Origin of the sequence: Streptomyces diastatochromogenes (genome assembly GCF_002242805.1) — a bacterium.
Lineage (GTDB): Bacteria > Actinomycetota > Actinomycetes > Streptomycetales > Streptomycetaceae > Streptomyces > Streptomyces diastatochromogenes.
In genome coordinates this window covers 1-229,283 of the sequence record NZ_MCGQ01000052.1, presented here as the reverse complement: position 1 = coordinate 229,283, position 229,283 = coordinate 1, and the positions used below count along the sequence as shown (strand labels likewise).

Here is a 229,283-nt window from a genome sequence, read left to right as displayed (position 1 = left end):
AGGGACGTGCCGCCGCCCGCGACCCGCTCCAGCGCGTCGAGGAACTCGTCGACCCGGCCCACACGGTCCTTGAGCAGATAACCCACCCCGCGAGCGCCACCGCTCAGCAACTCGGCCGCGTACGACTCCTCGACGTACTGCGACAGCACCAGCACCGGCAGCCCGGGCAGATGCCGCCGCGCGTCGAGCGCCGCACGCAGCCCCTCGTCCCGGAAGAGCGGCGGCATCCGTACATCCAGTACGGCGATGTCCGGGCGGTGGGCCAGCAGCGCCGGAACAATCTCCGGACCACTCCCGGCGACCGCGACCACCTCGTGCCCGACCGAGCCGAGCAGCAGCACCAGCCCCTCACGCAACAACGCGTTGTCCTCGGCGATCACCACACGCACGGCAACTCCACGTTGGTCGTTCCTTCGACGGGATTCTCTGGTCAGGGTGGTCGTACGGACCGGGCGGGGCCCGGTGACGGACACCGGCTCCGGCAGAGCGGCGCTCCGCGACAGCGGCCGGACGGACGGTCGCTGCAGCTGAGGTCGCCGCTCCACGGGAAGCCCGCTCGCGCTTCCTAGCCCACCGTCTCGGCCGCGGGCTCCGCGGTCGTAGGCGCCTCGGGCGCGCCCGCGGGGCGGTGGCGGGGGAGGAAGGAGGCGAGGACGAAGGCCAGGACGGCGGCGCCCGCGCCGATCGCCATGACGGCCTTGAAGCCGTTCTCGGACGGCAGGGCGTGGCCGCCCAGGCTGATCGTCATCTGCGCGAGGATCACACCCGCGACCGCGCTGGCCACCGAGGTGCCGATGGAGCGCATGAGCGTGTTGAGGCTGTTGGCGGCGGCCGTCTCCGACGCCGGCACGGCACCCATGATCAGGGCCGGCATGGCGCCGTAGGCGAAGCCCACGCCCGCGCCGATGACGCAGGACACCAGGACCAGGTGCCAGACCTCGCTCATCAGCACGATGTTGAGACCGTATCCGGCCGCCACGATGACCGCGCCGATCATCAGCGTGATCTTCGGGCCCCGCGCCTTGGTGATCAGGGCGGAGACCGGAGCCATCGCCATCATCACCAGGCCCTGCGGAGCCATCACCAGACCCACGGTCATCATGGACTTGCCCAGGCCGTAGCCGGTCTGCGTGGGGAGCTGGAGCAGCTGCGGCAGGACCAGGGACATCGCGAACATCGAGAAGCCGAACGCGATGGAGGCCAGGTTGGTGAACAGGACCTGGCGGCGGACGGTGGTGCGCAGGTCCACCAGCGGCTGTGCCGTACGCAGTTCGAAGAAGCCCCAGGCCAGCAGGACCACGACCGCCAGGGTGAACAGACCCAGCGTGGTGCCGCTGCCCCAGCCCCAGTCGGCGCCCTTGGAGATCGCGAGCAGCAGCGAGACCAGCCCGACCGCCATGCCGAGCGATCCGACGAGGTCGAACCGCCCGCCGGTGCGCACACGGGACTCCGGCACCAGGGTCAGCACCAGCGCGAAGGCGACGACGCCCAGCGTGGCCGAGGTCCAGAACAGCACGTGCCAGTCGAAGTGGTCCGCGATGAAGGCCGCGGCGGGCAGACCGAGCGCGCCGCCGACGCCGAGCGAGGCGCTCATCAGCGCGGTCGAGCCGGCCAGCCGCTCCGGCGGCAGCTCGTCGCGCATGATGCTGATGCCCAGCGGTACCACGGCGGCCGCGAGACCCTGCAGGCTACGGCCGACGATCATGGGCACCAGCGAGTCGCTGAGCGCGCAGACCACCGAGCCGGCCACCAGCAGCACCAGGCTCACCAGCAGCAGACGCCGCTTGCCGAACATGTCGCCGAGCCGGCCGGCCACCGGAGTGGCGACGGCGGCGGCGAGCAGCGTCGCCGTGACCGCCCAGGCCGCGTTGGACGCCGAGGCGTGCAGATAGACGGGCAGCTCCGGGACGATCGGAATCACCAGGGTCTGCATCAGCGACACGGTGATACCGGCCAGAGCGAGCACCGCGACCACGGCGTTCGAGCGCGACGGGGCGGATCTGCCGGCCTCGGCGGGCCGGACGGGGGCGTCGGACATGAGAGACGGGACCTTTCGTAGGACAGGTGAACGGACGGCTGTTTAAGTCAAGTGCTTGACTTACATTAGCGACGTGAAAGAGCGACGTGACAAGGCGGCCCACGCGGGACCTGTCCGTCAAGGCCGCGGCGCGCCCCGTAGGCTTCCCTGGCTGTACCTCGCCGCCCCGGTCGAGGACCTGAGGCGGTGCGCGGGACTGGCTGCCCCAGGGCGGTGCGCAGTCCCGGAGCGGTGGTGAGCATGGCGGGCAGGACGGCGCGGGCGGAGCAGGTCAGCGCGACGCGGGAGGCGATCCTGACCGCGGCGGAGCGGCTGTTCGCCGAGCACGGCGTGTACGCCGTGTCCAACCGCCAGGTCAGCGAGGCCGCAGGCCAGGGCAACAACGCGGCGGTCGGCTACCACTTCGGCACCAAGGCCGACCTGGTCCGCGCGGTGGCACGCCGGCACTCCGCACCCATCGAGGCGCTGCGGGAACGGGCCCTGACCACCGCCGAGGGCTCCGCCGACGTACGCGACTGGATCGACTGCCTGGTGCGCCCGGTGACCGAGCACCTGGCCGGCCTCGGCAGCCCCACCTGGTACGCCAGGTTCTGCGCCCAGGTGATGACCGACCCGGCGCTGCACGAGATCGTGGTCGAGGAGTCCCTGACCTCGCCGGCGCTGCGGGAGGCGATCGACAACCTGAACCGCACCCTGCCCGAGCTGCCCGCCGAGGTCCGTGCCGAACGCGGCCAGATGGTCCGGGCGCTGATCCTGCACACCTGTGCCGAGCGGGAGCGCGCCCTCGCCGAGGGCACCCCGACCCCGCGTGCCACCTGGAGCGAGGCCGCCACGGGGCTCGCCGACGCGATCGTGGGGCTGTGGCTGGCGCCGGTCACCCGCGCCCGCTGACCGCTCACGCATCGAAGGTCACCACGACCTTCTCTGCGGCTCCCGGGGTGAGCGCCAGCTCGAAGGCCCGGTCGGCCGCGGAGAACGGGACCCGGTCGCTGATGAGCTGCGCGAAGCGCTCGTGGTGCTCGATCAGCTGGGGCGTGACCTCGAAGATCTCGGTCGGATAGCCCTGGGAGGCGATGAGCGTCAGTTCGCTGCGCAGCATGCCCCCGAGGTCGATCTCGGACCCCTTCTTCTGTACGGCCACCATGACCAGCCTGGCGCCCCACTTGGCGGAGGCCACGACGGTGTTGAAGACGGCGGCGGCACCGGCGGCGTCGATGTAGAGGTCGGTGCCCGGCCGGGGCTGGCCGAGCGCGTTGGCGCCCGGTCCGTGCAGCTCGGTCAGCCGGGCGGCGACATCCTCCTCGGCGGAGTTGATCACGGCGTCCGCGCCGACGGCGAGGGCCTTCTCCAGGCGTCCGGGCAGGACGTCGACCACCACCACGTGCTCGACCCCGCGCAGCTTCAGCCAGATGGTGGCCCCGAGCCCGATCGGCCCGGCGCCGAACACCACCACCTTCTCCTGCGGCCGGGCCCCGGACCGGTTGACGCAGTGCAGGGCGACCGCCATCGGCTCGTTGAGGGAGGCGACGTCGAAGGGGACGGTGTCGGGGAACACCGCGACGCTCCGGCCGACCGTGGCGTTCTCCACGAGCAGGTACTCGCTCATGCCGCCGTACCGGCCGCCGCAGCCGATGATGCCGGTGGGCGCGTCCTGCGGATTGACGACCACACGGTCGCCGACCTTCAGCTCCGTGACCTCGGCGCCGACCTCGACGATCTCGCCGGCCGGCTCATGGCCCAGGGCGACCGGCACCAGCTCGCCGCCCAGGTGTGCCCGGGCCGGCATGCCGCCCATGTGCAGGAACGTGACGTCGGTGCCACAGATGCCGCACGCACGGATCTTCACGAGTACGTCCTTCGGACCGGGCACGGGACGCTCGACGTCCACCACCTCGACCTTGCCGACGGCTCCGGTCTGTACGGACTTCATGGTGGCCATGGGGCGACTCGCTTTCCGGAGGTCAAGGGGCAAGGGGCAAGGGGTGAGCGGGGAAGGGGGAGGAGGACGTCCCCGGGCCGGGCGCCGGCCCCGGGGGAAGGGTCCGACGGTCCGGCCCGGGGACTGCGCCGTGTTTCCGTCCCCACGGGTACGGCGCGCTGGGGCCCGTCTCCGCTCAGAACGGGCCCGGCCCGGATGGGCTTGCTTGAGTTAGGCAAGCACATGTGAGTTACTTGAGTCAAGCAAGCTCATTGGTATTGCTTGAGTCAGGCAAGCATGGGAGTAGGGTCATGATCATGCCCGCAGACCTCCGGACATCCGCCCGTGGCGGTGGAACGTCTGCCCGCGGTAGCGGAACAGCTGCCGGTGGCGGCGGACCGCACCTCCTGATCGCCGCCGGTGAACCGGACACCGCAGAACTGCTCGCCATCACGCTGGAGCTGGCGGGCTACCGGATCGGCGCGGCGGACACCGGGCCCGGCATCGCCCGGAGGCTCAGCGAGCGGCCGTACCAACTGGTGGTGGTCGACGCGGAGTTGCCGGGCCTGGCGGATCTGGCGCACACGGGGGCGGTCGCCTACCGCCCCCCGGTGCTCCTGCTCGCCGGCTGCGACGTGCTGCCCCGGCTCGTCCCCGCACTCGGCGCGGGTGAGCGGGACTGCGTCACCAAGCCGGTCCGGATCGCCGAAGTCCTGGCCAGGATCAAGGTGTTACTGCGCGCCGACGTGTCCGGTGACGAAGGGCGCCGAGGTGGTGCGCTGCACTATGCCGACCTGGTCCTGGACGACATGACCTGTCAGGCGCGCCGGGGGAGTCGCGCGCTCGATCTCAGCCCCGCCGAGTACCGGTTGCTGCGCCATCTCCTCGTCAACGCCCGCAAGGTGCTCTCCAAGGAGCAGATCAGCCGGTGTGTGTGGGGTGAGTTCCGGGGTGAGAACGCCATCGAGCAACTTGTCTCCCGGGTCAGACGCAAAGTGGACCGGGATGAGCCCTCGCTGATCCATACGCGCCGGGGCTTCGGCTACTGGCTCGGCAGTGCGACGTGAACTCCCCTGTTTCTGAATGCAATTGAGGCCTCCCCCGCTCTGTGATCCGCGTCACGTCAGGTTCCCGTCAGGAAACGAACCGGAAGCGGTCAGCCAGCTCTGTTTGCATGTGCTCATCCCGGAGTCCCCCACCACCGAGGAGACGTCATGGCCGACACCCTCGTCCCCGATTTCCCGATGCCGAGGGCGGCCCGCTGCCCCTTCGACCCGCCGCCCGCCCTGAAGGAGCTGCAGCAGCAGGCTCCCCTGGTCAAGGTGCGGCAGTGGGACGGCAGCGAGTCCTGGCTCGTCACCCGCTACGCCGACCAGCGCGCGCTCCTGGGCGACCCCAGGGTCAGCGCGGACCCCGACCGCCCCGGCTACCCGACCAAGGCGAGCCCGGCCGCCGGTGAGGGCAAGCTCAGCTTCATCATGATGGACGACCCCGAACACGCCCGGCTGCGCCGGATGGTGACGGCCCCCTTCGCCGTCAAACGCGTGGAGGCGCTGCGGCCCGCGGTCCAGCGCATCGTGGACGGCCTGATCGACGACCTGCTGGCCGGCCCCAACCCCGCCGATCTCGTCGAGACGTTCGCTCTGCCGATCCCCTCCCTGGTCATCTGCGAACTGCTCGGTGTGCCCTACGCCGACCATGCCTTCTTCCAGGACCACACCAAGACCATGGTCCACCGGGACGCCACCCCCGAGCAGCGCGGACAGGCGAGCCGTGAGGTGGCCGCCTACCTGGCCGGACTCATCGGCGAACGCGTCACCCGGCCCCAGGAGGATCTGCTCTCCGGCATCGCCGGGCGGGTCATCGCCGGGGAGCTGACCCACCAGCAGGCGACGGAGATGGCACTCCTGCTGCTCATCGCGGGTCACGAGACCACCGCCAACATGATCGCCCTCGGCACGCTCGCCCTGCTCCAGCACCCCGACCAGCTCGCCCTCCTGCGCGAGAGCGACGACCCCCGCTTCATCGCCGGAGCCGTCGAGGAACTGCTGCGGTACCTGCACATCACCCATCTCGGCCGGCGTCGCGCCGTCACCGAGGACATCGAGATCGGCGGCCAGGTCGTCAAGGCCGGCGAGGGCCTGATCATGGTGAACGAGATCGGCAACCGGGACCCCGAGGTCTTCGCCGATCCCGACCGCCTCGACCTCACCCGCGACGCCCGCCGGCACGTCGCCTTCGGCTTCGGCGTCCATCAGTGCCTCGGCCAGCCGCTGGCCCGCATGGAGCTGCAGGTCGTCTACGGCACCCTCTACCGCCGCATCCCCACCCTGCGGCCGGCCTGCGCCCTGGAGGACGTCCCGTTCAAGCACGACGCGTTCATCTACGGCGTCCACGAGCTGCCGGTCGCCTGGTGACGGGACCCCACGGGAAGACGGAGGAGAAGACCATGCGTGTGGAACTGGACGAGCCCAAGTGTGTCGCGTCGGGGCAGTGCGTGCTGGCCGCCCCCGAGGTGTTCGACCAGCGGGACGAGGACGGCATCGCCTTCCTGCTGGACGAGACGCCCGGCGCGGACTCCCTCGACGGGGTCCGCGAGGCCGTCGCGGTCTGCCCGGCCGCAGCGATCCGCCTGGCGGAAAGGTGAAGCGGATCGTCGTCGTCGGCGCCTCGGCCGCCGGGCTCGCCGCGGCCGAGACGCTGCGCCGCGAGGGCTACGACGGCACGCTCACCCTCGTCGGCGACGAGCCGCATCCGCCGTACGACCGGCCCCCGCTGTCCAAGCAGGTCCTGGCCGCCGAGTGGCCGCCGGAGCGGGTGCGGCTGCGCCCGCCCGCCGACCTGGCGGCACTCGGCCTCGACCAGCGGCTGGGAGTGGCCGCGACCGGCATGGACGTTGCCGACCAGGCGCTGCGGCTGGCCGACGGCTCGGTGCTGCCGTACGACGGACTCGTCATCGCCACGGGTGTGCGTCCGCGCCGGCTGCCCGGTGAGGGCGCCCACGTCCTGCGCACGCTCTCCGACGCCCTCACCCTCCGGGACCGGCTCCGGCCGGGGCTGCGGCTGGTGGTGGTCGGGGCCGGGTTCCTCGGTGCGGAGGCCGCCGCCGTGGCCTGGAAGCTGGGCGCGCGGGTGACGCTCCTGGAACCGGCACCGGTGCCGCTCGCGCACGCGGTCGGCGAGGAGGTGGGCCGGGTGCTGTCCCGGGCGCACCTGGAGCGGGGCGTCGACCTGCGCACCGGCGTCACCGTCACCGAGGTGACCGAGGAGGGGGTGCGGCTCGGCGACGGCCGGGAAGTCGAGGCCGACGAGGTGCTGGTCGCAGTCGGCTCGCTGCCCAACACCGAGTGGCTGGCGGGCAGCGGACTCACCGTCGCCGACGGGGTGGTGTGCGACCAGTACTGCGCGGCCGCGCCGGGCGTGTACGCGGCCGGGGACGTGGCCCGCTGGCACCACCCGCACTTCGGGGTGCGGATGCGGATCGAGCACCGTACCAACGCGGCGGAGCAGGGCATGGCCGCGGCCCGGAACCTGCTCAACCCCGAGGCGGCCAAGCCGTTCGCGCCGGTGCCGTACTTCTGGTCGGACCAGTACGACCTGAAGATCCAGGCATACGGCTATCTGCGCGGACACGACGAACTGGCCTTCGTCGACGGCGACTTGGCCGAGGGCCACTTCGTGGCCGCGTACCGCACCGGCGACCGCCTCGCCGGAGCCCTCGCCGTCGGCATGCCACCCAAGACGATCCGACGCTGGCGCCAGGCCGTGGCGGCGGGGGCGAGCTGGAAGGAGGTTGTGGGCTGACGGGGACTTGGTGCGAGGCGGTGGGCTGGGCCCGCGGCCGGCGTGTGTTCGCGGGGTGGGTGGGTTGACCCTGCGATCGGCGCAAGCCGGCTGGCGGCGGTGGGCTGAGCGTGCACCTTGGGCGAGTTGGCGCGAGGTGTTGGGCTGGGCCCGTGCCTTCGGTGAGTCGGCCGGTGGTGGTGAGCTGAGCTCTCGCCTGGCGCGAGCCGACCGGTGGCGGTGGGGCGAGTCTGCGCCTTGGGTGGGTTGGCCGAGGCGGTGAGTCGAGTTCTGCGCTGGCACAAGCTGGCCGGTGGCGGTGGGGCGAGTCTGCGCCTTGGGCGAGTTGGCGGGTAGCGGTGAGCTGAGCTCTCGGCCTGGCGTGAGCTGGCTGGTGGCGGTGGGGCGAGTCTGCGCCTGGGGTGGGTTGGCGGGTAGCGGTGAGCTGAGCTCTCGGCCTGGCGTGAGCTGACCGGTGGCGGTGGGGCGAGCCCGCGCTTTGAGTGAGCCGGCCGGAGGCGGTGGTTTGGCTCCGTGCGGGTCGTGAGCCGACCGGATCTGCTGGGCTGAGGCCGTTCGCGGCGTGAGCCCGGCTGGAGGCGGTGGGCCGAGTCCGCGCCCGCGCCGGCCGGGCGGGGAGCCCAGCCCGTACCGGGACGGTAGTTCAGCTGCGTGTCGTCAGCATGCTGGTCGCGTTCGCGGCGACGACCGCGCCGATGGCCGCCCACTCCGGTGCGCCGAGGGTCTGGCCGAGGACGATCCAGCCGACCACGGCCGCGAGGACCGGATTGACGCTCATGAACAGGCCGAAGGTCTGGGCGGGCACGGTTCGCAGGGTGAGCAGGTCGGCGAGGTAGGGCAGGGCCGAGGAGAGCACCCCGGCGGCGACGGCGCACAGCAGGGCCCCGGCCGTGGGCGGGTGGCGTACGACGACGGCGATCCCGGCCGGGAGGAAGGCCAGCGCCGACACCGTCGCGGCGGCGGCCGCGCCCTGGGCCCCGGGGATGCGACGGCCGACGATCCGGTTGAGCAGGATGTACGAGGCCCAGCAGCAGGCGGCCACCAGGCCGAGGCCCATCCCCACGTAGTCGGTCGAGGGCTGCGGGCGCATCAGGACCACGACCCCGGCCCCCGCCAGCACCGCGCACCCCGCGTCCAGCCGGCGCCGGGACGCGGCCAGCGCGATGGTGAGCGGGCCGAGGAACTCCAGGGTCACCGCGAGGCCCAGGCCGATCCGGTCGACCGCGGTGTACAGGGTGAGGTTCATCGTGCCGAAGACCGCCGCGAGCAGCAGCACCGGCCACCACTGGTGCCAGGTGAAGGAGCGAAGGCGTGGCCGGCCTACGGCCAGCAGGACCAGCGCGGCGACGTACTGACGCATCGCCACCACGCCGAGGGGCCCGAGCACGGGAAAGGCCAGCGCCCCGATGGCCGCGCCGGTCTGGTTGGACAGGCCGCTGCCGAACATGGTGGCGACCCCGGCCAGGCGCCGGGCCTGCGGCGCGGAGCCGGACGGGGTGGTGGTCGCGGTCCCGGTGGCAGGGCGTTCGAGAGCTTGAGGCATGTCCGGATGGTCCGCCACCAGGCTGCTTGCACAAAATGCATGCACGGGCCGATCTATACGCTGAGCGTATGCACGACGCCGACACCATCGACCTGCGCCAGCTCCGCTGCCTCGTGGCCATCGTCGACGAGGGCACCTTCACCGACGCGGCCATCGCCCTCGGCGTCTCCCAGGCCGCCGTGTCCCGCACCCTCGCCTCCCTCGAACGGGCCCTGGGCGTACGGCTGCTCAGGCGCACCTCGCGCGCGGTGACCCCGACCGCGACCGGGCTGCGCGTGGTGGCGCAGGCCCGGCGGGTGCTCGCGGACGTGACCGAGCTGGTCCGGGAGGCCACCTCGGGGCACGAGCGGGTGCGGATCGGTTACGCCTGGTCGGCGCTCGGCCGCCACACCGTGGCCTTTCAGCGGCGCTGGACCGCCGCGCACCCCGGCACCGATCTGCTCCTGGTGCGCGTCAACTCCCCGTCCGCGGGGCTGGCCGAGGGCGCCTGCGATCTCGCGGTGATTCGCAGGCCGCTGGACGACCGGCGCTTCGACACCGCCATCGTCGGCCTGGAGCGGCGCCTGTGCGCGCTCGCCGCCGACGATCCGCTGGCCAGGCGCCGGTCGGTCCGGCTCGCCGACCTCACCGCCCGCACCCTCCTCATCGACCGCCGCACCGGCACGGCCACCCCCGAGCTGTGGCCGCCCGGCGCCCGGCCGGCCGTCGAGGAGACGCACGACGTGGACGACTGGCTCACCGCCATCGCCGCCGGACGCTTCATCGGCGTGACCGCCGAGTCCACCGCGAACCAGTACCCGAGACCCGGCATCGTCTACCGGCCGGTGCGCGACGCCGAACCCGTCGCCGTGCGCCTCGCCTGGTGGCGGGACGACCCGCACCCCGCCCACCAGGCCGTGCGCGAACTGCTCACCGAGCTGTACCGGGCGGGTTGACGCGGGCCCCAGCGGCAGCAGAAAGCGCGAACAAAATTGTTGACAATCTTGTTTGGCTAGATTTACGTTCGACAGGCACTCACTCAGGGAGGGCACACATGCCGAAGGAAGCCCGTCCGACCACCGGAGAGCAGGCCAAACAGCATGCGCTCGCGCAGCTGCGGCAGGCGATCCTGCACGGCGAGATGGCACCGGCCCAGCGGCTGGTGGAGAACGAACTCGCCGAGCAGTTCGGTGTGACGCGGGCCAGCATCCGGGCGGCACTGATCGATCTGGAGGCCCAGGGACTGGTCGAACGGATCCGCAACCGCGGCTCGCGGGTGCGGGTGGTGACCGTGGAGGAAGCGGTCGCGATCACGGAGTGCCGCATGGTCCTGGAAGGACTGTGCGCGGCGAAGGCGGCCGTCGCGGCGAGCGACGAGCAGCTGGCCGGGCTGGCCGACCTCGGCGCGGCGATGCAGAAGGCCGTCGCCGACGGCGAGCCGGTGACGTACTCCGAACTCAACCACCGACTCCACGACCGGATCCGGGAGATCTCCGGACAGCAGACCGCCGTCGAGCTGCTGGAGCGGCTGAACGCCCAACTGGTCCGCCACCGCTTCCAGTTGGCGCTCAGGCCCGGGCGTCCCCAGCAATCCCTGAACGAGCACCTGGCGATGATCGAAGCGATCAGTGCCAGGGACCCGCAGGCGGCCGAAGCGGCCGTCCGCGCCCACCTCGCCAGCGTGATCGAGGCGCTCAGCGACTGACGCGCCGCGCGCGGGACGCGGGGCGGGCGCGCACCTGTCCATCGAGGCAAGGGCACCGCAGGGGCACACCCCTGCGGTGAACCGAGCCTGAAAAGGGAGATTTCCGCAATGACGCACGCCCACGCGCCCGTGCCCCCCACCCCACCACGTTCGAACCTGGTCGTCACCGCGCACGCCGGGGACTTCGTGTGGCGCGCCGGCGGAGCCATCGCCCTGGCCGCCGCCCGCGGGGAGAAGGTCACCATCGCGTGCCTCACCTTCGGCGAGCGAGGCGAGTCCGCCAAGGCGTGGCGCGAGGGGAAGAGCCTGGAGGAGATCAAGGCGATACGCCGAGCGGAGGCCGAGCAGGCCGCCGCCACCCTCGGCGCCGAGGTCCGCTTCTTCGACGCCGGCGACTACCCGCTCGTGGCCGGCGCCGAGCTGACCGACCAACTCGTCGCCGTCTTCCGCGAGACCCAGCCCGACGTCGTGCTCACCCACCCGGTCGAGGACCCCTACAACGGCGACCACCCGGCCGCCAACCGCATGGCTCTGGAGGCCCGTGTCCTCGCCCAGGCCATCGGGTACCCCGGACCCGGCGAGATCATCGGCGCCCCGCCCGTCTTCTACTTCGAGCCCCACCAGCCCGAGATGAGCGGCTTCCGGCCCGAAGTCCTGCTCGACATCACCGAGGTGTGGGAGACCAAGCGCAAGGCGATGGAGTGCCTCGGCGCCCAGCAGCACCTGTGGGACTACTACACCGACCTCGCCGTCCGCCGCGGCGTCCAGCTCAAGCGCAACGCGGGCCCCAACCTCGGCCTGCCGCACAAGACCATGGCCGAGGCCTACATGCGCCCCTACCCGCAGGTCACCAAGGAGCTGGTATGAGCGGCGTGATCGTCACCGACCCGCCCAAGGCCGACGCCGAGGACGTCGAGGCCCTCGCCGGGTACGGCGTGGCCACCGTGCACGAGGCCATGGGCCGCACCGGACTGCTCCCGGCGCGGCTGCGCCCGATCCAGCAGGGCACCCGGGTCGCGGGCACCGCGGTCACCGTGCTGTCCTGGCCCGGCGACAACCTCATGATCCACGCGGCCGTCGAGCAGTGCGGCGCGGGCGACCTGCTGGTCGTCACCACCACCTCGCCCTCCACCGACGGCATGTTCGGCGAGCTGTTCGCCACCGCGCTGAAGCGGCGCGGTGTGCGCGGCCTGGTCATCGACGCCGGCATCCGTGACACCCAGGAGCTGCGCGAACTCGGCTTCCCCGCCTGGTCGGCGGCCGTCTCGGCGCAGGGCACCGTGAAGGCGACCGGCGGCTCGGTCAACGTACCCGTGGCCGTCGGCGGTCAGCTGATCAGGCCCGGTGACGTGATCCTCGCCGACGACGACGGAGTCGTGGTCGTGCCGCGCGAGAAGGCCCGCGAGGCCGCCGCGGCGTCCGAGGCCCGCGAGGCCAAGGAGGCCGCCTCCCGCGCCGCCTTCGTCGAGGGTCAACTCGGCCTGGACCGCTACGGGCTGCGAGAGAAGCTCGCCCGACTGGGCGTCACGTACACCCCGTACGAGGACCATGTCCGGGACGGAGCCGGGGCGTGAGCGGGCCCACGGAGGTGCGCTGCATGCTGATGCGCGGCGGCACCTCCAAGGGCGCCTACCTCCTGGCCGAGGACCTGCCCGCCGACCCGGCCGCCCGCGACGACCTGCTGCTGCGGATCATGGGCAGCCCCGACCCGCGCCAGATCGACGGGCTCGGCGGCGCCCACCCGCTCACCAGCAAGGTGGCTGTCGTCTCCGCGTCCGACGCCCCCGACGCCGACGTGGACTACCTCTTCCTCCAAGTGGCCGTGGACCGAGCTGAGGTGAGTGACCGTCAGAACTGCGGGAACATCCTCGCCGGTGTCGGCCCGTTCGCGGTCGAGCGGGGGCTCGTGGCCCCCGGCGACGGCGAGACCTCCGTACGCATCCGCATGCTCAACACGGGGGAGCGGGCGATCGCCACCTTCCCCACCCCGGGCGGGCGCGTGGACTACACCGGGGACGCCGAGATCTCGGGCGTGCCCGGCACCGCGGCCCCCGTGGTGATCGAGTTCCCGCCCTCGGGCACTCCGCTGCTGCCCACGGGCCGCGTCCGCGACACCGTCGCCGGTACCGAAGTGACCTGCGTGGACAACGGGATGCCGACCGTGCTCATCCCGGCGACCGCGCTGAAGGTCACCGGATACGAGGAACCCAAGGACCTGGAGGAGGACCTGGCGCTCGCCGACCGTCTCCATGAGATCCGGCTGGCGGCGGGTCGGCTGATGGGGCTCGGTGACGTCGAGACCGCCACCGTCCCCAAGCTCACGCTGCTGGCCCCGCCCCGGACCGGCGGCGCGGTCACCACCCGCACCTTCATCCCCGTGCGCTGCCACACCTCCATCGGCGTGCTCGGCGCCGCGAGTGTGGCGGCCGGGCTCAGGCTGCCCGGCGGGGTGGGGGAGGGGATCGCCCGGCCGCCCGAGCGTGGCGACCGTGTCCGCATCGAGCACCCCACCGGCTTCCTGGACATCGAGACGGCCGTCGATACGGCCGCTTCCCCGCCCACGGCGCGTCGTACCGCCGTCGTCCGCACGGCCCGAAAGATCATCGACGGCATCGTCTTTCCACGTGCCGCCACCGCCGCACCCGTACACCCCCTTGGAGGCAACGATGGCTCCGCCGCTCGGTGACATCGCCCATATCGGCCACGTCGAGCTGTTCACCCCGGACCTGGACGCCAGTGTCGCCTTCGTCACCGACTACCTGGGGCTCACGGTCAACGGGGAGGACGGCGACACCGTCTATCTGCGCACCTTCGACGACTACGAGCACCACAGCCTCGTCCTCACCGCCCGGGACCGGCCCGGCCTCGGCCGGCTCGCCCTGCGCACCTCCGGCGAGGAGGCCCTCCACCGCCGTATCAGGGCGATCGAGGCGGCGGGCGGCAAGGGACGGTGGGCCGAGGACGAACCCGGCCTCGGCGCGCTGTACGTCACGACCGACCCGGACGGACACGAACACGCCCTGTACTGGGAGAGCGAGCACTACCAGGCCCCCGACGAGCTGAAACCGGCGCTGAAGAACCAGCCGCAGGCCAAGCCCAACCGGGGCGTGGGCGTACGGCGGCTCGACCACGTCAACTTCCTCGCCGCCGACGTGCTCGCCAGCGCCGAGTTCCAGGAACACGTGCTCGGCGCCCGGCCCACCGAGCAGATCAGGCTCGACACCGGGCGGATCGCGGCCCGCTGGCTGACCTTCACGAACAAGTCGTACGACGTCGTGTACACGGAGGACTGGACGGGCTCGACCGGCCGGCTGCACCACATCGCCTTCGCGACGGACACCCGTGAGGACATCCTGCGCGCCGCCGACCTCGCGATCGACACCGGCGTCTTCATCGAGACCGGCCCGCACAAGCACGCCATCCAGCAGACGTTCTTCCTCTACGTCTACGAGCCCGGCGGCAACCGCATCGAGCTGTGCAACCCGCTCACCCGGCTCGTGCTGGCCCCGGACTGGCCGCTCGTCACCTGGACCGAGGCCGAGCGGGCCAAGGGGCAGGCCTGGGGGCTGCAGACCATCGCGTCCTTCCACACCCACGGCACACCGCCGGTGGGCTGACCGCCGACGCCCGCGTCCCCACGTCGACGGCTCATTGTCGATGAGATTGTTGACAAAAATGTTGACGTTGACGTGGTGGGTCCTTAGCGTCTGCCCCACTCACTGATCCCCTCCAGGGAACGCCTCCTGGACGAGAGGAAAACAAAGATGTCCTCCTCCCTCGCCCCCTCCGCTCGCGGCAGCAGACTCGCGCTGCTGGTCGTCGGTCTGTGCTGGCTCGCCGTCCTCTTCGACGGCCTCGACATGTTCATCTACGGCTCGGTGCTGCCCCACCTGCTGGCGACCAAGACCTTCGGCCTCACCCCCGACCGGGCCGGCGACCTCGGCAGCTACGCCACCTTCGGCATGCTGGTGGGCGCCCTGACGGCGGGCACGGTCGCCGACCGGATCGGCCGCAAGAAGCTGATGGTCGCCTGCGTCACGCTGTTCTCGCTGGCCTCCGGCGTGTGCGCGATAGCCGACAGCGTCACGGTCTTCGGCCTCGGCCGGACCCTGGCCGGTGTCGGCCTCGGCGGTCTGCTGCCCACCGCGATCAGCATGGTCTCCGACTACGCCAGAGGTGGCCGCGGCGCCCTGACCATCGGCGCGCTGATGACCGCCCACCACGCCGGCGGCATCCTCTCCGCCTACGTGGCCAAGTGGCTCGTGGAGCCCGTCGGCTGGCGCTCCGCGTTCTGGGTCTGCGTGCTCCCGCTGCTCTTCGTCCCGGTGCTCGCCAAGGTGATGCCCGAGTCGCTGAGCTTCCTGGTCGCCAAGGGCCGCACCGAGGAGGCCCGCGCGCTGGCCGACCGCTACGAGGTCGAGCTGCCCGCCGCGGCCGGCAAGAAGACCTCCGCCGACCGCTGGGACGCCCTGATCGACCTGTTCCGCGGCGGCGAGTGGCTGCAGACCCTGCTCTACTGGCTGGCCTCCTTCGGCGGACTCCTCCTCGTCTACGGCGTCGCCACCTGGCTGCCCACCCTGATGCGCGGTGAGGGCTACAACCTCGGCTCCGCGCTGACCTTCGTGGTCCTCTTCAACCTCGGTGGCATCGTCGGCATGCTGGTCGCGGGCCGCGCCGCCGACCGCTTCGGCGCCCCGCGCATCTCCGCTCTCTGGTTCGCGCTCACCGCCGCCGGGGTCTTCCTGCTCAGCGTCCGCATGCCGCTGGGCGTGACCTTCCTGGTCGTCTTCCTCACCGGCGTGTTCCTCAACAGCGCCCAGACGATGATCTACGCGACCGTCTCCATCCGCTCCACCCCGGCCGGCCGCGCCACCGCCGTCGGCTGGACCTCCGGCATGGGCCGCTTCGGCGCCGTCTTCGGCCCCTGGCTCGGGGGTCAGCTGCTCGCCGCCGGCAACGGCGACTGGGGCTTCACCGCCTTCGCCCTGGCCGGTGTGTCGTCGATGGTCTTCATCGGCCTCGCGGCCCTGCGCTCGGCCCGGCGCCCGGAGCGCAGCGGTGCAGAACAGCAGCTCATCGCCGCCCAGTGACCGGCACGGTGCCGCGCCCGGATCCCGGGTGCGGCACCGCCGTCCCCTCACTCGCCGGGCGGCTCCACGTCCAGACCCGTGCACGCCAGCTTCCCGCCCACCTCGGCACACGCCTCCACGCCCTTGGGTGAGCGGACGGCGAGCATCGGGCTGGTGTCCGCGGCGGACTCGTTCGCGGGATAGCTCGCCGACAGCACGTCCTGCCCGGCCCGCACCGACACCTCCCGCGCCATCGGGGTGCGCACCCGTACCTCCGACCACGCGGTGCCGCAGCCGGGGGAGTAGCGCAGCCGGACGTCGTAGTCGGTGTCGGTGACCGTGCTCTTGGTCTGCGCGTCCCGGGCGCACACCGACGCGTCGGGCAACTGGCCCTGGCAGGAGCGCGCGTGGCAGCGCGGCACGGTCAGGAGGGTCTGCGCGGTGGGAGCGGGGGAGCCCTGCCGGCTGGACACGGTGACCGTGGCGGCCAGCGCGGCGGCCGTGCCGAGCAGCGCGAGCGCCGAGAGCGGGAGCCATCGCGAGCGGGACCGGCCCGCCTGCTCCGGCGGACTCGGCGCGGGCGGCTCCTCGGCCGCCTCCCACAGGGCCTTCACGGCTGCGGGATCGGCGCCGGCCAGTCGGCTGAGCGCCTCCACCGCGGCCCACGGGGGCCGTTTGGTGCCGGTCAGATAGCGGTGCCAGGCCGACTTGCTGTACGGGGTGCGGGCGGCCAGTGCCGCCAGGCTCAGTCCCGTACCGTCCTTCAGTTCGCGCAGTCTCACCACCAGTGGCTCGTCCGGCGTGGTCGGTTCTTGGGGATGCCGCATCGTGCGTCCCTCGACTCCCATTCCGCTATGGGCGCTTTCGCCCCTGTTGTCGGAATGGCTTCCCAGGAGATCGGGGTCCGCAACACCTGATGAGGTATGAGGAGGGTGAGGCGTGTGCACGCCGAAGGCCTGTTCGGGAGAAGGGGGTTCCCGAGCAGGCCTTCGACGGTCAGGAGGTGCGGGTGTGCGTGGTCGTCAGCACCACGGGACGGCGGTGCGTCCGGTGCGGACGTAGCGGGCGGAGACGTAGCCCCGGTGGTGCGGGAGCCGGTACCAGACGTGGTTGCCGTACACCCCGGAGCCGTACGTCTTGCAGCGGAGCGTCAGCAGCCGGTGCGTGTGCCGGTGCCCGATCACCCGGTAGTTGGTGCCCGGGCCGGAGCGGACGTTCAGCCGGAGGCGGTGCGTGGAGACGCGGCCGAGGACGGGCAGGGTGCGGCGGTACGACATGCCCTGTGCGACCGCCCGTGCCACTCCCGGAGCGACGAGGTGGTGGATGTGACGCGTGCGGTACCGACGGTGGTGGACGCGGTGGATGCTGCGCTTGGCGTGGTGGCGGTGGTGCTTGGTGTGGTGCGTGGAGTGCTGGGCCGTGGCGCTGGGGGCCGGGCGTGGAGTGGTGGTCGCGCTCGCCGAGGCGGCCCCGGCCGCCGTGGGCAGGAACGCGAGCACCGCGACGATGGCCAGCACCCCGCTCTTGAGAGTCCGTCGGATCATGGAAACCTCCGGCTGTCGTTCGTGACCACGAACCGTGATCACAACAGCCAGCGTTGCCGTGACGGACCGTCACGATGCCGTTCCCACGTCCCGTGGGACGCCGGGGACGTTCCCGGGGACGGGCGCCGCCTCGCGGCTCAGCCCATCTGGTCCTGAGCCGACAGGTGTTCCACCGTCCTGCCCGTCTCCGTGAACGTCCGGGTGACGTGCCCCGAGGAGTACACCCACAGGATCCGCAGCGGGGTGTCACCCACATTGCGGAACAGATGGGGGAGGGGTGACGGGATGTAGGTGGTGTCGAACCGGTCCAGCCTCGTCACCTCGCCGTCCACCCACACCTCGGCCTCACCCTCCAGGACGGTCACGTGCTCGTCGCAGTTGTGCGAGTGAAGGGGCGCACCGGAGCCCACCGGATACACGCTCATCCCGCTGGTGATCCGGTTCTCCCCGCCGGCCGACGGCGTGGTGATCAACGGGGTCGTCACGACGGCCCCGCCGCGGTCGAGCAGGGGCACGGACGCGGCCTTGATGATGGTGGTCATGCCGGACGACGTTAGGTCGCCGTCCGGTGAACGGGAGGCCTCCGGCGTGCAGTTTTACCTTGCATTCCGAGACGGGTGAGCTTTTCGGACGCGGCTGTACCTTCACCTGGCACCGCACGGCTGACGACCCGTGCCCGTAACGCGCCGGAAAGAAAAGGCAGGTACCGGGAAGATGAGGCTCCCCGTTCTCAGCGAAGAGAAAATGACTGCGCGCCAGCAGGAGCTGGCCGCCCGGATCGCCGGCCGCCGGGGTGCCGTCCGCGGTCCCTTCCGGGTCTGGCTGCACAGCCCCGAGATGTGCGAGCGGGCCGAGTCCCTCGGCGCCTTCGCCCGCTTCGACTGCAGCCTCCCCGGGCACCTGCGCGAGCTGACCCTGCTGATGGCCGCCCGCAACTGGGACGCCCAGTACTCCTGGAACGCCCATGTGCACCAGGCGATCGAGGCCGGAATTCCCGAGGCCGCCGTGCAGGCCATCGCCGAGAAGCGGGAGGCTGTCTTCGACAATGAGCGGGACCAGGCCTTCTACCGGTTCTGCCGGGAGGTGTTGGAGGAACACTTCGTCAGCGACGAGACCTTCGCCGCCGCACTCGCGCACTTCGGCGCCAAGGGCCTGGTGGACACCATCGGCGCGCTCGGCAACTTCACGATGCTCGGCATGTGCCTGAACACCTTCCAGGTGGACCTGCAGGCCGACAAGGAGCCCCCCTTCCCGGACATCCGCGGCTACGGACGCGTGGCCCCCGACGGCGACCGGCCGTGACTCCGGTCGTGCGCGTCCGCGCCGTCACCAAGAGCTTCGGCGGGGCCGCCGCCCTCAAAGGAGTCGACCTCGACCTGTACCCGGGCGAGATCCACGCACTGATGGGCATGAACGGCGCCGGCAAGTCGACGCTCGTCCAGATCCTGTCCGGGGTGCACCAGGCCGACGGCGGCACCATCGAGGTCGACGGGCAGGCCCAGCACGGACTGACCGTGCGCCGGGCCCGCCGCCTCGGCATCGCCTCGGTGCCCCAGCGCCGCGAACTGGCCATGGGCCTGACCGTCGCCGAGAACGTCCTGCTCGGCGACCTGCCCACCCGCGGCCGTACCGTGCACTGGAAGACGGTGCGGGAGGAGGCGCGACGGGCGCTGTCCTCGCTCGGCATCGACATCGACGTCGAGCGCACCGCAGGCTCGCTCACCGTCGCCGAGCAGACCATCGTCGAGGTGGCCCGCGAGGTCCGCCGCGGCGGCCGGATCCTGATCCTGGACGAGCCGACCGCCTGCCTGAGCGCCCGGGACGCGAACCGCGTCCGAGCCCTGGTGCGCACCCTGCGCGACGAGGGCGTCGCCGTCGTCTACATCTCGCACTACATAGACGAGGTCATGGCCGTCGCCGACCGGCTCACCGTCCTGCGCGACGGAACGGTCGTACGCACCGCCCCGGCCGCCGACCTCGACCCGGCCGCGCTGGTCCGCGCCATGACCGGCCGGGACGTGGTGTCCCGGCGGGCCGAACGCCCCACCCCCAAGGACGAGATCGGCCTGTCCGTGCGCGGCCTGTGCGACGGCCGGGCCGTCCGCGACTTCTCCGTCGAGGTCCGCAAGGGCGAGATCGTCGCCGTACTGGGGCCGGCCGGGGACGCCCAGTCCCGCCTGTTCGACCTGCTCTCCGGCCGCCGCCGGCCCGAATCCGGCGAACTCCGCGTCGACGGAACCCCCGTGCCCTTCGGCCGGATCCCCGCCTCGCTCGCCGGCGGACTGCGCTGCGTCACCGGCGACCGCAGAACCCTCGGCCTGATCCCCGGCCTGTCCGTGGACGAGAACCTGATGCTGGCCGGCGACCGCTTCACCCGTCGCCGCCTCCACCGCGCCCGCGACCTCGCCCGCCGCGCCGCCCCGCTGCGCCACACCTACGGGGTGGTCTCCCTCGCCGGAAACCCGCCGGTCGGCGCCCTGTCCGGCGGCAACCAGCAGAAGGTGCTGCTCGCCAAGTGGCTGCAGACCGAGCCGGTCGCCTGCTTCCTGGAGGACCCCACCAACGGCGTCGACATCGCCGCCATGGCCGACATCCACGCCCTCGTCGACGACCTCGCCGCGCGCGGTACGGCCGTCCTGCTCGCCTCCTCCTCCGCCGAGGAGGTCGTACGGCTGGCCGACCGGGTCCTCGTGGTCAGCGCCGGCCGGACGGTCGCCGAGCACGCCGTCACCGACATCACCCGCGACGAGCTGGTCGCCACCGCCCTCGGAGGACAACCCCAGTGAGCGTCAAGACACTTCCCGAAGCACCCGCGGTGACCGACCCGCCCAGGCGCCGGTTCACCCCGCGGGGCGTACCGCACGCCGGTCTCATCGCCGTCCTGGCCGTCGTCGTGGTCTTCACCGCCGTGCGGAGCGACACCTTCGCCACCGACCGGAACATCCTCAACATCCTCGGCCAGATCAGCGTCAACGCCGTACTCGCCGCAGGCCTCACCCTGCTGATGACCGCCGGTGGCATGGACTTCTCCATGGGCAGCAACGTCGCGGTCACCGCAGCCGTCGCCGCCCGGCTGATCGCCCACGGGCACGCCACGCCGTACGCGGTCGTCGTCGCGCTGCTGCTGGGCACGGCCATCGGGCTGGTCAACGGGCTGGTCGTGACCTTCACCAACGTGGCGCCGTTCGTCGTCACCCTGGCCTCGGCGACCCTGCTCGACGGCGTGGCGCTACTGGTGCACGACGGCAACACCCTCTCCGTCGGACAGCACCTGTTCACCTTCGGCAACGACAAGGTGCTCGGCGTGCCCTACCTGCTCGTGGTCGCCGTCCTCGTCCTCCTGGCGACGGGTCTGGCCATGCGGTTCACGGTGTTCGGCCGCGACGCCTTCGCGATCGGCGGCAACGAGCACGTCGCCCGGCTCAGCGGAATCGACGTCACCGCCCGCAAACTGACGCTGTACGGCCTCACCGGCCTGCTCTCCGGACTCGCCGGCGTGATGCTGCTGGCCCGGCTCGGCTCCAGCAGCCCCGGCAGCACCGCCGGGCTCTCCCTCCAGCTGGCTGTGGTCGCCGCGGTCGTCATCGGCGGCACCTCGCTGGCCGGCGGGCACGGCACCGTCATCGGCACCGCCCTCGGCCTGGTGCTCCTCGGCGTGGTGGCCAACGCCCTCAACCTCCTGGACTTCTCCAGCAATTACCAGCCGGTCTCGGTCGGGGCGGTGCTGCTCGTCGCGGCTGTCGCGAACGAGATGCACAAGGCCCGCTCGGCCCGTCGCTGAACTTCTCCGTCCACAAACCGACTGGTCCACAAGCCGACTGGTCCACAAACCCACTTGTTCACAACCCGCACCGAAAGGCCGTCCGCCATGAGAGTTTCCGCCCGCTCCCGCAGCACGCTGTTCGCCGGTCTCGCCACCACTGCCCTCGTGCTGAGCGGCTGCGACAGCAACGGCTCCGGTTCCGGCGATGTCACCCTCGGATTCGTCAACGGCGGTGACACCAGCTTCCACACCTGTCTCCAGAAGGCCGTCGAGCAGACCGCGAAGGCCGAGAACGCGAAGGTCTACACCGCCAACTCCCACCAGAACGCGGGGACCGAGACGTCCAACATCGAGGACATGATCTCCCGCGATGTGAGCGCGCTGATCGTCCAGACGGTCAACGTCGACTCGCTCAAGGGCGACATAGCCAAGGCCAAGGCGGCCAAGGTCCCGATCTACCTCACCTCCGTGTCCACCAGCGACGTGAACGACATCCTCGGCGCCGCCGTCGTGGACCTCGGCAAGGTCGGCAGTCTGGACGCCGGCTGGATCGCCGAGGACGCCGGATCCGGGAAGGTCGAGGTCGGCATCGTCGCCGGTGCCCCGGGCGCCGCCTCCGACCTGCTCGTGAACGGCTTCAAGGGCGCCCTTCCCACGAGCGCGAAGGTGGTTGCCGACCAGCCTGGCATGTTCAACCCCGCCAAGGCCCAGGACGTCGCCCAGAACATGATCGAGGCGCATCCCGGCCTGGACTACGCCTTCGTCGCCAACGAGGAGATGGCCTTCGCCGTCCGCAAGGCCTTCGACGCCGCAGGCCACAGGAACGTCAAGATCGTCACGGTGAACGGCACCGACGAGGGCGTGGCCGCGGTCAAGAGCGGCGCGTTCTCCGCCACGGTCGCCAACTCGGCCAAGACCATCGGCGACACCGCGGTGAAGAACGCGATCGCGCTCCTCGATGCGAAACAAGGTGTTGACAAGATTGCCAACATTCCTCTTGTGTTGGTCACCAAGGACAACCTGAGCGCGGCACCGCAGTACTGCCCCAAGTAGGAGCAGCTTTTCGGAGGAACCATGGATCGCTTGCTCCTCATGCACAGCTTCGTCACCGTCGCCCAGGTGGGCAGCTTCAGCGGAGCCGCCAAGAAGCTGGGCTCGTCCGGCTCGCTGGTGTCACGACACGTGGCCGAACTGGAACGGCAGATCGGCGTCCGCCTGGTCAACCGCACCGCACGCTCGGTGAGCCTCACCGAACCGGGCCGGCGCTATGCCGCCTTCGCCGCCCGCATCCTGGACGAGATCGACGCCGAGGACGCCGGCATCGCCCAGCTCCACGACCGCGCCGAGGGCACCCTCAGCGTCATCTGCCCCAAATGGATAGGCAGCCTCGACCTCGGGGACGCCATAGCCGCCTTTTCCGCCGCCCACCCGAAAATCCAGGTCCGCTTCGAACTCGGCGGAATGTCGGACCGTACCTACGATTTCCTGGACAGCGGATTCGACGTGGCGTTCCACACCCGTGACCTACGGGATTCCAGCGTCCGGCTGAAGAAGATCGCCTCGCTGCCGTTCGTGCTGTGCGCGTCCGCGGACTACATCGAGCGCCACGGCGCGCTCGCCCACCCCAACGACATCGCCGCCCATGACTGCCTGGTGCACGTGAACGACCCGGTGTGGCGGATCGGGCACGGCCACGCCAGCACCCTGCACAAGATCCGGAACATCGCCTTCTCGTCCAACTCCTACCTCGCCCTGCAGAAGGCGGCCGTGCACGGGCGCGGCATCGCCCTGCTGCCGCAGCGCCCGGCCTACGACGACCTCGTCTCGGGTGCGCTGCAGGTCCTGCTGCCCGAACTCGCGGTGCCCGACCGGCCCCTGTACGCGATCTACGGCCCCGGGCAGGACACCCCGCGCAAGATCAGTGTGTTCCTGGACTTCCTCGCCGAATGGTTCGCGCAGAATCCCATTCCCGCGATCCGGCCGTAACCGCAAGAAACGATTGCACAGTTCGCAAGGCTCGAATCATTGAGACAGCCGTGCCCGGAAACCTACGCTCACGAAGCGACCCGGAAGCGAGGAATCCATGGGAATCCAGAGAATCGAATCGGTCACCTACAGCATCGACGATCTCGACGAATGCGTGCGTTTCTTCGACGACTTCGGACTGTTCCTCCTGGAACGGACCGACGAGCACGCCGTCTTCGAGACACTGACCGGGCAGACCCTTCACCTGGACACCCTTCCCGGACCGCTGCTGCCGCCCCCGGTGGAGTCCGGGCCCACCCTGCGCGAGGTGGTGTGGGGTGTCGACACCCCACAGGAGCTGGAGCGGCTGGTGGCCGCGGTTGCCGACCGCGAGACCCGCGAGAGCGCCGACGGCGTCCACCACACCGTGGACGAGACCGGCTTCGGTGTCGGCCTGGCCCTCGCCCGTCCCCGGCCCGCGCCCGTCACACCGCGGCCCGCCAACGCGCTGGGCAGCGTGCGCCGGTGGAACACCCCGCTGGAGGCGATCACCCGGGTACGCCCCCTGCGCATGTGCCACGTCGCCCTGAACATCCCCAAACAGGGGCGCGAGGAAGCGGTCGCCTTCTACACCGACCGGCTCGGCTTCCGCCCGACCGACGTGGTCGAGCCCATGGGCGTCTTCCTGCAGGCACCCGGCGACGACGACCAGCACACCATGCTGCTCTGCCACCGCCCCGACCAGGCCGGCGTCAACCACATCGCCTACGAGGTCCCCGGCTTCGACGACGTGGTGGAGGGCGGCAACCACATGATCGACCGCGGCTGGCGGGAGGCCCGCAGGCTCGGCCGCCACACCATCGGCTCCAACGTCTTCCGCTTCCTGCACGCCCCGTGCGGCGGCCGCGTCGAGTACGCCGCCGACATGGACCGGGTCGACGACACCTACGAGACCCGGGTCCATGAGACGACCCCGCCGCACCACATCTGGGCCCTGCGCACCCACCGCGACCGGGAAGTCCCGACCTCGTCCCGACCCTGAGAGGGCACCCACCCACATGACCACCGACCACGGCTACCCCGCCGTCCGCATGTACATCGCGGGCGAGTGGTGCCAGGGCGGCACCGGACAGACCGCCCCCATCGTGAACCCGGCCACCGAAGAGGTGATCGGCGCCGTACCCCTGGCCACCGCGGACGACCTCGACCGCGCCCTGGAAGCCGCCGCCGAGGGGTTCGAGGTGTGGCGCGCGACCTCGATCGCCAAGCGCACCGCGATGCTGCACGCAGCCGCCGACCTGATCTCCGCACGCGCCGCCGAGATCGGCCGCGTCATGACCCTGGAGCAGGGCAAGCCCCTCGCGGAATCGACCGGCGAGGCCCGCCGCACCGCCGACACCCTGCGCTGGCACGCCGACGACGCCCGCCGCGCGTACGGCCGCATCATCCCCTCGGCGCCGGGCACCGTACTCACCGTCCGGCGTGAGCCCATCGGTCCCGTCGCCGCCTTCGTCCCGTGGAACTTCCCGGTGGGCGGACCCAACCGGAAGATCTCCGCAGCCCTTTCGGCCGGCTGCTCCCTCGTCATCAAGGCGTCCGAGGAGACCCCGGCCACCGCCGCCGCCCTGGTGCGGTGCTACGCGGACGCGGGTCTGCCGGCCGGGGTACTCAACCTCGTCTTCGGCGAGCCTGCCGACGTCTCCGCCCACCTCATCGCCTCGCCGGTCACCCGGCTGGTCGCCTTCACCGGCTCCGTTCCCGTGGGCAAGCTCCTGGCGGCCGAGGCCGGCCGGGTCATGAAGCCGTCCCTGATGGAACTGGGCGGCCACGCCCCGGTCCTGGTGTGCGCCGACGCCGACCCGGGCCAGGCCGCCCGCCGGGCCGCCCGGGCCAAGTTCTTCAACGCGGGCCAGGTGTGCACCTCGCCCAGCCGCTTCCTCGTCCACGAGAGTCTGATCGAGGACTTCACCGCCGAGTTCGTGAAGGCCGCCGAGGCGGTCGTGGTCGGCGACGGCCTGGAACCGGGGACCACCATGGGCCCGCTCGCCAACGAGCGCCGGCTGCGCGCGGTCGAGCGGCTGACCTCCGACGCGGTGAGCCGCGGAGCCACCGTGCGCACCGGCGGCCGACGCCTGGACCGCCCCGGCCACTTCTTCGCGCCGACCGTCCTCACCGACGTACCGGCCGACGCGGAGCTGATGACCGAGGAACCGTTCGGGCCGCTCGCGCCGATCGTGCCCTTCACCGACCTCGACGAGGCCCTGGCCACCGCCAACGCTCTGCCCTACGGGCTGGCCGCCTACGGCTTCACCCGGTCGGCCGCCACCGCCGAGAAGCTCTCCGACGGCCTGGAGGCCGGCATCCTCTCCCTCAACCACTGCGGCGGCTCCGTCCACGAGGCACCCTCCGGCGGCGTCAAGGACAGCGGCTACGGCCGCGAGGGCGGACCCGAGGCCCTCGACGCCTACCTGGTCACCAAGCGCGTCTCCCACCTGCTGACGCCATGAGATACGCGCGCATCTCCGTCGGCGGCCGTGCGGTCTGGGGCCGGGTGGGGGAGCGGGACGTCGAGCTGCTGTCCGGCTCACCCCTGCACGGCGAACCCGACGTCATCGGCATGCTCCCGGTCGCCGGGGCCGTCTGGCTGCCGCCCGTCGTACCGCCCGTGTTCTACGCCGTCGGCATGAACTACCCGCGCCACATCGCGCACGCCGGTGCCGCCACGCCGGACCGTCCCGAGGTCGGCTACCGCGCCAACAACGCGCTCACCGGCCACCGTTCGCCGATCGTCAGACCGGCAGAGGTGGTCGGACGGTTCGAGGCCGAACCCGAACTCGTCGCCGTGATCGGCCGCACGACCCGCCACGCGTCGTACGAGGAGGCCCGGAGGTCCGTGTTCGGCTGGACCATCGGCAACGACGTCAGCGCCCGCACCTGGCAGCACCAGGACCGCACGTTCTGGCGCAGCAAGAACAGCGACACGTTCAAGCCCATGGGCCCCTGGATCGAGACCGACGTCGAGGCGCTGGCCCAGACGACGACGCTGCGCGTGAACGGCGAGATCCGTGCCTCGTTCCCGACCGGCGACATGGTCTTCGACCCCTTCGACCACATCGTCGCGGTCACCCGGCACAGCACCCTGCACCCCGGCGACGTGCTGTGGATGGGCGCCGAGTCCACCTGCCAGATCGAGCCCGGCGACACCGTGGACGTCGAGATCAGCGGCATCGGCGTGCTGTCCAACCCCGTACACCTCGAAGGGAACCCATCATGAGCGCGGAACCCCGCTACATCCACCACGTCAACTTCCCCACCACCGACCCCGACCGGACCGCCGCCTGGTACGCCGAGGTCTTCGGGATGAAGCGGATCACCCCGAAGTCCAACACCCGTGTGGTGCTGATGACCCGAGGCAATTTCGACCTGCACTTCACCCCGGTGGAGGAGATGGAGCGCATGGCGCCCTACCACTTCGCCGTGGAGGTCGACGACTGGGACGACTTCCTCGCCCACCTCAAGAAGCTGGGCATCCGGCACACCCGGCCCATCGAACGCCCCGAGAACCAGTCGAAGTTCTGCTACATCCACGACCCCGACCACACCATGATCGAGCTGGTCTTCCACGGTCGCCGCCCCAACTGAGCGCTCACCCACGGGAGTTCACCCAATGCCCATTGCCGACTCCGACGGCACCTCCATCTACTACGAGCGCCACGGCAGCGGACCGGCCATCCTGTTCGTGCACGGCAGCGGCGGACACCACGCCGCCTGGTGGCAGCAAGTGGCCGCACTGCGCGAGGAGTTCACGGTGGTCACCGTGGACCTGCGCGGCTTCGGCAGGTCCGACTCGTCGATGGACGAGTTCGACGGCCAGGACTTCCCCGGTGACGTCGTCGCCGTCCTCGACCAGGAGGACATCACCGACGTGATGCTGGTCGGCCAGTCCATCGGCTCCGTCGCCGCGCTCCGCGCCGGCCTGCTGCGCCCCGAGCGCGTCTCCTCCGTGGTCCTCGGCCACTCCCTGGGCGGCATCAGCCACCCCGAGCTGAGGGAACTGGCCGCCGCCGACCGCGCCGAGGCCGTCAAGCTGCCCGTGATCGACCGGCTGCTCACCAAGCCGTTCCAGCGCGAGCGCGCCGATCTCACCTTCCTGTTCCAGCAGATGGGCACCTTCAACGCCGCCAGGATGCAGGACCTGCGCAACCTCGACACCAACGGGCCGTCCCTGGCGGAGATCCAGGCCTCCGGCGTCAAGGTCGCTTTCCTCGCGGGCGAGAAGGACGCCGTCCTCAGCGTCAAGACCGTCACCCGCGCCCACGAACTGCTCCCCGGCTCCCACCTGGAGATCGTCCCGGGCGCCCCGCACTCCATGTACTGGGAGACGCCGGGGCCGTACAACGCGGCGATCGCCCACCTGCGCCGCACCCTCACCGCACCGAAGGACGCCGTATGACCATCCTGAACCTGGCCGCGGCCGAGGAGATCATCGAGGCCGCCCACCAGCGCGCCCAGCTGATCGGGAAGGCGGTGAGCATCGCGGTGGTGGACGCCGGCGGCTTCCCGATCGCCATCCGCCGCGCCGACGGAGCCCGCCCGCTCACCCCGGACATCGCCCGCGCCAAGGCGTACACCGCGGCGATCATGCAGCGCCCCGGGAAGATGCTGAAGAAGTGGCAGGAGAGCCAGCCGGTGTTCTTCGCCCAGCTCTCCCAACTGCCCGGTGCCGCACTGCCGATCATGGCCACCGAGGGCAGCGTCACCATCAAGAAGGACGGCGAGATCCTCGGCGGGCTCGGCATCGCCGGCGGCACCGCCGACGAGGACCAGCAGATCGCCGAGGACGTGCTCCAATCGCTCGGCTACGAACTGGAGTTCGCGGCCTGGGGCGTCACGGGCAGGCCCGCCGGAAAGGACGCGTGACCCATGGCCGACACGTTCAACTACCGCATCGACCACCACGGCAGCCTGGTCCGGCCCGCAGGCCTGTCGACCGGCGATCCGGAGTCCGTGGACACGGCGGTCCGGGAGGCGGTGGGCTACCAGCGCAAGCTGCGCTCCACCGTCGTCACCGACGGCGACTTCCCGCGCGAGGACTTCCGCAGCGCCGTCCTCGACGGTGTCTCCGGTTTCCGCCGCACGGAGGAGACCGACGCCGACGGCCTGGTGCGCTGGGTCGCCGAGTCGCTCCCCAAGGCCAACGGGCCGCTGCTCGCCGACCGGGCCGAGCGGCTCACCGAACTCACGGTGATCGCGCCGAAGGCCTCGCTGCCCTCGCCCGCCTACCTGGCCGCCACCACCTTCGCGCCCGGCCTGGGTGTCGCCTCGGCCCGTGAACTCGGCGAAGCCCTCGCCGAGATCATCCACGCGGAGATCGAGCTGCTGATCTCCAGAGGCGTGCGCCTCATCCAGCTCAACAACCCGCTGCTGCTCGACCAGTTGGCCACCGACACGGGCGCACTGTCCTTCGCGGACACCCTCGCGGTCGACGCCCTGGCGGTACGGCTGGACGAGCGCCCGGACGGGGTGCGCATCGGGGTCGCGCCGGGCTGGGCGGCCCCGGCCTCGGTGGACCGGGCGCGGGCCGAGCGGCTGTACGACGCGATCCCGGCCGACCGCTGGGTGCTCCCGTACGACCAGGGGACCGCCGCCGAGCTGGAGCTGCTGAGGGCGCTGCCCGAGGACCGGGACGTGTGCCTCGGGGTCGTGGACGCGACCGTGCCCGAACTGGAGGACATCGACGCGGTGTTGGCGCGCGTCGACACGGCCGCCGAGTACAAGGACATCGAGGACATGGCCGTGTCCCCGTCCCGGGGCTTCGCCGACGTGGCCGCCCGGCCGTCGCTGGGCGCCGAGGACCAGCGGCGCAAGCTGGTCCTGGTCGAGACGGTCGCCCGCTACTGCTGGGGCAACGAGTTCTGAGCCGGGTCAGAGCACTTCGGCGAAGGTGACGGACCGCTCGGTGAGCAGCGGGAACACCGTTTCCACGATCAGTTCGGCGAAGTGCTCCGTCGCCTTGTGCGCCTCGAAGCCGGCACGGTCCGCGTACTGCTCGTACAGCACGAACGACCCCGGCCGGTCGACCTCCGCATGGACCTCGTAGGCGAGGTTCGCGGGCTCGGCCGGGGTCAGTGCGCGCATCTTCAGCAGCGCCTCCCGCACCGTGTCCGCGTCGGCGGTGGCGCAGTGGTAGTGAGCGACGACCGTGAAGGCCATGTCATCCCTCCGGATCTCATATCTGTCGTGGGCCCGCCGATTCCAGCACGAATCCGCTGACGAGCGGCGCGCGCGACGCGAAACCAATGTCTGCCGACGAGAGAAGTGATCTCCATGCGTACCCTCGAAACCCTCTCCGGCGGCGAGTGGGTGGCCGGCACGACCGGAGAGTGGATCGACGTCCTCGATCCCTCCGACGTCCGCGCCCCTGTCGCCCGTGTCCCGGCGCTCACGCCCAAGGACGTCACCCGCGCCTACGACCATGCCGAGCGCGGCTTCGCCGTCTGGAAGCGCACCAGCCCCTTCGAACGGGCCCGCGTCCTCACCGAAGCCGCCCGGCTGATCCGCGCCCGGGCCGGGGAGATCGCCGCCGACATCACCGCCGAGAACGGCAAGACCCTGACCGAGGCCCGCGGCGAGACCCTGAAGGCGGCCGACTTCCTTGACTACTACGCGGGCCTGGCCCGCCAGGGCTACGGCACGCTGCTGCACGACGCCCGCCCCCACACCCGTACCCACACCCAGCGCGAGCCCATCGGCGTGATCCTGGTGATCAGCCCCTGGAACGACCCGTTGATCACCCCGGCCCGCAAGCTCACCCCGCTGCTCGCCACCGGCAACGCCGCCGTCTTCAAGCCGGCCACCGAAACCCCGCTCGCCGGGCTGCACTTCGCCCGCGCCCTGCACGAGGCGGGTCTGCCGGCCAGTGTCCTGAACGTCGTCACCGGCCGCACCGCCGAGATCGAGGAGGCGCTGCTCGACGACCCGCGGATCGCGGGCATCACCTTCACCGGCTCCAACGCCGTCGGCAACCGCATCCGCCGCCGCCTCGCCGACCGCAACGTCCGCTTCCAGGGCGAACTCGGCGGAAAGAACGCCTCCGTCGTGCTGCGCGACGCCGACCTGGCGTTCGCCGCGAGGACCGTCGCGGCCGCCTCCTTCGGCCAGGCAGGGCAGCGCTGCACCGCCACCAGCCGGGTGATCGTCGAGCAGCCGGTGTACGACGAGTTCGTCGGGCTGCTCGTCGCCGAGGTCGGGGCGCTGAAGATCGGCCCGGGCCGCGACCCGGCCACCACGCTGTGCCCGGTGTCCAGCCGCAAACAGCGCGACAGCGTCCTCGCCGACCTGGTCCGGGCGGTCGAGCAGGGCGCCACGGTCCTCACCGGCGGCGGCGCCGACACCGAGGGGGAGCGGGTCCACGGCTGCTACGTACGGCCCACCGTCCTCGCCGGCATCACACCCGAGATGGCGATCTGGCGCGAGGAGGTCTTCGGGCCGGTCCTCGCCCTGCGGGCCGTCGCCGGCTTCGACGCGGCCGTCGAGGCGGTCAACGACTCCGGCTTCGGGCTCGCCGCCGCCGTCTTCACCCGCGACCTGGGGAACGCGTACCGCTTCGCCGACGAGGCCGAGTGCGGGCAGGTGGCGGTCAACTCCACGACCACCGGCTGGGACGTCCATCTGCCCTTCGGCGGGTTCCGCGACTCCGGTACGGCCTACAAGGAGCAGGGCGACGAGGTGCTGCGCTTCTCCACCCGCGTGAAGACGGTGGCCATCGACTTCGGCACTCCGGAGCGGACCCGTGGCTGACGAGACCATCGGCATCGTCGGCGCCGGCATCGTGGGCCTGGCCACGGCCCGCGAGATCGCGCTGCGCCGGCCCGGCACCCGGGTCGTGGTGTTCGAGAAGGAGCGGGAGGTCTCGCTGCACCAGACCGGCCACAACTCGGGCGTCGTGCACGCCGGGATCTACTACAGACCCGGCAGCCTCAAGGCCGACCTGTGCGTGCGCGGGGTCGCCCTGCTGCGCGAGTACTGCCAGGACCGGCGGCTGCCGTACGAGGAGATCGGCAAGCTGGTGGTGGCCGTCCGGGAGGACGAGCTGGGGCGCATGGCCGACCTCTACGAGCGGGCCGGGAACAACCACGTGCCCGACCTGCGGAAGATCTCCAAGGAGGAGATCAAAGAGCTGGAACCGCACGCCGGCGGCATCGCGGCCCTGCACTCCCCGCGCACCGCGATCACCGACTACCCGGCGATCGCCAGGGAGTTCGCGCAGGACGTGACCGACTCCGGCGGCGAGGTACGGCTGGGCTTTCCGGTCACCTCGATCACCGGTGTACCGGGCGGCATCGAGGTGGCCTCGGGACAGGACCGGGTCCGTGTGGACCGGCTCGTGCTCTGCGCCGGCCTGCAGTCCGACTCGGTCGCCCAACTCGCCCAGGACAAGCAGGAACCCCGCATCATCCCGTTCCGCGGCGAGTACATGCTGCTCAGGCCGGACCGGACGCATCTGGTCCGCGGGCTGATCTACCCGGTGCCGGACCCGCGGTACCCCTTCCTCGGCGTGCACTTCACGCCCCGCGTCGACGGCTCCGTGGAGGTCGGGCCCAACGCGGTCCTGGCCCTGGCCAGGGAGGGCTACCGACGGAGCCGGATCTCGCCCCGGGACCTGCTCGGACTCGCCGCCTACCCCGGCTCCTGGAAGATGGCCGCCCAGCACTGGCGGACCGGTATCAGGGAGTACCGCGGCTCCCTGTCCGCGACGGCCTTCATGAAGGACGCCAAGCACTACGTCCCCGGCGTCGGCGCCAAGGACGTGGTGCGCGGCGGAGCCGGCGTACGCGCCCAGGCGCTGGACCGCGACGGCACGCTCGTGGACGACTTCCGCATCCACCGGGTCGGCCGCATCACGGCGGTCCGCAACGCCCCCTCGCCGGCCGCCACGGCCTCCATGGCGATCGCCGAGCACATCACCGCCGCCGTCTTCGGCGACGCCTGAACTGGGCGGATCCGCGCAACTACAGCTTGCGCTCCCAGGGCTTAGCAAGCCCTCGCCGTCCGCCTAGCGTTCCCTCCGCACCACCCCAAGACCCCCTCCGAAAGGCAGAGTTCGAGCCATGTTCGTCGTCGACACGCAGATCCACATCTGGAAGGAAGAGACCCCGGACCGCCCCTGGGTGCCCGGCGCCCGTGAGCGGATCCGCCTCAACGGCCACCGCGAGGACCCCTTCTCGTACGAGGAGGCCCTGGAGCTGATGGACGAGGCGGGCGTGAACCGGGCGCTGATCCTTCCGCCGTCCTGGGAGGGCGACCGCATCGACTACGCCCTGGAGGCCTGCGAGGCGCACCCCGACCGCTTCGGCATCATGGCCCGCATCCCGCAGAACAAGCCCGAAGAGGGCAGGGCCATGCTCACGGACTTCGCCCAGAACCCGCATGTGAAGGGCACCCGGCTCACCTTCCACCGGCCGCAGGACCGCAACTGGATGATCGACGGCACCAACGACTGGTACTGGCCTCTCGCCGAGGAACTGGGCATCCCGACCATGGTCCACGCCCCGATCTGGAAGCGCGAGCTGGGCGAGATCGCCGCCAGGCACCCCGAGCTGAAGATCATCATCGACCACATGGGCATCATGGCCCGCTGCGTGGACGACGCGATCGGCTACTGGGTCCAGGAGACCGCCGACCTGCACGTCCACCCGAACATCTACGTCAAGGTGTCGGCGCTCCCGGGCTACTCCACCCAGCCCTTCCCGAACGACAACATCCAGAAGTACGTGCGCGAGATGGTCGACCGGATGGGCCCGCAGCGCTGCTTCTACGGCACCGACATCACCCGCCTGCTCGGCCACGGCATCACCTACACCGACACCATCGAGCAGTTCACCAAGCACTGGGACTTCACCCCCGAAGAGCTCGAATGGATCATGGGCCGCGGTATCTCCGAGGTCCTGAACTGGCCGGTCGAGGGCTGACATGACCCACACCGAGCATCTGCACGGCGGTGACGCCGTCGTCTCCGCCTTCACCGCCGCCGGCGCCGACCACATCTTCTGCTCCTCGGGGTCCGAATGGGCCCCGGTGTGGGAGTCCCTGGCCCGGCACCATCGCGACGGACTGCCCTGTCCCGGGTACCTCGACCTGACCCACGAGACGGTCGCCGTGGGCATGGCCACCGGCTACGGGCTCATCACCCGCCGCCCGCAGGGCGTGCTCCTGCACGCGGCCCCCGGTCTGCTGCAGGGCTCGATGGCCGTGCACGGCGCCCTCCTCGCGGGCGTTCCGATGGTGGTCGCCTCCTCGGAGTCGACCACGTACGGCGACGGCCCCGGCCAGGACCCGGGCGGCCAGTGGTACCGCAACCTGTCCATCGTCGGCGGCCCCCACCAGGTCGCCCAGCCGTTCACCAAGTGGTCCAACGAGGCGGCGGGCATCCACACCCTGCCCACGATGATCACCCGGGCGGCGGAGCTGGCCCGGCGGGCCCCGGCGGGACCGGCCTACCTCAACATCCCGCTGGAAGTCCTCCTGGAGGAGTGGGACGGCCGCGAGGCCAAGCCGATCGCGGCGCCCGGCTCCACGCACAGCTCACCCGAAGAGGCCGACGCCGCCGCGCAGTTGATCCGCGAGGCCCGGAACCCGGTGATCGTCACCGAGACGGCCGGCCGGGAGGCGGGCGGCTTCGAGGCCCTGGTCGCCTTCGCCGAGGCCTGGCAGATCCCGGTGGTCGAGCCCGACTCGGCGGTGTGCGGCAACTTCCCGCGCACCCACCCGCTGCACGCGGGCAGCGACATCGGCCCGTGGATGGACGAGGCCGACCTGATCCTCCTGGTGAACTGCCGCGCCCCCTTCTACCCGCCCTCGCGCCGCCCCTCCGAGGCGAAGATCGTGGTGATCGATGAGGTGCCGCAACGCCCGCATGTGGTCTACCAAGTGCTGTTCGCCGACCGGTACTTGGAGGGCGACGTCGCCAACACCCTGCGTCAGCTGACCAAGCGGGCCGAGGACCTGGACGCGGCGGTGCTGACGGCTCGCCGGTCGGCCCAGGAACAGCGGCACGCCGAGGAACAGGCGGCCGTCGCCGCCGCCGAGGCCGGGGCAGAGGGCGCCGAGGGCATCGACCCGGTGCTGGTCGCCGCGACCCTGCGCAGGCTGCTCGACGGCAGGGACGGCATCGTCGTCGACGAGACGATCACCCACAGCCGGGTGGTGAGGCGCCATCTGCGGACCGACGTGTCCGACGCCTACTTCTACGTCCAGGGCGGCCTCGGCCAGGGCATCGCGGTCGCGCTCGGCGTCAAACTGGCCGCACGGGAGCGGCCGGTGGTGCTGACGATCGGCGACGGCGCGTTCGCGTACAACCCGGTGATCCCGTCGTACGACGCCTCCAAGGCGTACCAACTCCCGCTGCTGATCGTGGTGTTCAACAACCGGGTCTACAAGTCCATGAACCTCAACCACCGCAGGTTCTATCCCGACGGGGCGGCCGCCGAGACGGGGGAGTGGCTCGGCACCGACCTGCACCGGCTTCCCCGACTGGCTTCCTTCGCCGAGCCGTTCGGCATGCACACCGAGACGGTCGACACCACGGAAGCGCTGGCACCCGCGCTGGAGCGTGCCCTGAAGGCCGTGGCCGAGGGCACCACCGCCGTCGTCGACGTCCTCGTCACTCGTTGATCCAGGAGGCACCCGCCACCATGTCCACCCCACCATCGAAGGTCCTGGTCCCCGCCGACGACCTGCGCGCCTTCGCAGCGGCCCTCCTGGAGAAGGGCGGCCTGAGCGCCGAGCACGCCCGTACCACCGCCGACGTCCTCGTCTGGGCCGCGCGGCGCGGCGTCGACTCGCACGGCACCGCACGTGTCCCCGCCTACCTGGACCTGCTCGCCAAGGGCGTGGCCAACGTCGATCCGCGGATCACCGTGGAGTCGACCACCCCGGCCGCCGCCGTCCTCGATGCCGACCGCGCCCCAGGCCCGGTGGCCCTCGCCGCCGCCGCGGACGAGGCCGTACGGCGGGCCCGGGAGACCGGCATCGCCTCCGTCGGCGTACGGCGCACCGTGCACACCGGCGCCATCGGCTACTACGTCTCGAAGATCGCCGAACAGGGCCTGGTCGGTATCGGCTTCGTCGCCGGCATGCCCAACATGGGCTACACCGGGGTCAAGGGCGCCGCCGTCGCCACCAGCCCGCTCGCCATCGCCGTACCGGCCCGTGAGTACGCCCCGCTGCTGCTCGACATGGCCACCGCCACCATCGCCCTCGGCAAGATCCGCCAGGCGAGGGCGAACGGCACCCCGCTGCCCGAGGGTGCCGCGGCGACGCGGGACGGCACCCCGACCACCGACCCGGAGCAGGCGGCCATGCCGCTGCCGCTGGGCGGCGCCAAGGGATCCGGTATGTCCCTCGCCTTCGAGCTGCTCACCAGCGTGCTCGTCGGCGCCCCGATCTTCTCCGCCTTCCATTCGGACGACCCGCAGGGCCGCGAGCACCGTCAGAACGCCCTGCTGATCGCCCTCGCCCCGGCGGCCTTCGGTGACCCGGACGTCTTCGTCGCGGCCGTGGACGACACCCTGGCCACCCTCAAGGCCCTGCCGCTCGCCGAGGGTGCGGACGGGGTGTTCTACCCCGGTGAACGCAGCGCGTCGGTGGCCGAGGCGCGGGGTGCGAAGGGCGTGCCGGTGGCGCCGAAGGTGTGGCGGGAACTGACCGAGCACGCCGAGCGGTTGGGGGTCACACCGCCGTCCCTGTGACCTGCGCCGCCCCGGGATGGCCGGCCGTTGGGAGGGGGGAGCGGCCGGCTCCGGCCACCCCGGTAACTTACTTAAGTTACGCAACCATATGGTAAACTCGTGGGTATGTCCACGGAACCGCTGCCCGACGTCCCGCCCGCCTCTCCCGAGGTCATCGAGATCGAGCGCGCCCTGACGCGCATCACCTACCTCGCCACCCGCGCCCGCCAGCACGAGCGGCTGATGGCGCTGGCCGATGTGCCGCTGGACCGGGCCGCGGTGGCGCTGCTGCGGCAGATCGCCGACTCCGAGCCGCTCAGGCCGGGGGAGCTGGCGCAGCGGCTGGGCGTGGAGGCCTCCCATGTGACACGGACCGTGCAGCAGCTGCAGCGGTCGGGGTACGTCACCCGGGTCCCCGACCCCGACGACCGCAGGGCCCAGCGGATCCAGCTCACCGACGCCGGCCGCGAGGCCTTCGCGCGGATCCGGGAGGCCGGGGCCCGCGGGATGCAGCTGGCCCTCGCCGACTGGCAGCCCGAGGAGCTGCGGCAGCTGGCCGCGCTCTTCCACCGTATGGTCGACGACTTCCTCGCCTACGCGGTCGAAGACGAGTCCGGCCAGGAGGCCGACGCCCCGGTGGCGACGGCATGACGGCAGCGGGGCGGCCGTTCCTCCCGAAGCGGCGGTCCCGGTGTCTACCGTCAAGTAATATCCGGCGGCAGGACACCAGAGGAGGAACCGTGCCCCGGTCCGAACGCTCACCCCTGCTGCTGGCCGGCCTGCTGGCCGCGGCCGGGGTCGCCCACTTCGCCGCCCCGCGGCAGTTCGACGCCACGATTCCGAAGGCGCTCCCGGGCTCGCCCCGGGCATGGACCTACGGCAGCGGGGTCGTGGAACTGGCGCTGGCGGCCGGAGTGGCCTCGCCCCGGACGCGCGCTGTGGCCGCGAAGGCGGCCGCCGCCTTCTTCGTCGGGGTGTTCCCCGCCAACGTGAAGATGGCCGTCGACTGGCGGCACCGGCCCGCGCCGCAGCGGAACGCGGCCCTGGCCCGGCTGCCCCTTCAGGTGCCGCTCGTGCTGTGGGCCCGTGGAGTCGCGAAGAACGGAGAGGGACGGTCGTGAGCGAACGTATCGAGGTCGCGGACAAGGTCGAGGACTTCGCCCTGCCGGACGAGACCGGCACCACCCGCAAGCTCACCGAGCTGCTGGCCGAGGGCCCGGTGGTGCTCTTCTTCTATCCCGCCGCCCTGACGCCCGGCTGCACCGCCGAGGCCTGCCACTTCCGCGACCTCGCCGCGGAATTCGCCGCCGTCGGCGCCCACCCGGTCGGCATCAGTGGCGACAGCGTCGAACGGCAGCAGGAGTTCGCCGGCAAGCACACCCTCGGCATGCCGCTGCTCTCCGACGCCGACGGAGCGATTCGCGAGCGGTTCGGGGTCAAGCGGGGCTTCACGCTCGCGCCCACCAAGCGGGTCACCTACGTCATCGCCGAGGACCGTACGGTTCTGGAGGTCGTCCGCAGCGAGCTGCGGATGAACACCCACGCCGACCGGGCCCTGTCCGCACTCCGCGCCCACCGGGGCTGAAGCGGGCCGCTGTCGCGCTTGATGCCCCGGAACAATCGCATCATCCTTGGGCATATGGAGCGTGTCGCGGCTGCGGCGATCATCGATGCCCAGGGCAGGGTGGCAGGGTGGAGCGAAGGCGCACGGCTGCTCACCGGTCGCACGGCGCGGGAGGTCGTCGGCCGGCCGGCGACCGACCTGCTCGCCGAGGACGTACCCGCCGACACGCTCGCCGCGCAGGCCGGGACCCTCGTCCTTCGGCACCGCGACGGACGCCGGGTCGAGCTGGCCCTGACCGCCTGCCCGGTCCTCGGCCCGGACGGCGCGCCGACCGGATACGTGGTCACCGCCGACCCGCTCGTCCCGGCCGCTGCCGAGCTGGCGGCCCAGGCCTTCCAGCTGGCCTCCATGTCGATGTCGGTCTTCGACCTCCAGCAGCGCTATCTGCGCGTCAACGACGCCGCCTGCCATGTGATGGGCGTACCCGAGGAGACACTGGTCGGCCGGTTCTACCCGGAGACCGTGGAGGACGCCGAGCACAGCCGGGGGTTTCTGCGGCATCTGCGCCAGGTCGCCGAGACCGGCCGGCCGCTGCGCTACGAGAGCTTCACCAGCGCCCCCGCCCTCAACCGGGAACACGCCTGGAGCATCGAGATGTGGCCGCTGCGCGACGCCTCCGGCGAGCCGACCGCGGTCGCCCTGGCGGCCTTCGACAGCAGCGAGCAGTACTGGGCCCGTCGCCGGCTCGCCCTGCTGAACGAGGCGGCCACCGGCATCGGCACCACCCTCGACGTGGTGCGCACCGCCGAGGAACTGGTCGAACTCCTGGTCCCGCAGTACGCCGACTTCGCCAGCGTGGACCTGCTCGACTGGGTCCTCGGGGCGGACGAGCCGCCGATGATCCCGGACGGCCGGGTCCAGCTGCGCCGCGTCGCCCACGGCTCGACCCGTGCGGGCAACCCCGGTGCGGCCCTGAAGCTGGGCGAGACGCACGTCTACGAGCCGTCCTCACCGCCGGCCCGGGCCCTGTGCGAGGGCCGGGCGGTGCTCGCCCACGCCGGTGAGCCGGCCTTCGTCCAGTGGGTCGCCGAGCGCAACGAGCGCTCACCCGAGGGCCGCCCCTACCGGCAGGGCATCCACTCCATGATCGCGGTGCCGCTCCGCGCCCGCGGTACCTCCCTGGGCGTCGCGGTGTTCGTCCGCATGGCCCACCCGGACGACTACGGCCCCGACGACGCCGTCTTCGCCGAGGAACTCGGCAGCCGCGCCGCCGTCTGCGTCGACAACGCCCGCCGCTTCGCCCGCGAACGCAGCACCGCCCACGCCCTCCAGCACAGCCTGCTGCCCCGGGGACTGCCCGGACAGGCCGCGGTCGACGTCGCCCACCGCTATCTGCCGTGCGGGTCGCTGGCCGGCATCGGCGGCGACTGGTTCGACGTGATCCCGCTCTCCGGCAGCCGGGTCGGGCTGGTCGTCGGCGACGTGGTCGGCCACGGCATCCAGTCCTCGGCCACCATGGGCCGGCTGCGCACGGCCGTCCGCACCCTCGCCGACGTCGACCTGCCCCCGGACGAACTCCTCACCCACCTCGACGACCTGGTCTCCCACCTGGCCTCCGACGACAGTGGCGAGGAGGTCGCCGAACTCGGCGCCACCTGCCTGTACGCCGTCTACGACCCCGTCTCCCGCCGGCTCTGCATGGCGGCCGCCGGCCACCCGGCCCCCGTCGTCGTCCTGCCCGGCGACACTCCCGGCTTCGTCGCCATGACCGCCGGACCGCCCCTCGGGGTCGGCGGGCTGCCCTTCGAGGCGACGGAACTCGAACTGCCCGAGGGCTCGGTCGTCGCCCTCTACACCGACGGACTGATCGAGGACCGCGACCGGGACGTCGACCGCGCCACCGAGGAACTGCGCCGCGCCCTCGGCGCACCCGCCGACTCCCTGGAGGCACTCAGCGACAACGTCCTCAAGGCCGTCATGCCCGAACAGCCCACCGACGACGTCGCCCTCCTCATGGTCCGCACCCGCGCCCTCGGCACCGACCGCGTGGCCACCTGGGACGTACCGCCCGACCCGGCCCAAGTGGCCCACTTCCGGCAGGCGGCCACCGAGCGACTGGCCGCCTGGGGACTGAACGAGGCCTCCTTCGTCACCGAACTCGTGGTCAGTGAACTCGTCACCAACGCCATCCGCTACGGCGAACCGCCCATCAAGCTGCGCCTGATCCGCGACCGCGCGCTCATCTGCGAGGTCTCCGACGGCAGTTCCACCTCACCGCACCTGCGCCGGGCGCACGCCTACGACGAGGGCGGCCGCGGACTGCTGCTGGTCGCCCAGCTCACCCAGCGCTGGGGCAGCCGGCAGACGGGCAGCGGCAAGACGATCTGGGCGGAACAGCCGCTGCCCGGCACCTGATCAATGGAACGGGCAGCCCGGGTTCGGGGCGTCCTCCGAGAACGGGGAGCCGTGCGGCAGCACATAGAGCACATCCAGGACGAGCGGGGTGTCGCCCAGGTTGCGGCCGAGGTGGACGTTGTCCGGGCCGGGCGGCTCCTGGATCGTCGAGCCCTTCCGGTACACGCCGTCCGAGGTGCAGGTGGAGTCGAAGTGGCTGAGGGTGCCCTGCTTCACGAAGCCGTACAGCGGACCGTCGTGGTAGTGCCATCCGGTGCTCTGGCCGGGCGGGATCGTGATCTCCCGCAGGGTGTAGTCGGTGCCGCCGACGGTGGTCTGGGCGAGGATCCGGGCCGTGACCCCGGGCCCCGGCGGGGTCGCCCCGGCGGTGCCGCCGGTCAGCGCGGTGGCGGCGGTCAGCACGCCGGTGACGGCCAGGCGGAGTGCGGTGCGCATGCGGGAGCCTCCTTGGACGCGAGGGGTACCGACGTGAACATAGGCCCACAGAGGGTGCGTTGGGGGCGGAATCCGGTAATCCGGTTTTCCGAAAACAGCCCCTCTCCGCGATTCGGAGATAACGAATCGGTAAACCCCTGCCCTGTGTGTCCGCTAAGGTTCACCACGGAAACGCCGTCCGTTGCCTCGCCTTCCGTCGTGCGCGCTCCTGACCTGACCAGTTCAGCGTCACCTGCGCCCCGGAACACCCGACGGCGCGGGTGTCGCTCCGTCTCCTGTGAAAGCGGGAACAGAGCTTGAGCAACCTCCCTCGTCCCGAAGACGTGAGCTCACTCGTCGTCGCGGAACGAACCCAAGTGGCCGACGACGTCGTGGCACTGACGCTCCGTCACCCCGAGAACCGGCCGCTGCCCGAGTGGCGGCCGGGCGCCCACATCGATCTGCTGCTCGACGACGACCTCGTCCGCACCTACTCCCTGTGCGGGGACCCCGCCGACCGTGCCTCGTGGCGCATCGGTGTCCTGCGGACCGTGGACAGCCGCGGCGGCTCCGCCCTCGTCCACGACAAACTGCACGTCGACACACGCGTGCGGGTGCGGGGACCCCGCAACACCTTCGCCCTCCGACCCGCCCGGCGCTACCTCTTCGTCGCCGGTGGCATCGGCATCACGCCGATCCTGCCGATGGTCGCCGCGGCAGCGGCCGCCGGCGCGGACTGGCGGCTGCTGTACGGCGGGCGGTCCCACTCCTCGATGGCCTTCCTCGACGAACTCGCGCCGTACGGCGACCCGGTGGCGGTGCGCCCGCAGGACCGCCACGGCCTGCTGGACCTCGACGGCTTCCTCGGCGAGCCCGACGACCGCACCCTGGTCTACTGCTGCGGCCCCGAACCGCTCCTGGCCGCGGTGGAGCGGCGGTGCCGGGTCTGGCCCGCCGGGACGCTTCAGGTCGAGCGGTTCCGGGTGCAGGAGCAGCAGGCGCCGGCCGGGGACCATCCCTTCGAGGTGGTCTGCTCGCAGTCCGGTGTCACCGTTCAAGTGGCCCCGGGAGACAGCGTGTTGCAGGCCGTCCGGGCGGCCGGGGTCTCCGCCCTGTCGTCGTGCGCCGAGGGAATCTGCGGCACCTGCGAGACCGAGGTGCTGGAGGGGGTGCCCGATCACCGCGACTCCGTGCTCGGCGAGGAGGAGCGGGCGTCGGGCGAGACGATGATGATCTGCGTCTCCCGCGCCCGCACTCCCCGACTCGTCCTCGATCTGTGACCCGCCCCATCGGAAGTCCAAGCGCTGGAGGTAAACGATGCCCCTTCCCGAAGAGGTAGTGGATCTCAGCCCGTCGAGCAGCAGACTGGGCGGCTCCCGGCAGCTCACCGGGCATCTCGCCCGCCCCGCCGGTGACGGCCCCTGGCCCGGTGTCGTGGTCGTCCACGAGGCCCTCGGCGTGGACGAGGTGATGCTCCGTCAGACCCGGCGGCTGGCCGACGCGGGCTATCTGGCGCTCATGCCGGACCTGTTCACCCAGGGCGGCGCGCGCCGCTGCCTGGTGGCCACCATGCGAGCCGCACTCTCGGGCGAGGGACGCGCCTACCAGGACATCGAGGCGGCCCGCGACCACCTCGCCGGACACCCCGACTGCACCGGAGCCGTGGGCATCATCGGCTTCTGCATGGGCGGCTCGTTCGCCCTGATGACCGCAGGCCGCGGCCGGTTCGACGCGGCCGCCGCCAACTACGGCCTGCTGCCCAAGGACCTGAACGCCGTCCTGGCCGACGCCTGCCCCGTCGTGGGGAGTTACGGCGGCCGCGACCGCATGCTCAAGGGGGCCGCCGCCCGGCTGGAGACGGCCCTGGACCGGCTCGGCGTCGTCCACGACGTCAAGGAGTACCCGGACGCAGGCCACTCCTTCCTCAACGACGCCGAAGTCGGCCCCAGGCTCCTGCGCCCGCTCCTGCGGGTCACCGGCATGGGACCGCACCCCGCATCCGCCGCCGACGCGTGGCAGCGCATCGAGACCTTCTTCGACACCCATCTCACCACCAGGAACACGGAGTCATGAGCACCGCAGAGACCGAGCAGACCACCGCGACGCCCACCGCCGAGCAGGGCTGGTACGTCGACGACCGCTGCCTGAACTGCAACATCGCCCGCCAGTACGCCCCCGGCATGATCACCTACGCCAACGGCGGCGAGTACGGCGGCATCTCCCAGGTCGTACGCCAGCCGGAGACCGAGGAGGAGGTGCGGCTGATGTACCGGGCCGCGCACGCCTGCCCCACCCGGTCCGTCCACCCGCCCGCCGACCAGTGGGCCGACGACTCGGACCCCTACCCGCTGCCCCTCGACGAGGACGGCATCGTCCTGCTCTGCGGCCACGCCTCCCCGCAGACCTACGGCGCCACCTCCTACCTCCTGCGCCGCCCCGACGGCACCGCGATGATGATCGACACCCCGCGCTGGCGGCCCGCGCTCGCCCGCCGCTACGAGCAGAAGGTCGGCAAGATCACCGACGTACTGCTCACGCACCTCGACCACGTGGCGCACGGCCGCAAGTACGCCGACGCGTTCGGCGCCCGCCTGTGGATCCACGAGGGCGACCTGCACTCCCGGCCCGACGCGGACCACGTCATCCGCGGCCAGGACCCGGTGGAGATCGGCCCCGGCGTGATCGCGTACCCCTTCCCCGGCCACACCAAGGGCAGCACCCTGTTCGTCGCCGACGACACGTTCTGCTTCACCGGCGACGCGATCTTCTGGTCGCGCTCCCTGCAGGCCCTGGACGTCGTCGACAGCGTCGTCTACGACTCGATCAGGACACTGGCGGCGTCCGTGCGACGCGGTGCGCGGGAGCTGACCTTCGAGTGGGTGCTGCCCGGACACGGCAGCTTCCACCGCCTGCCCGCCGAGGAGATGCGGCAGCGGATGCGGGCCCTCGGCGAGCGCGCCGCCACCTACCCCGAGCAGGAGGTCGACTACGGCAAGGTCCGCTACTGACCGCCGTACCCGCCGACTGACCATCCCCACCCACTCCACAGGCCCGGGGCGAGCCCCAGCCCCGGGCCTGTGGCCTGCCCGCGAACGGAACCATGACCGACACCCTCCCCGCGCCGGCCCGGACGCCCGCCGACCCCCGGACGGCGCTCGCCGCCCTCTCCCTCGGCCTGTTCATGATCGTGGTGGACGTGTCCATCGTGGCCGTGGCGGTCCCGGCCATGGTCCGCGGCCTGGACGCCGGCCTCACCTCGGTGGTCTGGGTGACCAGCGCCTACCTGCTCGCGTACGCCGTGCCGATGCTGTTCACCAGCCGGCTCGGCGACCGCCACGGCCCCAGAAGGGTGTTCCTCGCCGGGCTGGTCGTCTTCACCGGCGCCTCGCTGGGCTCGGCGCTGTCGGGCGACATCGGGACGCTGATCGCAGCCCGCGCCGTGCAGGGCTTCGGCGCGGCCCTGCTGACCCCGCAGACCCTGAGCCTGATCACCCACCTGTACCCCGGTGGCGAACGCGGCAGGGCGATGGGCGTCCTCGGCGGGGTGTCGGGCCTGGCGACCGTCACGGGCCCGCTGCTGGGCGGCGTCCTGGTCGACGGCCTCGGCTGGCAGGGCATCTTCTACGTCAACGTCCTCGTCGGCGCCGCCACCCTGGCCCTGAGCCTGCGCGTGATACCCGATGTGCGCCCGGATCCTACGCACCGCTTCGACATCCCCGGCATCCTGCTGTCCGGCACCGGACTCTTCCTGATCGTCTTCGGCATCCAGAACGGCCGCACGCACGACTGGGGTCGCCTGATCGGCCCGGTCACCGTGTTCCAGACCATCGCCGCCGGACTGCTCCTCCTGGCCGTCTTCGTCGTCTCGCAGGGCAGGGCCCGTGCCGAGCCCCTGGTGCCACTGGACCTCTTCAAGGACCGCGGCTTCCGCTCCGGCACCCTCGTCACGGCGGTCCTCGGCTTCGCCATGACCGGCATGTTCCTGCCGCTCGTCGTCCACCTGCAGTCCGCACTCGGCCTGACACCCACTCAGGCGGGCCTGCTGACCGCGCCCATGGCGCTCGTCCCGGCCGTCATGGCACCCTTCACCGGCCGCCTGTCGGACCGGGTGAGCGCCAAGTACCTGCTGATCGCCGGCCTGTCGGGGATGGCCTCGGGGCTCGTCCTCGTGGCACTGCGGACGGGCCCCGGGACACCGCCCTGGCAGCTGCTGCCCGGGCTGCTGCTGACCGGACTCGGGATGGGCCTCGTCCTCGTCCCCGTGAACAACGTGGCGATGCGGACCGTCCGTGCCGAACTGCGCGGCGCCGCCTCCGGTGTCTTCTTCACCGGGCGCCAACTGGGCTCGGTGCTCGGCAGCGCGGCCGTCGGCGTCCTGCTCCAGGCCCGCATCGCCGCGCGCGTGGCCGACGCGGCGAACACCGCGGCCCAGCGCCTGCCCGCCCGCTACCGAGCCGACTTCGCCACGAGCCTGCGCGGCACGGCGGAGACGAGCCAGGCGGGCGGCGGGCGCATCCGGCTGCCCGACAGCCTGCCGGCCCGCCTGCTGCCCCAGGCACAGGACCTCGCCGCGCGGGCCGTGCAGGCCGGCCTCGCCCGTGCCGCGGCGGACACCCTGGTGCTGGTCATCGCGGTGCTGCTCCTCGGCGTACCGGCGACTGTCGGGGTGCCGGTGCCGGGGAGGAGACCCGTCCTGGTCGACCCCGACACCGCGTGACGCGCACCGGCGTGCGCGGTCACTCCTGGCCGTCGTCGGCGGCGACCTGGGCCAGGGTGCGTCCCGTGCGCACCGAGCGGGCCCGGCGGGGATCCGGGGTGCCGTGCGCCCCGGCACGGGCGGGGCCCTTGCGGACCAGGAGCCAGGCGTCCTCCTCGCCCTGGCCGGTGCGGAAGCGGGTGAGGGCGTACTCGCCGTGCAGCTTGGCCCCGTGCAGCCGGAAGGTGGCGTGTCCGTCCTCCAGCGACTCGGCGAAGTCCACCGGACGGCCCCGGCGGTCGTGGCTGAGCGGCTCGTACCTCCCGTGGTCCCAGATGATGACGGTGCCCCCGCCGTACTCGCCCTTCGGGATCACACCCTCGAAGTCCTCGTACTCCAGCGGATGGTCCTCGGTGGGCACGGCCGGCCGCTTGTCCCCGGGATCCGTGGAGGGGCCCTTGGGGACGGACCAGGACTTCAGGACGTCGTCCACCTGGAGCCGGAAGTCGAAGTGCATCCGGCGCGCGTCGTGGATCTGCACCACGAACCTGGGTTCCCCGCCCCCGGACGCCGCCGCCTTCCCCGACGGCTCGCGGGTCCGCTCGAAGTCGCGCTTGCCGCGGTAGGTCCGCAGCCGGTCCTCCGTCGCCATGAGCGGCTCCTTCCGTGCCTCCGCCTGTCGGCTCCGGGTACCCCGTCACGGGTGCTCAGCTCGCCATGGCGTCCAGCTCGGCGGCCGCGTCCTCGGGGAGGACCAGCGAGGCCGCGGCGATGTTCTCGCGCAGGTGCTCCGGGGACGAGGTGCCGGGGATGAGCGCGATGTTCGGCGAGCGGCGCAGCAGCCAGGCCAGGGCGACCTGCTGCGGCGCGGCGCCCAGCCCCGCGGCCACCTTCGACAGCGTCTCGGACTGCAACGGCGTGAACCCGCCCAGCGGGAAGTACGGCACGAAGGCGATGTTCCGCGCCGCCGTCAGCTCGATCAGCCGGTCGTCCTGCCGGTTGGCCAGGTTGTACAGGTTCTGCACCGTGACCACGGGCGCGATCGTCTGCGCCTCCTCCAGCTGCGCGACGGACGCGGCGCTGAGCCCCAGGTGCCGGATCAGACCCCGCTGCCGCAGCTCCGCCAGGGCACCGAACTGCTCGGCGAGCGAGTCCTCGTTCGGGGTGTCCATGTCGCCGAGCCGCAGATTGACCACGTCCAGCGTCTCCACCCCCAGGTGCCGCAGGTTGTCGTGCACCTGCGCCTTCAGATCCTCCGGGTGCCGGGACACGGCCCAGCTGCCGTCGGCTCCACGCCGCGCACCGACCTTGGTCACGATGTGCAGCTCGTCCGGGTAGGGACGCAGGGCCTCCCTGATGATCTCGTTGACGACCACGGGACCGTAGAAGTCGGCGGTGTCGATGTGGGTGATGCCCGCCTCGACCGCCGCACGGAGCACCGCCACGGCCCGCGCCCGGTCCTTCGGCGGGCCGAACACATGCGGACCGGCCAGCTGCATGGCGCCGTAGCCCATGCGGGTCAGGGTCAGGCCGTCGGCCGGGGTGAGGGTGCCACCGAGCTGTGCAGTCATGTCGTACCTCTCGTGCTGTGCGAGGGCCACCGGTACGTCCGGTGCCCTGTCTCCACCGTGCGCCGAACATCCCCCGCGCGGCAGTGCCCCCACGTTCCTGGGAGTGAAAGGGACAGCCACCGTCACCGGTACGGCCGTACGGTGGTGTCATGGACGGTACGAACGCGCTCGGCGAGTTCCTGCGCGCCCGCCGGGCGCAGGTACGGCCCGAGGACGTGGGGCTGCCCGGCTCGGGCCTGCGCCGGGTGCCGGGGCTGCGCCGCGAGGAGGTCGCGATGCTCTCCGGCATCAGCTCCGACTACTACCTGCGCCTGGAGCAAGGCCGCGACCGCAACCCGTCCGCGCAGGTCCTGGAAGCCATCGCCCGGGTACTGCGGCTGGACGCCGACGCCACCTCCTACCTCCTCGGCCTGCCCCAGGACCGGCCCGCGTCCCGTTCCCGGGCGGCGCGGCGCCAGGAGCGGGTGCCGTCCAGCCTCCTGCAGCTCATCGACGGCTGGCCGCGCAACCCCGCCTACATCCAGAACCGGTACACCGACTGCCTCGCCGCCAACGCCCTCGCCACGGCCCTCACCCCGAACTACACACCGGGCGTCAACCTGCTGCGGGCGGTCTTCCTCGACCCGGCCGAACGAGCCCTGCGCCGGGACTGGGAGGACCTGACCGAGGAGGGCGTGGCCACCCTGCGCACCCACGCCGGGCCCGACACGGACGACCCCCGGCTGCGCGACCTGGTCGGCGACCTGTCCCTGCGCAGCGAACGCTTCCGCACGCTCTGGGCCCGGCACGACGTACGGCCCCGGCGCGGCCGCGTCAGTCACCTGAGCCACCCGCAGGTCGGCGACCTGGAACTGCACTCGGACAAACTCTCCGTGGACGGCACCGACGGACTCACCCTGGTCGTCTTCCACGCCGAGCCCGGCAGCCGCAGCGCCGAACTCCTCGACATCCTCGGCAGCCTCACCGCACCCCCGCGCGGCATCGCACAGGAGCATGTCGAGGAGCAGTAGCTCACCGGTCGCTTCCCGCCTCCGCCGCGACCGGGGGCCGCAGGCCGGGAGCCCTGGAGTAGAAGGCCGTGACCAAGGCCGACAGACCCGCGACGCACAGCAGGGCGGGGCCGGGACCCAGGCGCAGGAGCAGGGCTCCGGCGACCGCGCCGACGAAGACACCGCACAGGGTGGCAAGACGGCGCACCCGTGGCAGCACAGGGCCGCGCGGAGCGGCCGAGCGCCATGACAGAGCGTCCATGAGCGCCTTGACCAGGGTGATCTGCAGCACGGTCGTCGGCATGTCCGGGATGCCCGCCTGGAGCATCACCCGGTTGCGCCACCCCATGGCGGCCGCGAGCAGGACGACGACGAGGGCCATGACATGCTCGGGTGGCGTCTGCCGCCCGCTCGTGCCGACCGCGACCAGTCCGGCGGCCAGGAGCGTCGCCGTCTCGACGGCGAGGGCCCGAGCGAACCAGCGTCGTCCTCGACGGCGCAGTCGTACGACCAAGGTGTGGGCGGCGGAGACCCCCACCACGAACGCGGCCAGGGCCTCGGCGGGCCGCGCGACCGGCGTTCCCGCGTTCGCCACCCCGAACCCGAGGAGCAGGACGTTGCCGGTGGCCAGCGCCGCGAACGCGTGCCCCAGGCCGAGAAAGGTGACCGCGTCGACGGCGGCGGCCGTCACGGTCAACGCGAACAGCACGACGACGATCCGGACCTCGATGCGCGGCTGGTCACCCGGCACAGCACCCGGCGCCCGCGCGCCGGTCACCGGTCGCCCGCGCTCTGGCGGTCCTTGGCCGGGGGCACCGTTCGCATGGCCGCTCCTCTCGACTCCGCGCGGTCCATCCTCCGGTGGCCCGCCGAGGTCCGCATCCGCAGGTGAGCCGACCGGCCTCGCCCCTAGGCCGTGTCGTTCGGACGGCGGCACGGATAGGGTGAGCAGTGATCAACCGGACGGGTGGGGATGAGGACAGCGGACGGCATGGGCGGCGGCACGGACAGGAACACCGGGGGCGGCGGACGACCCACGTCACGGGATGTCGCCCGGCTCGCCGGCGTGTCGCACACCGCCGTCTCCTTCGTGTTCAACGGCCGCGCCGAGGGCAACCTCTCGCCCGCCACCCAGGAACGCATCCGGCAGGCCGCCGCCCAGCTCGGCTACCGGCCCGACCCCGTCGCCCGCGGCCTGCGCCGCCGCCGAACGGCCGTGATCGGACTGGTCACCGACGAGATCGCCTCGTCCCCCTTCGCCGGCCGGCTGCTGCGCGGCGCCATGGAGACCGCCTGGGACAGCGACCACCTCGTGCTCACCATCGACTCCGGCGGCGACCCCGCCAAGGAGGACGCCGCGGTCGCCGAACTCCTCGACCGGCGCGTCGACGGCATCATCTACGCCGCGATGTCCCTGCGCCGGGTCCGCGTCCCCGAAGGACTCCACCGCACCCACTCCGTGCTGGCCAACTGCCTTCCGGAGGACGACTCACTGCCGTCCGTCGTCCCCGCCGAGCGGGCCGGCGGCCGTACCGCGGCCCGGCTGCTGCTGGAGGCGGGCCACCAGCGGATCGCGCTGGTCGGCGGGCAGGACGACATCGCCTCGGTCGAGCGGCTGCGCGGCTTCCGCGACGCCCTGCGCGCCGAGGGCATCACCGTGCCCAAGGAGTGGGTCGTCCGCACCGGCGGCGAGATCACCAGCGGCTACGAGGGCGCCACCCGGCTGCTGGAGGGCACCGAACCGCACCGCCGGCCGACCGGGATCTTCTGCTACAACGACCGGGTCGCGGCGGGCGTCCTGCACGCCGCGACCCGGCTCGGCATCGCCGTACCCGGCGATCTCTCGGTGGTCGGCTACGACGACCAGGAGCACATGGCCGCCTACCTCACCCCCGCGCTCACCACGGTCGCACTGCCGCACCGGGAGATGGGCGAGACGGCGGCCCGGCTGATGCTGGACGCCATCGACACCGGCCGCACCCCGCCCGCCACCGTCCGGCGCCTCGCCTGCCCGGTGGTCAGCCGCGCCTCGGTGGGACCTGCTCCCACGCGCTGACCTCGGCATTCCCCTCGACCAGCAGATCGGCGACGTCCTCCGGGCCGCGGTACACCCGCTCGGTCACCGTCGCCCGGTCCTCGACGAACAGTTCGAGGAGCGAACCGTCCACGAGTACACGGACCGCGAGGCGCGCGCCGGGCGGGACGTCCACTGCGATCGGGGCGGAGCCCTCGGCGCCCTCCCGGGGCCAGCCACTCCGGTCCAGGACGACTATGCCCGCCTCCGGATCCAGCAGGATCGTGAGCGCACGGTCCGCCGCCCGCAGCAGCGTGACGGTCGTGCGGTCGTGGGCGGTCACCGTCAGGTCGTACGACACCGGAAGCGGCGCCCGGCCCGGCCCGCTCGCGAACGGCCGCTTGGCGCGCAGGAGTTCCAGCTCCGGGGCCGGGGTGACGCGCAGCGATCCGTCCGGGTGGACGTCGACCATTCTGGGCGCGGTGAGCACACCGGCCCACCCCGCCTCCCGCACGGCCGAGTCGTCCCGTGCCTCCCACGACCATCCCCACATCAGGGCGCGACCGGGCTCCTGGAGGACCGCGGGGGCGTAGAAGTCCCGGCCGTGGTCGAGCCTGCCGCCGGTGCGCGCCGCGAGCCGCAACCCGCCATCCTCCGAGGTCTCCAGACGTCCCGTCAGATACCCGGTGCCGCAGGGCTTCCCGTCCCACAGGGACACCACCAGGACGTGCTCGCCGCCTTGTGTCTCGTACAGCTGCGGGCACTCCCAGCCGACCGCCTTGTCGCCGAACGCGGCGGCGGCCACGGGGTCATCGCCGTCCAGCAGCACTCCGGCGAAGCGCCACTCGGTCAGCTCGTCGCAGTCGTAGAGCAGGACGGACGGGGTGCCGTCGGCGTGTCCCGCGCCGACGAGGGCCCAGCGCCGGCCGGCGTGCCGGAAGACGAAGGGGTCGCGGAACATCACCACGTCGTGTCCGGCGGGCGGTCCCGCCACCACGGGGGTCGGCAGCGGCCGCCACCGCAGGAGCCGGTCGTCGTGCGGGTCCGCCGCCCGGGCCAGGCAGATCGTGCCGAGACCGGTGTGGGTGTGGTCCACGCCGGTGTAGACGGCGGTGGGGGTGCCCGCGTCGTCGACCACGCACCCCGACCAGCAGCCGGCCTCGTCCGGGCCGCCGGGTGTCGGGGTGAGGGCGATGGGGTGGTGCTCCCAGTGGACCAGGTCGGCGCTGGAGACATGGCCCCAGTGGACGTTCGCGTGGACCGGTGCTGCCGGGTTGTGCTGGTAGAAGAGATGGTGCCGGCCGCGCCAACGGAAGGGGCCGTTGGGGTCGTTGATCCAGTTGGCGGGCGGGCGGACCCGGAAGCGTGGGGCGTGCGGGTCCGGGGCGGGAGCGGCGAGGCTCAACGGTTGACTCCTGCGGAGGTGATGCCCTCGCGAAGAGGGCGCTGGCCGACGAGGAACACGCCGACGGCGGGGAGCATCGAGAGGACGACACCGGCGAGGACCACCGAGATGGAGCCGGTGCCGAGGTTGCCCTGGAGGGAGACCAGACCCAGCGGCAACGTGTAGTTCTGGCCGGAGGTCTCCAGGATCAGCGGGCGGAAGAACTCGTTCCAGTGGTAGTTGAAGGCCAGGACGCCGACGATCGCCAGGCCCGGAGTGGCAAGCGGGGCGTACACCGACCGGAAGATCCGCCAGGGCCCGGCGCCGTCCAGCATCGCCGCCTCGCCGAGGTCCTTCGGCATGCCCAGGAAGTACTGGCGCATCAGGAAGGTGCCGAACGCGGTCGGGAACGCCGGAATGATCAGACCCAGCAGCGTGTCGGTCAGACTCATCGACTTGAGCACCAGGAACACCGGGACGATCGTGACCTGCAGGGGGACCATCATGGTCGCCAGGACCAGACCGAACAGCGGCCGCTTGAAACGGAAGTCGAGCCGGGCGAACGCGTAACCCGCAAGACCCGCGGTGACCATCTGACCGACCGCGATCAAAGCGGTCACCAGGGTCGAGTTGAGCGCGAGCAGCCAGACGTCGATCTGGTCGAACACCCCGTGATAGGCGGCGGTGCTCGGATGGGTCGGGACGATCTGCGGCGGCAGGTTGAACGAGTCCGCCGGAGTGCGCAGCGAGGTCGAGACGGTCCAGATGACCGGGCCGAGGGTCAGCAGCGCGCACACGGTCAGTCCGGCGATCCGCGCCCACGGCCCGAGCGAGTACCGGGCACGGCTGAGGGACAGGGTTGCTTGGCTCAAGGGACTCACCCGGCTCACTGGTAGTGGACGAAACGCCGGCTGAGCCGGAACTGGACGGCGGTCACCGCCATGATCAGCACGAACAGCAGCACGCCCACCGCGGACGCCTCGCCGAAGCGCAGCTGCTCGAAGGCCTTCTCGTAGATGACCATCACCACGGTGCGGGTGGAGTCGCCGGGACCGCCGTCGGTCAGCACGTACGGCTGCTCGAAGACCTGGAGCGCGTTGATGATGCCGACCACCGAGGCCACCAGCAGCGTCGGCGAGAGCAGCGGCAGCGTGATGGACAGGTGTTTGCGCAGACCGGTCGCGCCGTCGAGGGCGGCGGCCTCGTGGATCTCCTTCGGAATGTTGTTCAGCCCGCCCACGAACAACAGGAACGAGAAACCGAACTGCTGCCACACGTACACGATGATCACCGTCGCCATCGCGCCGTGCTCGGACGTCAGCCATGGCACGGGAGCGATCCCGAACAACCCGATCAGCCAATTGATCACGCCGAAGTCCTGGTTGAACAGGTACTTCATCACGACCGATATGGAGGCGGCCGACAGCACCAGCGGGAAGAAGAACGCCGAACGGAACACCGAGCGCAGCCAGATCGGCATCCGCCCGTTCAGAGTGAGCGCGAGCACCAGAGCGATCAGAAGCTGCGCGGCGACCGCGAAGACCATGAAGACGAGCGTGTTGCGGAAGGAGACCAACACGGTCGAATCGGTGAACACCTCACGGTAGTTGGCCGTTCCGGCGAAACCGGGGGAGTCGATCACGTTCCAGTGGAAGAGGCTCAGCACGACCGAGCCGATGATCGGTACGACCGTGAAGACCACGATGCCGACCACCGTCGGCGCCAGGAACAGCGCGGCGAGCAGCCGCGTCCCCCGCTCCCGCGCCGAGGGCCGGGCCGCCGTCGCGGGCGGGGTCACGGCCCGTGGCCGTACGGTGGGAATCTGGGTGTTCGTCATACGTCACGCTCCATGGCCTTCTCCAGATCGCCCTGCATCCGGCGCAGCGCGGGCCCGACCGAGCGCGGGCTCGCCAGGGCCGTCCCGGTGTGCTTGAGCAGCACCTGTGTGACCTCGGCGACCTGTGGCGGGGCCGGTATGGGCCCGGTGTCGGGGAACTTGTCGACGGTGTCGTAGAAGACCCGCCAGTGCGCCGGGCCGGTCTCCCGGTAGCGGGCGTCGGTCAGCATCGAACGGCGCGCCGGGGTCGTCTGGTTCGTCGTGAACAGCCGCGTCAGGGTGTCCCGGCGGGCGGAGTACTTGATGAACTCCCAGGCCGCGTCCTGCTTCTTCGAGGTGCGCAGCAGCGCGTAGCCCGCCGCGCCGAACTGGTGGCGCTGGGTGCGCCAGCGGGGGAAGTACTGCACGTCGAAGCCGTCGTCCCGCATGCCCGCGAGGTGCAGACCGCCGGCCCAGAAGCCGCCGGCGGGCGTGACCCCGACCCGGCCGGTGGAGAACACCCCGATCAGGTTCTGGCCGTTGCCGCCCTCGGGGCGGGTGCACAGGTCCTCCTGGATCAGCTGGGCCAGGTAGTCGTACGCCTCCGTCACCCGGTCGGCGGTGGCCTGCGGGGTCGTCCAGCGGAAACCGCCCCCGCGCCCCTGCCGTTGCGCCGCCGGATAGAAGGAGTCCCACAGCCAGCTGCCGCCGGGCGCCTTGGACTCGGCCAGCAGGTTGGTGCCGTTGGCGAACAGCCAGGGCACCACGCCGCCCCACAGCCGGTTGGTCCAGAAGTAGGGCGTGAAGTGGGAGTCGCTGGCCTTCTTCATCCGGCGCAGCAGGTCGGTGAAGTCGTCGCGGGTCCAGTCGTCCGCCGGGAAGTCGGCGCCCGCCCGCTTCAGCACCTGCGTGTTGAGGTACATGTCGGCCGCGTTGAACTCGATCGGCAGCTGGTACAGGCTGCCCTCGTACATCATCGACTCGACCAGCGAGGGGTGGACATCGGCGAAGTACTCCCTCAGCTCCGCCGCGTCCCGTTTCACCCAGCGGTCCAGCGGGACACCGAGGCGCCGGGCGAACAACTGCACGCCCTCGGTGGCCACATAGACCAGGTCGGGCGCGGTGCCCGCCGCGATCTGGGTGAGGATCTTCGCGAAGAAGTCCGACCAGTCGACGGCCTGGACCGCGTTGACCCGGACCTTGATGTCGGGGTGCAGCTTCTGGAAGCCCTCGACGAGGGCGCGGACCCCGTCCGGGGAGAACGCGGAACCCAGGGTGGCGACGACGAGGGAGCCGTCGTCACGGCCCGGGATGTCGGCCCCGGTGAGCCGGTCCCAGCTCGCGGCGGTACCGGCCAGCGCGGCGGCCCCCGCGCCGTAGGCCCCGTACCGCAGCATCGTGCGGCGGGAGAGGTGCGAGTCGGTCATCCATGTGCCTAACTCGTGTTAGTAAAGGTTTGATGCCCCAGATGATGAGAAGCCGGTTACGTCCCTGTCAAGGCGCGGGAACGCTTGACCTTTAACGAGTTAGGTCTACAGTCCTGGTCTCATGATTCGTCACGAGAGGGGCAATGCGTGATGCGTGGTCTGACCAGAAGAGCCCTGTTCGCCGGATCCGCCGCCGGAGCCGGCGCTGCGCTGCTGCCCACGGGCCCCGCCCAGGCGAAACCGAACTCCAAACCGGTCCGCACCTGCGTCAGTTACCGCGCCGGCTACCACTTCACGGTCCCCGACCAGTGGAAGAACGACCCACAGCGCCCGGTCTGGATCGACGGCGAGTACCACTACTACTACCTCTACAACGCCGACTACCTCGCGGGCGGCGAGGTGGGCACCGCCTGGCGCCTGGCCACCAGCACCGACCTGGTCTCCTTCACCGACCGGGGCGTCGCCGTGCCGAAGGACACCACGGTCAACGGCGATGTGTGGTCGGGCTCGGCCGTGGTCGACAGCGGCGACACGGCGGGCTTCGGCGCGGGTGCGGTGGTCGCCGTCGTCACGATGTCACCCGGCGGCGGCACCGACCACCAGGCCCAGTTCCTGTACTACTCGACCGACGGCGGCCGCACCTTCACGAACCACGGCACCGATCCCGTGCTGCCGAGTCCGGGCACGGGTGCCGACTTCCGCGACCCCAAGGTCATCCGGGACGAGGACCGCGACCGCTGGGTGATGGCCCTGGCCGAGCACAACAAGATCGGCTTCTATCACTCGGCGGACCTCAAGTCCTGGACGTACACGGGCGGTTTCGCCAAGGACGGCATCGGCGTCCTTGAATGCCCCGACCTCTTCCGGATCACCGCCGACGACGGCACCGGCAAGTGGGTGCTGGGCGTGAGCGCGGACGGCACCGGCTCCGGGCAGCCCAACACGTACGCGTACTGGACCGGTTCCTTCGACGGCGGCGCGTTCACGGCCGACGCGGCCGATCCGCAGTGGCTCGACCACGGCTGGGACTGGTACGGGGCGGTCACCTTCGAGAAACGGGACACGGCGGGATCGGTGGACCCCACCGCGCGCTACGCCCTCGGCTGGCTCAACGACTGGGCCTACGCCCACACCACCCCCACCATCGACGCCGACGGTTTCAACGGCACCGACTCCGTCGTCCGCGAGATCACCCTCAAGAAGTCCGCCTCCGGCGGCTACTACCTCGCCTCCCGGCCGGTTACCGCCCTCGACTCGTACGTCTCCCGCACGGTGCACCTCGGCGACCTCACCGTCGACGGCACCCGCCTCCTCGACTACACCGGTATCTCCTACGAGCTGACCACGGAGATCTCCTGGTCCCAACTCACCGGCGCGGGGATTCAGTTGCGCCGCTCCCCGGACGGCGGACGGCACATCGACGCCGGGGTCTGGGGCGACTACGCCTTCCTCAACCGGCGCGGCACCGTCAACCCCGACACCAGCGGCAACCGGCAGGAGAGCCGCAGCCCCTTCGACCCGAACGCCGGCCGGGTCAAGCTGCGCATCCTCGTGGACCGCACCTCTGTCGAGATGTTCGTGGACGACGGCCGGTACGTGCACTCCAGCGAGGTGTTCCCGTACCTGGTGGACGATCGGCTGGCGCTGTTCTCGGCCGGCGGTACGGCTGTCTTCCGGAACACGGTCATCCGGGAGTTCACCGTGTGAGGGCCGGGATGTCACGATCTGCGGGGAACCGGTACCGACGAACATCGGAGCGCGCATGACGACGCACAGGGCCACTGCGGAGCAGACCGAGCGGGTCGACGGCGTGGAGGTGAAGCCGGTCGCCGGGTACATCGGAGCCGAGATCACCGGCGTCGATCTCGCCGGGCGGCTGGACGACGCCGTGGTGGCCCTGATCCGGCAGGCCGTGCTGCGCTGGAAGGTGGTGTTCTTCCGCGGTCAGGAGCTGGACCACGCCGCGCACATCGCCTTCGCCCGCCGCTTCGGCGAGCCGGTCGTGCTGCCGCGCCGCGGTCCGCACTCCCCGCCGGACTTCCCCGCGATCGAGACGACCGCCGACCGGCTGGAACTGGCCGGAGGGTACGGCATGGAGCGCGACGAGTGGCTGCACCGGCGTCGGCACACCCTGCTGCGCGGCTGGCACTGCGACCACGGAGCCCGGGTCGACCCGCCGGCCGCGACCGTCCTGCGCGCCGAGACCGTTCCGCCCTACGGCGGAGACACCACCTGGGCCAATCTGGCCGCCGCCTACGCCGGGCTGTCGGCGCCGGTCCGCGCCTTCGTGGACGGGCTGCGCGCCGAGCACCGGCTCGGCGTGGGCTACCAGCCCCGGCCAGGCGACGACCCGTACGTCCGCCACCTCCTGGACCACCAGGTCGTCTCCGAGCACCCCCTGGTGCGGGTGCACCCGGAGACGGGGGAACGGGTGCTGTTCGTCAACGGCTACTACCTGGAGGAGATCGTCGGCCTCTCACGTCCGGAGAGCACGGCGATCCTGGAGATGCTCGTGGAACAGGCGGTCCGCCCCGAGTACACGGTCCGCTTCCGCTGGGAGCCGGGCAGCGTGGCCTTCTGGGACAACCGTGCCACCATCCACCTGGCCCCGAGCGACCACGCCCACGTCGGCTCGTCCCGGATCATGCACCGGGTGATGCTCGCCGGTGACGTACCGGTGGGCGTGGACGGCAAGCCGTCCGAGCCGGTCACCGGTACGGAGCCGGGCCGCTGGTGAGTCGGCCTCAGCCCGCAGCGTGCCACCCCAGGGCCGGCCCCAGCTTTGTCGCCAGGTCGGTCAGGATCTGCACGTAGTCCTCGTGTCCGAAGGTGAACGGCAGCGCGAACGCCACCTCGTCGATCTCGCGGAACGCGGCGTGCGCGTGCAGCCGCTCGGCGAGTTCGTCCGAGGTGCCGACCAGGTCCGGGGCGAAGAGCAGCCGCGCCGGGCCCTGCGGGGAGACCGTCCGGGGGAGGCGCTTGGCCGCGTACTCCTCGTACTTGGCCCGCTGCTCGGGGCTCGCGGAGTCGGTGGGGATCACCACCAGGCCCTGGGAGACGCGGGCCGCCTCCCCGTCGGGGTGCTGGGCGCGGAAGGCGCGGATGTGGGACAGCTGGATCTCGGCGAAGTCCAGCGGCCCGTCCGGATCCTCGGCCTTGACGACGCTGCTGGTCAGGAAGTTCATGCCGTGTTCGCCCGCCCAGCGTGCCGAGCCGAGGCTGCCGCCGCCGTACCAGAGGCGGCGGCCGAGCCCGGGGGAGTGCGGCTGGACGACATCGGAGAACACTTCGAAGCCCTCCGCCCCGCTGAAGTCGGTGGCCGGCTTGCCGCGCACGAAGTCCAGCAGTCGGCGCACCCGCTCGTAGCTGAAGTCTTCCGCGTCGGCGGTGTCCGGATACAGGGCCTCCTTGACCTGCTCGAAGTGCATCGGCGGGCCCACGCTGACGCCCGGGTTCAGCCGGCCGCCGGACAGGATGTCCACGGTCGCCAGGTCCTCGGCGAGGCGCAGCGGGTTCTCCCAGCCCAGCGGGATCACCGCGGTGCCCAGCTCGATGCGCCGGGTGCGCTGCGAGGCCGCCGCCAGCACCGCGACCGGGGACGAGATGCCGTACTGGAGGTGCCGGTGGCGGACCCAGGCGCTGTCGAAGCCCAGCCGCTCGCCCAGCTCGATGATCTCCAGCGTGGACTCGTGGCCCAGGCCCGGGTCGGCAGCGTCGAACAGCCCGATGGTGAGGAAGCCCAGCTTGCGCAGCGGGCGGGGGGTGGACGGCACGGGCTCCTCCATCGGTCGTACGTCGGTTCTGCCCCGATTCTGGCAGGCCAGTGTGACAACCGTGTGATCACTTCAGCGGGATGGTGACCTCGTCCTCGACCGGCGGATCGAGTTCCTGGGCGAGGTTGCCGGTCGCCGCGAAGCAGCGCAGCCGTACCGCCTCCGGGGTGACGTCCAGACGCAGGAAGCACTTGAAGAACGGCGGGCTGTAGGTGTCGGAGGCGGGCGAGAACAGCTGGGTGTAGATCTTGCGCACGGGCAGCCGGAACCGGGAGGCGCGGTCGGGGCGGCCACCGGTGCCCAGCAGGCTCGCGACCAGGCGGGTGCGCCGGGTGACCCGGGTGTCCGGGCTGGGCGCCCGGCCCGGCTCGATGCCGAGCCGTTCGGCGACGACGGCCGTCGCCTCGGACTCGGTGAGGGTGAAGAAGCGGCGCAGGCGCAGGCGGCGGCCGTACAGGCGGCTGTAGAAGGCCAGCGAGTCGCCGCGCAGCGGATAGCAGCGGAAGTCCCGCTCGGTGACGCCCGCGACCGAAACCCGCGGGATGGTGTGGGTGGCGTGCATGAACGCGCCGCCGCCACCCGCGACCACGTACTGGACGGTCCGGCCGTCCACGTCGACCGGGTAGCGCTGGTAGTTGTGGATGTCGCCGCCGATGGCGGCCACGTAGTGGTGCGCCGGGTCGCGGACGATGTCGTCGACCGTGCCGCCGCCCTCGATGGCACAGGGGTGGTGCTCGCCGTCCACGTACAGCGGCGAGCCGGTGATCAGAATCTTCGGCTTCGGCCCGCGGGAGACCTCCCGCAGCCAGGCGCCCTGTTCGGCGTCGATCGTGCCCAGCAGCCCGGTGTCGATGCCGACGATCCGCACCGGACCGGCATCGATCGCCCAGTACGGCCCCGGCTGTACGGCCTGTTGTCCCGGAGCCGACCGCAACTTCCGTGCGTCGGCGAGGTGTTGCCCGTCCGCCGGGTGTGCCCGGTGCCAGAGCAGGGCACGCCACCAGGCCCGGCCGAGCGGGCGGGGCGCGGGCTCGGTGGCGGGCGGCGGGGCATCGGCGCAGAAGACGCGCATGAACGCGCCGAGGTCCTCGTACCAGTCGTGGTTGCCCGGGATCGCGTAGACGGGCGCCGGGTAGGCCTGGTACGGCCGGAAGAACTTGACGCCGTAGTCGTCCGCGCTGCCGACGGGATAGATGACATCGCTCGCGATCACCGCGAACTCCGTGCCCTGACTCATCTTCAGAAAGCCCGGCACGACGGCGTACTGGGAGTCGTCGCCCTCGCCGGTGTCGCCGAAGACCATGAAGGAGAACCGGTCCGGCACCTCCTGCCGGACCACCTTGTCGGCGGGTGCTCCCGCCTCGGCCTGCCGGGCCACCAGGCGGCTGCGGGTACGGCCCGTCGGGTCGCCGAACCAGGACGCCAGCACTCCGTTGCGGGCGGCCAGCAGGGTCTTCGGATTCAGCCACGACAGCTTCTCGACATGGTCGGGCATGAGCTGCTGGTAGGTGCCGCGTTCGGACGGGCCCCAGCCGGCGCCCTGTGCGGTATCGCGTGAGGAGTCAGACACGCGGTGCACGGTAACAACGATCCGATCACGGCGCGCAGGTGGGGCCTGGCACGATGCGTCCCGGACCCGCACCGACCGAGAGGCCCGCGTAACCGGCGAGAACACCCGCGCCCCCGACTTCCTCGACCTCGTGCCCGACCTCGAAAGCGGCCCGGAGCGGCTGCTGTTGGGCATCCGCCGCTTCGACGAGCCGTTCCTGCTCACCGTCTCCCTCTCCCAGGGCCTCGGCTCCAGCGAGCTGCAGCTGGCGACTCGCCGACACCCTCAGGCCGGTGGAGGCCCGGGAACAGCAGGTCATGGCAGCCGAGTTGATCGACGCCTACCTGGCCGACCCGCGTACGGTACGGCTCGACCCGCTGCCCCGGGTTCCGCCCGGCGCGCCGAACTGAGGGTGGACCCGATCAGTCCACGGTCAGCGAGAACGGTCCGGCCAGCACCGAGTAGCCGTCATTGGCGAGGTAGTACACGTCGTACTTGCCCGCGCCGCTCAGCTTGCCGGTGGAGAAGGTGGCCGCGCCGCTGGCGTTGGGCGTGTAGGCCCAGGTCAGTGCGGACTTCTGGCCCGGGGTGACCCCGGCCGGGTAGATGCCGATCCAGTTCTTCGCGCTGACCTGCGCGGCGGACGGGACCGCGTACCGGAACGTGACGTTGCCGCCGTTCGCGACCGCGTTCAGGTCGCCGGTGAGCGTCGGTGCCGTCGCCGTGGACGGTGCGAAGGCGGCGTTCAGCGGCGTCGCGTAGGTGTCGTTGGCCGTCAGGCCGGGCAGGCCGAGGGCCGCCTCGATCGTGCGGGCGATGCCGTAGTGGTCGTAGTGGACCGGGCTGTTGGTCCCGGCCGGAACGGTGCCCTGGGAGCCGACGACCGTGGTCACGATGTGGTTGTACGCCTCGCTGTTGCTCTCGTCCCAGGTCAGGACGAGCAGCGAGCGCTGCTGGGTCCAGGCGGGAGAGGACAGCACCGGGGCGAGGGTCTGCTTCAGCCAGCCGTCCTGCGTCTTGAGGCTGGTGGCGTTGCCGTTGCCGGAGGCCTCGCCGTCGTAGTAGTCGTCGGCGGCGATCCAGGAGAAGTTCGGCGTGGTCGCGGCCGACTGCAGGTCGGTGGTCAGCTGCGAGGTGTCGAACAGGTGGGCGGCGCAGCGCGACGCGTTGCCGCTGATGTCGGTGTAGTTGATGAACGGGGCGTCATCGGGCTCGTAGTAACTGTCGTTGTTGTTCTTGGTGTTGCAGGGCGTGCCCATGCCCTGTTCGTAGGCCTTCCAGCTCTTCCCGGCGTCCTCCAGGGTGTCGCCCAGGTTGCGCTGCGGGGAGTTGATGTTGGGCCAGTACGTGGCGCCCTTGGCGTAGGTGTCGCCGCCGGCGACGGCGAGGTAGTTCTCGTCGCTCGGGTGGTAGACGCCGTGGAAGTCGGTCAGCGTCGCGCCCTGGGCCATCAGGCTGTGCATGTAGGGCGTGTCGGCCGGGTCGTTCATGACCGCGGAGTAGTCGGTGTTCTCCATCATGACCATGAACACGTGGTCGTAGCCGGGCACCTGCGACGCGGGCGGGGCGAGCGGGGCCGGCGCGGTGACCGGGGTGTTCAGGGTGAGGGAGAGGTTGTCGAGGTAGCCGGTCTCGTGCGACGTCGACAGGAACTGCACCTCGACCTGGATCGACCGGGTCCCCGCGGGCACCGTGCCGGTGGCGCTGCGGGACAGGAACTTGGTGGCCAGGCCCCGGTCGGACGCCGAGACCGTCGGCAGCTTGGCCGTCGCGCCGAGCGGGTGGCCGCTCGCGTCGTGGAAGTGCAGGCCTACCGCGACATAACCGCCGTAGGTCGTCCAGCCGCCGAGCCAGCCGGAGAGGTTGTAGCTCACGCCGCCGCCGTCGACGGCCGAGGCCGCCGAGGAGACGTCCACGGTCTGTGACATCGAGCCGTCACCGAAGTTGCCGGGCCCGAAGAAGGCCTTGCCGGGGGCCTTGCCGTCGCCGGGCAGCCCGAAGGACCCGGCGGTGTGGCACATGACGTCCGGGCCGCCGGCCTCGGTGGTCCAGCCCGGCACCGTGGTGGCCGCGGCCCAGTCGTCGGTGCAGTAGCCGCCGGCCTCCGCATCGCCGTTGACGATCAGATTGCCGCTGCTCCCGGCCGCGTGGGCCGGGGGAGTACAGACGATCAGTGCGCCGAGGAGGGCCAGCAGCCCGCCGAGGGATCTCCAGCGCATTCGCATGCGTGTACCTCGTCCCGTTCAAGAGGGTGTCGTGAGGGTGTGGGCCGTACGGCCCGGCTGTGCACGATGAACGGGACATGGGTATCGGTCCACGCTGTCGAACGGAAGAACCGATGCCAAACTTGACCAGACAAGTTGGCATGGTGCCGGTCAGGCGGCGCCCTGCTCCGCGGCCTCGCCGGGCGCCGCCAGCCAGGGCATTCGATGGACGAGGACGTCGCGCATCCTCGTGAGCGCCGCGATCCTCTCCTCCAGCTCGGCCACCCGGCGTGCGCCCACGTCATAGTTGTCGGCGCACGCCGGGGAGTAGGTGAAGACCTCCGGCAGATCGGTGTCGAGGTACCGCACGAACGACTTCACGTCCTCGACGGTGAACCCGGAGGCCAGCAGGTCGCGGACGTTGTGGACCCGGGTCTCCGCGACCGGGCCGTAGACGCGGTAACCGGCCGACGTCCGGGCGGACTCCAGCAGGCCCTGCTCCTCGTAGTAGCGCAGGGCGCGGGTCGTCGTGCCCGTCCGTGCCGCCAGCTCGCCGATCAGCATCCGTCTCCCCCTTTGAACTCCCGCTCAGGCTACCGGCGTTCGCCCAGCCGCATCGGTGAGGCGGACCACGGTCTTCCCGGTGTACCGGCCGCCGACCAGGTCCAGGAGCGCCTGCGGCGCAGCGGCCAGCCCTTCGACCACCGTCTCGTCGTAGACGATGGATCCCTCGCGCAGCCAGCCGCGGAACTGCTCACCGAACTCCGCGGCCCGGTCCAGGTGGTCGAAAAGGGTGAAGCCCCGGATCGTCAGGCGCTTGGCCGCGACGCTCAGCAGGTCACCGGGCCCGTCGTCGGGACGGCCCGTGCGCTGCCGGTTGAGCGCCCCGCACACCGCGATGCGGCCGTGCTCGTTCATCACCTCGACGGCGGCCCGCAACTGCTCGCCGCCCACATTGTCGAAGTACACGTCGATGCCGTCCGGCGCCGCCGCGCGCAGCCGGTCCAGTACGGGACCGTCGTGGTAGTCGAAGGCCGCGTCGAACCCGAGCGTGCCGGTCAGGTGGGCCACCTTCTCCGGCGACCCCGCGCTGCCGATCACCCGGGCCGCGCCCTTGAGTCGCGCGATCTGCCCGGCGAGGCCCCCGGTGGCCCCGGCCGCACTGGAGACGAAGACCGTGTCCCCGGGCCGCAGTCGAGCCGCCTCCATCAACCCGACGTAGGCGACGAGCCCGAAGCCCAGGTGCATGGACGGGCTCGGGTAGGCCCTCTCGTCCACCCGGCGGAACGCCTCAGCGCCGGCCACCGCGTACTCCCGCCAGCCCAGCCGGTGCACGACCAGGTCGCCCTCGCTCAACGACGGATCCGCCGAGGCGACCACCTCGCCGACCGCGTTCCCGTACATCACCTCTCCCACCTCGTAGCCGGGTATGGGCAGTTGGGAGCCGCCCGACATCAGCAGAAGCATGCCGGGATCGAGGGACATGAACAGGTTGCGCACCAGGACCTGGCCAGGTGCGGGGTCCGGGACGGTCGTCGTGACGATCCGGAAGTGGTCGGGGGTGGGGAACCCGTCGGGCCGTGCGGCGAGTCGGACCTCCACACCGTTACGGGCGAGGCGGGAAGAGGCAGGCGGCAACGCGCTTGTGGTGAAGGACGTCATGCGGGCGACGCTAGACATTGACCCCTACGTGAAGGTCAACCCCGACCAAGAGCACTTGGGGGCCAAACCGGCGGGAGTGTCCCGGGCTGCCCCGCCCGCATAGGGAAAACCCTCGATTGCCCCCGACGTGGCTGACATGTGCGAGTCAAAGCTGAAATCCTCCCCCCGCACACGGATCCTCCAAGGTGTGTTCACGGATCACGGTCCCCGCACAGCTCAGCTCGTCCCGGGCAGCACACCCGTCTGCCCGGTCTGTCACCGGCCGCGACCCGGCGGCCGCAGCAGGAGGAGTACGAGTGAGACGTCTTCCCCACAGACGGGCCACGGTCGGAGCCGCACTGGTCTCCACCGCCGCCTTCCTCGCCGTCGGCATCCAGTCGGTCCCGGCGACCGCCAAGCCCGCAGGCCCGCACCCCAGCCCGGTTCGCACCGGAGGCCTGGAGGCCAAGCTCAGCCCCGCCCAGCACTCCGCGCTGATCAAGAGCGCCAAGGACAAGACCGCCGCCACCGCCCGCACCCTCGGGCTCGGCGCGCAGGAGAAGCTGGTCGTCAAGGACGTCGTCAAGGACAACGACGGCACGCTGCACACGCGTTACGAGCGCACCTACGCCGGCCTCCCCGTCCTGGGCGGCGACCTCGTCGTGCACACCCCGCCCGCCTCCCTGGCCGCGGGCACCGTGAGCACGACCTTCAACAACAAGCAGAAGATCAAGGTCACTTCCACCGCCGCGACCTTCACCAAGTCCGCCGCCGAGACCAAGGCCCTCAAGGCAGCGAAGGCCCTCGACGCGAAGAAGCCCACCACCGACAGCGCCCGCAAGGTGATCTGGGCCGGCCACGGCACCCCGAAGCTCGCCTGGGAGACGGTGGTCGGCGGCTTCCAGGACGACGGCACGCCCAGCCAGCTCCACGTCATCACCGACGCCACCACCGGCAAGGAGCTGTACCGCTACCAGGCGATCAGGACGGGCACCGGCAACACCCAGTACAGCGGCTCGGTCAGCCTCACCACCACGCTGTCCGGTTCGACGTACCAGCTGTACGACACCACGCGCGGCGGCCACAAGACCTACAGCCTCAACAACGGCACCTCCGGCACCGGCACCCTGATGACCGACTCCGACGACGTCTGGGGAACCGGGTCCGGCTCCAACACCCAGACCGCGGGCGCCGACGCCGCCTACGGTGCGCAGGAGACCTGGGACTTCTACAAGAACACCTTCGGTCGCAGCGGCATCAAGAACGACGGCGTCGCCGCCTACTCGCGCGTCCACTACAGCAGCGGTTACGTCAACGCCTTCTGGGACGACAGCTGCTTCTGCATGACGTACGGCGACGGTTCGGGCAACACGCATGCCCTGACCTCGTTGGACGTCGCCGGCCACGAGATGACCCACGGCGTCACCTCCAACACCGCGGGCCTCGAGTACAGCGACGAGTCCGGCGGCCTGAACGAGGCGACCTCCGACATCTTCGGCACGGGGGTGGAGTTCTACGCCAACAACAGCTCGGACGTCGGCGACTACCTCATCGGCGAGAAGATCGACATCAACGGCGACGGCTCGCCGCTGCGGTACATGGACAAGCCGAGCAAGGACGGCGGATCCGCCGACAGCTGGTACTCCGGCGTCGGCAACCTGGACGTGCACTACTCCTCGGGCCCCGCGAACCACATGTTCTACCTGCTCTCCGAGGGCAGCGGCACCAAGGTCATCAACGGCGTCACCTACAACAGCCCGACCTCCGACGGCGTCGCCGTCACCGGCATCGGCCGGGCCGCGGCCCTGCAGATCTGGTACAAGGCGCTGACGACGTACATGACGTCCAGCACCAACTACGCCGCCGCCCGCACCGCCGCCCTCAACGCGGCAGCAGCCCTCTACGGCACCAACTCCACCCAGTACGCCGGGGTGGGCAACGCCTTCGCCGGCATCAACGTCGGCAGCCACATCAACCCGCCGAGCAGCGGGGTGACGGTCACCAACCCGGGCAGCCAGACCGCCACCGTCGGCACCGCGGTCAGCCTGCAGATCCAGGCGAGCAGCACCAACAGCGGTGCCCTCACCTACAGCGCCTCCGGGCTGCCGGCCGGCCTGTCGATCAACAGCTCGACCGGCCTGATCTCCGGCACCCCCACCACCGCGGGTTCCTCCAGCACCACGGTCACGGTGACCGACTCCACCGGCGCGACGGGCACCGCGACCTTCGGCTGGACGGTCAACCCCACCGGCGGCGGCTGCTCCTCGACCCAGCTGCTGAGCAACCCGGGCTTCGAGTCGGGCAGCACCGGCTGGACGGCGACCAGCGGAGTCATCGGCACCGACAGCGGTGAGGCGGCCCACAGCGGCTCCTACAAGGCCTGGCTCGACGGCTACGGCTCCTCGCACACCGACACCCTGTCCCAGTCGGTGACGATCCCCGCGGGCTGCAAGGCGACCCTGACCTTCTACCTGCACATCGACACCGCGGAGACCACCACCAGCACCCAGTACGACAAGCTGACGGTGACCGCGGGTTCGAAGACCCTGGCCACCTACTCGAACCTCAACAAGGCATCCGGCTACAGCCAGAAGTCCTTCGACCTGTCCTCGCTGGCGGGCTCGACGGTCACGCTGAAGTTCAACGGAGTCGAGGACTCCTCGCTCCAGACCAGCTTCGTCGTGGACGACACCGCTCTGACGACCGGCTGAGTCCCCCGTCACGGTCCCGCACCCCCGAGGGTGCGGGACCGCGGCATGTCAGGAGAGCGGATCCAGCGTCAGATACGCCTGCTGCGGGCCGCCGTCGTGGACCAGCGACTCCTGGTTGCCGACGTCGTCGAAGGCGAAGGCGTACGCCTTGCCGTCGGCCATCTGCGCGTGGATCTTGCGCGCGTAGTGGTTGGTCACCGAGTCCTGGTAGAAGTTCGCCGCCGAGGTGTCCGGCTGGTTGGGGTTGACCAGCAGGGTGGAGCGGTTGAAACCGGCGCACAGCGTGCGCGAGATGGGGCCGCGCACCTGGTCGTTGGGCGCGTCCAGCAGCTTGTGACAGCCGAAGATGCTGGACGCGTCCGGCTTCTGGAAGCTCGTGACGACCGCGCCGGAGGAGTTGGTGAAGTTCATGACGTTCCCCGAGACCCGGCCGTAGTACTTGGTGTTCGGCTGGTCGGTGAACGGCGTGACCGTCAGCGTCGACGTCGCGTACTTCTGCCACACCCGGTTGACGTAGTCGTCCATCACGTTCGCCGGCAGGGCACCGGTCTCCACGCCGTACAGCGGGGACAGGGCGCGCAGCACGGTGCCGTCGGAGCGCGTCTGGATCAGGTTGGCCCAGCCGCCCGGCTGTCCGCGCAGCGCGTTGAAGAAGCCGGTCCAGCCACCGGACTTCAGGTGCCCGGTGCTGCTCACACTGCCGTCGGCCCGCTGCACGCCGACCGCGTACGGCGCCGAGAACATGTCCACCTGGGTGCTGTTGAGCCACAGCCCGGAGTCGTTCAGCGTGTACTCCGACCAGTTGAACAGGATGTTCCGGTTGGGGTCGGACGGGTTCTGCACGGCCGGCTGCACCAACCCGCCGGTGGTGAGCCGGAAGTCGAGCTTCTGGCCGTAGGAGAAGTAGATCCGGCCGGAGAACTTCGGTATCCGGATCGTCTTCGACTGTCCGGCGGCGGGCCCCGCGATCGCCGCGTCCGGCGCGGGAGTCGGCGGGTTGCCGCCCGCGGGCCAGGCGTGGAAGGTGCCGTTGGCGTCGGCCCAGCCCTGCTGCCCCGAGGACAGTTGGGTGCCGAGGTCGTAGACGTACACCGGGTCGGAGCGGCCCGAGTTGTTGGTGATCTTCAGGGGGATGGTGTCCGGCACGGCGGCGCCGGCGTGGTCCGGTGCGACCAGCGTGAGCAGGCCGCCGACCAGGGCCGCCGCGGCCGCCAGGGGCAGCGCGGGGCGCGTGATGCTGGGGGGCACTCTCCACCTCCGTGTGGGGTCGGGGTCGTACGGATATTGGTCCGTACCTGTTTGAGAGCGCTCTCAGCGTTGCGGTCGGGTGCGTGCATGTCAATGAGTTGGACGGGAAACGAGTGGGACGGGATCCGGGGGCGCCCGTCGCATGGCGGGCGCCCTCCGGCCCTCAGAAGGCGCGCTTCAGCAGATCGAGCAGGGCCGCCCAGTGCCGCTCGTCGGCCTCGCGGTCGTAGGCGGGGGTGTCGGCCTGCGTGTAGCCGTGCTGCGCCCCCGGGTAGACCTCCCAGGTGTTCCGTACGCCGGCGGCGGTGAGCGTGTCCGCCAGGAGCCGGATCTGCTCCTCGGGCATGGAAGGGTCCTGGTCGGCGTGGCCGAAGTACAGCTCCGCGGTGATGTGCTCGGCACCGCGGTGCGGGCTGTCCGGGGCGTCGGTGGCCAGCCGGCCGCCGTGGAAGCCGGCCGCCGCGGCCACCCGCTCGGGGTGGGTGGCCGCCGTGCGCAGGGCCAGGCGGGCGCCCATGCAGTAACCGGTGAGTGCGACCGGGCCGTCGGTGACCAGGGGGCTGTCGGCCAGCCAGCCCAGATAGGCGTCCGCGTCGCGCTCGGTCTGTTCGGCGGTGAGGGAGGCCATGACCGGGCCGATCCGCTCCCATATGGTCGGGTCGGCCGCGGGGTCGATGAACTCCGGGACCTCTCCGATCGGGGTGCGGCCGTGCCGGTAGAAGACGTTCGGCACCAGGACCGTGTAACCGGCGCTCGCGAGCCGGTCGGCCATCGCCCTCAGCTGCGGGCGCAGGCCGTAGGCGTCCTGGTAGAGCAGGACGCCCGGATGAGGGTTCCCGTCCGCGGGGTGGGCGAGGTAGGCGTCGGCGGTGCCGTCCTCGGTCGGGATGTCGACGGCTGTTCCCTGTACGGCGGTCATGCTGAGAAGCCTCCTGAGGAGTCAGCGGCGGGAGGCGGCTGCCCTTCCGCGCTGCGTGTACGTCTCATGCTGCCACGCAAGATCCACGCCTGCGGGGCCGGACTCCCGCCCTCACTCGAACCGAGCGGTGTCCCCGGCGCCCCGCCGCACGATCTCCGCCTCGCCGCTGGAGAAGTCCACGACCGTGGTCGGCTCGGTGCCGCAGTCCCCGGAGTCGACCACCGCGTCCACCGCGTGGTCGAGCCGGTCCTTGATCTCCCAGCCCTGGGTCATCGGCTCCTCCTCGTCGGGCAGCAGCAGCGTGCTGGACAGCAGCGGCTCGCCCAGCTCGGCCAGCAGGGCCTGGGTCACCACATGGTCGGGGATGCGCACGCCCACGGTCTTCTTCTTGGGGTGCTGCAGCATGCGCGGCACCTCGCGGGTGGCCGGCAGGATGAAGGTGTAGCTGCCGGGAGTCGACGCCTTCACGGCCCGGAACACGTCGTTGTCGACGCGGACGAACTGGCCGAGCTGCGCGAAGTCCCGGCACATCAGCGTGAAGTGGTGCCGGTCGTCCAGTTGGCGGATCGAACGGATCCGGTCGATGCCGTCCCGGCTGCCCAACTGGCAGCCGAGCGCGTAGCAGGAGTCGGTGGGGTATGCGATGAGCGCACCCGAGCGCACCGCGTCGGCGACCTGGGTGATGCTGCGCGGCTGGGGGTTCTCGGGGTGCACGTCGAAGTACTTCGCCATCCGCCGAGCTTATGCCGTCCCCGGGCGCCGCGCGCGCAGCGGCGGCGTGCCGTGCGTGAGGCCCGTGCGGTCCGGTGCCGACCTGAGCGCCGTCGTCTCTTGGGGTAACGTCCAGATTCGAAAGCCGAGGTCAAACCGACGACGAGGAGAAGGGTGACGTGGCCGGCCGAGCCGACGAGGGCCCCCACGCCCAGCCGCAGGACCCCGACACCACGTGGGCGGAGCAGCTGCTCGACCATCTGCGTCCGGCCGGCCGCGACCCGCGCCGGGTCGTCACCTGGCTCGGGCGGACCGTCGGGGCGACCGTCTGCCTCCAGGACGCCCACGGCGGCCTCCTCGCGGGTGAACGCCTGCCGCTGGACGGCAACGTGCTCGCCGACGTGGTCACGGGCCGGATCTCCGCGGCCGCCCTGGAGGACGGCGAACGCCATGTCCGCATGGTCGGGATACGCCACCCCGAACAGGGCCCGGCGGCGGGAGAGGTGCTCGCCGTGGCCCGCCCCGAACCCTTCGACCGGCGCGCCGCCGACATCGTGAACCGCACCGCGTCCGTGCTCGAACTGCTCCTGAGGGAGAGGAAGCTGACGGACGACGGGCGCCGGCTCCGCCGGGCCACGGCCGACCTGCGGCTGGCCATCCTGCAGCTGCTGATGGTGGAGGACACCGTCTCCGCCCGCCGGGTCGCGGCCGGCCTGTGGCCGGGCCTGCTCGAGCAGGACACCGCACGCGTCTACGTCGTCGAGGTCTCCCCCGCCGAGCGGGACGCACTCGCCGACGCCTGCGCGCACATCACCGACGGCCTGGCACTCGTCGTGCGCTGCCCCGCGATGGACGGGCACGTCATCGTCGTCAGCCCCCGGCCGACGGCGGGGGACCGGCTGCGCTCCCTCGTCGACGGCCGGCCGGACACCTTCCTCGGCGGCAGCCTGCGCCAGCGGCTCGCCCGGACCGCCACCGCCTACGGGCAGGCCATCAGCGCGCTCGCCGTCGCCCGCTTCCGCCCGGACCAGACGGCCGTCTACGCCGAACGCACCCACCCCGAACGGCTCATGGACCCCGTCGCCCTGCGCGCCTGGTCCGCGGGTGTGCTGCGCCCCCTCGACACACTGCCCCACCACATCCGCGCCGAACTGCTCGCCACGACCCGGCTCGGCCTGGAGTTCACCGCCGTCAACGCGGCCAAGGTGCTCGGCGTCAGCCGCAACACCGTCCGCGCCCGCATGGATCGCGTCGAGGCGCTGCTCGGCACCGACTTCTCCCGCCTCACCACCCGCGCCGCCGCCCACCTCGCGCTCAACACCGAGGCGGTGCAGGGCCCGTACGACCCCGACGGCACGGCCCCGCAGCCGGCCCCCGACGGGCTCCGTGACCTGCTCGCCTCGGCCGCGCTGCGCGCCTGGGCGCAGGACCTCCTGGGCCGCCTGGACGGTGACGGCCGCGACCTGCGCGGCACCCTGCGCGCCTGGATCGCCGCGGACTCGAACGCCGAACGCACGGCCCGGGACCTGGGCGTGCACGCCCAGACCGTACGCGACCACGTCCGGGCCGCCGAACCGGTCCTGGAACGCCAACTGCTGGCCATGGGCAGCGACCTGTACGAGGTCGTCCTCGCCCACCTGGCCACCGGCGCCCTCGCCCCACCCGCCGTCGGCGGAGCGAACCGGGGCCAACCGGACTCCCCTGTGCACAAGTGAGTCCTCGCCGGTCCGGAAGGGGCACCGGTGCGATACCCACCGCCGTGCCCCGCGCGTAGGTTCAGCAGGCGCGGGGCACGACCGGAACGGGGGACCGGTCGGAGCCCCGCACCTGTCTCAGCCGTCCAGCCGGACCGGCACCTCCTGCCAGCCGTGGGCGATGAACGACGGCACCTGCCGCAGCTCGTCGGGGCCGACGGCCAGGCGCAGCCCGGGGAAGCGGGCGAACAGCGCGGGCAGCGCCGTCAGCGCCTCCATGCGGGCCAGCGGAGCGCCGACGCAGCGGTGCACGCCGATCCCGAACGCCAGATGGTCGTCGGCGCCGCGCGCCGCGTCGAAACCGGCCGCGTCCGGCCCGTAGCGCGCCGGGTCCAGGCCGGCGGCCGCGTAGGTCGTGATGATCGCGTCCCCGGCCGGGATCGTCACGCCCCCGACCTTCAGGTCCGCTACCGCGAACCTCAGCGGCAGCGCGGCGACCGACGGGTGCACCCGCAGCGTCTCCTCGACCACCCCCTCCCAGTCGACCTCCCCGGAGCGCACCGCCGCCAGCTGCGCCGGTTGCGTCAGCAGGGCGACGACCGCGTTGCCGATGAGATTGACGGTGGTCTCGAACCCGGCGCCGACCACCAGCAGCAGCGTGTGCAGCAGTTCCTCGTCGGAGAGCCGGTCGCCGTCCTCGTCCCGGACCCGGATCAGCTCCGTGGTGAGATCGTCGCCCGGATCCTTGCGACGGTACGCGAGCAGCGCACCCAGCACCGTGCCGATCCGCTCCTGCACGGACGCCGCGTGCTCCGGGCTCGGGTCGGAGGTGTCGAAGATGTCGGCGATGAGCCGTGCCGCGTCCTCGCGCAACTCCTCGGGCGCGCCGAGCAGTTCGCAGATCAGGCGCATGGGCAGCGGATGGGCGAACCCGGTCCGCAGATCGACGGCACGGCCGTCGGCGCCCTCGGCCGCCAGCGCGTCCAGCAGTTCGGCGGTGATGCCCGCCACCCGCGGGCGCAGCGCCTCGGTGCGCCGGTGCGTGAAGCTCGGCGCCACCAGCTTGCGCAGTCTGGTGTGGTCGGGACCGTAGGTGGACAGCATGTTGACCACGCCCACCCAGGTCACGATCCAGCTCCAGGCGGGGCGCTCTGCGGTCTGCGGCCACAGCCGCCAGTGCCGGCGCGCGTCCTTGCTCACCAGAGGGTCGAGGATCAGTTCCTTGAGGACGTCGTACCCGGTGGGTGCCCAGGCGGGGATGCCGCCGGGCAGTTCCACGGGCACGACCGGGCCGAGGGCGCGCAGCCGGGCGCTCTCCGCGGCGATGTCGGTGCCGAACGGGTCGAGCGGGATGCGGTCGGTGACGGTCACGACGGCTCTCCTGGCTGGTCGGCTCTCGCGAGGCACCTCCAGTACACAGCGGCACCGGCCGACTGGCGAACAGCGCATTCTCGACCTGGCCGGAAACCGTCCCAGGTGAGAGCGCTTACCTGGCCGCGGGTTCGGCCGGCAGGTTGAAGACGTGGTCGGGGGAGACGATCTTGGTGATCGCCTCGCCGAACAGGGTGCTCGGTTCCTGGCCGTTGTGGTCGATGTCGGTGTTGAGCAGGACCACGAGGGTCGCCTGTGCCGCAGGGAGATAGACGGTCAGGGACTCGTAGCCCGGAAGCGATCCGTTGTGGCCGATCCAGCCCTGCACATTGAAGATGCCCAGCCCGTACCCGGCTCCCGGGATCGGCGTCGCCGGGGTGATGAGCCGCTGCTTCTGCGTGGCCGCGCTGATCATCCGGCTGCCGTCCGGGAATTGGCCGGTCGCCACCGTGCGCGCCCACACCCGCAGGTCCTCCTGCTTCGAGATCATCGCGCCGGCCGCCCACCCCCAGGACGGGTTCCAGCCGGCCGTGTCCGCGATCTTTCCGTCGGCCGTCTGGTTCGTGTAGCCCTGCGCGTGCGGGGAGGGGAACTCGGCGCCGGTCGGGAACAGGGTGTCCGTCATCCCGGCCGGCTCGGTGACGTGCTGACGGATGTAGTCGCCGAGGCGCTGCCCGCTCTCCTTCTCGACGACCAGGCCGAGCAGGATGAGATTGGTGTTGGAGTAGTAGAACTTCTGTCCCGGCTGGAACAGCACCGGGTGCTTGAAGGCGTAGGCGAGCAACTCCTGGGGCGTGAAGCTGCGTTGCGGATCGGACGTGAGCGCCTTGTAGAAGTCGTCGTCCTGGGAGTAGTTGAACAGCCCGCTGCGCATCCCGGCGAGCTGCCGCAGTGTGATCTCGTCCCCGTTCGGCACCCCGTCGACGTACTTGCCGATCGGATCGTCCAGGCCGACCTTGCCCTGGTCCACCAGCTGCAGCAGCGCCGTCACGGTGAAGGTCTTGGTCTCACTGCCGATCCGCATGTACAGGTCCGGTGTCATCGGCCGGCCGCTGCTCTTGTCGGCGACACCGAACGAGCTGACGTAACTGCCCTGGTGCGGCGTCCAGATGCCGACCGTCACCCCGGGCACGTGCGCCTCGGTCATCACCTTCTGCACGGCGGCGTCGAGTTGGCGGGCCACGTCCGGGGTGAGCGTGCGGACCTCCGTCCCCGAAGGGGAGGGGGTGGGCGGGTCGGCGGCGAACGCGGCGGCTACGGAGGCCGGCGCCGCCCCCGCGGGAGCGCCGCCGAGCGGCACCATCAGCGTTCCCACCACGACGGCGACCGCGGCTCCCCTGCGCAGGCGTGCGGAAGAATGCGACATGGGCTGACTCCAAGCACGTGAGAGCAGAACGTGCGGTGGGCGAGACGTCGGAGTCCTGCCTCCCCAGGATAGGAGCGCCCACTCGGCGCCGCCTGTCGGCCGGGTGCGTCTTTCGACGGCATGAGCCGCCTGCTCCGGGATGCTTGTCGGACGGGCGGAAGGCCTCGTTCGAGGGGTGTGCTCACCCGACCCGGTGAGCGGGCGGAGCGGGAGCGTGCCGGTGGAGCGGCCCGGGCGTTGCCCCGGCATGGACGTCATCGACCGCGCGGACCGGACGGACCGCAGGGATCGAAGTAGCCGCAGGGCCCCGGCGGACCGGACCCGAGAGCCGATCTACGCCCAACTCGTGGCGGAGTGGCGGGCCCAGGGACGCAGCGTCCCCGCGGAACGCGAGGTGCACTGGGTCACCCTCGCCGGGCTGGCGTTGCGCATCCGGCCCGAGCCCGAACGCTCCTGATCCGCTACGGCCCGCACAGCGGTGCGAGGACCGCCAGCGTGCCGTTGGCCTCCCGCAGCGCCCCCTCCAGCGCGCCGGGCGTGTGCAGCGCGCCGGTGCCGTCCGGCGGGACCAGCCACTCCAGGGAGCGGGCGGGCCGGTACGGCGGCGGTACGGCGACCCAGGATCCCTTGGTCGCGTACCGCAGGCCGGCGCCGACCCAGCCCCCGGACGGGTCCGGCGGCAGGAAGAACCCGACCCGCCCCGCGGCGGTGTCCACCAGGGTCGGCCCCGGCACGGGCAGCCCGGGCCGCCACAGCAGGTCCAGGGTGAGCAGCCCGAGCCGCTCGGGAACGCTCAGCATGTCCCAGAAGCGGCCCGCCTCCAGCAGCGCGATGCCCTCGCCGTGGTCCCACCGCCACTTGCACGCGCGGGGATCGGCCGCCGCCGCGGCGAGCCACTCCACGCCCCGCATCCACATCGTGTTCGTCATCCACCGCTCCGCGTGATCATGCACCCCAACCCGGCATATGCATGCTGATAGATATTTCTACGTGGCGGAAGGGGTGGCGAACCCTGGCGTTTAAGACATTGCGTTCGAACACCCGACAAGGGTCCGTCAGTTGGGGCATTGCCACCAGGGTGGCCGAGCGTCAGAGTCACGCTCGATTCGAGCGTGACGGCAATCGATTCGAGCGTCAGCTCTTGATGTCATCCTGTTTTCGCTCGTACGCTCAGACCGTTCCGTCCCCGGCATGCATCGAGGTACCCCATGGACCGCACGCGTCTGCACGCCCTCCTGGCCCGCGAGAGCGCCGAGGCCGAGCGCCGTAACCCGCGTTCCAAGGAGGCCTACGCGCAGGCCGACCACCTCTTCGGCCGGGTGCCGATGACCTGGATGAACAAGACGGCCGGCGCCTTCCCGCGCTATCTGGCCGGGGCGCGCGGCGCCCGGATCACCGACGTGGACGGGCACGAGTACATCGACTTCTGCCTCGGCGACACGGGCGCGATGGCCGGTCACTCGCCCACCGCGGTCACCGAGGCCGTCGACCGCCGGTACGCCGGTCTGGGCGGGGCCACCGCCATGCTGCCCACGGAGGACGCCGAGTGGGTCGGCGCCGAGCTGACCCGCCGCTTCGGCCTGGCCCGCTGGAGCTTCTCGCTGACCGCGACCGACGCCAACCGGTGGGCGATCCGGCTCGCCCGGGCCGTCACCGGGCGCCCGAAGATCCTGGTCAACAGCTACTGCTACCACGGCAGCGTCGACGAGTCGCTGATCGTCGTCGGCCCGGACGGCGGGGGCACCGCCCGCCCCGGAAACGTCGGAGCACCCTGTGACGTCACCCTGACCAGCAGGGTCGCCGAGTTCAACGATCTCGCCGGTCTGGAGCGCGAGCTGGCCCACGGGGACGTCGCCGCCGTCCTGATGGAGCCCGCGCTCACCAACATCGGCATCGTCCTGCCCGAGCCCGGCTACCTCGCGGGCGTCCGGGACCTGACCAGGCGGTACGGCACCCTGCTCATCAACGACGAGACCCACACCTTCTCCGCGGGCCCCGGCGGCTGCACGGCCGCCTGGGACCTCGAACCGGACCTGCTCACCATCGGCAAGGCGATCGGCGGCGGCATCCCGGCCGGCGCCTACGGCCTCTCCGCGGACCTCGCCGAGCGGCTGCTGGACCGCGCCGACCTGGACCTTGTCGACATGGGCGGCGTCGGCGGCACCCTCGCCGGCAACGCGCTGTCCATCGCCGCGACCCGGGCCACCCTGGAGCATGTGCTCACCGACGAGGCCTTCGCCCGGATGGCGAAGCTCTCCGAGCGCTTCGAGGCGGGCGTCCGGGCCGGCATCGAGGCCCACCACCTGCCCTGGTCCGTCAGCCGCCTCGGCGCCCGCACCGAGTACCGCTTCACCTCGCCGGTGCCCCGCACGGGCACCGAGTCCGCGGCGGCCGCCGACCCGGAGCTGGAGGACTTCCTCCACCTCTACCTCGCCAACCGGGGCATCCTGCTGACCCCGTTCCACAACATGGCGCTCATGTGCCCCGACACCACCGAGCAGGACGTCGACACGCACACCGAGGTCTTCGCCGCGGCCCTCGCCGAACTGGTCGGCTGAGCCGGCACGTTCACCCGGGACCGCATGAAAGGAGAGACGTGGACGAGATCGACCGGGCCATCCTGCGCGAGCTGCAGACCGACGGCCGTATCGCCTATGCCGACCTCGGCCCGAAGGTCGGGCTGTCCGCCTCGGCGGCCCGCCAGCGCCTGCAGCGCCTGCTGGACTCCAGGGCCGTTCAGGTCGTCGGCGTCACCGACCCGATGGCCATGGGCGGCCAGGCCATGGCCCTGCTCGGCATCGGCGTCGACGGCGACCCGCGCACCGTCGCCGACGCCCTCGCCGAGCGCCCCGAGGTGGTCTACTCGGTGCTCACCTCCGGCGGGTTCGACCTGTTCGCGGAGGTGGTCGCGCCGGGCCCCAAGGACCTGCTGGACTTCGTCAACGACGTGGTGCGGCCCCTCGAGGGCGTCCGCGAGATCCAGTCGTTCCCGTACTTCGGCATCCACACCCACCGGTTCCTGTGGGACGTGGGCTGACCCGTGTGTCCGTACAGGGCCTGGGTCAGGTGTCCGGCGACTCGGGGGTCAGGACCAGCAGGGTGGCGTCGTCGCGGACGTCGTAGTGCCGTAGCGCGAGGTCGGCCCACACGGCGTCGGCCAGCTCGCCGGAGCCGGTGTCCGCGAAGTCGGACAGCCGCTCGGGCAGCGGATAGAAGGAGCCGGAGGCGTTCCGGGCCTCCCAGACGCCGTCGGAGGCCAGCAGCAGGCGGTCGCCCGGCCCGAGCGGCACGGTGACCTCCTTGGGGGGATCGGCGTCGGCCAGCCCGAGGCCCAGCGGGGGAGCCGCCGTGACGGTCACCTCGTGGGACCGCCCGCCGTGCAGCAGGACCGGCGCCGGATGACCGTAGGCGACCACCCGCACCGCCCGCGCGTCGGGCGTGAACTCCAGCAGCACCGCGGTCGCGAACAGCTCTCGGTACCGCACGTCCTCCGAGTCCACCGCCAGCCTGCGGTCCATACGGGCCGCGACCGACTCCAGGTCCGGCTGGTCCAGCACCGCCTCCCGGAACGCGCCCAGCAGCGACACCACCGTCGCGACCGCCGACAGCCCGTGCCCCTGTACGTCGCCCATCACCGCCCGGACGCCGTGCGGCCCCGCCCGCACGTCGAAGAAGTCCCCGCCCACCAGCGTCCCGTCCTGGGCGGCCCGGTAGAAGCCCGTGCACCCCACCCGCCCGACGTGCTCCGGCAGCGGCGGCATCACGGCCTGCTGCACGGCCTCGCCGATCGCCCGCTCCATGACCAGTTGGGCGTCCCGGAGCCTGCGCACATGGGACAGGAACACGCTCAGCAGGGCGACGAACACGATGGTGAGCAGATCGGTGTTGCCGGGACGGTTCAGGTGCGTCGCCGGGATGTTCAGCGCCGCGACGACCAGGGCGCCCAGGACGCCGGTCGCGACCGGCCCGTACGACAGGACGGCGAGCGGTGGGATCGCGCCCAGCAGGAAGCCGAGATCGCCTGCGTGGGGGGTGATGAAAGTGGCCGCGGTGACCGTCACCAGCAGCGCCACCGGCAGCACCCGCACCCATCGCGGCGGTGGCGCGCCCCGCAGCCAGCCGCGCTCCTCCCGGTTCCGACGCGACGACGAGCCGCGCACCGATCGCACATCCCCACGCTACGCCGTCGCCGGGACGGGGGCGCACCGCCGGAGAAACGGGGGTGCGACGCGAGAAAAGCGGTCGACACCCGGCCGGCCGTCCCCCTAGCGTGTGCGGCACGCCCGAGACAGCCGGAAGGAGGCGAGCGCCATGCAGTCCACAGTCATCCAGCGCTCCCGCCTTCCCGTTCCTCGGGCGTAGCACGTCTGACCGGGAGCGCGTCCCCGCTGTACGCAGCACGCATCCCGGAGGAATCCATGACCGCCGTGGTCATCCGCACGCTCGACGAGAGCAGTGCTCACCTTTTCGACACCCTGCCCGACCCGCTGCGCCTGCGCGAGAAACACCTCCAGACCCGGTACCGCCCCGACTGGAAGCGGGTCGCCCTGCGCGACGGCCGGGTCGTGGCCCGCGCCGCCTGGTGGGCCCGGCCCGAGGACCCCGAGCCGCTCGTCATCAACTGGTTCGACGTGGCCGAGGGCGAGGAGGACGCGGGGGCCGAACTCCTGCGGACGACGCCCTGGCGCACCGAGGAACTCGAACTCGACCTGCCCGCCGGCTGGCGCGACCTCCCCGGTCTGCCCGCCGCCGTCACCACCCGCACCGCCGCCGCCCGCAAGGCCGGATACGAACCCCTGGTGGAACGCTTCCTGTACCGCTGGACCCCGGACCACGGCCTGCCCGAGCGCCCCGAGCGCCTGGTCTTCTCCGCCGAACCGGACGACACGGTCTTCTTCGACGCCCTGCGCCGGATCCACTCCGTCACCCTGGACGCCCATGCTCGCCGGGCCATCGAGCAGGGCGGAGTGGACCAGGCCGCCCAGGAGGAACTCGACATCTTCCACTGGTTCCCTTCGCCGCGCGAGTGGTGGCAGCTCGCCCGCACGCCCGGGGGCGAACCGGTCGGCATCCACATCCCGGCCCGCAACTCGAACGGGCCGTGCATCGGATTCATCGGCGTCCTGCCGGAGCACCGCGGCCACGGCTACGCCTACGACCTCCTCGCCGAGTGCACCCACTTCCTCGCCGAACACGGCGCCGAGTTCATCGCCGGCGCCACCGACCAGGGCAACTTCCCGATGGCCGCACACTTCACCAGGGCTGGCTACCCCGTCGTGCGGGAGCGCCTCAACTTCTGGGCCGAGCCCGTTGTCAGTGCCGGGTGACATGCTGAGGAAGTGATCGACAGCGGCTGAACGGGGGAGGGGCCATGGGGTTCGACGGCGAGGTGTGGCGGGTGGGCGCCGGGGAGGAGTCCGTCGGGGAGATCGTGATCGACGAGGCCGACTTCCCCTGGCTGTCGGGGAGATTCACCACCGGCCCCGGCTTCGCCGCCGTACAGGACCTCTTCGCCCGTGAGCTGGCCCTGATGGAGGAGGAGAGCTGGGACGAGTGGGAGTCCGCGTACGACGAGATACGGCGCCGTGTCTCGCTCTCCTCCCCGGACGGCCCGGTCCCCGAGTTCCTGCTGCACATCGAGGGGGACCGGGCCTGGTTCCGGTGGAGCGACGAACCGTTCGAGGACGACTGAGGACGGCTGAGGGGGATTGGAGGATCAGGCCAGGGCGGCCGGGGGCTGGTCGACCGGCTCCCCGGTCAGCCTGGCCTCCGCCGTCGCGAGGATCTCGGTGACCCGCAGGCCGAACGCGGCGTCGCAGGGATGCGGGCGGCCCGTGCGGTGGGCGGTGAGCAGCGCGTCCGCGGCGCGGGTCAGGGCGGGGACCGCGCCCTCGGAGCTTCTCGGCAGGAGCGACACGCCGGCCTCACCCCGCAGCTCGAGGTCGGCGCCGGCCGCCGCGGGCGGTGCCGTCAGGCTCAGTGTGAGCGTGCTGGACGCGCCGGTGGCATGGTCGAGGACCAGGTGCACGGTGTCGGCGGGACCGTACGCCGCCGCCAGGACCTGCCGTACGTCGCCGAGGACCGGCAGCAGCACGGACAGGGCATGCGGTCCCACGTCCCACAGCGCGCCCTTCTCCCGCCGCCACGGGGAGGCCGCGAACGGGCTGTCGCTGGTGAACACCGCCCCCAGCCACTGCGCCCGCGCCGTGAACCAGCCCGCCGCGGCGGCCTGTTCGTCGATCCAGGCCTCCGGTTCCTTCTGGAAGCGTGTGGTGAAGAACACCACCGAGGCCACCCCGGCCCGCTCCGCGGCCTCGGTCACGGCCCGCGCCTCGGTGACGCCGAGGGCCAGGGGCTTGTCCAGCAGGAGATGCCGTCCCGCCCGCGCGGCCCGTACCGCCAACTCGGCCTGCACAGACGGGGGAAGGGCCACCGCCACCGCGTCCACGTCGGCCAGGAGCGCGTCCGCGTCGTCGTACGCCGGCACGCCGTACCGCTCCGCCAGCGCGGTGGCCGCCTCCGGGCGGCGGCCCCACACCCCGGCGAAGTCCAGGCCGGTGTGCCCGGCGAGCGCGGGGGCGTAGGCCGCCTGGGCCCACGGGCCCGTTCCCAGCAGTCCGATGCGCATCTCGCGTTCCTTTCTCCGGACCGGTCGCCACGGTCTCACGAGGCCGTGTCCCGGTCGCCCTCGACGTACGGCATGGTCTGGTCCCCGTCCCCGGCCAGCCATCGCGCGATGGCCTCGGCGATCGGCTGGCCGGTGTCCATCTCGACGAAGCCGAACTGGCCCGACTGGTTGCACTCCAGGAACCACCAGATCCCGTCCGCGTCCTCCGCGAAGTCGAAGGCACCGTACGCGAGTTCGGCGTCCTTCATGTAGCGCTGGACGGCCTCGGCGACGCGCGGTGGCACCTGGGCCGGGAGCCACGGCGAGACCGACGGGGCGAACCGGACGTCGACGTCGTCGGGGTGGCCGTCCGGGTCGGCCGGCTTGCGCGCGGCCAGCAGCCGCTCGCCGACGACCGTGAGCCGGATGTCGGCCCGCTTGGGGATCCGCCGCTGCAGCAGGGTCGGACCGAAGGCGACGGCGGCGAAGTCGGCGTCCGGCGCGACCCGGCTGGTGGGCACCGCCCGCGGCGGCTCCTGCGGATGCGCGCCGGATACGGGCTTGACCACCAGATCCGGGAAGCGCTCGGCGAACTCCCGGGCCGCCTGCGGAAACGTCGTGATCAGCGTGGCCGGCACGGCGAGCCCGCTGAGCTGGGCGAGCCGCAGCTGCCAGGGCTTGTGGCGGGCCCGCCGGGCCGCGTCCGGATGGTTCATCCAGCGCGCGCCGGTACCGCGCAGCATGCCGTAGAGCGCCTGGGCGGACTCCTCCGTCAGCCAGGCGGAGGGCTGGGCGGCGCGCGTGGCCGCGTCCCCCGGCCTGCGTACCCAGATGGAGCGCAGGCCGCTCATGCTCACCAGGCGCCCGCCCACGGACAGGTGTCCGCGGGAGGCGCCCTGCACGTACTCGCCCGACAGCGCGACGCCGTTGGTGAGGTCGGCGGGATCGAGCCGGACGACGGGCACGCCGGCCTCGCCCAGCCGGAGGACCACCATGTCCGCCGTCACGTCCTCTTCACTGGTCAGGATGAGCACGGTCATCTTCCGTCGGCCCGCGTTCAGTCGTCGAAGTGCGTCTTGGAGCCGGCCGTGGAGGTCGTCGTCCCCAGTGCTCGCAAAGTCGCGTGGTCGGTGGCGGCGATCCGCCCGTCCGGGAGGACGTTCAACTGCAGTCCGGAGTCGTACGCGTACGGAGCGGTGACGTCCAACTGCACAGCGGGGCGCGCGTAGTTGAGCGTGAACGGTTGCATGGTCTCTCCCTGATTCGGCTTTCACGTCCTTATACGAATCGAACGGGTGGTTGGTTTCCTTACACTCCGTAACCGGGGTCCGGAGCGGGGCCGTTCGGGGCGTCAGGTAGGAGGACGTCGCCGCAGGCGAGGGGAGTTGCGCGCTCCGCCCGCAGGCCTGCGGTGCCCTTCATTCCGTTCGTTCCGTGAGCGCGCCGCGGGCCGCGGCGAGGGTCCGTTCGGCGTAGCCGCGGCCGAACAGCACCACGTGCACCAGCAGCGGGAAGAGCTGGTGCAGGCCGACACGGCGCCGCCAGCCGTCGGCCGGCGGCGCCGCCTCCTGGTACCCGGCCAGCACCCGGTCCAGATGCGGGCAGCCGAACAGCTGGAGCATCGCCAGGTCGGTCTCCCGGTGCCCGCCGTGCGCGGCCGGGTCGATGATCCGGACCTCCCCGTCGGCGCCCCACAGCACATTGCCGTTCCACAGGTCGCCGTGCAGCCGGGCGGGCGGCTCGGCCGGCCCGGCGAGTTCCGGGAGCCGCTCGCAGACCTGCTCGACCACGGCGGCCTCCGCGGGCCGCAGGGTGCCGGCGTCGACCGCACGGCGCAAGTACGGCAGCAGCCGGTGCTCGGCGAACCAGCCGGGCCAGTCGCCCCCGGGCGCGTTGCGCATCGGCGCGAGGCCGATGTACGCCTCTTCGGGCCCGCCCGGCGGCGGTGCGCCGAACGCCGGAGCCCCGGCGGCGTGCAGGGCCGCGAGGGCGTGGCCGAAACGCGTCGCCGCCGCGCCGTCGGGCTGCCCGGTCGGCACGCGCTCGGTGACCATCCACCGCTCGTCATGCCCGAGCACCGCCGGCACCCGGACCGCACCCGCGGCGCCGAGCCAGCGCAGCCCGGTCACCTCGGCGCGCACGGCGCCAGGGGCGTTGCCACGCTTGACCATCACCGCCGTACCGCCTTCGAGCGTCACCTCGGCGGGCGACCCGGACGGCGCCCGCGCAGCCATGACCCGGCGCCCGGTGAGGCGGGACGCCGCCTGCCCTGGATCCTCGTCTCCGTTGACCACGGCCCCAGCGTACGACCCATAAATGAGGTTCCCCTGAGGGCACTTCGACCGTTGATACGACTGTTTTCAGTCAAACCCAGGCAGTAACTACCCGTGTTGACCTTGTACGACTAGCGTGAGGGCGCCGCGTCGCCACACCAGGGGCACAGGGCCCTCGAGGGACTAGCGCGCGGCGGAGGGTTTCCCCCTTGACCACAGCATCCGTGCTGATGGCCGACGTCTTCGAAGTTCAGCCCTACACCTCCCACTGCGAAGTCATCTTCGGCGAGGGCGCACACGCCGTGATCGGTGTGTCCCCGGGCAACAGCTACTTTTCCGCCCAACGCCTGCACGACCTCGCCCGCTGGGGGCTGGACCACTTCGACAGGGTCGACTTCGTCTACACCGACCTGTACGTGGCCGAGATGTACGAGGCATCCGGCTATCCACCCGACGAGGCCCGCCGCAAGGCGGTGAAGAACCTGCGAGGCGTGCGCGCGAAGGTCCGCGACGCGGTGACGGAGGCCGACCCGGAGGGCACCCGGCTCGACTGGCACCCGATGTCGGCCTTCCGCACCAACCCCGCCTACCAGGAGATCCACCGGCAGCTGCAGCACCGGCTGCACACCGACGGCGACTTCCGGGCCGTCTGCAACGCCCTGGTGAGCCGCTTCCTGTCGGGCCGCGGCGAGGAGGCGAGCGAGCGGCAGCGCGAGGTGTGCCTGGAGTACGTGTGCGCCGAGGCCCCGCTGTTCCTCGACACCCCCGCCATCCTCAAAGTGCCCTCCTCGCTCAACTGCTACCACCAACTGCTGCCGATGGCCGAGCTGTTGTACTCCCGTGGCGCCGGACTGCGCGCCTCCCGCAACCAGGGCCACGCCATCGTGACGCCCGCCGCCCAGGAAGGAGTCGCGGCATGACCACCGCACCCGACATCCGCACCGAAGCGCCGCTGCTGGACTTCCCGTTCTCCTGGGACGGCACCCGCGTGCCCGACGAGGTCGAGGACCTGCGCGCCGCCACCCCCGTACGGCGCGTGCGGACCATCGCCGGCGACGAGGCATGGCTGGTCTCCTCCTACGACCTGTGCCAGCAGGTCCTGAAGGACGACCGCTTCTCCCTCAAGGACACCTCCGCACCCGGCGTCCCCCGCCAGTACGCGCTCACGATCCCGCCCGAGGTCGTCAACAACATGGGCAACATCACCGGGGCGGGACTGCGCCGGGCGGTGATGAAGGCGCTCAACCCCAAGGCCCCCGGCCTGCTGGACTGGCTGCGCGAGGATGCCCACCGCCTGGTGGACCTGATGGTGGCCGAAGGGCCGACGGTGGACCTGCGCGCGGCGTTCTGCGAGCCGTACTCGGCGGGCATGCACTGCCGCATCCTCGGCATCCCGCAGACCGAGGCCCCGGCCTTCCTGCGCAGCCTCGACATCGCCTTCATGAACTCGGCGTGCCCGATCACCGGCGCGAAGATCAACTGGGACCGGGACATCACCCGGATGACCGCCCTGCTCGACGACCCGGCGACCCACGGGCTGATGGGCGAACTCGCCGCCCTGCGCGACGACCCCGACTACGCCCACCTGAGCGACGAGATGCTGGCCACCGTCGGCGTCACCATGTTCGGCGCCGGCACCATCTCGACCTCGGGCTTCCTCGCCATGGCCCTGGTCTACCTGCTCACCCACCCCATAGCCCGGGACCTCCTCAGGGAGCGCCCCGACCTGATAGGCCCGGGCGTCGAGGAGCTGCTGCGGGTGAACCTCTCCATCGGCGACGCCCTGCCGCGCCTCGCCCTGGAGGACGTCCGGCTCGGCGACGTGCACATTCGCCAGGGCGAACTCGTCCTGGTCCTGGTGGAGGGCGCCAACCTCGACCCGGAGAAGTTCCCGGACCCGCACCGCTTCGACGTCCACCGCGGCAACACCGCCGACCACCTGTCCTTCGGTGGCGGGGCCCACTACTGCCCCGCCACCGCCCTCGGCCGCGCGCACGCCCGGATCGCCCTGGAGGTCCTGCTCGACCGCCTGCCGGACCTCGCGCTCGCCGTGCCGTCGAGCCAGTTGGTGTGGCGCACCGGCTTCATGAAGCGAATCCCCGAACGTCTCCCGGTGGCCTGGTAACCCACAGGCTCCCCGTACGTCCCGTACGGCGTCCCCGGTCCGGCACCCCGGACGGGGACGCCGACGTATTCCAGCGTCGCCGCGGCGTCGGTGGGACGTCGGTGTGCGTCACTGTCACTGCGCCGCGGGCGGGGGATCCCGGCGTGCGCCACGGTCACTGCGCCGTGGGTGGGGATGTCGGCGTGCGTCATCGTCACCGCGCCGTGGGTGGGGATGTCGGCGTACGTCATCGTGACTACGACGTGGGCGGGGATGCCGACGTACGCCACCGTCACCGGCTCGCGGCCGGGGATGTCGGCGTGCGTCTTCGTCACTGCGCCGCGGGCGGGGGATCCCGGCGTACGCCAGCGTCACTGCGCCGTGGGCAGGGATGTCGGCGTACGCCACGGGCACCGTGCCGTGGGCGGGGATGCCGACGAACGCCACAGTCACCGCGCCCCGGACTGGAACGCCGACTCACGCCACCGTCACCGGCCCGCGGACTCCCGTCGCGTCAGTCCCACCGGATTGCCGGGCGGCAGCAGCCCCGAGTGCTCGACGGTGCGGGCGAGCGGCTCCAGCAGCTCGGCCAGGCGTGCGCTGCGTTCCGTACCGAGCGCGGTCCATGGGCGCTCGGCCGCCTCGTCGGTCCGCATCTCGATGTGCGCGCGCCCGGCGACGCCCGCGCGGGTGAGTGATCCGTCCTCGGCGAGGAAGCCGCGCTCCCGCAGGGCGGCCTCGGCCGCCGCCCAGTCCTCCGGCTCCCATTTGCGGGTCTCCCGCAGGAACGGTCCGTCCGATTCCCCGGCGGCCGCCTTGAGCACCATGGCCTCGACCGGACCGAGCCCCAGGCCCACCAGGACGGCGACATGCCCGTCGCCCCGGTGCTCCCGCAGGGTCGTCACGGCCTGCCACAACCGCACCGCCGGCCGCTCGGGCCGCTCCAGCGCCTGGTTGGCGGCGGCCAGTACCCGTCCCGGAGTGTCCGCCGCGGCCGCCGCCTCCCACGCGAGATCGGCCGCCTCCGCCAGCTCCGCCGAGCCCACCACATCCGGCCCGAACAGCCGGGTCATGGCCGCCTCCATCGCCTCCCACCGGGCCGCAAGCACCTCCTCCGGAGCCGCGTACCCCCAGGCGTCGGGCAGCGCGCGGGCCACCCGGGAGGGGTGGAAGACATAGAAGGAGCCGGTGACCACGGACGGCGACACCGCGCCGAGCGGGGCTGCCCGCAGCGCGAAGTACCCCATCCAGAACCCACGCATCCCCAGCCGGTCCGCAGCCTGCCTCGCCTCGGGCGCGAAGTACACGAGATCGTGCACCGGCTCGTACCGCTCCCACATCCTCCGCGCGATCCCGCCCGCCACTGCTTCCTCCCACCACGTCGCCCTGCCGTACTGTCGGCACCAGCCTGCGCTATGACCGCTGTCATAACAAGCGGATTCGGCTGACCTTGCGCGGTCACCCCGGCCGGCTCAGAGGTTGATCATGTGGCCGGCGAGGCCATGGAGGGCGTCCTGTACCGCCTCGCTCAGGGTGGGATGCGCGTGGACGTTCCTGATGAGTTCGGTCACCGTGAGGTCCCATTTCTGGGCGAGGGTCAGTTCCGGGAGCAACTCGGTCACGTCCGGGCCGATCAGGTGGGCGCCGAGCAGTTCGCCGTACCGGGCATCGCTGACCAGTTTCACGAATCCGACCGTGTCGCCGAGCCCGTGCGCCTTGGCGTTGGCCGTGAAGGGGAATTTCGCCGTCCGGACGTCGAATCCCTCGGCGCGTGCCTCGGCCTCGGTCCAGCCGAAGCTGGCGATCTGGGGCTGGCAGAACGTGGCGCGAGGGATCATGCGGTAGTCCAGCTCCATCGTCTCCACGCCGGCGATGGTCTCCGCTGCGACGACACCCATCGCCTCGGCGGCGTGCGCCAGCATCAGCTTCGCCGTGACATCGCCGATGGCGTAGATGTGCGGCTGACTGGTGCGGCAGTGGCCGTCCACGTCGATGGCACCACGGTCGGTGAGCCGTACCCCCGCCGACGCCAGCCCGTAGCCGGCCGTACGCGGCTGAAAGCCCGTGGCTTGCAGGACCCTCTCGGCCTCCAGGACCTGTCGTCCGTCACCCCGCTGGACCACCACACGGACGCTGTCCGCGGTCTCTTCGATGGACTGGACGCGGGTGGAGGTCAGCACGTTGATGCCCTGCCGCTTGAACCGCTTCGTGAGCTCGGCCGACACCTCCTCGTCCTCCAGCGGCGCGATCCGGTCGAGGAATTCGACCAGCGTCACTTCGACACCGTAGGACCGCAGCAGATAGGCGAACTCGACGCCGATGGCTCCTGCGCCGGCGATGATCAGGCTCGACGGAAGGCTGTCGGAGAGGATCTGCTCCTCGAACGTCACGACGCGTTTGCCCAGTGTCGTGCCGGGCAGCAGCTTCACGGTCGCGCCGGTGGCGATGATGCAGGAACGGAAGGAGAGCGTCGCCTCGCCGTCGCGCGTGCGCACCTGCATCGTGTGCGGGTCGACGAAGCTCCCCTGGCCCTCGAACTGGGCGATCTTGTTCTTGCGCATGAGATAGCCGACACCCTTCGCGCGGCCGTCGGCGACCACCCGGCTCCGTTCGTAGGCGCTGCGGTAGTCCAGGCTCACGTCCCCGCTGATCTTCACGCCGAACTTCTCCGCGTCGTGCAGGATCAACTGCGCGACCTCGGCGTTGCGCAGCAGCGCCTTGGCCGGAATACAGCCGATGTTCAGGCAGACGCCGCCCCAGAAACGGCCCTCCACGACGGCCGTACGAAGCCCCAGTTGCGCGGAGCGGATGGCCGCCACGTATCCGCCGGGGCCGGCCCCGAGGACGACGACATCGAAGTCAGTGTCCATCTCCACCTCTCCCATGCTTCCCGCCGTCACCGCTCACGGCGCCGGTTCCAGGAGCTCCACGGGGCCGGACAACGCCGCGCGTACCTGGCGGGAGGCCTCATCGACCAGTACCTCGGTCTCGCCGCGGCTGATCGCGTCCAGAGTCTTCGCCGCCACCTCCGCGGCCGGCACCTTCGGAACGTCGAGACCCATGGTGGCCTCGGTGTCGACAGGTCCCACATGCACCCCGACGACCAGGGTCCCCTGCGGGCGCAGACCAACGCGCAAGGCGTTGGTCAGCGACCACTCGGCAGCCTTCGACGCCGCGTAACCGGGCCACCGTTCGTTCACCCGCCACGACGCCACCGACAGCATGTTCACCAGGGCTCCGCCGCCGCCCGCCGCGAGCACCGGCGCGAAGGCCCGCGAGACCGCCCAGGTCCCCAGGTAGTTCACCTCCAGCTCACGCCGCGCGCCGTCCAGAGATCCCTCCAGCAGGCTCGGGCCGACCTGGATGCCGGCGTTGTTGATCAGGATGGTCGCGTCGGACGCCGTCGCTGCCGCGGCCGCGATCTGGTCCTCGTCGGTGACATCGAGGCGCAGCGGCTCGGCCCCGGGTTCCCGGAAGTCCTCGGGGTTGCGGACCCCCGCGTACACCTTGGCCGCACCCCGGGCGAGCAGGGCCCGGGTGAAGGCCAGTCCGATGCCCTTGTTCGCACCGGTCACCACTGCGACCGATCCCTTGATCTCCATGACCGGACACCTCGATTCGTCAGTCGCCGCGCTGATCAGGCAACCGGGGGACTCAGACCACGGTTGCCCATCCGCAACGGCACCGCAAACGGCCGGCCGAGCCCGACAGAGCCGGTGGTGGGCCGATCGGGTAGAGCGGCACACCGTGCCGACCCGGAAGGGGATCTACGGCTGCTCCCGACAAGAGCGCACGCCTGCTTCACAGCCCCCTTCCCTGTCACAAGCATTGACGCGCCCCTCCCGCACCTCTACCTTCTGACCGACTTACCGAACTCTGTTCGAAATACCGGCAGTTGAAGCATCGCAGGAGACCACATGCGCGCAACCCCCCACCGCCAGGGTCTGCCCTCACGTCGGCTGTTCCTCGGCATGGCCGCGGCCGTGCCGCTGGCCGCGGCCACCGACCTGAGCCTGGGCGCCCGCCCCGCCCACGCCGCGGACTCCGCCTATGTCATGGGGTACTTCACCGAGTCCCCGAACGGCACCGGCACCGACTACGGCCTGCACCTCGCCGTCAGCACGGACGCGCTGCGCTGGATGCCGCTCAACCAGAACAACCCCGTCGTCACCCCCACCGAAGGCGCCGGCGGGCTGCGCGACCCCTTCATCCTGCGCAAGCAGAACGGCGCCTTCGTCGTCCTCGCCACCGACCTCAAGGGCACCGACTGGAGCTACGTCAGCCAGTACATCCATGTCTGGGACTCCGCCGACCTGCGCACCTTCACCAACTACCGCCGCGTCAAGCTGCACGACATGAACACCCACAGCTGGGCGCCGGAGGCCTTCTGGGACGCGGGACGCGGCCAGTACGGCATCATCTACTCCTCCGTGAACTCCAGCGGACACAACGTGATCATGGTGAACTACACCAGCGACTTCCAGACCGTCTCTGCCCCGCAGGTCTTCTTCGACCCCGGCTACGACGTCATCGACGGAGACCTGGCCGTGGGTGTGGGCGGCGTCAACTACCTCTACTTCAAGAGCAGTTCGGCACAGGCGCTGGTTGGCGCCAAGTCCACCTCGCTGGACCCCGGGAGCTTCACCGTCTTCAGCACACCGGCCGCCCACGGCGGTACCGAGGCCCCCATCCTCGTCAAGTCCCAGACCTCCGCGACCTGGTGGCTGTGGGGAGACACGTACACGCCGAACGGCGTCTTCTACGCCTGGCAGAGCACCGACCTGGCCGCGGGCACCTGGACCGCCCTCGACCAGCGCAGCTACACCCAGCCGGTCAACTCCAAGCACGGCACCATCCAGCCCCTCACCACCACCGAGTACACCAACCTCGTGGCCAAGTGGGGCGCACCCGCCTGGAACCGGATCAAGTCCTACAACCACCCCGACCGCTACATCCGCCACTCGGACTACGTGGGCCGTATCGACGCCTACCCCTTCGACCCGTACACCGACTCCCAGTGGAAACTCGTCCCCGGCCTGGCCGACAGCGCCGGCGTCTCCTTCCAGTCGGTGAACTACCCGACCCGCTACCTGCGGCACTACGCGTACCAGCTGCGCCTCGACGTGAACGACGGAACCTCCGCGTTCGCCCAGGACGCCACCTTCTACAAGACCGCGGGCCTCGCCGACGCCGGCTGGACGTCCTTCCGCTCGTACAACTACCCCACCCGTTACATCAGGCATTCGGACTACGTCCTGCGCATCGACCCGATCTCCACGGCCACGGACCAGGCGGACGCCACCTTCTTCGTGGGCTACTGACGACGGCGGGCGGCGTGCCGTCGGGTGAGGGGGACTGACCCGGACGGGGGGTGTTCCGGCGTGTCGCTGGGACAGACGGGTGGCGCGATGACACGGCTGGGCGGCCCGGATGGTGCGGGGCAACCGCCTGGCTGACGGTGGTTCATGTCGAGGCCGGGTTCATTCAGCCGATGTCGAATCCGCTGCCCGGCCACGGCGGAAGGACCCCGATATGCGTTCTGCCCGCATGCTCCTCGCCACGGCTGCCGCCACGGCCGCCTTCTCCTTCGCCACACCCGGCGCCGCGTTCGCCGCACCGGCCGGGGACGACGGCGGCCGTGACGACTCCTCGTACAGCAGGGACCACGACAGCGATTCCGGCCGTGACAGCGATTCCGGCGGTGACCACGACAAAGGCTCCGGCCGCGACCAGGACAAGGGGTCGGACAGCGACCACGACAACGACTACAGCACGGATCGTGACAAGGGCAGCAGCCACGACTCGCCGCGCGGCGGAATGCACACGGGCGGCGGTGCCCTGGCCGCGGTGCGGGGCGACGACGACTGGAGCTCGAACAGCGACGACAGCAGGTTCGACCCCGAGTCCTACAAGGACAAGGACGAGGACAGCGGAGGCAAGGGCGATAAGGAGGACAGCGGAGGCAAGGGCGATAAGGAGGACAGCGGAGGCAAGGGTGACAAGGGTGACAAGGGAGATAAGGGAGACGAGGACAGCGGGCGCGGCAAGGACGACTGGGGCGGCGGTGACGACCAGGACAAGCCGCGCGGCGGCATGCACACCGGAGGCGGCGCCCTCGCCACGCCCGGTGTCACCGCGGGCGGGCTGGCCGTGCTCGCGGTAGGCGCCACCGGCATGTACGCCCTGCGCCGCAAGAAGACCGCCGAGCCGGGGTCCTGACCGGACCACCGCATGCGCAGGGGATGCGGCCGCCGCCGGCGCACCCCGTGTCGGCGGCCCGCCTGCGAGCCCCGAGCCCTGATCCCCGTGCTGCCGTGCCCTAGTGAGGTGGTGTCCGATGGCAGCAGATCCCTCCTCCCCGCCCCCCGCCGAACCGGCGACGGACGAGCCGAGCCCAGGCTTTGGCGGGCGGCTGACCCTGTGGGGCGTGGCGATCGCCGTCCTCGCGGTCAGTCTGTTCGGCGGCCATCACGGTGCGAACAACACCCCAGACGCATCCCGTACCTCCGGCGCGACCGGCGCCGCCCAGGGTGACACCCCGCAGGCGGGCGAGTCGCTGCCCCGCTCGGTGCCGATCCGGCTCCTCATCCCGAAGATCTCCGTGGACGCCCCCTTCGCCGCGCTCTCCCTCGGCCCGTCCGGCCGGCTGGAGCCCCCGCCTGCGGCCAACACCAATCTGGTCGGCTGGTACTCCGAGGGCGCCTCGCCCGGCGAGGCGGGCACGTCGATCATCGCCGGACACGTCGACACGGTGACCTCCGCGGCCGTCTTCGCCAACCTCGACGAGCTGGAGGCCGGCGACGAGTTCTCCGTCGACCGGGCCGACGGGCGGAAGGCGAACTTCGTCGTGGACGACACGGAGACCTTCGCCAAGGACGACTTCCCGAGCAAGCGCGTGTACGCCGACACGGCGCGCCCCGAGGTCCGGCTGATCACCTGTGCGGGGGACTACGACCACTCGGTGAAGGACTACACCGACAACCTGGTGGTCTTCGCCCACCTCGTGTGACACCCCGGCGGACCGGTACGGGTCACACCGCGCGGTCCGCGAAAGGGCCGCCCGGGGCGAAGGCCAGCGCGGCGAAGCGCTCGCCGATCCGGCGGTGCGTGGCGGCGTCCGGGTGGAGGTCGTCGGGCAGCGGCAGTTCGGCGCTGTCGGCCTCCCCGTAGAGGTCACGGCCGTCGAGGTAGTAGAGGTGCGGGTCCTCGGCGGCCCGCTGCCGTGCGATCCGGGCCAGCTCGTCGCGGATGACCCCCAGGGTGAGCTTGCCGTGCGCCCGTTCCGCCGGATCGCCGGTGGCCCGGAACCGCAACCGCCCGGAGCTGAGGGCGCCGAAGTCAGGGGCGCAGGGGCCCGGCGTGTCCTCGTGGATGGGGCACAGGATCGGCGAGACCACGAGCAGTGGGGTGTCGGGCCGGCCCTCGCGGACGGTGTCGAGGAAGCCGTGGACGGCGGGGCCGAAGGCGCGCAGCCGCATCAGGTCCGTGTTGACCAGGTTGATGCCGAGCTTGACGCTGATCAGGTCGGCGGGTGTGTCGCGCAGCGTGCGCGCGGTGAACGGGTCGAGGAGGGCGCTGCCGCCCAGGCCGAGGTTGATCAGCTCCACCCCGCCGAGCGAGGCGGCGAGTGCCGGCCAGGTGGTGGTGGGGCTCGCCGCGTCGGAGCCGTGGCTGATGGAACTGCCGTGGTGCAGCCACACCCTGCGGCCCCGGTCCGGCACCGGCTCGACGGGTGCGTCGGTGCGCAGGGCGACCAGTTCGGTGGTCTCGTTGTGCGGCAGCCAGATCTCGACGTCCTTCACCGTGGCGGGCAGGCCGGTGAAGCGCACGGTGCCGACCGGGCCGGGCCGCTGCTCGGCGGTGCCGGCGGCCATGTCGATCGTCAGGGTGTTGCCGCCGGTGACGGACGCGCTGCCGGCCGGGCGTCCGTCGACGAGCAGGTCGTACACACCGTCCGGGCGTGGCGGGGCGCCCACGTAGACCCGTTTGGTCGGCAGCGTGTCGAGTTCGACGGTGCCGGCACGCGTGCGGAAGACCAGCCGTACGCCCGACGGCTGGGACTCGGCCAGGTGCAGCTGCGGGTCGGCGCACTGGGCCCGGGCCCGGGCCGGAAGCCGGTGCGGCAGCAGTCCGTGTTCGGTGCGCTCCAGGTCGAGGGCGCCGCGTACGAGGTCGGCGGTGAGGGGCGTGGTGTGCATCATGTCGGCCTGCGCTCCGAGGGGTCAGGGGGTGGGCCAGTTGCGCAGCAGGGAGTCGAGGGCGTCCAGGATCCGCGTCCAGGACTCCTGCGAGTCGGGGGCGCTGTGGCTGAATCCGCCGGCCGCCTCCAGGCTGACGTAGCCGTGGAAGACGCTGCCGAGCAGCCGCACCGCATGGGTCTGGTCGGGCTCGGCCAGGTCGTAGCCGCGCAGGATCGCCCGGGTCATCTGGGCGTGCCGGCCACCGGCGCTCGCGGCGGCGGCCTCCGGGTCGAGCCGGAAGCGGGCCGCTTCGTAGCGGCCGGGGTGTTCCCGGGCGTAGTCGCGGTAGACGTCGGCGAAGGCGCTGAGCGCGTCCTTGCCGGCCCGGCCGGCGAGCGCGTCGGCGGCGCGGTCGGCCAGCTCCTCCAGGGCGAGCAGCGCGATCCGTGTCTTCAGGTCCTGGGAGTTCTTCAGGTGCGAGTAGAGGCTCGCGACCTTGACGTCGAACCGCCGGGCCAGCGCCGACACCGTCACCTGCTCGAAGCCGACCTCGTCGGCCAGCTCCGCGCCCGCCCGGACCAGACGCTCGGTGGACAGGCCTGCACGCACCATGAGCTTCCTCCCTTCTACCGAAAGCGATTATGCTGCTTCCTAAAGGGTTTAGGCAAATGGCAATGAGCGATCAGCGACCCGTGGACTCGCGGATCACCAGGGAGAAGGTGCTGACGAACTCCTCCTGGTGCGCCGGACGTCCCTCATGACCCATCCGCGCGACCAGCAGGGCGACCGCCCGCTCGGCCATCAGGTCGTGGTCCGGATCCACCGTGGACAGCGAGGGAACGAGGAACGCGCTCTCGTCGACGTTGTCGAAGCCGATCACCTTGACCTGCCCGGGCACCCGCACCCCGGCATCGGCCAGGCCGCGCAGCGCGCCCATCGCCACGGTGTCCGTCACACAGAACACGCCGTCGAAGGCCGGCCCGTCCGCCGCCAGCGCCCGGGCCCGCCGGGCGGCGGCGTCCATGGTGAGCGAGGGCACGCTCAGCACCAGCTCCGGATCCAACGGCAGGCCCGCGGCCTCCAGCGCCTGCCGGTAGCCGGCGTGGCGCAGGCTCGACACGTCGACCTCGTCGCGCAGTTCCCCGCACAGGAGGGCGATGCGCCGGCAGCCGCGCTCGATCAGATGCCGGGTGGCGGCCGCGGCGGCCGCCACGTTGGGCATCGCGACGTGGTCCACGGGGCCGCCGAAGATCCGCTCGCCCAGGATGACCACGGGGTGGTCGACCTCGAGGGAACCGACGTCGGCGGGGCCCATGCCGACGGTGGCCAGGATGAGCCCGTCGTAGAGCCGGTTGCGGGACAGGGACAGCGCCGCCAGCTCGTTCTCCCGCCGTGCGCCGGTCTGCTCGATGCTCACCCGCAGGCCGTGCCGGTCCGCCGCTGTGATGAGGGCGGCGGCCAGCCGGCCGTAGTACGGGCGGTTCACCTCGGGGACCGCGAGACCGATGGTTCCGGTCCGGCCCTTGCGCAGATTGCGGGCGGCCACGTTGACGCGGTAGTCGAGCCGGGCCATCGCCTCCAGGACGCGTTGCCGGGTGGCGGGGCGGACGTGGGGGTGGTCGTTGATGACGTTGGAGACGGTCATCGCCGACACCCCGGCCGCCTTCGCCACGTCCTGGATCGTCGCCACGCTCACTCCCGCCCGGTGTCCTCCGCAAGACGATAGAGGGCGGCTCCGTGGGCGGGCAGGTCGGCGGTCAGGTGGCGGCCGTCGTGCGGGGTGTCGGTACGGGTCCACACCTCGCGGACGCGGTCGCCGGGGCGCGCGCCGACCGAGCCGAGCGGCACCTGGAACCGGCGGGGTCCGTCGGCCAGGGAGAACACGGCCGCGTAGCGGGTGGTCCCGTCGGTGTCGTCGGCGGTCCACAGGACGAGGTCCCCCTCGCGGAGCACCTCGCGGTTGCCGGTGCTGTGCCAGAGCACGGCCAACGCCTCGTCGTTGGTGAGCAGTTCGACGGTCTCCGGCGGGCTGGTCGGCAGGTCGCCGCCCATCATCAGCGGCGAGCGGGAGATCAGCCACAGGGTGAGCAGGCTGATCTGCTCCGGGCGGGTCAGGCGGCACAGCCGGTCCTCACCGCGCTCGGCCCGGATGCCGATCCGGCCCAGGGGCAGCATGTCGGCGTCCGCCCAGTGGCCTTCGCCCTGCCAGGGAGCCCACCGGGCCATCCGCGCGAACTGGGCCTCGACGTCCTCCCAGCGGTCCCACAGGTCGTCGCAGACCCGCCACATGGTGGCGTTCGCCCGCAGATGGTCCAGGCGGGCGAGGGAGACGTCGGTGCCGGGGGAGAGGCTCAGCTCGATCGGCCGCCCACTGCGATCGATCGCCCGGGCGTAGGCGGCGATCTCCCGCTCGTGGTACGGGAACAGCATGTCGTCGGCCTTGACGAAGTCCACGCCCCAGCGGGCGAACTGGGCGACCTGGGAGTCGTAGTACGCCTGGGCGCCCGGATGGTCGTGGTTCAGGCCGTAGTTGTCGGAGTTCCAGGGGCAGACGGAGCCGGTGTCGGCGATCTCGTCGACGGTGAAGCCGGTGCCGGCGACGGGCAGCCGGGCGGCGACGGCCCGGCGCGGGACGCCCCGCATGATGTGCAGGCCGAAGCGCAGGCCGAGATCGTGCACCCGCTGGGCGAGCGGTCCGAAACCGGCGCCGCCGGCGGCGGACGGGAACCGGTTCGGGGCCGGGAGCTGGCGGCCGTGCGCGTCGAGGACCAGCGGGGCGTCCGGGTTGTAGCCGTGGGCGCGGGCCGTCGGCTCGTACCACTGGATGTCCACCACCACGGTGTCCCAGCCGTGCGCGAGCAGGTGGTCCCGCAGGAACCCGGCGTTGGCCAGCACCTCGTCCTCGGTGACCGTGGTGCCGTAGCTGTCCCAGCTGTTCCAGCCCATCGGGGGGCGCGTGTGCCGGGCGGGGATCGGTCGGTCCATGGTCGGCTCCGCTCAGTCCGCGAGGGTCACGGGCGCCTGGACCGTGACGAACGAGTGCGGCGGGAGGGTGAGGGACAGCCCCCGATCGGTGACGGTCAGGTCATCGAAGGGGCGCGGTGTCACGGCCGTGGGCGCCTGCGGGGTGTTGTGTGCCTGCACCTTGTCGGCCGTCAGGATGCGCGCGTACGGCTCACCGATGCGGCCGCCGCGCAGGTCCAGGCTCACCTCGGCGGACTCCTCGGCGTCCAGGTTGCTCACCGAGACCAGCAGCGATCCGTCCTTGACGCTGGCGGAGGCCGACACCGTCTCCAGCTCGTCGTCCCCGACCCGGCGCCGGGCGGATTCGCTCCGCAGGTGGACCGGGAGCGAAGTGGCGTCCTGATGGCCCTTGTTCATCTCGAACACGTGGTACGTCGGGGTCAGCACCAGCGCGTCCCCGTCGGTGAGGAGCATGGCCTGCAGGACGTTGACCGTCTGGGCGATGTTGGCCATGTGCAGGCGCGCCGCGTGCCGGTGGAACACGTCGAAGTGGGTGCTCGCCACGAGCGCGTCCCGCATCGTGTTCTGCTGGAACAGGAAGCCCGGATTGGTGCCCGGCTCCACGTCCCACCAGGTGCCCCACTCGTCCAGCACGAGACCGACCGTGCGCCGGGGGTCGTAGACGTCCATGACGGTGGAGTGGCCGGTGAGGATCCGGTCCACGCGTCGCGCGGACAGCATCGTGCGGTAGTGATCCTCGGCGCCGAATTCGATGGCGCTGCCCTTCGCCTCCCAGGGGCCGGCCAGCGTGTAGTAGTGGACGGAGATGCCCTGGAAGTACGTGCGCGGGGTGGCCTCGCAGCCGAAGCAGCTGATCTGCTGCATCAGCGTCTCGGTCCACTTGTAGTCGTCGTCGGAGGCGCCCGAGGCGATGCGGTACAGCTTGTTGTCGCCGTGGTCACGGCAGTACGTGGCGTACTGGCGGGCCAGGTCGGCGGAGTACTCGGCGCGCATGTTGCCGCCGCAGCCCCAGGTCTCGTTGCCGATGCCCCAGAACCTGACCCGCCACGGCTCCTCGCGGCCGTTGGCCTTTCTGAGCCGCACCATCGGGCTGTCACCGTCGCGGGTCAGGTACTCGACCCACTCGCTCATCTCACGGACGGTGCCGCTGCCCACGTTGCCGCTGATGTACGGCTCCGCGCCCAGCAGTTCGCACAGGGCCATGAACTCGTGGGTGCCGAAGTGGTTGTTCTCCTCGACGTTGCCCCAGTGCGTGTTGACCATCCGGGGCCGCAGCTCACGCGGGCCGATGCCGTCCTGCCAGTGGTACTCGTCGGCGAAACAGCCGCCCGGCCAGCGGAGGTTGGGGATGTTCAGCGCGCGCAACGCGTCGACGACGTCGAGCCGGATACCGCCCTCGTTCGGGATCGGGGAGTCCTCACCGACCCAGAAGCCGCCGTACACACACCGCCCGAGATGCTCGGCGAAGTGGCCGTAGAGATGGCGGCTGATCGTCGGTCCCTCGATGTCCAGGTTGATGATCGCGGTGGCGGTGGGCACGGCGGTACTCCAATCCGAGATCCTTTGTATCGATAAAAAAGCTCGCATCAAGGGGCGGTCGCGTCAAGAGAGCGGGGGCCGGCGGCGAACCGGAGGCCGGCCGCGCCCCGGAGGCCGGCCGCGCCCCGGAGGACGGCAGCGACCCGGAGGTCAGCTCGCGAACACCCACTTTTTTGTGGGTACTTGGCAGCCCCGCCGCACCGGGAGAGGCTGTTCTCCGAGGTCAGGGGCTGCCGGACGGGGGAGCGGGGAGGTGCGGGTGACAGTGCGTCAGGAGGCCGGCCGGGACGCGACGAGCCGATCCAGGCGGCGGTGGCCCCAGTCGGACAGGGGGCCCAGGGCCTCGGCCAGGTCGCGGCCGAACCCGGTCAGCGAGTACACGGTCTTCGGCGGCAGCACGTCGTGCACCTCCCGGTGCACCAGCCCGTCCGACTCCATCTCGCGCAGCGCCTGAGTCAGCACCTTCTCGCTGAGCCCCGGCAGCCGGCGCCGCAGTTCGCCCGGCCGGTGCGGGCCGGACTCCAGCAGCCACAGCAGCGAGGTCTTCCACTTGCCGTCGATCACGGCGATCGCGGCGGTCACTCCGCACACGTTCGGATCCTGGGCACGGCTGCGCGTCATCTGGTCCTCTCCGGTCCTCTGCCTGGTCCGTTTTTCTGCTTGCTTTTACCTATACGGGAGTTGAGTCATGTCTATTCCATCCGGACACTCCACGGTCACCGTGCTCGGTCTCGGCCCGATGGGCCGCTCGCTGGCCGGCGCCTTCCTCGAGGCCGGACTGCGGACCACGGTCTGGAACCGCACGCCGGGCAGGGACCGCGAACTGATCGGACAGGGCGCGGCCGGCGCCGCGACCGCCGAGGAGGCCGTCGCCGCGAGCGATCTGATCGTCGTCTGCCTGGTGAACTACGACGCGGCCGACGCCGTCCTGCGCCAGGACGCGGTCACCCGGGCCCTGAAGGGCCGTACCGTCGTCAACCTCACCGCCGACACCCCGGACCGCGCCCGGGGCACGGCGGGCTGGGCGACCGCCCACGGCATCCGCTACCTGGACGGCGCGATCATGACGCCCGCACCGAGCATCGGCACGCCCGAGGCCGTGTTCCTGCACAGCGGTCCGCAGGACCTCTTCGATGAGCACCTGCCCGTGCTGGAGGCCCTGGGCGGCACGCACACCCACCTCGGTGAGGAGATCGGACGGGCGGCCACCTACGACGTCGCGCTGCTCGACATCTTCTGGACCGCGATGGCGGGCTACGCGCACGCCGTGGCGATCGCCCGGGCGGAGGGAGTCACCGCCCGGGAACTGGCACCCTTCGCCCAGGGCATCGGCGCCATCCTGCCGCCGCTCTTCGCGGAGTTCGCCGAGGACGCCGACAGCGGCAGCTACTCCGGGGCGATCAACCCCATCACCTCGGCCGTCTCGACCATGACCCACGTCGTCGCCGTCTCCGAGGCCCACGGCATCGACGCCGGCGTGATGCGCGCGGCGGAGGGCATGGCCCGCCGGGTCATCGGTCTGGGCCACGGCACGGACGGGTTCATCCGGGTCGCGGAGGTACTCGGCCGGCACTGACACCCCGGGGGTGACGGCCGGCCTACGGAACGTAACGGGCCCGGAGCCGCGACTTGTGCGCGCGCCGGTGCGATGGAACGCTTCCGTCCGCCGGTCGCGACCACGGCCGGCGGATGCCGTGAGCATGGGTTTCCCGGGAGACGGACAATGTCCGGGAGCCGGTCGTGGGACGAAACGGGGAGTGGACGGATGGAGCTGGAGCTTCGGCACCTGCGGGTGCTGTGCGCGATCGCCGACGCGGGCAGCGTGGGCCGTGCCGCAGCGCACCTCGGGTACTCGCAGCCCGCCGTGAGCACGCAGCTCAGACGCATCGAGCGCCACCTGGGCGAGCCGCTCTTCGAACGGAGCGCGAGCGGAGTGCGGCCCACCCGGTACGGCACCGAGGTGGTCGCGCAGGCCCGGGACGTGCTGGCCCGCGTCGACGCCATCGGCCACCGCCCCGCCGCCGCCCGGCCGCGCCGTACGCTGCGCGTGGCCGCGACCAACTCGCCCATGCTCTCGGGCACGGTGTCCCGCGTCCGCACCCGGCTGCCGGAGCTGTCCCTCGCCGTGACCAGCGTCTACGCCTCCTCGCGGATCGTCGAGTTGCTGGAGGAGGGCGCGGTCGACGCGGCCATCGCCGCCGACTACCCGGGCATGGAGCTGCGGCACTCGACCGCCGTGCAACACCGCGGCATCGTCACCGAGCCGACGTTCGTCGCCCTGCCCTCGCGCCACCGGCTGCGTCAGTCCGCCCAGGTGCAGCTGGCCGACCTGGCCGAGGACGACTGGTTCGTGACCCCGGACGACGGCGCCGGCTGGCCCGGCGTGTTCTACGACGCCTGCGCGGCGGCCGGGTTCACCCCGGTCGCCGTGCACGAGTTCCTCGGGGACCAGACCCAGCTGCAGAGCATGATCGCCGACGGCCTCGGGGTGTCCCTGGTGCAGCCGACGCTGCGCCCGATCCCGCACGTCACCGTCAAGCCGCTGGCCGGATCGCCGCTGTGGTGCCGTTATGTGCTGGCCTGGCGCCCCGACACGGTCACCGCCGACGTCGTGGAGACGCTCTTCCAGTCGGCCCTCGGCGCCTATCGCGATCTGGTCGCCCAGGCACCGCACTTGAGGACCTGGGCGTCGCGCACCTGGAGCATCGCCGGGGCGTAGCGGTCGCCGCCACAGCGTGCCGGGGTGTTATGGGCGCGCAGTGCCATGTGCTATGTCACACGCCATTGTTGTGCGGGTGACGCGCTGAGACAGTGCCTCACACGCCTCAACACCCCACCGAGGCGCATCCCTTCGTGGAGGAATCCCGATGCGCTATCGCTTCGCGCTGCCCAGACGCATGGCCGGTGCCGCCGCCGTCTGTGTCACCGTGGCCGGCCTGCTGTCCACCCCGGCGCTGGCAGCACCCCAGCCGCATGCCGGTACGGCCGCCCGCACACCCGGCAGACACACCCCGGTACCACCCCCCACCGGCGCGACCACCGGTGCCACCGAACGCCCCGCGGCCCAGGCGAGGCGGCTCAGCCCCGCCCAACTCCCGCCCCACGCCCCGACGTTCACCCGGAGCATGGAAACCGCCCCGCACGGGGTGGCCAAGGGGGCCTCCTGCACTCCGGCCGACTTCGGCGGCCGTACCGGAGCCGCCCTCGTCTCGTTCGTGAAGACCTCCTCCACGGACTGCGTGAACACCCTCTTCTCGGTCACCGGCAGGGACGGGCACGACATCTTCCGCCAGGCGCAGATGCTCACCGTGGCGAACGCTTTCACGCGCACGGCCGGGCAGTACCGGGGCGACAACTCCGGCAGCCTGCTGCAGCTGGTCCTCTTCCTGCGCGCCGGCTACTACGTGCAGTTCAACCACCCTGGGGACGTGGGGTCGTACACCTCGCGTCTCACCACCGCCGTCACGGGCGGCCTGGACTCCTTCTTCGCCCGCGCCCACTCCCGGGACGTGACGGCTGCGAACGGTGACGTCCTCGGCGAGACGGTCATCCTCACCGACAGCGCCGATCAGCAGGGCCGCTACCTGGACGTCTACCGGCGGCTGCTGTACGACTACGACAGCTCGTACGACGCGATCGACAGCATGATCAGGGCCGTCAACGACGTCTACACGCCCCTGTGGCGCGGCAACTGGAACCCGGCGTACGTGCAGGCGGTCGACGCCGACCCGCGCATCGTCGACACCCTGTACGACTTCGCGCTGGCCAACACCGACCAGCTCGGCACCGACCTGGCCTTCCTGGACTCCAACGCCGGGATGAACCTGGCCCGTTACGTCGAGCACCCGGAACTGCGGGAGACCGTCCGGCCATTGACCAAGGACCTGCTGGACCGGACCGGGATCACCGGACCGACGGCCGGACTCTGGGTCGCCGTGGCCACGCAGGCCAACTCCTACGACGGCGCCGACTGCGCGTACTACGACGTCTGCGACCTGCCGGCGAAGCTCACCAAGGCCGTCCTGCCGGTCACCCGGCACTGCGACGCGAACGTCAGCATCCTCGCCCAGTCCCTGACCGCCACCGACCTCGACGCCGCCTGCGCCAGCGTGCTGAACCAGAGCACCTACTTCCGTGGCCTGGTCAAGGCCGACGGAGCGATACCCGGCCAGTACGTGTCCACGATCCAGCTGGTGGTCTTCGCCAGCCGGACCGACTACCAGACCTACGCCGGCCCGATCTACGGCATCAGCACCGACAACGGCGGCATGACCCTCGACGGCGACCCGTCCGACCCGGCCAACCGCGTCACGTCGATCATGTACCAGAAGAACTACGACGACGGCTTCGTGGCCCGCATCTGGAACCTCAACCACGAGTACACGCACTTCCTCGACGCCCGCGACGACATGAAGGGCGACTTCACCCAGCAGACCTCGGTGCCGGACGTGTGGTGGATCGAGGGCCTCGCCGAGTACGTCTCCTACAGCTACCGGGGCCTCGCCGACGACCAGGCGATCCAGGAGGCCGCCAAGCACACGTACAAGCTGAGCACCCTGTTCGAGAACACCTACGCCAACAGCGACGTGACCCGCACCTACCCGTGGGGCTACCTCGCCGTGCGCTACATGTCCGAGCGGCACCCCGACGACGCCCAGCGCATGCTCGCCCGCTTCCGCGTGGGTGACTACACCGGCGGATACGCCGTCTACCACGACGGCATCGGCACCCGCTACGACGCCGACTTCGACCAGTGGCTCACGGCGTGCGCCGCGGGCGCCTGCGCCAGGCCGTCAGCGGCCTGACCGCCCGCGCCCGAGCACAGCGGCCGCCGACCGGAACCCCGGTCGGCGGCCGCACGTGTCACACGGGTCCCCGGCGTCAGACCGCCGTAGCCGGGTACGTCGGGTACTCGACGCCCGAGACGTGCTGGACGACCCGGACGACCTGGCAGGAGTAGCCGAACTCGTTGTCGTACCAGAGGTAGAGGATCGCGTTGTCGCCGTCGACCTTGGTCGCGCCGGCGTCGACGATCGAGGCGTGGCGCGAGCCGACGAAGTCCATGGAGACGGCGTCGGGGGCGGTGGTGAAGTCGATCTGGCGCTTCAGCGGCGAGTTCAGCGAGACGTCGCGGAGGTAGTCGAGGACCTCGTCGCGGGTGGTCTCACGGCCCAGGCGCAGGCTCAGGATGGCGATCGAGACGTCCGGGACGGGGACGCGGATCGAGCTGCCGGTGATCGGGGCCTTGAGGTCCGGCAGCGCCTTGGCGACGGCGGAGGCGGCACCGGTCTCGGTGATCACCATGTTGAGCGGCGCGGAACGGCCGCGGCGGTCGGCCTTGTGGTAGTTGTCCAGCAGGTTCTGGTCGTTGGTGAAGGAGTGGACGGTCTCCACGTGGCCGCGCAGCACGCCGTACTCGTCGTCCATCGCCTTCAGCGGCGGCACGATCGCGTTGGTGGTGCAGGAGGCGCAGGACAGGATCTGCTCGTCCGGCTTGATCGTGTCGTGGTTGACGCCGTGCACGATGTTCGGGACGTCGCCCTTGCCCGGGGCGGTCAGGACGACCTTGTCGATACCGGGGCGCAGGTGCTTGGAGAGGCCCTCGCGGTCGCGCCACTTGCCGGTGTTGTCGATGAGGATGGCGTCCTTGATGCCGTGCGCCGTGTAGTCGACCTCGGTGGGGTCGTTGGCGTAGATCACCTTGATCGCGTTGCCGTTGGCGACGATCGTGCTGGTCGCCTCGTCGACGGTGATGGTGCCGTTGAACTGGCCGTGGATCGAGTCGCGGCGCAGCAGCGAGGCGCGCTTGACGAGGTCCGCCTCACCGCCACCGCGGACGACGATGGCGCGCAGGCGCAGGCCGTTGCCGGAGCCGGCCTTCTCGATCAGCAGGCGGGCGACGAGGCGGCCGATGCGGCCGAAGCCGTACAGGACGACGTCGCGGCCGGCACCGCGCTCGATCTTGTTGGCACCCGTGGCGCCGGCGACGGCCTCGGCGGTGAACTCTGCCACCGACAGACCGCGGTCGTCGTTCCTGTAGGTGGCGGCGAGCATGCCGATGTCGATCTGGGACGGGCCGAGATCGAGGGTGGTGAGGGTCTGCAGGAAGGGAAGGGTCTCGGTGACCGACAGCTCCTCGCCGGCGATCTGCCGGGCGAAGCGGTGCGTCTTCAGGATGCTGACCACCGACTTGTTCACCAGGGAGCGGCTGTGCAGCAGGACCGTCACGTCCCGCTCGCGGTGCAGCTTCCCGATGATCGGGATCATCGACTCCGCGATCTCCTCGCGGTTCTTCCAGTTGGTGAACGAGTCGTCGTTGACAGTCACAGATCCATCTTTCGAGCTAGGCAGCGCTCAGATGATAACAACACCCGGTTCTGGATCTTTACGGGGGTCCTGAATCAGGGTGGAAGACCGTAAGAAAGCCGGGTCGCGGATTGCACGCCCGCAGTGACGTGACCAAGGTCGGAGAGTGAGCACGTCCTCCGTACCCCGGCCCGAGCCGGCCGCCCCGTCCCGTCCCTTCCGCCGCCCCGCGCTGCCCCTCGTCGCCCGGCACCGGATCCCCGAAGGCGCCCTGCAGGCCCTCGCACTGTTCGCGGCGGTCCGGACCGCCGGGATCCTCGTCGTGATCGTCGCCAACCACCTCACCGGACACCCGCTGGTCAGGAGCCTGGCCCACTCCTGGGACTCCCGCTGGTACCTGCACATCGCCACCCATGGCTACGGGCACCTCATCTGGATCACCCCGAGCGGCGGGGTGCAGGCCGACTGGGCGTTCTTCCCGCTCTACCCCGGGCTCATCCGGGCCCTGACCACGGTCCTCCCGCTCAGCCCCGGCCAGGCCGGGCTGCTGATCGCCTGGGCCGCCGCCGGCGCGGCCGCGTACGGCGTCTACGTCCTCGGCCACCACCTGTACGGGCGTGCCGTCGCCACCGCCCTGGTCGGACTGTGGGCCGTCCTGCCGCACTCCGTCGAGCTGACCATCGCCTACACCGAGTCCCTCTTCGCCGCGCTCGCCGTCTGGTCCCTGTACTGCGTGCTCAAGGGCCGCTGGCTGTGGGCCGGTTCGCTGGCCGCGCTGGCGGGCCTGTCCCGGCCGACCGGGTTCGCGGTGGCGGCGGCCGTCGGCCTCGCCGCCGCGCAGGAGGTGCTGCGGCAGCGCGGCCGGGTGCCCGCGACCCTGTGGGCCGGCGCCCTGCTCGCCCCGCTGGGCTGGCTCGCCTACGTCCTGTGGGTGGGGCTGCGGACCGGCGACCTGCTGGGGGGGTACTTCAAGATCCAGAGCGCCTGGGACTCGCGCTTCGACTTCGGCGCCGGTGCCGTGCGCTTCATCAGAGCGCTGCTCCTGCACGGCGGCGGCTTCGTCTACCCGGCCGCCCTGATGATCGTCGCGATCAGTGTCGTCCTCTTCGGGCTGCTCTGCCTGGACCGCGCCCCGCTCGCCCTGATCGTCTTCGCGGGCGTGCTGGTGCTGCTCGTGGTCGGCGGCTCGGGCTCGTTCTCGTCCAAGCCGCGTTTCCTGCTGCCGGTCTTCCCCCTGCTGATCCCTCCGGCGCGTGCCCTCGCCCGCACCTGGCGGGTGCGACCGGCCCAGGCCCTGTTCGTCGGTGGCGCCCTGGCCGTCGTGTCCCTGCTGTACGGCGCCTATGTGACGGTGGTGGCCCACTCCCCGCTGTGAGTCACCGGCCGATTTCCACGGGAAGAGCGCCCGCCACGGCCGAAAACGGCTGGATCAGGGGCCGGTGCGACGAAAGGATCGTGTGGACTCCTGACGAGAGAGGCGTGTCGATGAAGCTGCACACCCGTGAGTGGGGGACCGGGGACCGGGTCGCCGTCCTGGTCCACGGGATCATGTCCGACCACCGGACCTGGCGCCGGGTCGCGCCGGCCCTGGCGGACAAGGGCTACCGGGTCGTCGGCGTGGACCTGCGCGGGCACGGCGCGAGCGGCCGGGGGGAGTACGGCGCCGAGATCTGGGCCGACGACCTGGTGGAAACCCTGCCCGGGAGCCCGGAGTTGGCGATCGGCCACTCGCTCGGTGCCATGGCGCTGGCCCTCGCCGTCGAACGGCTGGCACCGGAGCGGGCCGTCTACTGCGACCCGGCCTGGGAGGTGGGGGAGAACGCCCACGCGGCCGCCTCCGCCTTCGCGTCCTTCAAGGACGCGCCCCGCGCGATGATCACGGGCTTCAACCCGCGGTGGGAAGAGGCCGACGTGGACGTCGAGTTGGCCACGCTCGCCGCCTGGGACCCCGCGACCGCGTACGCCCTCCCCGACGCCTACGCGGTCAGCCGGACCCCGGCCCGCCCGGTGGTTCCCTCACTGGTCATGCTGGCCGACTCCAGTCGTCTCGTGTCCCCCGAGGCGGCGGGGGAGCTGCGGCAGAGCGGCTTCGAGGTCCGCACCGTCCCGGGAGCCGGGCACACCCTCTACCGGGACGACTTCGAGGGGTTCATGTCGGCGCTCGACGGATGGATATGAGGTCAATGTCCTATAAAGGTAAAATCTAGGCGTTTGCCACGACGGGCCACCGCCCAGCCGGAAGTGATCGATGCCCCGCAAGCGCTCCACGGACAACGGCGACGAGCTGCTGGCCAGACTAGGTTCGCTCACCGCCCAGGCACGTGAGCGCGCGGAGCTGCAGCGCACCCAGGTCGAGCTGGCCATCGCGCTGCAGCGTGGCATGCTGCCCCGGGATCTGCCGACGGCCCCCGGCCTGCACCTGGCGGTGCGCTACACACCCGCCACCTACGGCCTCAACGTCGGCGGCGACTGGTACGACGCCTTCACCATGCCCGACGGCCGCATCGGGCTGTCCATCGGCGACGTACAGGGCCACAACATCGAGGCCGCCGCCTTCATGGGCCAGGTCCGGGCCGGGCTGCGCGCCCTCGCCTCCGTCACCAGCGAGCCCGGAGAGCTCCTCGGCCGGACCAATGAGCTGCTGCTGTCGCTGGGCAGCGAGCTGTTCGCCACCTGCACCTTCATGCGGCTCGACCCGGTCACGGGCGTGCTGGAGAGCGCGCGGGCCGGGCACATCCCCTTCGTCTGGGCCACGGCGGACGGAAAGTCCGGCGTGGTGGACGACGAGGGCGGGCCACCGCTCGGCATCGAGCCGGGCATGGAGTACCCGGTGACCCGGCACCGGCTCACCACCGGCGGGGTGTTCGTCCTGCTCACCGACGGTGTCGTGGAGGGCCCGTCGCTGAACATCGAGGAGGGACTCGACCAGGTGGTGCGGCTCGCCGGCATCGCGGCCGTCGCGGGACTGGAGGCGCACGCGCTGGCCGCAGCCGTGATCAAGGGTGCGGAGAGCGTGGGGCACGAGGACGACGCCGCCGTCCTCGTCGTGGGCCTCGACGGGCCGGGGGTGCGGCCGCCGGACCGGTGGGACGGTCAGGGGTCGGGCTTTCAGCCATAGAGCGGGACCGGAGGCCTCTCGCCTCGCCGAGCGCGGGCCATCGGTGTGAGATTGCTGCTGTGGTGGGTTTCGAGGATCTACGCCGGCCGGGCGGCTACGCCGTCCAGGTGCTGGCCGTCGCGGCCTGCTACTACGGCGCGGCGCGCCTCGGCCTGCTGCGCCGGCTCGTCGTCGAGGGCTCCGTGGTCACCCCCATCTGGCCGCCCACCGGCGTCGCCGTCGCCGCCCTGCTGATCCTCGGCCTGGGCTGCTGGCCCGGCATCACGCTGGGGGCGCTCTTCGCCATCCTGTACCTCGCGCCCCCCAGCCTCGATCTCCTCGGCTTCCTGTTCGGCAACACCGTCGCGCCCGTGTGCGCGGTGCTGCTGCTGCGCCGGGCCGGCTTCCGCACCGACGTCAGCCGGTTACGCGACGGCCTCGCCCTGGTGTTCCTCGGCGCGCTGACCGCCATGCTGATCAGCGCGACCATCGGCGTCAGCCTCCTGCTGATCACGGACAAGCTGCCCGCGCGCAGCTTCTGGGCCATCTGGCTGGCCTGGTGGGTGGGCGACGCGATGGGGGTCCTCATCGTCACCCCGTTGCTGCTGATGCTGCACAGGGCTCGCTGGCCGCCGCCCACGGCGCGCTGGAAGGAGGCCACCGCGCTGGCCGTCGTGGTCTGCGTCGTCGTACCGCTGGCCGTGTACAGCACCATCAGCGTGCTCTTCCTCGTCTATCCGGTCATCATCTGCGCCGCGCTGCGCTTCGAGCTGGTGGGCAGCATGCTCTGCGCCCTGCTCACGTCCGTGCTGGCCACCGTCGCCGCGACGGACGGCGTCGGGGCCTTCGCGGGACTCACCCCGATCGAGGTCATGGCGAAGCTCCAGGCCTTCAACGGCGCGATGGCCCTGACCGCGCTGCTGCTGTCGGCCGTCATCACCGAGCAGCGCAACACCCGCCGTTCCGTCGAGCACGCCTGCCAGGAACTGGTGGAGGTCCTGGAACACCTCACCGCGGGCGAGCCCCCGCCGCCCCGCCCACCCTCGGACGCCGACGACCGGCCGTGACCCACCGCGTGGACACCGCAGCCCGGTCCCGCGCCGATTACTCAACCTTGGTTGAACAGTCCAGACTGATAAACCTATTGTTAGTAATCGTGGACATGGACAACACGACGCTCGCCGCCGCGCTACGGCTGGCCATGGGCCGGATCGTCCGCAGGCTGCGCCAGGCGCATGCCGTGGGGGACGTGACCCTCTCGGGCGTCTCCGTGCTGTCCCGGCTGGCCACCGCCGGACCGGACTCGCCCGGCTCGCTCGCCGAGCTGGAGCGCGTCCGCCCCCAGGCGATGGCCACCACCCTCGCCGGGCTCGAACAGCGCGGACTGGTCAGCCGTACCCCCGACGCGGCCGACGGACGGCGGGCCATCGTGTCGGTCACCGACGCGGGCCGGGCCGTGCTGGAGGAGCGCCGCTCCGAGTCCGTGGGCCGGCTCGCCCACGCCCTGGACGAGTTCACCCCGCAGGAGCGCGAGGCACTGCGTGCCGCGCTGCCCCTCCTCGACCGGCTGGCGGAACGGCTGTGAGCGGGCAGGCGCCAGGCGGCGCCCCGGGCGAGTCCGCCGCGGGCCTGCGCGGCCGGCTGCTCGCCCGCTCCGCCCGCCTCCGGGACACGCCACCCGGCCCCGGCTACAAGTGGGTCGCCCTGTCCAACACCACACTCGGCGTCCTGATCGCCACGATGGACGCCTCCATCGTGATCATCTCGCTGCCGGCCATCTTCCGCGGGATCGGCCTGGACCCGCTCGCCGCGGGCAACATCGGCTATCTGCTGTGGATGATCCTCGGCTATCTGCTGGTGTCGGCCGTCCTGGTCGTCGTCCTCGGCCGGCTCGGCGACATGTTCGGCCGGGTCCGCATCTACAACCTCGGCTTCCTGGTCTTCGCCTGTGCCTCCGTCGCGCTGTCCCTCGACCCGTTCCGGGCGGGCGCGGGCGCCCTGTGGCTGATCCTGTGGCGCATCGTGCAGGCCTTCGGCGGTTCCATGCTCACCGCCAACTCGGCCGCCATCCTCACCGACGCCTTCCCGGCCCGGCAGCGCGGCACGGCCCTCGGAATCAACCAGATCACCGCGCTCGCCGGGCAGTTCCTAGGCCTGCTCGCCGGCGGTCTGCTGGCCGCGGTCGACTGGCGGGCGGTGTTCTGGGTGAGCGTCCCGGTCAGCGTGACCGGCACGATCTGGTCGTACCTCAGCCTGCGCGAGACCACGGCCGGCGCACGCGGCCGCATCGACTGGCTCGGCAACGTCACCTTCGCCACGGGCGCCGGTATCCTCCTCGCGGGCATCACCTACGGCATCCAGCCCTACGGCGGCCATCCCACCGGATGGACCAACCCCTGGGTGCTCGCGGGCCTGATCGGCGGCGTCGGCCTGCTGCTCGCGTTCTGCGTGGTCGAGACCCGGGTCGCCGAGCCCATGTTCCGGCTGTCCCTGTTCCGGGTGCGGGCCTTCGCCGCGGGCAACCTGGCCGCCCTGCTGACCGCGATCGCCCGCGGCGGCCTGCAGTTCATGCTCATCATCTGGCTGCAGGGCATCTGGCTGCCGTTGCACGGCTACGACTTCGAGGACACCCCGCTGTGGGCCGGCATCTTCATGCTGCCGCTGACCCTCGGCTTCCTGATCGCCGGCCCGATATCCGGCTACCTCTCGGACCGGTTCGGCGCCCGCCTGTTCTCCACGGCCGGCCTGATCGTGGTCGCCGGCTCCTTCCTGGGCCTGCTGGCGCTCCCCGTGAACTTCGCGTACGGCCCGTTCGCCACGCTGCTCTTCCTCAACGGCTTCGGCCAGGGCATGTTCTCCGCGCCCAACACCTCCTCCGTGATGGGCAGCGTCCCCGCCCGCCACCGGGGCGTGGCCTCCGGGATGCGCTCCACCTTCCAGAACTCGGGCACGGCCCTGTCCATCGGGATCTTCTTCTCGCTGATGGTCTCCGGACTGGCCTCCTCCCTGCCGTCGACGCTCGGCAGCGGACTCCAGGCGCACGGCGTGCCCGCCGGCACCGCCCACCAGGTGGCCTCGCTGCCCCCGGTCAGCACCCTCTTCGCGACCTTCCTGGGCAACAACCCCATCGGCCACCTGCTCGGCGCCGGTGACACCCTGGACCACCTGACGGCAGCCCAGCGCGCCACCCTGACCGGTCACACGTTCTTCCCGCAGCTGGTCTCCGGCCCCTTCCACCACGGCCTGACCATCGTCTTCGCCGTCGCCGCCGGCATGGCCCTGGTCTCGGCCCTCGCCTCCGCCCTGCGCGGCGGCCACGAGCCCGCCGGCGACGACACCCCGAAGGGCTCCTACCCGGCGTACGCCCGCAAGGGGTAGTGGTCCGAGAGGTTCGTGTACGTGTACGACGTCCCCCAGCTGGTCACCGTCCAGGGCGCCGACTGCTCCTTGACGACCTCGTTGCGCCATCCCGCCGGACGGGCGTGACCGGCGCGGGCGAGGACGTAGTCCAGGTCCTCGCGCGGATCGTTCGGGTAGCGGTCGTGGGCGATGGAGTTCTCCTGCGTGTCGAAGGAGTACGGGTGCCCGGTGCGCGCGTCGGCTCCGACGAGGCCGGCGTCGGCGAGCATCGACGCGTACTCGCCACTGCGCGAGTCGACGTTGAGGTCGCCCGCGAGCAGCACCTCCTCGTCGGCGGGGATGTTCTCGGCGTCCAGGAACGCGTCGATGGCCTTGAACTGCCGGCTGCGCATCGCCGCCGCCTCACCCGCGCCGCACCCGGGATCCGTGGACTGCGCGTGCGTGCCGACCACGTGCACCCTGGTGCCGTTCACATCGAGCACGACGTACGCGAAGCCCTTGTTGGACCACCAGTCCGCGCCGCACGCGTCCTTGTACACGTACTGCTCCTTGTGCAGGATCGGCCACTTGCTCAGCACGGTGACCCCGCCGTCCTCGGGCGTGGTGGCCGAGTACGCCCCGCCGGTCGCGTCCCAGCCGCTGCGGCTGCGGCCCACCACCGCTGTCTGGTACGGGTATTCGGCCCCCGCGGCGCTCTTCAGAGCGTCGGAGGAGGAGTTGTCGAACGCCTCCTCCAGAACGACCACGTCGTTGCCGCGGAAGAAGGGCGTCTTCGGTATCTCCGCGGCCCGGTGGTCCTGGCCCCAGTTCGGGTACAGGTTCTTGCTCATGAGGAAGACGTTGTACGTCAGGACCTTCAGCGCCGGTGCCTGCCCGGCTGCCGCCGCCGGGGTGGAACCGGCGAGGGCCGCCGCGGGCAGGGCGAGGGCGAGCACGGCCGCGCCGAGGGCACGGCGGGGTGCGAGGAGCGTCACTGGATCTCCCTGTGGATGAAGGGGGTTGAGTGGCGCCGCACATCAAATCACCTGGGATTACCCATAGGTAACACCCATGCGGGCAACAGATGGCACACAGGGGAGGAGGCCGAGAGTCCGTTTGCGAGGCGGTCGCTGCTCCGTGTCAGGGCCGCCCCACAGCGTCCTCCAGCGGTGCCGTGTCCTCGGCCGGACCGGCGGCCGGGGCCTCGTGGCGGCCTCGTCGGCCGGTGAGCCGCAGGGCGAGCGGCTCGGTGTAGCGGGCGGTCAGCGGGCCGAGGACCACCAGGATGAGGACGTACGCCGTGGCCAGCGGGCCGAGGTCGGAGTCGATGCCCGAGGTGACGGCGAGGCCGGCGATGACGATGGAGAACTCGCCGCGGGCCACCAGGGTCCCGCCGGCCCGCCACCGGCCCTTGGCGGAGATCCCCGCCCGGCGCGCCGCCCAGTAGCCCGTCGCGATCTTGGTGAGTGTGGTGACGGCGGCCAGGGCGAGCGCGGGCAGCAGCACCGGCGGAATGCTGGCCGGATCGGTGTGCAGGCCGAAGAAGACGAAGAACACCGCCGCGAACAGGTCCCGCAGGGGCGCGAGCAGGTTGTGCGCGCCCTCGGCGACCTCCCCGGACAGCGCGATGCCGACCAGGAACGCGCCCACCGCCGCCGAGACCTGCAGCTGCTGGGCGACACCGGCCACCAGCAAGGTCAGGCCCAGCACGACCAGCAGCAGCTTCTCGGGGTCGTCGCTGGAGACGAAGCGGGAGATGTGCCGGCCGTAGCGCACCGCCAGCAGCAGGACCAGGCCCGCGACACCGAGGGCGACGGCGAGCGTGACGCTGCCCGCGGCCAGCCCGGTCCCGGCGAGCAGGGCGGTGACCACCGGCAGGTAGACCGCCATCGACAGGTCCTCCAGCACGAGGATGCTGAGGATCACCGGGGTCTCCCGGTTGCCGATCCGGCCCAGGTCGCCGAGTACCTTGGCGATCACGCCGGACGAGGAGATCCAGGTGATCCCGGCGAGGACGACCGCGGCGATCGGGCCCCAGCCGAGCAGCAGGGCCATGGCGGCGCCCGGCAGGGCGTTGAGGGCGGCGTCGACGAGACCGGCCGGGTACTGCGTCCTGAGGTTCGAGACCAGGTCGCTCGCGGTGTACTCCAGGCCCAGCATGAGCAGCAGCAGGACCACGCCGATCTCGGCGCCGATCGCCACGAACTCCTCGCTGGCGCCGAGCGGCAGCAGTCCGCCCTCACCGAAGGCAAGGCCGGCCAGCAGATACAGGGGGATCGGCGAGAACCTCAGGCGCGCGGCGAGCCGGCCCAGCAGCCCGAGGCTCAGGATGATCGCGCCGAACTCGATCAGGAAGACCGCGGAGGAGTGCATTCGCCTCACTCCCGGCCGAGTATGCCGACGGCCGCGTCGACGCCCTCGCGGGTGCCGATCACGATGAGCGTGTCCCCGCCGGCCAGCCGGAAGTCGGGGCCGGGGGAGGGGATCGCCTCGGCGAGCCGCAGCACGGCCACGATCGACACGCCGGTCTCGGTGCGCATCCGGGTGTCGCCGAGCAGCCGCCCGTTCCAGTGGGACGTCGCGGAGAGCTGGACCCGTTCGGCCACCAGACCCAGTTCGGTGGTGGACAGCAGGTTCGGGCTGTGGTGCGTCGGCTTCAGCGCCTCGACCAGCGACTCCGCCTCCCCGCCGGTGAGCCGGACGGACAGCGCGCAGGCATCGGGATCGTCACCGCGGTAGGCGCTCAGCGTTCTCGAACCGTCGCGGTGGGCCACCACCGACAGGCGGCGCTGCTCCCGGGTCGTGAGGTCGTACCGGACACCGATGCCCGGCAACGGTGTCGTACTCGTGCGTGCGGCGCCCATGGCTGCCCCCCTGCCCGACTTGAAGGTTTCTTGGTGAAACCATTACCGGAAGCCTAACCTGACGGCGAACGGCCGAACGAAGGGCTCCGGTTGGGCAGGGGGGTGGCGACCGGGCGGGTTACGAGGCGGAGCGGAGGCCGCTCTCGCCGTCGCCCTGGTCGGGCTGGCAGGTGCGGCACAGTTCGTGATCCCCGTCGCGGGTGACGACGGTTCCCCAGCCGAGGCACTGCGCGCAGTCGCGAGCGAGACCCAGGTCGGGGTGGGGAGGCGGGAAGGGGCTGTGGGCTCCGTAAGCCATGCGGGAAGCGGCTCCTTGAAATCGCGGGGTCGCGGGCCGGACCACTTCCATTATGTCCTACTTTTCCCTTATGTCAGTGACAGGTGTCACTCAGTGCCAGGGTTTCGGCCCAAGGTGGTGCCTCAGCCCAGGTTCCCCAGGCGGGCGTCCCGCCACAGGTCCACACCGCCGTCGGTGGCGTACTTGTCGATCTCGGCCAGTTCCTCGGCGCTGAAGTCGAGGTTCTCCAGCGCGGTGACGTTCTGCTCCAGCTGCTCGACGCGGGAGGCGCCGATGACCAGCGAGGTGACCCGCTCGTCCCGCAGCGCCCAGGCCAGGGCCATCTGGGCCAGGGTCTGCCCGCGCCGGGCGGCGATGTCGTTCAGGGAGCGCAGCCGGTGCCGCATGTCCTCGGTCAGCCACGCCGGGTCGAACGACGTGCCGGCCGCGGCCCGCGAGCCCTCGGGCACGCCGTCGAGGTAGCGGCCGGTCAGCAGGCCCTGGGCGAGCGCCGTGAACCCGATGACGCCGAAGCCCTCCTCCTCGGCCGCGTCCAGCAGGCCGTCGGTCTCGATCCAGCGGTTGAGCATGCTGTACGACGGCTGGTGGATCAGCAGCGGGGTGCCCAGCTCATGCAGGATGGCGACCGCCTGCCGGCTGCGCTCGGCGTCGTAGGAGGAGATGCCGACGTACAGGGCCTTGCCCTGGCGGACGGCCGTGTCGAGCGCGCCCATCGTCTCCTCCAGCGGGGTGCTCGGGTCCAGCCGGTGGGAGTAGAAGATGTCCACGTAGTCCAGGCCCGTGCGGCGCAGGGACTGGTCCAGTGAGGCCAGCACGTACTTGCGGGAGCCGCCGCCCTGCCCGTAGGGGCCCGGCCACATGTCCCAGCCCGCCTTGGTGGAGACCACCAGCTCGTCCCGGTACGGCGCGAGGTCCTGCTTCAGCAGCCGGCCGAAGTTGATCTCGGCCGCGCCGTACGGCGGACCGTAGTTGTTGGCCAGGTCGTGGTGGGTGATCCCGAGGTCGAAGGCGCGCAGGGCGATCTCGCGCTGGGTCTCGAAGGGGCGGTCGTCGCCGAAGTTGTGCCAGTAGCCCAGCGACAGGAGCGGGAGGTCCAGTCCCGAACGGCCGGTGCGGCGGTAGCGCATGGTGCCGTTGTAGCGATCGGGGTCCGCGACGTGGTTCATCGGGTCGTCTCCGGATGGTGCCGTAGGGGTGCCCGTCGTGTGCGAAGGGGCTCGTCCACCCTGCGCCTTCATGATTCGTAAGTCCAACCGATGCCTCGCATGGCATTGAGCGTTCCGGTTTCTGAATCGGGCGCGGCGCGGCCGCACTGTTCGATCCTACGAACTTCTCGCGGAGCGGGTTACCGGTCGCCCCCGTGTTTGATAGGAAACTTTCCTACCAGTATCGGTACGGACCAACTCGCCACCCCCCACCCCTACTTGGAGTCCTTGTGGAGCACACAGAGCGCGACTCGGCAGTATCCGCCCGTCTCTCCCGCCGGACCGTCGTCGCCGTCCTCGGCGCCGTCGCCTCCGGCGCCCTGCTCGGCGTCGAGCGCGTCGCGGCGGCACCGGCGGCGGCGCCCGGCCTCGACGACCCGGCGAAGAAGGAGATCGCCATGCAGCTGGTCTCCAGCGCGGAGAACTCCTCGCTCGACTGGAAGGCCCAGTACAAGTACATCGAGGACATCGGCGACGGCCGCGGCTACACCGCCGGCATCATCGGCTTCTGCTCCGGCACCGGCGACATGCTCGACCTCGTCCAGCTCTACACCGACCGCAAGCCCGGCAACGTCCTGGCCAAGTACCTGCCGGCCCTGCGGCAGGTCAACGGCAGCGACTCGCACGACGGACTGGACCCCAACTACCCCAAGGACTGGCGCAAGGCCGCCCAGGACTCCGCCTTCCAGCAGGCGCAGAACGACGAACGCGACCGCGTCTACTTCAACCCCGCGGTCGCCCAGGGCAAGACGGACGGGCTGCGCGCCCTCGGCCAGTTCGCCTACTACGACGCCATCGTCATGCACGGCGACGGCGACGACCCCACCAGCTTCCGCAACATCCGCAAGCGGGCCCTGCGCAGCGCCAAGCCGCCGGCGCAGGGCGGCAGCGAGACGACGTACCTCAACGCCTTCCTCGACGCCCGGGTGTGGGCCATGAAGCAGGAGGAGGCGCACAGCGACACCAGCAGGGTCGACACCGAACAGCGGGTCTTCCTGCGCAAGGGCAACCTCGACCTGAACACCCCGCTGGACTGGAAGGTGTACGGGGACAGCTACCACATCGGCTGACGGCCCAGGAGAGACGCGGCAGGTCCGCCGGGGGCCGGGAGCGCGGCCCCCGGCGCTGTGGCCTGCCGCGCCGTGACGCGCTGGATCACGGCGATCGCCAGACGTTCACCAGGACCTCGTCGTGCCCCCGGTAGACCTCCGCCGCGGCCACGGCGGCCTGGGCGGAACGGGCCAGCGGCCACGGGGCCTTGACGGTGGGTCCGGTCACGAGCGGTTACCTGCCTGTCGGAGGCGGCACCCGACAGCGTGCCGCGGAAACGACGGTGGGAGAAGTGGATCGCGGGGCAGACGGCCCACTCCGCCCTCCGCGCCGGTGGCGCACTCGCACGCCGAGCCCCTGACGAGGAAAGATGGGCTCCAGCGATCGATCACACTGATGCGGAGGAGCGGACTCATGCCGCACGAGCGAGCCGGCCGGCCGGCCGGTCCCGAGGACCTTGTCGACGTGGCCCGGCTGGTCACGGCGTACTACGCGCTGCACCCCGACCCGGCCGACCCGGGGCAACGGGTGGCGTTCGGCACCTCGGGGCACCGGGGTTCGTCCCTGGCGACCGCCTTCAACGAGGACCACATCGCCGCCACCAGCCAGGCCATCTGCGAGTACCGCGCGGAACAGGGCGTGGACGGCCCGCTGTTCCTCGGCGCCGACACGCATGCCCTGTCCGAGCCCGCGAAGGTCACCGCGCTGGAGGTGTTCGCGGCCAACGGCGTGACGGTGCTCATCGACAGCGCGGACGGCTACACGCCCACGCCCGCGGTCTCGCACGCGATCCTCACGTACAACCGGGGCCGCACCTCGGGCCTCGCCGACGGCGTGGTCGTCACCCCGTCGCACAACCCGCCCGCCGACGGCGGCTTCAAGTACAACCCGCCCAGCGGCGGCCCGGCGGCCTCCGAGGCCACCTCCTGGATCCAGGACCGGGCCAACCAGATCATCGCGGGCGGCCTGAAGGACGTACAGCGGCTGCCGTACACCCGCGCCCTCGCCGCCGACACGACCCAGCGGTACGACTTCCTGGGCGCCTACGTCGGCGACCTGCCGAGCGTCCTCGACCTCGACGCGATCCGCGCGGCCGGCGTGCGCATCGGCGCCGACCCGCTCGGCGGAGCCTCCGTCGCCTACTGGGGCCGGATCGCCGAGGAGCACGGCATCGACCTGACCGTGGTCAACCCGCACACCGACCCCACCTGGCGGTTCATGACGCTGGACTGGGACGGCAAGATCCGCATGGACTGCTCCTCGCCGTACGCGATGGCCTCCCTCATCGAGCAGCGCGACCGCTTCCGCATCGCCACCGGCAACGACGCCGACGCCGACCGGCACGGCATCGTCACCCCGGACGCGGGCCTGATGAACCCCAACCACTACCTCGCGGTCGCCATCTCCTACCTCTACCGGCACCGCGAGCAGTGGCCCGCCGAGACCGGCATCGGCAAGACGCTCGTCTCCTCCACGATGATCGACCGCGTCGCCGCCGACCTGAACCGTCAACTGGTCGAGGTGCCGGTCGGGTTCAAGTGGTTCGTGGACGGACTGGCCGGCGGCACCCTCGGGTTCGGCGGCGAGGAGTCGGCCGGCGCCTCCTTCCTGCGCCGGGACGGCTCGGTGTGGACGACGGACAAGGACGGCATCCTGCTGGCCCTGCTCGCCTCCGAGATCACGGCGGTCACGGACAAGACGCCGTCCGAGCACTACGCCGACCTGACCGCCCGCTTCGGCGAACCCGCCTACGCCCGCATCGACGCCCCCGCCACCCGCGAGCAGAAGGCGCTGCTGGCGAAGCTGTCCCCGGCCCAGGTCACCGCCGACACGCTCGCCGGAGAGGCGGTCACCGGCGTTCTCACCGAGGCCCCGGGCAACGGCGCCGCCATCGGCGGGATCAAGGTCACCACCGCCAACGCCTGGTTCGCGGCCCGTCCTTCGGGCACGGAGGACGTCTACAAGGTCTACGCCGAGTCGTTCCTCGGCCCCGACCACCTCGCCCGGGTGCAGGAGGAGGCCAAGGGCGTGGTCCTGGCGGCGCTCGGCGGCTGAGGCCCCGGGTCCATCTGTAGACGGCCTCCGTGACTCGCGCGCGGAGGCCGTCGCCGTCCCTGCCCAGCCGTGCCCGCTCAGCCGCGTCCGCGGCCCCGCTCCAGCCGGTCCAGCACGGCCTGCGCCATGGCGGCCTCGCCCTTGGCGTTGGGGTGTGCGGGGGCCGCGGGCGAGGCCGGCTGCAGCGGCTCGATCCAGCGGTCCGCGGGCGCCTTGCACATGTCGTGGCCGACCGTGGGGCCGTAGGTGTCGACGTACTCGGCCCGGTTCCACGCGGCGACCAGGCGCAGCATCAGGTTCAGCCGCTTCTGGGTGTCCCGCAGATAGGGGAAGTCCTTCTGCGCGAACGGCACCGAGGGGAAGCAGCCGCTGCCGTCGTCCGGCAGCAGGTCCGGATAGCCGACGAGGAGCACCCGCGCATGCGGGGCACGGGCGTGCACGGCCCGCAGCACCCGGTCGATCTTCGGCGCGGTCTCCAGGATGGTGAGCGCCAACTGGTCGTAGCCCGAGGCCTTGTACGAGCGCTCGCAGGGGTTGCCCGTCGGGTCCTGGACGCCGAGGCGGGCACAGGTGCCGATGATCGAGCCGAAGCCGACGTCGTTCCCGCCGATCTGCACCGTCACCAGGTCGGTGTCCCGTCCCAGCGCGTCGAGTTGCGGGTCGTTGGTGCCCTGCGGCTTCCACATCTCGTTCGTCGTGGCCCCGGCGCAGCTCACGTCCTTGAACGCGGTCGCCTCGCGCTGCGTCGCCACGAGCGAGGGGTAGTTGTGGTCGGAGCGGGCGCAGTTGGCGTCCACCTGGCGGGGGATGAGCGGGCCCGAGGTGTAGGAGTCCCCGAGGGAGACGTAGCTGAGGTCGTGGCCGTGCGCGGCCGCGGGTACCGTCGACGCGGCGACGAGGGCGCAGCCCCCGAGTGCCGCCCCCAGTACGGCGGTTCGCCTTCGGCCTCTCGCCCCGGCCGCCCTGCGCGTGTCGTTCGCCATGGAATCCTCCCCCTGAGGCCGTGACATCGCACGGCCCCCATGAAGAGCGGTCCGCGCGTTCAACTGGGCCTGTATACCGTCCGGTAGGTCTCACGGACCAGAAGCGGGACGGAACATTCGCGCCGGAGCGGTGGCCGATTGGCGCTTGCCTGCGGAGGTTATCGGCCAAAGATGTCGGTTATTCCTCCGGCTGTCTCGACCAACATCATTTGACGTTGATTCACTTGCGCCACAGGAGCCCCACGGGTCGACCGGCCCGTCAGGGGCTCCTTCTTGATGCAGGCGCCCATACGAAGGGACCAGGATGTCGCAGCCGGAGCAGCCCGACCACTCGGCAGGCCGGGCACAGCTCAGTCTCGGGATCGCCGCCGCGCGGAATCTGACGACCACCACCAAGACCGTGCCGCAGATGCAGGGCATCAGCTCACGGTGGCTGCTGCGGATGCTGCCCTGGGTGGAGGTGACGGGCGGCGCGTACCGGGTCAACCGTCGGCTGGTGTACGAGATAGGCGACGGCCGGGTGACCTTCGTCCAGGAGGGCGCCGCGGTCAAGGTCGTCCCCGCCGAGCTGGGCGAACTGCCGCTGCTGCGTGGGTTCGGCGACGAGGCGGTGCTGTGGGCCCTGGCCGAGCGGTGCGAGCAGCGGGAGTACGAGCCCGGCCAGGTGATCGCCCGGCAGGGCCGGGCCGTCGACCACGTCTACCTGATCGCGCACGGCAAGGTCGAGAAGCTCGCGCCCGGCCAGTACGGCGAGGAGACCCGGCGCGGTGTGCTGGCCGACGGCGGGTTCCTCGGCGGGCAGATGGTCGGCGAGCAGCCGGGCACGTGGGAGTTCACGGCGCGCGCGTTGACGGCGTGCACGGTGCTGGCGCTCCCCCGGGAGGCGTACGAGGAAGTGGCGGGCAGGAACGAGGGGCTGCGGGCCCACGTCCGGCGGAGCCAGGCAGAAAAGACACGGCCGCGGAACAAGAAGGGCGAGGCGGCCATCGCCCTCGCCGCCGGTCACAGCGGTGAGCCGGTGCTGCCGGGCACGTTCGTCGACTACGAACTCCGGCCCCGCGAGTACGTGCTGAGCGTCGCCCAGACCGTCCTCCGAGTGCACAGCCGGGTCGCGGACCTCTACAACGACCCGATGGACCAGGTCGAGCAACAGCTGCGGCTGACCATCGAGGCGCTGCGCGAGCGCCAGGAGTCCGAGCTGGTCAACAACCCCGACTTCGGGCTGCTGCACAACGCCGACTACAGCCAGCGCATCTCCACCCATTCCGGCCCGCCCACCCCGGACGACATGGACGAGCTGCTCAGCATGCGGCGCGGGACGAAGGCGTTCTTCGCCCACCCGAGGGCGATCTCCGCCTTCGGCCGCGAGTGCAACAAGCGGGGTCTCGCGTTCGACACCGCCGAGATCGGCGGACACCCCGTACCGGCCTGGCGCGGCGTCCCCCTCGTTCCCTGCGGCAAGATCCCGGTCTCCGAGCAGGGCACCTCCGCGATCCTCGCGATGCGGCTCGGCGAGGGGGAGCAGGGCGTCGTCGGCCTGCGGCAGACCGGGATCCCGGACGAGTACGAGCCGGGCCTGAACGTCCGGTTCATGGGCATCAACGACCAGGCGATCATCTCCTACCTGGTCAGCACCTACTACTCGGCGGCCGTTCTCGTGCCCGACGCGCTCGGCGTTCTGGAGAACGTCGAGGTCTTCGGCACGCCGTCGTAAGGAGAAGTCCGTGTCACTGCTGTCCCGGATCGCGGCACCCACGGCACGTCACGACGTGGCGCGGCTGGTGGCCGAGCTGCTCGCCGAGCACCCCGGTGCCCGCCCGGAGGGGCCGGCGAAAAGGACCGCCCTGCCGACCGGTCCGACGGGGCTGGGCACGTCGGCCGCCCGGATCACGGCCAGGCGCAAGGACGTCGGGGGCACCGAGGTGCCGGAGCTGTACTGCCCGCCCGCGCTCCGCGACGACCCGGCGCTCGCCGAGGAGGTCAACGCCCGCCTGCTGGCGTGGGCCGAGGAGATCGGCCTCTACGCCGGCCGCCTCGACCGCGTCCGCGCGGCGGACTTCGGTCGCCTGATGATGCTGGCGCACCCCGACACCGACGACCCGGACCGGCTGCTGGCGGCCGGCAAGTGCGCCCTGGCGGAGTGGGCCACGGACGACTACTACTGCGACGACGAGACGACGGGGGCCGCGCCGGCGCTGCTCGGCGCGCACCTCGGCCTCGCCTACGCGGCCATCGACCCCGCCCACCCTCCGCTCCGCTACGTTCCCGCCGTCGAGAAGGCCATGCGGGACGACCCGGTCAGGACCGCCCTGCGCTCCGCCTTCGCGCACATGGCCCGGTACGCGGACTGGTCCCAACTGGCCCGGCTGCACCACGAGGTCGCGGTGCTGTTCGTGGGCTACGGACAGGAGGGGTCCTGGCGCTCCCAGGGCCGGATGCCCGCCGTCTGGGAGTACCTGGCACACCGTCAGATCAACAGCTTCGTCCCGTGCGTGGCGATGACCGACATGGTGGGCGGCTACGTACTGCCCGCCGCCGAGTACGCCGATCCGCGCGTCCGCCGTGCCGTGACCATGGCGTCCACGGCCGCCACCCTCGTCAACGACCTGTACTCGATGGCGAAGGAACACCACTCGGACAGCGTGGAGTTCAACCTGCCGACCGTGATCGCGGCCGAGGAGCACTGCACGCCGCGCGAGGCGCTGGAGCGGAGCGCGGCGATCCACGACGAGCTGGTCCGCACCTTCGAGACCGAGGCGGCGGCCCTGGCCCTGACCGGCTCACCCCAGCTGCGCCGCTTCCTCACCGGGGTGTGGGCCTGGCTGGGCGGCAACCGCGCCTGGCACAGCGGCAGCCGGCGCTATGCCTCCACCACTTCCTGACCTCCGCACACCGCAAGGAGCCCCACTTCCGTGACCACCACCCCCGCCCCCGTCCTGCGCACCGCCTACCAGAAGTCCGTGGCGGACTACTGGAACGCAGAGAAGAACCCGGTCAACCTGCGCCTGGGCGACGTAGACGGCCTCTATCACCACCACTACGGCATCGGCGACTACGACCCCTCCGTCCTGGACGGCCCCGAGGACGCCCGCGACGAGCGCATCGTCGCCGAACTCCACCGCCTGGAGTCGGCCCAGGCCGACGTCCTGCTCGACCACCTCGGCCCCATCGCCCCCGGCCACCGTCTGCTGGACGCCGGCTGCGGCCGCGGCGGCACCAGCATCATGGCCAACGCCCGCTTCGGCTGCCAGGTCGACGGCGTCTCCATCTCCGAGGCGCAGGTCGAGTTCGCCAACGGCCAGGCCCGCAAGCGGGGGGTGGACGACCAGGTGCGCTACCACTTCCGCAACATGCTGGACACCGGCCTGCCGACCGGCGCGTTCCAGGGCATCTGGAACAACGAATCCACCATGTACGTGGACCTGTTCGACCTCTTCGCCGAGCATGCCCGCCAACTGGCCTTCGGTGGCCGCTACGTCGTCATCACGGGCTGCTACAACGATGTGACGGGCGGCCGTTCCAAGGCCGTCAGCCGCATCGACGAGCACTACACCTGCAACATCCACCCGCGCAGCGCCTACTTCAAGGCCATGGCCGCGAGCGGCCTGGTCCCGATGAACGTCGTCGACCTCACGGACGCGACCATCCCCTACTGGGAGCTGCGCGCCAAGTCCTCGCTGGCCACAGGCGTTGAGGACCCCTTCCTGACGGCGTACAAGGAGGGCAGCTTCCACTACCTGCTGATCGCGGCGGACCGAGTCTGAGGGGCGTCGGCGGTCCGCGCGGACGGTGTGGAAAGCTTCGAGGGTCCGTACCAGCGCAACGGAGGAGAGCCACCGGCATGGCCGTCATCCACCACACCACCCTCAAGCCGACCAAGGTCGAACTCCTCTCCACCTGGCTGCCCACCCGCCCCTGGTACCGCGGCGGTCCGGACGCCGCGGTGCTGACGAAGTCCGGCGGCTTCCGGCTGGACGACCCGGAGGGCGAGGTCGGGATCGAGATCATGGTGGCCACCGACACCTCCACCCCCGGGCCGACCGCCTACCTGGTCCCGCTCACCTATCGCGGCGCACCGCTGGAGGGGGCGGAGCACGCGCTCGTCGGCACGATGGAGCACGGCGTGCTGGGCAAGCGCTGGGTGTACGACGGCTGCCACGACCCGGTGCTGGTCGCCGAACTGCTGTCCCTCGTCGAGGGCAAGGCGCAGGCGATGGCCCAGAGCATCACCGACACACCCGACCGCGAGGTGACGCGCTCCTACACGGGCGAGCCGTTCTCCCTGAAGGGCCTCGCCCCCGAGCCGACCGACGACGAGCAGGGCACCCACCTCCCCGCACCCCACGGCACGGTCCTCCACCTCCGCCGCGTCCTCGAGCCCGTCCCCGAGAACCCGCCGCTGCCTCCGCAGGGAGCGCTCGGCCATGTAGCGGGCGGCTGGCCGGGACCGGACGGCACCCGACTGCGGGCGGTGTTCATGGTCCTGAACGCCCGCTGACTCCCTCCGGGGAGATCGACATGCCGGGGGGCCCGGGGCCGGATGTAGTGGGGTGGAGGAAGGTGAGCCCATGCCCGGACGAACCGGCCGGCCCGATCCGCTCCCGAAGGCGCTCCTCGTCGTGACCGCAGCCACGGGAGTCGTCGACGCGGTGGCCTATCTGGGTCTCGGGCAGGTCTTCACCGCCTTCATGACCGGCAACATCCTCTTTCTCGGCTTCTCCCTGGCCGGCGGGCAGGGGCTGTCGCCGATCGGATCCGGTACGGCGCTCACGGCGTTCGCCGTCGGTGCGGTCGCCGGCAGCCGGCTGGGCGCCGCCACGTCCGAGCGGCGCCGCCGCTGGCTGCTCACGTCGGCCGTCCTTGCCTCCGCCCTCCTCGCGGCCGCGGCGCTGACCGCGATCGGCCTGCGTCCTGTCGGCCAGAGCCCGGAGCCGCGCCACTACGCCGTGACCGCGCTGACCGCGCTGGCGATGGGGCTGCGCAGCGCGACGATGTGGCGCCTCGGAGCGGTGCTGAACACCACGCTCGTCACCGGCACCCTCGTCACCCTGATCAGGAAGTCGCCCCTGGGCGGCGGGACCGGAGACACCGCTCAGCCCTACCGTGCGGCCGCTCTGGTGGCGGTCTGCGTGGGCGCGGTCATCGGCGCCCTGCTGCTGCGGGTGAGCATGACCGCGGCCCTGCTGCTCGCCGCGGCGGGCGTGCTCGCGGGCATCGGCGGGTACGTGGCGCTTCCGGAGTCGCGGGCCTGACCCTCGCCGCACCACTCCTCGGCATCAGGAGCACAGGCCCCCACTTTCCGTGGCCTTCTGGCATGCCCTGGTCAAATCTGTCAGTCTTTCGGCAGTCCTCGCCCTGACCCCATGAGGGCGCGGCGCACCACCCCGTACAGCGATCGCGCAACCCCAACCCCGCGGCCGCCCCGGCGCACCCCAGCCGGCCGGGCGGCCATCGAGCAGGCCGGAATCCCGGCCGCCGCAAAGGAGTAGCGTGTGAGATCCACCCCCCACAAGGCCCTCGGCGCCGGTGTCCTCACCCTCGCCGCGCTGGCCGCTCTCTCCCTCCCCGTCACCCCCGCCGCCGCCCAGCCCGCCAAGGAGACGGCGGCAGCCGCCTGCACCCCGGCGCAGGCGGTCACCAACGGCGGCTTCGAAAGCGGCACCTCACCCTGGACCCAGTCCTCGTCCAGCGTGATCACCAACCGCACCGGCGAGACCGCCCACGGCGGTTCCTCCTTCGCCTGGCTGAACGGTGTCGGCAGCACCCACACCGACACCCTCACCCAGAGCGTCACGATCCCGAGCGGGTGCAGCACCGCCACCCTCACCTTCTGGCTGCACATCGACACCGACGAGACGACCTCGTCCACCGCGTACGACAAGCTGACGGCCAAGATCGGCAGCACCACGCTGGCGACGTACTCGAACCTCGACGAGAACACCGGCTACGTGCAGAAGTCGTTCGACGTCTCGTCGTTCGCCGGGCAGACCGTGAACCTGGCCTTCACCGGAACCGAGGACTCCAGCCTCCAGACGAGCTTCGTCCTGGACGACATCGCCCTCGCCACCTCCGGCGACTCCACCCCGCCGCCGGCGGACTCGACCCGCACCCCGGCCGCGCCCTCCTACACCGTCAGCCTCAGCAGCGACACGAGCGGCACCGTCTGGAACGGGCACGAGAGCGTGTCCTTCACCAACGCCTCCGCCACCGCGCTCAGCGAGGTGTACCTGAGGCTGTGGGACAACTACCACGGCACCTGCTCGGCGATGCCCATCACGGTCACCAACGTCACCGGCGGCACCGCGGGCGCCCTCTCCGTGGACTGCACGGCCCTCAAGGTCACCCTGCCGACGCCGCTGAACCAGGGGCAGACCGCCACCATCGGCTTCGACCTGGGCATCACCGTACCCAGCGGCGCCGACCGGTTCGGTCACGACGGCGCCTTCAGCTTCATCGGCAACGCCCTGCCCGTCCTCGCGATCCGCGACAGCGCGGGCTGGCACCTGGACCCGTACACCAACAACGGCGAGTCGTTCTACTCCCTGGCCGCCGACTTCAAGGTGACCCTCGACCACCCCAGCACCCTGCTGGTCCCGGCCACCGGCACCTCCACCGACACCCCGGGCTCCAGCGGCCGTACGGTCACCACCGCCACCGCCACCAAGGTCCGTGACTTCGCCTGGGCCGCCGGGCCCTTCACCAAGATCTCCGGCACCTCGTCCGGCGGCGTCCCCGTGAACATCTACTCCGTCTCGGGGATCAGCTCCTCCAGCGCCCAGTCGATGCTCAGCACCGCCAAGACCGCCGTCGACGCCCACGCGGCACGCTTCGGCGCCTACCCGTACGGTGAGCTGGACGCGGTCATCGACAACAACTACTGGTTCGGCGGCATGGAGTACCCCGGATTCGTCCTCGACCTGGTCAGCACCACGGCGCTCACCCATGAGATCGGCCACCAGTGGTGGTACGGCATCGTCGGCGACGACGAGTACAACAGCCCGTGGCTGGACGAGGCGTTCACCGACTACGCCACCGACCTGGCCCTCGGCAAGACCGGCAGCAACTGCTGGAGCAGCGTGTCCTGGGCCTCCAGCGCGGAGAAGATCACCAACTCGATGGCCTACTGGGACGCGCACTCGTCCCGGTATTCCACCGTGGTCTACGGCTACGGCAAGTGCGCCCTGCACGACCTGCGGCGCGTCCTCGGCGACACGGCCATGGCCAAGCTGCTGAAGGACTACGCGACCGCGCACTGGTACGGCGTCTCGACCACGGCCGAGTTCAAGGCGGCAGCCCAGGCCGCCACGAGCACCGACCTGACCTCCTTCTGGACCCAGCACCGCATCGACGGCTGACCCGGACCGGACCGGCCGGTCATGGGCGGCGCCTTGCCCGGCGCCGCCCATGACCATGCGGACATGACGGGCGAGCCACTCACATGGCGTAGATACCCTGCCGAAATGGCGTAGTTGGGTGGAATACGGAGTGCGGCGGGGACCGACTGCGGGTCAGATGGATCCCGTGACGAGCCCTGAATCCCTTCGCCGCCGCCGCTCACGCTGGTCCGTCGCCAGCGCCCTGACCGGCCTCCTGCTGACCCTGTCGATCCCCGCTGCCGTGCCCTCGGCGGCCGAGTCCATACCCGACCGAGGCGACGCCTACATGGGCATGGGGGTGCTCGCCCACGACGGCGAAGCCGCCACCGACGACGATGCCCCCGTGTCGGTCCCCCGCGCGACGCAGACCGAAGGCGTGGACGTCGCCAGCTACCAGGGCGAAGTCGCCTGGAACACCCTCTGGAACAGCGGCGTGCGCTGGGCCTACACGAAGGCCGCGGAGGGCACGTACTACTCGAACCCCTACTTCCAGCAGCAGTACGACGGCTCGAACGACGCCGGCATGATCCGCGGGGCGTACCACTTCGCGACGCCTGACACCACGGGCGGCGCGACCCAGGCCGACTACTTCGTCGACCACGGCGGCGGCTGGTCCAAGGACGCCAAGACCCTGCCCGGTGCGCTCGACATCGAGTGGAACCCGTACGGCGACGCCTGCTACGGCAAGTCCAAGACCGGGATGGTCGACTGGATCCGTGACTTCCTGGACCGCTACAAGGACCGCACCGGCCGCGACGCCGTCATCTACACCGCCACCAGCTGGTGGGCCGACTGCACCGGCAACTACGCGGGCTTCGGTGCCACCAACCCGCTCTGGGTCGCCCGTTACGCCTCGTCGGCGGGGACGCTGCCGGCCGGCTGGTCGTCGTACACGATGTGGCAATACACATCCTCCGGCCCGACGGTCGGGGACCACGACAGGTTCAACGGTTCCGTGGACAAGGTGAAGAGCCTCGCCACCGGCTGACGTGCCGTCGGCAGGGAGAATCCCGTCATGCGTACCCGCGACCACTGGATCACCCGCGCCGAGCAGAGCGCCGACATCGCCACCATCCGCGAGATCGATCTCGCCGCGTTCGAGACTCCGCTGGAGGCCGACCTCGTCGACGCCCTGCGCGCGGACCCCTCCTGGATCCACGGCCTGTCCATCGTCTCCACCGACGAGACCGGCCGGCTCATCGGCCACGCCCTGCTGACCCGCTGCCATGTCGACGACACCCCGGCCCTGTGTCTGGCTCCCGTCGCAGTGCGGCCCGAGCACCAGAGCACCGGCGCCGGATCAGCCGCCGTCCGAGCGGCCCTCAGCGCCGCCGGGGAGATGGGCGAGCACTTCGTCATCGTCCTCGGACACCCGACGTACTACCCGCGCTTCGGCTTCACCCGCGCCTCCGCTCACGGCAGCGGCGTGAGTATCGACGTCCCGGACGAAGCCCTGATGGCCCTCACCCTGGACGATGCCCACCCGCTGCCGACGGGCACAGTGCGCTACGCCTCCCCGTTCGGGATCTGACAGCCCCGAGAGGTGATCGGGCCTCTGCACTCACCGCACAGGTCAGCGCAGAGGCCACGCCGTCGAGTGGGCGCTCACGGTCGCATCCCGGGCAGGTACCATCGCCGGGTGAACAGCTACTGGCACGTCGTTCTGCCGCCGCTCTGCGCCTGACCGGGCGCAGGACACCGACGGTTTGATCCCGGGCCCCGGCCGACCCACAGGGCGGTGACGGGGGCCTGTCGTGCGCCCGTTTCGAATCCGATCCCAGACGCATTCGACGACGGAAGTTCACGACTGTGCCGAACCGCACCACCCCTCTGACTCCCGCGCGCCCGGCCACCACCGGCCCGCGCCCATCTCGCACCGGCCTCCTCGGCGGCCCCGCGCCCATCCTGACCTCGGCCGTGCTGTGGGGCACGACCGGGACCGCCGGCTCTCTGGCACCGGCAGGCGCACCGGCGGCGGCCATCGGCTGCGCCGGCCTCACCTTCGGCGGCATCCTGCTGTTCCTCACCTCCCGGGGCGCCCGCTCGCTGCCCGCCACCTGCACGCGCGCCGAGCGGTGGCTGCTCGTCCTGGGCGCGCTCGCGGTGGCCGGCTACCCGGTCACCTTCTACCCGGCGGTGGCCCGGACCGGCGTGGCCGTGGCCACCGTGATCGCGCTGGGCAGCGCGCCGGTCTTCGCCGGACTGCTGTCCTGGATCACCGGACAGGCCCGGCCGACCGCACGCTGGACCGGCGCCACCGCGGCCGCCGTGCTGGGCTGCACCCTGCTGGTGCTGGGCCCCGGGCTCACCGGGCACGCCACGCCCATGGACCTGACCGGCGTCGCGCTCGCCGCGTGCGCCGGACTGTCGTACGCCGTCTACTCGTTGATCGGCGGCAGGCTCATCAGCCGTGGGCACCCGTCCGGCGCGGTGATGGGGGTGCTGTTCGGCGCGGCCGGGCTGCTCGTCCTGCCGCTCGTGGTGTGCGTCGACACGCGCTGGCTCGCCACCACCCGCGGCGCGGCGGTGGCGGTGTACCTCGCCCTGTTCACGGTCTACCTGGCCTATCGGCTCTTCGGGCACGGACTGCGCCACACCCCGGCGTCGGCAGCCACCACGCTGACCCTGGCCGAGCCCGCCGTGGCGGCGGTCCTGGGCGTCACCGTCCTCGATGAACGCCTGCCGGCCGCCTCCTGGTGTGGGCTTGCCGTCCTCGCTCTGGGCCTGGTCCTGCTGACCCTGCCCGCACTGGGGAAGTCGAGCGGAGAGGGCAGGATTTGAACCTGCGCGGGCCGTGAGGCCCGACCTCGAGACGTGCTCGCTGGTCCCCGATAAGCCACTCCGGGCACCTCTCCTCGTTCCCGGCCCGGTCTCCCGTGCCGTTCACGAGGACAACAGTGGCAGGGACCGCTGACAGCGCGCTGACACGCCGGGCCGGGCCGGGGCGCGGCGGTCGGCGCGGGCGGACGGTGGCGTCCTGTCACGGTAGAACTCGCACTCACGTCGCTCATCGAGGAACACCTCAAGCGCTGCTTCACCTGACCCCGTTCAGCAGGGCCGCCGTGCGTGCGTAGTCGGCGGGGGGCCTCGTACGCCGCGAGTCCGCCTGACACCGCGGCGCGGTACCGACGCGCGCCGCGCGGTCAGGCGGTGACGGGTCAGGCGGTCAGATGGCGCCGCAGGAAGTCGACGCTCTCCGCGACGATGGCGGGCACTTCCGCGGAGCCGAGGAAGATGTGGTCGGCCCCCTCCACGGCGCGCACCGTCGCGTCCGTGCCCGCCCGCGCGAGCGCCTGCGCCAGCACCTCGCTTTGGCTGAACGGGACGACCCGGTCCTCCCGGCCGTGGATCAGCAGGAACGGAGGCGCGGCCGCCGCTCCCGCGTACGTCACCGGACTCGCGACGCGGGCCCGTTCCCGCCGGCCCTCCTCTCCTCCGCCGAGCAGGGTCGCCAGGGGGTCGGGGTACGGGGGTCCGCCCGGAACGGGGGGCAGGGTGGGCTGCGCCAGCAGCGACTCGATCTCCGAGACGCCGTACCAGTCGACCACCGCCCGCACGCCGCTGTCCTCGTCCGGTACGCCGTCCCGCCCCTCCAGGGCGGCTCCGTCGGTGTCGGCGCGGACCAGCCCGGCGAGGGCGGCCAGATGACCGCCGGCCGACTCGCCCCAGGCCCCGATCCGCTCCGGGTCGACGCCGAAGAGACCGGCGTGCCGCCGTACGTACCGGATGGCCGCCTTCACGTCGTGCAACTGCGCGGGGAACGGCGCTTCGAGGCTGTGCCGGTAGTCGACGCACACCAGGGCCAGACCCGCGCCGAGAACCGCTCCGTGCAGCAGCTCCACGGGCACGGTCGGCGGCGGATAGCGGCGGTCGCCCTCCAGCCACCCGCCACCGTGGATCCAGACGACCGCCGCCACGGCACCCTCGGTGGCCGGTACGTGCACGTCCAGGAGGCGCGGGCGGTAGCCGGGAGTCCGGGCGTACGTCAGTCCGTCGAAGTGCCGTACGCCGTCGGCGTCGACGACGGGCGGGGCGGGAGCCAGGAACGGGGGCGGAGGCCAGCCCGTGTCGAGCGGGGCGGGCGCGGTCGAGGTCATGTCCGGGGCCTTCCGTCGTCAGCCGCAGCGGCTGCTCGGGGTCTCGTGCCGGCAAGATGTTACACGTGTAACTAATCCTTGACGAGAGGGCGCGCAAGGGCTGTGCAGTCCGACGCTCAGAACCTCACCCGCAGATCTCAGTCAGACACTTTGAACCGTCCTGCGCCGCCCCTGACCCGGAGCTTCTCCGCGCCCTCCGCTGTGTCGGCGGCTCAGGTCAGGGGCAGTCGCATGATCGTCAGGTCGAGCCATCGGCCGAACTTGGTGCCGACCTCCGGCACCGTGCCGACGTGGTGGAACCCGAACCGTTCGTGCAGTCGGATCGACGAGGTGTTCTCCGCTTCGATGCCGGCGATGACGACGTGATGGCCTGCATCGCGCGCCGCGGTGATGAGCGAGGCGAGCAGTGCGAAGCCGATACCGAGCCCGTGCCGCCCCTCGCGGACGTAGACCGAGTCCTCGACCGTATGCCGGTAGCCGTCCAGCTCTCGCCACGGGCCGTAGACCGCGAACCCGGCAACCTCGCCGTCCACGTCGGCCACGAATGCCGAGCCGCGCTCCAGGTGAGTGGCCAGCCAGGCCGCTCCCTCGGTGGGGGACTGCGGGGTCTGCGTCCACAGGGCCGTGGAGTGCTCGATCGCGTGGTTGCGGATCGCGCGGATGGACTCGGCGTCACCGGGGTGTGCCGGGCGTACTGTCACAGCGCGAGTTCTCTCATATATTGGATCCATGTCCAACATAGTAGATCCTCTGGTGGGGCAGATCGCAGCCCGTATCCGCACCGAACGGGAACGCCGCCGGTGGACCCTGGCCCAGCTCGCGGACGCCTCCGGTGTCTCCCAGGCCATGATCAGCCGGATCGAGCGGGGCGAGAGCAGCCCCACCGCCGTCGTCCTCGGCAAGCTGTCGGCCGCCTTCCAGCTCAGCGTCGCCTCTCTGCTCGCCCTCGCCGAAGGAACACAGGACGACACGGACGCAGTCGTCGGAGTGCGCCGCCGGGACGACGCGGCAGAGTGGCGCGACCCCGCCACCGGCTATCGGCGCCGGCAGATCACCAGTCCGCACTTCCCCGCGGAGATCGCCGAGATCCGCCTGCCCGCCGGTGCCCGCGTGCCGTACCCGGCCGCCGCCTTCGCCTTCGTACGCCAGGTCGTCTGGGTGCTCGACGGCCACCTGACCTTCCACGACGGCGACGCAGTCCACGAACTCGACGCGGGTGACACCATCGAACTCGGCGCACCCGCCGAGCGCGTCTTCGCCAACACCACTGACACCACGTGCCGCTACGCCGTCATCCTCACCCGCGGCATACAGCCGTGACCCGCCCCCTTCCCCGAGGCGGCACGTTCCTCCTCGCCGCCATAGCCGGAACGGCGATCTCGAACAACTACGCCATCCAGCCCGCGCTCACAGCGGTCGCCGCCGACCTGGGCGTCCCCCTCTCCGTGATCGGCCTCGTGCCGACCGCCGCGCTCGCCGGCTGCATGACCGGCTTCGCCCTCCTGCTCCCCCTCACCGACCACCTCGCTCCGCACCGCCTGGTCACCGCACACCTCATTGCCCTGGCGGCCACCCTCACCCTCGCCGCGGCCGCACCCGGCCCGGTCCCGCTCCTGGCCGCCTACCTGCTCATCGGCGCCGCCGCCAGCGTCGCGGCCCAAGCCGGCAACATCGCGGGGCGCGCCGCCCCACCCGGGCACCGCGGAACCGGCGTCGCCACCGTGGCCGCCGGTATGTCGGCCGGCATCCTGCTGAGCCGTCTGGCAGGAGGAGCACTCAGCGACATCCTCGGGTGGCGGCAGATGCTCCTCGTCTTCGCCGCCCTCGCCCTGCTCGGCGCGATCGCCGCCCCGGCGTTCCTGCCTCGGCGACGACCCCCCTCCGACCGCAGCTACCGCACCACCCTCGCCTCACTTCCCCCGCTCCTGCGCCACCACCCGCAGCTGCGCCGGGCCGTGGTCACGGGCGGCCTGTGGTACTTCGCCTTCAACCTCATCTGGGTCGCCCTGGCCCTCACCTTGGCCCAGCCGCCGTACTCGCTGGGGCCGACCGCCATCGGCCTGTACAGCCTGGCCGGACTCCTCGGCTTCGCCGCTCTTCCCCTCACCGGACGCCTCACCGACCGGTACACCTCCCGAACCGTGATCACCGCCGCCATGCTGGCCGCCGCGGCCGGAACCACCCTGCTGGTCACCGGCCTCGACACACCGCCGGCCACAGCGCTCGGGCTCGCCCTGTTCGACGCCGGCTGCTTCGCCGCCCAGGCTGCCAACCAGAGCCGCGTCATCGCCCTCGACCCTGAACGCTCCGGCAGCCTCAGCAGCGTCTATCTCGTGCTGTACTTCACGATCGGTGCCATGGGCACCGCCCTCGCCGCACCCTTGCTCAACACCATCGGCTGGCAGGGCACCACCCTCACTGCCATCGCCGCGCTTCTCCTCGCCGCCGCACTCGGGCGCACCGGCACCCGACGTACTCCCTGACCCGCCCGCCCCGCGGCATGGGCCGTCTCGTCTCGCGGCGCAGTACCCGAACGCGTCGCCAACCTGCTGCCGGCCGTGATGCTCAGAGCGGCCAACCAGCGTGCTCAGTCACAACCAGCCCCCAGCGTCGAAGGTCCGGGAACCTCCCCGGCTCGTCGCGGGACAACCACGCTCGAAGCGCCGCGAATCCGCAGCTGAAGCCATTTCGTCCCTACCCTCCACATGAGAACTGGACGCCCTCACCCGCCACGTCCGCTCCTTCGCGATCACGCTCACCGAGCGCAAGGGCAAGCGGCTGGCGGACTGGCTCGAAGCCTTCCGGCAGGACGATCTGCCCAGCCTTCACACCCTCGCCGCAGGCATGGACCGCGACCGCGACGCCGTCACCGCCGGCCTCACCCTGCCCTGGAACTCAGGTCCAAGACTGACACCCAGTCAGTCAGCGCAAGGCGCGATCCATAGGGGCCCGGTGCTCGAAGACCCACTGATACGCCTGCTGCACGTCTGCCACTACCCCAGCCTCGCGGAGACGGATCATCGCGAGGTCTCCAGAGTCGGCAGCAGCCTCGATGCCACGCCAGCACCGGTCTTGCCACCAAAGGATCACCGAGACGAGATCACGCCGGTCTACGAGCTCATATGTATCGGCGATCAACCGCAACCGTCGCGCAGCTTCGGAGACGTCTTCAATGCTTGGCCCGAGCCCGAGGTACTGCCAGCAAACGTGGGCGACGTCATGGATGCGCGCGCCTGGCGCTGCCAGATCCCAGTCGATGAAGGCCACCGGGCTTAGGACGCCGCTGACAGGTCGATAGATGGTGTTCTTCGGCGCGAGGTCGTTGTGGCAGACGACCTCATGTGAGCCTGCGAGTTCCGTGCCTGCCGTCAGGTCGTGGAACTCCCGCACGAGTTGCGTGACCCGTAGCAGACTCTCGTCGGAGTACACATCTGGCGGCTGCCGCGGTTGCCATGCCACATGCCCGTCGAGGTAGGTGAGGACCTCGCGCCCCTTCTCGTCGATGCCGCGGTAGCGCGGTGCACCGGGCCAGCCGCTGGCCTCAAGCAACTTCAACAAGTCGGCGACGAACCGCGTACTGGAAGACGCGGGACGGCGCACGGTGGCGCCGATACGCACTACGTGATTGACAAGGCCACCAGGCAGCGACGACTCGCACATACCACCACTGTGCACGATCCTCATCCAACAATTTGCCGTTACTCACAGTGTGCGCTTCACAGAAGTTGAGCCAGAACCCTTCAAGCAGCAGCGTTTGTCCATCGGTTTGGTAGGCGATGGTCTGGGCGCAGCGCGTCGTCGGGAGATCCACCGACCCGCCTCACACCCCGGGAACGCGGTGTCCTCGAAGGCGTGGCGGGTCCCGGTGATCCTGCGACACCTGGAGTCGTAGGACCTCGATCACGACGTCATCACCCCCAACGTCCCCGCCAGCCCTGCCACATACACCAGCGCCCCGACCGGCAGCCCGCACCACACCCAGCCTCCGCGCCACCGGATGGCGACGGCGAGGGCGGCGCTCACCGCGCAGGCCAGGCCCGCCCACGGCAGGCCCAACATGGCCAGCAGGCCGTTGTCCGTGCAGCGGAACGCCGGGTTCTGTGACGAGCAGTCGTCCGTGGCGAAGATCGAGATATAGAAGGCGCATGCGTTGAGCAGCGCTGCGCATCCGGCCAGCACCCGCTGCTCATGACGACCTCCTCGACCTGTCGCCACGGTAGGAGCCGGCGACCGTTGGGGCCTGAGTGCGCCTACTCAGGGGGGTGTGGCCCGCTACTCAGCCGGCGGCCGGAGGGAGGGGCGGGCAGGCCGCTCTGCGTCCGGTGCTGCGTCTTCTTCCCTATGGGCCCTCGGGCGCCGGCGGCAGTCTGCTGGAAAACACGGCTTGGAGGCGCACAGTGACAGCAGGCCCGGCCCCCGCGGGGGCACCGACCGACGGCGACACTCCCACGGCATCCTTCGCGCAGCGCAGGCTGTGGTTCCTGGACCAGCTGGCCGGCCGATCGACCGGGTCCACGCTTCCGCTGGTGCTCAGGCTGCGCGGGAGCCTCGACGCGGCACGCCTGGAGCGGGCCCTGTCCGGGATCGTGGAGCGGCACGAGGTGCTGCGCACCCGGTTCACCGCGGCCGGCGGAGAGCCGGTGCCGGTCGTGGACGCCCCCGCCGGGATCGTCCTGGAGCGGACCGAGGCGGACGGCCCCGACGACCTCTTCGCCCGGTACCTGGGCCGTCCGGTGGACCTGTCCGCGCAGCACCCGGTCCGGGCCACGCTCGCCCGGGTCGCGCCCGACGAGCACCTGCTGCTGGTCGAGGTCCATCACATCGCCGTGGACGGCTGGTCCTGGGGTGTCCTGCTGGACGAACTCGCCGCCGGATACCGCGGCGAGCCCGTCGCCCCGCCCGCCGTGCGGTACACCGACCTCGCCCGCGCCCAGGCCCTACGGCTGTCCGGGGACCGGATGGAGCGGCTGCTCGGCCACTGGCGGGACCGCCTCGCCGGTCTGACCCCGCTCGACCTGCCCACCGACCGGCCGCGCCCCCAGGTCTGGGACGGCTCCGGCGACGTCGTCCGTTTCGACCTGCCCGCCGACCTGGTCGCCGACGTCGACGCCCTTGCCCGCTCCCGGCGCGCCACCCGCTACATGCTGCTGCTCACCGTCTACCAGGCGCTCCTCGGCCACTGGTCGGGCCGTACGGACGTCGCCGTGTGCAGCACGCTCGCCGACCGCGCCCAGCGCGGTGCCCCCGGCCTCATCGGCCCGCTCGTCAACACGGTCGTGGTGCGTACGGACCTGTCCGGCCGGCCGGGCTTCGCCGCGCTGCTGGACCGGGTGCGCGGGCGGGTGCTGGCGGACCTCTCCCACGCCGAGGCTCCGTTCGACCACGTGGTCGGCGCGGTGGGCGGCGGGCGGGACCTGTCCCGGCACCCTTTGGCGCAGGCGTCGTTCACCTTGCTCAACACTCCGATCCGCCCGGTGCGGATGCCCGGCCTGGCCGTGGAGCTGGTCGAGCCGCCACTGGCCGAGACCCCGCTGGACGTCTTCCTCGACCTCACCCTGCGCACGGACGGCAGCATCGCCGCCGTCCTGCAGTACGCCACCGCCCTCTTCGACACCGCCACCATGCGGGCGTTCGCCGACGCCTATGTGGCCCTGGTGCGGTCCGTGCTGGCCGATCCCGACTCCCCGGTGCAGGAGTTGGCGCGCACCCTGGCCCTGGCAGGCCCGGCCCGCCCGCGCCCCGAGTGGCAGCACGCCCCCGACCGGCCCGCCGGGCCGCTGCCCACGGTCGCCTTCTCCGGACGTCCCGACGCAACCGCCCTGATATGCGGTGACGACCGCGTCACCTACGCCGGGCTGGACGCGATGACGGGTGGGCTCGCCGGCGCGCTCGGGGCTGCCGGGGTCGGGGCCGGCAGCCCGGTGGGCGTGCTGCTGCGCCGGAGTCCGTGGTCGGTCGCCGCGATCGAGGGGGTCTGGCGGGCGGGCGGGGTGTACGTCCCCCTGGACCCCGAACTCCCTGCGGAGCGGCTGCGGTTCATGGCCGAGGAGGCCCAGTTGGCCTGCGTCGTCGCCGACCCCGCGACCCTGCAGACGGCCGCGGCACTGGCTCCGGTCACGGTCGACGTCACGGCCGTCACTCTCGCCGCCGACGGGCCCCGGCACCGCCCCGATCCCCGTGAACTGGCCCACGTCATCTTCACGTCCGGCTCCACCGGCCGTCCCAAGGCGGTCGGCGTCGAACACGCCGCCCTCGCCTCCCATGTGACCGCCGCCCGCGAGCGCCTCGGCATCACCGCCGCCGACCGGGTGCTGGCCTTCGCCTCCTTCTCCTTCGACGCCTCGCTGGACCAGGTGCTGCCCGCGCTCACCTCCGGCGCGACCGTCGTCCTGCGCCCCGACGAACCCTGGCTGCCCACCCAGGTCCCGGAGGTCGTCCAGCGGCACGCCCTGACCGTCGTCAACGTGCCCCCGACGTACTGGGCGGAGCTGACCCTCTCCCTCGACCGGCGCCTGGCCGCGGCACTCGCCTCCCTGCGCCTGCTGGTCCTCGGCGGCGAGGCCGTCCCGGCCGACACCCTCGCCGTCTGGCGGGCCGCCGTCCCCTGGGTGCGCGTGTGCAACGCCTACGGGCCCACCGAGACCACGGTCACCGCCACCACCTACGAGGCCGCGGGACCGCCCACCGACACGGTGCCTGTCGGCAGCCCGCCCGCTGACACCGTACCCATCGGCCGCCCGCCCACCGGCACCGTGCCCATCGGCCGCCCGCTCGGCGACCGCCGGGTGTACGTGGTCGACGCCGACGGCGAACCGGTTCCCGTCGGAGTCTCCGGCGAACTCCTCATCGGCGGCACGGAAGTGGCCCGGGGCTACCTGCGCCGCCCCGCCCTCACGGCCGAGCGCTTCGTGCCCGACCCGTACGGACCGCCCGGCAGCCGCCTGTACCGCACCGGCGACCTCGTGCGCTGGCAGGCCGGCGGAGACCTGGAGTTCCTCGGCCGCAACGACGACCAGGTCAAGATCCGGGGCTTCAGGATCGAACTCGGGGAGATCGAGACGGTGTTGCGCGCCTGCCCGCTGGTAGCCGCGGCCGCCGCCCGCCCCGACCGGGCCACCGGACGCAGCCTCGTCGGCTACGTCGTGCCGGCCGGGGACGCGCGGGCGGCCGTGGACCGGGCGGAGCTGCGCGCCTGGTGCGCCCGCCACCTGCCGCACCACGCCGTACCCTCCGAGTTCGTCGTCCTGGAGGCCCTGCCGGTCGGCGTCTCCGGCAAACTCGACCGCTCCGCCCTGCCGGACCCCGCCCATGCCCGATCCGCCGACGCCGCCTACGCGCCGCCCCGCGACGAGACCGAGCGGATCGTCGCCGAGGTGTGGGCGGACGTGCTGGGCCTGGACCGGATCGGCATCGACGACAGCTTCTTCGACCTCGGCGGACACTCCCTGCTCGCCACCATGGCCGTCTCCCGGATCGCCCAGCGCCTGGGCCGCGAGATCGAGCTGCGCACGGTCTTCGAGCACCCCACGGTCCGGGGCTTCGCCCCGCGCGTCGCCGCCGCCCGAGCGTCCGGCACCACCGAGGTGGTCCCCGTCGACCGAACCCGCCCGCTGCCGCTGTCCTTCGCCCAGGAACGCCTCTGGTTCCTGGACCGCACCTCCGACCGGGGCGACTCCTACCTCCTCTGGTACGCCTGGCGGGTCCGCGGCGGCCTCGACCGCACCGCCTGGCAGCAGGCCCTGGACGACCTGGTCGAGCGGCACGAGGTGCTGCGCACGGCGCTGGTCGAGTCCGACGGCCGTCCCGTGCAGCAGGTCTGCGACCCCGTGCCGGTCCCGCTCCACTGGGAACAGGCGCCGACGGCCCCGGACGCGGAGGCCCGGCTGGAGGCCGTACGACGGCGGGCCGCGGCCCTCGCCACCCGCCGGTTCGACCTCGCCCGGCCGCCGCTGCTGCGGGCCGGCGTGTGGGAGCTGGCCGCGGACGACCACGTCGTCGTCGTGGCCCTGCACCACGCGGTCACCGACGGCTGGTCCAAGGGCGTCCTCCTCGACGAACTCGCCCTGCACTACCGGGCCCGGCGGGCGGGAGAGCGTGCCGGGTTGCCGCCGTTGCCGGTGCAGTACGGCGACTTCGCCGTCTGGCAGCGCGACCGCGCCGACAACGGAGCGCTGGAGCCCCAACTCGCCTATTGGGACGGCACCCTGGAGGCCGCGCCGGCTCTGGAGCTGCCCACCGACCGGCCCCGGCCCTCGGTGTTCACCGGCCGCGGCGGCGCCGTCGAGGTGGAGCTGCCCGCCGACCTGGCCGAACGGGTGGACGCGTACGCCCGTGAGCGCGGCGCGACCCGCTTCATGGTGCTGCTGGCCGCCGCCCAGGCTGTCCTCGCCCGCTGGTCCGGACAGACCGACGTGTCGGTCGGCACGCCCGTCGCCGGGCGCGGCCGCCTCGAACTGGAGCCGCTGGTCGGCTTCTTCGTCAACACGGTGGTGCTGCGCACCGACCTCTCCGGGCGGCCCACCTTCGCCGGGCTCGTGGACCGGGTGCGGGACGTCGTCCTGGGCGCCTTCGACCACCAGGAGGTGCCCTTCGAGCGGGTCGTGGAGCGGCTGCGCCCGGAGCGCGACCTGTCCCGCAACCCGCTGTTCCAGGTCATGGTGGACGTACAGGACGCGAGCACGGGCGGCTCCGGACTGCCGGGCCTGGATGCCACCGGCTTCGAACTGCCCTGGCCCTCGGCGAAGTTCGACCTGACGGCCACCTTCCTGGTCCGGCCCGACCGGTTCGCGCTCAACGTGGAGTACGCCGCCGACCTCTTCGACCCGGAGACGGCCACCCGGTTCGCCCGGCACGTCGGCCGACTGCTGCGGGCCGTCCTCGCCGACCCCGGAACCCGGGTGGACGAGGCGCCCCTGCTTACCGCGCGGGAGCGGGGGTACCTGGTGGCCGACGCGGGCCGGGACGCCCGGTCGGCGCCGCGGTTCCGGGTGGCGGGCCGACCGGACGCCCCGGCCGTCGTGTGCGAGGGGCGGAGCGTTGACTATGCCCAACTGGACGCGCTGACCGGTGGATTGTCCGCTGAACTGGCCGCCGTCGGGGTCGCGCCCGGCGATGCCGTGGGTGTGTGCGTGGGCCGGGGCGTGTGGTCGGTGGCCGGGATGATCGCCGTATGGCGGGTGGGTGGTGTGTACGTCCCGCTCGACGCCCGACTCCCGGCGGAGCGACTGCGGTTCATGCTCCAGGAGGCGGGAGTGCGGCATGTGGTCGCGGACGCGGGAACATGGGGGAAGGTCACCGGGCTGGGCGCGGTGGCGGTCGACGTCGACCGGGTGCGTCCGGTGTCCGACGGCCCCCGGCACGTCCCTGACCCGGGTGACCTCGCCTACGTCATCTTCACCTCGGGCTCCACCGGCCGTCCCAAGGCGGTGGGCGTCGAGCACCACGCCCTGGACGCCCATGTGGCCGCAGCCCGCGAGGAGTTCGGGCTGACCGCTGCCGATCGGGTGCTCTCCTTCGCCTCGACCTCGTTCGACGCCTCGCTGGAGCAGATCCTGCCCGCGCTGAGCACCGGGGCGACGGTGATCGTGCGCCCGGACGAGATCTGGTCCCCGGAGGAACTCGCCGCCCGCGTCGCGGCCGAGCGGGTGACCGTCATGGAACTCACGCCGTCCTACTGGGCGGAGGTCGTGGCCCGCCTGGACGCCCTGGCCCCTCAACTGGCCTCGCTGCGGCTGCTGGTGACCGGGGGAGAGGCACTGCCCGCCGACCCCTTGGCGCGCTGGTTCGCGCACGTGCCCGGCGTGCCCGTGATCAACACCTACGGCCCCACCGAGGCGGTGATTTCCGCGACCGCACACCGTATCGAGGAGGTCCCGCACGGCCGGGTGCCCATCGGACGCGCCCTGGGCAGCCGGCGCACCTACGTGGTGGACACCCTCGGTGAACTCGTCCCGGACGGGGTTCTCGGCGAACTCCTCATCGGAGGGCAGGAGGTGGCGCGGGGCTACCTCGACCGTCCCGCCCCGACGGCCGAGCGCTTCGTACCCGATCCGTTCGGCGCGCCGGGCGGCCGGCTCTACCGGACCGGCGACGTGGTACGCCGACTGCCCTCCGGGGAACTGGAGTTCCTCGGCCGCAACGACGACCAGGTCAAGATTCGCGGGTTCCGCGTGGAGCCGGGAGAGGCCGAGGTGGTGCTGCGCGGCCATCCCGGCGTCCGGGCGGCGGCCGTCGTGGTCCGCACCCTGCACGGCGAGCCGGCCCTCGTCGGCTACGCCGCCGGTACCGGACTCTCGGAGGAGTCCCTGGCGACGCACAGCCGGGCCCACCTGCCCCACTACCTCGTCCCGTCGGCGTTCGTGCTGCTCGACCGGCTGCCGCTGACCGTGCAGGGCAAGCTGGACACCGCCGCCCTGCCCGACCCCGTGGCACCCGCACCGCACGCCTTCGTGGCGCCGCGCACCCCCGCCGAGACGGTCGTCGCGCAGATCTGGTGCGAGGTGCTCGACCTGCCCCGGGTCGGCGTCCACGACGACTTCTTCGCCCTGGGCGGGCACTCCCTGCGCGCGGTGTCCGTCACCTCCCGCCTGCGGACCGCCTTCGACTGCCCGCTGCAGGTCCGGGACCTGTTCGAGCATCCCACTGTGGAACGGCTCGCCGCCGAGGTGGAGCGCCGCCTGCTGGAGCTGATCTCGCAGATGAGCGACGACGAGATCGACCTCTCCCTGACGGCCGGCTTCTGACCGCCACAGCTGCCTTCCTGGCGTCGAGGTCCGCTTGCTGAGCGCCGCGGTCGCCTTCCGGGCGTCGAGGCCCGCCTGCTGAGCGCCACGGTCGCCTCCCGGCCGTCCAGGCCCGCCTGCTGCGCGCCCGGGCCGGCCCTACCCATCGCCGGCTTCTTTCCCAGAGTGAGAACGGAGTTGCCCTCATGACCACTTCGGACGTGCGTCCCGGCCCCCTCGCCCCCGGCAGCGGCCTGTCACCGGCGGCACGCCGCCTGCTGGAGCAGCGGCTGCGCGGGGCCGCCGCCCGGGCCGACGGCCCACGGCGGATCCGGCCCCGCCCGGACCGGATCCCGCTGTCGGCCGCCCAGCAGCGCCTGTACTTCCTGGACCGGCTCGACCCCGGCGCGCCGACCTATCTGCTGCCCGCCGCCTGGCGGTTCGCCGGCCCGCTGGACGTACCGGCGCTGCGGGCCGCCGTGGCCGACCTGGTCGCCCGGCACGAGCAGCTGCGGGTGGTCTTCCCTGAGCATGAGGGCGTCCCCTACCAGCGTGTGCTGCCCACCGACGGTACGGCGCCGGGCGAGGTGGACGTGACCGGCTCGGCTGGTGGCGCGGTGCCGGAGGTGACCGGCCCCGCCGGCGGCACGGTGCTGGACATGGTGGACGTGACCGGCCCCGCCGGCGCCGACCGCGAGCGACGCCTGACGGCCGCCGTCCACGCCGCCGCCGTACACCCCTTCGACCTCGCCCGCGAACCTGCCTTCCGCGCCACCCTCGTACGAGCCGCCGACGACGACCACGTGCTGGTCCTCGGCATGCACCACATCGTCTCCGACGGCTGGTCCCTCGACCTGATCGTCCGTGACCTGACCGAGCTGTACCGGGCCAGGACCGAGGGCCGCGTCGCGCACCTGCCCGAACTGCCCCTCGACTACGCCGACTACGCGCTGTGGCAACGAGAGAGCGACCAGTCCGCCGCCCTCGACCACTGGCGCTCCCGGCTCGCCGGTCTGACCCCGCTGGACCTGCCCACGGACCACCCCCGCCCCGACACGCCCGGCGGACGCGGAGCCGCCCACACCGTCACCCTGCCGCCCGCGCTCACCGACGGGCTCGCCGCGCTGGGCCGGCGTGTCGGTACGACCCCGTACATGACGGTGCTGGCCGCCTTCCAGGCCGCGCTGGCCTTCCACAGCGGGCAGAGCGACATCGCCGTCGGCACGGTGGTCGCGGGCCGGGAGCAGCCCGAGACGGAACAGCTGGTCGGCTTCTTCGTCAACACCCTCGTGCTGCGCGGCGACCTCGCCGACGACCCCACCCCGGCGGCGCTGCTGGAGCGGACCCGGGACCGCGTCCTGGAGGCGTTCTCCCACCAGTCGCTGCCGTTCGAGCAGGTCGTCGACGTACTCAGCCCGGAACGCGACCTCGCCCGCAACCCGCTCGTCCAGGTCCTCTACACGCACACCGACGCCACGTCGGCCGGATTCGCCCTGGGCGGTGCGAGCGGCACGCCGTACCGGATCTCCCTGACGACCGCCAAGTTCGACCTCACCCTGGACCTGCGGGACGGGGACGGCCGTACCGACCTGGTGTTCGTCTACCGGCCGGACCTGTTCGAGGAGACCTCCGTCGCCGCCCTCGCCCGGCACATGGTTTCCCTGCTGGAGGCCTTCTGCGCACAGCCCGACACCCCGCTCGGCGCCATCGACCCGCTCAGCCCCGTCGAACGCGCCCACCTGCTCGGACCCGACGGCCCCGCCAACTCCGGCAGCGGCTCCCTCCCCGCCCCGCGCACCGCGCCGGACCGCCTCGCCGAGCACATCGCCCGCACCCCGCACGCGGTGGCCGCGACCGGTTCCGGGCGCTCCCTCAGCTACGCCGAACTCGACGCCCGGGCATCGGGGTTGGCCGCCCGGCTCCGGGCCGCAGGCGTCACCCGCGGTTCCCTCGTCGGCGTCTGCCTCGACCGCACGCCCGACCTGGCCGTCGCCCTGCTCGGCGTCTGGCGCGCCGGAGCCGCCTACCTGCCGCTCGACCCCTCCCACCCGCGGGCCCGGCGCGAGTTCACCGTCACCGACTCCGGCATCGACTGGATCGTCACGGACCCGGCCACCCGCCCGGCGGTGGAGGGGCTGCCGGTACACCTCGTCGAGCTGGGCACCGAGACCGGGACCGACGGCGAGGACGTGCTCCCTGCCCCGGGCGACCTCGCCTACGTCATCTACACCTCCGGCTCCACCGGCCGCCCCAAGGGCGTCGAGGTCACCCACGGCAACCTCGCCTGGCTGCTCGGCGCCGCCGACCGGCACTTCGACTTCGGGCCCGACGACGTGTGGACGCTGATGCACTCCCCGGCGTTCGACTTCTCCGTGTGGGAGCTGTGGGCCCCGCTCACCAGTGGTGGACGCGTCGTCGTCCTCGGCGCGGACGAGGTGCGCGACCCGGCGGCCGTGCAGCGCGTGCTGCGGGAGGAGGGTGTCACCGTCCTCAACCAGACCCCCGCCGCTTTCAAGGGGCTGCGCGCCCACCTTGAGGACGCCGGCGCCGAGTTCTCCGAACTCGCCCTGCGCACGGTGATCTTCGGCGGCGACGCCTTCGACGTGCGCGACTACCGCGACTGGTTCACCGCCCCGGGACGCCGTCCCGCCCTGGTGAACATGTACGGCATCACCGAGACCACCGTGCACGTCACCTTCCGCACCATCATGGAGGAGGACGTGACGGGGGCGGTGCGCTCGCCGATCGGGCGTCCGCTGTCCGGCCAGCACGGTTACGTCCTCGACTCCTGGGGCCGGCTGGTGCCGCCGGGCAGCGTCGGCGAGCTGTACGTCTCCGGCGGCGGGGTCGCCCGCGGCTACCGCAACCGGCCGGAGCTGACCGCCGAACGCTTCCTGGACGACCCCTTCGGCGAGCCCGGCGCCCGCATGTACCGCACCGGCGATCTGGTACGGGTCCTGCAGGACGGCCAACTCGCCTATGTCGGCCGTGCCGACCACCAGGTGAAGATCCGCGGCTACCGGATCGAGCCCGGCGAGATCGAGACCGCCCTGCGCACGCTGCCCGGCGTCGCCGACGTCGCCGTGGTCGCCCGACGCGACGGCGACGGAGCCCGGCTGGTCGCCCATGTGGTCACCCCCGAGGCCCGCCCGCTGGACGCGCCCGCCCTGCGCGAGGGGCTGTGCCTGACCCTGCCCGACTACATGGTCCCGGCGCTGTTCGTCCGCCACGAGCGGCTGCCGCTGACCGCCAACGGCAAGGTCGACCGCGCCGCGCTGACCGCCGTCGTACCCACGTCGGCCGGGCAGGGCGAGCACGTGCCTCCGGAGGGGCCCGTGGAGCAGGGCCTGGCCGGTGTGTGGGCACAGGTGCTGGGCGCCGAACACGTCAGCCGAAGCGACAACTTCTTCGACCTGGGCGGCGACTCCATCCTCGCCCTGCGCCTGGTCGGCCTGGCCCGGCAGGCCGGCCTCGGCCTGACCGTCGCCGACGTCTTCCGCGCCCGCACCCTCGCCGACCTCGCCACGCTCGTCACCGACGACGTCGACACCCCGGCCCCCGTCGCCCCGTTCTCCCAGCTCGACCCCGCCGACGCCGGCCGTCTGCCGGACGGGCTCGCCGACGCCTACCCGCTCACCATGCTCCAGGCCGGCATGCTGCACGAGATGCTCGCCGACCCGCGGCGCGGCGCCTACCACAACGTCACCGACCTGAAGATCACCGTCCCCGAGGGCTTCGACCTGGACGCCTTCCAGGCCGCCGTGGACGCGGTGGTGGCCGGGCACCCCATCCTGCGCACCTCCGTCGACCTCGTCTCGTACCGCGAACCGCTCCAGCTCGTCCATCGCAGCGCCCACCTCCCGGTCGGCTACACCGACCTGCGCGGACTGCCCCGTGACGAGCAGCGGGCGCGGCTCGGCCGGTTCGTGGACGAGGAGTTCGGGCGCCGCTTCGACCTCGCCGCCGCGCCCCTGGTCCGTATCCACCTGCACCACGTCACCGACCACGACCTGCGGCTCGTCCTCACCGACTGCCATGTCGTCCTGGACGGCTGGAGCCTGACCTCGCTCGTCGCCGACCTGCTGTCCCTGCACCGGCAGGCCGTCGCCCACCGCACCGCACCACGGCCGCCGAGCGCCCCGGCCTTCGCCGAGTACGTCGCCCTGGAGCGGGCCGCGCTCGACAGCGAGGAGTCGCTGGAGTACTGGCGGGGGCGGCTCGCCGACCTGCGACCGGTCCGCCTGGGCCGGCGCCCGGCCGGCCCGGACGCCGGGCAGCCGCCGGTGCACGAGGTACGGCGCTCCTACGCCCACCTCGCCGAGCGCATCGGCCGGCTGGCCAAGGAAGCGGGAGTGCCGCGCCGTACGGTCCTGATGACCGCGTTCCACCACACGATGAGCCTGTTCGCGGAGCGCGACGACAGCGCGCTCGGCCACAGCATCGGCCTGGTCACCAACGGGCGGCCCGAGGTTCCGGGCGCCGACCGGATGCGCGGACTCTTCCTGAACACCGTGCCGTTCGGCGTGGCCCGCCCGCGCGGCAGCTGGCTCGCCCACCTGCGGGACGTGTTCAGCGCCGAGCAGGACATGCTGCCGCACCGCAGGGTCCCGCTCGTGCGCATCGCCCGACTGCGGCCCACCGAGCCGAGCTGGACCGACGCCGTCTTCAACTACGTCAACTTCCACCGGCTCTCGCACGAGTCCTGGGACGACTCCCTGGAGATCGCCCGGACCATGTTCCCGCTGCTGGTCAACGCGAGCGTCAACGCCTTCACGCTGGACGCCGACCCGGAGTTCGTCGCACCCGCCACCGCCGAGCAGCTGGCCGACGTGTTCTGCGCCCAGCTGGAGGCGATGACCGCCGACCCGCACGCCCGGGTGACCCGGCCCGCACTCACCGGCGCCGCCCGCGCCACCGCCCTCGACGTGTGGGCCAAGGGGCCCGAAACCCCGTCCTCGCCGCTGCTGTTCCACGAGCACATCGCCGCCCACGCCACCCGTACCCCGGACGCGGTCGCCGTCGAGCACGGCGGACACCGGCTGACGTACGCCGAACTGCAGTCACAGGCCGAGGTATTGGCGCGACGGCTGCGCCGGCTCGGGGTGGGCCCGGAGACGGTGGTCGGCATCTGCGTCGAGCGCGGACCCGACCTGGTCCGTGCCGCCGTCGCCGTGCTGCGGTCGGGCGGCGCCTTCCTGCCGCTCGATCCGCACCATCCCACCGACCGGCTGGCGTTCATGGCCGAGGACAGCGGGATGCGCGTCCTGCTGACCCAGCAGGCGCTCGACGGAACCGTGCCCTTCGACGGTCCGGTGCTGCTCCTCGACGCCGACACGCCGATCGAAGCGTCCGATGTCCCCGGCACCGGGGAGCCCGACGCCGACACCCTCGCCTACATCATCTACACCTCCGGCTCCACCGGCACCCCCAAGGGCGTCGCCATCCCGCACCGCGGCCTGTCCAACATGCTCGAAGGCCAGCGCGACCTCGTGCGGCCCACCCCCGAGGACCGGGTGCTGCAGTTCGCCTCCTTCGGCTTCGACGCCTCGATCCTGGAACTCACCTGGTCCCTCGCCAACGGCGGCCGTCTGGTCACCGCGCCGAAGGACGCGCTGCGCCCCGGCCCCGACCTGGCCCGCACCCTGCGCGAGCACCACGTCACCGGCGCCATGCTGCCGCCCAGCGCCCTCGCGGTCCTCGGCGAGGACGACTTCCCCGAGCTGCGTGTGCTCCAGGTCGCGGGCGAGGCCTGCCCGGCCGAACTCGCCGACGTCTGGGCGCGGGGCCGCCGCTTCCACAACGTCTACGGGCTCACCGAGACCTCGGTGTGGTCCGTGGCCGCGGAGCTGACGCCCGGCCAGGGCCGCCCGCCCATCGGCACCCCCATCCGCAACACCCGCATCCACGTCCTGGACGAGGACCTCCAGCCGGTCCCGGCCGGCGTCCCCGGCGAGATCCATCTCGGCGGTCAGGCCGTCGGCCGCGGCTACCTCGGCCGCCCCGCGCTCACCGCCGCCACCTACGTCCCGGACCCGTACGGCACCCCCGGCGAGCGCCTGTGCCGCACGGGCGACCTCGGCACCCACCGGCCCGACGGCTCGGTGGAATGGCTCGGCCGCCGCGACTCCCAGGTGAAGCTGCGCGGCTTCCGCATCGAACTCGGCGAGATCGAGCACGCGTTGCGGGCGCTGCCCGACATCCGCCAGGCCGTGGTCCTGCACCGCACCGACCTGCCCGGCGAACCGGCCCTGGTCGCCTATCTCGTCGTACGCGCCCCGAATCAGCCCGCCCCCGAGGAGCTGCGCCGTGCCCTGCGCGCCTCCCTGCCCGCCTACATGCTGCCCGCCCGGTTCGTCTTCCTGGACGAGATGCCCGTCAACCGCAGCGGCAAGATCGACAAACGGGCGCTGCCGCTGCCCACGGCGGAGGCGGTCGAGAGCGACACCGAGTACGTCGCCCCCGCCACCCCCGCCGAGAAGGTCCTCGCCGAGGTGTGGCGGGAAGTCCTCGGACTGTCCCGCATCGGCGTCCACGACGACTTCTTCCGCATCGGCGGCAGCTCACTGTCCACGGTCCGGGTCTCCCTGATGGCCGCCGGACGCGGTCTGACCGTGTCGGTCGGCGACCTGATCGAGCACCCGACGATCGCCCGGCTCGCCGCGCACGCCACCCGCACCGCCCCCGTGCCCGCCGCCGTCACCTCCGAGGTCCGGCTACGGGAGGGCGAGGGCGAGCCTCTGTGGTGTGTCCACCCCACCGGCGGCAGCGCGGCCTGGTTCGTGCCGCTCGCCCGCGCCCTGCCGCCCGGCCGCCCCGTCCACGCCTTCCAGGCGCGCGGCCTGCTCGGCGGCGTGGACCCGAGCACCGTGACGGGCATCGCCGCCAACTACGTCGCCGAGATGACCGACCGGGGCGGCGAGGGCCGGCACGCCCTGCTGGGCTGGTCCATGGGCGCCAACATCGCCCTGGAGATGGCCACCCAGCTGCACCGGGCGGGTCACCGGGCCGCGCCGCTGGTCCTCATCGAGCCGTACCTGCCCAACGCCGCCGCCCGCGCCCGGCTCACCGGCGTCACCCAGGACCTGCGCGAGGCACTGCGCCTGCGCGACCGGCTGCGCGAGCTGCCGCCCTCACCGCGGCGCGACCGGACCACGGCCGAACTCACCGCCACCCTGCTCGGCGCCGGCATGAGCCCCGCCGAGGCCGCCCTGGTCGAGGACGCGCCGATCGAGGTGTGGCACTCGCTGCTCGCCGCGCTCGCCGCCTACGAGGTCCGGCCCTACCCCGGACCTGTGCACCTGGTGGTGGGCTGCGAGGCCGCCGGACTGCCCCGCGGTCGTACGATGCCGGGCCTCGACGTCGACTACGACACCTACGTCGCACGCTGGCGGGAGGTGGCCGAGGGCGGCCTCACCCTGCACATCAGCGACGGCGACCACATGTCGATGATGGCCGAGCCGAGGGTGGCCGGCATCGCCGACCTGCTCGTCGGGATCGAGGGGGAGGACGCCCGATGACCACCGTCGCCCCCGCCTTCGCCGAGCGCTACCTGCTCTCCCCGGACCTGGTCGCCGAGCCCTACGGCTACCTGAACGCGCTGCGCGCACACGCGCCGGTCCACTGGAGCCCGATGCACCACGCCTGGCTCGTCACCGGTTACGACCAGGTCATGCGCTGCCTGCGCGACCCCGCCGTCTCGGCCGACCGGGTACGGCCCTTGATGGACGCGGTCCCGCAGGGCGCCCGCGCGGACGCCGAGCGGGCCTTCGGGATCCTGTCCCGCTGGATGGTCTTCAACGATCCGCCGCACCACCGCAGACTGCGCCAGGTGTTCCAGGAGGCGTTCGCCGCCCGGGCCGTGGCCCGCTACCGCGCCTTCACCGAGAAGGCCACGGCGGCCGTCCTCGCCCGCCGGGCCAGCCCCGGCCGCACCGGTGACCTGATGGCCGACGTCGCCAAGCCCCTGCCCGCCCTGGTCTTCGCCCGCTGGCTCGGCATCCCGCGCACCGACGCCCCCTCCTTCTGGTACTGGAACGCCCGCGTCGCCGACCTCGTCCTCGGCACCGCCCAGGAGGAGAGCGAGTACCGGGCCTCCCTGCAGGCGCTGGTGAGCCTGGAGGACTACCTCGCCGACCTGGTCGCCCGGCGCCGGGCCGAACCGGCCGACGATCTGATCAGCCAGGTGCTGCGGGAGGGCCGGGTGGGGGACTCGGTCACCGAGGAGGAGTTCGTCGGGATGCTCACCCAGATGGCGTTCGCCGGCGGGGAGACCACCAGCAACCTCATCGCCAACACCGTCCTGGCCCTGCACGCCCGTCCCGTTCAACTGGCGGCGGTCCGTGAGGATTTGGGGCTGGTGCAAGGGACTGTGGAGGAGGCGCTGCGCTTGGACGGCCCGTCCAAGATGTCGATCCGCACCGCCGCCCGCGACCTCGGCCTCGACGGCCACACCCTGCGCGCGGGGGACCGGATCTTCCTGGTGACCGCCGCCGCCAACCGCGACCCGGCCCGCTTTGAGGACCCCGACCGGTTCGACGTCCGCCGCACCGGAGCCACCCACCTCGGCTTCGGCTTCGGCGCCCACTTCTGCATCGGCGCCGCCCTGGCCCGACTCGTGGCCGTGGCCGCCGTGGAGACGCTGGTGCGTGACCACCCGGGCCTCACGGTGGCGGACCCCGACCGGCTCACCTGGCAGCCCTCCTTGCTCAACCGCAGCCTCACCGCCCTGCCCGTCCGCTACTGACCGCCGACCCGCGCCGCGGCACCCGGCCGCTCCCGCCGGGTGCCGCGCCCCGCCGATCACGAAAGGCTCCACCATGGCCACCACCCTCGCCGGCGCCGGTCCACGGCTGTGGGCACCCGCCCGGCACCGCCCCTTCCAACTCCTCTGGCTGGGACAGTCGTTGTCCCTGCTCGGCGACGGCTTCAGCGTCGTCGCCTTCTCCTGGATCACCCTCGGCCTGACCGGCTCCACCCTCGCCCTCGGCTACGTCCTCGCCTTCCAGGCCGTGCCCCGCGCCCTGCTCACCCTGGTCGGCGGCACCCTCAGCGACTCCTGGTCCACCCGCACGCTCATGGTCGCCTCCAGCTGGACCCGGGCCGGGCTGATGGCGGGGGTCGGACTGGCCGGGCTGAGCGGGCATCTGACGGTGTGGATGCTGTGCGCCGCCGCCGCGGCCTTCGGCGCCGTCGACGCCTTCTTCCAGCCCGCCCGAGTCTCCATCCTGCCGTCCGTGGTCGACGAACAGCTCCTCACCCCGGCCAACGCGCTGCTGGGCGCCGGATCGCGGACGGCCGCCGTGGTCGGACCGGCCGTCGGCGGTGTGGTCATCGCCCTGACCCGGGCGCCGGTCGCCTTCCTCGTCGACGCCGTCTGCTTCGCCCTGTGCGGCTGGTGCGTCGCGAGCATCCGCACCCGGCCCCGGACCGCCAAGTCCGCCGCGCCGACCGCCGAGGACGCGCCCAAGTCCCTGGGCGCCCGCATCCGCGAGGGCGTGACCTACACCTGGCGCGACCCCCGGCTGCGCACCGTCGTCGCCCTCGACACCGCCGTCAACTTCTGTTACGCCGGGCCCTTCACGGTCGGCTTCGCCACCCTCGCGGACCAGGTACTGCGCGGCGGCTCGGCCACGCTGGGCGTGCTCAACGGCTCCCTCGCCGGGGGTGCCATGCTCGGCACCCTGGCCGGCGGCGCGCTCGGCGGCCGGCCCCGGGTCGGCCTGCTGGTGGCCGGACTCGCGGGCTGGCTCGGCGCCGGGATGGCCGTGCTCGGGCTGGTGCACAGCACGCCGGCCGTGATCGCGACCGTACTCGCCATGGGCTTCGCGATCGGCTTCCAGGGCGTGTTCGGGCTGAGCTGGATCCAGCGCAACATCCCGCAGAACGTACTCAGCCGGGTCGTCTCCGTCGACATGGTCCTCGGCTACGCCGCCGCCCCCCTGTCGCTCATCGTGTGCGGCGCACTGGCCCGCGTCGACACGCTCGCCCTGTTCGGGGTGGTGGCCTGCGTGCTCGCCGCGACCGCCGTGGCGGTGCTGGGGTCGCGGGCGGTACGCGAGATGCGGTAGGGCCTGTGGCGCCGTCGGGCCTGACACCGGCGTCAGCGGCGGAGTGCTTCCGGAGGTTCGACGCGGGCCGCGCGGACCGAGGGGCAGAGACCGGCGAGGAGACCGACAGCGGCCCCCAGGAGGGGCGCGGGGAGCACGGTGGCCGGGTCGAGGACGGCCGTCCAGCTCTTGGCGAGGGCGACGACCAGAACGGCGGCCACGGCGAGGGCCGTTCCCACCGGCCCGCCGATCAGGCCGAGCGCGGTGGACTCGGTGAGGAACTGGGCGGCGATGTGCCGCGCCCGGGCGCCCAGGGCCCGGCGCAGCCCGATCTCCGCGGTCCGCTCCAGCACCGCGACGAACGTGGTGCTGGCGATGCCCACCACTGGAATCGGGCCCGGCCGGGAGCCCCGAGGTGGCCTGGGCCTGGCGCACCCTTCAGGGCACGGCCGGGCGGGTACGGGTGGAGGAGCCGGCCGCCCGGACCGGCTGGAGCCGCCGCCACCTCGAACGGCGGTTCCGCTGCCGGACCGGGCTGACCCCGAAGGGCGTGGCGCAGGTGATGCGGCTGCAGGCGGCCCTGCGGCTGAAGGAGGCCGGCGCGAGCTGGGCCGACGCGGCCGCGCAGGCCGGCCACCACGACCAGCCGCACTTCGACCGCACGTTCAAGGCGATGACGGGCCGCACCCCGAGCGCCTTCCGCGCCGGCCGCACGGCCGCGTCCCCGCACGACGCCCAGGACTTCGTGCCGGGTCAGGTGACGAGCGCCGTCCTGACCCGCCGCACTTGACCGGGTCCCAGGTCAGGACGCGGTGACGTGGACGTAGTCACCGGGAGCGTTGACCGACCCGGTCGTACCGGTACCCGCGAAGCTCCAGCGCCAGTAGCCGTCCACGGTGGCCTTCGCCGTGGTCTTCAGAGCGCCGCCCGTTCCGCTGGTCACCGTCTTCACGGTGCTGTACGTGGTCGTCCCGGCCTTGCGGAACTGCAGCTTCACCGCCTGGCCCGCGTAACCGCCGTAGGTGCCGTTGTCCCAGTTGGCGCGGGTCAGCTTGCCGGTGACGGTGAGGGTCTTGCCCGCGGCCACCGGCTCGGGGGAGGCGTCGGCCGTCAGTCTGGCGGCACGTTTCATCAGGAAGGTGCCCGCGCTGTCCAGCTGGATCCAGTCGAAGTCGTTGGCATCCACGGAGGTCCACACGTGCCAGGTACCGGCGGTGGAGTTGGTGTGGGCGGTACGGGGGCCGATGGTGATGTCGGTGGTGCAGATGGAGGTGGTCTCGCTGACAGGGTCGGGGGAGCAGTCCATCGGAGTCTCGGAACCGGGCCCCGCATGGCCGTCCGGGTTGTCGACCGGGCCGTGGTAGACCCAGCCGAAGGCGTCCTTGATCCCCGAGTTGTCGGCGGCGGTGATGCTGAGCGTGAACGTCTTCGACCCGGTGGCGCCGACCACGACCGGCTTCCCGCCGTTGACGACGACCTGGACGACGTGGGTGTCTCCCTGGCCGCCGTCGGCGTCGGCGGTCGTGACGGCGAGGGCGGACAGGACCAGCGCGCCCGACAGGGCGGTGACGGCAGAACGTATGAGCATGGGTCCTCGCAAGGGAAGAGTGGGCCGCCCGGGACCGGGACAGAGGCCGGACGACTAGTAGGGACGCCGGACGAGGTCAGGCGGTTCGCAGCGCGGCCGACCGGGCGCACAGGTCCGCGCGGTTGACCGCCCCGGTCTTGGTCATCAGGCTCGCGATGTGCTTCTCGGCCGTACGCGGCGAGATGAACAGCCGGTCGGCGATGTCCTTGTTGCCGAGCCGCTCCGCAAGCAGCCGGAAGACCTCGAACTCCCGGACGGTGACGCCCTGCGCGCGCAGGTGCTCGGGGATGCCGCTGGTGCCCGAGCGGTGCTGGTGCACGGGAGCGCCGAGCCGGCGCAGTGCGGCTCGGCAGGCACCCGCGACGGCCGCCACGTCCCGCTCGTGGAAGTGGTGTTCCGCCCGCCGCAGCCACCCCACCGGATCGCCCCAGCCGTCCTGGTGCGCCGCGTCCGCGATCAGCCGCAGCCCGAGATGCTGGGCCATCGCATACGGCTCAGCCACCGCCAGCGCCGCCTCGACCGTAGCGGCGGCCCGTGCGCCCTCTCCCTCCCGGCCCAGCAGCACGGCATCCGCGAGCATCACGAACTGGCGGTTCCAGCGCATCCGGGCGACCGCGGTGGCGGTGACCTCCTCGTGCCGGGCCCGGTCCGCCTCACCGGCGAGCAGGTCCAGCAGCAGGACGAGGCCGTGGGTGCCGCTGAGGTGGTAGGTGGTGGGGTTGCCGGCCTCCAGGGCCAGCACCTGTCGCAGCTCCGCCCGGCCCAGCTCGCGGTCCTCCTCCATCAGCGCGCAGAAGGCGCGGGCCAGGCCGAAGCACAGCGGCTCCTCCTGCGAACCGGCCCCGTCCCACTCGGCGAACGCGGCCAGCGCCGCCTCCATCGCCGTACGGTCGCCGAGGTGCGCCTCCAGCGTGGCCTGCGCCATGAGGACGTAGCGCACCGCGGGGGCGAGCCGCAGCCGGCGTACGACGGCCAGGCACTCGGCGGCGGCCGTGCGCGCGGTGTCGTACCGGCCGCGCAGCACACCGTCGAGGACGAGGATGCCGTCCACGGTGTGCACGATGTTGACCGAGCCGAGCCGCAGCGCCTCCGCACGGGCCGCCAGCAGGCCCGCGGTGTCGCCCTCGGCGAGCCAGGCGTTGCCGCCCATGCGGGTGGCAGCGTACATGCGCTGCAACGGCAGCCGGTGCCGCTCGGCCGTGGCGAGGGCCTGCTCCAGCATCGCCTGCGACTCCTCCGGGTCCCGTTCGCGGGCCACGGTGGCGAGCAACTCCCGGGCCTGGCAGGCGACGACGGGCAGCCCGTACCGCTCGGCGGTGTCGGCTGCCGAGCGGGCCAGCTTCTCGGCGTGCTGGGTGCGGTCGGGGCCGGGCGTGTCGAGGGCGAGGTAGGCGGCGGTGACGTCGACGGCCGCCGCGGTCGCGTCGTCCGGAGCCGCCGCCAGCACCTTCCGGGCCCTGGCTATCTGGCGGTTGCCGTCGCTCCAGCGGCCCGCCGTGTGGGCGACCTTGGCCAGCCGGGTGTGCAGGGTGGCCAGCCGGGCCGGGCTCAGGCCGGAGCCGTCGAGCACATGGAGGTCCTCGGCCAGCTCGAAGGCACGGGCGAAGTCACCCGCCTCGGCGAGCGCGGGCAGCAGGTGTTCGAGTACCCCGGCCCGGGCCTGCGGATCACTGCCGGACGCCAGCAGGTCCTCGGCCCGGCTGAGCAGGGTCACCGCCGAGCCCAGCGCGCCCGCCGCCAGCGCCCGCCCGCCGGCCTCGGCGAACAGCCGCCCGGCCTCGGCGGTGTCACCGGCCTCGCAGCGCAGCCCCGCAGCCAACGCGCACCAGTCCCCGGCGAGTTCGGGGTGCAGCTCCTCGACCGCCTCTGCGCCCCGCCGGGCCAGATCGGCGCGCCGGCCGGGCGTCATCTGGGTGAACAGGGCCTCCACGGTGAGGGAGTGGCGGAAGGAGTACCAGTCCGGGGCGGGCTCGTCGGGCAGCACCAGCCGGGCGGCCACCCCCGCGTGCAGATGGCTGAGCAGGGCCCGGTCGTCGATGCCCGTCATGCGCTGCAGCACGGTCAGCGGGAAGCGCCTGCCGAGCACGGCGGCGGCCGACAGGAGGGTGAGGCCCTGTGCGCCGAGCCGGTCGATACGGCGGAGGATGCCGCGGGCCAGCGTGGATGAAACGTCACTGCGGAGATCCCCGACCGCCCGCCAGCCGTCCGGACCCTGTACCAGCGTGCCGGCCCCGATCATGGACTGCAGCAGTTCCTCGACCAGGTACGGGCTGCCCGCGCTGTCCTCCCACAGGCGCCGCAGGACCGGTGCGGGCACTTCGTCGGGTCCGGGGACGCCGAGCTGGGCCGCGATCATGTCGTGGACCTGGGGGCGGGTCAGCGACGGCAGTTCGACCAGGGTGGCGGCACCGCGCCGACGGGCCGACTGCGCCAGGTCCAGGGCGTCGCTGAAGTCCGTCCGCACGGTGGCCAGCAGCAGCACCGGCGTGTATTCGAGGTTGTCCACCAGGTACTCGAGAACGCCGAGCGTCTCCGGGTCGGCGTCGTGCAGGTCCTCCAGCAGCAGAAGCTGGCCCTGGCCACGGGCCGCGGCGATGAGCAGGCGCAGGACCGCCTCGCCCAGGATCACCATCGAGCTGCTCTCCCGCTCCCCGGTGTCCCAGTCGGGAATCAGCCGCCCGAGGACCGGCCGGTAGGGCCCGAGGACCAGGTCGTCGAGGGGTTCGCCGCTGCGGAACAGCGACATCAGCGCCTCGGTGAGCGGCCGGAACGGTACGGCCGGGCCCGTCGTGCTGCTGCGGCCGCGCAGCACCCGCATCCCGGACCCGAGCGCACCGCCCACGGCCTCCGCCGCCAGCCGTGACTTGCCGACCCCGGCCTCGCCGACCAGGAAGACCACACCACCGCGACCCTGCCGGGCGTCGGACAAGGCACGCTCGAGCAAGCCCAGTTGGGGCTCCCGCCCGACCAGGGAAAGCGCATGGGAACGCATGAGCGCAGATGATAATCGGAATATCGGGACGTGTGGCAGGTCGCCCGTACACGTTCCGGTTCTCGTGTCGAAGCGGTGGTCGCGGGCCCCCGAAGGAGCCCGCGACCACCGCTGGGTTTCACAGCTGACGAGGCGTCACCGCGGCGCGGAGACCGAGGTGTCCAGCGTGCTCAGCGTGATGACGATCCCGCTGGTCAGCACCATCCCGGCCAGCACGCGGGCCCGGGCGCAGGCGCGGTTGCGGCCCTTGAGGGTGATCCCGCCCGCCGCGTCCTGCTCGACGGCGGTGGTGTCGGTGTCGTCGGTGGCGGTGGCGGTGGTGAGGTGCTTGTCCATGACGGTGATCCCCTTCGGATGTCCCGTGCGGGCGAGCACGGGGTGGGAGGTGGAGGAAAGCCGTGGTGCTGACGAGCGGTTGAGCGGTGGTGCGTGGGTCGGTCAGTGGTCGGGATGTCCCAGCAGAAGAACGGAAGGGACGGACTCGGGGCGGGCCAGGCGGAGCAGGCCGTAGCCGATCCCGGACAGTCCGGCCAGCAGCCCGGGGGAGGGCACGTGGTCCGGGGTGGCACAGCGGTGTCCCTGCGCCTCGACGAGGGCTAGCACCTGGCCGGTGCGCCCGGTGAGGGCCTCGGCCGCGGTCGCGTCACCCCGTGCGGCGAGCACGGCCAGGGCCTCCAGCGTGCCGAGGGTGCCGTGGCCCAGGCTCAGGTCGGGGCGCACCTCGGTCTCCGCCAGCCGGTTCCGGACCGACGGCGCGTCGGGTCCGAGGGCGGCGGCCGCCACCCCGGCGAGTCCGGACGACCAGGACGGGTCCTGTGGCGTGGCGAGGGCGTCCTGGAGCGCGGCACGGAGCATGGCGTGGGCGGTGGCCGCGTGCGCGGCGGCACGCCCGGGCCGGCAGCCCGCGTACCGCAGCAGCGCCCAGCCGACGCCCGCACCGCCGTCCGCGAGTCCGGGGACCCCGTCGGCGTCGGCCGCCGTGGCCAGCAGCCGGTCCGCCAGCGGGTCCGCCAGCCGCAGGGCCTCGGCCGCTCCGGTCGCCTCGTACACCGCGACCGCGGCGGCCAGCGCCCCGGCCGTACCACCGGCCAGGCCCGGGTCCGAGCAGGCCGCCGCGGCGTGGCCGAGCGCTGTCAGCGCGTCCGGCAGACAGTCCGTCAGGTTCTCGTCCAGCAGGGCCGACAGCCGCACCAGGGCGTACAGGATGCCGCCCAGCCCGTCGTACGCCCCGGGACCCGCCGCCGCACTCAGCTCGGGATCGGCTGCCAGCGCCTTCAGCAGGGCGGGCAGCGGCCGTACGGCCTCCCGGGCCAGCGGCGCGTACCGGCCGCCCCCGGCCAGTGCGTCCGCGTGGGCCAGGAACAGCGCGACCCCGCAGTAGCCCTGCGCGAGGCCGGCACCCATGGGCAGCACCGCCCAGTGCGGGCCCGAAACCCGCTCCAGCCCCAGCCAGTTGGTCCGGCCCTCCGAGCGCACCGCGCGGGCGGCGATCTCGTCGGCGATCCCGCAGGCCGCGGCGAGCAGCCGGGACGGCTCGGGTACCACGGCGGGCACCGGCGTCACCGTCAGCTCGGACCTGGGCCGGTCCAGCGGAGACGCGGCACCGCGGGCCGCGAGGGTGGCGGCGACGATCCACTCCTGGTCGTGGCAGTCGACCTCGTCCATCCGGGCGATCTTCTCCCGGACCGCGGTCAGACTCGCCACCGGCAGCAGACCGGGCAGCCAGGTCCCATCGGCCGCCCGGACCCCGGTCCCGGACGGCCGATGGGCGAACAGGGGTACGTCACCGCGCCACAGGTCCGCCGTCTCGTGCTCGACGAGCCTGCGGCGCACCTCGTCCTGCTCGGACTCGGTCCACAGGACGGCGAACACACCCTCCCTGGCCAGCGCGTCACCGAGCAGGGACGGATGGGTGGACTCCTCCAGGAGCGTCGCGTACAGCCGGGTCGAGCGGACGATGAGGCGGGCCGGGCTCTCGGCCCGGGCGGCCAACGGCCCTTCGATGTCCGCCAGTTCATCCCCGTGTGCGGAGATGGCCGCGTAGGCGGTGCGGAAGCCCTCCAGCAGGGCGGCGCGGTGATCGGCGCCGTCCAGCGGACGGCCGTCGGGCAGGGGGTGGTTCTGCGCGCCCGGGCTGAGCACCGGGGCGCGCACCGCCCGCATGGTGTCCGTGCCGCTGTCCTCCCAGCGCAGCCCCTCGCTCGGGTAGGTGCCGTCGGTGGACCGGCCGAGCGCGGAGATGTCGAGCGCCCCGTGCTCGCCGATCAGCAGGTGGGGCAGCAGGCAGGTGCGGTGCACGGACGCGTGCAGGGCGTCCGCGGCCGGGTCCGCACCGGCCGTCATGGCCGGCGGAAGCCCGGTGTGCAGCAGCGTCTCGGCGTCCACCAGGACCGGCTGGTCGCCGCAGGCGATGACGTTCTCGTAGTGCATGTCGGCGCCGTCCACCGCGTACAGCAGCGCCAGCAGCGCGCCCTGCCGCCGGTAGAAGGCGTCGGTCTCGGCCACCGACCGGCACCAGCGGTGCGCCACGAACTCCAGCCAGCCGTACCCGTCCCGGCGAACACTGCGCGGACTGCGGAGCCCGAGCCCCGGCACCTTGGTGTTCAGCCACCCCACCAAGTCGTCCAGGAGGGCGTGCTGCTCCAGCGGCCGGGGCTTGTACACGATCCGGTCACCGCTCGCGAAGTGCAGCACCGCGACCGCCCGGTTGCCCTGGTGCGCGTCCCCGAGGCCGAGGTCGGCGCGGGTGAGCGCCCCCGGGACCCGGCCGTCGAGGAGACCGGCGGCCAGGTCGTTCCGGTCGGCCTGGAACCGCCGTACGAGTTCCGCGGCGGCCTCGGCGGCGTCCAGCGCGGTCTGCCCCAGCATCCGGGCCAGCACCGGGTAGGCGGCGAACAGCCCGCCCAGACCCTGCCGGGTGCGTGTCGTAGCGAGGAACGAGGCGAACCGCTCGCGCGGTCCGACTCCGGCCAGCCGGCCGGCCCGCCGCGCCGAGGCGAGTTCGTGGACCAGGGTGCGGGCGGCCTGCCGGACCAGCTGGTGCGTCAGCCGCTCTTCGAACGCGCCCTGCCAGACCGCCCGTTCGGCCTCCGGCAACCCTGCCAGCAGGCTGTCCAGCCGCGCGGACGCCGGGGCGACGAGCGGTCGTACGACGGGAGCGAACGCATCGGGTCCCGCACCTCCCGTGTGCCCGTCGGCCACTTCCTCGGTGGCCGACTCCAGCGCCTGTTCGACGTACCGCGCCCAACCGGGCTTGTCCGTCCGGGCCGCCAGCCGCTCGGCCGGCTCCAGCGCGAGCGCCCCCGCCGTGCCCGCGTCGACGCCGAGGTGGGCCAGCTGCGCGGCGAAGCCCTCCGCGTCACCGGCGGCCCAGGGGGCGCGCCCGGCGGAGGCGGGTCCGGCCGGTGCCGCCGGGAGGTCCGGGGCGGCGAGCCGTTCCACGAGGGACAGCGCCGGGGCCCACCAGGCGAGCGGCAGGCCGGCGCTCCGGGGAGTCGGGAGGCTGGCGGTCTCAGTCACGAGACGAAGGTCGCAGAGCCGGTCCGTCCCCCACATGGGGAAGCGACCCCCATATTCTTCGCGGGCCCCCACCGCACTGGGGGACGGCCCCACCCTCGGCTGGAGAAACGGCAGGTCGGCAGGGGTGGGTGGGCAACCCCCAGGTGGGGGTGGCGAGTTCGCTGCAGACCCAGGGCAACCTGGCCCGGGCCTTGCACCCGCCCTCGGACGGCGCGCGACCCCCATCTCCACCCCCACCCGCCCTTCACACAACCTCCCCGGACCCGCCCCACGGCGCCGCGACCGGCTCCTTCCCGCCCTGCACCGGGATCCGTCACCCGCCGGCCGGGAAAGGTGGGGGTCGACTACCGATGCCCTGCACGTGCCGGCACAGCAGGGTGTTGTGCAGTAGCCCAGACCGCCCGCACCACTGAGGACCGGGCGGACGACCTTCCAAGGAGCAGCAGATGGGAGCACCCGTACCCGTCGGTGTGGTCGCCCTCGACCCGGTGCTGGAGGCCGGCACCCGCAGTTCCCTGCTCACGTGCCCGGGGCTGGCCGTGTGCGAGCCCGGTGACGCACGGGTCGCCGTCCTCACCGTGGACCGGCTCGGACCCGCCGAACTCGACATCGTGCGCACCACCCGTGCCCACCCGAACCGCCCCGCCGTCGTCCTGGTGGCCGGTGCCCTCGCCTCCGGTGACGCCCTGCACGCCCTCGCCGCCGGCGCCCGCGGCCTGTTGCTGCGCCGGGAGGCCGACGCCGCGCGCCTCGCCCACGCGGTGCTGGCCGCCGCCCGGGACGACTGCACCCTGCCACCCGAACTGCTCGAACAGGTCCTCGACCGGCCGGGCGCGGCCCGGCACACGGCAGGCGGCTGGGCGGGCAGCGCCCTGTCGGAACGCGAGCGCTCGGTCCTGGAACTCGTCGCCGACGGGCACGAGACGGCGGAGATCGCCCAGCGCCTCGCCTACTCCCCGCGCACGGTGACCACGGTCGTCCACGACATCACCCAGCGCTTCCGGCTGCGCAATCGCGCCCACGCGGTGGCCTACGCACTGAGGGCGGGCCTGCTGTGACGACGACCCTCACCGCCCCTGGTGCGCTGCGCATACGCGTCCTGTCCCCGCGCCACGCGGACCGCGTCCACGCCCTCGCCCGGCGCGCCGGTCTCGACCAGGCGCCCGCCCATGATGCCCCCACCGCCACGGTGATCGTCGCCGACGACGCCGAGCAGGCGTTGCGGGGCGTCCGTGACCCCGGCCCGCTGCTGCTCGTGTGCGACAACGTCACACGCAGGGGCCTGATGCTGGCCCTGCGCGCCGGAGCGGTCGTCCTCAGGGCTTCGGACCTCACCGAGGACAACCTGATGGCAGCCTTCCGCCGCACCGGCCACCCGTACCAGAGCATCCCCTACCCGGTACTGTCCCAGCTCCTGACCACCGGCCCGCAGCACGGCACCCCGGCGCGGACCGGAGCGCGGCCGGCCCTGACCGCCCGGCAGACCTCCGTGCTGCGTCTGATGGCCGAGGGGCACGGCAACGCGGACATCGCCCGGCTGCTGTCCTGCTCCGAACACACCGTCAAGAACGTCATCTACGAGGTCATGTCCCGCCTCCAGGCCCGCAACCGCGCCCACGCGGTGGCTCACGCGGTACGCCACGGCCTCGTCTGACGCCGTGCGGCAGCCGTGCCGACGCCCTGAAGGCGCCTCAGAACGCCGGCGTCGGCAGCAGCCGCGGCTCGATGCGCTCCTCCACCGCCCGCTCGCCCCGCCGGGAGACCAAGTAGGCGGCCTTGCCCGGCAGTTCCGCCACGGCCTCGACCAACTCGGTGCCCCGGTAGACCAGGCCCACTCCGTCATCGGTGCAGTGGGAGGTCGGGAGGGTGCCGTCCGCGACCAGGCGGTGCATCAGCGGCCGACGGCCCGCGTCGGAGTCGTAGTGCACGCCGTTGCCGTACGGGAGCAGGCCGAGGGCGTCGGTGACCGGGCGCAGCTCGGGCCCGAAGGAGTCCGTCGCGCCGCCCCGGAACCAGCAGATGGAGCCCGCGCTCACACCGGCGAGCACCACGCCCGCCTGCCAGGCGCGGCGCATCACGGTGTCCAGGCCGTGCACCCGCCACACGGCGAGCAGGTTGGCGACCGAGCCGCCCATCACCCAGACCACGTCATGGCCGAGGACGGTGGCCTCGATGTCGTCGACGTTCGGCATGGGGAACAGCTGCAGCGGGGTGAGGTCGAAGCCCGCCACCCGGGCCGCCTCGGACACCCGCGCCGTGACGTGTTCCGCGTCTCCCGTGGCCGTGCCGACGTACAGGATCCGCGGGCGCCGGCCGTGCACACCGGAGAGGTCGACCGCGTGATGGACCAGGGCGTCGAAGAGCACCCGGGTGCGTCCGCCGACGCGGTGCCCTCCGGAGGTGGCGAGGATGGTCGGTTCGGGTGCCGTCACGCGCGTGATCGTATCGCGGTGCCTCCCGGGGAGACATGAAGGAATCGTGGAGGTGAACACTCCGGGATTCGGGTGCCTCGGCCGAACAGCCCAGTGGGGGCCGGTCGTTGGACCGGCCCCCACTGCTTGCCTTGTCATGCGCTGCGCAGGGCCACGGCCGCCGCGTACCCGGCCGGTACGAGCACGTCCCGCAGGGTCCAGTCCGGTGCCGGTGCGACGGGCAGCGGTCCGGTGCCGACGTAGTCCAGCGCGGGATCGCGCACCAGGCCGGTGCCCAGGCCCTTGAGATAGGCCTCCTTGCGGACCCAGGCCCGGGTGAACGCCGACGGACGCTCGTGGGCGGGCAGCAGGGTCAGCTCGTCCCGCTCCGCCACGTGCAGCGCGGACCGGGCGCTCAGCACCGCCTGCGCCGTGGCCAGCCCCTCCACGTCGACGCCGACCGGAGCGCCGGCGAGCGCCATCAGCACCAGGCCCCCGCTGTGCGACAGCGAGAAGTGCACGCCCGGCGTCCGCAGCGCCGGCCGGCCGTGCGGTCCGCCGCAGCCCGCGCACGGTTCGCGCACCAGCGGCAGCGCGTCGGCCCGCATGCCGAGCAGGACGCTCAGGACGTTGCGGAGTGCCGCGTGCGCCACCACATAGGCGTCCCGGTCCCGGGCGTGCCGGAACGCGCGGGCACGCGCCCGCTCCTCCGCGTCCAGCAGCTCCTGCGCATGGCGCAGGGCGCCCGCGTCCACGGCGCCGACCCGGGCCAGGTACAACTCCAACGGCCCCTCCAGCGCCCGGGGTCGAGGAACTCCCACCGGGCGCCGCAGACCCGACAGGTCCAGCACGGCCGGGCAGAGCAGCCCCGGCGGCGGGGCGTGGGCCGGGCGGGTCAGGAGCGGACCCGGGCGGTGCTCAGACATCTGCCCCGGCCAGCCGGCGGCGCAGGCTGAGCGGGCGCATGTCCGTCCAGATCACGCCGATGTGGTCCAGGCACTCCTGCCGGCTGCCCCGCAGCCCCTCCGAGTACCAGCCCGCGGGCACCTCGCGGTCCGCGCGCCAGATCGAGTACTGCTCCTCGTCGTTGCGCACCACGAGATACACCTCGTCGCTGTCCCGGCCGGCCTCCTCGCCGCCCGTACCGGTCGCCAGGTTGTCGTGCGTCACGGTGAACCTCCCGCAGATGATGGGCCGACCGCAGGTCAGGGGCCGACGAGGTCAGCGTGCCCGCGGCCCCGCACCCGGGGCAGGGACGAACGCGCCGATCCGGCGGCGCGCGTTGCTGCCGGATCTTCTCTGGTGAGGGGTGCCCGTGCCGCGGGACGGTGCTGACCGGTCGCGGGGAGCCCGGCACCCGGCACTCCCGGCGGCGGCGCCCGCCGCCCGGCCGAGCCACGCGATTCCCGCGCACCCCCTTTCCGGAAGGAGCCACGCGATGTCGGACGAGCACGCACCTGTCCTGCTGCCGGGCGGAGGCTGGCGGCTGTGGGAACAGTTCGCGCTGCGCGGCCCGGGTTTCCCCGCCGACGGCGTCCTGCGCCTCGCCCCGCCCGGACTGGCCGAGGCCGCCGACAAGTTCGGCCCGGACGCCGACCTGTCCGGCACCGAGTGGCAGGCCTTCACCGAGGACGTCTCCGAGGCCGCCGTACGCACCGCCCGCCGGCTGCAGGAGATCGCCGCCCAGGCCCGCTTCCAGGCAGCCCTGGCCTGGCAGAACCCGGCCGTCCTGCGCACCGGCATTGCCCCGTTCCTGCGCTGGACGCCCACGGCCGACAGCCGCAGCAGCATGCCCCGGCAGCGCGAGGAACTGGTCGCCCACTACTGGCAGCGGTTCTGCGTGAAGAACGACACCATCGGCTTCTTCGGCCCGGTCGGGTGGGGCCGCTGGGACCCGTCCACCCCGGATGCCGTCGCCGTCGACCCCGGGCAGGGCTTTCTCGCCGCCTCGGAGGTGTACTTCTCCGGGTGGGCGATCGACGCCCTCGCCAAGGTGCTGGCCGAGGACCGGGACCTGATGCGCTGGATCCCGCCCCGCCGGGTGTCCTTCGTGCGCCCGGTGGACGGTGCGGTACGGGTGCCGGGGCGGCCCGCCCAGCGGATCGGTGCCACCGAACTGGCCGTGCTGCGGCTGTGCGACGGCACCCGCCACCCGGACGCGATCGCCGACGCCCTCGGCATCGAAGCGGGCGAGGCGGCCCGGATCGTGGGCGAACTGGTCTCCCGCCGCTGGGTCCACTGGAAACTGGAGGTCCCCGCCGCCACCCGACCCGACCGCGCTCTGCGCCGCATCCTGGAACGCGTCCCCGACGAGGCGGCCCGTGAACGGGCGCTCGCCAAGCTGGCCGTGCTGGAACGCGGCCGGGACGCCGTACGCTCCGCCGGTACCGACGCCACAGCGCTGACCCGCGCGATCGGCGACCTGGAGGCCGACTTCGCCGCGCTCACCGACAGCGAGGCCCAGCGCGCCAAGGGCGAACGCACCGCGCCCTGCCGGGGGTTGGTGTACTCCGACGCCCGCCGCTCGGCGACCGCCACGGCCGGCGCCGGACTCCTCGCCCACCTGGAGCCGCTCCAACTCTGCCTGACCGCCGCCCGCTGGATGACCAACCGCTTCGCCGACGCCATCCGCACCCGCCTGCGCACCGTCCACGACCGGCTGCGCGCCGACGGCGCACCCGTGGACCTCGCCACCCTGTGGCTGCACACCCTGCCCTCCCCGCACCCGGACGCCGGCGACCTCATCGACACCGCCCAGGCCGAACTGCGCGCCAAGTGGACGAAGATCCTCGACCTGCCGCCGGGAGCGCGCCGGGTCCGGCTGTCCACGGCGGAGCTGGCCGAGCGGGTGCGGCGGGAGTTCGACGAACCGGGCGACGGCTGGTCGCTGGCCCGGTACATCAGCCCCGACGTCCTGGTGATCGCCGAGGACGACGAGGCCCTCGCGCGCGGTGACGTCGAACTGGTCCTGGGCGAGATGCACTGCGCGCTGAACACGATGGGTGCCTCCCTGTTCGTGTACCAGCACCCCGACCGGGACGTGCTCCTCGCCGAGACCACCCGCGACTTCCCCGGCCCGCGCCTGCTGCCCATGCTGCCGAAGGAACTGCCCCTGAAGTGGTCCTCGCGCAGCCGCCCCGCCCTGGACCGGCCCGAGGACCACTACGTGGCCCTGGTCGACCAGACCGGAGACCCGCACCGGCCCCGCACCGTGCTCGGCGCGGACGTCACCGTCGAGGACCAGGGCGGCCGGCTCGCCGCCGTCCTGCCCGACGGCACGGTGTACGACCTCCTCGACGTGTACGCCAACACGCTCACCCAGCGCGTCATGGACCGCTTCACCCTGCGCCCGGAGGGCGAGCACACCCCGCGCATCACCGTCGACCGCATGACCGTGGCCCGCGAGACCTGGCAACTCCCCGTCGCCGGAGTGGACTTCGCCGACGAGAAGGCGGAGGCCGCCCGCTTCGTCCGGGCCCGGCACTGGCAGCGCCGCCACGAGCTGCCCCGGTTCGTCTTCGTCGTCTCCCCGACCGAACCCCGCCCGTTCTACGTCGACTTCGACAGCCCCGTGTACATCACCATCCTCGCCAAGGCGGCCCGCAGGCTCGCCCGCAAGGACCCCGGGGCCCGCCTGAAGGTCAGCGAGATGCTGCCCACCCCGGAACAGGCCTGGCTCACCGACGACGAGGGCCGCCGCTACACCTCCGAACTCCGGTTCGTGGCGGTCGACCAGACCGTCGCCGGCACGGGGGAGGCGTGATGCGCACCGTCGCCGACGACATCCACGCACACGCCTCACGTCACCCGCGCCGGATCGCGCTCACCACACCCTCGGGTGAGGTGACCTACGCCCGACTCGCCGAGCACATCGAGGAGACGGCCCGTACCCTGCGGGCCCACGGCGTCGGCCCGGAGACGGTGTGCGCCGTCGCCGTCGAGCACGGAACCCGGGCGGTGGCGGCCATGGCCGCGGTCCTGCGCTGCGGGGCGGCCTTCCTGACGCTCGACGTGGGGCAACCGCGCGACCGACTGGCCGCGTTCACCCGCAGCGCGGGCGCCGGCCTGCTGCTGACCACCGCCGACCTGGCCCCCGCCCTCGGCCTGCGGATGCCGTCCGTCCTCCTCGACCAGCCGCACCCGGCGACCCCGGACGACGCACGGCCGGGCCCGGTCGATCCCCGCGCCCTCGCCTACGTCAGCCACACCTCCGGCAGCACCGGGGAACCCAGTGCCGTCCTGGTCGAACACCGCAGCCTCGACACCTACTTGCGGGACACGGCGACGGCGTTCGGTCTCGGCCCGGACACGGTGGCCCTGCAGACGGCACCCCTCGGCTACGACGCCTCGATCCGGGACACCTTCGTCCCGCTGCTCGCCGGCGCCCGCCTGGTGATCGTGGACCGCGCCCGGCTGCTGCGCCCCGAGGACTTCGCCCGCACCGTCCGCGAGCACGGCATCACCGCCGTGCTGAGCACCACCCCCTCCTTCCTGACCCACCTGGCCGGGCAGCAGGGGCTCGGCGACCCGCTGGCCGGCGTCCGCCTGGTGGCGTCCAGCGGGGAGTCGCTGCGGCCCTTCCTCGTCGCGGGCGGCCGCTCCCTCGTACCCGGCACGCTGGTCAACCAGTACGGCCCGACCGAGTGCACCATGACCACCACCCGGTACGCCGTCCCCGCCGCAACCGACCCGTCCGCCGACCCGGTGGGCACGCCCCGCGCCGGAGCCGTGATCCGGGTCCTGGACGCGGACTTGGCACCCGTGCCCGACGGCATGGTGGGCGAGGTGTACATCGGGGGAGCCTGCCTGGCCCGCGGCTACGGCGGCCGACCGGCCCGCACGGCCGCATGCTTCGTACCCGACCCGTACGGCCCGCCCGGCGCCCGCCTCTACCGCACCGGCGACCTCGGCTGGTGGGGACCCGAGGGCCTGCACTACGCCGGCCGGACCGACCGGCAGGTGAAGATACGCGGCTACCGCGTGGACCCGGCGGAGATCGAGGGTGTGCTGCTGGCCCACCCGAGGGTCACCGGGGCCGTGGTCACGCCGCACCGCGACGACCGGGGGCGCGGGTATCTCCTCGCCCATGTCACGGGCGAGCTGGCCGACACCACGGACACGGCGCTGCGCGCCCATCTCGCCCGCCTGCTGCCGCCCCACCTGATGCCCCGCCGCTTCGTACGACTCGACACGCTGCCGACGACACGGGGTGGCAAGGCGGACCGGAGGCTCCTTGCCGACGCGGGGGGAGTCGGGGGCGTTGGGGGAGCCGAGACGGTCGGGGGAACCGGAAGGGTCGGGAGCGCCGGGACCGTTGGGCGAGCCGGGAGCGTTGGGGGAGCCGGAAGTGTCGGGGAAGCCGGGACGGTTAGGGGAGCCGGAAGTGTCGGGCGGGCCGAGACGGTCGGGGGAACCGGAAGTGTCGGGAGAGCCAGGACCGTTGGGCGAGCCGGGACGATCGGGCGAGCCGGGACCTTCGAGGGAGCCGGGGCCGTCGAGGGAGCCGGGGCCGTCGAGAAAGCCCGGAGTGTCGGGCGAGCCGGAAGTGTCGGGAGAGCCGGATGACCGCCACCGGCGTGCGCCAGGTCGCCACCGTCCGCCGCCCGAGCCCCGCCGAGGTGCGCCTCGGCCCCGCCGATCTGCGCGCCGCCGCCGAGGTGCGCCTCGGCCCCGCCGATCTGCGCGCCGCCGCCGAGCGCATCGCCCCGTACGTCGTCCACACCCCTCTCCTGCCCGGCCCGGCGACGGCGGTGGACGGCCCGCGCGTGCTGCTGAAGGCCGAACACCTCCAGCCGTCCGGCTCGTTCAAGCTGCGCGGCGCCGCCAACGCCGTCCTCGCCCTGGACGCCGGCCAAATCGTCACCGGCTCCTCCGGCAACCACGGCATCGCCCTGGCCCGCCTCGCCCGCACGCTCGGCATCCGGCTGACGGTGGTCCTGGCGGCGGGCGCGGCTCCCGCGAAGGCCGCCGCCATCCGCGCGCTCGGCGCCGAGACTCTGCGGGTCGGCGGGGGAGTGGCCGAACGGGAAGAACGCGCCCGCGCCCTGGCGAGCGAGCGCGACGCCGTCCTCGTCCCCTCCTCCGACCACCCGCTGGTCGTCGCCGGACAGGGCACGGTCGGCGTCGAGCTGCTGGCAGACGCCCCCGACACCGAGACGGTCTACGTCCCGACCGGCGGCGGCGGACTCCTCGCGGGCGTCTGCCTCGCCGCCGACGGCCACCCGGTGCGCGTGGTCGGCGTCGAGCCCGCGACCACCCCGCGCTACGCCCGCTCCCTGGCCGCAGGCCACCCGGTCCAGTTGCCACCCGGCACCACCGTGGCGGACGGGCTGCGCGGCCAGCGTCCCGGAGCCGTCCCCTATCCGATCATCAGGGACCGCGTCGACGACCTGATCGCCGTCGGTGACGCCGAGATCCTCGCCGCCGCGGCCCTGCTGCGCCGGTACGGCATCGACGCCGAGCCCAGCGGGGCCGTCGCCCTGGCCGGTGCCCTGCGCGCCGGCCGCCGCGAACGTGCCGTGGCCGTCGTCTCCGGCGGCAACACACCCGCCCGCCTGCACGACCTCCACCTCACCCACCCTCACCCGAAGGAGCACACGCCATGACCACGAACACTGCCACCAGCACCCTCGACCTGCTCGTCGGCATCTTCCGGGACGTCCTGGCCCTCGCCGACCTGACCGCGGACACCGACTTCTACGAGGCGGGCGGCGACTCGCTCACCGCCTTCCAGATCACCGGCCGCCTCCAGGAGGCCCTCGGCGTGGACCTCCCGGTCTCCCTGGTCTTCGCCTACCCCACGCCCCGGGACCTGGCCGAGGTGGTGGACGCGGACTACGGAGCCGCCTGACCGCATCCGGGGTGTGGCCGCCCGGCCGCACCCCTTACGGCAAGGACAGTCCACCCACGTTCGCCAAGGAGAGCCGTGCCATGACCGAAGACCTCGTGCCGTCCCTCGGCCGCTGGCGGCTGTGGGAGCAGTTCGCCCTGCGCGGGCCGGGCTTCCCCGCCGACGGAGTGCTGCGCCTCGCCCCGGCCGGACTGGCCGAGGCGGCCGACAAGTTCGCCGCCGACGACAATCTGGACGGCGCTCGCTGGGCGGACTTCGCCCATCTCTTCGCCGACGCCGCCGTGGCGACCGCCCACACCCTCCAGGACATCGCCCGCACCCCCGCCTTCCGCGAGGCGGTGGCCTGGCAGAACCCGACCGTCCTGCGCACCGGTATCGCCCCGTTCCTGCGCTGGACCCCGACGGCCGACAGCCGCAGCAGCATGCCCCGGCAGCGGGAGGAGCTGGTCGCCCACTACTGGCAGCGGTTCTGCGTGAAGAACGACACCATCGGCTTCTTCGGCCCGGTCGGCTGGGGCCGCTGGGACGCGGCGACGAAGGGTGTCACGCTCGACGCCGGACACGGCCTGATCGTCGACTCGACCGTCTACTGGGCCAGTTGGGGCATCGACGCGCTGGCGAAGATCCTGGACGCCGACCCCGCCCTGCGCGAGTGGATCGCACCCCGGCGCGTGCCCTTCGTCGCCCTGGACGGGGACCGGGTCCGGGTGCCGGGGCGGCGCCCGCTGGCCCTGTCGGCCGAGGCGGCGGCCGTCCTCGCCCGCTGCGACGGCATCCGCCCGGCCCGGCGCATCGCCGCCGAACTGCCGGACACCGACGTGCCCGCCGTCCTGGACGACCTGGTCGCCCGCCGCTGGGTGGTGTGGCGCCTGGAGGTTCCCGCCGACACCCACCCCGACCGCGCCCTGCGTTCCTGGCTCGAGTCCGTCGGGGCGCCCGAGCCGCGCCGCCGGGGCCTCGCGGCCCTGGACCGGCTGGAGGAGGGCCGCGCCCGTATCGCGGCGGCCGGTGACGTCGACGAGCTGGTCGAGGCGATGACCGGCCTGGAGCGCACGTTCACGGAGCTGACCGACACGCCCGCCGTGCGCGAGAAGTCCGCGTCGACCGCCCCGTGCCGGGCGCTGGTGTACTCCGACACGCGCCGGGCCGCCACCGCCCGCATCGGCCCGGCCGTACGCGACGCCCTGCGCCCGCTACGGCCCCTGATGGACAGCGCCGGCTGGCTCACCTCACGCCTCGCGGAGACGGTGACGGCCGAGGCGCACCGGGTGTACGCACGGCTGGCCGCCGAGGGTCCGGTCGACCTGGCCTCCTTCTGGTTCGCGTGCCTGCCCGTGCTGCACGGCCCGGCGCGCACCGCCGCCGTCGAACTCCAGCGGGACTTCGCCGAGCGCTGGCAGCGCGTGCTCGCCGTGCCGGCCGGGGCCCGCCGCGTGGACGTACGACTGGCGGACATCGAGGCACAGGTCGGGAAGGAGTTCGGGACGACCGGCGGTGGCTGGACCGCCGCCCGCTATCTCAGCCCGGACGTGATGCTGGCCGCCGACGGAGCGGAGGCGGTCGCACGCGGCGACTTCACCCTCGTCCTCGGTGAACTCCACGTCGCCGCCAACACGTTGGGCGCCTCGCTCTTCACCCACCAACACCCCGACGTGGACGAGCTGTTCCGCCTCACCGACCGCGACCACCCCGGCCCGCGCCTCATGCCCCTCATCCCGAAGGAGCACCGAGCCCGCCTCTCGGCCAGGGTCCGGCACACCCTCGTACGACCCCAGGACCATCAGGTGGCCCTGGCCGACTTCACGGCGGACCCGGCCCGGCCCCGCACCGTCCGCAGCGCTGACGCCATGGTGGAGGAACGCGAAGGCCGACTGGTCGTTCGGTTCCCGGACGGCTCGGAGTTCCCGGCGGTGGACGTCTTCTCCCACGTCCTGACGACCCTGTCGATGGACCTGTTCCGGCTCCTCCCGGAGACGGACCACTCGCCCCGCGTGAGCGTGGACCGCTTGGTGATCGCCCGGGAGACCTGGCGGGTGGCCGCCGCCCGGGCGGAGTTCGCCGACGACAAGGACGAGGCCCGCCGTTTCGTCCGCGCCCGTCACTGGCGCACCGAACTCGGCCTGCCCCGCTTCGTGTTCGTCGTCTCCCCGACCGAGTCCCGGCCGTTCTACGTGGACTTCGACAGCCCCGTCTACGTCACGATCCTCGCCAAGGCCCTGCGCCGCCTCGCCCGCAAGGACCCGGAGGGCAAGGTCACGATCACCGAGATGCTGCCCACCCCGGAACAGACCTGGCTCACCGACGACGAGGGCCGGCGCTACACCTCCGAGCTGAGGTTCGTCGCCTTCGACACCGAGCCCAGCCCGTAGTGTTCGACCACATGCGCGAGCTGGGAGGTGCCTTCATGGCCGAGGAGCCGATCGACCTGATCCGCCTGGAAGGCGGGGGCAACAGCGTCATCCTCCGAATCACCGGGAAGGAGGCGGGGCAGGGTTCCGACGAGACCGACGTCCTGGCCGGGGAGTTCCGGGTCGACACACGCTTCGTACGCGGCGGCCTCAGGACCTGGCTCTTCCCGGAGGATCTGCGCCAGTGGCAGCAGGCCCTGGACAAGCTCGACGCGGGACAGGACATCGCATGGCGTGAAGGCACACGCGCCCCATGGCTGTTCATCGAGCGAGTCGAGGACGACGACCGGTGCCGAGTCACGATCAGGGACCACTCGATGTCCCTGACGACAGTGACCGTGACCGTCCCGTTGACCGACGCCTGGTTCGACGAGGCGTACGACCGCCTCGACCTGATCTGGAAGACCTGGCCCCTGAAGGAGGACTGAGCCGGGGTCAGACGATGTGCCGTCCCCCGTCCACGGTCAGCACGTCCCCGGTCGTGTACGCGGCGGTGGTCAGGTAGTGCACGGCCTCCGCCACGTCCTCCGGTGAACCGACACGCCGCAGTGGTGTGTTGGCGGTGATCCACGCGACGGAGTTCTGCCAGACCTCGTCGGCCTCGTCGTACCACGGTGTCTCGATGAGGCCCGGCGCGACCGCGTTGACCCGGATGCGGGGGCCGAGCTGGGAGGCGAGCAGGCGCGTCAGGTGGTTGAGGGCGGCCTTGCTCACCGCGTAGGGGATCGAACTTCCCAGGGCCCGGGTCGCCGAGACCGACGAGATGTTGACGATCGAGGCCGCCTCCGACCGCTGGAGGTACGGGACGGCGGCCGTGGTCAGTTGCCACACCCCGAAGACGTTGACGTCGAAGATCTCCCGCCAGGCGGCGGCATCGGCCGCCGCCAGGTTCTCCAGCGGGATGAAGCGGGTGGTGCCCGCGTTGTTCACCAGGATGTCCAGCCGGCCGTACGCGTCGATCGCGCCCCGCACGATCCGTCCGGCGTCCTCCGGGTCGGCGACATCGCCCTGCACGTACACCGCGTCGGGCAGGCGGGCCGCCAACTCCTTGCCCGCGGCCGCGCTCCGCGCCGAGTTGACCACGACCCGGACGCCCTCCGCGGCCAGCCGCCGGGCCACGGCGGCTCCGATCCCGGACGACGAACCGGTGACCAGCGCCACGCGACTCTCGCTCATGCCCCACCCCTCAAGTTGGTGACGACCGCTGATGTGATCGAGGGGCGGAGCGTAACTTACCGCTGAGTGGAATTTCTATTCCATAATATGGAAGTATCGACTCAGTCCAGCAGGGCGGCCGTGAACCTTTTCCGGTTGGCCACCAGCCAGTCCTGGATACGGTCCCAGCGCTGCCACCCGCCGCGCTCGGCCAGCATCCGGAGGTAGGTACGGTCGCTGTCGGCGACCCGGCGGGCGACGAAGGCGCGGCAGGTCTCGGTGGTCTGCTCGACAACTCCCGGCAGCTCGACGCGTTCCCGCTCGCTCAGGCCGTAGCCGTCGGCGAGGATCCGCAGGCGCGCGGGGGCGTCGAGGCCGGCCGGGTAGAGGGCCGACGCGGACACGGGATCGAGCAGGGGGACCCAGTAGCGCGCGGTCATGGCGACGTCCCACAAGGGCCGGCCCGGGGCCGCCAGGTCGAAGTCGATCAGGGCGGCGGCGCGGCCGTCTCGGAAGACGACGTTGTCCGGGCACACGTCGTTGTGGCACAGGAGTGTTCCGCCCTGTGGGTCGGCCAGGTCCCGGGGCCAGTCGACGTGCGGGTCGGCCGGGACTGCCGCGCCGGCCTCGTGGAGGCGGCGCAGGAGGACGCCCACCGACCTCAGCGCGGGCTCCGTCATCGCCCACCGAGGAAACGGCGGCAGGGCGACCTCACCGGCGACGAAGGTCAGCAGCTCGCGGCCGTCCGGGGTGAGGCCGACCGGGACGGGAGCCGCGTCGAAGCCGTGTTCCCGCAAGGCTTGGAGATGGCGGTGCAGCGCGCGTGCGGTACGGGGTGCGGGACGGTCGACCACCGCACCCCGGCGGAAGACCGCGCCCGCGTTCACCGTGCCTCCGGGCAGCGCCCGGCCGTCTCCTGTCGCACCCTCGGTCGTCACACGGGGCAAGCTACCCGTGCTGCGGGGGCGGTACGGGTCCCGCGAACGGGGGCAGTTGCCGGAAGTGCTCGTCGAGGGTGACCGTCGGCGTGATGCGGTGCAGCGCGGCCCGTACCAGGGTGAGCGGGTGGTCGGGGAACAGCGCGTCCCACTGCTCGTCGTCGGCCGCGTGACACGGGAGCCCGCCGAACTGCCCGCCGGCGGAGTACGGGTGGGGACGGAAGTAGGCCTCGGGCCCCGTCTGCGCCATCACCGTGGCCTCGCGCATCCCGGTCATCGCGCCTTCCGCGGCCTGCACCTTCACGGCCGCGCTGCACCCCGCCTTCGGTACGGTCCACGAGCCGAGGAACACCTGCCCGTGCGGTCCGCCGGGCCTGGGCACCTTCACCAGCTGACGGACCGCCGGGACGCCGTGCACGGTGCCGGGCACCGCCTCGATGAGCCCGCCCCCGGCCCGGCCCACGCCTGCCGCGAGCCCGGTCCGCAGGTGCTCGAACTCGTGCAGCGGGGCGGGCAGATCGGGGACCAGGGGAAAGAAGTGGACCGACAGGACGAGTCCCGCCGCGTCCGTCCACACGCCGGGCTCACGCCAGGTGAAGCCGGTCAGATCCAGGCCGGTGATCGGAGTCATGGCGATCATCATGCCGGGTGCGGCCGACCCGCCGGCGGTCGGGACTCAGTCCTCGTCCTCCTCGCCGAAGGCCTCGAAGGCGGCGAACTCGACCGGGTCGTCGTCCTCGTCCGGGACGCACAGGCCGACCGTGCTGAGCCGGCCGCGCTGCCAGGCCAACAGCGTGTCGATCAGCCCCTGTTCCAGCGGCGGCCCCTGGTCGGCGTGCCGGGGCCAGAAGACGAGCGGCCAGTCGTCGGGCCGGTCGCCCTCGGTGAGCCAGCCCAGGTAGTCGCCGTCGATGGAGTCGGCGAAGGGCAGGAAACCGCCGGGTGCCGGGAAGGTGGGGAGGGGGTACCACTGCGGGTGGCCGGACCTCAGCGACTCGTAGGCCTCGAGCGTCTGGTCCACGAAGGCGGTGAAGCGCGGTGCCGTGGTGCGCAGCGGCTCCGGGAACCGCAGCCAGCCGCTCCAGCAGCCACTGCCGTACGTCTCCATCAGCCGCACGTACTCCCCGGGCAACGGCGTGCCCAACTGCTCGAACAGCCCCTCCCAGGTGCCGTCCCCGAGGCATGGCTCGGCCGGTGGCGGAGTCAGCAGGCGCAGCGCGTCCAGCCCCGTGCCGGTCTCCAGGGCGACCCGGCGCTCCGCCTCGGTCAGCCGGGGCGCGGTCGGGGCGGGCGGGGTCCAGGGACCGGCGGTGTCGAGGAAGGCGGTGCGCGCGAAGGTGCCCGGCAGGGGACCCATCAACGGTCCCGGCGGGACCGGGAGTTCCCAGCTGTCACGGACGGTGTGCCGTAGATAGCCGGTGAGCGTGAGGTCGTACCGGTGCCAGGGGAGCAGACCACTGCCGGGCACCGGCCCCTGGTGGGTGACGACCACCGTCCACTCGTCGGGGTCGTCGGACACCGAAGTGTCCCAGAACAGGGTGTCGGAGCCCCGGCTGCAGCCCCAGGCGAGCAGTCCGCCGGGCTCGGGGTGCAGCAACGGCCGCTCACCCGCAGGCAGTTCGCGCGCATCGATCCGGGCCTCCCGGTGCGTCGCCCACAGCCACTGGCCGTAGTCGAACCGCCCCGGCTGCACACACGGCACATGGATCCAGAGGAACTCCCCGAAGTCCACCGGGCCGTAGCGGTCGGCCAGCACCTTGTAGTCGGTGGGCAGCCGCGTCCCGAGCCACTCCTCCACGGCCGCCCAGTCCACGGGTACGGGGGTGGGCGGGCGTTCGGCGTCCGGCTCGGCGAACTCGGCCAGGTCCTCGGTCACGTGCGTCCTCCGGGGTGATCATCGGATGGGCGGGATTCTGCCACCGGTGGTCACCGACAACGCGTGCGGGCACTGCACCCGGAGCACCCCGGGACCTTCCGCGCCTGGGTCACGGTACGGTCGGCACATGGCTGACGCGCGGCTGACCACCTCCTCCTTCCTCGTCCTCGGCATCATCGACAAGCTGGGCGAGGCCAGCGCGTACGACGTGAAGGTGGAGGCCGGCCGCACCGTCGCCCCCTTCTGGTCGGTGCCGCACGCGCAGGTGTACGCGCAGTGCGACCGCCTGCTCGCGGCCGGGATGCTCGCCCAGGTGCGTCAGGAGAGCCGGCGCAACCGCCGGGTGCTGACACTGACGGACGAGGGCCGGCGAGCCCTGCGGCAGTGGCTCAGCGACCCCGAGTTCGTGCCCGTGGAGGCCCGTGAGCGCGGCATCCTGAAGCTGTGGTTCGGGGCCCGGCCGGAACAGCTTGCGCCCGCCCAATTCGCCGAACACGAAAGCACTTTGGGGAAGTACGAGCAACTGGCCGAAGATGTCGGCGAGTTGCTGACCCCCGGCCAGCGGGAGGCCCTGGAGTTCGGCATCCGCTACGAGCGGATGATGGTCGACTTCTGGGACTGGGTCCGGCGCCGGGACGAACGCGCATCGGACCGTTGACTGCGCGCACACCGTTGACCTCTGCGAGGGGCGGCTCTACCGTCGGTAACCCTTCGATAGTCCAGAAGAGACTATGGCGGGTCGGACCGGGACCGGGGCCGCCCGAGAGCGGGGAGTCGTCGTGCGTCCTTGGACGAGCAGCACCTGGCGCCGTGTCGCCACCGTGGCCGTGACCGCCGTGTGCGTCGGCTACGCGCCCCTCGCGATGACCGAACTGTGGCCGTACGCCCGCCCGGGCGCCCCCGCGTTCGGGGAGTCGCTGCTCGCGCACGCGGTCTCGCCCCGCTACGTCGCCGACGCCCTCGCGACCCGCGTCGCGCCGTACCGGCACAGCCTCATCCCGATGATCGTGCACTCCGTCCTGGGCGGACTGCTCATGCTCCTCGGGCCCGCGCAGCTGCTGACCGCCACGCGTCGCCGCAGCCGCCCGCACCGCGGCCTCGGGATCCTGTTCGCGGTGACCGTCTACGCCTCGATGGCCGGCGCCGGCCTCTACCTCGCCCGCACCGCGCCCCGGGACGCCTTCAGCGGAGCGGCCTTCTGGATCGTCCTCGCCACCATCCTGGTCGGCACCGTCCTGAGCGTCACCTTCGGCATCCTCGCGGCCGTCGCCGGCCTCCCCGACCTGCACCAGCGCTGGATGCTCCTGTGCTACGGCTTCCTGCTCACCGCGCCGCTGCTGCGTCTGGAGTGGGGCACCCTGCCGGCCGTGCTGCCCGGGCTGCCGATGACGGAGATCAACCGGGTCGCCCTCATGCACCTCGGGTCCCTCGTCGTGTTCGGCGCGCTGCTCGCCTCGCGCGCCCGGGACCGCCGGGACACCGTCGACGGCCTCGGCCGGTCCTGGGCGCCGCTGCCCGTGACCGCCACCGCGCACCTGGCCGCGGCCGCCGCCCTCGTCTGGATCGCGCGCGCCTTCTCCGCGTACGGCACGGCCGGGCGCCGGCTGCTGGTCGCCTATCTGGTGCCGTACGCCGTCGCCTACGCCGTCATGGTCTTCGGCGCCCGGCGAGCCGCCCGGCAGGCGCGGCCCTGGGCCCGTGAGGAGTGGCGGATCCATCTGACCGGGCTGTGCCTGGCGCCCGTGGTCTCGGCCGGGGCCGTCGTGTTCTTCGAACACAGCCTGGGACTCGCCCGGTTCACCGCCCTGACAGCGGGCGTCGCGATCGGCTGCGGGCTCACGGCCTTCGGCGCCACCCAGGTGGTGAGCCTGCGCCTGCTCTACGCCCGCGAGGTCCGCAGGCGCTCCGCCCCGGCGCCGCTGCCTGTCGCGCGGGCGGCAACTCCGGTGTCGTAGCCGGTTCGCTGCACGGATCCCCGCCTGCTCGCCCCCTCGGAACCGAACCCTCCCGAAACAGAATCCTCCCGAAACGGAACCCTCCTATGGCAGAGTCCTCCGACCCACGCCGCGCCACCGCACCGGAGCCCGAACCGGGGAGGCCGCTGTCGGCCGGGGTCGCCCTCCTGGCCACCGCGGTCGCGGTGATCAACCTGCTCGTCGGCGGCACCCTCACCACCGTCGCCCTCACCGGGCACGTCCTGGGTGCCTGGTCCTCGCCGGACCCGCTGAGCCCCGGACTGATCGGCGCCGGCATGCTGGGCGCCGCCCCGGCCCTGTTCGGGCTCGCCCGCACCCGCACCTGGGAGCAGGCCCGCACCCTCGTCCTGCCGCTCACCGTGGTCCTGGCCGGTCTGTTCGCGGTCAGCCTGCTCAACGCCGGCCGGCTGTACATCGCCCGCGGCGGCCCGATCGTCTCCGTCCTGTTCAGTCTGGGCTGGCTGTTCGTGCTGGGGCTGCTGTGCGTGGGGGCGGCGGTCTGCCTCGCCGGGCAACTCGTCCGCCGGTCCGGGCCGCCGGTCCCGCGCACCGCTCCGCTGCCCGGCTGGTCGAAGCCGCCCCTCGCCGTGCTCGGCTCGTCCTGGCTGGGCATCGGAACCGGGCTGCTGCTCCGCCCCGGCTTCTGGGCGGACTTCGTGCCCTGGCACACGAACCGGCTGGACGCCCAAGCCCTCGGCGTCTGGGCCCTCGCGCTCGGGGTGGGCGTGCTGGGCTCCCTCACCGAGGACGACCTGGACCGCACCCGCCCCGCCCTGCAGTCCCTGCCCGGCACGGCCCTCGCCATGACGCTCGTCCTGGCGGCCCGTGCCCCGCACGTCGACTGGTCCTCCGGACCCGGCCTCGGCCTGGTCGCCATGGTGGCCGGGCTGCTGGCCGCCGGGGCGAGCGGACGCCTGCTGCTGAGAGGCGGTGCCGGCCCGGGTGAGGCGATGCGGGGCGCTGGTTAGACGCCTCACGCCCTCAAGGTCGCTACTGAGACGCATGTCTGTGCGCAAGTGGCTTCGGTTCCAAGCCAAACGATCGACGCTAGGGGTACGGCTCCTCGGGGAAGGCCGTCGACGCGGTGGAGTTCGGGCAGATCGGCCTCGACGATGCTTCTCGTCGTCAGCGGGCGGTCGTCGTGACGGAAGGTCCGTGACCTTGATGGAAGGGGATCCACCGCGCCTCCGGTGTCGGTACCGTGAGCGAACGACTTTGCGGCAGGGGGATCTCCAGGTGATGAATGCCGATGTGCCGTGGCATCTATTCGATCCGATCGCCTACGTTGAGCACAACTATCGCGACATGTGGGCAGAGGACGCGGAGATCCTGCGCATCGTTCGCGATCACTTCGTCGGTCATTTCCGAAACAGGGATGTCGGCCGGATCACTGGCATCGATGTGGGTGCCGGGGCCAACCTCTACCCCGCCCTCTCCATGCTCCCCTGGTGCGACGAGATCACCCTCCTGGAGCACTCGTCCGCGAACGTGAGGTATCTCGAAAGTCAGGTCGACTCCTACGACACGAACTGGGACCAGTTCTGGAACGCCCTCTGCGAACACGAGACTTACGGCTCCCTCGGCTTGGATCCGCGCGACCGGTTCCGCCGGGTCGTCAAGGTCAGGCAGGGCAGCATCTTCGACCTGTCGCGGCACGAAGGGCAGTGGTCCGTGGGGACCATGTTCTTCGTCGCGGAGTCGATGACCGACTTGTATGAGGAGTTCACGTGGGGCGTCGAACGCTTCATGCGCACCCTGGCCCCCGGCGCCCCCTTCGCTGCGGCCTTCATGGCACATTCCAAGGGCCTTCAAGTAGATGGGCATTCTTTCCCCGCCTGTGACGTCGGAGAATCCGAGGTGCGCGCGAGCCTCGAACCGTTCGTGCACGACTTCAAGGTGCAGAGGCTCCAAGACGCGGCCTGTGTGCGCGACGGATATGCGGGAATGATCCTGGCCCACGGCTGGCGCCGCAATGCGGAGGCGGGCAACCCGGCCGTTTGATCAACTGACGGCGGTGCGGCCTGCGTGAGGGGCAGGGGATGCAGATCAAGCCACGCCAGAATCTGCTGGACATCTGGCACGCCCTCGCGCGCCACTCCTTCCAGCAGGAGCAGTGGGACTGGGGCGAGTGGGGCGGGAAGAGCAGCGTCGCCGACGCCGAGCGGCTGCTCTGCCTGCTGTACCCGGCCACGGAGATCCCCGAGTTCCGGCTTGACGACCCGGACACCACACAGCAGGACGTCCAGCAGGCACTCAAGAAGGCCGGAGGGCGGATCGACCTGCCGGCCAACCTCGTCAAGGCCGCGTCCGAGTTCATGCGCACCCACACCGGCGAGGACAAGTGGCCCACCTTCGCCGGGGGTTACTACTTCGGCTGCGCCGACTCGAACGAGGAACTCACCGAGGATCAACGCCGGCTCGGCGTGGTCGACTCCTTCTCCATGTCGATCACCCTCTGCCTGGCCACGCTCGGCTTCCTCAAGGTCTACGAGACCAGAACCAGGCGCCTCGACATCCGGGAGACGATCGCCGAACTGCGCGCGGACACCAGCCACCGCCTCACCGCCGCCATGGTGAGCTTGCTGCGCTCCTTCGCCGTCAACGCCTTCGACATCGACTCCCCCCAGGGTCGTAACCTCGGCGAACTCCTCGGCCAGGGAAGGCTGTCGCAGCGCCAGGTGCTGGGCATGTTCCAGAGCCGCTTCCGTGCGCTGCGCGCCGCGATCGTCGAGGGCGTGTCCCTCGGAATCGACGTCGAGGAAGGGCTCAAGGACGAGAACCAGCTCTTCGAGTGCGGCTGGGCGTGGAGCCTGGTGAGGGACGCCCCCGAGGTCGAGATCGACGAACCCGTCGGGCCGCAGCCCGACGGTGTCGCCGCCCCGGTGCCGTACCTGTACTTCACCGTGGTCGCCCTCGACGGTATCGAGGACCTGTTCTCCGAGCGCACCCTCACCCTGGGCCTGCTCAGCACCGAACAGCAGAGGCTCGCCGAGGCGCTCCGGCTGCGGTGGGAGCTGACCCAGCGGTACTGGTCCGGCGTCGCCCGCTTCGACTCCGACCGCTGGCCCTTGGAGGACATCCCCTGGCGTACGTCGGGACAGGAGCTGGGGTCCGAGTACTTCTCCCTCTCCGTCGCCGCCATCCTCGTCCACGACCTGATGCGGCGCCGGGCCACCGACGACGACCTGGCCCGCACCGTCAGCGTCATGGAACGCCTCGCCGAACGCGGCCGCATCACCAGCCGGATGACGCGCGACGACCCCATGGTCCACCGGCTGCACAACGTGGGCGTCCGCCTGCCGTTGCCGGGCGGCGAGCGGCTCGGTCCTCCTATGACCTGGTCCTTGACCGACTTCTCGGCGCAGCTGCTGAAGCGGACCATCCAGCTGTGCACGCTCTCGCGCAACCTCGCCTCGCACGACCGGCTGCTCGGACTCGCCGAGGAGGTCTTCGACCACCTGTGGTGCCGCCGGATCGGGGAGGGCGAGGGGACCGGCCTGTGGGACGACGTGCACGGCGCCTATCCCGGGGCGGAGATCCCCGAGCGCCGGGTGCCGGTGTCGTGGACCATCACCGAGGGGGTCGTCGAGGTGATGGTCCAGGCCCACCGGATGTACCGGCAGCCACCGATCCGCAGCCTCGAAATCACCGAGCTGGCAGGCGCGTTGCTCAGCGAGGCAGGCCATCTCCTGGGCAGCGAACAGATGGAGTCCGCCCCCGTGGACGGCAGCCGGCACGGGATGGAACTGAGGAACATCGAGCTCAAGCTGCGCCGCGCCCGCCGTCTCCTGGACCAACAGCCGGGTACCGCCTACGCGTTGGCGCTCGACGTTCTGGGACAGCTCGACGCGCTCGCCCGGGCCCGCGAGGCCGCGACCCGGGGACGGTGACACCGTGCTGACCTTCGCCGCCTCCGACAAGGGAGGCGCCTGCCGCTCCGTCACCAGCGCCAACCTCGCCTACCACCGGGCGCTGGCCGGGGACGACGTCTGCTACCTGGACTTCGACTTCGGCTCGCCCACCGCCTCGGCCGTCTTCGACGTGGCCGACGCCCGCCGGGCTGTCGAGGACCGCGACCTGCACTCCTATCTCATGGGGGAGGTCACGGAGCCGGAACGCATCGACGTCTGGGCCAGGACCGAGCACCAGGTGCTGCGCGACCGGCCATCCGGCGCCGGCCGCCTGGTGCTGATGCCCGGCGACGTCAGCGGCGGAGAGTTCGCCACCACGGGCGACCACGTGCGGCTCTGCGCCGACCTGCTGATGAAGCTCCATTACGAGTTCGACCTGGTCGTCGTGGACCTCAGCGCCGGCCGCTCGTACGCCGTCGACATGGTCCTGGAGGCCACCGCGCAGCCCGAGATGAGGGAGAACACGGCCCGCTGGCTGGTCTTCCACCGCTGGACCCGGCAGCATGTGGCAGCCGCGGCGGGCCTGGTCTTCGGTGAGCGCGGCATCGTCGCCGCGGGCGTCCAGCGTGGCCACCACGAGGAGACGCTGCGCTCCGCCGTCCGCTTCGTCCGGGCCGCAGTACCCGATCCCGCGTCACCGCTGTGGTCGCAGGTCTCGCCCGCCCAGGCGGCGTGGCTGCACAGGGCCGACGACGACCTCAGGCATCTCGCCTCCGCCCTCGGCTGCAGCCAGATCCTCGGTTCCGTACCCCTCGAACCGGTTCTGCAATGGCGTGAGCAGCTCATCACCGAAGAGGATGTGCTCGTCAGCCAGATCGCCAACAGGGAGACCTGGGAGGCGTTCAGTCGGCTGGCCGACCGGCTCACCGACGACAAGTACTGGGGGCCCGCGTGAGAGCGGCGCAGGCGCAACCGTGACAGGCGCACGCACACCGGTTCGGATAGTCTCGAAGCTCTCCGGCGACAACGTTGCCCTGGACGGGCGCCGGGAGTTTCGGACGCGGGAGGCGAGCAGTGGCTGCCAGTGCGGTGGTGATCGGTGCCGGAGTGGCAGGGCTCACCACGGCGGTGTGCCTGGCGGAGTCCGGAATGGACGTCCGGGTGGACGCCGATCAGCCGCCCGGTGCGACGACCTCGGCGGCCGCGGGCGCGATGTGGGACCCCTATCTGGCCGAGCCCAGGGACATGGTCGAGCGCTGGAGCCGGGAGACCCTGACGGTACTCAACGAGCTGAGCGTCGACGCACAGACGGGCATTCAGCTGGTGGAAGGGACCCACGAATCCAGGATCCCCCGCGACATGCCGGAGTGGGGCAGCCTGGTGGGGGCGCGCATGTGCCCGGCGGAGGACCTCCGTCAGGGGTACGCGGTCGGCTGGAGCTATCGTGCGCCCCTCGTCGACATGCCCCGCTACCTCGACTACCTTGTGCGCCGGCTCGCGCGGGCCGGCGGCCGGATGCGCCGTCACCACTACAACACCCTCGACGAGGCGCTGTGCGAGGCGCCTGTGGTGGTCAACTGTTCCGGTGCCGGGGCCCGGTTCCTGGCGGACGACGCCTCGGTCGAGGCGGTGCGCGGCCAGCTCGTCGTCGTGGAGAACCCCGGCGTCCGGTCCTTCTTCTGCGACGACACCCCTGACGCCGAGGAACTCATCTACCTCTATCCCCACTCCGACGTGCTGGTCCTGGGGGGAACGGCGGACCACGGGAACTGGGAACAGCGGCCGGACCAGGCCGCGGCCCAGGAGATCGTCCGTCGCTGCGCCGCCGTCGAGCCGTCGGTCGCCGGAGCCCGGGTGCTCGAACACCGGGTGGGGCTGAGGCCGGTGCGGAAGCGGGTCCGGCTCGGGGAAGAGCGGCACGAGGACACGCTGCTGCTGCACAACTACGGGCACGGCGGAGCCGGGCTGACCCTGTCCTGGGGGTGCGCCCGCGAGATCACGGAGCGGGTCCGCACCGCGGTGGGACCCACCCGCGCTACCCCCTGATCTGCCACTGCCGGCGCTCCGCGATGTCGGCCTCCGCGCCTCTGCGGAAGAGGTACAGCCAGGTCCTGGCCGCGAGCGTCGCGGTCAGCACGGTGGTCCACGGCCAGCTGGTGACATCCGCAGCCACCAGTGCCGAGCCGACCGTCGGCGAGGCCGCCGTGATGAGCATCAGGGCGCGCTCGTTGCGGCTCCGCCGGAATCGGTGGGCGATCGAGAACTCGGAGTGCTCGTACCAGGCGATGGCGGCGCTGAGCACGACGGCCAGGACCATGGTCGTCCATGGGTCGCCGCTGGCCTGCGCGTAGGTGACAGGAAGTGAGATGAGGAAGGGGAACACCCCACCGTACTCGGACAGGACGTTCCCCCACTTCATGATCTTGCCGAAGGCGTTCGAGCGGATCCGGGCCAGTTCTCCCGAGGCGCTCGCATAGACGATCAGGGAGAGCACCGTGCTGAACGTCGCTCCGATGAGAAGCAGACGCACGTCGTCGGGGAACCGGCTCGACGTGAAGGCGAAGCCCAGCAGGAAGGTGATCGCGGCGAGTATGGAACCGGAGAACGCTATGCCGGCCGCGGCTTCCCCGGACTGGAGGGTCGCGGGGTCGTCCTGCTCGAACCGGGCGATCTCGAAGGCGGGTTCACCAGCCAGTGTCACCAGTGCCGTCACCGCGTGGTCGGAGGGTGCCAGCGACTCCGTGAGCTGCTTTCGCGCATGGACGTGCACGAGATGCCGAGCATCCGGGTCTATGTACTCGACACGCGCCTTGTACTGAAAGTGGACGTGGAGAGCGTCGTCCGTGCCGCCCGTGTGTATGACCCGGGTCCCTATGAAGCCGCTCACCAGCAGGAGGCGGGTGACCGCTGTCTCCTCGGTCCTCGCGACGGCGGATATGAGGGGCGGCTCGCTCGGTCTCCGGGAGGAATGCGCCACCGTCTCGGCCAGGAGCCGCGAGGCCACACCCTGCCTCCGCATCCGGTCCCGGACCGCGATCACCGACAGACGTACGTGCCCTGGTGAGGGCATCTCCGCGGCGATGCACCCCACCAGCTCGTCTTCGGATTCGGCCACCCGGACCAACCCGCGGTCAACGGCCTCGGCGAGGAGCGCGGACGACGGGACGACCGCGGCCTCACACGACTCGGTGAGCAGAAGGCGGAGTCCGGCCAGATCGGCGGCATCGGCCGCCCGGGTGGACCATGCAGCCATATCCATCCGTTTCGTTCGGTTCGAGGTGTCACAGAGGGCCATAATGCATGGCAACTGGCCTATTTCCTAACCAAGTTGTACTTTTGCTTACCATCCGCCGAGGGGAGAGCGCCGTGTCGGAAGCCGTGTTCCGGGAGGCCACTGCGGAGTTCCGTACCCAATCCGTGCCGCTGTCCCACCTCTCGTTGGAGCTGGGCCACCTCTACATGGAGGACTTCGAGGCCGGTCCGCAGCGGCTGCGCGAGCACTTCGCCGAGGTACGCGTCTGGGCGGACGCCGCCCGTGCCTCCGTCGCCCGCCGAACCGGCCTCAAGCGGCCACGCATCAGCACCTGCTTCCTGATCGACGACTACTTCACGCGCTTCTCCACGCCCGCCGAACTCATCCCGCTGGTGCTGAAGGAGGCCGAGAGAGCGGGCCTCGTCATCGATTACCTGGCCCGCGAGTCGGGTTGCGCGGTCGCCGACCGGATCGAGATCGCCGAGTCCGTGCTGCACCGCCTGGTCGAGTCGCCACCGCCGGGCAGCCACGGTGGCCGCCCGACCGTCGGCCAGACCGGCTGGCTCGCCAACGGGCAGCGCACTCCCCTCACCAAGCGCGCCGCCCTGGGCGAGGTCACAGGCTGGCAGCCGCCGCAGGAGACCGCGGCCCGCAACCACTCCGTCTTCATGGACGTCGAGCTGTGGTCCGAGCAGGACGGCCGGCGGCTGTGGTCCTGCCCGTTCCTGGCCGCCGTATGGCAGCTGGCCCGGCTCGGGCTGTTACGGCACCTCGGTGAGCCGGTGCTGGTCCCGCGCCCGTGGAACGGCGAGGACTTCCCGCAGGACTGGGACCGGCTGCCGCCCCTGCTCCAGCTCAACCCGCAGGCCGCGGCCTTCAGCGCTTACCGCACCTGCACCCTGATGCCGAACCGCTTCCTGGCCGTCGAGGACGCCGTACGGCTCATCCTCGACCAGACTCAGGTCACGCCCGTGGCGCTGCAGCAGGTCGCCGAGCGCTCGGCCCGGGAGGGGCTCGCGGTCCCGGAGGCGGTCGCCCAGCGCGCGACGTACGTCTTCTACGAGGAGCCGGTCGACGGCCGTCTCGGCAAGGGAACCTGAGATGGCGACGGCTCTCGGGCGACCCGCGCGGCCGGTCCTCGCCTGTGGTGAGGTGCGTACCTGCCTGCTGCCGTCGTCCCATGCGCTGGACGGCCGGGCCGCCGCCCAACTGCTGAGGCTGCGCGCCGACGAACCCGTCCTGGTCTCCGAACGGCCCATCATGTACGCCCTCTCCCCGGAGGTCCTGACCGGAGTGGACTGCCGGCTTCCCACCTCCAACGGCGCCGACATCCGGGCCGTCGGTACCGTCATCGCCCGTGCCGCACTCACCGGGGGCCGTGTTCTGCAAGCCGGCGCCTACTTCGGCGCCCCGGCCACCGGCCCCGAGACGCGCCGCCCCTGGGGTCACTACCTCGTCCGACCGGGCCTGGTCGAACCTGTGGGGAAGCTGCCCGAACAGGCCACCGCGGAAGGTGTTCTGCGCGGCCCCGGGCGCGGCGAGCTGGATCTCGGGATGATCTCCGAAGGCCTGCTGTCGCGGTTGATGCGCCATCCGCTCCTCGACCGCACGGTGCCGTTGAAGTCCCGGCGCACGGACCTTCGCTGGGTCGCTCGACGAGGCCCCGCCGACGAGGGACCGTCCCTGGAGCGCTTCGCCTTGGGCGAGGACGGGCTGCGCACCGTGGAGCTACGGCTGCCGGAGGCCGTCCCCGCCGCCGCGGCGGCGGGCCTGTGCGAGGATCTCGCCCTGCACGACTGGCTGCTCACGACGGTCGTGCACTTGGTGACCAGAGGCGGCCTGGCTCTCCCGGCCGTCGACCACCTGCTGCATCTGTGGATGCCGCGCTCACACGTGGAGCCCGTGCTGAGCCCGCTGTGGGACGTGCTGGAGCACTCGCCGGGATTCAGTCGCCAGTGGCAGAACCTCGTTCAGCGGATCCGCGACCAACTGGCCGTCCAGACTGTTCGGTTGCTGCAGCATCGGTCGGACACGACTTCCGCCTCGGCGAAGTAATCCGTGTACCGGGGGTTTTCCATCGCACCGCGATATCTCACGGCGATTTCCGAATCTCCTGCTCGAACTGTCCGGCACAGGCTCCTGCCGAGTGTGGGTAGCAAGGAATTAGGCTCAGGGCGTGCCACATGTGGAAATCGTTCAGCTGCTGGTCTCGCCGGTGCACCGGTTCGCGGGCCGACCGGGCGACGGACAGCCCGAGCTGCCGCCCGACGAACTGGTGACGACCGCCGAGGTCCGCGCGGGGCTGGGCATCGTCGGAGACCGGTACTTCAACCACCCCGCCCACCGCAACGCCTCGATCACCCTCATGGCCGTAGAACGCCTGCCGCAGCCGGGCCAGGGCGAGGCGGACCTGCTGCGCACGCGCCGTAACGTCCTGCTGCGCGGCGTGGACATCGACGCGTACATCGGGTCGACGGTCTTCCTCGACTGCGGCACCGGACCCGTGGACCTGGAGGTACGCAGCGCGGCCAGACCCTGCGCCTGGATGGACACCACGCTGGGGCCGGGAGCGCAGCGGGCACTGCGCGCCGGCGGGGGAGTGCGCTGCCGGCCACTGAGCGACGGGATCCTGACCGTGGGGCCCGCCCTGTTCGGTGTGCGGGAAACGCAGGAGACGTCGTAGGCGAACCAGGCAGGGCAGATGAGTACGACGACTCAGGCGACGCCCGCCGGAGATCATGAAGGCTGAGGGCATGACAAGCCCCTCGCCGATCGCCCCGCTCCCGTACCCCGCCCAGCCGCCGCGGCCCGCACCGCCCCGGCCGCGCCGTCGGCTGCTCGTGGGCGCGGTGGCACTGATCCTCGTCGCCGTGTGCGCGGTGGCCGCCGCCTGGTGGAGCAAGGGCGGGGAGAGCGATCCGCTGGCGGGCCGTCCCCGGGTCACCGACACACGCGCCGGACTCTCCTACGCCGTCCCGGAAGGGTGGAAGCACGACGCGGCCAAGGACAAGGACCTGATCGACGCCTTCTCCTCGACGATGAGCAGGGCCTCCGGCGCGGCCTCCTCCGGCGGCGGCACCGTGCTGGCCGGCCGGGCCGGGCAGACCGTACCGCGCGCTGACTTGCGCCGGGCGGCCGAGAGCGCCGCCCGCTCCAACGCCGAGTTCTTCTTCCCCGACCGGCCGGCCACCCTGGAGGACTCGCACGCCACCGAGGTGGACGGCCGGCCCGCCCACACGGCCGTCCTGCGGATCCGCAACGGCGACGACGGCACCGCCCGCCTGGAGATGACCCTGGTGACCGTCGACGGCACACGCACGGCCTTCCTCCTCGGAGTCACCACGGACGAGGCCGACACGCAGATCACGGCGGACATCCACGTGGTCGTCGCCGACGCCACCGTCGCCTGACGGCACGGTTGGTCGGTGTGAGGAGTCCGAGGTGGCCGACTGCTGTCTCACGGAGCGGCCGCCGTCGCCTGACGGCACCGTTGGTAGGGGTCAGGAGCCCGACGTGACCGACTGCCCCTCGCCGGCACCGGCCTTCACCCACGCCGTCTCCCGGAGCAGCCGCAGGCCGTTGAGGCCGACGACGACGGTCGACCCCTCGTGGCCGAGGACACCGAGCGGCAGCGGCAGGGTGGCCGTGAGGTCCCAGACGACCAGGCCGGTGATGAACACGCCGGCGATGACGAGGTTCTGCACGACCAGGCGCCGGGCCCGCCGGGAGAGGGCCACCACGGTGGGCACGGTGGCCAGTTCGTCGCGGACGATCACCGCGTCGGCGGTCTCCAGGGCCAGGTCCGATCCGGCGCGGCCCATGGCGATCCCGGTGTGGGCGGCGGCCAGGGCGGGCGCGTCGTTGACGCCGTCGCCGACGACCAGCACCCTGCGGCCGGCGCTCTCCCGCTCCCGCACCGCGGCCACCTTGTCCTCAGGCAGCAGCCCCGCGCGCACCTCGGTGATGCCGACCCCGGCGGCCAGCCGGGCGGCGGCGCGGGGGTTGTCGCCCGTGAGCAGCATCGGGCGGCTGCCGGTGAGTGCGGTGAGGGAGGCGACGGTGTTGGCGGCCTCCGGTCGCAGCCGGTCGGCGATACCGAGGACGCCGACGGGGACGCCGTCGGCGGTGACCAGCACCGCGGTACGGCCGCCGTCCTCCAGATCGGCGACGAAGGCTTGGGCGCCGTCCCGAACCGCAGGCGCGAGCTGGGCAGTTGACCGGTCGTCGTACAGCAGCCGCTCCGGCGCGCCCACCGCGACGGTACGGCCTTCGACCCTGGCCCGTACGCCGATGCCGGGCGCGGAGGCGAAGTCCCGCACGGCGGCGACGGTGAGGCCTCGGGTCCGGGCGGCGTCGACCACGGCCCGGGCCAGCGGGTGTTCGCTGGGGTGCTCGGCGGCCGCGGCGAGGGCGAGCAGCTCCTTCTCGTCCAGGCCGGAGCCGGGCAGCGGCAGGATGTCGGTCACGCGCGGAGTGCCCTCGGTGAGGGTGCCGGTCTTGTCCAGCGCCACCGCGTCGACCTGGCCCAGGCGTTCCATCACCACCGCGGACTTCACCAGCACCCCGTGCCGGCCGGCGTTGGCGATCGCGGACAGCAGTGGCGGCATGGTCGCCAGGACGACCGCGCACGGCGAGGCGACGATCATGAAGGTCATCGCCCGCAGCAGGGAGTCGGTCAGCGCGGCACCGAGGGCGAGCGGCACCGCGAACACCGCGAGCGTCGCCGCCACCATGCCGAGCGAGTAACGCTGTTCGACCTTCTCGATGAACAGCTGGGTCGGTGCCTTGGTCTCGGACGCCTCCTCCACCATGCGGACGATCCGGGCGATCACCGAGTCGGCGGCGTCCCGCCCGACCCGCACGCGCAGCGCGCCGGTGCCGTTGAGCGTGCCCGCGAACACCTCGTCACCCGGCCCCTTGGTCACCGGAAGCGGCTCGCCGGTGATGGTGGCCTGGTCGACCTCGCTGGCCCCGTCCAGCACCTGACCGTCGGCGCCGATCCGCTCCCCGGGCCGGACGAGCACGGTGTCACCGACGGCGAGGTCCGCCGGGGCGACGGTCTCCTCCCGGCCGTCGGCACGCAGCCGGGTCGCGGTGACCGGAGCCAGATCGAGCAGACCGCGCACCGAGTCGGCGGTGCGCGCGGTGGCCAGCGCCTCCAGCGCGCCGGACGTCGCGAAGATGACGATCAGCAGCGCCCCGTCCATCACCTGTCCGACGGCGGCCGCCCCGAGCGCGGCCACGATCATCAGCAGGTCGACGTCCAGGGTCTTCTCCCGCACCGCCCGCAGCCCGGCCCACGCCGGCGCCCAGCCGCCGGCGGCGTACGCGAGCGCGTACGGCACTCCCCAGGCCCAGCCGGGCGCACCGGTCAGTTGCAACGGCAGCGCGAGGAGGAACAGCACCGTGGCCGCGGCGGCCCAACGGGCCTCGGGCAGGGCGGACACCCGGGTCCGCCGCCCGGGGCCGGCGGCCTCGGAGGGGGCGGAACCGAGCGGCGCCGGGCGGTCGGTCAGGACGGAGGACATGACGAATGAACCCTTCGGCAGGGCAGGGGGAACCAGCCCGCCCACCATACAGGTACATATGAAGAGGCTTTCAAGTATCACCTGTATGATGACCCCATGGGCCATGGAGCAACTCGCGCGCGGCAGTCCGTGCCGCGCACCCGCCTCGACGCGGACAGCGCCGCCCGCGTGGCGACCACGCTGCAGGCCCTGGCCACCCCGTCCCGGCTGCTGATCCTCGCGAGGCTACGGGAAGGCCCGTGCGCGGCCACCGAACTGGCCACCGAGGTCGGCATGGAACAGTCCGCCTGCTCCCACCAGTTGCGCCTCCTCCGCAACCTCGGCCTGGTCGTCGGCCGCCGCCAGGGCCGCTCGGTCATCTACGACCTCTACGACAACCACGTCGCCGAACTCCTCGACCAGGCCGTCTACCACACCGAACACCTCCGCCTCGGCCTGCCCGACACCCCGGACACGGACCGGCCCGCGGGTTGACCGCCGTGAGGGTCGGCGCCGGCCGCTCCGCATGGGACACCGGCCCGGTCTGACCAGGTGTCCTTCGCCTGCGGCGGCCTCAACCCAGGCTCGGCGGTGTCCAGTCGGCGTGGCGCAGGATGCCGCGGATCGTCGCTCGGGACGGGGCGAGTCGTAGGGCCGTGTTGCGCAGGGCGACGGCCGCGGGATGGGACAGCTGCTGGCCCATCCGGCCTGCCTGCCGGGCCGCGCGGGCGACCGACTGGGCGCGGGGGCGGCGCTCGGTGTCGTAGCGGGCCAGTGCCGTCGCGACCGTGGGCGCGTCGGCCAGTGCCGCGGCCAGTGTGGCGGCGTCCTCCAGGGCCTGGCAGGCGCCCTGACCGAGATGCGGGGTCATGGCGTGGGCCGCGTCGCCGAGGAACGCGATCCGGTCCGCGACGTAGGTCGGCAGGGGTGTCACCAACTCGTGGATGTCGTGGTGCAGTACGGCCTCGGGGTGGGTCGCCGCCAGGAGCGCCGGGATCGGTTCGTGCCAGTCGCGGAAGCGGTCGCGGAGTGTGCCGAGCGGGTCCGCGTGACGCACGCCGGGCGGGGAGTTGAGCACCGCGTGCCACTCGGCGCGCCCGTCGGCGAAGGCGATGTGGCCGAACTCCGCCCCCTGTCCCCAGGTCAGTTCGAAGTCGCTGCTCAGCTCCACCGGGCGCGCGGTGATGGCGCGCAGGACCGTCGACCCGCTGTAGACCGGGCCGGGATGGTCCGGGAACACCTGGCCGCGCAGCCGGCTGCCCACGCCGTCGGCCGCGACGACAAGGTCCGCCTCCAGGACACCCGCTCCGGTCGGCACCGCGATCCGGTCGGGAGCCGAGCGGTCGACCGACGGAACGGAGACGCCCGTGTGCAGGCACTCCGGAGGCAGCGCCGCGCGCAGCAGGCGGTGCAGCGTGGCGCGCGGGATGCCGACGATCGGCGTGCCCAGCTCGCGCGCGAGCGCGGCCCCGTCCATGCGCGCCAGCAGACTGCCCGAGGGAGTGCGGGTGCCCCCGCTGTACTGCGGCCGGGCCGCCGCACGCACCGCCGCGCCGACGCCGAGCGCGTCCAGCGCGCGCAGCCCGTTGGCGTGCAGCGAGATGCCCGCACCCGCGTCGGCCGGCACGGCGGCACGTTCGAGGACCGTCACCTGCCAGCCGATCCGGCGCAGGCCGATCGCTGCGGACAGCCCCCCGATCCCGCCACCGACCACCACTGCGGTACCGCCCATGCCGGTCCCCTCTCCACGCGCAGGTTTTCTACAGGTGTAGAAGGAGCGTAGCCCGGCCCTCTACAGCTGTAGAAGCGGGGGTGTAGAAAGAGGGGGTGCCCACCGATCGACGTACTGTCCTCGCCGACGCGGCCATCGGCGTGCTCGCCGACGCCGGAATGCGCGGACTGACACACCGCGCCGTGGACCGCGCGGCGAACCTGCCGCCCGGCACCACGTCCGCCTACTACCGCACCCGCCAGGCGCTGCTCACCGCACTGGTCCGACGCCTGGTGGCGGTCGACCAGGCGGAGTTCCAGGAGATCGGGGCCAGGACACCGGTGCCCCGGAACGCCGCCGAACTGACCGCGGGCCTCCTGGCCTTCACCGGGCTCCGGCTCGCCGGGGAGGGGCGACGCCGGTCCCTCGCCCGCTACGCGTGCGCCGTCGAGAGCGTGCACCACCCCGAGCTGCGCGAGATCCTGGTGCCGCGCGAGAACCTGGCGCGTCAGGCCGTACAGGACTTCCTGGCCGCACACGGCGTCGAGGATGCCGAAGAGCGTACGGTCACCCTGCTGACCTGCGTGGACGGGCTGGTCTTCGACCGGCTGGTGAACGGCGGGAGCGTGTCCGGGCAGGAGATCCACGGCCTCGTGGCGTCTGCCCTGCGCTGAGCCGTGGGCCGAGCCGTTGAAAAGCGCGGAAGTTGACGTGGCATCGGCCTATGGCGGCACCGTCCGCAGCGCGCGCAGCACCGCCCACACGACCGAGATGAGCGGGACGGCGACGACGGCTCCGATCACCCCCGCGACGATGCTGCCCGCGATGACGGACACGGCGACGACGAGCGGGTGCAAGGCCACCGCCCAGCTCATCACCAGCGGGTGCAGCACATGCCCTTCGAGCTGGCCGATGACGACGATCAGCACCAGCACCGCCGCGGCCGTGAGCGGCCCGCGCCCGGCCAGGGCGACGATCGTGGCCACACCCAGCGCGACCGGCGAGCCCACCAGGGGCACGAACGCGGCGAAGAACTCCAGCAGCGTCAGCGGCAGCGCGAGCGGTACCCGCAGCACGAGCAGGGCGATGCCGACGAGTACGGCGTTGGTGGCCGCCACGATGATGATGCCGCGCGTGTACCCGGCGAACGTCCGCCAGGCGGCGCGCCCCGCCCGGTCCCAGGCCGGACGGGCACCGCCCGGCAGCAGCTGGTCGCGCGCCCAGCGCCACATGCGCTCGCCGGAGTGGATGAAGAAGGCGGAGGCGAACAGCGCGAGCGCGCCGCCCGTGATCACCTCGACAACTCGGCCCAGTCCCGACAGCGCGCTGCTGAGCAGGCTGGCCCGGTGCCCGGAGATGTAGTCGGTCACCTGGCGCTGCAGATCGGAGAGCCGGCCCGGGCTGAGCCGGAACGGTGGACGCTGCAGCCACTCCTCGATGCGGTGGATGCCGCCGCGGAACTCCCCGGCCAGCCGGGCCGACTCGCCCGCCACCGCGTTGCCCACGAGCGCGAGCAGGCCCATCAGGAGCAGCAGGCTGCCGACGAGGGCGATCGCGACGCTGAGGGGCCTGGGGAAGACGCGGTTGAGGAAATCGGCGAGAGGGCGCAGGACCGAGGTGACGACGAGGGCGAGGAACAGGGCGACGGCGATGAGCTGGAAGCGGCCGAGGATGCCGAAGACGCCGTAGACGACGATGCCGACGAGGATGATGCGCCAGGCGTAGGCCGCGGCGACCCGCAGCCACGGCACCGTGCGCCAGGCCGCCGGGGCGTCCGGTTCGGGAGACCGGGCGATCGCCGGGAGCCGCACGGAGTACGCCGGACGACTGCCCAGCACCGCCCGACCCGACCGACGTCCGCCGCCCGTCCGCCGACCCGCACCGCCCACCAGGCCTCCCGCCTCCGCTCCGCGCCCGAACCCTGACTGCCGGTCACATTCAGAGAACGGTAAGCGCAAGCTGCGGAAGGGGACGGCACAACGCGCGGTCGGGGCCGCTTCACAACCCGCGGGCAGGGGAGCCCGCCCCCGCGCGGCGAACGAGTGCGCTCCTGCCTCAGCCTCTCTCGTCACCCGTGGCGCGAGGGCCCGCCCCTCGCGCGGTGAACGTCGCGTGGCGAACCAGCGGGGTCCGCCTCAGCCCCCCTCGATGGCGCGCTCCACCGGCAGCAGCTCCCGGATGTCCGCCGGCAGGGCCCCGGCGATCCGCTCGGTCAGCTCCGGGGCGAGGGCCGCGTCCAGCACCTCCAGTACGGCCGCGGCGTCGCGCAGGGCCGTGTCCTCGTCCGTGCCGGCTCGGTCGGCGATCCGTCCGGCGAACACGGTCAGCCCGAACCGCTCACCCGCCGTGCCCGAGTCGGCACCCACCGCCGCGTCCGCCGCCCGCCGCATGTCGTCCGCCAGATCCGGTGGCAGCTGAGCCGCCACATGGCGGGCGAGCCCGGACGGCAGCCGTTCCGAGAGCGTGCTCACCACGGCGTGCGTCGCCCGCTCGGCCGACCCCCGGTCGGGCAGCTGGGCGAGGGCCTGCACCTTTCCGATGATCTCGTCGTGATGCATGAGGCCGGTTCCTTCCTCACGATGGCAGGGCCCGGCCGCGCTGGGACTCCGGGTAGCGTCGGGTGAAGTTGACGGCCCACACCAGCAGCGCCACCGGCAGGACCCAGTTGAGCCAGTCGCTCGCCGACGGTATCCGGATGGCCAGCCAGCCCAGCACCGCGATGACCGCGAAGACCACGCCCCACACCGCCGTGAGCACCCGGTTGATGCGCTTGAACAGCGGCGAGTCCCACACCTCGGGCGGCGCCGACCGCCGGGCGTACTGCTCCGTGAACGGCTGGAAGAACAGCGATCCGAGGGCCACGACGGCGATGACCCCGTTGGCGATCACCTGTGCGTACGTCTCCAGCCAGAGGAGCTGCGGCCGGCCCAGGGCCAGCGCCAGCACGCAGATCACGGCGAAGAAGACGATGCCCGTCACGTCGAGGATCGAGAGCCTGCCGTGCAGGATGTCCTGGCCGGACAGCACGAGAGCGGTGACCAGCGCGGCCAGGGCCGCGTACTCCCAGGTGCTGGGTCCGGCGATCACCGTGAACACGATCCACGGTGCGAAGGAGAGGAAGACACTGCCGAACCCGACCGGTGCGGCCGTCCGGTCCCTGGTCGCCGATTGCTGTGCCATGGGATCACTTCCAGCGCGGGGAGCGGGCGTGTCCGGGCCTGCCCGCCCCCTCCATCGTGCCGCCGCGTCCCGGCCCCCGCATCCGCGCCCGCGGTGCCGCAGCAGCCGCCCGGAATGCGATCCGGATGGAGGAAGCGACCCGACCGGGGCGGACGAAACGCCGCAGGGGTTCTTCCCGGCTCCCCGGAGAGGGACGAACATGCCATGTCATGGACATTTTGCTCGTGGCCAGCGCGTTCAACAGCCTCTCCCAGCGGCTGTACGCCGAACTCTCGGACCAAGGACACCGCGTGGACGTCGTACTCGCCACGCACGGCGCCGACCCGGTCCGTGCCGCCGTACGCGAACGGCGCCCGGACCTGGTCGTCGCGCCGATGCTGAAGACGGCCCTGCCCGAGGACGTCTGGCGGGAGCACACCTGCCTCATCGTGCATCCGGGGCCGCCCGGCGACCGCGGCCCGTCCGCGCTGGACTGGGCGATCGCCGAGCAGGCGCCGCGCTGGGGCGTGACCGTGCTCCAGGCCGAGGCGGCCATGGACGCAGGGGACATCTGGGCGGCGGAGCCCTTCCCCGTGCCGTCCGTCGGCAAGAGCGACCTGTACCGCAACGAGGCCTCCGACGCCGCCGTGGCCGCCGTCCTGCTGGCCGTACGCCGGTACGCCGACGCCTCGTACAAACCCCGCCCGCAGACCGGCGACCCCGGCACGTCCGACGCGTCCGTGAAGGTCGTGTGGCGCGACTTCTACCGGCAGGAGCGGCGGCGCGTCGACTGGGCGCACGACACCACCGAGACCGTGCTGCGCAAGCTCCGCGGCGCCGACTCGCAGCCGGGCGTCCTGGACGAACTCCTCGGCCGCGAGGTGTTCCTGCACGGCGGGCACCCCGAGGACCGGCTGCGCGGCCGCCCCGGAGAACTGCTCGCGACCCGGGCGGGCGCGGTCTGCCGGGCCACCCGGGACGGCGCCGTGTGGATCCCGGAACTCCGCCCGCGCAAGAACTCCGGCGACCCGGCGCCCTTCCGGCGCCCCGCCGCCTCCGTGCTCGCCTCGTTCTCCGGCACGCTCGATCTCCCGGAGGCCGGGGCCCCGCTCGAACTGCCCCCGCGCCGCCGCACCTGGACCGACATCCGCTACCGGCGGCGCGGCGACGTCGGCTTCCTCGGCTTCTCCTTCCCGGGCGGGGCGATGAGCACCGACCAGTGCCGCAGACTGCTCGCCGCCTACCGGTACGCGCTCGACCGCCCCACCTCCGTCCTGGTGCTCGGCGGCGCACGCGACTTCTTCTCCAACGGCATCCACCTGAACGTCATCGAGGCGTCCGCCGACCCGGCCGAGGAGTCCTGGACCAACATCACCGCCATGGACGACCTCGTCGAGGCCGTGCTGCGCACCACCGACCGGCTGGTGGTGGCCGCGCTCGCCGGCAACGCGGCCGCGGGCGGCGCCATGCTCGCCCTCGCCGCCGACCAGGTCTGGTGCCGTACGGGCGCCGTCCTCAACCCGCACTACCGGCGCATGGGCCTGTACGGATCCGAGTTCTGGACGTACACGCTGCCGCGCCGCGTCGGAGCCGACACCGCCCACCGGCTGACCGACGAGGCGCTGCCGCTGAGCGCCGCCTCGGCCGAGCGGCTGGGACTGGTGGACCGGCTCGTGCCCACCGGGCCGGGGGAGTTCGCCGCCGAGGTCGGGCGACTGGCCGCCGGCCTCGCCGCAGCCCCGGACCTCGGGCGCCGGATCGCCGCCAAGGCCGCGGCACGCCACGCCGACGAGCGGGTACGGCCGCTCGCGGACCACCGGCGTGACGAACTCGCCCGTATGTACGCCATCTTCTTCGACCCCGAGGCCCCGTACCACGCCCTGCGGTCGGCCTTCGTCCGCAAGCAGCCCACCGGCTCCGCCCGCCCCCTGGCACCGGCCGCCGGAGCCCTCCGGTGAACCCCTCGGAGCCCCGGCTGCTCGTCGCGGGCGTCGGCAACATCTTCCTCGGGGACGACGCGTTCGGCCCCGAGGTGATCCGCGCTCTCGACCGGCGCCCGCTGCCCCCCGAGGCGCGGGTGCGGGACTTCGGCATCCGCGGCATGGACCTCGCCTACGCGCTGCTGGACGGCTACGCCACCGCGGTCCTGGTCGACGCGGCCCCGCGCGGACACCGCCCCGGCACGCTCACCCTGATCGAGGCGGAACCGCCCGACGGCACGGCCGTGCCCGAGGCGCACGGCATGGACCCGGAGAAGGTGCTGGCCCTGGCCACCCACCTGGGCGACGAGCCGCTGCCCCGGGTCCTGGTCCTGGCCTGCGAGCCCGGCGTCCTGCCGCGCGGCGACGAGGACATCCTGCCGGGGATCAGCGCGCCGCTGCGGGAGGCGGTCGACCGGGCCGTGGACGCGCTGCACACACTGGTCCCCGTCCTGCTGGCCGATCCCGCCGCACCCGCGCCGCCGTTGGGCCGCCCGATGGAATCCGGGCCCCCGCACGCGGCTGCGCTGCCCGGCCTCGCGGCCGACGGAGCCGAAGATCGGTGAGACCCCGGGCCGTACGGGACACGGCCGGGGCTCCGCCGCACGACCCCGAGGAGCTGCGCCCATGTGCCGGTCCGACGTCAAGCAGGCCGTCCTGGCGAAGAACGACGACCTGGCCGCGAGCCTGCGCGACGAGCTGACGCGGCAGGGCGTGACGGTGGTCAACCTGCTGTCCAGCCCGGGCAGCGGCAAGACCGAGCTGCTCGGCCGGATCCTGGCCCGAGCGGTGGAGCGCGGCGTGCCGGTCGCCGCGCTCACCGCCGACCTCGCGACCGAGAACGACGCCGTCCGGCTGGCGCGTTCGGGCGCGCCGGTCCAGCAACTGCTCACCGACGGACTGTGCCATCTGGAGGCCCGGCAGGTACGCGCGCGCCTGGAGGGCTGGCTCCCGGCCGACACCGCGCTGCTCTTCGTCGAAAACGTCGGCAACCTCGTCTGCCCGGCGTCGTACGACCTCGGCGAGACCCTGCGGATCGTGCTGATGGCGGTGACCGAGGGCGAGGACAAACCGCTGAAGTACCCGACCGCGTTCGGCTCCGCCCATCTGGTCGTCGTCACCAAGACCGACCTGGCCGAGCCGGCCGGCTTCGACGAGATGGTCTTCCGGGCGAACGTCCAGCGGGTCAACCCAGGGGTGGAGATCGTACGGTCGTGCGCGCGCACCGGCGACGGCGTCGACACCCTTCTGGCCCACGCCCTCGCCGCCCGGCACGGCGCCCCGCCGCACCGTCCTCCGCTCGCCCCGCATCCCCACGGTCACCACCACTCCGCCTCCGCCCCCGTCTCGTGACCGCACCCGCCACCGGCCCGGTCCGCCGCCGGATCACCGTGCGCGGCACGGTGCAGGGGGTCGGCTTCCGGCCCTACGTGCACCGGCTGGCCGCCGACCTGGCGCTGGCCGGGTTCGTCAGCAACACCGCGAACGGCGTGCTCATCGAGGTCGAGGGCCCGGCGGGCGAAGTGGGCCGGTTCTTCGACCAGCTGGCCGAATACCCGCCCCCGCTGGCGGCCGTGACGGGCCTCGGCTGCGAGGACCTCCCCGCCACCGGGACCACAGGCCCCTTCACCATCCGCCCCACCGAGCGGTCCACGGGCCGCACCCAGCTCCCGCCCGACACCGCGACCTGCGCCGACTGCCTGCGCGAGCTGGCCGATCCGGCCGATCGCCGCCTCCGCCACCCCTTCATCACCTGCACTCACTGCGGCCCCCGCTTCACCATTGCCACGGGGATGCCGTACGACCGCGCGGCCACCACCATGGCCGGCTTCCCGATGTGCCCCTCCTGCGCCCGGGAGTACGGCGCCCCGGCCGACCGGCGCTTCCACGCCCAGCCCGTCGCCTGCCCCGACTGCGGCCCGAGGCTCCGCCTGGTCCCGGCCGACGGAACCGACGTCCGCCCGGCCCGGGACGCGGACGCCCTGACGGCGGCACGCGCGCTGCTGGCCGCGGGCCGGATCGTCGCCGTGAAGGGCGTCGGCGGCTACCACCTGGCCTGCGACGCCACCGACGCACGCGCCGTCGCCACCCTGCGCACCCGCAAGGAACGCGGCGGCAAGGCCTTCGCCGTGATGTGCGCCGACCTCGACACGGCGGAGCGCATCGCGGCCCTCTCCGACGCCGAACGAGCCGCACTCACCAGCGCCCGGCGCCCCATCGTCCTGCTGCGCAGACGCACCCCCGCGGACCGGCTCCGCCTCGCCGACCAGGTCTGCCCGGGCAGCCCGCACGTGGGCGTGATGCTGCCGTACACCCCCGTGCACACGCTGCTGTTCGGGCTGCCCGGCGATACCCCCGGCCCCCAGGTCCTGGTCATGACCAGCGGCAACCGCTCCGGCGAGCCCATCGTCACCGACGACGCCGAGGCGCTGACCCGGCTGGCCGGACTCGCCGACGCCTGGCTCGCCCACGACCGGCCCATCGCCTCCCCGTGCGACGACTCCCTGCTGCGGGTGCGCCCCGACGGCACCGAACAGGTGCTGCGCCGGTCGCGTGGCTACGTGCCCCGCCCCCTGCGTCTGCCGGTTCCGGTCCGCCCGGCCCTCGCGGTCGGCGGCGACCTGAAGAACGCCCTCTGCGTGGGCGAGGGCGACCTCGCCTGGTTCGGGCCGCACATCGGCGACATGGGCGACCTGGCCACCCTCGAAGCGGCCGAGCGGGCCGAACGGCACCTCAGCCGCCTCACGGGAGTCACCCCGCAACTGATCGCCGCCGACCGGCACCCCGGCTATCACTCGACGGGCTGGGCACGGACACGGTCATCCCAACTCGACTTGCAGAAGCCGACGTTGGTCCAACATCACCACGCACACATCGCCTCGGCGATGGCCGAACACGGTCTCGACGGCGCCACCCCCGTCATCGGCGTAGCCTTCGACGGCACCGGGTACGGCGACGACGGCACCGTGTGGGGCGGCGAGGTGCTGCTCGCCGACTACACCGGCTACCGGCGCTTCGCCCACCTCACCCCGGCCCCGCTCCCCGGCGGGGACGCGGGCGTCGCCAACCCCTGCCGGCTGGCGCTGGCCCGGCTGTGGGCGGCGGGGCTGCCGTGGGAGCGGGATCTGCCGAGCGTCGTCGCGTGTTCGGAGTCCGAACTGGCCGTGCTGGGACGTCAGTTGGAACGCCAGGTGGCATGTGTCCCGACGTCCAGCATGGGCCGTCTCTTCGACGCCGTGTCGTCTCTGATCGGCGTGTGCCACCGCGCGGGATACGAGGCACAGGCTGCGTCGGAGCTGGAGGCGGTCGCGACGGAGGCCTGGCACGCGGACGCCGGGGCGTACCGCTTCGGATTCCGGACCCTCCCATCGGGTCAAGCCCCGGCTCGTCAGCCCCTCGGCCGACTGAGCCGGGCGGGCAGGTGGGAGATCGCACCCCCGCTGCACACCCTCCTCACCGACCTGCGCCGCGGCACCCCCACCCCCGTGCTCGCGGCCCGCTTCCACCGGGGCGTGGCCCGGGCCGTCACGGAGATCTGCCGACGAGCCCGCGGAACGACCGGCCTGACCACCGTCGCCCTCACCGGAGGCGTCTTCGCCAACGCCCTGCTGGAGGAGGAGTGCGCCGCCCTGCTGGCCGCGGACCGGTTCACGGTCCTCCGGCACGGCGAAGTGCCCCCGAACGACGGTGGGTTGGCGCTCGGGCAGCTCATGGTCGCGGCAACACCAACCAACGACGAGACGGAGTGACCCATGTGTCTGGCAGTGCCCGGCAAGGTCGTGGCCATCGACGACGGCGCCGACCCGCTCACCGGGCTGATCGACTTCGGCGGAGTACGGAAACAGGCGTGTCTGGAGTACCTGCCCGATGTGCGGGTCGGGGAGTACGTCATCGTCCACGTCGGGTTCGCCCTGCAGCGCCTGGACGAGGAGTCGGCCCGGGCGTCCCTGGAACTGTTCGAACAACTCGGACTGCTGGAGGAGGAGTTCGGCGACGCCTGGGAGCAGGCGGCCCGGCAGGAGAACGGGAGCGAGGTCCGGTGAAGTACATCGACGAGTTCAACGACCCCGACCTGGCCCGCCGGTTGCTGGACGAGATCAGCGCCACCGTCACCCGCCCCTGGGCGCTGATGGAGGTCTGCGGCGGCCAGACCCACTCCATCATCCGTCACGGCATCGACCAACTCCTCCCCGAGAAGGTGGAGTTGATCCACGGCCCGGGCTGCCCGGTCTGTGTGACGCCGCTGGAATGTATCGACAAGGCGCTGGACATCGCGGCCCGCCCGGACGTGATCTTCTGCTCCTTCGGCGACATGCTGCGGGTCCCCGGCACCGACCGGGACCTGTTCCGGGTCAAGGGCGAGGGCGGTGACGTACGCGTCGTGTACTCCCCGCTCGACGCGCTGAAACTCGCCCGACAGCACCCGGACCGGCAGGTGGTGTTCTTCGCCATCGGCTTCGAGACCACCGCACCCGCCAACGCGATGGCCGTGCACCAGGCCAGGCGCCTGGGCCTGACCAACTTCAGCCTCCTGGTCTCCCATGTGCGGGTCCCTCCGGCCGTCGAGGCCATCATGACCGCCCCGACCTGCCGGGTGCAGGGCTTCCTGGCCGCCGGGCATGTGTGCAGCGTGATGGGCATGAGCGAGTACCCGGAGCTGGCGGAGCGACATCGCGTGCCGATCGTCGTCACCGGATTCGAACCCCTCGACATCCTGGAGGGCATCCGCCGCGCGGTCCGCCAGCTCGAGCGCGGCGAGCACTGGGTGGAGAACGCCTACGCCCGTGCCGTGCGCGAGGACGGCAACCCGGCCGCGATCCGCATGATCGAGGACGTCTTCGAGGTCACCGACCGCAACTGGCGCGGCATCGGCCGCATCCCCGCCAGCGGCTGGCGGCTGAGAGAGGCCTACCGGGCGTACGACGCCGAGCACCGCTTCGACGTCTCCGGCATCCGCACCGAGGAACCGGCCGAGTGCCGCGCCGGCGAGGTGCTGCAAGGGCTGATCAAGCCCACGGACTGCGCGGCCTTCGGCACCCTCTGCACCCCGCGCACCCCGCTCGGCGCCACCATGGTCTCCAGCGAGGGTGCCTGCGCCGCCTACTACCTGTACCGCCGGATGTCCGAACCGGCGCTCCCCCGCGAGGAGATGAACCCCGTTGGCTGACCTCGCCGTCGAAGCTACCGCCACGGCCGCCGACCCCGCGAACTGGACCTGCCCCGCACCCCTGCGCGACCAGCCGGTCGTCGTCATGGGCCACGGCGGAGGCGGCGCGCTGTCCGCCGAGCTGATCGAACAGGTCTTCGCCCCCGCCTACGGCAACGCCCTGCTCGCCGGGATGACGGACTCGGCCGTCCTCCACCTCGGCGGGGCCCGGCTGGCGTTCTCCACCGACTCCTACGTCGTACGGCCGCTCTTCTTCCCCGGCGGCTGCCTCGGCGACCTGGCCGTCAACGGCACGGTCAACGACCTGGCGATGAGCGGCGCCCGGCCCGCCTACCTCTCCGCCGCCTTCGTGCTGGAGGAGGGCGTGGAGCTGACCGTCGTCGAACGCATCGCGCGGGCCATGGGCGCGGCGGCCGAGACGGCCGGCGTCACCATCGCCACCGGCGACACCAAGGTGGTCGAGTCCGGGCACGGCGACGGCGTCTACGTCACCACCGCGGGAGTCGGGCTCGTCCCCGACGGGGTCGACATCCGGCCGCAGCGCGCCCGGCCGGGCGACGCCGTCATCGTCAGCGGCCCGATCGGACTGCACGGTGTGGCGATCATGAGCGTGCGGGAGGGGCTGGAGTTCGGGATCGAGATCGCCTCCGACACCGCGCCGCTGGCCGGCCTGGTGGTGGACATGCTGGCGGTCACCCGGGACATCCACGTCCTGCGCGACCCCACCCGGGGCGGGCTCGGCGCCTCGCTCAACGAGATCGCCCGCGCCTCCGGCACCGGCGTACGGCTGCGGGAGCGGGCCGTCCCGGTCCCGGACGAGGTCGCGAACGCCTGCGGCTTCCTCGGCCTGGACCCGCTCTACGTCGCCAACGAGGGACGGCTCGTCGCCTTCGTGCCCCGGGAGGAGGCCGAAGCCGTGCTGGCGGCGATGCGCGCCCACCCGCAGGGCGCCGGAGCGACCCTCATCGGCGAGTGTGTCGAGGAGCATCCGGGCATGGTCGTCGTGGCCACCGGGCTCGGCGGCACCCGGGTGGTTGACCTGCCCCTGGGGGAGCAGCTGCCCCGTATCTGCTGAGGCCCGGACAGCAGCGGACCCCGCCGGAGCCCGAGGCACCGGCGGGGTCGACTGCCGTCAGGGCCGGGCCGCAGCCGGCTCGACGTCCGTGATCTCCAGTTCCCGGCCGCTGCGCAGGTCCTGCGAGGGCTGGTCGCAGCGCGGGCACCAGAAGAACGGCGGCATGCCCACCGCGAACTCCTCGGCGCACCCGCCGCACCAGGCCCGTGCCGTCACCTGCTCGACCACGAGCCGGGCCGCGGCGAGGGCCGTGCCGTCCCGGGCCACCTCGAAGGCGAAGTGCAGCGCGTCCGGCACCACACCGGCCAGCTCGCCGACCCGGACGGTCACCGACGAGACGTCGTCGGCGCCGTCCGCCCGGGCGATCTCCTCGGCCTGCTCCACGATCGCCGTCGCGATCGACAGTTCGTGCACGGCCGGCTCAGGGGTAGCGGCGGTTCGCGCGCAGGCCACCGGTCATCCGGTAGATCCGCAGCTCACGCACCATACTGGGCAGTTGCTTCATGAACAGGGCCAGTGCCAGACCGCCCACCAGAGCGGCCTGCGCGAGCAGCACCTGACGTCCGGACATCGCCGACCTCGCTGTGTTCGCCGTTCGGCAGCGCTTGTTCACGCTCACTCCCTGCTCTCTCATCCCGGTGAGATGTTCGGCATGGCGTCCAGCAGGGCGTCATGCCGCTTCGAGTGGATCCCGGTGGAGCGGCGCGCGTCGGCGGTGCCGTCCTCGTGGTGTCCGCTCTGGTGCTGGTAGGGGCCATGGTTGCCCTGGTGCATCCCCGGCACATGGCGGGGTGTGTCGGGCTTCGCCTGGGGGCGGCCCACTCTGATGGTGCCCATGTCTGTTCTCCTTCCAGGTCCTCACGACCGCTCGGTGAGCTCCGCGAAGAACCGCTCCACGGCCGGCCAGACCCCGTCGCCGCCGGACAGGCCCCGCCACTCGCGGCGGACGAGGGCCACCATCCGGAAGCAGTCGTCGACCGGCACGATCCAGTGCTCGTCGAGGCCCCGCACGGTGTTCACCAGCAGCGCCTCCACCTCGGGTGCCATGGAGGCGAGCTGCGGAAACGTGGCGGTCAGCCGCTGCCAGGCCGCCGCGTCCACCTCCCACCGCATGGCCCCGGCCGGGCTCGGCCCCTGTGCGGTGACCGTGCCGTCGGAGCGCGGCACGAAGAACACCAGGCCCACCGGTACGCCCAGCACCGCCGTGTCGACCGGCGGCAGCCGCAGCCGGCGCCGGGGTACCAGCCGGTAGCGTCCCTCGCCCGCCCCGTCCTCGGCGAACAGCACCGAACAGGGGTGGCACACGCACCGCACCTCGGCGGCCTCGATGTCGTACAGGTGGGGGTGTACGTCGGCCACCGGGGCGGCGCACAGTTCGCACGCCTCGGCCTCGGCGGTCGCCGTGCGGCCGGCCGCCGAGCGGATGAGGCGGGCCAGTGCCCCGTCCGTGGTCACCGGGGCTCCTGCGGTCGCGGCGCGGTCCGGCGCGTCAGTGTCGTCAGGGGTACGAAGGCCGGGGCCGCCCGCCGCTCGGCGGTGACCGGCTCCACCGCGTCCAGCTCGGGGGCGGCGGCCAGCACCGCCGCGCGGACGGCCGCGGTGACGTCGGACGACCCGCCGCCACACCCGGAACCGCACCCGCCGCCGGTGCTCACCCGGACCCGGGCCACCTGCCCCTCGACACCGGCCCACTCCAGGTCACCGCCGCGTTCGCGGACTGCGGGCCGCAGCCGCTCGACCGCGCGGGCGGCCCGTCGCTCGACGGTCTCGGGGTGCAGGGAGTGCAGCACCAGCAGGTGTCCGAGCAGCTCGTCGTCGGCCAGGCGCTCGCGCAGCTGTTCGTCCGCGTGGTCCAGGACCCGGGCGAGCGCCTCGCCGTACACCTCGGTCAGCAGCGTCACCGACTCCAGCGCCTCCCGGGCGGCCGGGCCGGGCGCGGACTCCAGCCCCGCCAGCAGCTCGTCGAGCCGGGCGAGCCGCGCCTCCACCGCCGGATCCGGGAGCCGTACGGCGGTGTCAGGCATGCCCGGCCCCGTACGTGGGCGAGTGCACCGTCGTCAGCGTCTTGCCCTTGCCCATGTACATGTGCACCCCGCAGGGCAGACACGGGTCGAAGCTGCGGACGGTGCGCATGATGTCCACGCCCTTGAAGTCGTCGGGCCCGTTCTCCTCGAAGATCGGCTGGCCCTGGACGGCGTCCTCGTACGGCCCGGGGGTGCCGTACATGTCGCGGGGGCTGGCGTTCCACGGGGTCGGCGGGTACGGGTGGTAGTTGGCGATCTTCTTGTCGCGGATCACCAGGTGGTGCGAGAGGACACCGCGCACCGCCTCGTGGAAACCACAGCCGATCGCCTCGTCGGGCACCTCGAAGTTCTCGTACACCTTCGAGTCGCCGTCGCGGAGCATCCCCATCGCCTCCTCCAGGAACTGCAGGGCCATGGCGGCGGCGTAGGCGACGAAGTACGGCCGGGCACGGTCCCTCTCGATGGTGTTGCTCCACTTCGGGATGTGCCACTCGAGCGTGGTCTCCGGCAGCGACTCGCCCTTGGGCAGGGAGATGCGCACGCTGCTGCCGGTGGCCTTGACGTACGGCGTGTCGACCAGGCCGCTCAGCGCCGTCGTCCACAGCCGGGCGAGCGGCCCGCCGCCGGTGTCCAGGGCGAGGTGCTCGCCGGTCCCCGAGTGGTGCCAGCGCGGGCTCATCACCCAGCTGTACTTGCCGTCGAAGTCCCGCTTCTGCGGCACCGGCACGGTGGTCTGGTTCCACGGGTGACGCATGTCGACGGGGTTGCCGAGCGGGTCGTGGGTGACGAACGGCTGCTCGTTGACCCAGTCCTCGTAGTAGGAGCTGCCGAGCATGATCCGCAGGCCGAGGTTGATGTCCACCAGGTTGTTGGTGACCAGTTGGCCGTCGACCACGATGCCGGGGGTGACGTACATCGCCTTGCCCCACCGGTTCATGTTCGCGTAGCGGTAGTCGACGACGTCCGGGTTCTGCCAGGCGCCCCAGCAGCCCAGCAGGATGCGGCGCTTGCCGACCTCCTCGTAGCCGGGCAGCGCCTCGTAGAAGAAGTCGAAGACGTCGTCGTTCATCGCCACGGACTTCTTGACGAAGTCGATGACCCGCATGAGCCGGCTGAGGTAGTCGGTGAAGGTGTTCGGCTGCGGCATCGTGCCGACCCCGCCCGGGTACATCGTCGACGGGTGGACGTGCCGCCCCTCCATCAGGCAGAACATCTCCCGGGTGACCCGGCTGACCTTCAGCGCCTCCTTGTAGACCTCGCCCTCGAAGGGGTTGAAGGCCTTCATGATGTCGGCGATGGTCCGGAAGCCGTGGACGTTCCCGCGGGGCGCGTCCGTGCGCTCGGCACGGGCCAGCACAGCGGGGTTGGTGGCCTTGACCATCGCCTCGCAGAAGTCCACGAACACCAGGTTGTCCTGGAAGAGCGTGTGGTCGAACATGTACTCGGCCGCTTCGCCGAGGTTGGTGATGTGCTCGGCCAGCTTGGGCGGCTTGACGCCGTAGGCCATCTGCTGGGCGTAGTTGGAGCACGTGGTGTGGTTGTCGCCGCAGATGCCGCAGATGCGCGAGGTGATGAAGCCCGCGTCGCGCGGGTCCTTGCCCTTCATGAACACCGAGTAGCCGCGGAACAGCGACGAGGTGCTGTGGCACTCCACGACTTCCCGGTTGGCGAAGTCGATCTTCGTGTAGATGCCCAGGTTGCCGATGATCCGGGTGATCGGATCCCAGGACATGTCCACGATCTGCGCAGGTTTGCGTTTGGTGGACCGGGACTCGGTGGTCGTCATCTGCGGTACAGCCCCTTGCTGTTCGGGTTCGGCGGGTCGATGGCGGGATACGCGACGGGCGGCGTCACGGGCGGTAGTGCGGGTCGTAACCGCTGGTCAGCCTGCGCTTGTTGTGGCGCCACTTGGGCTCGTGGTTCACCATGTCGTTGGTCAGGCCGCGCAGCCGGCGGATGACGGCCGCGTACGGCTTGACGGCGAGGGTCGACAGCGTCGCCCCGGGTGGTTCGTCCATGAACGGCATGAAGGCGTCGGGGAAGCCGGGCATCGTGCACCCGATGCAGATCCCGCCGACGTTCGGACAGCCGCCGATGCCGGACATCCAGCCCCGCTTGGGCACGTTGCAGTTGACCACCGGGCCCCAGCAGCCGGTTTTCACCAGGCACTTGGGGGAGTTGTAGTCGAGGCCGAAGTCGCCCTGCTCGTAGTACGAGCCCCGGTCGCAGCCCTCGTGCACGGTCTTCCCGAACAGCCACTGGGGACGCAGCATGTGGTCCAGCGGGGGCGGGGGAGCGGCACCGGCGGCATGCTGGAGCACCCAGATGAGGGTCTCCATGAAGTTCTCGGGCTGGATGGGACAGCCGGGCACGTTGACGATGGGGAGTCCGGCCTGCGACTTGTAGTCCCAGCCCAGATAGTCCGCGAGGCCCATGCAGCCGGTGGGGTTGCCGGCCATGGCGTGGATGCCGCCGAAGGTGGCGCAGGTGCCGGCGGCCACCACTGCCCAGGCCTTGGGCGCCAGTTGGTCGATCCACCAGTTCAGCGGCAGCGGCTGGCCGGTCTCCGGGTCGTTGCCGAAGGACGTCCAGTAGCCGTCGCCCTCGATGATGTTCTGGTTCGGGATCGAGCCCTCGATGACGAGGATGAACGGGGCCAGTTCGCCGCGCGCCGCGGCCCGGTACGGGGCGAGGAAGTCCTCGCCGCCCAGGCTCGGCGAGAGCACCTTGTTGACCAGGTTGACCTTCGGCAGGCCCGGGATGAGCCCGAGCACCACGTCCTCGATCGAGGGCTGGTCGGCGGCGGTCAGGGAGACGGTGTCGCCGTCACAGCTCATCCCCTCGGAGATCCAGAGGATGTGGATCTCGTCGATCGCGTCGCGCTCCTGGGTGGCACTGCTCTGGGTCGTCATGTCGTCGGCCTTTGCTGCGGTCGGTCAGGGAGTCGGTGACCGGCGTGCGCCGGCAGGTCAGGGGTGTCCATCGAGCCGTCCCTCCTCCGGCCCGGCGGCCGGACATCGGGGCCGCGGGGACTGCGGCCGGGGTGGGTGGACCGGGTCGGCGAGCCCCGGCGCGTGCGCGCCCGCGAGAGGTTCGACCTCGTCGGGCCGGAAGTAGTGGAAACGGCCGTACCAGCCGTGCAGTTCGGCCGCGGGATCGTCGTCGACGGTCACCGCCAGGTGCACGCTGCCGTCCACGTCGTGGAAGACCGCCGCCACCCGCGCGGTCCGGCCGGCCAGGAACATGTCCTGGGCGTCGGCGCCCCGGCCGCGCGGCCGCACCCGCACCCGGCTGCCGCCGCCGACCGGGACGCCGTCCACGAGCACCGTGTCGGTCGTCGGAGACAGCCCCTCGTCGGCGTCCTCCTGCCACCAGGCGGGCCGTTCGGACGGGTCCCCGGGGACGGCGGGCGTGACCGGGGTGAGCGAGCGGATGGCGCCGTGCAGCCGGGCGAAGACCTCCTGCGGCATGCTGTCGACGCGGTCGAGGATCCGCGCGGCCCGCGGGTCGGTGGCCCGCGCCTCGGCCTTCTCCTCGTCCGTCAGGAGCATCGTGCGCAGCGTCAGGATCTCGTCGATCTCCGCCGCGTCGTGCAGATCGCCCGGGCTCTCCGGCGCCACCTGCGGACGGTCCGGGAGGATGATCGGGGAGGACAGGACGACCCGACCGACCGGACCCGTCTCCTGCGGCGGGCCGCCCAGGACAGGGAAGGTGAACGCGTTACGGCAGTCGCGCACATGCTCCCGCAGACCGGCGGGCGGATCGGTCAGCGAGACGAACTCCACGCCCTCGCCGCCGAGCAGGGTGTGCGCGGCCAGCAGCGCATGCCGCAGGGCATCGCCCCGGGCAGCCCGGGCATCCGGTGCGCGCCCGGTGTTCTCGGTGCGCACCCGCAGCCGGTACACGTCGTCGGTGAGCGGCTCGGCCACGACCGTCGTACGCGCCCGGACCTCCTCACGCCGCCGCACCACGCGCCCGGCGCCCCCGGGCAGCGGCTCCGTCTCCGCACCGGGCGGCGCCCCGGCCTCGGTACCGCACCCGCCCCGCAGCAGATCGGCGAGCGGCCACTCGAAACCGACCTCGTGCGGCACAGCCTCGTCGAAGGTGAGATGGGCCGTCCCGTCGTCCGTCCGCAGCGACTCGACCGGGCGGTACCGTCCATCCGTGTCGGCCGCCTGCACCTGCTTGTGCTGCATCTGCAGGTACCGCAGCCGGACCCGTACGACCGCTTCGGGCCGCCGCGCGCGCACCAGGCACTCGGTCTGCTGGTACCAGGAGTCCGCGGACCCGGACAGGCCGGGGGCGACGGGCCCGTCCGCCTCCACCCAGTCCCGCGGCAACAGCACCCCGAACTGCCAGCGGACGCGGTTCTTGGCCGAGGAGCGGCGGTACGGGTAGAGGAGATAGCCCTCGTAGAGGACGGCATCGGCGACCGCGCTCACCTGCGCGAAGGCGTCGCCGGACGCGTCGCCTCCCGCTACGGCGGCACACGCCACGCCACCATCCACGCCGCCCGTCCCGGCCATTCCGCCTCCTCGCCACAGGTGCACCGCCGATGCCACAGGTGCACCCGCCGATCCCTTCCACCACGGTCACACCCCTCACGGGTGCTCGCCCTTTAGGCGGACCTGGATTGGGCCGGGCAGGGGACGATCAGGCCGGTCGAGCGAGATCGAGGCAGCAGCGGACGAAGTCCTGTACGACCGGATTGCGGTCGTCGGCGGGGGCCCAGGCGACGCCCACCTGGGTGGGGCTCACGCCGGTGACCGGTCGGTAGACCACGCCGGGTCGGGCGTAGAACCGTGCGGCGGACTGGGGTGCGAGGGCGATCCCGTATCCGTTGGCGATGGCGTTCAGCCAGTCGTCGGGCTGCTCGGTGACCGCGCCGACGCGGACGGGGTGGCCCTCGCGCTCGTCGGCGGCCAGCCAGTGGTCGCGCCAGGCGCCGGTCTCCTGCGGGGCGGCGACGAACGGCTCGTCCCACAGGTCGCGGAAGGCGATCGTGTCGCGTGCGGCCAGCGGGTGCGCGGCGGGCAGGGCGACCCAGCGCGGTTCGCTGAACAGCGGCTCGACGCGCAGGGCTTCCTGGCCCTGGAAGGGCAGCCGCAGCAGGGCGGCGTCCACGTCCCCGGTGGCCAGGCCGGCGCTCGGGTTCGTCCAGGCCGCCTGGCGCAGCTCGGTGCGCCACCCGGGCCGGCGCCGGGCGAACGCGGCGACGATCTCCTGCGTCGCCTCGTTGGCCGCGCTCGCCAGGAACCCGACGCGCAGCACCCGGGAGGCCTGCCGGTCGGCGGCCCGCGTGGTGCGCAGGGCGTCGTCCCACGCCGCGAGCACCTTCGGGGCGCGACGCGCGAGTTCCCGGCCGGGCCCGGTCAGTGCCATCCCGGCCCGCGAGCGTTCGAACAACCGTACGCCGAGCTGCGTCTCCAGCTGCCGGATCTGCTTCGTCAGGGCCGGCTGGGACACGAAGACACGCTCGGCGGCACGGGTGAGGCTGCCCTCCTCGGCGACGGCCAGGAAGGAGCGCAGCAGACGGGTGTCGACATCCATTCCACCAGGTTATAGATGCAGGTATTGGACGGCGTGTCGGCTCCCGGGGAGGGTGGACTCATGGAACTCGCCTACGTCCTCGCCACCTGTGCGGCCGTCCTGGCCAACGCCGGCATCGCGGGAGCCGACTTCGCCAGGGCGTCGTTCGTCCTCGCCAACGCGAGCGCGGTCGGCGTACCGCCGGCCTGGATCCCGCCCCTTGCTCTGCTGAAGGCGGCCGGCGCGGCGGGACTCCTGCTCGGACTGCTGGGCCTGCGCCCCCTGGGCATCGCCGCCGGTGTCGGCCTGGTGCTGTTCTACATCGGCGCCCTGGCCGTCCATGTACGGGCCGGAGTACTGCACAACATCGCGTTCCCGGGCCTGTTTCTCGCCTCGGCCGCGGGAGCCCTGGCGACGGCCGTGATCGTCTAGCGTGGGCGCCATGACGTTACCGCCGCTTCCCGATGAGGTCCGCCAATCGGTCGAGAGCTACCTGGAGTTGACCGACACGGCCGTGCCCGGGCTCATCGAGGGCCTGTATCTGCACGGCTCGCTCACGTACGGCGACTTCCGGCCCGGGCGCAGCGACATCGACTTCCTGGCGGTGCTCAGCGAGCGGCCTTCGGCCATGTCGGTGGACGCGCTCCGCGAGGTCTTCCGGGAGCTGAGCGGTCGTCACCCACGGCCTTACTTCGACGGGTTGCACGTGACCCGCGCGGATCTGGCCGACTCGCCGAAGGGCTGCCCGGACGTGCCGTGCGTCCAGGAGTGGGACTTCCGGCCGACGGGCCACTTCGGCCGCAACCTGGTCACCTGGCACGAGATCGCCCGGCAGGCTGTCACCGTACGCGGCCCGCGGCTGACGGCGGACGACGTGTGGACGGACCAGACCGCGCTCCGCGCTTACTCCCACGCCAACCTCGCCGAGTTCTGGCAGCCGTCGCTCGACACACTTCGCGCAGGCGAAGGACAGGAGTGGGTCCTCGACGGCCCGGCCGAGCGGGGCGAGTGGGTCACCGAGTGGTTCGTGCTCGGCGTCGCGCGCCTGCACCACCTGCTGGCCACCGATCGGCTCACCTCCAAGACCGGGGCCGGCCGGCACGCTCTGACCGCCTTCGACGAGCGCTGGCAGCCGATCGTCCATGAAGCGCTCCGGATCCGCGAAGGCTCCGCCACCTCCTCGTACGAGGGCGATCCGGCCGCGCGCCTGCGTGACACCATCGCGTTCGCCGCGACGGCGATCGAGGCGGGACGGCAGCTCGCCCCCTGACGCCCTGCCCCCAGGCGCTGTCACGGCAGCCGCTCCAGCGCCACCAGTGCCGCGTCGTCGCCGAGGTCGCCGTCGACGTGGTGCAGGAGGGCGCGGCGCAGGGCGGTGACCATGGCCGGCAGTGGGCGGTCCGCGTGGGTGCGGGCGTGGGCGGGGAGGTCGTAGAACCGGCCCCGGCGGTCGCGGGCCTCGATGAATCCGTCCGTGAAGAGGAGCAGCCGGTCGCCCGGGGCGAACGGCACCGTCGTCGCGACCGGTTCCGCGGCCAGGAGGTCGCCGAGTCCGAGGGGTGCCCCGGGCTGGTCGGGCAGGTGGGCGTGGACCTGGCCCGCCCGGACGACGAGCGGCTCGGGATGACCGCAGTGGACGATGCGGGCCACCGCCTCGCCGGGCGGGAACTCCACGAGCAGCGCGGTCGCGAACCGCTCCGTGAACAGCGCCTGCGTGCCCTGGCCGTCCAGCGCCGCGATCTGCCGTCGGGCGCGCTCGTCCAGCCCCTGGGCCACCTTGGCCAGGGACGCCTCCCGGTCGGCCAGCTCCCGGAACGCGGCGAGCAGGTTCGCGGAGGCCCCGACGGCCGTCAGCCCCTTGCCCCGCACGTCGCCGATGAGGATCCGGGTGCCGTACGGCGTCTGCAGGGCCTCGTAGAAGTCGCCGCCCATCCGTGCCTCCGACTCGGCCGGCAGATACACACCGCACAGGGCCAGCGAGCGGATCCGGCCGGACAGCGGGTGCATCAGCGCGCGCTGGGCGGTCTCCGCCACGGAGCGGACCTGGCGCAGCTGCCGTTCCCGGCGTTGTCGCAGGGAGCAGGTGGCGAGGGAGGCGAGCCCGACCACGGCCAGGGCGCCCAGGACGACGTCCGAGTCCGGGCGGCCGAGCTGGCCCGCGACCATCTGCAGCACCGCCGTCACGGAGAGGGCGGCGCAGGCAAGGGCAGCCGTCGCCCACAGGGGGAGCAGGGCGGCGGCCAGGACCGGCACGGCGGCCATCACCGGGGAGACATGCAGCCAGTCCGGGGTCAGCAGGTCGGTGAGGGCGACGATCAGCATGAACAGGACGGGGGCCAGGGTCAGGGGCAGCCGGCGCCAGGCGGGTGGGGTACGGCCGGTGGGGGCGGTGTCGCTGTGCGGGGGATCCGTGGGGTGAGAGGTCATCGTCGCTGTGAGGGCCGCAGCGGGCTGAGCACCCGGTGCTGTCGGGTCGGGGTGGGTACGGACGTGGTCAGGCAGCACAGGACCGCGTCCAGGTGCTGGACGAGATGGCGGTCCTCGTCGCGGTCGACCGGGGGATCGCGGTCGGGTCCGCCGAGGCGGGCGAGGGCGTGCCGGGCGGCAGGCAGCGCGGGATGGGGGCGCCCGCCCCGGCACCCGTAGACGCACAGGGCCGTCGTGCGCAGCAATCGTGCGTACGGCCCGGCGAAACCGTCGGCGGCGGCAGCGCCCCCGCCCCGAGCGCCGGGCCGGCTCACCGCGGGTCGCGTGTCGAGCAGCCGTCCGGCCGCGCACACCTGCCGCTCCACGTCGGCCAGCGTCCGCATGACGCGCCGGTCCAGGTGCCAGCGGCGGCGCCGGGCCGTCGGCCGTACGTTCCACCGCACGCTCTCGTGCGCTTCGTCCACGGCGGTACGGGCCTGTGCCAGCGCGGCGTCGAGTTCCCGCTCCCAGCCGGAGCCGAGCACGTTCCGCGGCCGCTCGCGCCGGGCGACGGCGTCGGCCAGACCGTCGAGGTGGCGGGCGAGCAGGGTGCGCAGTCGCTCCACCGAGCGCTCCGCGGACCGTACCCGTACGGCAGGGAACAGCAACGCGCTGCACGCCAGCCCGAAGGCGATGCCCAGCGTGATCTCCGCGAGGTGGGAGACCAGCTCGGCGGGGTGACGGCCGCGGACCAGGGCGAAGGTGATCAGGGCCGTCGTCGGCAGATGCAGCCCCTGGTGGCCCAGCAGCTCGTGCCGGGCCAGCGGGACGGAGGCGAAGACGACGAGACCCAGGCCGACCATCGCCGGCTCGACGTACAGCGCGGCGGGTACGGCGACGACCACGCCGAGCAGGCATCCCGCGGCGTACCGGGTCGCGGCGGCGACCGTGCGCACCACCGTCGCCTCGACGATGAGCAGCGCCGCCACGGCGCCCACATAGGGGTGGGGCGTATGCAGCAGGGTCACGCACACCTGCCAGGTCAGCCCGGCCGCCACGGTCGCCCGCGCGGCGTCGGCGCAATCGGTTCGGCCGAAGGGCATCGCGCGGGCGGACATCCGAGCGCTGAGCATGCCTTCCGTGCCTCCTTCCCTTTGCCGGATTCCCGCGGCCCGCGTGGGCGGGCCGCGGGGCAACAGCCGCCCAGGATAATCGGACAAATAGGGCATCTGGCAAATAAGGAGCGCATCAGGTTTGCGAGGAGCGGAGAGGGCAGGATTCGAACCTGCGTGGGCCCCATGGGGCCCGACCTTGAGCCGTGCTCGCTGGTCCCCGATCAACCACTCCGGGCACCTCTCCCCGTGACCGGCTCCCGGTTTCCCGTGCCGTTCACATCAACTACGGTGCCAGGCCCCGCTGACACGCCGGTGACGTCTCACTGACGTGCGGAGCCCCTGCCGTGCCCACCTCCGGCGAGCGCACTATGGTGTCCGACCCCATATCGCAGCCGTGTCAGGCTCCTAGCATCTGCGGGCATGCAGACCAGAGCCGCACGCCTGACAGCCGCCCTGGTGGCCCTCGTGGTCGCCCTGGCCGCCGGACTCCTCACTCCCCGCACGGCGGCCGCTGCCGCCTCCCTCGCCGAAGTCACCGGCTTCGGTTCCAACCCCGGTGCGCTGCGCATGTTCCGCTACGACCCCCCGGACCTGCCGGCGAACGCCCCCGTCGTCGTCGCCCTGCACGGCTGCACCCAGGACGCCGGGTACGCCGTCAACAGCGGCTGGACCACGCTCGCGGACCGCTGGCACTTCTCCGTCGTGGTCCCGCAGCAGTCCACGAACAACAACATCAGCAAGTGCTTCGACTGGTTCCAACTCGGCGACATCGAGCGCGGCGACGGCGAGGCCGCCTCGATCGCGCAGATGGTGGACCGCCAACTCGCCGACGCCCAGGGCGATCCCTCGCGCGTGTTCGTCACCGGTTTGTCCGCCGGCGGCGGTATGACGGCGGTGATGATGGCGACGTACCCGGAGAAGTTCCGGGCGGCCGGCATCGTCGCCGGACTGCCGTACGACTGCTCCAACGCGGCCGGTGGACCGTACCCGTGCATGTACGGGTGGGCGAACCAGACGCCGGCCCAGTGGGGCGACCGCGTCCGCAGGGCCCGCCCCGGATACACCGGCCCCTGGCCCACGCTCACCGTCTTCCAGGGCTCGGCCGACGGCACCGTGAAGCCGTCCAACATGACCGACCTGGTCAGGCAGTGGACCGACGTCCAGGGCACCGACCAGACCGCCGACGTCACCGACACCGTGGCGGGATACCCGCACCAGGTCTACCGGACCTCCGCCGGGCAGGCCGTGGTGGAGACCTACAGCATCACCGGCATGGGCCACGGGCAGCCCGTCGATCCGGCGACCGGGTGCGGGACCACGGCCCCGTACGTCCTCGACGTCCACCTGTGCGCCGCCTACCGGCTCGGCCAGGTCTGGGGCCTGGGCTGACCACGGTCAACTCCCGGTCGGACGGGAGCGGTCCCGCCGTTCGCGCCGCGCGCGGCGGGCCTCCGCCAACAGGGGCAGCAGGGAGACGACGACGATGACCGCGACCAGCGGCAGCAGGTAGTCGTCGACGTGGGACACCGAGGAACCGAGGAGGTACCCGGCGAGTACCAGGCTCTGGGACCAGAGGAGGCCGCCCACGGTCTGCCAGATCGTGAACGTCCGCACGGGCACGCCGAGCGCGCCGGCCGCCGGGTGCAGGACGGAGCGCAGCATCGGGACGAAGCGGCCGATCACCAGCGCCTTGCGGTATCCGTAGCGGGCCAGGAGCCGTTCCGCCTGGCCCGTACTCTCCTGCACCCGCCGCCGCGAGGTGCGCTTCAGCAGGGGCCGCCCGCCGTGCTGCCCGATCAGATAGCCCACCTGGCCGCCCGCCACGGCGCCGACGGCCGCGCACAGCAGCACCTGCCACAGCTCCAGCCGCGGCGCGTGCTGACCGCTTGCCGCGCACAGCACACCGGCCGGGAACAGCAGCGTGTCACCCGGCAGGAAGAAACCGACGACCAGCAGACTCGACTCGGCGAAGATCACCACCAGGACACTCAGGGCGCCGAAGGCAGCGAGCAGCGAGGCGCTGTCGGTCGGATTGACCGCGATCACCGCCCTCGCCTCCCGGCCCTGCTCGTCGTCGCCTCCCTCAAGTGTCACGTGGGCGCGGCCGTGCCGCCCGGACAACGGGGTGGCACCGGCAACGACGCCCTCGTCTCCTGCCTCGGCGACCCGCAGCGTGCCGTGGCCGCCCACCGTGAGCTGCTGCGCCGCGACTCCGCCGCGGTGGACGCCATCCGCGCCGGTCTGGGCCACCCGGACCCGGCCGTCCGCGCGGGCGGCTGCCGGCTCCTGGACCATCTGGTCGACGGCGAGTCCATGGGGCAGCTGATCGCCATGGCCGACGACGCCGACGCCCGGGTCAGGATCGCCGCGCTCCACGCGCCGGCCCGCGACCGGTGCAAGGGCGACACCTGCGCGCCCGGCGCGGACCAGGTGCTCGGTCCCGGGCTGCGGCGCCTGGCCGCCGACCCCGATCCGCATGTCCGGGCGATGGCCGCCGAAGTCGTGGGCAAGTTCGTGCACACCGAGGCCCGCGCACTCGCCGCCCTGGACAGGTCGCACGCCCAGGACCCGAGCCCGGCCGTCCGGGAGAAGGCGGGCTGGTTCCTGCCCGGAGGCACCGTCCACGAACGGACCCGCCCGCGCCTGCCCAGGTGACGCGCCGGGCCGGCGGGTCGGCCAGGTCGGTCGGGCCATCGCCCTTTGTCCTGCGAGTGGAGAAAGTTCGCGGGAATCCGTGCACGGCTTCTTCCCAGGCTCGGCAGCCACTGCTACGTTCCCTACGAAAGCCAGACACTGGTGGCCGAATACTGGCGGGGAGGGGCTCGTGAGGCGCATGACGGCACGACCGGCGAACGCACACCAGGCCCGCCTGCTCAAGCTGTTGCGGGACGGCGGCCCCAACTCCCGCGCCCAGCTGGGCGACCAGGTCGACCTGTCCCGGTCCAAGCTGGCGGTGGAGGTGGACCGGCTCCTGGAGACGGGCCTGGTGGTGGCCGACGGACTCGCCGCATCGCGCGGCGGCCGCCGCTCCCACAACGTTCGGCTCAACCCGAGCCTCCGCTTCCTCGGCGTCGACATCGGCGCGACCTCGGTCGACGTCGCCGTCACCAATGCCGAGCTGGAGATCCTCGGTCACCTCAACCAGCCGATGGACGTCCGTGAGGGCCCCGTCGCCGTCTTCGAGCAAGTCCTGGACATGGCCGGAAAGTTGAAGGCCACCGGGCTCGCCGAGGGCTTCGACGGATCAGGAATCGGCGTCCCCGGACCGGTCCGGTTCCCGGAGGGCGTCCCGGTCGCCCCGCCGATCATGCCGGGCTGGGACGGCTTCCCCGTGCGGGAGGCGCTCAGCCAGGAACTCGGCTGCCCGGTCATGGTCGACAACGACGTGAACCTCATGGCCATGGGGGAACAGCACGCCGGAGTCGCCCGCACCGTCGCCGACTTCCTCTGCGTCAAGATCGGCACCGGCATCGGCTGCGGCATCGTCGCCGGCGGCACCGTCCACCGCGGCACCACCGGCAGCGCGGGCGACATCGGCCACATCCAGGCCGTGCCCGACGGCCGCCCCTGCGCCTGCGGCAACCGGGGCTGCCTGGAAGCCCACTTCAGCGGCGCCGCCCTGGCCCGGGACGCGGTGCAGGCAGCCCAACAGGGCCTGTCCGCCGAACTCGCGGCCCGGCTGGCGGTGAACGGCACACTCACCGCCGTCGACGTCGCCGCCGCGGCCGCCGCGGGCGACGCCACCGCGCTCGACCTGATCCGCGAGGGCGGCACCCGTGTCGGCCAGGTCATCGCCGGACTCGTCTCCTTCTTCAACCCCGGCCTGGTGGTGATCGGCGGCGGGGTGACCGGCCTCGGCCACACCCTGCTCGCCGCGATCCGCACCCAGGTCTACCGCCAGTCGCTGCCCCTGGCGACCGGCAACCTGCCGATCGTCCTCGGGGAGTTGGGCCAGACCGCCGGTGTGATCGGCGCGGCCCGGCTGATCAGCGACCACCTCTTCTCACCCGCGTAAGCGACTACCACCCACTCGTCCGAGCAGACCTCAGAGCGTCCACTGACTCGTGTACACACGCGAGCCCGCAGTCTCGCGCGAGCCCACCAACCCTGCGCGAACCCCCGTACCCAGCGCCGACACCCCTGCCCTGCCTGAAGCACGCCCGCGCCCGGCCCCGCGCCCCGCCCTAGGTCCCGCACGCCCTGAAACCGGCCCGCACGTCCGCCGAGGGGAACCCACATGGCACCCGAACCACCCCTGCTCAGCATGTCCGACATCACCAAATCGTTCCCCGGCGTCCGCGCCCTGGACGGCGTCGACCTCGACGTCCAGGCCGGTGAAGTGCACTGCCTGCTCGGCCAGAACGGCGCCGGGAAATCCACCCTCATCAAGGTCCTGGCCGGCGCCCACCAGCCGGACGGCGGCACCATCCGCTGGCGCGGCGAACCCGTCGCCCTGCGCTCGCCGATCGCCGCCATGCGCCTCGGCATCGCCACCATCTACCAGGAACTCGACCTGGTGGAGCACCTGTCGGTGGCCGAGAACGTCCACCTCGGCCATGAGCCGACGGCCGCCGGGTTCGTCGTACGCGGTAAGGCGGCGCGCTCCTCGACCGCCCAGCTGCTCAATCGGCTCGGGCATCCGGAGATCGATCCGGCCCGTCTGGTCGGGGAGTTGTCGGCGGCGCAGCAGCAGATCGTCTCGATGGCCCGGGCGCTCTCCCACGACGTACGCCTCATCGTCATGGACGAGCCGTCCGCCGCGCTCGACCCCGACGAGGTCGACAACCTCTTCCGGATCGTCGGCGACCTCACCGCCGAGGGCGTCGCCGTCGTCTACATCTCGCACCGCCTGGAGGAGATCCGGCGGATCGGCGACCGGGTGACCGTGCTCAAGGACGGGCGGGCGGTCGCGGGGGGACTGCCCGCCAAGACCACCCCGACCAGGGACGTGGTCGCCCTGATGACCGGCCGCAACGTCGAGTACGTCTTCCCGGAGCGGCCCCCGGTGCCGCCCGCCGGCGAGCCCGTGCTCCGGGTGCGTGGACTGGCCCGCGACGGCGAGTTCGCGCCGCTCGACCTCGACGTACGGCCGGGGGAGATCGTCGGCCTCGCCGGGCTGGTCGGCTCCGGGCGGTCCGAGATCCTGGAGACCGTCTACGGGGCGCGGAAGCCCAGCGCAGGTCAAGTCCTCGTCGACGGGCGGCCGTTGAAGACCGGCAGTGTGCGCGCGGCCGTGCGTGCCGGGCTCGGGCTCGCCCCCGAGGAGCGCAAGGCACAGGCCCTGCTGATGCTGGAGTCCGTCACCCGCAACGTCTCCGTCTCCACCCTCTCCCGCTTCTCCCGGGCCGGCTGGATCGACCGCCGCGCCGAGCGGGGCGCCGCACGGGCCGCGACCCGCGAACTGTCGCTGCGGCCCGACAACCCGGACGCTCCCGTACGCACCCTGTCCGGCGGCAACCAGCAAAAAGCCGTCCTCGCCCGCTGGCTGCTGCGCGGCTGCCGCGTGCTGCTGCTGGACGAACCCACCCGCGGCGTCGACGTCGGCGCCCGCGCCGAACTGTACGCGGTCGTCCGCAGGTTGGCCGACGAAGGCCTCGCCGTGCTCCTCGTCTCCAGCGAGGTGCCCGAGGTCCTCGGCCTCGCCGACCGCGTCCTGGTGCTCCGCGAGGGCCGGGTCGTGCACACGGCACCCGCCCGGGAGCTGGACGAACACCGAGTCCTCGACCTCGTCATGGAAGGAAGCCCGGCGTCATGACGCAGCCCGTCTCCCCGCCCCGGGACACCGCCGACAAGATACCCTCGGCCGGTCAACCCCCCGCCTGGCGCGGCCTGCTGGCCCGCGCCGACGTCCGTACCCTGTCGCTGCTCGGCGTGCTCGCCGCACTCGTCGTCATCGGCGGTGTCACCAAGCCCGACGAGTTCCTGGACACCCGCAACCTCCAACTCGTGCTGACCCAGGCGTCGGTGATCGGCGTGGTCACCGTCGGCATGACCTTCGTCATCACCTCCGGCGGCATCGACCTCTCCGTCGGCGCGATCGTCGCCCTCGCCTCCGTGTGGGCCACCACGGTCGCCACCCAGGAGTACGGCTTCGCCGGGATCCTCTTCACCGCGATGGTCGTCGGCCTCGGCTGCGGCCTGGTCAACGGGCTGCTCGTCGCCTACGGCGGGATGGTCCCGTTCATCGCCACCCTCGCCATGCTGGCCTCGGCGCGCGGCCTCGCCCTCCAGATCACCGACGGCCGCACCCAGATCGTCGGCGTCGACGGCATCCTCAAGCTGGGCGAGCGCGACTCCTACGTGCTGGGTATCCCGCCCCTGGTCCTGGTGTTCGCGATCGTGACGATCGTCGGCTGGCTGCTGCTCAACCGCACCACCTTCGGCCGCCGCACGGTCGCCGTCGGCGGCAACGCAGAGGCCGCCCGGCTCGCCGGCATCGACGTCCGCCGCCAGCGGCTCTACCTCTACCTGCTGTCCGGACTGTGCTGCGGCATCGCCGCCTTCCTGCTGATCGTGCTCTCCGGCTCCGGCCAGAACACCAACGGCAACCTCTACGAACTCGACGCCATCGCCGCCGCGATCATCGGCGGCACCCTGCTCAGCGGCGGCCGCGGCACCATCACCGGCTCCGTGCTCGGCGTCCTGATCTTCACCACGATCACCAACATCTTCGCCCTGAACAACCTGCAGAGCGACGTCCAGCAGATCGCCAAGGGCGCGATCATCGTCGCCGCCGTCCTGGTCCAGCGCCGCACCGCCAGAACGTCCTGAGGAAAGGTTCACCGCCATGCCAGAGCACACGAGCCGCGCCACGAACGGCCGCACCAGTCGCAGAGGACTCCTCTTCGGGACCGCAGCGGTGTCCGCCGGGGCCTTCCTCACGGCTTGCACCAGCAACGACACCAAGGACGAGAGCCCCGCCGCCGACACCCGGCCGGCCGCCGACGACAAGCCCGGCAAGCACGTCACCATCGGCTTCGCCGGACCCCAGGCCGACCACGGCTGGCTCAACGCCATCAACGACAACGCCGAGAACCGGGCGAAGAAGTACTCCGACGTCACCCTGGAGATCACCGAGGGCTCCAACGACACCGCCCAGCAGATCGGCCAGATCGAGACCCTGATCAACAAGAAGGTCGACGTCCTGGTCGTGCTGCCCGCCGACGGCAAGGCCCTCACCCAGGTCGGCCTGAAGGCGATGCGTGCCGGTATCCCGGTCGTCAACCTCGACCGCGTCTTCAACTCGGCGCAGGCGTACCGCTGCTGGATCGGCGGCGACAACTACGGCATGGGCCTCAATGCCGGGCACTACATCGGCGAGAAGCTCAAGGACAAGCCGAACGCCCGGGTGATCGAGCTGGCGGGCCTGGACAACCTGGAGCTGACCAAGCAGCGTACCCAGGGCTTCGACGACGCCCTGAAGAACTACCCCAACATCCGCAAGGTGGCCCGCCAGGCGGCCGAGTTCACGGTCGAGTCCGGACAGGCCAAGATGGCCCAGCTCCTGCAGGCCCAGCCCAAGTTCGACGCCCTGTGGAACCACGACGACGACCAGGGCGTGGGCGCGCTGCGCGCCATCGAGCAGGCCGGACGGGACGACTTCCTGATGGTCGGCGGGGCCGGCGCGCTCTCCGCCTTCCAGGCCATCAAGCAGGACAACGGCGTGCTGAAGGCCACCGTCCTCTACCCGCCCACCATGGCCGCCTCCGCGATCGACCTCGCCCGCGCCCTCGGCCAGGGCAAGGGCGTCGGCGGCCTCGCCGAGTACGAGATCCCCGCGTCGATCACCCTCTACTCGGCCGTCGTGGACAAGGACAACGTCGACCAGTACATGCCCACCGGCTTCCGGTGACCAGGGGGTGTCCTCCGGATCAGGTCGGCTGAAACGAACGGTGCCTTGGGGGAGTGCGTGCCGGGCCCCGCGACGCCGACGTGATCCATAGGACACCTCTGGGCACCGCCCGCACCCCCCACCGCGCCACGACGAAGAGGAGGACGAGCGCATGGAACAGCCGCAGCAGTCAGCGGAGCCGAAGCCGGGGCCGTACACGGCGGCCGAAGCCGTGTCGGAGGCCGGACGGACTCCGTTGCGCGTCGGCATGATCGGGTACGCCTTCATGGGTGCCGCCCACTCCCAGGGCTGGCGCACCGCGGGCCGGGTCTTCGACCTGCCCCGGCAGCCGGTCCTGGCCGTGATCTGCGGCCGCGACGCCACCGCCGTACGCGCTGCGGCCGACCGCCACGGCTGGGCGGCGGCCGAGACCGACTGGCGGGCGCTGATCGCCCGGGACGACGTCGACCTGGTCGACATCTGCACCCCCGGAGACAGCCATGCCGAGATCGCTCTCGCCGCCCTGGCCGCCGGCAAGCACGTCCTGTGCGAGAAGCCCCTCGCCAACACGGTCGAAGAGGCCGAGACCATGACCCGGGCGGCCGAAGAGGCCCACTCTCGAGGCCAGGTGGCGATGGTCGGCTTCAACTACCGCCGGGTGCCCGCCACCGCGCTCGCCCGGCGCATGGTCGCCGACGGCCGGCTCGGCACCCTGCGCCACGTCCGGGTGTCGTACCTCCAGGACTGGCTCGTGGACCCGGAGTTCCCGCTGACCTGGCGGCTGCGCAAGGAGCTGGCGGGCTCCGGCTCGCTCGGCGACCTCGGCGCGCACATCGTGGACCTCGCCCAGTACCTGGCGGGGGAGCGGCTGGCCGGGGTGTCCGCGCTGACCGAGACCTTCGTACGGGAGCGGCCGCTGCCCACCGGCGCCACCAGCGGACTGGGGACAGCGGCCACACGGGCCGGCACCGGCACGGTCACCGTGGACGACGCCGCCCTGTTCACCGGCCGGTTCGCCTCCGGCGCCCTCGCCTCCTTCGAGGCGACCCGCTACGCCACCGGGCGCAAGAACGCCCTGCGCATCGAACTCAACGGTGAGCGCGGCTCGTTGGCCTTCGACCTGGAACGCCTCAACGAGCTGTGGTTCCACGACGCCACCGAACCCGGCGCCGAGGCCGGCTTCCGCCGCATCCTCGTCACCGAACCCGACCACCCCTACCTGGACGCCTGGTGGCCGCCGGGGCACGGACTCGGCTACGAGCACACCTTCGTCCACCAGGCCCGCGACCTCGTCCACGCCATCGCCGACGGCCGCCGCCCCCAACCCTCCTTCGCCGACGGACTCCAGGTCCAGCGGGTCCTGGCCGCGGTCGAGGAGAGCGCCGAGAAGAACTCCGTCTACACCCCCGTCGGGGACTGAGGAGGCCCGCCCATGCCGCGCCCGTTCACCCTGTTCACCGGCCAGTGGGCCGACCTGCCCCTGGAGGAGGTCTGCCGGCTCGCCCGCGACTTCGGCTACGACGGCCTCGAACTCGCCTGCTGGGGAGACCACTTCGAGGTCGACAAGGCCCTCGCCGATCCCGGATACGTCAAATCGCGCCACCAACTCCTCGACAGCTACGGCCTGAAGTGCTGGGCCATCTCCAACCACCTCGTCGGCCAGGCCGTCTGCGACGCCATCATCGACGAGCGCCACCAGGCCATCCTGCCCGGTGAGGTGTGGGCGGACGGCGATCCCGAGGGGGTGCGCCGGCGTGCGGCCGAGCGCATGAAGGACACCGCCCGCGCCGCTGCCGCCTTCGACGTCGACACCGTCGTCGGCTTCACCGGCTCCGCGATCTGGCATCTCGTCGCGATGTTCCCGCCCGCCCCCGAGTCGATGATCGAGCGCGGCTACGAGGACTTCGCCGAGCGCTGGAACCCGATTCTCGACGTCTTCGACACGGAGGGCGTACGGTTCGCCCACGAGGTCCACCCCAGCGAGATCGCCTACGACTACTGGACCACCCACCGCGCCCTCGACGCGGTCGGCCACCGCCCGGCCTTCGGCCTGAACTTCGACCCCTCCCATTTCGTCTGGCAGGACCTCGACCCCGTCGGCTTCCTGTGGGACTTCCGCAACCGCATCTACCACGTGGACTGCAAGGAGGCCCGCAGGCGCCTCGACGGCCGCAACGGCCGCCTGGGCTCCCACCTGCCCTGGGGGGACCCGCGCCGCGGCTGGGACTTCGTCTCCGCCGGACACGGCGACGTCCCCTGGGAAGACGTCTTCCGGATGCTGCGCTCCATCGACTACCGGGGCCCCATCTCCGTGGAGTGGGAGGACGCCGGCATGGACCGGCTCCAGGGCGCCCCCGAGGCCCTCACCCGCCTCAAGGCCTACGACTTCGAGCCGCCGTCGGCCTCCTTCGACGCGGCCTTCTCCAACTGACCGCAGACAGCAGGTCAGTTGTCACTCGCTCCGGGATGACGGCGCATCCCGGCGTTCGCACCCGCCCGTACCACCAGCCCCATTCTGGAGGCAATCCGTGCCCGGGAACGACCGCACCACCAGGACCGCGACCCACAGATCACGTCTGCGCAAGGCGCTCGCACTGCTCAGCGGCGCCCTCCTCGCCGGCGCGACCCTGACCCTCACCACCCCTCAGGCCGGCGCAGCCGTCGCCGACCACGAGCCGGCCGCGGCGGCCGAGGACTTCCAGCAGGTCACCCTCGCCAAGGGGGAGGCGGAGGTCGGCGAGCCCATGTCGCTCGCCGTCCTCCCCGACCGCTCGGTCCTGCACACCTCACGCGACGGCGAACTGCGCCTGACGGACGCCGCGGGCAACACGCGGCTGATCGGCAAGCTCGACGTCTACTCCCACGACGAGGAAGGTCTCCAAGGCGTTGGCGTGGACCCGGACTTCGCCAGCAATCGCGCCATCTACCTCTACTACGCCCCTCCGTTGGACACCCCGGCCGGCGACGCCCCCGAGACCGGCACCGCGGCCGACTTCGCCCCCTTCGACGGCGTCAACCGCCTCTCCCGCTTCGTGCTGAACACCGACGGCACCCTCGACACGGCGAGCGAGAAGAAGATCCTCGACGTCCCGGCCTCCCGCGGCCTGTGCTGTCACGTCGGCGGCGACATCGACTTCGACGCGGCCGGCAACCTGTACCTGTCGACGGGCGACGACACCAACCCCTTCCAGTCCGGCGGCTACACCCCCATCGACGAGCGCGCCGACCGCAACCCGGCCTTCGACGCCCAGCGTTCGGCGGGCAACACCAACGACCTCCGCGGCAAGATCCTGCGCATCAAGGTCAACGCCGACGGCTCCTACTCCGTCCCCGACGGCAACCTCTTCGCACCCGGCACGGACAAGACGCGCCCCGAGATCTATGCGATGGGCTTCCGCAACCCCTTCCGGTTCAGCGTCGACAAGAAGACCGGCATCCTCTACGTCGGCGACTACGGCCCCGACGCCGGCGCCGCCGACCCGGCCCGCGGCCCCGCCGGCCAGGTCGAGTTCGCCCGGGTGACCGGGCCCGGCAACTTCGGCTGGCCGTACTGCAGCGGCGCCAACGACGCCTACGTGGACTACGACTTCGCGACCAGGACGTCCGGCGCGTCCTTCGACTGCGACGCCCCGAAGAACACCTCCCCGCACAACACCGGCCTCACGGACCTGCCTCCGGCCCAGCCCGCCTGGATCCCGTACAACGGCCCGTCCGTACCGGAGTTCGGCGACGGCTCCGAGTCGCCCATGGGCGGCCCGGTCTACCACTACGACCCCACTCTCGACTCGCCCGTGAAGTTCCCGCAGGCGTACGACGGCGACTTCTTCGCCGGTGAGTTCGGCCGCCGCTGGATCAAGCGGATCACCAGCGACACCGACGGCAAGGTGCAGTCCATCAACGACATCCCCTGGAGCGGCACCCAGGTGATGGACATGGCCTTCGGCCCCGACGGCGCGCTCTACGTCCTCGACTACGGCACCGCCTGGTTCGGCGGCGACGAGCACTCGGCGCTGTACCGCATCGAGAACGCGACCGACGGCCACTCCCCGTCGGCGCAGGCCGCCGCGGACCGCACCTCCGGGCAGGCCCCGCTGAAGGTGCAGTTCTCCTCCGCGGGCACGACCGACCAGGACGGCGACGCGCTGACCTACAGCTGGGACTTCGGCGACGGCGGCACCTCGACGGCCGCCAACCCCGCCCACAGGTACAAGAAGAACGGCACCTACACCGCCACCGTCACGGCCAAGGACCCCTCGGGCCGCACCGGCGGCGCCAGCGTCCAGATCGTCGTCGGCAACACCGCACCCAAGGTCGTCCTGGACACCCCCAAGGACGGCCAGCTGTTCAGCTTCGGTGACGCCATCCCGTTCAAGGTGAGCGTCACCGACCCCGAGGACGGCCGGACGATCGACTGCTCCAAGGTCAAGGTCACCTTCGTCCTCGGTCATGACAGTCACGGACACCCGATGACCTCGGCCAACGGCTGTTCCGGCACCATCCAGACCAGTGCCGACGGCGGCCACGACGAGGACGCCAACATCTTCGGCGTGATGGACGCCGAGTACACCGACGGCGGAGGCGGCGGCCAGGCCCCGCTCACCTCGCACGACCAGAACGTCCAGCAGCCCCGCCACCGCCAGGCCGAGCACTTCGGCACCAGCTCCGGCATCACGGTGACCGCCAGGGACACCGCCCACGGCGGCAAGGTCGTCGGCGACATCCACAACGGCGACTGGATCGCCTTCACCCCGTACGTCCTCAACAACGCCACGAAGATCACCGCCCGCATCGCCTCCGGCGGCGCAGGCGGCACCCTCGAGGTCCGCGCCGGCTCGGCCACCGGCACCCTCCTCGGCAAGGCCACCGTGCCCGTGACCGGCGGCTGGGAGACCTACCAGGACGTCACCGCCGGCCTGTCCCGCGCACCGCGCGGCACCACCACGCTCTACCTGGTGTTCAAGGGCGGCAGCGGCGCCCTCTACGACCTGGACGACTTCACCTTCACGACCGGCTGACGTGGTCGACCAGCACCGCATCGGAAAACCGCCCGGCAAGGGCCGCTGAACGGCGGCGGGCGGGAGACGCCGGACTCCCGCCCGCCGTCACCACTCCCTTCCCCTCGGGAAGCTCATGCCCTGGACAAGGAGGCAGCCCATGTCCGCGTCCCTCTCCCGTCCTGCTCGTGTCGGCGTCTGGCTCGTCGGAGCCCGCGGTTCGGTCGCCACCACCGTCGTCGCGGGGTGCGCCGCCGTGACCGCGGGCCTCCGCCCGCCGACCGGCCTGGTCACCGAGACGCCCGCCTTCGCCGACGCCGGCCTGCCCGACCTGGCCTCGCTGGTCTTCGGCGGCCACGACACCACGGACTGCCCCCTGCCCAAACGCGCCGAGCACCTGGCCGCGGGCGGCGTGCTGCCCCCCGGCCTCCCGGCCGCCGTAGCCGCCGAACTCGCGGCAGCGGACCGGGAGATCAGGCCCGGCGGCCCACTCCCCGGCGACACCCGGGACGAGGGCGAGCTGATCACCGCCTTCGCCGCCGACATCCAGGACTTCGTACGACGGCACGGCCTGGAGCGAGCCGTGGTCGTGAACGTCGCCTCCACGGAACCGGCCCCGACCGGCCCCGGACTCCCGCCCAGCTCCCTCTACGCGGCCGCCGCCCTGCGCGCCGGCTGCCCCTACGTCAACTTCACCCCCTCGACGGGCCTGCACCACCCGGACCTCGCCCCGCTCGCCGCGGGCGGCGGGCTGCCGTACGCGGGCCGCGACGGCAAGACCGGCCAGACTCTCCTGCGTTCCGTCCTGGGCCCGATGTTCACCCAGCGTGCCCTGGCGGTCCGCGCCTGGTCCGGCACCAACCTCCTCGGCGGCGGTGACGGCGCCAGTCTGGCCGACCCGGCCGCCGCGGCCGCGAAGAACGCCGGCAAGGAGCGCGTCCTCGCCGACACCCTCGGATCCGCCCCGGAGGGCGAGGTCCACATCGACGACGTGCCCGCGCTCGGCGACTGGAAGACCGCCTGGGACCACATCGCCTTCGACGGCTTCCTCGGCACCCGCATGATCCTGCAGACCATCTGGCAGGGCTGCGACTCGGCCCTGGCCGCACCCCTGGTCCTCGACCTGGCCCGGCTGGTCGCCCGCGCCCATGAGACCGGCCTGGCCGGACCCCTGTCCGAACTGGCCTTCTTCTTCAAGGACCCCGTGGGAGAAGCCCCGTCGGCACTGGCGGAGCAGTACGCCGAACTGGTGCGGTTCGCCCGGCGGTTGGGGGAGGGGGCGTGAACCGGTATCAGGCCTGGGCCGAACTCCTCCGCCTGCCCGCCCTGTTCACCGTCCCCGGCGACGCCCTCGCCGGAGCGGCCGCGGTCCGCGTCCGCCCGAACCGTCGTACCGTGCTCGCCGTCGGCAGCTCCCTGTGCCTGTACGAGGCCGGAATGGCCCTCAACGACTGGGCCGACCGCGCGGAGGACGCCATAGAACGTCCCCACCGCCCGCTCCCCTCAGGGCGGGTCCGCCCCGGCGCCGCACTCACCGCGGCCTGCGCGCTCACGGCCGCCGGCCTCGCCCTGGCCGGTCGCGCGGGCCGCCCGGCGCTGGCGGTCGCCGTGCCGCTCGCGGCCACCGTCTGGTCGTACGACCTCGGCCTGAAGCGCACGCCCGCCGGCCCGGGCGCGATGGCCGCCGCCCGCGGCCTCGACCTGCTCCTCGGAGCGGCGGCCACCGCCGGACGCGTCCGCCCGGCCCTGCCCTCGGCCGGGCTGCTCGGCACCCACACCCTCGCCGTCACCGCCGTCTCCCGCCAGGAGACCCGCGACGGTTCCCCCATCGCCCCGCTCGCGGCACTGGCGGGCACGGCCCTCCTCGCCCGGCTGCTACCGACCCGCACCCCCCTCACCACCGCCCTCGCCCTCACCTACGCCACCACGACGGCCCGCCCCTACCTCCACGCCACCCTCAACCCCTCACCGGCGCTCACCCAGCGCGCCGTGGGCGCCGGCATCCGCGCCACCATCCCGCTGCAGGCCGCCCTCGCCGCCCGCACCGGAGCCACCGCCACCGCACTCGGCACAGCGGCCCTCGCCGCACTGGCCGGACGGTTCGGGAGGCGGGTGAGCATCACATGACACTTCAGGGCGTGGCTCCCCGCCACGGCTGCGCCGGCAAGTGCGCCCCAGCCCGCGCCGGAAACGGCCTCGCCTACGCCCGTGTCGGAAACGTCCTGGTCAATGCCCGCGCCGGCAACGGCCTCGCCAACGCCCGGTCCGACAACGGCCTGTCCAACGCCCGCGTCCCGCTCGCCCGAGTGGCCCGGCAGATCGCCAGGCAGGTGAGCATCACATGACCCCCCGGCCCACGAACCTCCGGTTCGGCTACGGCACCAACGGCCTCGCCGACCTCCGCCTCGACGACGCCCTCGCCCTCCTCGCCGACCTCGGCTACGACGGCGTCGGCCTGACCCTCGACCACATGCACCTCGACCCGCTCGCCCCCGACCTCGCCGCCCGCACCCGGCGGACCGCGCGCCGCCTCGCCGAGCTGGGGCTCGAGGTCACGGTCGAGACCGGCGCCCGCTATGTCCTCGACCCGCGCCGCAAGCACGGCCCCTCGCTGCTCGACCCGGATCCCGAGGCGCGGGCCCGCCGGGTGGACCTGCTCCTGCGGGCCGTGCGGGTGGCCGCCGACCTCGGTGCCCACGCCGTGCACTGCTTCAGCGGAACCGTTCCGCCCACCAGTGACCCGGCCACCGCCTGGCAGCGGCTCGCCGCCTCCCTCACCCCCGTGCTCGACGCCGCCACCACCGCCGGCATCCCGCTCGCGGTCGAACCCGAGCCCGGCCACCTCCTCGCCACCCTCGCCGACTTCCACCACCTGCGCCGCCTCCTCGGTGACCCGCCCGCCCTCGGACTCACCCTCGACATCGGCCACTGCCAGTGCCTCGAACCCCTCCCGCCCGCCGACTGCGTGCGCCTGGCCGCGCCCTGGCTGCGGCACGTCCAGATCGAGGACATGCGGCGCGGTGTCCACGACCACCTTCCGCTCGGGCAGGGCGAGATCGACTTCCCGCCCGTCCTCGCCGCCCTCGCCGCGACGGGCTACCGCGGACTGACGGTCGTGGAACTGCCCCGCCACTCCCACGCCGGTCCCCAACACGCCGAGACCTCCCTGCCGTTCCTCCGCCGCGCGGCGGGGTGCTGGGTCATGGGGTGCTCTCTTCTGGCACGGCGGCGGGGATGCCGGTGGCCGCCGCGCGGCGGAGGAACGGCAGGGAGGTCTCGGCGTGTTGGGGACCGGCGTGGGAGTGGCGGGG

205 protein-coding genes and 3 pseudogenes (1 of these 208 running past the window's edge) are annotated in these 229,283 nt (G+C 72.2%); 123 read left to right on the top strand and 85 right to left on the bottom strand.

The annotated features are described in order from the left end of the window. Positions 1-389: the 5' portion of a LuxR C-terminal-related transcriptional regulator gene (locus BEK98_RS42695; RefSeq protein WP_094222201.1), read on the bottom strand. It extends 256 nt beyond the left edge of the window; 389 of the gene's 645 nt are visible here — the first part of the coding sequence; its start codon is at positions 387-389; its stop codon lies off the left edge, out of view. A 176-nt stretch (positions 390-565) separates the two neighbouring features. Further along, a complete protein-coding gene (locus BEK98_RS42690; protein WP_094222200.1) occupies positions 566-2,038 on the bottom strand; it encodes an MFS transporter in 1,473 nt (490 codons plus the stop codon). A 240-nt stretch (positions 2,039-2,278) separates the two neighbouring features. Here BEK98_RS42690 and BEK98_RS42685 point away from each other — a divergent pair, with 240 nt between their 5' ends. Continuing rightward, entirely contained in the window at positions 2,279-2,929 is a 651-nt protein-coding gene (locus tag BEK98_RS42685) for a TetR/AcrR family transcriptional regulator (RefSeq protein ID WP_094222199.1), read from the top strand. Between the two features lie 4 nt (positions 2,930-2,933). Here BEK98_RS42685 and BEK98_RS42680 read toward each other — a convergent pair whose 3' ends face one another. Next, positions 2,934-3,977 carry a zinc-dependent alcohol dehydrogenase gene (locus BEK98_RS42680; protein ID WP_094222198.1) on the bottom strand — a complete coding sequence of 348 codons (1,044 nt, stop codon included), beginning with the start codon at positions 3,975-3,977 and terminating at the stop codon, positions 2,934-2,936. Between the two features lie 296 nt (positions 3,978-4,273). Between BEK98_RS42680 and BEK98_RS42675 the strand changes: the two genes are divergently transcribed. The 4 genes from BEK98_RS42675 (at position 4,274) to BEK98_RS42660 (ending at position 7,760) form a co-directional block, all read left to right on the top strand. Further along, a complete protein-coding gene (locus tag BEK98_RS42675) occupies positions 4,274-5,023 on the top strand; it encodes a response regulator transcription factor (protein WP_094222237.1) in 750 nt (249 codons plus the stop codon). 147 nt (positions 5,024-5,170) lie between these two features. Further along, on the top strand, positions 5,171-6,373 hold the full coding sequence (locus tag BEK98_RS42670) for a cytochrome P450 (RefSeq protein WP_094222197.1): 1,203 nt from the start codon (positions 5,171-5,173) through the stop codon (positions 6,371-6,373). 32 nt (positions 6,374-6,405) lie between these two features. Continuing rightward, on the top strand, positions 6,406-6,603 hold the full coding sequence (locus BEK98_RS42665) for a ferredoxin (RefSeq protein ID WP_094222236.1): 198 nt from the start codon (positions 6,406-6,408) through the stop codon (positions 6,601-6,603). After that, positions 6,600-7,760 carry an NAD(P)/FAD-dependent oxidoreductase gene (locus tag BEK98_RS42660; RefSeq protein ID WP_094222196.1) on the top strand — a complete coding sequence of 387 codons (1,161 nt, stop codon included), beginning with the start codon at positions 6,600-6,602 and terminating at the stop codon, positions 7,758-7,760. The genes BEK98_RS42665 and BEK98_RS42660 overlap by 4 nt, the downstream gene beginning before the upstream one ends. A gap of 643 nt (positions 7,761-8,403) precedes the next feature. Here BEK98_RS42660 and BEK98_RS42655 read toward each other — a convergent pair. Then, positions 8,404-9,303, bottom strand: coding sequence for an EamA family transporter (locus BEK98_RS42655; protein WP_094222195.1), 900 nt, complete (start codon positions 9,301-9,303; stop codon positions 8,404-8,406). A gap of 68 nt (positions 9,304-9,371) precedes the next feature. Between BEK98_RS42655 and BEK98_RS42650 the strand changes: the two genes are divergently transcribed. The 7 genes from BEK98_RS42650 (at position 9,372) to BEK98_RS42620 (ending at position 16,077) form a co-directional block, all read left to right on the top strand. Next, positions 9,372-10,238 (top strand): LysR family transcriptional regulator, encoded by an 867-nt coding sequence (locus tag BEK98_RS42650; protein ID WP_094222194.1) that lies wholly within the window; start codon positions 9,372-9,374, stop codon positions 10,236-10,238. A 98-nt stretch (positions 10,239-10,336) separates the two neighbouring features. Next, positions 10,337-10,987 (top strand): GntR family transcriptional regulator, encoded by a 651-nt coding sequence (locus BEK98_RS42645; RefSeq protein ID WP_094222193.1) that lies wholly within the window; start codon positions 10,337-10,339, stop codon positions 10,985-10,987. 108 nt (positions 10,988-11,095) lie between these two features. Continuing rightward, positions 11,096-11,854, top strand: coding sequence for a PIG-L deacetylase family protein (locus BEK98_RS42640; RefSeq protein ID WP_094222192.1), 759 nt, complete (start codon positions 11,096-11,098; stop codon positions 11,852-11,854). Continuing rightward, positions 11,851-12,561 carry a 4-carboxy-4-hydroxy-2-oxoadipate aldolase/oxaloacetate decarboxylase gene (locus BEK98_RS42635; protein ID WP_094222191.1) on the top strand — a complete coding sequence of 237 codons (711 nt, stop codon included), beginning with the start codon at positions 11,851-11,853 and terminating at the stop codon, positions 12,559-12,561. Before BEK98_RS42640 ends, BEK98_RS42635 begins: the two co-directional genes overlap by 4 nt. Next, positions 12,558-13,673: a 4-oxalomesaconate tautomerase gene (locus BEK98_RS42630; protein ID WP_094222190.1), complete on the top strand. Its 1,116-nt coding sequence runs from the start codon at positions 12,558-12,560 to the stop codon at positions 13,671-13,673. The genes BEK98_RS42635 and BEK98_RS42630 overlap by 4 nt, the downstream gene beginning before the upstream one ends. Continuing rightward, positions 13,654-14,604 carry a VOC family protein gene (locus BEK98_RS42625; protein WP_094222189.1) on the top strand — a complete coding sequence of 317 codons (951 nt, stop codon included), beginning with the start codon at positions 13,654-13,656 and terminating at the stop codon, positions 14,602-14,604. The genes BEK98_RS42630 and BEK98_RS42625 overlap by 20 nt, the downstream gene beginning before the upstream one ends. Positions 14,605-14,751: 147 nt before the next feature. After that, complete coding sequence (locus BEK98_RS42620; RefSeq protein ID WP_094222188.1) at positions 14,752-16,077, top strand: MFS transporter; 1,326 nt, start codon at positions 14,752-14,754, stop codon at positions 16,075-16,077. A 47-nt stretch (positions 16,078-16,124) separates the two neighbouring features. Here BEK98_RS42620 and BEK98_RS49300 read toward each other — a convergent pair whose 3' ends face one another. From BEK98_RS49300 to BEK98_RS42605, 3 genes are all read right to left on the bottom strand, one after another. Beyond that, on the bottom strand, positions 16,125-16,883 hold the full coding sequence (locus BEK98_RS49300) for a helix-turn-helix domain-containing protein (protein ID WP_167444395.1): 759 nt from the start codon (positions 16,881-16,883) through the stop codon (positions 16,125-16,127). Positions 16,884-17,078: 195 nt separating this feature from the next. Beyond that, a complete protein-coding gene (locus tag BEK98_RS42610) occupies positions 17,079-17,600 on the bottom strand; it encodes a hypothetical protein (RefSeq protein WP_094222187.1) in 522 nt (173 codons plus the stop codon). 137 nt (positions 17,601-17,737) lie between these two features. Further along, positions 17,738-18,142 (bottom strand): cupin domain-containing protein, encoded by a 405-nt coding sequence (locus BEK98_RS42605; protein WP_094222186.1) that lies wholly within the window; start codon positions 18,140-18,142, stop codon positions 17,738-17,740. A gap of 202 nt (positions 18,143-18,344) precedes the next feature. Here BEK98_RS42605 and BEK98_RS42600 point away from each other — a divergent pair, with 202 nt between their 5' ends. From BEK98_RS42600 to BEK98_RS42545, 12 genes are all read left to right on the top strand, one after another. Further along, the gene (locus BEK98_RS42600) at positions 18,345-18,902 is read left to right on the top strand and encodes a carboxymuconolactone decarboxylase family protein (protein WP_094222185.1); all 558 of its coding nucleotides are present in this window, start codon (positions 18,345-18,347) and stop codon (positions 18,900-18,902) included. After that, positions 18,899-20,386 (top strand): sugar ABC transporter ATP-binding protein, encoded by a 1,488-nt coding sequence (locus BEK98_RS42595; protein WP_094222184.1) that lies wholly within the window; start codon positions 18,899-18,901, stop codon positions 20,384-20,386. Before BEK98_RS42600 ends, BEK98_RS42595 begins: the two co-directional genes overlap by 4 nt. Beyond that, positions 20,383-21,381: an ABC transporter permease gene (locus BEK98_RS42590; protein ID WP_094222183.1), complete on the top strand. Its 999-nt coding sequence runs from the start codon at positions 20,383-20,385 to the stop codon at positions 21,379-21,381. The genes BEK98_RS42595 and BEK98_RS42590 overlap by 4 nt, the downstream gene beginning before the upstream one ends. 87 nt (positions 21,382-21,468) lie before the next feature. After that, positions 21,469-22,416 (top strand): sugar ABC transporter substrate-binding protein, encoded by a 948-nt coding sequence (locus tag BEK98_RS42585; RefSeq protein ID WP_094222182.1) that lies wholly within the window; start codon positions 21,469-21,471, stop codon positions 22,414-22,416. A gap of 21 nt (positions 22,417-22,437) precedes the next feature. After that, the gene (locus BEK98_RS42580) at positions 22,438-23,349 is read left to right on the top strand and encodes a LysR family transcriptional regulator (RefSeq protein WP_094222181.1); all 912 of its coding nucleotides are present in this window, start codon (positions 22,438-22,440) and stop codon (positions 23,347-23,349) included. A gap of 97 nt (positions 23,350-23,446) precedes the next feature. Then, positions 23,447-24,370 (top strand): VOC family protein, encoded by a 924-nt coding sequence (locus BEK98_RS42575; RefSeq protein ID WP_094222180.1) that lies wholly within the window; start codon positions 23,447-23,449, stop codon positions 24,368-24,370. Between the two features lie 16 nt (positions 24,371-24,386). Continuing rightward, entirely contained in the window at positions 24,387-25,835 is a 1,449-nt protein-coding gene (locus tag BEK98_RS42570) for an NAD-dependent succinate-semialdehyde dehydrogenase (RefSeq protein ID WP_094222179.1), read from the top strand. Continuing rightward, positions 25,832-26,602: a fumarylacetoacetate hydrolase family protein gene (locus tag BEK98_RS42565; protein ID WP_094222178.1), complete on the top strand. Its 771-nt coding sequence runs from the start codon at positions 25,832-25,834 to the stop codon at positions 26,600-26,602. Before BEK98_RS42570 ends, BEK98_RS42565 begins: the two co-directional genes overlap by 4 nt. Continuing rightward, complete coding sequence (locus BEK98_RS42560) at positions 26,599-26,970, top strand: VOC family protein (protein WP_094222177.1); 372 nt, start codon at positions 26,599-26,601, stop codon at positions 26,968-26,970. Before BEK98_RS42565 ends, BEK98_RS42560 begins: the two co-directional genes overlap by 4 nt. A gap of 25 nt (positions 26,971-26,995) precedes the next feature. After that, on the top strand, positions 26,996-27,781 hold the full coding sequence (locus BEK98_RS42555) for an alpha/beta fold hydrolase (protein WP_094222176.1): 786 nt from the start codon (positions 26,996-26,998) through the stop codon (positions 27,779-27,781). Further along, positions 27,778-28,248 carry a GlcG/HbpS family heme-binding protein gene (locus tag BEK98_RS42550; protein ID WP_094222175.1) on the top strand — a complete coding sequence of 157 codons (471 nt, stop codon included), beginning with the start codon at positions 27,778-27,780 and terminating at the stop codon, positions 28,246-28,248. The genes BEK98_RS42555 and BEK98_RS42550 overlap by 4 nt, the downstream gene beginning before the upstream one ends. A gap of 3 nt (positions 28,249-28,251) precedes the next feature. Then, positions 28,252-29,247 (top strand): uroporphyrinogen decarboxylase/cobalamine-independent methonine synthase family protein, encoded by a 996-nt coding sequence (locus tag BEK98_RS42545; RefSeq protein ID WP_094222174.1) that lies wholly within the window; start codon positions 28,252-28,254, stop codon positions 29,245-29,247. Positions 29,248-29,253: 6 nt separating this feature from the next. Here the strand turns inward: BEK98_RS42545 and BEK98_RS42540 are convergent, their stop codons facing one another. After that, positions 29,254-29,541 carry a putative quinol monooxygenase gene (locus tag BEK98_RS42540; protein WP_094222173.1) on the bottom strand — a complete coding sequence of 96 codons (288 nt, stop codon included), beginning with the start codon at positions 29,539-29,541 and terminating at the stop codon, positions 29,254-29,256. A gap of 114 nt (positions 29,542-29,655) precedes the next feature. On the opposite strand from BEK98_RS42540, the gene BEK98_RS42535 reads away from it, so the two are divergent. From BEK98_RS42535 to BEK98_RS42495, 9 genes are all read left to right on the top strand, one after another. Next, positions 29,656-31,128, top strand: a complete 1,473-nt coding sequence (locus BEK98_RS42535; RefSeq protein ID WP_208643380.1) for an aldehyde dehydrogenase family protein — start codon at positions 29,656-29,658, stop codon at positions 31,126-31,128. Beyond that, positions 31,121-32,320, top strand: coding sequence for an L-2-hydroxyglutarate oxidase (gene lhgO, locus BEK98_RS42530; protein ID WP_094222171.1), 1,200 nt, complete (start codon positions 31,121-31,123; stop codon positions 32,318-32,320). The genes BEK98_RS42535 and lhgO overlap by 8 nt, the downstream gene beginning before the upstream one ends. 118 nt (positions 32,321-32,438) lie before the next feature. Then, positions 32,439-33,299, top strand: a complete 861-nt coding sequence (locus tag BEK98_RS42525; RefSeq protein WP_094222170.1) for an amidohydrolase family protein — start codon at positions 32,439-32,441, stop codon at positions 33,297-33,299. A gap of 1 nt (position 33,300) precedes the next feature. Beyond that, positions 33,301-35,001, top strand: coding sequence for a thiamine pyrophosphate-dependent enzyme (locus BEK98_RS42520; RefSeq protein ID WP_094222169.1), 1,701 nt, complete (start codon positions 33,301-33,303; stop codon positions 34,999-35,001). A 20-nt stretch (positions 35,002-35,021) separates the two neighbouring features. Then, a complete protein-coding gene (locus BEK98_RS42515; RefSeq protein ID WP_094222168.1) occupies positions 35,022-36,077 on the top strand; it encodes an Ldh family oxidoreductase in 1,056 nt (351 codons plus the stop codon). Between the two features lie 105 nt (positions 36,078-36,182). Next, positions 36,183-36,707 carry a MarR family winged helix-turn-helix transcriptional regulator gene (locus BEK98_RS42510; RefSeq protein WP_094222167.1) on the top strand — a complete coding sequence of 175 codons (525 nt, stop codon included), beginning with the start codon at positions 36,183-36,185 and terminating at the stop codon, positions 36,705-36,707. Between the two features lie 89 nt (positions 36,708-36,796). Then, positions 36,797-37,177 carry a DoxX family protein gene (locus tag BEK98_RS42505; RefSeq protein WP_094222166.1) on the top strand — a complete coding sequence of 127 codons (381 nt, stop codon included), beginning with the start codon at positions 36,797-36,799 and terminating at the stop codon, positions 37,175-37,177. Continuing rightward, positions 37,174-37,641 carry a peroxiredoxin gene (locus tag BEK98_RS42500; RefSeq protein ID WP_094222165.1) on the top strand — a complete coding sequence of 156 codons (468 nt, stop codon included), beginning with the start codon at positions 37,174-37,176 and terminating at the stop codon, positions 37,639-37,641. The genes BEK98_RS42505 and BEK98_RS42500 overlap by 4 nt, the downstream gene beginning before the upstream one ends. Before the next feature lie 54 nt (positions 37,642-37,695). Then, positions 37,696-40,035: an ATP-binding SpoIIE family protein phosphatase gene (locus BEK98_RS42495; protein ID WP_094222164.1), complete on the top strand. Its 2,340-nt coding sequence runs from the start codon at positions 37,696-37,698 to the stop codon at positions 40,033-40,035. Here the strand turns inward: BEK98_RS42495 and BEK98_RS42490 are convergent, their stop codons facing one another. After that, on the bottom strand, positions 40,036-40,470 hold the full coding sequence (locus tag BEK98_RS42490; RefSeq protein WP_094222163.1) for a cupin domain-containing protein: 435 nt from the start codon (positions 40,468-40,470) through the stop codon (positions 40,036-40,038). It lies immediately after the preceding gene. Positions 40,471-40,826: 356 nt separating this feature from the next. Between BEK98_RS42490 and BEK98_RS42485 the strand changes: the two genes are divergently transcribed. From BEK98_RS42485 to BEK98_RS42470, 4 genes are all read left to right on the top strand, one after another. Then, the gene (locus BEK98_RS42485; RefSeq protein WP_244202219.1) at positions 40,827-41,729 is read left to right on the top strand and encodes a PDR/VanB family oxidoreductase; all 903 of its coding nucleotides are present in this window, start codon (positions 40,827-40,829) and stop codon (positions 41,727-41,729) included. A gap of 37 nt (positions 41,730-41,766) precedes the next feature. Beyond that, positions 41,767-42,522 (top strand): dienelactone hydrolase family protein, encoded by a 756-nt coding sequence (locus tag BEK98_RS42480; RefSeq protein ID WP_094222161.1) that lies wholly within the window; start codon positions 41,767-41,769, stop codon positions 42,520-42,522. Further along, positions 42,519-43,457 (top strand): MBL fold metallo-hydrolase, encoded by a 939-nt coding sequence (locus BEK98_RS42475; RefSeq protein WP_094222160.1) that lies wholly within the window; start codon positions 42,519-42,521, stop codon positions 43,455-43,457. The genes BEK98_RS42480 and BEK98_RS42475 overlap by 4 nt, the downstream gene beginning before the upstream one ends. Positions 43,458-43,549: 92 nt before the next feature. Next, a complete protein-coding gene (locus BEK98_RS42470) occupies positions 43,550-45,166 on the top strand; it encodes a DHA2 family efflux MFS transporter permease subunit (protein WP_094222159.1) in 1,617 nt (538 codons plus the stop codon). 19 nt (positions 45,167-45,185) lie between these two features. On the opposite strand, the gene BEK98_RS42465 is transcribed toward BEK98_RS42470, so the two are convergent. Beyond that, entirely contained in the window at positions 45,186-45,797 is a 612-nt protein-coding gene (locus BEK98_RS42465; protein WP_094222158.1) for a DNA polymerase ligase N-terminal domain-containing protein, read from the bottom strand. Positions 45,798-45,852: 55 nt separating this feature from the next. Further along, positions 45,853-46,716 carry an oxidoreductase gene (locus tag BEK98_RS42460; RefSeq protein WP_094222235.1) on the bottom strand — a complete coding sequence of 288 codons (864 nt, stop codon included), beginning with the start codon at positions 46,714-46,716 and terminating at the stop codon, positions 45,853-45,855. Between the two features lie 149 nt (positions 46,717-46,865). Between BEK98_RS42460 and BEK98_RS42455 the strand changes: the two genes are divergently transcribed. Next, the gene (locus BEK98_RS42455) at positions 46,866-47,726 is read left to right on the top strand and encodes a helix-turn-helix domain-containing protein (protein WP_094222157.1); all 861 of its coding nucleotides are present in this window, start codon (positions 46,866-46,868) and stop codon (positions 47,724-47,726) included. A 1-nt stretch (position 47,727) separates the two neighbouring features. Here BEK98_RS42455 and BEK98_RS42450 read toward each other — a convergent pair whose 3' ends face one another. Then, positions 47,728-48,456: a YoaK family protein gene (locus BEK98_RS42450; protein WP_167444394.1), complete on the bottom strand. Its 729-nt coding sequence runs from the start codon at positions 48,454-48,456 to the stop codon at positions 47,728-47,730. Positions 48,457-48,678: 222 nt separating this feature from the next. Between BEK98_RS42450 and BEK98_RS42445 the strand changes: the two genes are divergently transcribed. Beyond that, complete coding sequence (locus tag BEK98_RS42445; protein ID WP_094222155.1) at positions 48,679-49,761, top strand: LacI family DNA-binding transcriptional regulator; 1,083 nt, start codon at positions 48,679-48,681, stop codon at positions 49,759-49,761. Here the strand turns inward: BEK98_RS42445 and BEK98_RS42440 are convergent. From BEK98_RS42440 to BEK98_RS42425, 4 genes are read right to left on the bottom strand one after another with little or no spacing between them, the layout of a single operon-like run. Next, on the bottom strand, positions 49,724-51,124 hold the full coding sequence (locus BEK98_RS42440) for a glycoside hydrolase family 32 protein (RefSeq protein WP_094222154.1): 1,401 nt from the start codon (positions 51,122-51,124) through the stop codon (positions 49,724-49,726). The two genes, BEK98_RS42445 and BEK98_RS42440, sit on opposite strands and share 38 nt — an antisense overlap. Continuing rightward, the gene (locus BEK98_RS42435) at positions 51,121-51,975 is read right to left on the bottom strand and encodes a carbohydrate ABC transporter permease (RefSeq protein ID WP_094222153.1); all 855 of its coding nucleotides are present in this window, start codon (positions 51,973-51,975) and stop codon (positions 51,121-51,123) included. Before BEK98_RS42435 ends, BEK98_RS42440 begins: the two co-directional genes overlap by 4 nt. 14 nt (positions 51,976-51,989) lie before the next feature. After that, positions 51,990-52,940 carry a carbohydrate ABC transporter permease gene (locus BEK98_RS42430; protein ID WP_094222152.1) on the bottom strand — a complete coding sequence of 317 codons (951 nt, stop codon included), beginning with the start codon at positions 52,938-52,940 and terminating at the stop codon, positions 51,990-51,992. Beyond that, positions 52,937-54,346, bottom strand: coding sequence for an extracellular solute-binding protein (locus BEK98_RS42425; protein WP_094222151.1), 1,410 nt, complete (start codon positions 54,344-54,346; stop codon positions 52,937-52,939). Before BEK98_RS42425 ends, BEK98_RS42430 begins: the two co-directional genes overlap by 4 nt. Positions 54,347-54,496: 150 nt before the next feature. Between BEK98_RS42425 and BEK98_RS42420 the strand changes: the two genes are divergently transcribed. Both BEK98_RS42420 and BEK98_RS42415 read left to right on the top strand, forming a co-directional pair. Continuing rightward, positions 54,497-56,053, top strand: coding sequence for a glycoside hydrolase family 32 protein (locus BEK98_RS42420; RefSeq protein ID WP_094222150.1), 1,557 nt, complete (start codon positions 54,497-54,499; stop codon positions 56,051-56,053). 55 nt (positions 56,054-56,108) lie between these two features. After that, complete coding sequence (locus BEK98_RS42415) at positions 56,109-57,083, top strand: TauD/TfdA dioxygenase family protein (protein ID WP_094222149.1); 975 nt, start codon at positions 56,109-56,111, stop codon at positions 57,081-57,083. A gap of 7 nt (positions 57,084-57,090) precedes the next feature. Here the strand turns inward: BEK98_RS42415 and BEK98_RS42410 are convergent, their stop codons facing one another. From BEK98_RS42410 to BEK98_RS42390, 5 genes are all read right to left on the bottom strand, one after another. Continuing rightward, the gene (locus tag BEK98_RS42410; protein WP_094222234.1) at positions 57,091-58,119 is read right to left on the bottom strand and encodes an LLM class flavin-dependent oxidoreductase; all 1,029 of its coding nucleotides are present in this window, start codon (positions 58,117-58,119) and stop codon (positions 57,091-57,093) included. Positions 58,120-58,186: 67 nt separating this feature from the next. Next, the gene (locus BEK98_RS42405) at positions 58,187-59,689 is read right to left on the bottom strand and encodes a metallophosphoesterase family protein (protein WP_094222233.1); all 1,503 of its coding nucleotides are present in this window, start codon (positions 59,687-59,689) and stop codon (positions 58,187-58,189) included. A gap of 401 nt (positions 59,690-60,090) precedes the next feature. Beyond that, positions 60,091-61,887 (bottom strand): alkaline phosphatase family protein, encoded by a 1,797-nt coding sequence (locus BEK98_RS42400; RefSeq protein WP_167444393.1) that lies wholly within the window; start codon positions 61,885-61,887, stop codon positions 60,091-60,093. Positions 61,888-62,043: 156 nt separating this feature from the next. Continuing rightward, positions 62,044-62,436: a MerR family transcriptional regulator gene (locus tag BEK98_RS42395; RefSeq protein ID WP_094222147.1), complete on the bottom strand. Its 393-nt coding sequence runs from the start codon at positions 62,434-62,436 to the stop codon at positions 62,044-62,046. A gap of 24 nt (positions 62,437-62,460) precedes the next feature. Next, on the bottom strand, positions 62,461-63,534 hold the full coding sequence (locus tag BEK98_RS42390) for an NADP-dependent oxidoreductase (RefSeq protein ID WP_094222146.1): 1,074 nt from the start codon (positions 63,532-63,534) through the stop codon (positions 62,461-62,463). Between the two features lie 296 nt (positions 63,535-63,830). Here BEK98_RS42390 and BEK98_RS42385 point away from each other — a divergent pair, with 296 nt between their 5' ends. Beyond that, positions 63,831-66,224: a M4 family metallopeptidase gene (locus BEK98_RS42385; protein WP_094222145.1), complete on the top strand. Its 2,394-nt coding sequence runs from the start codon at positions 63,831-63,833 to the stop codon at positions 66,222-66,224. A gap of 48 nt (positions 66,225-66,272) precedes the next feature. On the opposite strand, the gene BEK98_RS42380 is transcribed toward BEK98_RS42385, so the two are convergent. From BEK98_RS42380 to BEK98_RS42370, 3 genes are all read right to left on the bottom strand, one after another. After that, complete coding sequence (locus BEK98_RS42380; RefSeq protein WP_094222144.1) at positions 66,273-67,472, bottom strand: glycoside hydrolase family 64 protein; 1,200 nt, start codon at positions 67,470-67,472, stop codon at positions 66,273-66,275. A gap of 163 nt (positions 67,473-67,635) precedes the next feature. Further along, positions 67,636-68,391 (bottom strand): dienelactone hydrolase family protein, encoded by a 756-nt coding sequence (locus BEK98_RS42375; protein ID WP_094222143.1) that lies wholly within the window; start codon positions 68,389-68,391, stop codon positions 67,636-67,638. A 111-nt stretch (positions 68,392-68,502) separates the two neighbouring features. Further along, positions 68,503-69,123 carry an L-threonylcarbamoyladenylate synthase gene (locus BEK98_RS42370; protein WP_167444392.1) on the bottom strand — a complete coding sequence of 207 codons (621 nt, stop codon included), beginning with the start codon at positions 69,121-69,123 and terminating at the stop codon, positions 68,503-68,505. A 158-nt stretch (positions 69,124-69,281) separates the two neighbouring features. Between BEK98_RS42370 and BEK98_RS51055 the strand changes: the two genes are divergently transcribed. Next, positions 69,282-70,817: a helix-turn-helix domain-containing protein gene (locus BEK98_RS51055; RefSeq protein ID WP_094222142.1), complete on the top strand. Its 1,536-nt coding sequence runs from the start codon at positions 69,282-69,284 to the stop codon at positions 70,815-70,817. A 117-nt stretch (positions 70,818-70,934) separates the two neighbouring features. Here the strand turns inward: BEK98_RS51055 and BEK98_RS42360 are convergent, their stop codons facing one another. Further along, on the bottom strand, positions 70,935-72,167 hold the full coding sequence (locus tag BEK98_RS42360; protein WP_094222141.1) for a cytochrome P450 family protein: 1,233 nt from the start codon (positions 72,165-72,167) through the stop codon (positions 70,935-70,937). A gap of 115 nt (positions 72,168-72,282) precedes the next feature. Further along, complete coding sequence (locus BEK98_RS42355) at positions 72,283-73,533, bottom strand: serine hydrolase domain-containing protein (RefSeq protein ID WP_094222140.1); 1,251 nt, start codon at positions 73,531-73,533, stop codon at positions 72,283-72,285. Between the two features lie 247 nt (positions 73,534-73,780). Between BEK98_RS42355 and BEK98_RS42350 the strand changes: the two genes are divergently transcribed. After that, positions 73,781-73,990, top strand: a complete 210-nt coding sequence (locus BEK98_RS42350; protein ID WP_244202218.1) for a hypothetical protein — start codon at positions 73,781-73,783, stop codon at positions 73,988-73,990. A 4-nt stretch (positions 73,991-73,994) separates the two neighbouring features. On the opposite strand, the gene BEK98_RS42345 is transcribed toward BEK98_RS42350, so the two are convergent. Continuing rightward, positions 73,995-74,462, bottom strand: coding sequence for a hypothetical protein (locus BEK98_RS42345; protein ID WP_094222139.1), 468 nt, complete (start codon positions 74,460-74,462; stop codon positions 73,995-73,997). Between the two features lie 279 nt (positions 74,463-74,741). Between BEK98_RS42345 and BEK98_RS42340 the strand changes: the two genes are divergently transcribed. Together BEK98_RS42340 and BEK98_RS42335 are read left to right on the top strand one after the other, a co-directional pair. After that, complete coding sequence (locus BEK98_RS42340) at positions 74,742-76,091, top strand: transaminase (RefSeq protein ID WP_094222138.1); 1,350 nt, start codon at positions 74,742-74,744, stop codon at positions 76,089-76,091. A 38-nt stretch (positions 76,092-76,129) separates the two neighbouring features. Continuing rightward, positions 76,130-76,570, top strand: coding sequence for an Lrp/AsnC family transcriptional regulator (locus tag BEK98_RS42335; protein WP_094222137.1), 441 nt, complete (start codon positions 76,130-76,132; stop codon positions 76,568-76,570). A gap of 25 nt (positions 76,571-76,595) precedes the next feature. Here the strand turns inward: BEK98_RS42335 and BEK98_RS42330 are convergent, their stop codons facing one another. Continuing rightward, complete coding sequence (locus BEK98_RS42330) at positions 76,596-77,702, bottom strand: PP2C family protein-serine/threonine phosphatase (protein WP_094222136.1); 1,107 nt, start codon at positions 77,700-77,702, stop codon at positions 76,596-76,598. 249 nt (positions 77,703-77,951) lie between these two features. Between BEK98_RS42330 and BEK98_RS42325 the strand changes: the two genes are divergently transcribed. After that, positions 77,952-78,860, top strand: a complete 909-nt coding sequence (locus tag BEK98_RS42325) for a GNAT family N-acetyltransferase (RefSeq protein WP_094222135.1) — start codon at positions 77,952-77,954, stop codon at positions 78,858-78,860. A gap of 44 nt (positions 78,861-78,904) precedes the next feature. Further along, positions 78,905-79,225, top strand: a complete 321-nt coding sequence (locus tag BEK98_RS42320; RefSeq protein ID WP_094222134.1) for a hypothetical protein — start codon at positions 78,905-78,907, stop codon at positions 79,223-79,225. A 24-nt stretch (positions 79,226-79,249) separates the two neighbouring features. On the opposite strand, the gene BEK98_RS42315 is transcribed toward BEK98_RS42320, so the two are convergent. From BEK98_RS42315 to BEK98_RS42300, 4 genes are all read right to left on the bottom strand, one after another. Next, on the bottom strand, positions 79,250-80,161 hold the full coding sequence (locus BEK98_RS42315) for a Gfo/Idh/MocA family protein (RefSeq protein ID WP_094222133.1): 912 nt from the start codon (positions 80,159-80,161) through the stop codon (positions 79,250-79,252). 35 nt (positions 80,162-80,196) lie between these two features. Next, positions 80,197-81,180, bottom strand: a complete 984-nt coding sequence (gene tgmB / locus BEK98_RS42310) for an ATP-grasp ribosomal peptide maturase (RefSeq protein WP_094222132.1) — start codon at positions 81,178-81,180, stop codon at positions 80,197-80,199. Positions 81,181-81,197: 17 nt separating this feature from the next. After that, positions 81,198-81,389, bottom strand: a complete 192-nt coding sequence (gene tgmA, locus BEK98_RS42305) for a putative ATP-grasp-modified RiPP (RefSeq protein ID WP_014670659.1) — start codon at positions 81,387-81,389, stop codon at positions 81,198-81,200. Between the two features lie 169 nt (positions 81,390-81,558). Next, positions 81,559-82,374, bottom strand: coding sequence for a fructosamine kinase family protein (locus BEK98_RS42300; protein WP_094222230.1), 816 nt, complete (start codon positions 82,372-82,374; stop codon positions 81,559-81,561). A gap of 248 nt (positions 82,375-82,622) precedes the next feature. On the opposite strand from BEK98_RS42300, the gene BEK98_RS42295 reads away from it, so the two are divergent. Both BEK98_RS42295 and BEK98_RS42290 read left to right on the top strand, forming a co-directional pair. Next, entirely contained in the window at positions 82,623-83,333 is a 711-nt protein-coding gene (locus BEK98_RS42295; RefSeq protein ID WP_244202217.1) for a cyclodityrosine synthase, read from the top strand. Next, positions 83,330-84,538 (top strand): cytochrome P450, encoded by a 1,209-nt coding sequence (locus BEK98_RS42290; protein WP_094222131.1) that lies wholly within the window; start codon positions 83,330-83,332, stop codon positions 84,536-84,538. The genes BEK98_RS42295 and BEK98_RS42290 overlap by 4 nt, the downstream gene beginning before the upstream one ends. Positions 84,539-85,005: 467 nt before the next feature. Here BEK98_RS42290 and BEK98_RS42285 read toward each other — a convergent pair whose 3' ends face one another. The 3 genes from BEK98_RS42285 to BEK98_RS42275 all read right to left on the bottom strand — a co-directional run bounded on the left by BEK98_RS42285 (position 85,006) and on the right by BEK98_RS42275 (position 88,119). After that, the gene (locus tag BEK98_RS42285) at positions 85,006-85,881 is read right to left on the bottom strand and encodes an SCO6745 family protein (RefSeq protein ID WP_094222130.1); all 876 of its coding nucleotides are present in this window, start codon (positions 85,879-85,881) and stop codon (positions 85,006-85,008) included. A gap of 108 nt (positions 85,882-85,989) precedes the next feature. Further along, positions 85,990-87,387, bottom strand: a complete 1,398-nt coding sequence (lpdA, locus tag BEK98_RS42280) for a dihydrolipoyl dehydrogenase (RefSeq protein WP_094222228.1) — start codon at positions 87,385-87,387, stop codon at positions 85,990-85,992. A gap of 33 nt (positions 87,388-87,420) precedes the next feature. Continuing rightward, positions 87,421-88,119, bottom strand: a complete 699-nt coding sequence (locus tag BEK98_RS42275; protein ID WP_094222129.1) for an SDR family oxidoreductase — start codon at positions 88,117-88,119, stop codon at positions 87,421-87,423. Between the two features lie 315 nt (positions 88,120-88,434). On the opposite strand from BEK98_RS42275, the gene BEK98_RS42270 reads away from it, so the two are divergent. The 3 genes from BEK98_RS42270 to BEK98_RS42260 all read left to right on the top strand — a co-directional run bounded on the left by BEK98_RS42270 (position 88,435) and on the right by BEK98_RS42260 (position 91,526). Next, positions 88,435-89,838 (top strand): glycoside hydrolase family 43 protein, encoded by a 1,404-nt coding sequence (locus BEK98_RS42270; RefSeq protein ID WP_094222128.1) that lies wholly within the window; start codon positions 88,435-88,437, stop codon positions 89,836-89,838. A 211-nt stretch (positions 89,839-90,049) separates the two neighbouring features. Further along, a complete protein-coding gene (locus BEK98_RS42265) occupies positions 90,050-90,736 on the top strand; it encodes a hypothetical protein (RefSeq protein WP_094222127.1) in 687 nt (228 codons plus the stop codon). A gap of 118 nt (positions 90,737-90,854) precedes the next feature. Next, positions 90,855-91,526, top strand: a complete 672-nt coding sequence (locus tag BEK98_RS42260; protein ID WP_094222126.1) for a class F sortase — start codon at positions 90,855-90,857, stop codon at positions 91,524-91,526. A gap of 22 nt (positions 91,527-91,548) precedes the next feature. Here BEK98_RS42260 and BEK98_RS42255 read toward each other — a convergent pair whose 3' ends face one another. From BEK98_RS42255 to BEK98_RS42230, 6 genes are all read right to left on the bottom strand, one after another. Then, positions 91,549-92,715, bottom strand: coding sequence for a GDSL-type esterase/lipase family protein (locus BEK98_RS42255; protein ID WP_094222227.1), 1,167 nt, complete (start codon positions 92,713-92,715; stop codon positions 91,549-91,551). A 24-nt stretch (positions 92,716-92,739) separates the two neighbouring features. After that, entirely contained in the window at positions 92,740-93,309 is a 570-nt protein-coding gene (locus BEK98_RS42250; RefSeq protein ID WP_094222125.1) for a TetR/AcrR family transcriptional regulator, read from the bottom strand. A gap of 70 nt (positions 93,310-93,379) precedes the next feature. Continuing rightward, complete coding sequence (locus tag BEK98_RS42245) at positions 93,380-94,387, bottom strand: LacI family DNA-binding transcriptional regulator (RefSeq protein WP_094222124.1); 1,008 nt, start codon at positions 94,385-94,387, stop codon at positions 93,380-93,382. Between the two features lie 2 nt (positions 94,388-94,389). Beyond that, the gene (locus tag BEK98_RS42240; RefSeq protein WP_244202216.1) at positions 94,390-95,682 is read right to left on the bottom strand and encodes a glycoside hydrolase family 27 protein; all 1,293 of its coding nucleotides are present in this window, start codon (positions 95,680-95,682) and stop codon (positions 94,390-94,392) included. Positions 95,683-95,694: 12 nt separating this feature from the next. After that, positions 95,695-97,221: an alpha-N-arabinofuranosidase gene (locus tag BEK98_RS42235; RefSeq protein WP_094222123.1), complete on the bottom strand. Its 1,527-nt coding sequence runs from the start codon at positions 97,219-97,221 to the stop codon at positions 95,695-95,697. Positions 97,222-97,491: 270 nt separating this feature from the next. Next, positions 97,492-97,842, bottom strand: coding sequence for a winged helix-turn-helix transcriptional regulator (locus BEK98_RS42230; protein WP_094222122.1), 351 nt, complete (start codon positions 97,840-97,842; stop codon positions 97,492-97,494). A gap of 67 nt (positions 97,843-97,909) precedes the next feature. On the opposite strand from BEK98_RS42230, the gene BEK98_RS42225 reads away from it, so the two are divergent. The 3 genes from BEK98_RS42225 (at position 97,910) to BEK98_RS42215 (ending at position 102,026) form a co-directional block, all read left to right on the top strand. Continuing rightward, on the top strand, positions 97,910-98,797 hold the full coding sequence (locus BEK98_RS42225; protein ID WP_094222121.1) for an NAD(P)-dependent oxidoreductase: 888 nt from the start codon (positions 97,910-97,912) through the stop codon (positions 98,795-98,797). Between the two features lie 189 nt (positions 98,798-98,986). After that, positions 98,987-99,940, top strand: coding sequence for a LysR family transcriptional regulator (locus tag BEK98_RS42220; RefSeq protein ID WP_094222120.1), 954 nt, complete (start codon positions 98,987-98,989; stop codon positions 99,938-99,940). A 148-nt stretch (positions 99,941-100,088) separates the two neighbouring features. After that, positions 100,089-102,026, top strand: coding sequence for a collagenase (locus BEK98_RS42215; RefSeq protein ID WP_094222119.1), 1,938 nt, complete (start codon positions 100,089-100,091; stop codon positions 102,024-102,026). Between the two features lie 76 nt (positions 102,027-102,102). Here BEK98_RS42215 and BEK98_RS42210 read toward each other — a convergent pair whose 3' ends face one another. Next, positions 102,103-103,548, bottom strand: coding sequence for a glyceraldehyde-3-phosphate dehydrogenase (locus BEK98_RS42210; RefSeq protein WP_094222118.1), 1,446 nt, complete (start codon positions 103,546-103,548; stop codon positions 102,103-102,105). A gap of 145 nt (positions 103,549-103,693) precedes the next feature. Between BEK98_RS42210 and BEK98_RS42205 the strand changes: the two genes are divergently transcribed. From BEK98_RS42205 to BEK98_RS42180, 6 genes are all read left to right on the top strand, one after another. Then, positions 103,694-104,902: a hypothetical protein gene (locus tag BEK98_RS42205; protein WP_094222117.1), complete on the top strand. Its 1,209-nt coding sequence runs from the start codon at positions 103,694-103,696 to the stop codon at positions 104,900-104,902. Between the two features lie 110 nt (positions 104,903-105,012). Further along, the gene (locus BEK98_RS42200; protein ID WP_094222116.1) at positions 105,013-105,705 is read left to right on the top strand and encodes an alpha/beta fold hydrolase; all 693 of its coding nucleotides are present in this window, start codon (positions 105,013-105,015) and stop codon (positions 105,703-105,705) included. A gap of 70 nt (positions 105,706-105,775) precedes the next feature. Further along, positions 105,776-106,645, top strand: a complete 870-nt coding sequence (locus BEK98_RS42195; protein WP_094222115.1) for a PP2C family protein-serine/threonine phosphatase — start codon at positions 105,776-105,778, stop codon at positions 106,643-106,645. A 59-nt stretch (positions 106,646-106,704) separates the two neighbouring features. Beyond that, a complete protein-coding gene (locus BEK98_RS42190) occupies positions 106,705-107,691 on the top strand; it encodes an MASE1 domain-containing protein (protein ID WP_094222114.1) in 987 nt (328 codons plus the stop codon). 95 nt (positions 107,692-107,786) lie between these two features. After that, positions 107,787-108,209 (top strand): MarR family winged helix-turn-helix transcriptional regulator, encoded by a 423-nt coding sequence (locus BEK98_RS42185; RefSeq protein WP_094222225.1) that lies wholly within the window; start codon positions 107,787-107,789, stop codon positions 108,207-108,209. A gap of 155 nt (positions 108,210-108,364) precedes the next feature. Further along, positions 108,365-110,002: an MFS transporter gene (locus BEK98_RS42180; RefSeq protein ID WP_244202221.1), complete on the top strand. Its 1,638-nt coding sequence runs from the start codon at positions 108,365-108,367 to the stop codon at positions 110,000-110,002. Here the strand turns inward: BEK98_RS42180 and sph are convergent. The 5 genes from sph to mgrA all read right to left on the bottom strand — a co-directional run bounded on the left by sph (position 109,975) and on the right by mgrA (position 114,291). Continuing rightward, positions 109,975-110,958: a sphingomyelin phosphodiesterase gene (gene sph / locus BEK98_RS42175; protein WP_094222112.1), complete on the bottom strand. Its 984-nt coding sequence runs from the start codon at positions 110,956-110,958 to the stop codon at positions 109,975-109,977. The genes BEK98_RS42180 and sph overlap by 28 nt on opposite strands. Before the next feature lie 145 nt (positions 110,959-111,103). Further along, entirely contained in the window at positions 111,104-112,336 is a 1,233-nt protein-coding gene (locus BEK98_RS42170) for a cation:proton antiporter (RefSeq protein WP_094222111.1), read from the bottom strand. A 5-nt stretch (positions 112,337-112,341) separates the two neighbouring features. Then, positions 112,342-112,827 carry a cation:proton antiporter regulatory subunit gene (locus tag BEK98_RS42165; protein WP_094222110.1) on the bottom strand — a complete coding sequence of 162 codons (486 nt, stop codon included), beginning with the start codon at positions 112,825-112,827 and terminating at the stop codon, positions 112,342-112,344. 118 nt (positions 112,828-112,945) lie between these two features. Then, positions 112,946-113,125, bottom strand: a complete 180-nt coding sequence (locus tag BEK98_RS42160; protein ID WP_094222109.1) for a hypothetical protein — start codon at positions 113,123-113,125, stop codon at positions 112,946-112,948. A gap of 122 nt (positions 113,126-113,247) precedes the next feature. Continuing rightward, complete coding sequence (gene mgrA / locus BEK98_RS42155; RefSeq protein ID WP_094222108.1) at positions 113,248-114,291, bottom strand: L-glyceraldehyde 3-phosphate reductase; 1,044 nt, start codon at positions 114,289-114,291, stop codon at positions 113,248-113,250. Between the two features lie 269 nt (positions 114,292-114,560). Between mgrA and BEK98_RS42150 the strand changes: the two genes are divergently transcribed. Continuing rightward, on the top strand, positions 114,561-115,400 hold the full coding sequence (locus BEK98_RS42150) for a chitosanase (RefSeq protein ID WP_094222107.1): 840 nt from the start codon (positions 114,561-114,563) through the stop codon (positions 115,398-115,400). Between the two features lie 85 nt (positions 115,401-115,485). Here the strand turns inward: BEK98_RS42150 and BEK98_RS51050 are convergent, their stop codons facing one another. Then, positions 115,486-115,608 carry a hypothetical protein gene (locus tag BEK98_RS51050; protein ID WP_279635512.1) on the bottom strand — a complete coding sequence of 41 codons (123 nt, stop codon included), beginning with the start codon at positions 115,606-115,608 and terminating at the stop codon, positions 115,486-115,488. Between the two features lie 186 nt (positions 115,609-115,794). Between BEK98_RS51050 and pgm the strand changes: the two genes are divergently transcribed. Then, positions 115,795-117,435: a phosphoglucomutase (alpha-D-glucose-1,6-bisphosphate-dependent) gene (pgm, locus tag BEK98_RS42145; RefSeq protein ID WP_094222106.1), complete on the top strand. Its 1,641-nt coding sequence runs from the start codon at positions 115,795-115,797 to the stop codon at positions 117,433-117,435. Between the two features lie 77 nt (positions 117,436-117,512). Here pgm and BEK98_RS42140 read toward each other — a convergent pair whose 3' ends face one another. Next, positions 117,513-118,418 carry an SGNH/GDSL hydrolase family protein gene (locus BEK98_RS42140; RefSeq protein ID WP_094222105.1) on the bottom strand — a complete coding sequence of 302 codons (906 nt, stop codon included), beginning with the start codon at positions 118,416-118,418 and terminating at the stop codon, positions 117,513-117,515. A 304-nt stretch (positions 118,419-118,722) separates the two neighbouring features. Here BEK98_RS42140 and BEK98_RS42135 point away from each other — a divergent pair, with 304 nt between their 5' ends. From BEK98_RS42135 to BEK98_RS42095, 9 genes are all read left to right on the top strand, one after another. Then, positions 118,723-120,132 carry a family 2B encapsulin nanocompartment shell protein gene (locus BEK98_RS42135; RefSeq protein WP_094222104.1) on the top strand — a complete coding sequence of 470 codons (1,410 nt, stop codon included), beginning with the start codon at positions 118,723-118,725 and terminating at the stop codon, positions 120,130-120,132. Between the two features lie 10 nt (positions 120,133-120,142). Then, positions 120,143-121,300: a family 2 encapsulin nanocompartment cargo protein terpene cyclase gene (locus BEK98_RS42130; protein WP_094222103.1), complete on the top strand. Its 1,158-nt coding sequence runs from the start codon at positions 120,143-120,145 to the stop codon at positions 121,298-121,300. 30 nt (positions 121,301-121,330) lie between these two features. Continuing rightward, a complete protein-coding gene (locus BEK98_RS42125) occupies positions 121,331-122,182 on the top strand; it encodes a geranyl diphosphate 2-C-methyltransferase (RefSeq protein ID WP_094222102.1) in 852 nt (283 codons plus the stop codon). Positions 122,183-122,259: 77 nt separating this feature from the next. Then, positions 122,260-122,916 carry a maltokinase N-terminal cap-like domain-containing protein gene (locus tag BEK98_RS42120; RefSeq protein WP_094222101.1) on the top strand — a complete coding sequence of 219 codons (657 nt, stop codon included), beginning with the start codon at positions 122,260-122,262 and terminating at the stop codon, positions 122,914-122,916. Between the two features lie 70 nt (positions 122,917-122,986). Further along, entirely contained in the window at positions 122,987-123,670 is a 684-nt protein-coding gene (locus BEK98_RS42115; protein ID WP_094222100.1) for a YoaK family protein, read from the top strand. A 240-nt stretch (positions 123,671-123,910) separates the two neighbouring features. Beyond that, positions 123,911-125,773, top strand: a complete 1,863-nt coding sequence (locus BEK98_RS42110; RefSeq protein ID WP_094222099.1) for a M1 family aminopeptidase — start codon at positions 123,911-123,913, stop codon at positions 125,771-125,773. Positions 125,774-125,930: 157 nt separating this feature from the next. Next, complete coding sequence (locus tag BEK98_RS42105; RefSeq protein WP_094222098.1) at positions 125,931-126,782, top strand: lysozyme; 852 nt, start codon at positions 125,931-125,933, stop codon at positions 126,780-126,782. Positions 126,783-126,809: 27 nt separating this feature from the next. Next, positions 126,810-127,325, top strand: coding sequence for a GNAT family N-acetyltransferase (locus BEK98_RS42100; protein ID WP_094222097.1), 516 nt, complete (start codon positions 126,810-126,812; stop codon positions 127,323-127,325). Positions 127,326-127,603: 278 nt separating this feature from the next. Beyond that, positions 127,604-128,575, top strand: a complete 972-nt coding sequence (locus BEK98_RS42095) for a DMT family transporter (protein ID WP_094222096.1) — start codon at positions 127,604-127,606, stop codon at positions 128,573-128,575. On the opposite strand, the pseudogene BEK98_RS49295 reads toward BEK98_RS42095, so the two are convergent. The 3 genes and pseudogenes from BEK98_RS49295 to BEK98_RS42085 form a co-directional block, all read right to left on the bottom strand. After that, positions 128,557-128,649, bottom strand: a pseudogene (locus BEK98_RS49295). The gene BEK98_RS42095 and the pseudogene BEK98_RS49295 overlap by 19 nt on opposite strands. A gap of 303 nt (positions 128,650-128,952) precedes the next feature. Next, positions 128,953-129,891 (bottom strand): alpha/beta hydrolase, encoded by a 939-nt coding sequence (locus tag BEK98_RS42090; RefSeq protein WP_094222095.1) that lies wholly within the window; start codon positions 129,889-129,891, stop codon positions 128,953-128,955. Positions 129,892-130,103: 212 nt separating this feature from the next. Then, complete coding sequence (locus tag BEK98_RS42085) at positions 130,104-130,622, bottom strand: GNAT family N-acetyltransferase (protein WP_094222094.1); 519 nt, start codon at positions 130,620-130,622, stop codon at positions 130,104-130,106. Between BEK98_RS42085 and BEK98_RS42080 the strand changes: the two genes are divergently transcribed. Then, on the top strand, positions 130,621-131,211 hold the full coding sequence (locus BEK98_RS42080) for a helix-turn-helix domain-containing protein (RefSeq protein WP_094222093.1): 591 nt from the start codon (positions 130,621-130,623) through the stop codon (positions 131,209-131,211). The genes BEK98_RS42085 and BEK98_RS42080 overlap by 2 nt on opposite strands. After that, positions 131,208-132,374, top strand: coding sequence for an MFS transporter (locus tag BEK98_RS42075; protein ID WP_094222092.1), 1,167 nt, complete (start codon positions 131,208-131,210; stop codon positions 132,372-132,374). Before BEK98_RS42080 ends, BEK98_RS42075 begins: the two co-directional genes overlap by 4 nt. A gap of 439 nt (positions 132,375-132,813) precedes the next feature. On the opposite strand, the gene BEK98_RS42070 is transcribed toward BEK98_RS42075, so the two are convergent. Both BEK98_RS42070 and BEK98_RS42065 read right to left on the bottom strand, forming a co-directional pair. Then, positions 132,814-133,551 (bottom strand): phosphotransferase, encoded by a 738-nt coding sequence (locus BEK98_RS42070; RefSeq protein WP_094222091.1) that lies wholly within the window; start codon positions 133,549-133,551, stop codon positions 132,814-132,816. Between the two features lie 240 nt (positions 133,552-133,791). Then, positions 133,792-134,106 carry a hypothetical protein gene (locus tag BEK98_RS42065; protein WP_143684235.1) on the bottom strand — a complete coding sequence of 105 codons (315 nt, stop codon included), beginning with the start codon at positions 134,104-134,106 and terminating at the stop codon, positions 133,792-133,794. Between the two features lie 182 nt (positions 134,107-134,288). Here BEK98_RS42065 and BEK98_RS42060 point away from each other — a divergent pair, with 182 nt between their 5' ends. The 4 genes from BEK98_RS42060 to BEK98_RS42045 all read left to right on the top strand — a co-directional run bounded on the left by BEK98_RS42060 (position 134,289) and on the right by BEK98_RS42045 (position 150,679). Further along, positions 134,289-140,633, top strand: coding sequence for a non-ribosomal peptide synthetase (locus BEK98_RS42060; protein WP_094222089.1), 6,345 nt, complete (start codon positions 134,289-134,291; stop codon positions 140,631-140,633). 185 nt (positions 140,634-140,818) lie between these two features. After that, positions 140,819-148,129, top strand: a complete 7,311-nt coding sequence (locus BEK98_RS42055) for a non-ribosomal peptide synthetase (RefSeq protein WP_094222088.1) — start codon at positions 140,819-140,821, stop codon at positions 148,127-148,129. Beyond that, a complete protein-coding gene (locus BEK98_RS42050; RefSeq protein ID WP_094222087.1) occupies positions 148,126-149,355 on the top strand; it encodes a cytochrome P450 in 1,230 nt (409 codons plus the stop codon). Before BEK98_RS42055 ends, BEK98_RS42050 begins: the two co-directional genes overlap by 4 nt. 73 nt (positions 149,356-149,428) lie before the next feature. Then, complete coding sequence (locus BEK98_RS42045) at positions 149,429-150,679, top strand: MFS transporter (protein WP_094222086.1); 1,251 nt, start codon at positions 149,429-149,431, stop codon at positions 150,677-150,679. Positions 150,680-150,711: 32 nt separating this feature from the next. Here BEK98_RS42045 and BEK98_RS42040 read toward each other — a convergent pair. Continuing rightward, a pseudogene (locus BEK98_RS42040) lies at positions 150,712-151,050 on the bottom strand (ABC transporter permease); the annotation flags it as partial. A gap of 23 nt (positions 151,051-151,073) precedes the next feature. Between BEK98_RS42040 and BEK98_RS42035 the strand changes: the two are divergent. After that, positions 151,074-151,448, top strand: a complete 375-nt coding sequence (locus BEK98_RS42035; RefSeq protein ID WP_244202215.1) for a helix-turn-helix domain-containing protein — start codon at positions 151,074-151,076, stop codon at positions 151,446-151,448. 12 nt (positions 151,449-151,460) lie between these two features. On the opposite strand, the gene BEK98_RS42030 is transcribed toward BEK98_RS42035, so the two are convergent. The 4 genes from BEK98_RS42030 to BEK98_RS42015 form a co-directional block, all read right to left on the bottom strand. Then, positions 151,461-152,246, bottom strand: coding sequence for a hypothetical protein (locus BEK98_RS42030; protein ID WP_094222083.1), 786 nt, complete (start codon positions 152,244-152,246; stop codon positions 151,461-151,463). A 76-nt stretch (positions 152,247-152,322) separates the two neighbouring features. Then, positions 152,323-155,238 carry a helix-turn-helix transcriptional regulator gene (locus tag BEK98_RS42025; protein ID WP_094222082.1) on the bottom strand — a complete coding sequence of 972 codons (2,916 nt, stop codon included), beginning with the start codon at positions 155,236-155,238 and terminating at the stop codon, positions 152,323-152,325. A 135-nt stretch (positions 155,239-155,373) separates the two neighbouring features. Next, positions 155,374-155,574 (bottom strand): hypothetical protein, encoded by a 201-nt coding sequence (locus BEK98_RS42020; RefSeq protein WP_094222081.1) that lies wholly within the window; start codon positions 155,572-155,574, stop codon positions 155,374-155,376. A 102-nt stretch (positions 155,575-155,676) separates the two neighbouring features. After that, positions 155,677-158,757, bottom strand: a complete 3,081-nt coding sequence (locus BEK98_RS42015) for a type 2 lanthipeptide synthetase LanM family protein (protein ID WP_244202214.1) — start codon at positions 158,755-158,757, stop codon at positions 155,677-155,679. Positions 158,758-159,203: 446 nt separating this feature from the next. Here BEK98_RS42015 and BEK98_RS42010 point away from each other — a divergent pair, with 446 nt between their 5' ends. Both BEK98_RS42010 and BEK98_RS50435 read left to right on the top strand, forming a co-directional pair. Continuing rightward, positions 159,204-159,815, top strand: a complete 612-nt coding sequence (locus BEK98_RS42010) for a helix-turn-helix transcriptional regulator (protein WP_094222079.1) — start codon at positions 159,204-159,206, stop codon at positions 159,813-159,815. Next, entirely contained in the window at positions 159,812-160,411 is a 600-nt protein-coding gene (locus BEK98_RS50435; RefSeq protein WP_244202213.1) for a helix-turn-helix transcriptional regulator, read from the top strand. Before BEK98_RS42010 ends, BEK98_RS50435 begins: the two co-directional genes overlap by 4 nt. Before the next feature lie 37 nt (positions 160,412-160,448). Here BEK98_RS50435 and BEK98_RS42000 read toward each other — a convergent pair whose 3' ends face one another. From BEK98_RS42000 to BEK98_RS41990, 3 genes are all read right to left on the bottom strand, one after another. Next, positions 160,449-161,189 carry a Type 1 glutamine amidotransferase-like domain-containing protein gene (locus tag BEK98_RS42000; protein ID WP_094222078.1) on the bottom strand — a complete coding sequence of 247 codons (741 nt, stop codon included), beginning with the start codon at positions 161,187-161,189 and terminating at the stop codon, positions 160,449-160,451. Positions 161,190-161,323: 134 nt separating this feature from the next. Further along, complete coding sequence (locus BEK98_RS41995) at positions 161,324-162,094, bottom strand: 4'-phosphopantetheinyl transferase family protein (RefSeq protein WP_094222077.1); 771 nt, start codon at positions 162,092-162,094, stop codon at positions 161,324-161,326. Next, positions 162,087-162,338, bottom strand: a complete 252-nt coding sequence (locus BEK98_RS41990) for an MbtH family protein (RefSeq protein WP_244202212.1) — start codon at positions 162,336-162,338, stop codon at positions 162,087-162,089. The genes BEK98_RS41995 and BEK98_RS41990 overlap by 8 nt, the downstream gene beginning before the upstream one ends. Before the next feature lie 268 nt (positions 162,339-162,606). Here BEK98_RS41990 and BEK98_RS41985 point away from each other — a divergent pair, with 268 nt between their 5' ends. The 6 genes from BEK98_RS41985 to BEK98_RS41960 all read left to right on the top strand — a co-directional run bounded on the left by BEK98_RS41985 (position 162,607) and on the right by BEK98_RS41960 (position 170,854). Next, positions 162,607-164,931, top strand: a complete 2,325-nt coding sequence (locus BEK98_RS41985; RefSeq protein ID WP_094222076.1) for a lantibiotic dehydratase — start codon at positions 162,607-162,609, stop codon at positions 164,929-164,931. Next, complete coding sequence (locus BEK98_RS41980) at positions 164,931-166,733, top strand: amino acid adenylation domain-containing protein (protein ID WP_143684234.1); 1,803 nt, start codon at positions 164,931-164,933, stop codon at positions 166,731-166,733. The genes BEK98_RS41985 and BEK98_RS41980 overlap by 1 nt, the downstream gene beginning before the upstream one ends. Further along, a complete protein-coding gene (locus tag BEK98_RS41975) occupies positions 166,730-167,773 on the top strand; it encodes a threonine ammonia-lyase (RefSeq protein WP_094222075.1) in 1,044 nt (347 codons plus the stop codon). Before BEK98_RS41980 ends, BEK98_RS41975 begins: the two co-directional genes overlap by 4 nt. Further along, entirely contained in the window at positions 167,770-168,018 is a 249-nt protein-coding gene (locus tag BEK98_RS41970; RefSeq protein WP_094222074.1) for an acyl carrier protein, read from the top strand. Before BEK98_RS41975 ends, BEK98_RS41970 begins: the two co-directional genes overlap by 4 nt. 80 nt (positions 168,019-168,098) lie before the next feature. Beyond that, positions 168,099-170,387 carry a lantibiotic dehydratase gene (locus BEK98_RS41965; protein ID WP_094222073.1) on the top strand — a complete coding sequence of 763 codons (2,289 nt, stop codon included), beginning with the start codon at positions 168,099-168,101 and terminating at the stop codon, positions 170,385-170,387. Between the two features lie 11 nt (positions 170,388-170,398). After that, complete coding sequence (locus BEK98_RS41960; RefSeq protein WP_244202211.1) at positions 170,399-170,854, top strand: DUF5959 family protein; 456 nt, start codon at positions 170,399-170,401, stop codon at positions 170,852-170,854. 7 nt (positions 170,855-170,861) lie between these two features. Here the strand turns inward: BEK98_RS41960 and BEK98_RS41955 are convergent, their stop codons facing one another. From BEK98_RS41955 to BEK98_RS41940, 4 genes are all read right to left on the bottom strand, one after another. After that, positions 170,862-171,602 (bottom strand): SDR family NAD(P)-dependent oxidoreductase, encoded by a 741-nt coding sequence (locus BEK98_RS41955; protein ID WP_094222072.1) that lies wholly within the window; start codon positions 171,600-171,602, stop codon positions 170,862-170,864. A gap of 101 nt (positions 171,603-171,703) precedes the next feature. Beyond that, the gene (locus BEK98_RS41950) at positions 171,704-172,528 is read right to left on the bottom strand and encodes a phosphotransferase (protein WP_094222071.1); all 825 of its coding nucleotides are present in this window, start codon (positions 172,526-172,528) and stop codon (positions 171,704-171,706) included. Position 172,529: 1 nt separating this feature from the next. After that, positions 172,530-173,150 (bottom strand): hypothetical protein, encoded by a 621-nt coding sequence (locus BEK98_RS41945; RefSeq protein WP_094222221.1) that lies wholly within the window; start codon positions 173,148-173,150, stop codon positions 172,530-172,532. 45 nt (positions 173,151-173,195) lie between these two features. After that, entirely contained in the window at positions 173,196-174,395 is a 1,200-nt protein-coding gene (locus tag BEK98_RS41940) for an SMI1/KNR4 family protein (protein WP_094222070.1), read from the bottom strand. A 127-nt stretch (positions 174,396-174,522) separates the two neighbouring features. On the opposite strand from BEK98_RS41940, the gene BEK98_RS41935 reads away from it, so the two are divergent. The 7 genes from BEK98_RS41935 to BEK98_RS41905 all read left to right on the top strand — a co-directional run bounded on the left by BEK98_RS41935 (position 174,523) and on the right by BEK98_RS41905 (position 182,268). Continuing rightward, positions 174,523-175,053, top strand: coding sequence for a PadR family transcriptional regulator (locus tag BEK98_RS41935; RefSeq protein WP_094222069.1), 531 nt, complete (start codon positions 174,523-174,525; stop codon positions 175,051-175,053). Positions 175,054-175,174: 121 nt separating this feature from the next. Beyond that, positions 175,175-176,350 (top strand): DUF2306 domain-containing protein, encoded by a 1,176-nt coding sequence (locus tag BEK98_RS41930; RefSeq protein ID WP_244202210.1) that lies wholly within the window; start codon positions 175,175-175,177, stop codon positions 176,348-176,350. A gap of 86 nt (positions 176,351-176,436) precedes the next feature. Further along, positions 176,437-177,339, top strand: a complete 903-nt coding sequence (locus BEK98_RS41925) for a hypothetical protein (RefSeq protein ID WP_094222067.1) — start codon at positions 176,437-176,439, stop codon at positions 177,337-177,339. A gap of 271 nt (positions 177,340-177,610) precedes the next feature. Beyond that, the gene (locus tag BEK98_RS41920) at positions 177,611-178,372 is read left to right on the top strand and encodes an SCO2525 family SAM-dependent methyltransferase (RefSeq protein WP_094222220.1); all 762 of its coding nucleotides are present in this window, start codon (positions 177,611-177,613) and stop codon (positions 178,370-178,372) included. 38 nt (positions 178,373-178,410) lie between these two features. Further along, entirely contained in the window at positions 178,411-180,261 is a 1,851-nt protein-coding gene (locus BEK98_RS41915; RefSeq protein WP_094222066.1) for an SCO2524 family protein, read from the top strand. Between the two features lie 4 nt (positions 180,262-180,265). Then, the gene (locus BEK98_RS41910) at positions 180,266-181,177 is read left to right on the top strand and encodes an SCO2523 family variant P-loop protein (protein WP_094222065.1); all 912 of its coding nucleotides are present in this window, start codon (positions 180,266-180,268) and stop codon (positions 181,175-181,177) included. 119 nt (positions 181,178-181,296) lie between these two features. Beyond that, a complete protein-coding gene (locus BEK98_RS41905; RefSeq protein WP_094222064.1) occupies positions 181,297-182,268 on the top strand; it encodes an FAD-dependent oxidoreductase in 972 nt (323 codons plus the stop codon). Here BEK98_RS41905 and BEK98_RS41900 read toward each other — a convergent pair. Beyond that, positions 182,258-183,475, bottom strand: coding sequence for a GNAT family N-acetyltransferase (locus BEK98_RS41900; protein ID WP_094222063.1), 1,218 nt, complete (start codon positions 183,473-183,475; stop codon positions 182,258-182,260). The two genes, BEK98_RS41905 and BEK98_RS41900, sit on opposite strands and share 11 nt — an antisense overlap. Positions 183,476-183,588: 113 nt before the next feature. On the opposite strand from BEK98_RS41900, the gene BEK98_RS41895 reads away from it, so the two are divergent. The 4 genes from BEK98_RS41895 (at position 183,589) to BEK98_RS41880 (ending at position 186,885) form a co-directional block, all read left to right on the top strand. After that, positions 183,589-184,575 carry an SCO2522 family protein gene (locus BEK98_RS41895; RefSeq protein WP_094222062.1) on the top strand — a complete coding sequence of 329 codons (987 nt, stop codon included), beginning with the start codon at positions 183,589-183,591 and terminating at the stop codon, positions 184,573-184,575. Between the two features lies 1 nt (position 184,576). Further along, positions 184,577-185,530, top strand: coding sequence for an SCO2521 family protein (locus BEK98_RS41890; protein ID WP_094222061.1), 954 nt, complete (start codon positions 184,577-184,579; stop codon positions 185,528-185,530). 121 nt (positions 185,531-185,651) lie between these two features. Beyond that, positions 185,652-186,158 (top strand): molybdenum cofactor biosysynthesis protein, encoded by a 507-nt coding sequence (locus BEK98_RS41885; RefSeq protein ID WP_094222060.1) that lies wholly within the window; start codon positions 185,652-185,654, stop codon positions 186,156-186,158. A gap of 70 nt (positions 186,159-186,228) precedes the next feature. Beyond that, the gene (locus tag BEK98_RS41880) at positions 186,229-186,885 is read left to right on the top strand and encodes a hypothetical protein (RefSeq protein ID WP_143684233.1); all 657 of its coding nucleotides are present in this window, start codon (positions 186,229-186,231) and stop codon (positions 186,883-186,885) included. A gap of 90 nt (positions 186,886-186,975) precedes the next feature. Here BEK98_RS41880 and BEK98_RS41875 read toward each other — a convergent pair whose 3' ends face one another. Further along, positions 186,976-189,003 carry a heavy metal translocating P-type ATPase gene (locus BEK98_RS41875; protein ID WP_094222058.1) on the bottom strand — a complete coding sequence of 676 codons (2,028 nt, stop codon included), beginning with the start codon at positions 189,001-189,003 and terminating at the stop codon, positions 186,976-186,978. 96 nt (positions 189,004-189,099) lie between these two features. Between BEK98_RS41875 and BEK98_RS41870 the strand changes: the two genes are divergently transcribed. Continuing rightward, the gene (locus tag BEK98_RS41870) at positions 189,100-189,477 is read left to right on the top strand and encodes an ArsR/SmtB family transcription factor (protein ID WP_094222057.1); all 378 of its coding nucleotides are present in this window, start codon (positions 189,100-189,102) and stop codon (positions 189,475-189,477) included. Positions 189,478-189,556: 79 nt separating this feature from the next. Here the strand turns inward: BEK98_RS41870 and BEK98_RS41865 are convergent, their stop codons facing one another. Next, positions 189,557-190,714: an FAD-dependent monooxygenase gene (locus tag BEK98_RS41865; RefSeq protein WP_094222056.1), complete on the bottom strand. Its 1,158-nt coding sequence runs from the start codon at positions 190,712-190,714 to the stop codon at positions 189,557-189,559. Positions 190,715-190,809: 95 nt separating this feature from the next. Here BEK98_RS41865 and BEK98_RS41860 point away from each other — a divergent pair, with 95 nt between their 5' ends. Continuing rightward, positions 190,810-191,367 (top strand): TetR/AcrR family transcriptional regulator, encoded by a 558-nt coding sequence (locus tag BEK98_RS41860; protein WP_094222055.1) that lies wholly within the window; start codon positions 190,810-190,812, stop codon positions 191,365-191,367. Between the two features lie 48 nt (positions 191,368-191,415). Here BEK98_RS41860 and BEK98_RS41855 read toward each other — a convergent pair whose 3' ends face one another. The 3 genes from BEK98_RS41855 to BEK98_RS41845 form a co-directional block, all read right to left on the bottom strand. After that, entirely contained in the window at positions 191,416-192,531 is a 1,116-nt protein-coding gene (locus BEK98_RS41855) for an AI-2E family transporter (protein ID WP_244202209.1), read from the bottom strand. 297 nt (positions 192,532-192,828) lie between these two features. Next, positions 192,829-193,251, bottom strand: a complete 423-nt coding sequence (locus BEK98_RS41850; RefSeq protein ID WP_094222054.1) for a DUF2267 domain-containing protein — start codon at positions 193,249-193,251, stop codon at positions 192,829-192,831. A gap of 16 nt (positions 193,252-193,267) precedes the next feature. Beyond that, positions 193,268-193,873 (bottom strand): DUF3159 domain-containing protein, encoded by a 606-nt coding sequence (locus tag BEK98_RS41845; RefSeq protein ID WP_094222053.1) that lies wholly within the window; start codon positions 193,871-193,873, stop codon positions 193,268-193,270. 209 nt (positions 193,874-194,082) lie between these two features. On the opposite strand from BEK98_RS41845, the gene BEK98_RS41840 reads away from it, so the two are divergent. From BEK98_RS41840 to hypE, 7 genes are all read left to right on the top strand, one after another. Then, positions 194,083-195,810, top strand: coding sequence for a hydrogenase maturation protein (locus BEK98_RS41840; RefSeq protein WP_094222052.1), 1,728 nt, complete (start codon positions 194,083-194,085; stop codon positions 195,808-195,810). Next, positions 195,807-196,397: a hydrogenase maturation protease gene (locus BEK98_RS41835; RefSeq protein ID WP_094222051.1), complete on the top strand. Its 591-nt coding sequence runs from the start codon at positions 195,807-195,809 to the stop codon at positions 196,395-196,397. Before BEK98_RS41840 ends, BEK98_RS41835 begins: the two co-directional genes overlap by 4 nt. Positions 196,398-196,458: 61 nt before the next feature. Continuing rightward, complete coding sequence (hypB, locus tag BEK98_RS41830; RefSeq protein ID WP_094222050.1) at positions 196,459-197,184, top strand: hydrogenase nickel incorporation protein HypB; 726 nt, start codon at positions 196,459-196,461, stop codon at positions 197,182-197,184. After that, a complete protein-coding gene (hypF, locus tag BEK98_RS41825; protein ID WP_094222049.1) occupies positions 197,181-199,580 on the top strand; it encodes a carbamoyltransferase HypF in 2,400 nt (799 codons plus the stop codon). The genes hypB and hypF overlap by 4 nt, the downstream gene beginning before the upstream one ends. Positions 199,581-199,583: 3 nt before the next feature. Beyond that, entirely contained in the window at positions 199,584-199,874 is a 291-nt protein-coding gene (locus BEK98_RS41820; protein WP_094222048.1) for a HypC/HybG/HupF family hydrogenase formation chaperone, read from the top strand. Further along, entirely contained in the window at positions 199,871-200,998 is a 1,128-nt protein-coding gene (hypD, locus tag BEK98_RS41815; RefSeq protein WP_094222047.1) for a hydrogenase formation protein HypD, read from the top strand. The genes BEK98_RS41820 and hypD overlap by 4 nt, the downstream gene beginning before the upstream one ends. Next, positions 200,991-202,073, top strand: a complete 1,083-nt coding sequence (gene hypE / locus BEK98_RS41810; protein WP_094222046.1) for a hydrogenase expression/formation protein HypE — start codon at positions 200,991-200,993, stop codon at positions 202,071-202,073. Before hypD ends, hypE begins: the two co-directional genes overlap by 8 nt. 57 nt (positions 202,074-202,130) lie before the next feature. Here the strand turns inward: hypE and hypA are convergent, their stop codons facing one another. The 9 genes from hypA to BEK98_RS41770 all read right to left on the bottom strand — a co-directional run bounded on the left by hypA (position 202,131) and on the right by BEK98_RS41770 (position 209,647). Further along, the gene (gene hypA, locus BEK98_RS41805) at positions 202,131-202,487 is read right to left on the bottom strand and encodes a hydrogenase maturation nickel metallochaperone HypA (RefSeq protein ID WP_094222045.1); all 357 of its coding nucleotides are present in this window, start codon (positions 202,485-202,487) and stop codon (positions 202,131-202,133) included. A gap of 7 nt (positions 202,488-202,494) precedes the next feature. Continuing rightward, positions 202,495-202,644 (bottom strand): hypothetical protein, encoded by a 150-nt coding sequence (locus tag BEK98_RS49290; RefSeq protein ID WP_167444390.1) that lies wholly within the window; start codon positions 202,642-202,644, stop codon positions 202,495-202,497. Positions 202,645-202,703: 59 nt separating this feature from the next. Next, positions 202,704-202,910, bottom strand: coding sequence for a hypothetical protein (locus tag BEK98_RS41800; protein WP_094222044.1), 207 nt, complete (start codon positions 202,908-202,910; stop codon positions 202,704-202,706). Between the two features lie 21 nt (positions 202,911-202,931). Continuing rightward, on the bottom strand, positions 202,932-203,528 hold the full coding sequence (locus BEK98_RS41795) for a DUF5947 family protein (protein WP_094222043.1): 597 nt from the start codon (positions 203,526-203,528) through the stop codon (positions 202,932-202,934). Then, positions 203,525-204,097, bottom strand: a complete 573-nt coding sequence (locus BEK98_RS41790) for a NifU family protein (RefSeq protein WP_094222042.1) — start codon at positions 204,095-204,097, stop codon at positions 203,525-203,527. The genes BEK98_RS41795 and BEK98_RS41790 overlap by 4 nt, the downstream gene beginning before the upstream one ends. After that, on the bottom strand, positions 204,090-205,883 hold the full coding sequence (locus tag BEK98_RS41785; RefSeq protein WP_094222041.1) for a nickel-dependent hydrogenase large subunit: 1,794 nt from the start codon (positions 205,881-205,883) through the stop codon (positions 204,090-204,092). Before BEK98_RS41785 ends, BEK98_RS41790 begins: the two co-directional genes overlap by 8 nt. Before the next feature lie 64 nt (positions 205,884-205,947). Next, positions 205,948-207,009: an NADH-quinone oxidoreductase subunit B family protein gene (locus BEK98_RS41780; RefSeq protein ID WP_094222040.1), complete on the bottom strand. Its 1,062-nt coding sequence runs from the start codon at positions 207,007-207,009 to the stop codon at positions 205,948-205,950. Positions 207,010-207,066: 57 nt separating this feature from the next. Beyond that, positions 207,067-208,623 (bottom strand): hypothetical protein, encoded by a 1,557-nt coding sequence (locus BEK98_RS41775; protein WP_094222039.1) that lies wholly within the window; start codon positions 208,621-208,623, stop codon positions 207,067-207,069. Positions 208,624-208,750: 127 nt separating this feature from the next. Then, positions 208,751-209,647 (bottom strand): LysR family transcriptional regulator, encoded by an 897-nt coding sequence (locus tag BEK98_RS41770; RefSeq protein WP_094222038.1) that lies wholly within the window; start codon positions 209,645-209,647, stop codon positions 208,751-208,753. Between the two features lie 60 nt (positions 209,648-209,707). On the opposite strand from BEK98_RS41770, the gene BEK98_RS41765 reads away from it, so the two are divergent. Together BEK98_RS41765 and BEK98_RS41760 are read left to right on the top strand one after the other, a co-directional pair. Further along, the gene (locus tag BEK98_RS41765; protein ID WP_094222037.1) at positions 209,708-210,058 is read left to right on the top strand and encodes a DoxX family protein; all 351 of its coding nucleotides are present in this window, start codon (positions 209,708-209,710) and stop codon (positions 210,056-210,058) included. 10 nt (positions 210,059-210,068) lie between these two features. Then, a complete protein-coding gene (locus BEK98_RS41760; RefSeq protein WP_143684232.1) occupies positions 210,069-210,896 on the top strand; it encodes a nucleotidyltransferase domain-containing protein in 828 nt (275 codons plus the stop codon). 20 nt (positions 210,897-210,916) lie between these two features. On the opposite strand, the gene BEK98_RS41755 is transcribed toward BEK98_RS41760, so the two are convergent. The 3 genes and pseudogenes from BEK98_RS41755 to BEK98_RS49285 all read right to left on the bottom strand — a co-directional run bounded on the left by BEK98_RS41755 (position 210,917) and on the right by BEK98_RS49285 (position 213,391). After that, positions 210,917-212,053 carry a PP2C family protein-serine/threonine phosphatase gene (locus BEK98_RS41755; protein ID WP_094222035.1) on the bottom strand — a complete coding sequence of 379 codons (1,137 nt, stop codon included), beginning with the start codon at positions 212,051-212,053 and terminating at the stop codon, positions 210,917-210,919. Beyond that, complete coding sequence (locus BEK98_RS41750) at positions 212,050-213,165, bottom strand: FUSC family protein (RefSeq protein WP_167444389.1); 1,116 nt, start codon at positions 213,163-213,165, stop codon at positions 212,050-212,052. Before BEK98_RS41750 ends, BEK98_RS41755 begins: the two co-directional genes overlap by 4 nt. Positions 213,166-213,296: 131 nt before the next feature. Further along, positions 213,297-213,391: pseudogene (locus BEK98_RS49285) on the bottom strand. A 176-nt stretch (positions 213,392-213,567) separates the two neighbouring features. Between BEK98_RS49285 and BEK98_RS41745 the strand changes: the two are divergent. Then, positions 213,568-214,536 (top strand): extracellular catalytic domain type 1 short-chain-length polyhydroxyalkanoate depolymerase, encoded by a 969-nt coding sequence (locus BEK98_RS41745; protein ID WP_094222033.1) that lies wholly within the window; start codon positions 213,568-213,570, stop codon positions 214,534-214,536. Positions 214,537-214,542: 6 nt separating this feature from the next. On the opposite strand, the gene BEK98_RS41740 is transcribed toward BEK98_RS41745, so the two are convergent. Then, positions 214,543-215,193, bottom strand: coding sequence for a DedA family protein (locus tag BEK98_RS41740; protein WP_094222032.1), 651 nt, complete (start codon positions 215,191-215,193; stop codon positions 214,543-214,545). Between the two features lie 60 nt (positions 215,194-215,253). Between BEK98_RS41740 and BEK98_RS41735 the strand changes: the two genes are divergently transcribed. The 12 genes from BEK98_RS41735 to BEK98_RS41680 all read left to right on the top strand — a co-directional run. Further along, positions 215,254-215,802, top strand: coding sequence for a HEAT repeat domain-containing protein (locus tag BEK98_RS41735; RefSeq protein WP_094222218.1), 549 nt, complete (start codon positions 215,254-215,256; stop codon positions 215,800-215,802). A 178-nt stretch (positions 215,803-215,980) separates the two neighbouring features. Then, positions 215,981-217,162 (top strand): ROK family transcriptional regulator, encoded by a 1,182-nt coding sequence (locus BEK98_RS41730; protein WP_094222031.1) that lies wholly within the window; start codon positions 215,981-215,983, stop codon positions 217,160-217,162. Between the two features lie 222 nt (positions 217,163-217,384). After that, positions 217,385-218,902, top strand: a complete 1,518-nt coding sequence (locus tag BEK98_RS41725; RefSeq protein WP_094222030.1) for a sugar ABC transporter ATP-binding protein — start codon at positions 217,385-217,387, stop codon at positions 218,900-218,902. Next, positions 218,899-219,918 carry an ABC transporter permease gene (locus BEK98_RS41720; protein WP_094222029.1) on the top strand — a complete coding sequence of 340 codons (1,020 nt, stop codon included), beginning with the start codon at positions 218,899-218,901 and terminating at the stop codon, positions 219,916-219,918. Before BEK98_RS41725 ends, BEK98_RS41720 begins: the two co-directional genes overlap by 4 nt. Before the next feature lie 16 nt (positions 219,919-219,934). Beyond that, entirely contained in the window at positions 219,935-220,999 is a 1,065-nt protein-coding gene (locus BEK98_RS41715; protein ID WP_094222028.1) for a substrate-binding domain-containing protein, read from the top strand. 151 nt (positions 221,000-221,150) lie between these two features. After that, positions 221,151-222,398, top strand: a complete 1,248-nt coding sequence (locus tag BEK98_RS41710) for a Gfo/Idh/MocA family protein (RefSeq protein ID WP_094222027.1) — start codon at positions 221,151-221,153, stop codon at positions 222,396-222,398. A 12-nt stretch (positions 222,399-222,410) separates the two neighbouring features. Then, complete coding sequence (locus BEK98_RS41705; protein ID WP_094222026.1) at positions 222,411-223,409, top strand: sugar phosphate isomerase/epimerase family protein; 999 nt, start codon at positions 222,411-222,413, stop codon at positions 223,407-223,409. A 97-nt stretch (positions 223,410-223,506) separates the two neighbouring features. Further along, entirely contained in the window at positions 223,507-225,993 is a 2,487-nt protein-coding gene (locus BEK98_RS41700) for a PQQ-dependent sugar dehydrogenase (protein ID WP_094222025.1), read from the top strand. A 139-nt stretch (positions 225,994-226,132) separates the two neighbouring features. After that, positions 226,133-227,257 (top strand): inositol-3-phosphate synthase, encoded by a 1,125-nt coding sequence (locus tag BEK98_RS41695; protein WP_094222024.1) that lies wholly within the window; start codon positions 226,133-226,135, stop codon positions 227,255-227,257. Beyond that, positions 227,254-228,099 (top strand): SCO3242 family prenyltransferase, encoded by an 846-nt coding sequence (locus BEK98_RS41690; protein WP_094222023.1) that lies wholly within the window; start codon positions 227,254-227,256, stop codon positions 228,097-228,099. The genes BEK98_RS41695 and BEK98_RS41690 overlap by 4 nt, the downstream gene beginning before the upstream one ends. A gap of 11 nt (positions 228,100-228,110) precedes the next feature. Then, positions 228,111-228,317, top strand: coding sequence for a hypothetical protein (locus BEK98_RS41685; protein ID WP_143684231.1), 207 nt, complete (start codon positions 228,111-228,113; stop codon positions 228,315-228,317). Beyond that, positions 228,314-229,283, top strand: a 970-nt coding sequence (locus tag BEK98_RS41680; protein ID WP_244202208.1) for a sugar phosphate isomerase/epimerase family protein, incomplete at its 3' end; no start/stop codon positions are given. The genes BEK98_RS41685 and BEK98_RS41680, both read left to right, overlap by 4 nt.

What these genes read in the sequence shown, in the direction of transcription:
- BEK98_RS41920 (WP_094222220.1), top strand. Translation starts at nt 177,611, where the DNA reads ATGAATGCCGATGTGCCGTGGCATCTATTCGATCCGATCGCCTACGTT.
- BEK98_RS41775 (WP_094222039.1), bottom strand. Translation starts at nt 208,623, where the DNA reads ATGGCCGGGACGGGCGGCGTGGATGGTGGCGTGGCGTGTGCCGCCGTA.
- BEK98_RS41705 (WP_094222026.1), top strand. Translation starts at nt 222,411, where the DNA reads ATGCCGCGCCCGTTCACCCTGTTCACCGGCCAGTGGGCCGACCTGCCC.
- BEK98_RS42160 (WP_094222109.1), bottom strand. Translation starts at nt 113,125, where the DNA reads ATGGCTTACGGAGCCCACAGCCCCTTCCCGCCTCCCCACCCCGACCTG.
- BEK98_RS41995 (WP_094222077.1), bottom strand. Translation starts at nt 162,094, where the DNA reads ATGTCTGAGCACCGCCCGGGTCCGCTCCTGACCCGCCCGGCCCACGCC.
- BEK98_RS42165 (WP_094222110.1), bottom strand. Translation starts at nt 112,827, where the DNA reads ATGGGCGCCGCACGCACGAGTACGACACCGTTGCCGGGCATCGGTGTC.
- tgmA (WP_014670659.1), bottom strand. Translation starts at nt 81,389, where the DNA reads ATGCAACCGTTCACGCTCAACTACGCGCGCCCCGCTGTGCAGTTGGAC.
- BEK98_RS42635 (WP_094222191.1), top strand. Translation starts at nt 11,851, where the DNA reads ATGAGCGGCGTGATCGTCACCGACCCGCCCAAGGCCGACGCCGAGGAC.
- BEK98_RS42240 (WP_244202216.1), bottom strand. Translation starts at nt 95,682, where the DNA reads ATGGACCGACCGATCCCCGCCCGGCACACGCGCCCCCCGATGGGCTGG.
- BEK98_RS41730 (WP_094222031.1), top strand. Translation starts at nt 215,981, where the DNA reads ATGACGGCACGACCGGCGAACGCACACCAGGCCCGCCTGCTCAAGCTG.
- BEK98_RS42655 (WP_094222195.1), bottom strand. Translation starts at nt 9,303, where the DNA reads ATGCCTCAAGCTCTCGAACGCCCTGCCACCGGGACCGCGACCACCACC.
- BEK98_RS42290 (WP_094222131.1), top strand. Translation starts at nt 83,330, where the DNA reads ATGACCACCGCACCCGACATCCGCACCGAAGCGCCGCTGCTGGACTTC.
- BEK98_RS42170 (WP_094222111.1), bottom strand. Translation starts at nt 112,336, where the DNA reads ATGCACTCCTCCGCGGTCTTCCTGATCGAGTTCGGCGCGATCATCCTG.
- BEK98_RS42545 (WP_094222174.1), top strand. Translation starts at nt 28,252, where the DNA reads ATGGCCGACACGTTCAACTACCGCATCGACCACCACGGCAGCCTGGTC.
- BEK98_RS42025 (WP_094222082.1), bottom strand. Translation starts at nt 155,238, where the DNA reads ATGCGTTCCCATGCGCTTTCCCTGGTCGGGCGGGAGCCCCAACTGGGC.
- BEK98_RS42200 (WP_094222116.1), top strand. Translation starts at nt 105,013, where the DNA reads ATGAAGCTGCACACCCGTGAGTGGGGGACCGGGGACCGGGTCGCCGTC.
- BEK98_RS41710 (WP_094222027.1), top strand. Translation starts at nt 221,151, where the DNA reads ATGGAACAGCCGCAGCAGTCAGCGGAGCCGAAGCCGGGGCCGTACACG.
- BEK98_RS42270 (WP_094222128.1), top strand. Translation starts at nt 88,435, where the DNA reads ATGCGCGCAACCCCCCACCGCCAGGGTCTGCCCTCACGTCGGCTGTTC.
- BEK98_RS41840 (WP_094222052.1), top strand. Translation starts at nt 194,083, where the DNA reads ATGGACATTTTGCTCGTGGCCAGCGCGTTCAACAGCCTCTCCCAGCGG.
- BEK98_RS42120 (WP_094222101.1), top strand. Translation starts at nt 122,260, where the DNA reads ATGGCCGTCATCCACCACACCACCCTCAAGCCGACCAAGGTCGAACTC.
- BEK98_RS42470 (WP_094222159.1), top strand. Translation starts at nt 43,550, where the DNA reads ATGACCGACACCCTCCCCGCGCCGGCCCGGACGCCCGCCGACCCCCGG.
- BEK98_RS42070 (WP_094222091.1), bottom strand. Translation starts at nt 133,551, where the DNA reads ATGTGCGAGTCGTCGCTGCCTGGTGGCCTTGTCAATCACGTAGTGCGT.
- tgmB (WP_094222132.1), bottom strand. Translation starts at nt 81,180, where the DNA reads ATGACCGTGCTCATCCTGACCAGTGAAGAGGACGTGACGGCGGACATG.
- BEK98_RS42080 (WP_094222093.1), top strand. Translation starts at nt 130,621, where the DNA reads ATGTCCAACATAGTAGATCCTCTGGTGGGGCAGATCGCAGCCCGTATC.
- BEK98_RS42685 (WP_094222199.1), top strand. Translation starts at nt 2,279, where the DNA reads ATGGCGGGCAGGACGGCGCGGGCGGAGCAGGTCAGCGCGACGCGGGAG.
- BEK98_RS42455 (WP_094222157.1), top strand. Translation starts at nt 46,866, where the DNA reads ATGGACGGTACGAACGCGCTCGGCGAGTTCCTGCGCGCCCGCCGGGCG.
- BEK98_RS42115 (WP_094222100.1), top strand. Translation starts at nt 122,987, where the DNA reads ATGCCCGGACGAACCGGCCGGCCCGATCCGCTCCCGAAGGCGCTCCTC.
- BEK98_RS42495 (WP_094222164.1), top strand. Translation starts at nt 37,696, where the DNA reads ATGGAGCGTGTCGCGGCTGCGGCGATCATCGATGCCCAGGGCAGGGTG.
- BEK98_RS41760 (WP_143684232.1), top strand. Translation starts at nt 210,069, where the DNA reads ATGACGTTACCGCCGCTTCCCGATGAGGTCCGCCAATCGGTCGAGAGC.
- BEK98_RS42395 (WP_094222147.1), bottom strand. Translation starts at nt 62,436, where the DNA reads ATGCTGATCGGCGAGCTGGCGGCACGGACGGGCACGACGACCCGCGCC.
- BEK98_RS42640 (WP_094222192.1), top strand. Translation starts at nt 11,096, where the DNA reads ATGACGCACGCCCACGCGCCCGTGCCCCCCACCCCACCACGTTCGAAC.
- BEK98_RS41750 (WP_167444389.1), bottom strand. Translation starts at nt 213,165, where the DNA reads ATGCTCAGCGCTCGGATGTCCGCCCGCGCGATGCCCTTCGGCCGAACC.
- BEK98_RS42585 (WP_094222182.1), top strand. Translation starts at nt 21,469, where the DNA reads ATGAGAGTTTCCGCCCGCTCCCGCAGCACGCTGTTCGCCGGTCTCGCC.
- BEK98_RS42620 (WP_094222188.1), top strand. Translation starts at nt 14,752, where the DNA reads ATGTCCTCCTCCCTCGCCCCCTCCGCTCGCGGCAGCAGACTCGCGCTG.
- BEK98_RS41790 (WP_094222042.1), bottom strand. Translation starts at nt 204,097, where the DNA reads ATGCCTGACACCGCCGTACGGCTCCCGGATCCGGCGGTGGAGGCGCGG.
- BEK98_RS42215 (WP_094222119.1), top strand. Translation starts at nt 100,089, where the DNA reads ATGCGCTATCGCTTCGCGCTGCCCAGACGCATGGCCGGTGCCGCCGCC.
- BEK98_RS42375 (WP_094222143.1), bottom strand. Translation starts at nt 68,391, where the DNA reads ATGACCGCCGTACAGGGAACAGCCGTCGACATCCCGACCGAGGACGGC.
- BEK98_RS41765 (WP_094222037.1), top strand. Translation starts at nt 209,708, where the DNA reads ATGGAACTCGCCTACGTCCTCGCCACCTGTGCGGCCGTCCTGGCCAAC.
- BEK98_RS41870 (WP_094222057.1), top strand. Translation starts at nt 189,100, where the DNA reads ATGGGCCATGGAGCAACTCGCGCGCGGCAGTCCGTGCCGCGCACCCGC.
- BEK98_RS42105 (WP_094222098.1), top strand. Translation starts at nt 125,931, where the DNA reads ATGGATCCCGTGACGAGCCCTGAATCCCTTCGCCGCCGCCGCTCACGC.
- BEK98_RS42400 (WP_167444393.1), bottom strand. Translation starts at nt 61,887, where the DNA reads ATGCGCTGGAGATCCCTCGGCGGGCTGCTGGCCCTCCTCGGCGCACTG.
- BEK98_RS42535 (WP_208643380.1), top strand. Translation starts at nt 29,656, where the DNA reads ATGCGTACCCTCGAAACCCTCTCCGGCGGCGAGTGGGTGGCCGGCACG.
- BEK98_RS42625 (WP_094222189.1), top strand. Translation starts at nt 13,654, where the DNA reads ATGGCTCCGCCGCTCGGTGACATCGCCCATATCGGCCACGTCGAGCTG.
- BEK98_RS41755 (WP_094222035.1), bottom strand. Translation starts at nt 212,053, where the DNA reads ATGACCTCTCACCCCACGGATCCCCCGCACAGCGACACCGCCCCCACC.
- BEK98_RS42570 (WP_094222179.1), top strand. Translation starts at nt 24,387, where the DNA reads ATGACCACCGACCACGGCTACCCCGCCGTCCGCATGTACATCGCGGGC.
- BEK98_RS41945 (WP_094222221.1), bottom strand. Translation starts at nt 173,150, where the DNA reads ATGACTCCGATCACCGGCCTGGATCTGACCGGCTTCACCTGGCGTGAG.
- BEK98_RS42510 (WP_094222167.1), top strand. Translation starts at nt 36,183, where the DNA reads ATGTCCACGGAACCGCTGCCCGACGTCCCGCCCGCCTCTCCCGAGGTC.
- BEK98_RS49300 (WP_167444395.1), bottom strand. Translation starts at nt 16,883, where the DNA reads ATGCGGCATCCCCAAGAACCGACCACGCCGGACGAGCCACTGGTGGTG.
- BEK98_RS42565 (WP_094222178.1), top strand. Translation starts at nt 25,832, where the DNA reads ATGAGATACGCGCGCATCTCCGTCGGCGGCCGTGCGGTCTGGGGCCGG.
- BEK98_RS42605 (WP_094222186.1), bottom strand. Translation starts at nt 18,142, where the DNA reads ATGACCACCATCATCAAGGCCGCGTCCGTGCCCCTGCTCGACCGCGGC.
- BEK98_RS42355 (WP_094222140.1), bottom strand. Translation starts at nt 73,533, where the DNA reads ATGTCGCATTCTTCCGCACGCCTGCGCAGGGGAGCCGCGGTCGCCGTC.
- BEK98_RS42690 (WP_094222200.1), bottom strand. Translation starts at nt 2,038, where the DNA reads ATGTCCGACGCCCCCGTCCGGCCCGCCGAGGCCGGCAGATCCGCCCCG.
- BEK98_RS41880 (WP_143684233.1), top strand. Translation starts at nt 186,229, where the DNA reads ATGACAAGCCCCTCGCCGATCGCCCCGCTCCCGTACCCCGCCCAGCCG.
- BEK98_RS42600 (WP_094222185.1), top strand. Translation starts at nt 18,345, where the DNA reads ATGACTGCGCGCCAGCAGGAGCTGGCCGCCCGGATCGCCGGCCGCCGG.
- BEK98_RS42180 (WP_244202221.1), top strand. Translation starts at nt 108,365, where the DNA reads ATGGACGCCTCCATCGTGATCATCTCGCTGCCGGCCATCTTCCGCGGG.
- BEK98_RS42265 (WP_094222127.1), top strand. Translation starts at nt 90,050, where the DNA reads ATGCGTTCTGCCCGCATGCTCCTCGCCACGGCTGCCGCCACGGCCGCC.
- BEK98_RS41965 (WP_094222073.1), top strand. Translation starts at nt 168,099, where the DNA reads ATGACCGAAGACCTCGTGCCGTCCCTCGGCCGCTGGCGGCTGTGGGAG.
- BEK98_RS42490 (WP_094222163.1), bottom strand. Translation starts at nt 40,470, where the DNA reads ATGCGCACCGCACTCCGCCTGGCCGTCACCGGCGTGCTGACCGCCGCC.
- BEK98_RS41980 (WP_143684234.1), top strand. Translation starts at nt 164,931, where the DNA reads ATGCGCACCGTCGCCGACGACATCCACGCACACGCCTCACGTCACCCG.
- BEK98_RS41850 (WP_094222054.1), bottom strand. Translation starts at nt 193,251, where the DNA reads ATGCATCACGACGAGATCATCGGAAAGGTGCAGGCCCTCGCCCAGCTG.
- BEK98_RS41970 (WP_094222074.1), top strand. Translation starts at nt 167,770, where the DNA reads ATGACCACGAACACTGCCACCAGCACCCTCGACCTGCTCGTCGGCATC.
- BEK98_RS42415 (WP_094222149.1), top strand. Translation starts at nt 56,109, where the DNA reads ATGACGACGCACAGGGCCACTGCGGAGCAGACCGAGCGGGTCGACGGC.
- BEK98_RS42085 (WP_094222094.1), bottom strand. Translation starts at nt 130,622, where the DNA reads ATGGATCCAATATATGAGAGAACTCGCGCTGTGACAGTACGCCCGGCA.
- BEK98_RS42390 (WP_094222146.1), bottom strand. Translation starts at nt 63,534, where the DNA reads ATGACGTCCTTCACCACAAGCGCGTTGCCGCCTGCCTCTTCCCGCCTC.
- BEK98_RS42445 (WP_094222155.1), top strand. Translation starts at nt 48,679, where the DNA reads ATGAGGACAGCGGACGGCATGGGCGGCGGCACGGACAGGAACACCGGG.
- BEK98_RS42430 (WP_094222152.1), bottom strand. Translation starts at nt 52,940, where the DNA reads ATGACGAACACCCAGATTCCCACCGTACGGCCACGGGCCGTGACCCCG.
- BEK98_RS41720 (WP_094222029.1), top strand. Translation starts at nt 218,899, where the DNA reads ATGACGCAGCCCGTCTCCCCGCCCCGGGACACCGCCGACAAGATACCC.
- BEK98_RS42520 (WP_094222169.1), top strand. Translation starts at nt 33,301, where the DNA reads ATGACCCACACCGAGCATCTGCACGGCGGTGACGCCGTCGTCTCCGCC.
- BEK98_RS41925 (WP_094222067.1), top strand. Translation starts at nt 176,437, where the DNA reads ATGGCAGAGTCCTCCGACCCACGCCGCGCCACCGCACCGGAGCCCGAA.
- BEK98_RS42345 (WP_094222139.1), bottom strand. Translation starts at nt 74,462, where the DNA reads ATGACGAACACGATGTGGATGCGGGGCGTGGAGTGGCTCGCCGCGGCG.
- BEK98_RS42610 (WP_094222187.1), bottom strand. Translation starts at nt 17,600, where the DNA reads ATGATCCGACGGACTCTCAAGAGCGGGGTGCTGGCCATCGTCGCGGTG.
- BEK98_RS42260 (WP_094222126.1), top strand. Translation starts at nt 90,855, where the DNA reads ATGGCAGCAGATCCCTCCTCCCCGCCCCCCGCCGAACCGGCGACGGAC.
- pgm (WP_094222106.1), top strand. Translation starts at nt 115,795, where the DNA reads ATGCCGCACGAGCGAGCCGGCCGGCCGGCCGGTCCCGAGGACCTTGTC.
- BEK98_RS42645 (WP_094222193.1), top strand. Translation starts at nt 10,337, where the DNA reads ATGCCGAAGGAAGCCCGTCCGACCACCGGAGAGCAGGCCAAACAGCAT.
- BEK98_RS41725 (WP_094222030.1), top strand. Translation starts at nt 217,385, where the DNA reads ATGGCACCCGAACCACCCCTGCTCAGCATGTCCGACATCACCAAATCG.
- BEK98_RS42055 (WP_094222088.1), top strand. Translation starts at nt 140,819, where the DNA reads ATGACCACTTCGGACGTGCGTCCCGGCCCCCTCGCCCCCGGCAGCGGC.
- BEK98_RS42650 (WP_094222194.1), top strand. Translation starts at nt 9,372, where the DNA reads ATGCACGACGCCGACACCATCGACCTGCGCCAGCTCCGCTGCCTCGTG.
- BEK98_RS42340 (WP_094222138.1), top strand. Translation starts at nt 74,742, where the DNA reads ATGGACCGCACGCGTCTGCACGCCCTCCTGGCCCGCGAGAGCGCCGAG.
- BEK98_RS42030 (WP_094222083.1), bottom strand. Translation starts at nt 152,246, where the DNA reads ATGCTCATACGTTCTGCCGTCACCGCCCTGTCGGGCGCGCTGGTCCTG.
- BEK98_RS41770 (WP_094222038.1), bottom strand. Translation starts at nt 209,647, where the DNA reads ATGGATGTCGACACCCGTCTGCTGCGCTCCTTCCTGGCCGTCGCCGAG.
- BEK98_RS42420 (WP_094222150.1), top strand. Translation starts at nt 54,497, where the DNA reads ATGCGTGGTCTGACCAGAAGAGCCCTGTTCGCCGGATCCGCCGCCGGA.
- BEK98_RS42575 (WP_094222180.1), top strand. Translation starts at nt 23,447, where the DNA reads ATGGGAATCCAGAGAATCGAATCGGTCACCTACAGCATCGACGATCTC.
- BEK98_RS42230 (WP_094222122.1), bottom strand. Translation starts at nt 97,842, where the DNA reads ATGACGCGCAGCCGTGCCCAGGATCCGAACGTGTGCGGAGTGACCGCC.
- BEK98_RS42045 (WP_094222086.1), top strand. Translation starts at nt 149,429, where the DNA reads ATGGCCACCACCCTCGCCGGCGCCGGTCCACGGCTGTGGGCACCCGCC.
- BEK98_RS42540 (WP_094222173.1), bottom strand. Translation starts at nt 29,541, where the DNA reads ATGGCCTTCACGGTCGTCGCTCACTACCACTGCGCCACCGCCGACGCG.
- BEK98_RS42140 (WP_094222105.1), bottom strand. Translation starts at nt 118,418, where the DNA reads ATGGCGAACGACACGCGCAGGGCGGCCGGGGCGAGAGGCCGAAGGCGA.
- BEK98_RS42555 (WP_094222176.1), top strand. Translation starts at nt 26,996, where the DNA reads ATGCCCATTGCCGACTCCGACGGCACCTCCATCTACTACGAGCGCCAC.
- BEK98_RS42255 (WP_094222227.1), bottom strand. Translation starts at nt 92,715, where the DNA reads ATGCACACCACGCCCCTCACCGCCGACCTCGTACGCGGCGCCCTCGAC.
- BEK98_RS42425 (WP_094222151.1), bottom strand. Translation starts at nt 54,346, where the DNA reads ATGACCGACTCGCACCTCTCCCGCCGCACGATGCTGCGGTACGGGGCC.
- BEK98_RS42320 (WP_094222134.1), top strand. Translation starts at nt 78,905, where the DNA reads ATGGGGTTCGACGGCGAGGTGTGGCGGGTGGGCGCCGGGGAGGAGTCC.
- BEK98_RS41955 (WP_094222072.1), bottom strand. Translation starts at nt 171,602, where the DNA reads ATGAGCGAGAGTCGCGTGGCGCTGGTCACCGGTTCGTCGTCCGGGATC.
- BEK98_RS42225 (WP_094222121.1), top strand. Translation starts at nt 97,910, where the DNA reads ATGTCTATTCCATCCGGACACTCCACGGTCACCGTGCTCGGTCTCGGC.
- BEK98_RS41745 (WP_094222033.1), top strand. Translation starts at nt 213,568, where the DNA reads ATGCAGACCAGAGCCGCACGCCTGACAGCCGCCCTGGTGGCCCTCGTG.
- BEK98_RS42220 (WP_094222120.1), top strand. Translation starts at nt 98,987, where the DNA reads ATGGAGCTGGAGCTTCGGCACCTGCGGGTGCTGTGCGCGATCGCCGAC.
- BEK98_RS41800 (WP_094222044.1), bottom strand. Translation starts at nt 202,910, where the DNA reads ATGGGCACCATCAGAGTGGGCCGCCCCCAGGCGAAGCCCGACACACCC.
- BEK98_RS42465 (WP_094222158.1), bottom strand. Translation starts at nt 45,797, where the DNA reads ATGGCGACGGAGGACCGGCTGCGGACCTACCGCGGCAAGCGCGACTTC.
- BEK98_RS42670 (WP_094222197.1), top strand. Translation starts at nt 5,171, where the DNA reads ATGGCCGACACCCTCGTCCCCGATTTCCCGATGCCGAGGGCGGCCCGC.
- BEK98_RS41960 (WP_244202211.1), top strand. Translation starts at nt 170,399, where the DNA reads ATGCGCGAGCTGGGAGGTGCCTTCATGGCCGAGGAGCCGATCGACCTG.
- BEK98_RS41820 (WP_094222048.1), top strand. Translation starts at nt 199,584, where the DNA reads ATGTGTCTGGCAGTGCCCGGCAAGGTCGTGGCCATCGACGACGGCGCC.
- BEK98_RS42090 (WP_094222095.1), bottom strand. Translation starts at nt 129,891, where the DNA reads ATGACCTCGACCGCGCCCGCCCCGCTCGACACGGGCTGGCCTCCGCCC.
- BEK98_RS42350 (WP_244202218.1), top strand. Translation starts at nt 73,781, where the DNA reads ATGGACGTCATCGACCGCGCGGACCGGACGGACCGCAGGGATCGAAGT.
- BEK98_RS42460 (WP_094222235.1), bottom strand. Translation starts at nt 46,716, where the DNA reads ATGACTGCACAGCTCGGTGGCACCCTCACCCCGGCCGACGGCCTGACC.
- BEK98_RS42300 (WP_094222230.1), bottom strand. Translation starts at nt 82,374, where the DNA reads ATGGCTGCGCGGGCGCCGTCCGGGTCGCCCGCCGAGGTGACGCTCGAA.
- BEK98_RS42315 (WP_094222133.1), bottom strand. Translation starts at nt 80,161, where the DNA reads ATGCGCATCGGACTGCTGGGAACGGGCCCGTGGGCCCAGGCGGCCTAC.
- BEK98_RS41875 (WP_094222058.1), bottom strand. Translation starts at nt 189,003, where the DNA reads ATGTCCTCCGTCCTGACCGACCGCCCGGCGCCGCTCGGTTCCGCCCCC.
- BEK98_RS41785 (WP_094222041.1), bottom strand. Translation starts at nt 205,883, where the DNA reads ATGACGACCACCGAGTCCCGGTCCACCAAACGCAAACCTGCGCAGATC.
- BEK98_RS41985 (WP_094222076.1), top strand. Translation starts at nt 162,607, where the DNA reads ATGTCGGACGAGCACGCACCTGTCCTGCTGCCGGGCGGAGGCTGGCGG.
- BEK98_RS41845 (WP_094222053.1), bottom strand. Translation starts at nt 193,873, where the DNA reads ATGGCACAGCAATCGGCGACCAGGGACCGGACGGCCGCACCGGTCGGG.
- BEK98_RS42675 (WP_094222237.1), top strand. Translation starts at nt 4,274, where the DNA reads ATGCCCGCAGACCTCCGGACATCCGCCCGTGGCGGTGGAACGTCTGCC.
- BEK98_RS42370 (WP_167444392.1), bottom strand. Translation starts at nt 69,123, where the DNA reads ATGGCGAAGTACTTCGACGTGCACCCCGAGAACCCCCAGCCGCGCAGC.
- BEK98_RS41935 (WP_094222069.1), top strand. Translation starts at nt 174,523, where the DNA reads ATGGCTGACGCGCGGCTGACCACCTCCTCCTTCCTCGTCCTCGGCATC.
- BEK98_RS42195 (WP_094222115.1), top strand. Translation starts at nt 105,776, where the DNA reads ATGCCCCGCAAGCGCTCCACGGACAACGGCGACGAGCTGCTGGCCAGA.
- BEK98_RS42480 (WP_094222161.1), top strand. Translation starts at nt 41,767, where the DNA reads ATGCCCCTTCCCGAAGAGGTAGTGGATCTCAGCCCGTCGAGCAGCAGA.
- BEK98_RS42525 (WP_094222170.1), top strand. Translation starts at nt 32,439, where the DNA reads ATGTTCGTCGTCGACACGCAGATCCACATCTGGAAGGAAGAGACCCCG.
- BEK98_RS42185 (WP_094222225.1), top strand. Translation starts at nt 107,787, where the DNA reads ATGGACAACACGACGCTCGCCGCCGCGCTACGGCTGGCCATGGGCCGG.
- BEK98_RS41695 (WP_094222024.1), top strand. Translation starts at nt 226,133, where the DNA reads ATGTCCGCGTCCCTCTCCCGTCCTGCTCGTGTCGGCGTCTGGCTCGTC.
- BEK98_RS41865 (WP_094222056.1), bottom strand. Translation starts at nt 190,714, where the DNA reads ATGGGCGGTACCGCAGTGGTGGTCGGTGGCGGGATCGGGGGGCTGTCC.
- BEK98_RS42515 (WP_094222168.1), top strand. Translation starts at nt 35,022, where the DNA reads ATGTCCACCCCACCATCGAAGGTCCTGGTCCCCGCCGACGACCTGCGC.
- BEK98_RS42560 (WP_094222177.1), top strand. Translation starts at nt 26,599, where the DNA reads ATGAGCGCGGAACCCCGCTACATCCACCACGTCAACTTCCCCACCACC.
- BEK98_RS41915 (WP_094222066.1), top strand. Translation starts at nt 178,411, where the DNA reads ATGCAGATCAAGCCACGCCAGAATCTGCTGGACATCTGGCACGCCCTC.
- hypB (WP_094222050.1), top strand. Translation starts at nt 196,459, where the DNA reads ATGTGCCGGTCCGACGTCAAGCAGGCCGTCCTGGCGAAGAACGACGAC.
- BEK98_RS42665 (WP_094222236.1), top strand. Translation starts at nt 6,406, where the DNA reads ATGCGTGTGGAACTGGACGAGCCCAAGTGTGTCGCGTCGGGGCAGTGC.
- BEK98_RS42050 (WP_094222087.1), top strand. Translation starts at nt 148,126, where the DNA reads ATGACCACCGTCGCCCCCGCCTTCGCCGAGCGCTACCTGCTCTCCCCG.
- BEK98_RS41975 (WP_094222075.1), top strand. Translation starts at nt 166,730, where the DNA reads ATGACCGCCACCGGCGTGCGCCAGGTCGCCACCGTCCGCCGCCCGAGC.
- BEK98_RS42275 (WP_094222129.1), bottom strand. Translation starts at nt 88,119, where the DNA reads ATGGAGATCAAGGGATCGGTCGCAGTGGTGACCGGTGCGAACAAGGGC.
- BEK98_RS42010 (WP_094222079.1), top strand. Translation starts at nt 159,204, where the DNA reads ATGGGAGCACCCGTACCCGTCGGTGTGGTCGCCCTCGACCCGGTGCTG.
- BEK98_RS41780 (WP_094222040.1), bottom strand. Translation starts at nt 207,009, where the DNA reads ATGACGACCCAGAGCAGTGCCACCCAGGAGCGCGACGCGATCGACGAG.
- BEK98_RS49290 (WP_167444390.1), bottom strand. Translation starts at nt 202,644, where the DNA reads ATGTCCGGACGTCAGGTGCTGCTCGCGCAGGCCGCTCTGGTGGGCGGT.
- BEK98_RS42135 (WP_094222104.1), top strand. Translation starts at nt 118,723, where the DNA reads ATGTCGCAGCCGGAGCAGCCCGACCACTCGGCAGGCCGGGCACAGCTC.
- BEK98_RS42250 (WP_094222125.1), bottom strand. Translation starts at nt 93,309, where the DNA reads ATGGTGCGTGCAGGCCTGTCCACCGAGCGTCTGGTCCGGGCGGGCGCG.
- BEK98_RS42550 (WP_094222175.1), top strand. Translation starts at nt 27,778, where the DNA reads ATGACCATCCTGAACCTGGCCGCGGCCGAGGAGATCATCGAGGCCGCC.
- BEK98_RS41900 (WP_094222063.1), bottom strand. Translation starts at nt 183,475, where the DNA reads ATGGCTGCATGGTCCACCCGGGCGGCCGATGCCGCCGATCTGGCCGGA.
- BEK98_RS42680 (WP_094222198.1), bottom strand. Translation starts at nt 3,977, where the DNA reads ATGGCCACCATGAAGTCCGTACAGACCGGAGCCGTCGGCAAGGTCGAG.
- lpdA (WP_094222228.1), bottom strand. Translation starts at nt 87,387, where the DNA reads ATGGACACTGACTTCGATGTCGTCGTCCTCGGGGCCGGCCCCGGCGGA.
- BEK98_RS41890 (WP_094222061.1), top strand. Translation starts at nt 184,577, where the DNA reads ATGGCGACGGCTCTCGGGCGACCCGCGCGGCCGGTCCTCGCCTGTGGT.
- BEK98_RS42020 (WP_094222081.1), bottom strand. Translation starts at nt 155,574, where the DNA reads ATGGACAAGCACCTCACCACCGCCACCGCCACCGACGACACCGACACC.
- BEK98_RS42580 (WP_094222181.1), top strand. Translation starts at nt 22,438, where the DNA reads ATGGATCGCTTGCTCCTCATGCACAGCTTCGTCACCGTCGCCCAGGTG.
- BEK98_RS42100 (WP_094222097.1), top strand. Translation starts at nt 126,810, where the DNA reads ATGCGTACCCGCGACCACTGGATCACCCGCGCCGAGCAGAGCGCCGAC.
- BEK98_RS42325 (WP_094222135.1), top strand. Translation starts at nt 77,952, where the DNA reads ATGACCGCCGTGGTCATCCGCACGCTCGACGAGAGCAGTGCTCACCTT.
- mgrA (WP_094222108.1), bottom strand. Translation starts at nt 114,291, where the DNA reads ATGAACCACGTCGCGGACCCCGATCGCTACAACGGCACCATGCGCTAC.
- BEK98_RS41715 (WP_094222028.1), top strand. Translation starts at nt 219,935, where the DNA reads ATGCCAGAGCACACGAGCCGCGCCACGAACGGCCGCACCAGTCGCAGA.
- BEK98_RS42475 (WP_094222160.1), top strand. Translation starts at nt 42,519, where the DNA reads ATGAGCACCGCAGAGACCGAGCAGACCACCGCGACGCCCACCGCCGAG.